This window comes from Limnohabitans sp. T6-5 (assembly GCF_003063315.1).
Lineage (GTDB): Bacteria > Pseudomonadota > Gammaproteobacteria > Burkholderiales > Burkholderiaceae_C > Limnohabitans_A.
In genome coordinates, this window is record NZ_NERV01000003.1 from 1 (window position 1) to 230,686 (window position 230,686).

The window sequence follows — 230,686 nt, forward strand, 5'->3', positions numbered from 1 at the left end:
TCAGAAACAGGCTTTCGGTGAAGGTGTCAGCGCCGCGCATAGTTGTCTGCTTTTGTGATGCGGGTATTTTCTACGGCGAAGCTGAAGGGAGGCTTTCGTCAAGGGGGGTATTTCAGCAGCCTGCTAGACCGTTAACATGGATGGATGAGCTTTACACCGGACCCTCTTCCACCCCTGACCCGCCGTGCCTGGAACCGTGCCGCCCTGGCTTTGGCGATCTCACCTTGGTTGGCGCCCGGCGCGCAGGCCCAGGCGGTCAGCAGCTCGGCCGAGGCAGCCAAAGGCGCATACAAAGGCCCCGCCTGGCAGATCAATCCCTTCAGTCTGGGCGTGGCCAGCGGCCAGCCGCAGCCGGGCAGTGTGGTGTTGTGGACGCGCCTTCGCATCACTGAGGCTGATGCGGCCCTCAAGGCGCAGACGATCAGCGTGGTGTGTGAGGTGTTTGCCGATCCCGCCTTGCGCCAGCCGGTGCGCCAATGGCGTGTACAGACCGACGCCACCCGCGCCCACAGCGTGCATGTGATCGCCCAGGACTTGCAGCCGGGTCGGCATTATTGGTACCGCTTTGTGAGCGGCAATGCCATCAGTCCTGTAGGCCATGCCCGCACCAGTCCGGGTGTGAACGACGCGGTGGACCGTTTGCGCATCGCTTTGGCGTCTTGCCAGCATTACGAGCAGGGCTTTTATGTGGCGCATCGCGAGATGGCTCAGCGCGAGCTGGATCTGGTGCTGTTTGTGGGCGACTACATCTACGAAAGCTCCAACCCGCAGCACATGCTGCGCAAGCATCAAGGCGGCGTGCCCAGGCAGCTGGACGAGTACCGCGAGCGCCATGCGCAGTACAAAACCGATGCCGATTTGCAGGCCTGCCACGCGGCGCACAGCTGGGTCATTACCTGGGATGACCATGAAGTGGTCAACGATTACGCCAACGACCTGGACCGCGACTACACCGATCCACAGGTGTTTTTGCGCCGCAGGGCAGCGGCATATCAGGCTTACTTTGAGCACATGCCGGTGCGCCTGGGGCCAGACCCGGCCAACGCCAGCCAGATGCGCATCCACGACCGCATGGCCTGGGGGCGCCTGGCGGATCTGTGGACGCTCGACTGCCGCCAGTACCGCGATCACCAGGCCTGCCCGGACCCCAACCGGGGCGGCGGCCGTGTGGTGATGGGTTGCGAGGCGTTGGCTGACACCTCGCGCACCATGCTGGGCAAGGCGCAAGAGCAATGGTTCACCGAAGGCCTGACCAGCAGCACCAAGCGCTGGAAGCTGGTGGCGCAGTCCACGCAAATGAGTTCGAGCGGGGTCAACTCGCCTTTGGGCCGCAGCGCCTTCACCGACGGCTGGGACGGCTATCCCCAAGCCAGAGCGCGTCTGCTCCACACCATCGCTCAGGCACGTCTGCAAAACGTCCTGGTGCTGGGGGGTGATGTGCACATGAACGTGGCCGCCCAGCTGCGCGTGCATCCCAACGACGAGCGCTCGCCCGTGGTGGCCAGCGAATTGGTGAGCACCTCCATCACCTCGCGGGGGCTGGGTGAAAAACTGCTGGCGCAAATCCGGGACAGCAATCCCGACATCCTGCATGCGCGGGCTGATGAACGGGGCTATACCCTGATCGATGTGAAACCCGAAGGTGTCAGCGCCCATTTCAGAACCACACCCTACCCGGCGCAGGCCGACGGAGTGTTCAAGACGCAAGCGCAGTTTCATGTGCAGTCAGGGGTGGCGGGGCTGCTGCCGGGTTGAGTTTGGGTGTGCCACAAAGTTACTAAAGAGTCACGATTTAGCCTGCAGCGCTAAAATGAAATAATGAACACTGAAGTCACCAAACCGCCCAAGAAGTCTTTCAAAGTCCAGATGCTGGCGGCCCGTGAAACGGCGATCATCGAATCGGTCAATCGCCTGCTTGCCGAAAAAGGCTTTGATGCCATGACCGTGGACGAGGTGGCCGCCGAAGTGGGCATCGCCAAGGCCAGTCTTTACAAGCATTTTCCGAGCAAGGAAGAACTCGCCTGTGCTGCCATGGTCACCGCCATGCGCCGCGCTCAGGAGTTCATTGCGCAACTGCCCGCAGACCAAAAACCCCTGGACCAACTCAAGGCCGTCACGCGCTGGACCATGACGCTCAAGTTGCAAGGCCAGATGCCTTCGCTGCCCAGCCAGAACTCCAGCCTGCGCGCCACCTTGATGGGCAGCAAGGACTACATGGACGGCCTCATGGAAGTCAGCGACACGCTGGGTGGCTGGATTGAGCAAGCCCAGGCCCAAGGCGCCATCAACCAGGCCCTGCCTGCCGTGGCGGTGCTCTACACCTTGTTTGCCCGCGCGTGTGACCCGGTGCTCGAATTTCTCAAAATGGGTGAGCAACACAGCGATGACCAAATCCTGGACATGGTGATGAGCACCTGCTTTGACGGCCTGAACGCCCGCTGAGCCCTGGCCCGGCATGGGGCCTGTGCCAACGCACCCATGTCGGACTCTGCGAGTACCGACCTACAACGCAGCCCCTGTAGGTCGGCGGTCGAAGACCCCGACAAATGCTTGCCTGCCAACAGCATATGAGGTGGTGGCGTCGGTGAACAGGCAGCGTCGGACTCTGCGAGTACCGACCTACAACGCAGCCCCTGTAGGTCGGCGGTCGAAGACCCCGACATCTGCACGCCAACAGGTCACGCCCATCGCCAGCGGCCTGTTCAAGCCTGCGGTTGGTAAAAATTCACCGGCAAACCAGGCACGTCCACACGCATTGCAAAAATGCAGCCCGCCAAGGGATAGCGTTGGAGTTCCGCTTCGCTGCGGCCCTGCCTGGAGCTGGTGATGAACAGGGTTTGGAGGTCTTCACCGCCAAAACACGGCATGGTGGGGCAGGGCACGGGCGTTTCGACCACGGCCAGCACTTCGCCTTGCGGTGACAGGCGCACCAGGCGTTGGCCTTCGTACTGGGCTGACCAGTAAGCCCCTTGGGCGTCCACCGTGGCGCCATCCGGGCGACCGCCGTAAGCCGGGCCATCCGGCTGTCCCCAGGTCCAGCCTGCGGGCTTGGGGGCGAATTGGTGAAACAGCCGTTCATGCGACAAGGTGCCCAAGGTCGGGTCAAAATCCCAAGCGCGCACGCGGTGCGATGCGGTGTCTGCCCAATACAGGGTGCGTGCGTCCGGGGACCAGGCCAGGCCGTTGGCGGTGGTGGCGCCGTGGGCCATGTCGGACAAGTCATGCCCTTGCAGTGCATACAGGACGCCCAGGGCCTGGTCGCGTGGCTCGTACAGGCTGCCTGCCCACAGGCGCCCTTGGGGATCACATTTGCCGTCGTTGAAACGCAGGCGTTGCGTGTCATACGGTGCGGCTGCCAGCTTCTGCAAGAGGCCACCCCATTCACGCGCCAGATAAATGCCATCACGCAAGGCCATGACGAGGCCGCCGCCGTGTACGGGGGCGATGCATCCGGGCTCTTGGCTCAGGGGCCAATAGTCCACCGGGCCTTGCGCCTGTTGGTCATGAACCGACACCCGCGCCAGGCGACGGCCGGGAATATCGACCCAATACAGGCGTTGCTCGTGGGGGTGCCAGAACGGTGATTCGCTCAAGCCATCGGGTTGAGTAGTGAGGGCTTGCCAATGCAGGGCCGGGGTGGATGACATGGTGTGGGCGAACTTGGGTCAGGACTTTGACAGAGGGTGCCCATTGTGCCCCTCGATCCATCACCCGCTGACAGACGCTGGCAGGACGTAACCCAAAAGAACTTGCGAAAACAAAGATTCAGCGACTGGAAAATATGCAAACTGTTGCATAGGAAAAAAAACCCACACAAGTGTCTCATTTTGAAAAAATTGATCCCTCGAAACGCTTGTATCAGGGTTTGCATGGGTGGAATTCAGCGCGTTTTGATTCAAGGTAGCGGATGTTCATAACAACACCGCTTTGAGGAGACCTTGATGAGCGTGAATTTCCAAGTCAATGGCAAGCCTGCACAGGCCAACGCCGAAACCGACACCCCACTGTTGTGGGTGCTGCGCGATGAGCTGGGCATGACCGGCACCAAATTTGGTTGTGGTGCCGCGTTGTGCGGTGCCTGCACCGTGCACGTCAATGGTGAAGCTGTGCGCTCATGCCAAACGCCTTTGAGCACGGTCGCTGGCAAAAAAGTCGCCACCGTCGAAGGTCTGTCCAAGAACAACACCCATCCTCTGCAAGTGGCCTGGATCAAGCACGATGTGCCCCAGTGCGGCTATTGCCAGTCCGGTCAGCTCATGAGTGCTGCTGCTTTGCTGGCCAAAAACAAAAACCCCAGCGACACCGACATTGACAACGCGATGAGCGGCAACATCTGCCGTTGCGGCACTTATCCCCGTATCCGGGCGGCCATCAAAGATGCCGCAGCCACGATGCGCAACGCCTGAAAAGCCGGAGACTTCACATGATCGATACACAAACTTCACGCCGTTCGTTCCTGAAAGCCGGTGCTGCTGCTTCTGGCGGCCTGCTGATGGCTTTGCACCTGCCGGGCACACTGGGCCAGGCCATGGCCGCTGGCACCGTGAGCACCCCCAACGCCTGGGTGCATATTTCAGACGACAACAACATCACCATCCTGAGCGCCCACTCCGAAATGGGCCAGGGCGTCTACACCTCCATGCCCATGCTGGTGGCTGAAGAGCTCAACGTGGACATGAACCAGATCAAGGTCACGGACGCCCCTCCCGGTGCGGTGTATGTGAACGCTTTGCTGGGTGCCCAGATCACCGGGGGTTCGACCTCGGTGCGTGGCAGCTGGGAAAAGCTGCGCGTGGCAGGCGCCCAAGTGCGCGAGATGCTGATTTCGGCCGCCGCTGCACAGTGGAACGTAGACCGCAGCCAGCTCAAGGCTGACAAAGGCATGGTGCTCGGCCCCAATGGCAAGAAAGCGACTTATGGCTCCTTGGCCGCAGCCGCTTCCAAACTGCCCGTGCCTGAGAAGCCAGCCCTCAAAGACCCCAAAGACTTCCGCATTGTCGGCAAGCGCACCAAGCGTCTGGACACCCCCGCCAAAACCAACGGCACAGCCGAATTCGGTATTGACGTCAAGGTGCCTGGCATGGTCTACGCCACAGTGCTGCAGTGCCCGGTGATTGGCGGCAAGGTCAAGAGCTTTGACGGTGCACAGGCCAAAGGCATGCCCGGCGTGCAGGCTGTGGTGCAGATCAGCGACGGCGTGGCCGTGGTGGCCGACTCCTGGTGGCGCGCCAAGAAAGCCATGGAAACCGTCAAGGTGCAGTGGGACGAAGGTGCGGGTGCCGCATTGAGCACAGCCTCCGTCATCGACGGCACACGCCAGGCGGCCAAGTCCGGCAAAGTCCTCGAGATCACCAAGCCGCAAGGCGATGTGGCCGCCGCCCTCAAAGGTGCCGCCAAAGTGATGGAAGCCGAATACGTGACGCCCATGCAGTCGCACTCCCCTCTGGAGCCGATGAACTTCACGGCCCATGTGCAAGGCGACAAGGTCCTGCTGATTGGCCCGACCCAGTTCCAGCAAGGTGCCCAAGGCGCTGTGGCGGCTGCCCTGAAGGTCAAGCCCGAAGACATCACCCTGAAAACCACCTACCTGGGTGGCGGCTTCGGTCGTCGTCTGGAGCTGGACTTCGTCGTGCAGGCGGCCGAAATCTCCAAAGCTGTGGGCAAGCCCGTCAAGCTGCTGTGGACACGCGAAGAAGACATGATGCATGACTACTACCGTCCTGCCGGTGTCAACCAGCTCAAGGCCGGTCTGGACGCCAACGGCATGCCCGTGGGCCTGCACTTCAAGGTGGCTTCGCAGTCGGTCACGCAACGTGCCTTCGGCCTGCCCAAGGACACGCTGGACCCCTTCATGGCCGAAGCCGCTGTCACTGGCTACAACATCCCCAACACCCAGCACGACCTGGTGATTCACGACACCGGTGTTCGCGTCGGTTACTGGCGCGCCGTGAGCCACAGCATGAACGCTTTCGCCAACGAAAGCTTCGTCGACGAGCTGGCCAAAGCCGCAGGTCAAGACCCTTATGCCTACCGCATGAAGATGCTGTCTGGCAAACCGCGTTATGCCAACGTGCTGAAACTGGCCGCTGAAAAAGCTGGCTGGGGCAAGCCACTGCCCAAAGGCCATGCCCACGGCATCGCCCTGATGGAAGGCTATGACAGCTACCTGGCCGAAGTCGCCGAAGTCAGCCTGAACAAGGATGGCAGCGTGCGCGTGCACAAGGTCACCGTGGCCGCTGACGTGGGCCACATGGTCAACCCCGACACCGTGGAAGCCCAGTTGCAGTCCAGCATCGTGTTTGGCGTGGGGGCGGTGCTCAAGCACCAGATCACCATGGCCAATGGCCGTGTGCAAGAGACCAACTACAACAGCTACGAGCCTGTGCGCATGTACGAGTCGCCCCAGATCGACATCGTGTTGGTCAAGAGCACCGAAAAGCCCGGCGGCATCGGCGAGCCCGGCACGGCTGTGGCGGCACCTGCCATTGCCAACGCGGTGGCGGCCTTGACAGGCAAACGCGTTCGCAGTCTGCCCATCACGGCCGACGCATTGCGCACCGCCTGAGCCCACGGAGCGTCGGATGGAAAGTCTGGATTTACGCGTTTTGTCCGACGTGCTGGCCTGGAGACAGGCCAGCCACCGTGTGACCCTGGTCACCGTGGTGGAAACCTGGGGCAGTGCCCCCAGGCCCCCCGGTGCCCTGCTGGCCGTGCGTGATGACGGTGTGGTCAGTGGCTCGGTTTCTGGCGGTTGTGTGGAAGACGATCTGATCGCCCGCATCAAAGCCGGTGAGTACGAGCATCTGACACACCCGTCCATGGTCGCCTACGGCGTGACCAAAGAAGAAGCCTCGCGTTTTGGCCTGCCTTGTGGCGGCACCTTGCGCCTGGTGCAAGAACCTGTGCAGGACACAGGCTGGATTGAAGAAATTTTGAAGCGCACCAGCGCCCACCAGCTGGTGGCACGCACGGTCTCGCTCAAAGACGGCTCGGTGACGCTGAGTGATGCACGCCGCAGCGACGCCCTGGCGTTTGACGGCATCACCTTGACCACTCTGTTTGGCCCTCGCTGGCGCTTGCTGCTCATTGGCGCAGGGCAACTCAGCCAGGCCGTGGCGCAGATGGCCCAGGCGCTCGACTTTGAAGTGCTGGTCTGCGATCCGCGTGAAGAATACGCCGCCAGTTTGCAAATGCAGGGTGTGACCCGCGTCATGGGCATGCCCGACGACGTGGTGGCCGCCATTGAACCCGATGCGCACACCGCCGTGATTGCCCTCACGCACGACCCCAAACTCGACGACATGGCTTTGCTCGAGGCCCTCAACTCGCAGGCGTTTTACGTCGGGGCTCTGGGTTCGCGACGCAACCAAGCCACCCGCAAACAGCGTCTGGCCGAGCATTTTGGCCTGACCGAAGAAGCCCTGGCGCGCTTGCATGGCCCCGTGGGCTTGAGCCTGGGTGCCAAAACCCCGGCCGAAATCGCCATCTCCATCGTGGCCGAAATCGTGCTGGTCAAAAACAGCGCCATGCCAAGCAGCGGCGAAGCCGTCGCCCTGAGCAGCCTGGACATCGGCGATTCCCGCATCACCGCTTGCGCCATCTCCTGACCGCGCTCGCCATATACAAGTCGGACTCTTCGCGTGCCGACCCACGGGCAGAGTCCTTTTGGGTTTTGTAGGTCGGTGGTCGAATACTCCGACACTGCTGGCGCACCTGCCCAGCCCATTCAAGACTTGTCGCTGAACAAAGCTGTCGGGCTCTTCGCGTGCCGACCCAAGGGCAGGGGCCATTTTGGGTTTTGTAGGTCGGTGGTCGAAGACCCCGACACTGCTGGCGCGCCTGCCCAGCCCATTCAAGCCTTGTCGCTGAACAAAGCTGTCGGGCTCTTCGCGTGCCGACCCACGGGCAGGGGCCATTTTGGGTTTTGTAGGTCGGTGGTCGAAGACCCCGACACTGCTGGCGCGCCTGCCCAGCCCATTCAAGCCTTGTCGCTGAACAAAGCTGTCGGGCTCTTCGCGTGCCGACCCAAGGGCAGGGGCCATTTTGGGTTTTGTAGGTCGGTGGTCGAAGACCCCGACACTGCTGGCGCGCCTGCCCAGCCCATTCAAGCCTTGTCGCTGAACAAAGCTGTCGGGCTCTTCGCGTGCCGACCCACGGGCAGGGGCCATTTTGGGTTTTGTAGGTCGGTGGTCGAAGACCCCGACACTGCTGGCGCGCCTGCCCAGCCCATTCAAGCCTTGTCGCTGAACAAAGCTGTCGGGCTCTTCGCGTGCCGACCCACGGGCAGGGGCAGTTTTGGGTTTTGTAGGTCGGTGGTCGAAGACCCCGACACTGCTGGCGCGCCTGTCCAGCCCATTCAAGCCTAGTCGCTGAACAAAGCTGTCGGGCTCTTCGCGTGCCGACCCACGGGCAGGGGCAGTTTTGGGTTTTGTAGGTCGGTGGTCGAAGACTCCGACACTGCAGGCGCACCTGCCCAGCCCATTCAAGCCTTGTCGCTGAACAAAGCTGTCGGGCTCTTCGCGTGCCGACCTACGAGGTTGCGGCGTGGGCTGTCGTGGCTTGGTGGACGATTTTGCGGGCCATGCTCCAGCGGTGGACTTCGCTGGGGCCGTCGTAGATGCGGAAGGCGCGCATGTCCATGAAGATGCGCATCACGGGGGTGTCGGCCGTGACGCCCTGGCCGCCCAAAATCTGCACGCAGCGGTCGACCACGCGCCATTCGGCTTCGGAGCAGGCGACCTTGGCGCGGCTGGATTCGAAGTTGCATTTTTGCCCCTGATCGAGCAGCCAGGCGGTGTGCCAGATGTGCAGGCGGGCGGTGTGCAGATCGATGTCGTTGTCGGCCAGCATGAAGCCCACACCTTCGTGCTCGGCCAGGGGTTTGCCAAAGGCATGGCGGCGGCTGGCGTAGTCCAATGCAATGTCGTGCGCCCGGCGGGCCTGGCCCAGCCAACGCATGCAGTGCGTCAAGCGAGCAGGCGCCAGGCGCACTTGGGCGTATCGAAAGCCTTTGCCGACCTCGCCCAGCACGTCGGTCGCCGGGATGCGCAAGTTGTCAAAGCACAGCACACCGTGTCCGCCGGTGAAGCAGTTGTCCATGGCGTCCATGTTGCGCTCCAGACGGATTTCAGGCCGGTTCATGTCGGTCAGGAACATGGTGGCCGAGCCGTCTTCCATGCGGGCCATGACGATGGCGTAGTCGGCCCCGTCAGCGCCGGTGATGAACCACTTGCGGCCGTTGATGAGGTAATCGTCGCCATCGCGCACCGCGGTGGTCTTGAGCATGGAGGGGTCTGCGCCCGCGCCCGGATCGGGTTCGGTCATGGCAAAGCATGAACGCGTCTGGCCCGTCGTCTGGGGGCGCAACCAGCGCTCTTTTTGTGCGTGTGTCGCCACCTCTTCCATGAGGTGGATGTTGCCTTCGTCCGGGGCGTGGATGTTGAGCGCCGTGGGCCCCAGATTGGAGTAACCGGCCTCTTCAAACACCACCGCCTTGGCGATGTGGCTCAGGCCCAGGCCCCCCATCTCGACCGATGCGTGCGGGGTGAGCAAACCCGCTGCGCGGGCGCGTTCGATCAGCTCGCGGCGCAAATCTTCTGACGGGCCATGCGCGCCGTGCCGGGGATCACCTTCGAGCGGAATCACCTGCTCGGCGATGAATTGGCGGGTGCGTTCACGCAGCGCCTGCAAGTCGGGTGAGATGTCAAAGTTCATGTGTCCATTCCATGGGGTGTGTGCCGCTGGGCGTGCCTTGCCATCCGCCAAGGCCCAGTGCTTGCTTGCAGTGTGAGAGCTTTGGTCTGCTTGAACCTGTCAGCCGGGTGACTCCCTGTCCCGCAGGGGTCATCACACACCGCAAACCCCGACCCCAACCTTGTCGCGCAGTCGACAGTTGCTGCACCGCAGCTCAGGGAATGCCCTAGATCCGAAGGGTGGGCATTGCCCTACATTGAATTTCAAGTCAATTCAGTTACCCACGAGTAACGGTTGTTTTGAAAAGAGATTTGATGGTGTCCACGCCGACAAAAACTGCTGCCAAAACCTCCGGTAAAGGAACTACCGGTTCGGTCGCCTCACCCTGGGCAGCTCGGCAGGAGCGGGAGCAACAGCACCAGACCAAGAAGGAAGCAGTGCTCTTGGCGGCAGCGCGCCTGTTCACACGCAAGGGTTTTCAGGGCACCTCGCTCGACGACATTGCGCAAAGTCTGGGCGTGACCAAGCCCACGCTGTACTACTACATCGACAACAAGGAGCAAATCCTGTTTGAGTGTGTGGAGCGTGAACTGGCCATGTTCCGAAACGGCTTGCAGGCGCTGCAAGCGCAAGGGCACAGCGGGCGCGAACGTCTGCGCCTGGCCATGCAGCTGTACGCCAGCGTGGTCACCGGTGACTTTGGCTTGTGCGTGAGCCGGGTGGGTGAAGACCCCTTGCCCGAAGTACGGCGCCACGAACTGCGCAACCTCAAGGCCCAGGTGGATGCAGACTTTCGCGCCCTGATCGCGCAGGGCATGTCCGAGGGCTGGATCATGGCGGGCGACCCGGGGGTGGGGGCGTTTTCGGTGGTCGGGGCCATCGGCGGTATCGGGCGCTGGTACCGGCCCGAAGCGCATTCTGAAAAAAGCCTGCAAGACGCGGTCACCCATTGCATTGAGATGCTCATGCGCGGTGTGCTGAGCGCACCGCACGACCAACACACCACCGCCAACCTGGCAGGAGATGCCTTGAAAACCGCCATCCGCCGCGAAAGCCATTTCGACCACCGCATCGTGCGCTGCTATGCCGAGCGCCCCGCCACGCTGGCGCAGATGCTGGGCAGCGCAGCGCGACAGTTTCCGCAAGGCGCGGCCATGGTGTGTGGCGATCTGCGCCTGAGCTGGCATGAGCTGCACCACGCAGCCTGCAAATGCGCAGGCGGTCTGGCCCAGCGCGGCGTGGTGGCGGGCGACCGCGTGGCCCTGCACCTGGGCAATGGCAGCGAATTTGTGATTGCCGCCCTGGCGTGCGCCTGGCTGGGTGCGGTGCTGGTGCCCGTGAGCTCCAGAGCGCGTGGCGTGGAGCTGGCGTTTGCGCTGAATAACTCCGAAGCCAAGGCGCTCATTTGCGGCGCCGAGTTGGCCGACCTGCAACCTGCGCCCGAGCAACTGCCGCATTTGACGTGCCGCATTGTGACGGGCACGTCAACGCGTGAAGGCTTCGAAACATTTGCCGCGCTCATGATGGCGCCGCCCCTGAACACGGCGCATGAGGGCGCTGAGGACGACTTGGCCGTGCTGCTCTACACCTCGGGCACCACGGGCCGCCCCAAGGGCGCCATGATCAGCCACCTGAACATCGTGCATTCGGTGATGCACTACGCGCAATTGATGAGCCTGAGCGCGCAAGACCGCACCGCGGTGGCCGTGCCCCTGAGCCATGTGACCGGTCTGGTGGCCCAGCTTTATGCCATGCTGCACTGCGGCGGCTGCATTGTGGTGATGCCGCAGTTCAAGGCGGCCGATTTCATCCGGCTGGCGGGCGCTGAAAAAATCACCCACACCATCATGGTCCCGGCCATGTACAACCTGTGCCTGCTCTTGCCCGACCTGCAAGAGCATGACCTGAGCCACTGGCGCATCGGTGCCTACGGCGGAGCGTCCATGCCGACCGCCACCATCGATGGCCTGGCCGTCAAGCTGCCCGGCTTGGAGCTGATGAATGCCTACGGTGCCACCGAAACCTGCTCCCCCGCCACCATCATGCCGCCCGGCCAGACCGCTGCGCACCGCGACAGCGTGGGCCAGGTGGTGCCCTGCGGTGAGATTTGCGTGGTGGACGAGCAGGGCAAGGAATTGCCGCGAGGCGGCGTGGGCGAAATCTGGATCGCAGGGCCCATGGTGGTCAGCGGCTACTGGCACAACCCAGAGGCCACCGCCAGCGAGTTCACCAGCGGTTTCTGGCATTCGGGCGACATCGGCAGCATGGATGCCGAAGGCTTTGTGCGCGTTCTGGACCGCAAGAAAGACGTGATCATCCGGGGTGGCTACAAGGTGTATTGCGCCTCGGTGGAAAACGTCTTGTGTGAACACCCCCAGGTGCTGGAAGCCGCGCTGGTGGGCGTGCCCTGCGCCGTGCTGGGCGAGCGCGTGCATGCCTTTGTGTGCGTGCGTGAACTCAATGACCAAACCCAGGCCAGCGCCTTGCAAGCGTATTGCACCCCGCTGCTGGCCGACTACGCCGTGCCCGAGACCTGGACCATCGGCACCGAGCCGCTGCCGCGCAACCTCAACGGCAAGATCGTCAAACGCGAACTGCGGCAGTCCCTGCAAGCAGCCCTTATCTGAGTGAGATGTTCATGATCAAGTTACGCGCCACACAGCAGACCATTGTCTTCGCCATCTTTGTGGTGATGTTCATCGCCCTGGCGGCCTTTTTGCCGGGCTTTGCACAGGTGGACAACCTGCTGACCTTGCTGCAAAACGTCGCCATTCTGGGCATTTTGGGACTGGGCATGGCGGTGGTGGTGATCGGGCGAGGCATCGACATTTCGATGATCGCGGCCATGGCGGTGCCTTCGGGTTTTTTGTTGCAACTGGTGCAAAACGGTTACGGCATCGGCCCGGCTGTGGGCGTGGCGCTGTGCCTGTCGCTGGCCTTTGGCCTGCTCAACGGCTGGTTGATCGCCTATGCCGAAGTGCCCTCGCTGTTCACCACGCTGGCCTCGGGGCTGTTTTTGGCGGGGCTGGGCCAGGCCTTCATTTTTCAGCTCGAAGTCGTGCAGTGGCCAGAGACCCTGGACGCGCTGGTCTGGATAGGCCGGGGCGCGGTGCTGGGCATTCCCACGCCGGTGATCATGTTTGGTTTGGCGGCCACATTGCTGTCGCTGTTTTTGGGGCGCATGCGGGCCGGCAGCTTCATTTACGCCATGGGCGACAACCCGCTGACCGCTCGCGCCACCGGCTTGCCCACACGGCCCATCATGGTGTTGCAGTTTGTGCTGGCCGCGCTGGTGGGCCTGTTTGCGGGGCTGGTCATGTCGGCCTCGGTCAACAGCATGCCCACGCGCATCTTCAACTCGACCATGGTCTACGACGTGGTGCTGGTGGTGGTGCTGGGTGGCATTGGCTTGGCGGGCGGCCGGGGCGGGGTGGTCAACGTGATCATCGGCACGCTGCTGATCGGCACCATGCTCAACGGCATGACGATCATGGACATCTCTTATTCCGTGCAAAACATTGTCAAAGGGGTGGTGCTGCTGGCCGCCATCCTGATCGATTCGATTTTGAACCCCCGCAACGAAGAGACCGCACAGCAAGGGGACATCTGAGCACAGCCAGACGCCCGGCTTGTTGGGGCGTCAACCACTTTTAACCACCAGGAGACAGGCAATGAGGATTTTTCAAAAACTGAGCACCGCCGCAGCCGTTGTGACGCTGGGCCTTTGCGCGGCCACATCCGCCATGGCGCAAGGCAAAGGACTCGACGAGCCCTTTCGCGACGGCTATAAAAAAGCCCTTGCAGGCAAGACCGTGGGTTTCATTCCCGTGGCCTTTGGCTTTGACCTGGCCATTGGCTGGCACGCAGGCCTGAAAAAGGAACTCGAAGCCGCTGGCATGAAGGTGGTGGTGCGTGACCCCAACTGGAACACCAACGCGGGCGCCCAGGCCTTCACCGCGCTGATTGCCGAAAAGCCCGCCGTCATCGTGATCCACAACCCCGATGTGCAGACCTACGCCAAGCTGATCAAGAAGGCCGAAGACGAAGGCATTTACGTGGTGCAGATCAACATGCGCTCGGCCCAGCCTTCCACCGCCTTTGTGGGCGCTGACTGGGTGGACATTGGCGAACGCAACGCCGACGCTGTGGTGCAAGCTTGCAAGGGCAAGAGCAACAAGATCGCCATCGTGCAAGGCGCACCGACGGCCGCCACGAGCGCTTACACGCTCAAGGGCGTAGAAAACGTCTTGGCCAAGCACCCCGAAATCAAGGTCGTGTCCAACCAGGCCGCCGATTGGGACGCTGCCAAAGCCAAGGCGCTGACCCAGACGGTGCTGAAGCAAAACCCAGACCTGTGCGGCATCATCGGCTTTTGGGACGGCATGGACATCGGCACCGCAGCGGCGGTCAAGGAAGCAGGCCTGACCGGTAAGGTCTACTTGGCCACTTCGGGTGGCGGTGAACAAAAAGGCGCTTGCGACATGGTCAAGTCCGGTGCGTTTGACCTGGACATCAGCTACGACGTGCCCACCCAAGCCAGCAACATGGCGGCCATGATCAAGTGGTTGGTGCAAGGCGGCGTCAAGCCCGGTGCAGCCAAACAAAACATCTACACCACGCTGATCCCGATCACCAAGCAAAACGCGTCTGCTGAAGGCACTTGCTGGAAGCTGGCCGCATCCAAGTAAGCGGGCCTTCGACGCCTCAAGGCGGCAAGGCGGGTGGCATGGCCCGCCCCCCTTGCCGCCATGAGAGCTTGTTTTGTACACCCCCACACACCCTGGTTTGCACATGACTGAAACCCTGACCCGACTGCGCTACACATATTGGCCCGATCACTGGGTGGGCGAGATCCTGTCCAAGCGCTGGACGGAAACCGCTGTGCCGGTGCTGCTGCTGGTGATGGTGGTCTTTTTTTCGGGCCAACTGGTGCCCAACTTCTACAGCGCCACCATGCTGGCCGACACCTTGCGGCAAGCCGGAGAGATTGGCTTCATCGTGCTGGGCATGGCGCTGGTGATGATCGTCGGCGGCATCGACCTGTCGGTGGGCTCCATGTTTGCGCTGACCAATTTTTGCGCCCTGATGCTGATGCATGTGCTCAAGTGGCCGGTGGCCCTGGCCGTGCCGGGCACGCTGCTGTTTGGCGCCTTGCTGGGGGCCGTCAATGGGGTGTTGATCGGTTATTTGCGCCTGCGCGCCTTTTTGACCACGCTGATCACCCTGATCATTTTTCGCTCGCTCTATGAAATCCTGAGCCTGCAGTATTCGACCGCCATTGCCGGCAGCATCCCCGATTCCGAGGTGTGGGACTTTCTGGGCAATGGCACGTTTTTGGGCCTGCCCACCGTGGCCTGGGCCTATGCGCTTGCCGCCATCGGCGGGCATGTGATGCTCACGCGCCTTCGTGTGGGTTGGCACATCATGGCCATTGGCGGCTCGCGCCGCTCGGCCTACAACAGCGGCATTGCCGTGCGCCGCACCGTGGCCCTGAGCTATGTGGCCAGCGGCATGCTGACGGCGGTGGGCGGCTGCTTTTTTGCATCGCGCCTGGCCACGGCGGGTGCCGACATTGGCGTGGGCATGGAGGTGCTGGTGCTCACCGCGGCTGTGCTGGGCGGCATCAGCCTGGGCGGCGGCCGGGGCTCGGTGACCAAGGCCCTGGTGGGCACCTTGGTGGTGCTGCTCATCACCAACGGCCTGACTTCGATGTCGGTCTCCGGGGGGCTGACGCGCATGGTGCTGGCGGGCATCCTGATTGCGGCGGCCGTCATCGATGTGCGCTGGCTCAAGAACCGCCACCGCATCATCAGCAAGGTGTATGTGAGCCCGGCCTACCAGGCCCTGGCGCCCGCGCCGGTGTGCACGGCCGAGGGCGAGGGCAAAGACAGCGGCCCCTGGACCCTGAACAACAAACTGCGTGCGGTCGAGACGATTGGCCTGGGCCGCATCGAAGCACCCGAAGACGTGATCTTGGACCGCGAGAACAACCTGTACGCAGGCTCGCGCCATGGCGATGTGATGCGCTTTTTTGCCCCCGACTACCAGCGCATGGAAGTCTTTGCGCACATCGGCGGCCAGCCGCTGGGCATGGCCTTTGACCGGCAGGACAACCTGGTCGTCTGTGTAGGCGGCATGGGCCTGTACCGCATCACGCCCGAGCGCGAAGTGCAGCGCGTGACCGACGAGACCAACCGCAGCTGGAGTTCGATCAACGACGACAGCCGACTGCGCCTGGCCGACGACCTGGACATCGCTGACGATGGCCGCATCTTCTTCAGCGAAGCCACCGTGCGCTATGAGATGCACGAGTGGGCCGTGGACGGCCTGGAAGCACGCGGCAATGGCCGTATCGTCTGCTACGACCCGCGCGACAACAGCACCAAAACCGTGTTGCGCGGCCTGCGTTTTCCGAACGGCATCTGCATCGCCAGCGACGGCCAGTCGATCTTGTTTGCCGAAACCTGGGGCTGCTGCATCAAGCGCTTCTGGTTCGATGGCCCCAAGAAGGACCAGGTCGAGATGGTGGTCGACAACCTGCCGGGCTACCCCGACAACATCAACCTGGCCTCGGACGGCCACTACTGGCTGGCCCTGGTGGGCATGCGCGGCCCGGCCTACGACCTGGCGCTGCGCATGCCGGGCTTCCGCCAGCGCATGGCCAAGCGCGTGCCGTTTGACGAGTGGCTGTTCCCCAACATCAACACCGGCTGCGTGCTCAAGTTTTCTGAAAAAGGCGAGATCCTGGAAACGCTGTGGGACCTGGGCGGCGTGAACCACCCCATGATCACCTCCATGCGCGAGCACCAGGGCCATCTGTATTTGGGCGGCATCTCCAACAACCGCATTGGCCGCTACAAGCTCGACAACGCCGATCCGAATTTTTCTCAATACGGCCAACGCTGGGGAGCACGCTGATGCTGACAAGTTTGCGCAATTGGAGTGACCGACTGCTGGGACGCGGCAGTGCCGCCATCACCGTGCCGGTCATGGACGGGGCACTCAAGCCCAACCGCCAGCTCGACGACGCCACCGTGGTGGCCGAGATCGCAGGCATTGACGACCTGGCCTGTGATGGTCAGCAGCTGTGGATCAGCGCCGGGGCGCGTTTGCTGCGCCTGCAAGAGGGTCAACCCGTGCTGGTGCGTGAGTTCAACGAAAACATCACCGCTCTGGCCGCACAAGCCAATGGCACCCTGGCCGTGGCCCTGGGCGGCACGCAAGTGCAAGTGCTGCACACACAGGCCGACGGCAGCCTGCGCGATGGGCCTGCGCTGCAGAGCCTGCAGGGCCAGCCTTTGCACAGCGTCAATGCGCTGGCGTTTGAGGCCGACGGCGCGGTGTTGCTCAGCGACGGCTCACAGCGGCGCAGCACTGACCAGTGGTGCCATGACCTGATGGAACTGGGCCACAGCGGCCGCGTGGCGCGCTGGCAGCCCGCCACGGGTGCGGTGCAGAGTCTGGCCAGCGGCTTGCACCATGCTTTTGGCGTGCTGTCGCTGGGTGGGCAGGCCCTGTACAGCGAGAGCTGGAAGCACCGCGTCACCCCGGCCTCGGGTGCTGGCAAGGGCAAGGGTGCGCTGGTGGCCGAATTGCCCGGCTACCCCTCGCGCATGAGCGCAGCGGCGGGCGGCGGTTTTTGGCTGAGCTGCTTTGTCTGCCGCTCGCAGCTGGTGGAGTTTGTGCTGCGTGAGCCCGCTTACCGCAAGCGCATGCTGCAAGAGATTGACCCGCGTTACTGGATCGCCCCGGCCCTGTCGTCTGGCCACAGCTTTCTGGAACCTTTGCAAGGTGCGGGCGTCAAGCAAATGGGCATGCTCAAACCTTGGGCGCCACCGCGCTCTTATGGCCTGGTGCTGCGGGTTGCGGCAGATGGCCGGATCCTGTCGTCTTTGCACAGCCAGGTGGATGGACGCCACCACGGCGTGACGGCCGTGGTCGAGTGGGGCGGCGCTTTGTGGGTGGCCTCCAAAGGTGCGGGCCGACTTTTGCGGATCGATCTGAACAAGGCGGAGGCCCGGACATGACACACCCTGCAAACCCAACACCCATCGCCTCTACCGAGGTGGTGCTGGAGCTGCGCCAGGCGACCAAGCGCTACAGCGGCGTGCCGGCCATTGAAAACGTCGATTTTTCTCTGCGTCGGGGTGAAATCCATGCGCTGCTGGGCGAAAACGGCGCGGGCAAATCCACGCTGACCAAGGTCATGGCCGGGGTGGTGCCCCTGAGCTCGGGCCAGATGCTGGTGCACGGCCAAGAGGTGCAGCTGTCCACGCCCTTGCAGGCGCTGGAGCACGGCATTGCCATGGTGTTCCAGGAGACCAGCCTGGTACCCACCATGACGGTGGCGCAGAACCTGTTTCTGGGCCAGGAGCAGTTCTTCAACCGCTTGCGCGGGGTCTACATTTCGGCGCAGCAGTTTTTGCAGTCGCTCAACTTTGACGTGGACCCGACCGCCACCGTGAGCTTGCTGGGCGCGGCCAAAAAACAGATGGTGGAGATCGCCCGTGCGGTGCTGCACCAGGCCAGCGTGATCATTTTTGACGAGCCCACGGCCAGCCTGACACCCGAGGAAAAGAAGTACTTTTTTGACCTCGTGTTCAAGCTCAAGGAACGCGGGGTGTCCATCATCTTCATCTCGCACGCCCTGGAAGAGGCCCTGCAGCTGGCCGACCGCATCACCGTGCTGCGCGATGGCCAGCACATCGTGACGGACGACAAAAGCAACTTTGACCGCAACCGCATCGTGCAGGCCATGGTGGGGCGCGATTTGTCGCAAACCCTCTACGGCCAGAAGAAAACCACCGTGCGCCCCCAAGGCGAATGCATGCTGTCGGTGCGCAACCTGCGCATGGCGTCGATGGTGAAAAACAACTCGCTGTCGGTGTTTGCAGGGCAAATCACCGGCGTTTTCGGGCTGGTCGGTGCGGGGCGCACCGAAACCTTCAAAGTGGTGGCTGGGCTCATCAAGCGCGACTTCTTTCATGGCGGCGAGGTGCTGCTGCGCGGCCAACCCGTGCGCTACCGGGTGCCGCGCCAGGCCGTGCATGACGGCATCGCCTACATCACCGAAGACCGCAAGGTCGAAGGCTTTTTTGAAACCATGTCGATCGCCAAAAACATCTACATGGGCCTGCTGGGCAAGTCCAAAAACGTGTTCGGCGCCATCTCTTCGGCCAAAGCGGGGGCCATTGGCGAGCACTGGAGCCGCCTGCTCAATGTGCGGGCCATCAGCAAGGATGTGAAGGTGATCGAGCTGTCGGGCGGCAACCAGCAAAAGGTGGTGATCGCCAAGTCCCTGGTGCAAGACCCGGACGTGATCATTTTTGACGAACCCACACGCGGGGTGGATGTCGGGGCGATTGCCGAGATCCATGCCGAAATCAACCGTCTGGCCGATGCGGGCAAGGCGGTGGTGGTGATTTCGTCTTACCTGCCCGAGGTGATGTCCCTGTCTGACCGCATCCTGGTGGCCAAGCAGGGCAAGGTGGTGGTTGAGTTCTCGGCCACCGATGCCACCCAAGAGGGGATCATGTACGCGGCCATTCACTGACAGGCGCGTGCCCTCAAACTGTCCGGTTCTGTGACATGGCGCCCGCGTGGGCGCCCTGCGTAAGAAAAACCACTCTTTGGCTCTCTTAAAATAGCGCCTCATCTGCCTCGATTGAGACCGCAGAAGCCCCAGTGAGCGTCAAAACCTACTCGTTTTCGACCTCCGCATCATCCTCGACCAAAAGTGAGACCCCCATGGCTGCTGACAAATCCAAGATCATTTACACCCTGACCGACGAGGCGCCCTTGCTGGCCACGGCCTCGTTTTTGCCGATCATCCGCACGTTTGCGGCGCCTGCCGGCATCGAAGTGGCCGAGAGCGACATCTCTGTGGCGGCCCGTATTTTGGGTGAGTTTTCGGATTTGTTGCCCGCTGAGCAGCGCGTGACCAACAACCTGGCCGAACTGGGCAAACTGACCCTGAACCCCTCGGCCAACATCATCAAGCTGCCCAACATCAGCGCTTCGGTGGGCCAACTGGTCGCCGCGATCAAGGAGTTGCAGTCCAAAGGCTACGCTCTGCCCGACTACCCCGAAAACCCCACAACGGAAGAAGAAAAGGCCCTCAAGGCCCGTTATTCCAAGTGCACCGGCTCGGCCGTGAACCCCGTGCTGCGCGAAGGCAACTCGGACCGCCGTGCCCCCCGCGCCGTGAAAGAGTTCGCCCGAAAGAACCCCCACAGCATGGCCGAATGGAGCCAGGCCTCGCGTTCGCACGTCTCGCACATGCACAGCGGCGACTTCTACCACGGTGAAAAGTCCATGACCCTGGACCGCGCCCGTGACGTGAAGATGGAGCTGATCACCAAGAGCGGCAAGGCCATCATCCTCAAACCCAAAGTCTCCCTGCTTGACCGTGAAGTCATCGACAGCATGTTCATGAGCAAAAAGGCTTTGTGCGAGTTCTACGAAAAAGAAATCGAAGACGCCCGCAAAACCGGCGTAATGTTCTCGCTGCACGTCAAGGCGACCATGATGAAGGTTTCGCACCCCATCGTGTTCGGTCACTGTGTGAAGATTTTCTACAAGGAAGCCTTTGAAAAGCACGACGCCCTGTTCAAGGAACTGGGCGTGAACGTGAACAACGGCATGGCCGATCTGTACAACAAAATCGCCACCTTGCCCCAGTCCAAGCAAGACGAAATCAAGCGTGACCTGCACGCCTGCCACGAGCACCGCCCTGAGCTGGCCATGGTCGATTCAGCCAAAGGCATCACCAACTTCCACTCGCCCAACGACGTGATCGTGGACGCCTCCATGCCCGCCATGATCCGCAACGGCGGCAAGATGTGGGACGCCAACGGCCGCTTGAAAGACGTCAAGGCCGTGATGCCCGAGTCGACCTTTGCCCGCATTTACCAGGAGATGATCAACTTCTGCAAATGGCATGGCGCATTCGACCCCAAGACCATGGGCACCGTGCCCAACGTCGGCCTGATGGCCCAGCAAGCCGAAGAATACGGCTCGCATGACAAGACCTTCGAGATCCCCGAAGACGGCGTGGCCAACATCACCGACCTGAACACCGGCGAAGTGCTGCTCTCCGAAAACGTGGAAGCGGGCGACATCTGGCGCATGTGCCAGGTCAAGGACGCAGCGATTCGTGACTGGGTCAAGCTGGCCGTCACGCGAGCGCGCAACTCCGGCATGCCCGTGGTGTTCTGGCTCGACCAGTACCGCCCCCACGAAGCCCAGTTGATCACCAAGGTCAAGATGTACCTGCACGAGCACAACACCGCCGGTCTGGACATCCAGATCATGAGCCAGGTGCGTGCGATGCGTTACACCCTGGAGCGTGTGGTGCGCGGTCTGGACACCATCAGCGCCACCGGCAACATCCTGCGCGACTACCTGACCGACCTGTTCCCGATCATGGAACTGGGCACCTCGGCCAAGATGCTGTCGGTCGTTCCTTTGATGGCGGGCGGCGGCATGTACGAAACCGGTGCAGGCGGCTCGGCCCCCAAGCATGTGCAGCAGTTGGTCGAAGAAAACCACCTGCGCTGGGACTCGCTGGGCGAATTCCTGGCGCTGGCCGTGTCGCTGGAAGACCTGGGTCTGAAAACCGGCAACACCAAGGCCAAGGTCCTGTCTGCCACGCTGGATGCCGCCACCGGCAAACTGCTGGACAACAACAAGAACCCTTCGCCCAAGACCGGCCTGCTGGACAACCGTGGCAGCCAGTTCTACCTGGCCATGTACTGGGCTCAGGAATTGGCTGCGCAAACCGAAGACAAGGAACTGGCCGCCCAATTCGCGCCTTTGGCCAAAGCTTTGACCGACAACGAGACGAAGATCGTGGAAGAGCTGAACGCCGTGCAGGGCAAGCCTGTGGACATTGGCGGCTATTACATGCCCGACCAGGCCAAACTGGCCGCCATCATGCGCCCCAGCGCGACCTTCAACGCCGCCTTGGCCAGCGTCAAGGCCTGATCCACGCCTGACATCACGGCGCCCTGCGCGCCAGGTGATCCCCAGCCCCCGCAAGCAGCCATGTTTGCGGGGGCTTTTTTTGTCTTGGTCGTTGACCACCGCCCCCCACCCGCAGGTCGGTACTCGCAGAATCCGACAATGGCCCTCCTGCAGGGCGTCCTGAATTACCCCAAAGGTTTGTATATGCCGTGAAATCGGCTAAAAAGGGTTTTCATCCGAACCATCCAATCGTCCCCCGACACCCGAGAGCTATATGACCCCAGATTGTTTTGACTACATCATCGTGGGCGCAGGCTCAGCCGGTTGCGTGCTCGCTGCACGTCTGAGTGAAGACCCGAACGTGCAGGTGGCCCTGCTCGAAGCCGGGCCAGAGGACACCAGCGCGCTGATCCACTGCCCGGCCGGGATTGCCGCCATGCCGCTGGTTCGCAGTGTGTCGCAAGCCCTTGAAACCGTGCCCCAGCCCGGCCTGCTTGGGCGCAAGGGCTACCAGCCGCGGGGGCGCACTCTGGGCGGCTCCAGTTCGACCAACGCCATGATCTACATTCGCGGCCAGCATGCCGATTACGACCAGTGGGCCGCAATGGGCAACCCGGGCTGGGCCTGGCAGGATGTGTTGCCCTACTTTCTCAAAGCCGAACACAACGAACGCCTGCACAACGCATGGCATGGCCAAAACGGGCCTTTGAATGTGGCCGATCTGCAAAGCCCGAATGTGTTTTCGCACCGTTTTGTGCAAGCCGGTGAACAAGCCGGTTTGGCACGCAACGAGGACTTCAATGGCGCCAGCCAGGAAGGCGTAGGCCTATACCAGGTGACGCACAAAAACGGCGAGCGTTTCAGCGCCGCCAAGGCATACCTGACACCCCAGCGCCATCGCCCGAATTTGCATGTGCTGACGGGCGTGACGGCCGATCACCTGGTGCTCGAAGGCGGTGTGGCCCGTCAGGTGCTGGTGCGCCAGGGCGGCACGCAACGCAGTTTGTCGGCGCGACGCGAGATCATCCTCAGTGGCGGTGCCTTCCAATCGCCCGCCTTGCTGATGCGTTCGGGCATTGGGCCTGGCGCACACCTGCAAGCCATGGGCATTGAGACCCTGTGCGATTTGCCCGGCGTGGGCCAGAACCTGCACGACCACCCCGATGTGGTGCTGGTTGCCCAGGCACCGTACACCGAACTGTTTGGTGTCTCGCCCAAGGGGGCGTGGCGGATTCTTCAGGGCATGTGGCACTGGCGCCAGCATCGCCGGGGCATGCTGACCACCAACTTTGCCGAGGCCGGGGGCTTTTTCAAGACCTCACCCGAGCTGGCCCAGCCCAACATTCAACTGCACTTTGTGGTCGGCAAACTGGTCAACCACGGCCGCACGCCCAGCATGGGCCATGGTTATTCATTGCATGTGTGCCTGTTGCAACCCCAAAGCCGTGGCCATGTGCGCCTGGCCAGCACCGATGCCATGACGCCACCGCTGATTGACCCAGGGTTTTTGACACACGAAGCCGACATGGCCCAGATGATCGAGGGGGTGCGTCAAGCACGGCGCATTCTGAACCAACCAGCGCTCAGCGCTTATGGCCGGGAAGCGGCCGCATCAGCCAAAGCACAAACCGATGCCGAGCTGGCCACTTGGATTCGCCAGCACGCCGACACCATCTACCACCCCGTGGGCACCTGCCGCATGGGCTGCGACGAGATGGCGGTGGTGGACTCCACCTTGAAAGTGCGTGGCGTGGCCGGGCTGCGGGTGGTGGACGCGTCGGTCATGCCGCGTGTGGTCAGCGGCAACACCAACGCCCCCACGATCATGCTGGCCGAAAAAGCCGCCGAGCTGATCCGCGCAGCAGCCCGCTGAGCTGTGAGCCCCCCATCCATGTCGGACTCTTCGAGTGCCGACCTACGGGGATGGGTTGACGGGACTCGATGACCCCGGCTGCTGATTTGCAAAGCACACGCTGACCTTCAGGCCCCGCGCCCCCTCGGCCTGCGCCAGCCGGAATGTGGCGCCCAGAATGCGGGCATATTCAGCGACGATGGCCAGGCCCAGGCCCGAGCCTTGTTTGAGGGCTTCCCCGGCGCTGCCTTGCGCCCAGCGACTGAGCAGCCGCTCACGCTGGACATCGGAAATGCCAGGCCCGTTGTCAATGACGGAAAGGCACACCTCGCCTTGCCCGGCATCACGAACAATTTCAACCGTCACATGGCGCGGCTCGCCTTCCGAGGGCAGGCCATAGCGCAGCGCGTTGTCAATCAGGTTGTCCAGCACCCCTTCGAGCAAGGCGCGCTGCGCCAGCACCTGCACCGGCACATCCAGCCCCCGGGCACCCAGATCAACCCCCAGACCATCGGCCCGGTGCAGATGCCGCATCAGGCTGTCGCGCACCACATCGTCGAGCGACAGGGGGTGCAACGGCAGCACCTGCATGGCCTCTTGCGCCAGCGCCAGCGCCAGCAACTGGTCAATCAAATGGCTGGCACGGGCCTGACTTTGGACAATGCTGTGCAGTTGTTCACGCCAGATGTGGGGCTCGGCATGGGCCAGGCCATATTCGGCCAAGGCGCGTATGCCGGCCAGTGGTGTGCGCAGTTCGTGGGCCACATTGCCTGCAAATTCTTTTTGCCCGCGCACGCTTTGCCCGATGCGCAAGAGCAGTGCGTTGACCGCTTCGCCCAGACGCTGCACTTCGCTGGTCCGGCGCGAGACCGTCACCGGCGTCAAATCGCGGGCATCACGCTGGGCCACGGCGTTTTCCAGGTCCATCAGGGGTTGCACGTCTTTCTGGATCATGCGCCGCAACCACCAGGCCAGGCCGAGCAGCAGCAACACTTGGGGCGCCAGCGACACCACGAGCAAGCGTTCAAACAAACGGCCCTGGCTGTGCGTGGTCTGGGCCACCACCACATTGAAGGCCGCAGGCTTTTGTCGGGGCAGCTGCACCGCTCGCAGCATCTGATTTTGAAACGCGACTTCTGTGAAAAACGGCGCGGCCCCCTCACTCACCGACGGCAATGGCAAACCCGCATGCCCTGCCAAGAGTCGGCCATCGTCCAAGTACACAGCGAAGTAAAGGCTTTCATTCTGGTCAAAGAGCAAGGTGCTCATTTCTGTCGCGGTCAGGCCCAAGGTCAAGCCACCATCTTCGGCATGGCGCACATGGCTGGCCACCGCGTAGGCGTCATCGAGCAAGGCGCGGTCCAGTGCCTGCTGCGTGAAATAACGCGCCACGCCAAACGCCAGCACCGTGCCCAGCAACCACGTCAGCGCCAAAGGCCAGATGACATGCCAGAGCAAGCGCGAACGCAGGGCGCGGACGGGTGCTTTCACGGGCGCTCTTCTTCCATGAGGTAACCCAAGCCACGCAAAGTGCGGATGGTGGCGCCGGACTGCGCCAGCTTTTTGCGCAAACGCGAGATGAAGGCCTCCAACGCGTTGTCGGCCAGGGCTTCTTCAAAGTCCGACAGTTTGTTGGACAAGTCCTTTTTGCTGACGGTGTGCCCGGGCGGGGTCATCAACTCCCACAGCACCTCCAGCTCACGAGCGGGCAGAACCAGCTCCTGGCCGTGGATCAAGACGCGGCGGGCTTTGCGGTCGAGCACCAGCTGGCCCAGCTGCGTCAGGTCTTCGGCGCCCTGACTGCGGCGCACCAGGGCGCGCAATCGGGCCTCGACCTCGGCCAGCTCAAAGGGCTTGCCCAGGTAATCGTCCGCCCCGGCGTCCAGCCCGGCAATGCGTTCGTCGGTGCGGTTGCGGGCCGTGAGCACCAGCACGGGGGTTTTGTCGCCCTTGGCACGGCGCTCGCGCAGCAGGTTCAAGCCACTGGTCATGCCCGCGTCGGCGCGGTGGTTTTGCGGCAAATTCAAATCGAGCAAAACCGCGTCATAGGGCTGAACCCGCCACAGGTGGCAAGCGCTGTCATAGTCTCCAGCGCCATCGACCCGATGACCGGCATCGTTCAGGCTGCGCAGCATGACCCCTTGCAGCACCGGATCGTCTTCTACCAACAGTATGCGCATCTGCCCACAAGCTCCAAATTGATATTAAAGTTATATTTTTACCAACACAGCTGACAAGTCAGGTCTTGGTCAGGCCGCATCCCCGATAAATGAGGCATGAGCATACGACACTTGTTTTTTTCAGGCCCTCTGGCCGGGCTGGCTTGCAGTCTTTGGGCGGTCACCGCCTGGGCCGCCGATGGACCTGCCGTGCCCCCTCAGGCCGCTTTGCCCGGCGCCCCAGTTGCCTTGACGGCCAGCGCATCCGCCAGTTTGAGTCTGGCGCAAGTTCTGCAAGCGGCCCAGCGCAACCCCGACGTGATGGCCGCACAGCGCGCCTTGCAGGCGGCACAAGCCGATGTGCTGACCGCTGACCGGGCGCCCGCACCCACACTGTCGGCGGGGGTGTCTTCGATTGATCTGCAAAACGGGGTGGGTGGCGGATCGTTCTGGACACAGAAAAAACTGGACAAATCGCTGGGCCTGGACTGGACCTGGGAGCGCGGCAACAAACGCGCCCTGCGCACCGAACTGGCCGAACGCTTGGTCAAAGCCGTGCAAGCCGACGGACAAGACGCCTTGGTGTTGCAGCAAATCGGGGCGCAAGCCGCTTTTTATGACCTGCTGGCCACGCAAGAACGCTTGCAAACCGTGCAGGCCATGGCCCAGAGCGCCGCCCAACTGGCCCAAAGCGCCGACCACCGACTCAAAGCGGGTGACTTGTCGGCCCAAGACGCGGCCCGCACCCGCATCGAAGCCGATCGCGCCCGCGCCGACGTGCACAACGCGGCCCTTGAACACCAACTGGCCACACAAGCGCTCAGCCTGCGGACCGGTCTGAGCGTGCCGACCGGTGGTTGGCAAGCCCAAGGCGACTGGCCGATCGCGCTCGCGCAAAGCGTGCCAGACGAGCAGGTGATCGACGCCCTGGTCGAGCAACGCCCGGACGTGATCGCCGCCCGTGCCCGGGTAGAAGCGGCACACACAGCGGTGCAGGCGGCACAGGCGCTGCGCCAGGGGGACCCCAGCGTGGGCACCACGTTTGACCACTACCCCGGCACCTCCACGCGCTTGCTGGCGTTTCGCATTTCGGTGCCTCTGACCGGTGGCCAACGCTTTGACGGTGAAATCGGCCGCGCTCTGGCGCAAGAAGAACAAAGCCGCGATCTGCTGCAAAAGACCCTGCTGCAAGCCCGTGCCGAGCTGCGCACCCAAGTGCAAGCCTGGCAAGCCAGCGCCGAGCGCCTGAAGATTTACGACGAAGCCATCTTGCCGCAAGCCAGCCGTGTGGCGGCCCAGGCCGAGACCGCCTACAGCAAGGGCGGTTTGACGCTGACCGATTTGCTGGATGCGCGCCGCACCCTGAAAACCACCCAGCTCGAAGCCCTGGCCGTGCGCAGCGAACACGCCAAGGCATTGGGCACCTGGCTGTTGCGCCAATCGGCACAAGCCCCACGCTGAGCTTTTTGAACACTTATTGAGCGAGAGAATTTCCGTGAAATCTTTGCACCTTTCCCTGACCGCCATCGGCCTGGCCGCACTCACCTTGCTGAGCGCTTGCCAGGACAAACCTGAACCTGTGGCGGGCGTGCCCACCCCCATCATCCAGAACAACCAGCTGCGCTACCCGGCAGGTCACCCCCAGCTGCCGCTGTTGGTGACCACGAAAGCTGTGACCGCCAAGAGCATCGCGGTCGAGCTGCCCGCCCGCATCGTCTGGAACGAAGAAAAAACCCAACGCATTTACGCCGCCTTTGCCGGGCGCGTGTCGCGCATCAGTGCCGATGTGGGCCAATCGGTGAGCGCCGGTCAGGTGCTGGCGCAACTGGCATCGCCCGAGTTTGGCGCCGCCCAGGCCGACACCTCTCGCGCCCAAGCCGACGCCACGCTGGCCAGCCAGGCCCTGAAACGCCAGCGCGAGTTGTTTGAAGCCGGTGTCGTGGCCCGCAAAGACCTGGAGCAAGCCGAGGCCGAAGCCAGCCGTGCCCAGGCCGAAGTGGCGCGTGCTCAGGCCCGCACCAGCCTGTATGGCAGCAGCACCGGGGTGAACATGCAACTGGGCCTGCGCAGCGAGATTTCTGGCGTGGTGGTCGAGCGCAACCTGAACCCCGGCCAGGAAGTGCGCCCGGATGCCAGCACAGCCCCCATGTTCGTGGTGTCTGACCCCAGCACCCTGTGGGTGCAAATTGACGCTCAGGAAGCCGATGTGGCCGATTTGCGCCCGGGCGCCAAGGTGAACCTGGTGCTGCCCTCACTGGCCGGGCAAAGTTTTGAAGCCACCATCAAAGCCGTCACCGACCAGATTGACCCAGCCACCCGCACCATCAAAATCCGCGCTGCGGTGGCCAACCCCAAGCGTTTGCTTAAAAGCGAAATGCTGGCCAAGGTGCGCTATGCGCGCCAGGTCGGCCCCGGCGTCGAGGTGCCTGCCACAGCGGTCTTCCTGCGCGGCAACCAGCACTATGTGTTTGTGCAAAGCGAGGCGGGCATGTTCGCACCGCGTGATGTGAAGGTCTCTTTTGAAGGCCCCAAAACCGTGTTGATTGGCGAAGGCCTCAAGGAAGGCGAGCAAGTGGTCAGCCAAAACGGTCTGCTGCTGGCGCGTGAATTGCGCTTGGCCCAGGAAGCCGCCCACACCACAGAGCACGCCAAGCCATGAAAAAACTCATCCATTACGCGCTGAACCAGCCGCTGTTCATCGTGCTGGGCACGCTGCTGTTTGTCATGGCGGGCGTGATCGCTTTCAAAAACCTGTCGGTCGAAGCCTTTCCGGACGTGACCGACACCCAGGTGACGGTGATCGCGCTGTACCCGGGGCGGGCCGCCGAAGAGGTGGAAAAGCAGGTCACGCTGCCCATCGAGGTGGCGCTGGCCGGGCTGCCCAACTCGATCCGGGTGTTCTCGCACACCCAGTTTGGTTTGTCGTTCACCGTGGTCACTTACAACGACAACGCGGATGTGAACATCGTCCGCCAACAAGTCAATGAACGTTTGCGCGGCGTTGATCTGCCCCCCGGCGTAGAAGCCAACATTGCCCCCAACGCCACGCCTGTGGGTGAAGTCATGCGCTACCGCCTGCGCGGCGATGGCCAGACCACGACCGAGCTGCGCACCCTGCAAGACTGGGTGGTGGAGCGCGGTCTGCGCCAAGTGCCCGGTGTGGCCGATGTGGTGGCCATGGGCGGCTTCATCAAACAATACGAAGTGCAGCCCGACCTGGAAAAACTGCGCGCCCACAAGTTGACCTTCCAGAACCTGCTCGATGCGCTGGGCCGAGGCAACTCCAACGCGGGCGGCAGCTATGTCGCCCAGGGCTTGCAACAGTTCGCCATCCGCGGCATCGGCTTGCTGCGTTCACCCGAAGAAATTGGCCAGGTGGTGGTCGCCACGCGCAACGCCACACCAATTCTGGTGCGCGATATCGCGACCGTGAAGATCGGCGCGGTGCCTCGCCTGGGCACCGTGGGCCAAGACCTGGACAACGACATCGTGACCGGCATCGTGGTCATGCGCAAAGGCGAAAACCCCAGCGTCGTGCTCAAGGGCGTCAAGGACAAGCTCAAGGAACTCAACGAACGCGGGCTGCCCAAAGGCGTGCAGGTGGTGCCCTTTTATGACCGCACCTGGTTGATGGACAAAACTTTGACGACGGTGTTCAAGAACCTGGTCGAAGGCGCGCTGCTGGTGTCGCTGGTGCTCTACATCTTCTTGTCCAACCTGCGCGCCAGCCTGGCGGTGGTGGCGGTGATTCCCTTGGCCTTGTTGTCCACCTTTTTGGGCCTGAAGATCATGGGCATCCCGGCGAACTTGCTGAGCCTGGGCGCGATGGACTTCGGCATCATCGTGGACGGTGCGGTGATCGTGATCGAAAACATCATGCACCGCCTGGCCGAGCGCGGTGAAGGCATGAACGACAAGGAACGCAAGGCCGTGATCACCGAGGCCACCAACGAAGTGGGCAGGCCCACGGTGTTCTCGATGCTGATCATCATTGCGGCGCACATCCCGATCTTTGCCTTGCAGCGTCATGAAGGCCGCATCTTCCAGCCCATGGCCCTGTCGGTCACGGCGGCGCTGATCGGCTCGCTGATCTTCTCACTCACCTTGGTGCCTTTGCTGGGCTACTGGATGCTGCGCAAAAAGCTGCCGCATCACGACAACCGCGTGGTGGCCAAAGCCAAGCAAATTTACGTCCCGGCGCTGGACTGGGCGCTGAGCCACCGCCGCAAGGTGGTGGGCATTGCCATTGGCTGCTTTGCCTTGGCCATGGTGGCCGCCTCACGCCTGGGTTCGGAATTTTTGCCGGAACTCAATGAAGGCACGATCTGGGTCAACGTGCGATTGCCCGCCAGTGTGGCCAACGAAGAGGCCACGCGCATCCTGAGCCAGATCCGCAAAACCTTGCACAGCGTGCCCGAAGTGCGCACCACGGTGTCCAAGGCCGGTCAGCCCGAAGACGGCACCGACCCCAAAACCATCAGCATGGCCGAGATTTTTGTGGATTTGAAACCCGCTGAAGAATGGCGCAAGGGCCTGACCCGCGAGCAGCTGATTGAAGAGATGGACCACGCCGTCTCAGCCCTGCCGGGCATGGAGCCGACGTTCTCGCAGCCCATTCGGGACAACGTGCTCGAATCGATTTCGCAGATCGACGGCCAGATCGTCATCAAGATCGCAGGCGATGACCTGGTGGTGCTCAAGGAAACGGCTGAGGCCATCGAGCGTGAAATCAAACAGGTCAAGGGCGTGAGCCGGGCCGAAATCGACCGCCAGGGCGAATTGCCGCAGCTGCTGATCAACATCCAGCGCGAGCAAGCCGCTCGCTACGGCCTGAACGTGGGCGATGTGCAAGACGTGATCGAAGCTGCGCTGGCAGGCAAGGGCGCCACCACACTGTGGGACGGCGAGCGCCGCTTTGATGTGGCCGTGCGCCTGCCCCAGGAGCGGCGCAACATCTCGGAGCTGTCAGCCATTCCCATCCCCACGCCCGATGGCGGTTACGTCAGTCTGGGCGCAGTCAGCAAGATCGAGCAGACCAGCGGCGCCATGAACATCGCCCGCGAGTCGGGCCGCCGCACCATGGCCATTGGCATCTTCATCAAGGGCCGTGACATGGGCTCGGTGGTGGGCGACATGAAAAAGCGCGTCGACGCCAACGTCAAGATTCCCGCCAATTACACCGTCAACTGGTCGGGCGAATTTGAAAACCAGGAACGCGCCATGCAGCGCCTGTCGGTGGTGGTGCCGATCTCGCTGCTGCTGATCTTTGTGTTGCTGTTTGACGCCTTCAGTTCCTTCAAGAGCGCAGCGCTGATTTTGATGAACGTGCCCCTGGCCCTGATTGGCGGCTTCATTGCACTGTGGGTGTTCAACATCCCACTGTCGGTGTCGGCGGCCATCGGTTTCATTGCGCTGTCGGGTCAGGCCGTGCTCAACGGCGTGGTGATGCTGTCGGTGTTCCAGCAACTGCGCAACGCCGGTTACAACGTGATCGATGCGGTGAAAGAGGGCGCCAAACAGCGCTTGCGCACCGTGCTGATGACGGCCATGCTGGCGGCTTTGGGTTTGCTGCCCATGGCCATGAGCCACGACATCGGCTCTGAAACCCAGCGGCCTTTGGCGATTGTGGTGATTGGTGGACTGATCACGGCCACGCTGCTGACTTTGGTGGTCTTGCCTGTGCTGTATGCTTCTTGGTTCTCCAAAAACACCCCACCCACTGAGGCCTGATGAACGCTTGGCAAGACTGCTGGACAGCACTGAAAAACCACCCCCGTGAACGTGCCAAGCTGCTGCTGGGGCGGGTTTTCTATGCCACCAGCACCCGCCGCTGGCTGGATTTCGTGCGTGGCCACGAGGTGCTGTGGTCGCAGGTGCCAGACTTCCCGAAGCTGCTGACGCGCATTTACCGCCCTTACGGACTTCGCACCTTGAGCTGCTCTCAACGCGTGCAGATGATGGTCCGGCACTATGAAGTGGTCAGACAACAGGGCCTTGAATCCTTGCTGGTGCGTTCTGCTGCGCAAGCCTTGCTCTTGTGTGAAGTGCCCACCAAGTCGGAAGACAAGGCGCGATTGTTTTTGCAGTCCCTGCGTGACGGCCACCGCGAAGGCGAGATGAGCCTGCAGCTGTACCTGGGTGATCGGTTTTTGTATTCGCTGACTTTTGCGCTGGCGGGCGAGCCTCTCCAACCGGACATGCTCATCACGCGCCTGCAAAGCAACAACACGGACGAGGCCAAAGACCTGATCCGCACAGCCACCAAGAGCTTTCACGGTTACCGGCCTTCGGTCTTGCTGCTGCAAGCAGCGCGCCAATTTGCCCAGCTGTGCGGTTGCCAGCGGGTTTTGCTGGTGCCCAACCGGCAACGCGTGGCCCTCAACCCGGTGCGCCGCCTGAAGATCAAGACCGATCTGGAAGGCCTGTGGCGCGATCTGGGTGCCGAGCCGCAAGCCAACGGTCTGTTTGAAGTCAGTGCGCAGGTGGTCTTGCCCCAGGATTTCAGCGATGTGGCCTCCAACAAGCGCGCCGAGGCCAAACGCAAAGCCGCCTTGGCCGCTGATCTGCTGCAAGCGCTCTCGGCCAGCATGGCACAGCGGAGCTGAATCGCCTGCCCAGTTTTTTGCGGGTGGGCAGTATTCGCAGGTCGGCGGCTTCAGCCCCGACATGGGTCTGTGCTGAGCACACAACGTCGGAGCTGAAGCTGCCGACCTGCGAGCTTATTGGCCGGTCGGCGACTTGTGGCCAAACCACAGTGGCAAGCAATCAACCCAAACCAATGGGCGATGGGGCCCGGCTCACAATCATGCTGAAGAGTTTTTCGTATTCCTGCGCTGGTGGGTAATGGCCGGTGAGGGGATCGGCGTTGGCGGCAAATGCCGCATCCAGGGCCTGCCACTCATCGTCTGTGAGGCAATGCTCAGCCTCGGGCAGGATGATGGATTCTTCCAGGTGCATGTGTTCCACATAGAAGGCCATGTAGGTCTTGAACGCATCTTCAAATGCCTGACGGCGGCTTGCGCCCAGCAGCTCCCATGACAGAAGCAAGTGCTGCAAATCGCGGGCGGCTTTTTCACTGTACATGTGGTCTCTTTCCAATTTGTCGATGGCGCCCATGACTTTGGGTACGGCTTTGGCCACTTTGGGAAAGAGCAAATTTGATTCTTTGGGATGGTGCAGACGCTCTGGAAATTCGTCGATGTAGAACAGCATCGCACGCAAGACATCAAAAAAATTGCGGCGGTCTTCGCTCGGGCCTCTTTCGATCATCATGCGCATGGACTGCAGCATGGCCGCCAAAGACGCGTGTTCGTCACGAATGATTTGCAGGCTGCTGTGCTTTTTCATGGGGCTTCTCCTTTTTGTGTTCTTGTCAGTTTGAACACTTTTGCCCCCAAACGTCATGACGCATGTCAAGAAAATGGGATGCTTTTCAGCGGCTCCTCAGCTTTTGGGTTTCCAGCGTTTGAGCAACAAGGCATTGCTCATCACACTGACCGAACTCAGGGCCATGGCTCCTCCGGCGATCACCGGATTGAGGTATCCCATGGCCGCCAAGGGGATGCCGGCCACGTTGTAGGCAAAGGCCCAAAACAGGTTTTGCCGGATCTTGGCCACGGTGCGTGCCGATATATCGAGCGCTGCGCCCACCAGCGCCACATCGCCGCGCATGAGGGTGATGCCTGCCGCGTGCATGGCCACATCGGTGCCGTTGCCCATGGCCAGGCCCACATCGGCTGCGGCGAGCGCTGGGGCATCATTGACGCCATCACCCACCATGGCCACGATGCGGCCGCCTTCGCGCAGCTTTTGCACTTGTGCTGATTTGTCGCCGGGTAAAACTTCAGCCAGCACTTCACCGTCTTCAGGGCGCAAACCCAGGCGCCGCGCCATGCTTTCAGCTGCGGCCTGGTTGTCGCCCGAAATCATGACCAGTTTCAGGCCCCGATCGCGCAGTGCGGCCAATGCCTGCGCAGCCCCTGGTTTGGGTTCATCGCCAAATGCCAGCAAGAGCAGGCCTTGCACGCCCGTTGCGGTGCGTTCGGCCAGGGCCGACACGGTCACCCCTTCGGCTTGCAACAGTTTCAAATCATGGTCCCAAATGGTCATGTCCATGCCTTCTTGCTGCAACCAACGCAAACTGCCCAGCATCAGCGCGTGCCCATCGACCGTGGCCTGCACGCCTTTGCCGGGCACAGCGGTCATGTTCTGGGCAGTGCCCGGGCTCAAGCCTTGCGCTTTGGCTGCCGACAGCACGGCACGGGCCAAGGGGTGTTCGCTGCCACTTTGCACGGCAGCGGCCCAAGCCAGTGCGGTCTTGGCGTTATGCCCGGGCGCAGGCAAACATTGCATCAATTGAGGTTGCCCCATGGTGAGGGTGCCGGTTTTGTCAAACGCCACGGTTTGCACTTTGTGCGCGATTTCCAGCGCCTGTGCGTCCTTGATCAAAATGCCATGTTTGGCCGCCACCCCTGTGCCGGCCATGATGGCCACCGGTGTGGCCAAGCCCAATGCGCAAGGACAGGCGATGACCAACACAGCCACTGCATGGATCAAGGCGGTCTCAAAAGAGGCGCCCTTGAACATCCAGACTGCCAGGGTGATGAACGCGACCAACAAGACCACGGGTACAAAAACCTCGGCAACTTTGTCCACCAGACGCTGTATGGGTGCTTTGGCCGCTTGCGCGTCTTCCACCAGACGGATGATGCGCGAGAGCACTGTCTCATGACCCACGGCACTGATCCGCATCAAGACCCGGCCATCGCCATTGATGGAGCCACCCGTGAGCTGTGCGCCCAAGGCTTTGGACACCGGCAGGGGCTCACCCGTCAACATCGCTTCGTCCACCTGGGTCTGGCCTTCGACCAATTCTCCATCGAGCGGAACACGCTCTCCGGGACGCACCACAATCAGATCGCCCACCAGAATTTCATCCACAGGCACATCGACTTCGCCGTCTTCACTGATCCAGTGCGCCTTGTCCGGGCGCAAGGCATGCAAGGCGCGAATGGCCTCGGTGGTTTGACGTTTGGCACGCGCTTCCAGCCATTTGCCCAGCATGACCAAGGTGATGACCATGGCCGAGCCTTCAAAATACAGATGCGGCGCATGTCCGGGATGCGCAGTCAGCCAGAGCCAAACCGAGAGCAACCATCCGGCTGTGGTGCCCAATGCAACCAACAGGTCCATGTTGCCAGTGAGCGCCTTGAGGGCATGCCATCCGGCTTTGTAAAAGCGCGCGCCCAATATGAACTGCACCGGTGTGGCCAATGCAAACTGCAGCCAGGACGGCAGCATCCAGTGCTTCCCCCACAAGTCCCCCAACATGGGCAATACCAAAGGGATCGACAACATCAGCCCGATGGCCACCGGTGCAAAGCCCGCCCATGGGGAATCATGGGCTGCGATGTCTGCTGCTTGCGGGCTGAGCGGCTCGTAACCCGCATCACGTATGGCTCTGCGCAGGCGCGCGTCGGTCACATCGCCAGTCTGAACCGCAATGCGTGCAGATTCGGTGGCCAGGTTCACCGTGGCAGAGGTCACACCCGGCACTTTGTTGAGCGCTTTTTCTACCCTTGAAACACACGAAGCACAGGTCATGCCCCCAATACCGATGTCGATGGTTTGGGGTTCACTATTGATGTGTGTCATGTTCAAACCGCCTTTTTGATCTATGCTTTCAATATACCCATGAGGGTTTATTTGAAATGCATATCATGAACCAAATTTTCACCGTTGAGGGCATGACTTGTGGACACTGCGAAAAGGCCGTGACCAAAGCCTTGTTGGCCCTGGATGCTCAAGCCCAAGTGACGATTGATCGTCCCCACAACACGGTTCAGGTCCATTCTGAAAAACCTCGCGAAGCTTTGGCGCAAGCCATTGCCCAAGAAGGTTACCGCGTCGCTGTTTGATTTTTTTTTCACTTCAAAGGAATCGTCATGAACCAAAACATTGGTGGTATTGAGCGCATTGTTCGCGTGCTGGTAGGCCTGGTGATGGTGGGCTTGACTTTGGCAGGCCAGATTGGTGTCTGGGGCTGGTTGGGTCTGGTGCCCATGGCCACCGGTTTGATCGGCTGGTGCCCACCCTACAGCCTGATCGGCATCAACACCTGCAAAACCAAAAAAACTTGAATTGGCGGATGCTCATTCATCCACAGCGGTGGAACAGCGAAGCCGGGCTTTGAAAATAAGGACTTCCCGGACTGGGGCGTGATGCAGTGTTGAGATCACGCTGCATGCATTCACTGATCTTTACAAATCAGAGCTTGCGCAGCATATCCCGGACACATGGCAGCGGCACACTGACGCCATCCCATCATTGAAAGGATGTTTCCCATGAAATCGATTCGCCACGCACTCATCACCGGCAGCTTGCTGGCCAGCTTGTCTGGTCTGGCCTTGGCCCAGAACGCTCCCCCTCGTGCTCCTGATACCCGGGTGCCACAAGCCGAACGCATAGAAAAAATGCATCAATACATGAGCGAACGGCAAGCCAGACAGCTCGCAGAACTCAAAAGCAAATTGAAGCTCGAACCCAGCCAGGAAGGGGCATGGACTGCGTTTGCTCAATCCATGCAACTACCCGCACTGCCCTTCTTTTGGCCAGACCCAGCAGCTTTGGAAAAACTCACCACACCAGAACGCCTGGACCAAATGCAGGCGCACAAAGCACAACGTGATGCCTTGATGCAAAAACATGTGGATGCCACCAAGGTTTTCTATGCGGCACTGAACGCTGATCAGAAGAAAACCTTTGACACCGAAACCGCCCAGGCCATGACGCACCTGTATGGCGTCATGCCTCACGGCGGTGGTCGCTTCGGTCCACGTTGAGCGAATGCTGACCGGCATGTAACGCATGCTCTCTGTACGAGGCTACCTTCACAAGTAGCCTTTTTTGATTCATTTTCAAGAATTGACCCACATCAAATCGCACCCCACAGCGGATGGTTAAGCTTGAGAAATGAGCTCACACACCCCACCCCATTCCACTCAGACACGGTCTGAACCTTTTTTACCTCCCATCTTGCCCATCGCCATGGATCAGCCCATGCAATGGCTGGCCCTGGGCTTCAAAGACTTGGCGCGTGCACCTTTTTTGAGCTTGATGCATGGGCTGTTTTTGGCCATTTTTGGTGGTTTCATCACCTTGCTGGCCCATGACCAATTTTGGTTGCTGGCCGGTTATTTGTCCGGTTTTCTGGTGATAGCGCCTGTTCTGGCCACCAGCTTGTACGCCATGAGCCGCGCCATGGAACGTGGTGAAACCGTCAATTTTGATTTACTGGTTCAAACCTGGACACAGTGGCAATTGAGGTTGCGCCACCAACCAGACAGTTACTGGAGCCTGATCCGCTTCGGACTTCTTTTGGGCATGGCAGCGACGGGCTGGGTCATCACCTCGGCAGCCCTGATCACCTTGATGGCGCCCGCCCCCATTCATACCCCTGTTGATTTCATCCGTCTGGTGGTTCTGAGCCCGGACAACCCCTTGTTTGAAATTTGGTTGGGCCTGGGTGGAATGATGGCAGCTCCTGTGTTTGCTTCAAGTGTGGTGTCCATGCCTTTGCTGCTTGACCGAAAGGTCACGGTGTTGCAGGCGGTTTTGACCAGTTGGAAAGCGGTGTTGACTCACCCAATTCCCATGGCACTTTGGGCTTTTTTGATCATCGGGTTTTCCATTCTGGGCATTTTTTCGCTTTTTCTGGGTCTGATCCTGATCGTGCCCATGCTCGGCCATGGAAGCTGGCATGCGTATCGCCATTTGGTCGATGTGTCTGATCTGGAAGAACGCATGACAGGACAAGGTGAACAGTGATGTTTGGTTTCACCGAAGAACAATTCGCCTGGTTTGGCCTGACTGTGGGCGTTGGCGCTTTCATGCTCTACATGCTGTTCATCATTGGCCAACTGGCCTGGGAGTCGAAAGCTGGAAAATTTGGCACCTTTGTAATTTTTTTGGGCTTGGCATTTGGCATGCTCGGCTTCGTGGCCAAAGTCGTCATTCAATGGGTGATTGGGCGCTGATCGCCTGTTACCCACAACCCTGTGGATAAAAAAAGAGCAAGTGTGCAGTTATCCACAGCCCGGGGTCCATCGCTGAAGTTGTTCATATTTCGAAGACACGCCAAAAGCAGGGACACCCACATGTTTGCCGTTGCGCTAAGTGGTTGTCAGAACGAAAAAAAAATGCCTTGTCCACAACCAAGCGCTGCCCTTATCTACTACTGCTATTTTGATATTTAAAACTATAGAGAAATAACAAATAACAACTGCGCTGTTAAGATTTGCACCTTTCCACCGTTCACGGCACCATGGCCATCGTTTCAGAAGCCCCTTTTTCTCACTGTTACGACATCAAAAGCGCTGATTTGCCATTGGTGGCGTTGTTGCTCAAAACCACCCACATCCAAAGCGTGTCGGCTGCGTTAACACAGCAATTAGCGGACAGTCCTGATTTTTTTGATCAAGAACCTTTGGTCATTGACGTTAGTGCTTTAAGTTCGAATTCCGCTGATGCTCCTTTGGACTTGGAAGAGCTGGTTTTGGTTCTCCGTCAACATGGCTTGATCCCTTTGGCCATCAAAGGGGCCCAGGAGACGCTGTTGGCCTCTGCGGCAGGTCTGGGCTTGGTCAATGCTTCAGATGCCCGTATACGGCGTCCTGTGCCTGTTGCTGAACCTGTTGCGCCACCACAGCCTGTGCTTGCACCACCGCCAGCACCTGTGGCCTTAGGTGCCATGGTGATAGACAAGCCTTTGAGATCCGGTCAGCAGGTTTATGCCAAAGGCCGGGATTTGGTCGTTTTAGCGGTTGTCAATCCAGGGGCTGAAGTCATTGCCGATGGCAACATCCATATTTATGGCGCTTTGCGCGGCAAAGCCATTGCCGGTGCCCGTGGCAATGTGAATGCCCGCATTTTTGCGCAGTCCATGGAACCTGAATTGGTCTCTATTGCAGGGGTGTACCGCACCAGTGAAAATCCACTGGCCAAGAACGTGCTGTCCATGCCTGCGCAGGTTTGCCTGCAATCAGGGCCGGAGGGTGACAAGTTGTTGATCACACCTTTGAAACCCTGAAAATTGAGATCTTGTTTTTTATTTTGTCCAAGAAAGAATCCCCCATGGCAAAAATCGTCGTTGTGACTTCCGGCAAAGGTGGCGTTGGCAAAACCACGACCAGTGCCAGTTTCGCTACAGGCCTGGCCCTCAAAGGCTTTAAAACAGCGGTCATCGATTTTGATGTGGGCTTGCGCAATCTGGACCTGATCATGGGTTGTGAGCGCCGTGTGGTCTATGACTTCATCAACGTGATCCAGGGCGAGGCCAACCTGAACCAGGCCTTGATCAAGGACAAGCAGTGCGAAAACCTTTATGTTTTGGCTGCGTCACAAACCCGTGACAAGGATGCCCTGACTCAAGAAGGTGTTGAGAAGGTGCTCAATGACCTGAGCACCATGGGTTTTGAATACATCGTGTGCGATTCGCCTGCCGGCATTGAAACCGGCGCCCTGATGGCGATGCATTTTGCGGACGAAGCGCTGGTGGTGACCAACCCTGAAGTGTCTTCCGTGCGCGACTCTGACCGCATTTTGGGCATGTTGGGCAGCAAGACCAAGCGCGCCATTGAAGGTCTGGAGCCGATCAAAGAGCATTTGCTGATCACGCGCTACAACCCTCATCGCGTGGAAGATGGTCAGATGCTGTCTTTGCAGGACATCCAGGACATCTTGCGCATCAAGCTGCTGGGTGTCATTCCTGAAAGCGACAAGGTGTTGCAGGCTTCCAATCAGGGCACTCCTGCCATTCACATGGCCAACACCGATGTGTCGGAAGCCTACAAGGATGTGATCGATCGATTTTTGGGTGAAGATAAACCCATGCGGTTCATTGATGCGGAAAAAGCGGGCTTCTTCAAACGTCTGTTTGGGGGTTAAATCATGTCTTTCCTTTCCTTCTTCGCAGGCGAAAAGAAGCAAACGGCCAGCGTTGCCAAAGAGCGCTTGCAGATCATCCTGGCGCATGAGCGCAGCGGTCGCAACGCGGCGGAGCCTGACTATTTGCCTGATTTGCAGCGTGAGTTGGTGGCTGTGATCAGCAAATACATCAAGATCAATCTGGAAGACATCAAGGTCAATCTGGAGCGCCAAGACAACCTGGAAGTTCTGGAAGTGAAGATTGAATTACCTGACGCACGCTGATTTTTTTCAGCCCGATGCTCATAAAAAAAAGCCATCCTTTCGGATGGCTTTTTTGCACCTTGGTATTCGCAGAGTCCGACAATTTGCTGTCTTCAAACCACTTTCAGTGAGGCCCACAAGGCTCGGGCTGCTTTCAGGTTGCGTTCCTTGACGTGGCCATATCCCTTGATGTTTTCAGGCACGCGTGCCACAGCCAGGGCATGAGCATGCTTGTCGTTGTTCAGGTCGGTGAGCAGGCTTTCGATGTGCTGTTGGTATTCACTGATCAAGGCACGTTCTGTGCGCCGCTCTGCGGTGTAGCCAAACACATCGAATGACGTTCCGCGCAGGACTTTGAGCGGAGCGAGCATCTTGAAGCCGGTTTGCATGGTCGGGCCGAACTTTTGTTTGATCAATTCACCTTTGTCATTGCGTTTGGCCAGAAGAGGAGGCGCCAGGTGGTAGTGGACTTTGTAGTCCCCTTCAAAGCTGTCTGCAATGCGTTCCAGAAATGCTGTTTGGGTATGCAAACGGGCCACTTCGTATTCATCTTTGTAAGCCATCAAGGTGTACAGATGTCGGGCCACAGTTTCACTCAAAATGGTTTTGCCCAAAGGCGTTTCAGCCATTTTGACGCGTTCGACGAAGACGCGATAGCGTTCGGCGTAAGCAGCATTTTGGTAGTGCGTTAAACGCGTGATGCGGTTGACCATGATGTCTTCAAGGCTCTCGCGCTTTTTAAAGCTGATGACCTGTGCCGGTTGCACATGCTGCATGAGTGTGTCCAGATGGTGCGCCGCGTGGCGCCCCCATTCAAACGCGGTCAGGTTGTTTTGAATCGCCACTTCATTGAGTTCGATGGCGCGCACCAGGGATTCATGATGCAAGGGAATCCAGCCCTTTTGCCAGGCATAGCCCAGGATCATGGGGTTCACATAAATGGTGTCACCCATCAGTTCTTTGGCCAACAAGTCGGCATTGAAGCTGCCCACCCCTTTTGCGCCCACTTGTTGGATGATTTCAGCGATGCATTGTTCAGCCGGGTTTTGCCAGTTGCTGTTTTTCACAAATGCAGCTGTGGGGGTGCTGCTGCTGTTGAGAGCCACATGGGTGCGGCCTGCGCGCATGCGCAGCAAGGTTTCCTTGGATGCAGAGACGATCGGGTCGCATCCCAAAATCAGATCGGCTGCCGCCATGCTGACACGCGTAGTGCGGATGTCACTTTGTGAATCGGCGACCAAAATGTGACTCCAGGTGGCACCCCCTTTTTGGGCGAGGCCAGCTGCATCTTGCGTGACGATGCCTTTGCCTTCCATGTGCGCCGCCATGCCCAGCAATTGACCAATGGTGATCACGCCTGTGCCCCCGACACCGGCGACTACCATGCCCCATGGATGGGGGGTGTCGGGCAATGTCGGTTCAGGCAAGGAGCCCAGGTCAGCGGGCGTGAAGGTGTGGGTGGTGGTGGTCGATTTCTTTTTGAATTGACCACCTTCCACGGTGACAAAGCTTGGACAAAAGCCCTTGAGGCAGCTGGTGTCCTTGTTGCAGGTACTTTGGTTGATGGTGCGCTTGCGGCCCAAATCGGTTTCGAGCGGTTCGACCGACAGACAGTTTGACTGCACGCCGCAATCGCCACAGCCTTCGCAGACTTCTTCGTTGATCATCACGCGGACAGCCGGGTCGACCATCGTGCCGCGTTTGCGACGACGGCGTTTTTCGGTGGCGCAGGTCTGGTCGTAAATGATGATGGTGGTGCCCTGGATCTCGCGCATCTCGCGCTGGATGCGGTCGAGTTCGTCGCGGTGGAACACGCGTACGCCTTCAGCCAAAGTGACGCCCTGGTATTTGTCAGGTTCGTCGGTCACCACCACGATGCGCTGGGCACCTTCGGCCCGCATGCTTTGTGCAATTTGCACCACGCTGTGGCCTTCTGCCCGTTCACCCACGGGTTGGCCACCGGTCATGGCCACGGCGTCGTTGTAAAGAATTTTGTAGGTGATGTTCACACCAGATGCCACGCTTTGGCGAATGGCGAGCAAACCGCTGTGGAAGTATGTGCCGTCACCGATGTTGGCGAACACATGCTTTTCGTTGCTGAAGGGCTGCTGACCTGTCCATGGCACACCTTCGCCTCCCATTTGGGTGAAGCCCACGGTGCTGCGGTCCATCCAGATGCTCATGAAATGGCAGCCAATGCCGGCCATCGCGCGTGAGCCTTCTGGGACTTTGGTGGACGTGTTGTGTGGACAGCCTGAGCAGAACCATGGTTGACGTTCGGAATCGGCACCCAAGTTGAGTGTCTGCATGGTTTTTTCCTTGGCATCCAGCACGGCCAGATGCGCGTCCATGTGCGCCGTGGTGTCGCTGTCCAGCCCCAGTTTTTTCAACCGCTTGGCGATGGCACGGGCAATGATGGCGGGCGTCAAATCGGCATTGGCGCGCAGCAAGGTGCGTTCAGTCGGGTTGGGAATCGACCATTCACCACCGGAAACATCACCTTCGCTTTCATCAAATTTGCCCAGAATGTTCGGGCGCACGTCATCACGCCAGTTGTAGAGCTCTTCCTTGAGCTGGTATTCGATGAGTTGGCGCTTTTCTTCCACCACCAAAATTTCGCGCAAACCGGTGGCGAATTCGCGTGTGGTTTGGGCTTCGAGCGGCCACACCACATTCACCTTGTGCAGACGGATGCCCAGTTGGCGGCAGCGCTCGTCATCCAGTCCCAGGTCCAGCAGGGCTTGTCGCGTGTCGTTGTAGGCTTTGCCACTGGCGATCAGGCCAAAGCGGTCATGCGGGCCTTCAATGACATTGTGGTTGAGCTTGTTCGCCCGGATGTAGGCCAGCGCTGCATACCATTTGTAGTCAAACAGGCGGGCTTCTTGTTCCAGTGCGTTGTCGGGCCAGCGGATGTGCAGGCCACCGGGCGGCATCTCGAATTCAGGCAACACGATCTGCACACGCTCGGGGTCAATGTGCGCGGTGGCGCTGGATTCGACAATTTCCTGGATGGTTTTCATGCCCGCCCAGATGCCCGCAAAACGACTCATGGCCAGAGCGTGTACGCCCTGATCGAGGATGTCTTGCACGCTGGTCGGGAAAAAGACAGGCAGGCCGCAGGCCTTGAAAATGTGGTCACTTTGGTGGGCGACGGTAGAGCTCTTGGCCACATGGTCATCGCCTGCCACCGCCAGCACGCCCCCCCAGGGTGTGGTGCCAGCCATGTTGGCGTGTTTGAACACGTCAGAACAACGGTCTACACCCGGCCCCTTGCCGTACCAAATGCCAAACACACCATCAAAGCGGTTGGAGCCTGCCGGGGCAAAGCCCAGCTGCTGCGTACCCCACAGAGCGGTGGCAGCCAGCTCTTCGTTCACACCCGGCTGAAAAACAATGTTTTGTGCTTTCAGGTGCTCTTTGGCTTTCCATAAGGATTGGTCATAGTTGCCCAGAGGGGAGCCCCGGTAGCCGCTGATGAATCCTGCGGTGTTTTTGCCTTGCAAGGCGTCACGTTGGCGTTGCAGCATGGGCAGTTTGACCAGGGCCTGGACGCCGCTCATGAACGCACGGCCCACGTCGAGGCTGTATTTGTCGTCCAATGTCACTGTTTCCAAAGCCTGGCGAATCGAATCGGGCAAGGGGGCGTTCATGGTGTGTCCTGCAAATGAAACTTGTTGAACAGTGTAGGCCGATGCCGTTGACAGATGCTTGCTTTATGTGACAGGATTTGCCCTATGATTTGAAAGAATCTTGCTGAGAAATGAGTATTTTGGAAACATTGGATAAATTTGACTGGGCCATATTGAACGAACTGCAAAAAGACGGTCGTTTGACCAATGCCGAATTGGCGCAGCGCGTTGGTTTGTCGGCCGCCCCTTGCTGGCGGCGCGTGCGCGCTTTGGAAGAGTCGGGTGTCATCAAAGGCTACCGCGCCGAGATTGACCGGCACAAGGTGGGCCTCGATGTGTTTGCCTTTGTGCGCCTGGATGCTGAGCGCAACCGGGGCGATGTGACGCGTCAACTGGAAGAGGCGATCCTCAAAATTCCGGAAGTGATCTCTTGCCATTACATCAGCGGCACAGGCACGTTTGAGCTGCAGGTGGTGTGTCGTGATCTCAATGCATTCAGTGTATTTGCTCGCGATGTGCTGTTGAACTTGCCCAATGTCAAAGACCTGCACACCAGCTTTTCGCTGGGCGAGGTCAAGGCCGCTGGGGCCTTGCCCTTGCAAACGCTCCAATGAACTTCAGGGGTACAAGCCCCGCAGTTCACGGGCCTGCAGTATGCGGGTGCAGCCCACGATGAAGGTGGCTGTGCGCAAGCTGATGTGGTGTTCGTCAGCCACATGCCAGATGCCGGCAAAGGCCTCACGCATGATGCGCACCAGTCGGTTGTTGATGTCGTCTTCGCTCCAGAAGAAGCTGGAAAAATCCTGCACCCATTCGAAGTAACTCACCGTCACGCCACCTGCGTTGGCAATCACGTCGGGCACAACCAGGATGCCTCGTTCATGCAGGATGTCGTCAGCCTCAGGCGTGGTGGGCCCGTTGGCTCCTTCAATCACCATGCGTGCCTGGATTTGATCGGCATTCTCAGCAGTGATTTGTTGTTCCAGTGCCGCTGGAATCAGGATGTCGCAAGGCACTGCCCAGAACTGCGCATCGGGCATCACCTCAGCCTGCTCGAAGCCTTGGACGCTGCCATGCTGCGCCACATGCTGGAGCAGGGCAGGCACGTCCAGACCCGCCTCGTTGTAAATCGTGCCGCCATGGTCTTGCACCGCCACCACCCGGGCACCGGTCTGTGCAAACAGCTTGGCAGCAATGCCGCCCACATTGCCAAAGCCTTGCACGGCCACCCGTGCATGTGAAATGTCCAGTCCGATGTGCCGAGCCGCTTCCTGCGCCACGGTGAACACGCCACGACCTGTGGCTTCTCGGCGGCCGAGGGACCCGCCCAGCGCTATGGGTTTGCCCGTGACCACACCCGATGCTGTCCCGCCAATGTTCATGGAGTAGGTGTCCATCATCCAGGCCATGGTCTGCTCATTGGTGTTCACGTCGGGCGCCGGAATGTCTTTGGTCGGGCCGATGATGATGCCGATTTCACTGGTGTAGCGGCGGGTCAGGCGTTCGAGTTCACCGCGTGACAGGGTTTTGGGGTCGACACGAATGCCCCCTTTGGCACCACCAAAAGGCAGGTTCACGGCAGCGTTCTTGACCGACATCCAGGCTGCCAAAGCCATGACTTCAGACAACGTCACATCTTGGTGAAAACGCACGCCACCTTTGCCAGGGCCACGGCTGGTGTTGTGCTGCACGCGGTAGCCTTCAAAGTGGGCCATGGTGCCGTTGTCCAGCTCAATGGGCACATCCACGATCAGGGTCCGTTTGGGGCGTTTGAGCGTCTCGACCCAGCGTGACAAGTTGCCCAGGTACGGGGTGACCCGGTCAACTTGTTGCAGGTAAATGCCCCACGGACCCAAGTGTTGGGCATCGAGATAAGAGGGCAATGTGTAGTGGCTGAAGGTCGTCTGACCTGAGGATGTGCTGGACATGGGTTCCTTTCTTGAAGCGCTGAAAATGTTGCAGGGTGTCTGGAATCTTAGGTAGCCCATGATGCGCTGTCCAAGGCCGCTTGGCTGTTAGCTCATGCGCTTTGTGCATGACTTGGCGATGGGGCATGTTTTTGGTTCTTGTCCTGTTTTTGGCCCGTCATTGGACCCTGCCTGTAAAATCAGCACCTTCAGCCGACCCCGTGGCAGGGCGGCCCATGGCGCAGGCGGCGCCTATTTTTTGGCCTTTTTTACGAGGCAGACTTTTCATGCTTTACCCTCAAGAATTCGACGTGATCGTGGTCGGTGGTGGCCACGCCGGGACCGAAGCGGCACTGGCGTCAGCCCGCATGGGCTGCAAGACACTTTTGCTCAGCCACAACATCGAGACCCTGGGGCAGATGAGTTGCAATCCTTCCATTGGGGGCATTGGCAAGGGTCACCTGGTCAAGGAAGTCGACGCTTTGGGCGGTGCCATGGCACTGGCCACGGACGAAGGGGGCATTCAGTTCCGCATTCTCAACAGTTCCAAAGGCCCGGCCGTGCGCGCCACCCGCGCCCAGGCCGACCGTATTCTGTACAAGGCTGCCATTCGCCGGATGCTGGAGAACCAGCCCAATTTGTGGCTGTTTCAGCAGGCGGTGGATGACCTGATGGTCGAAGGCGATCGGGTGGTTGGCGCTGTCACACAGGTGGGCATTCGTTTCCGTTCGCGCACCGTGGTGCTGACCGCCGGAACGTTTTTGGACGGCAAGATCCATGTGGGTTTGCAAAACTATGCCGCTGGTCGTGCGGGCGATCCGCCAGCGGTGAGTTTGTCGGCGCGCCTGAAAGAACTCAAGTTGCCCCAAGGTCGATTGAAAACCGGCACGCCTCCGCGACTGGACGGCCGCACCATCGATTTTTCCAAGTGTTCCGAGCAGCCTGGAGATGGCATGCCCGGCGGCATGAACCCCGAAGGAGGGGTGCCTGTGTTCAGCTTCATGGGCAAGGCTGAGATGCACCCACAGCAAATGCCTTGCTGGATCACGCACACCAACGAGCGCACACACGACATCATCCGTTCCGGCTTTGACCGCAGCCCCATGTTCACTGGCAAGATTGAGGGCGTCGGTCCTCGTTATTGCCCGAGTGTGGAAGACAAGATCAATCGCTTTGCCGACAAAGACAGCCACCAGATTTTTCTGGAGCCTGAGGGCCTGACCACGCACGAGTATTACCCCAACGGCATCTCAACCAGTCTGCCGTTTGACATTCAGTACGACTTGGTGCGCTCGATGAAAGGGCTGGAGAACTGCCACATCCTGCGCCCCGGCTATGCCATTGAATACGACTACTTTGACCCCCGTGCGCTGAAAAACAGCTTTGAAACGCGCCAGATCAATGGCTTGTTTTTTGCCGGCCAAATCAATGGCACGACCGGCTATGAAGAGGCCGCTGCCCAGGGTTTGTTTGCGGGCATCAACGCTGCACTGCAGTGCCGGGGTGATGCGCCTTGGACACCCGCGCGCGATCAGGCGTATCTGGGTGTGTTGGTGGATGACCTGGTGACGCAAGGCGTGACTGAGCCCTACCGCATGTTTACCAGCCGGGCGGAGTTCCGCTTGCAATTGCGTGAGGACAATGCAGATGCCCGTCTGACGGAAGTGGGTCGTCAAATGGGGTTGGTGGACGATGTGCGTTGGGATGCTTTCAGCCGCAAACGCGATGCTGTTTCACGTGAAACAGAGCGCTTGAAAGCGACTTGGGTGAACCCTCGTAACCTGCCTTCCGAAGAATCTGTTCGGGTTTTGGGTAAAGCCATTGAGCATGAACACAATCTGTTTGACTTGTTGCGCAGACCCAATGTGTCGTATGACGGTTTGATGGGCATGGACGGTGGTCGTCATGCTTCGCCCGATGTTTCACGTGAAACGCTGGGCGATTTGAGTGCCACGGTGATCGAGCAGGTCGAGATCGCTGCCAAGTATTCGGGTTATATCGATCGGCAAAAAGGTGAAGTGGAGCGGGCTGCTTTTTACGAACACCTGCGCTTGCCTGAAAGTCTGGATTACATGCAGGTCTCCGCCTTGTCGATTGAGGCCCGCCAGAAGCTGGCCAAACATCGCCCTGAAACCCTGGGTCAAGCCTCACGCATTTCGGGCATCACGCCAGCCAGCGTGTCCTTGCTCTTGATTCACCTGAAGAAGGGTGGGTTCAAAGGTTTCATGAACCCCGTGGAAGAAAGCCAAAACGCATGACTGAGACTTTGGCTCAAGGCTTGAGCACTGGCGCGCAGACGCTGGGTTTGCAGTTGTCTCCAGAACAGCAGCAGCGTTTGCTGGACTACATGGGCCTGATTCAGAAGTGGAACAAGGTCTACAACCTCACGGCCTTGCGTGACCCCGCTGACATGCTGACACATCATCTGCTGGACAGTCTGACGGCCCTTGCCCCTTTGGCCCGCTACACCCAGGGCCAGTCCATGCGGGTGCTGGATGTCGGTTCAGGTGGTGGTTTGCCCGGCGTGGTTCTGGCCATTTGCATGCCCGAGTTGAATGTAACCTGCGTGGATACGGTGGCCAAAAAAGCGGCATTTGTGCAGCAAGTGGCCGTGAGCCTGAAGCTCCCCAATTTGAAGGGTTTGCACGCCCGGGTGGAGTCACTGACCGATCCGTACCAGGTCATTTGCTCTCGTGCCTTTGCCTCGTTGCCAGACTTTGTGACATGGTCACGCTCGGCTTTGGCAGAAGGGGGTGTGTGGATGGCCATGAAGGGCAAACACCCTCAAGATGAAATCGATGCTTTGCCTGCAGACGTGAAAGTGTTTCACGTGGAACCATTGACAGTGCCGGGCCTGGATGTAGATCGGTGCATGGTCTGGATGAAACCCGATCTCTTGCCTCAATCTTGAGGACGGCTGATACCGCTCGTCAGAGGGCACTTTGTTTCACGTGAAACAGAGCTTGGTGAAATCGAGAAAAATCCATCACGTACACTCGCAGCATCCCCCACAAGGAGTTCCATGTTTGGTATCTCGGATTTCGGCGCCTTTGCAATGGCCTTTGTTTTGCTTCTGTTTCTGCCTGGGCCTGGTAATTTGGCCTTGATCAGTTCGGCCAGCAAAGGTGGCTTGGCGGGGGGCTTGGCTTCAGTTTTGGGCTTGTTGGTTGGCGATCAGATTTTGCTGTGGCTGACGGTGGCAGGCATGGCGGCCATTCTGCAGTCATTTCCGACACTGTTTCTGATCATTCAGTGGGCGGGCGCTGCGTATCTGGCCTGGTTGGGCTTCAAGATGTTGACTGCCAAAGCAGGGGAGGGTCACCACATCGAGATCACGCCCGGGCATTATTTTCGTGAAACCATGACCATCACCTTGCTCAACCCCAAGGCGATCCTGTTTTATCTGGCTTTTTTCCCTCAATTCATTGATCCGGTGCATCACCAAGGGTGGATCACTTTTGCGGTGATGGCCTTGACCATTGCCGCGCTGGGTTTCATGTATTGTTTGGGTGTGGTGCTGGTCACGCATTTCATGGCTGAACGCTTGCGAGCCAAGCCGGTGGTTTCGGGCTTGTTGCAAAAACTGGCGGGCGTTTGCTTGATCGGTTTTAGTCTTAAGCTGGCACTCATGGAATGAATGGTGGACTGTGAGGTCCATAGGGGTCTAGAAAGGTACGCATGTTTTTTGGCATATCGGATTACGGGGCGTTTGTAGCTGCCATTGTCTTGTTCCTGGCCATTCCCGGCCCGGGCAATCTGGCGCTCATCACGTCCACCGGCAAAGGGGGCATCCGTGGCGGTCTGGCGGCCACGCTGGGTGTCATGGCGGGTGACCAGGTACTCATGTGGGCTGCGGTGGCCGGCGTGGCCACGGTGCTGGCAGCTTATCCGGCAGCGTTTCATGCGGTGCAATGGCTGGGTGCGGTGTATCTGGCTTGGTTGGGCTGGAAAATGCTGAGCGCTCAACCCGGTGACGCGCCGGTGCTGAACATTCGCCCCCACCACTATTTTCAGCAAGCCGTGGCCATCACCTTGCTGAACCCGAAGGCCATTGTTTTTTACATGGCTTTTTTCCCCTTGTTTGTGGACCCCAAGCACCACCTGGGCTTGATCAGTTTTGCCGTCATGGCAGCGACCATCGCCGGATTGACCTTTCTTTACGGCTTGGGCATGACGCTGTTGACGCACCATTTGGCAGCGCGCATGCGGGCCAACCCGCGTATTGGCCGTTGGCTGGAAAAGCTGGCTGGCATATTTCTCATTGGCTTTGGCGTCAAGCTGGCCATTTCCAAATAACTGAACCGGACGAGTCACCATGGCCAAAATTTTCTGTATTGCCAACCAAAAGGGGGGTGTTGGCAAAACGACCACCTCGGTCAATCTGGCCGCAGGCCTGGCCAAGGTCGGGCAGCGTGTCTTGTTGGTCGATCTGGATCCGCAGGGCAATGCCACCATGGGCTCAGGCATCGACAAGCGTCAACAGACTTTGAGCGTTTATGACGTCTTGCTGGAGTCAGCTTCGGTCAACGAGGCGGCCGTGATGGCTGACAAATGTGCTTACCACGTGCTGTGTGCCAACCGTGAACTGGCCGGCGCCGAGGTGGAGCTGGTTCAATTGGAGCGCCGCGACCAACGCCTGAAAACAGCCTTGGCTGCAGTCGATGCCCAGTACGACTTTGTCCTGATTGATTGCCCGCCGTCCCTGTCCATGCTGACCTTGAACGGTTTGTGCGCCGCCCATGGGGTGATCGTGCCCATGCAGTGCGAGTACTTTGCGCTCGAAGGCCTCACGGATTTGGTCAACACCATCAAACAGGTGCACGCCAACATGAACCGGGATTTGAAGATCATCGGGCTGCTGCGCGTGATGTTCGATCCGCGCATCACCTTGCAGATGCAAGTGAGCGATCAGCTCAAGGCGCATTTTGGCGACAAGGTGTTTGACTCTGTCATCCCACGCAACGTGCGCTTGGCCGAAGCCCCCAGCTATGGTTTGCCAGGCGTGATTTTTGATGCCGCCGCACGGGGCAGCCAGGCCTATGTGGAGTTCGCGCAAGAGCTGGTCCGACGTGCCCCCACGCTTTGAGCGGCGCGTTCCTGAACATCCGATGACCACCGTTTTGATATTGCCCGGCTGGCAAGGCAGCGGCCCCGACCATTGGCAAATGCATTGGGTGCGCGAACATGGCTACACCGAGGTGGTGCAAAACGATTGGTTGCGCCCCCGTCGCGGGGACTGGCTGGCCCGCCTGGATGAATTGGTGATCGATGCACCCGGCCCCGTGGTGCTGGTGGCCCACAGCTTGGGGTGCATTCTGGTCGCGGCCTGGGCGGCTTTTTCAGGCCACACCCAGCGTGTGCGCGGTGCCTTGCTGGTGGCGCCCGGGGACACCGAAGCGCCCGAGCTGCAAGAGCGTCTGCCCGGTTGGGCGCCCATAGTCCGCCAGCCCTTGCCCTTTGCCAGCTTGGTGGTGGGCAGCCAAAACGACCCGTATTGCCGTGCCGAGCGTGCCCAAACCCTGGCCCGTGACTGGGGTGCCCAGTGGGTCGATGCGGGGCAGGCCGGGCACATCAACGCAGATTCATCGCTGGGCGATTGGCCAACCGGCCATGCGCTCTTGCAAACACTCATGAAGGAATGACCATGGTCACTAAAAAACCCAAAGGCCTTGGCCGAGGACTCGAAGCCCTGTTGGGCCCCAAAGTGGAAGATGCGCCAGCAGCGGGCAGCGCCGAAAGTGGCGTGCCCAGTCAGCTCAAACTCGACCAGATGGTCGCAGGCATGTACCAGCCGCGCACCCGCATGGATGAGGGCGCTTTGTACGAGCTGGCCGAGTCCATCAAGGCCCAGGGCATCATGCAGCCGATTTTGGTGCGCCAACTCAGCGATGGCCTCAATGCGGGCAAATACGAAATCATCGCGGGCGAACGCCGTTTCCGGGCGTCCAAACTGGCCGGGCTGGACAGCGTGCCGGTGCTGGTGCGCGATGTGCCCAACGAAGCCGCAGCGGCCATGGCGTTGATCGAGAACATCCAGCGCGAAGACCTCAACCCCTTGGAAGAAGCCCAGGGCCTGCAACGCCTGATCAAGGAATTCGGCCTGACGCACGAGACCGCGGCGCAGGCTGTGGGCCGCTCGCGCAGCGCCGCCAGCAACTTGCTGCGCTTGCTCAATCTGGCCGATCCGGTGCAAACCATGCTGATGGCTGGTGACCTGGACATGGGCCATGCCCGCGCCTTGCTTTCATTGGACAAAGCTGCACAGATCACGGCGGCCAACCAGATTTCTGCCAAGAAACTGTCGGTGCGCGAAGCGGAAAGCCTGTCCAAAAAACTGGGCGCCGAGTTCAATCTGGTACCGCAAAAGCCCAAGAAAGAAAAATCGCGCGACATCAAGCGCGTCGAAGAAGAACTGTCCGATCTGCTGATGGCGCAAGTGGAAGTACGCATCAAAAAACGCGTCAAGCGCCTGGGCAAGATCGAAGAGATGGGTGAGCTGTCCATTCAGTTTGGTTCGCTGGACGAGCTCAATGGACTGATCGACAAGCTGCGTGGGTAAGCGCCCAAGCTGAATGTTCAATAAAGTGGTTTTAACGCGCACCGGGGACCCGGGTTTGAGGGCAGACGCGAAGTTGTCCAAGCGCAAACTATTGGCCATCTACCTGCTGGCCGTGGGCTTGTCCTCGCTGTTTTTTTACCTCATTCCACCGGGTTACTACAACCGCAACGCCAACCTGGCGGTCAGCATCGTCATGGTGGTCCTGATGTTGTTTGCTGGCCAGCGCAAGCTGTATGCCTACCTGGTGCATCTGGCCTCTTTGGTCAGCTTGTTGTTGATCATCTACATCGCCAGCCATTCGGGCGGCGTGAACTCCACAGCGATTGTCTGGCTCAATGTGCTGGCCTTGCCTGTGTTGCTGCTCTTGGGGCCACGAGCCACGATCCTCTGGATTGCCATGATTTTGGCCACCATCCTGGGGCTGTTCATGGCCACGATGTCGGGATGGGTGGACAGTCATGCCCAGATCACACAGCAAGCCGTGCCTTGGGCTGTGATGAACCACATGCTGGCCATTGGCAATTTGATGCTGGGTGTGCGCTTGTATGACCATTTGCATGAACAACAATTGAAACAGCTGCATCTGCGCAACGAAGAACTCAAGGCCACCCACAATGCCTTGCTGCAAGCACAAGCGCACAAGGACGAATTTGTGGCGGCGGTCGGCCATGAACTGCGCACGCCGATGAACGCCATCCTGGGCTTCAATGGGGTGCTGCGTCAGGAACTGGCAGATCAGCCCGAACAGGTGGAGGTGGTGGACCATATCCGCCGCTCGACTGCGCATTTGCTTCAAGTGGTCAATGACATTCTGGATTTTTCGCAGCTGCAGGCAGGCAAACTGATGTTGCACACTGTCGACTTTGACTTGGCCGACTTGATGCAAGAGGCGCTTGAGGGGCACCAGCAAAAGGCGCATGAAAAAGGCCTCGTCTGGAGCGGCTACCTTGACCCCGAGCTGCCCCGCCGCGTGCATGCTGACCGGCAACGTTTACTACAAATCCTGCGCAACTTGCTCGACAACGCCCTCAAGTTCACAGCCAGGGGTTCGGTCCAGCTGCGCCTGCTGGCCCAGGACGATCAATTCAGATGCGAAGTCTGCGACACCGGGCGTGGCATTCCCCCTTCGCAGCAAGCGCTCATTTTCAGGCGCTTTGAACATGCCGATGTGCAGACCACCCGCGCTTATGGGGGCACCGGCTTGGGCTTGTCGATCAGTGAAAAACTGGTGGCCTTGCAAGGAGGCCAGATGGGCGTGACGAGTCAGCCCGAGCAAGGCGCCACATTCTGGTTTCAGGTGCCTTTGCAAACTGCACAGACCCAGCAAAAGCCATCTCTGCAAGCCTTGGCCAATCTGGAAGACGAAGCCCTGCGCATTTTGGTGGTTGACGACAACAACATGAACTTGATGGTGGCCCGCTTGCAGCTGCAAAAATGCTGGCCCAAAGCCCACATTGTGACCGCCGAAAACGCTGCTCTGGCCCTGCAACTGCTTGATGAACAAGGGTTTGATGTGGCCTTGGTCGACATGATCATGCCCGACATGGACGGCATGGCACTGACCCAACAGATCCGCACACAGTTTCCGGCCATTGCCGCCCACATGCCCATCTTGGCCCTGACCGCCAACACCAACCCGGTGGACAGGCAACGTTGCCTGGATGCGGGTATGGACGATGTGCTGGCCAAGCCCATGGATTTGATGGCCCTGATGCACAGCGTCAGCTTGCACATCGCGCGGGTCAGAGGTTGACGCCATGAGATTTCAAAACCTGGCCCCCAGGGTCTTCGAGCGCATCATGGCGCGTCTGCCCGAGGCCTATCGGCACGGCAAGATGCCTTATGTGTTTTTATTTGTGATGCTGGTTGTCTCGGTGCTGCTGCTGTATGTGGCCATCAGCCCTTACCAGAACGCCACGCCGATGTTCCTGTCGATGGCGGTGCTGCTGTTGTTCCTACTCACACTCATTCAATTTGGCATGCCCTTGGCTTGGGGCGTACACATCGGCACCAGTGCAGGTGCGTTGGTCCTGCTCTACGCCGTGTGGAGCGCAGGCGGGGTGTTCTCGCCCCGTTTGGCATGGTTGATGATTTTGCCCTTGACCCCGTTTTATGTGATCAGCCGCAAGGCCGGCACCTTTTGGCTGGTGGTCGTCTGGCTTTTGCAGCTGGGCATGGCGGTCTGCAATTACTACGGACTGCTGCCCGAATTCGAACAGGGCCTGCTGCATGCTCCGTCATCGTGGGTGACCTTCACACTGGTCACGGGCGTTCTGATCATCGTGCCCATGATTTACGAGCGCTTGCACTTGAAGGCGCTGGAAAAAAGTTTGCGCTACCAGCACGAACTGGTGGCCAAACGCCAAGAGCTGGAACACACCCTGCAAATGCGTGAACACTTCATCGCCACCGTCAGCCATGAGCTGCGCACGCCGATGAACGCCATTTTGGGCTTCAACAGCTTGCTGCTGGCGCGCGTGAAGGACAAGCCCGAAGCCCTCAAGGTGCTCAACCACACGCGCCAATCGGCCGACCACCTGATGACGGTGATCAACGACATCCTGGACTACTCACAACTGCAAGCCGGTCAGCTGGTGATACAGCCCGAGACCTTCGAGCTGCGCAGTGTGGCTGAGCACGCCTTTGAGCTGTTCAGGCCCCGCGTCAAAAGCATGAAGTTGGACTACCGCATCGAGATGGACGACGACTTGCCCCAGTGGGTGCACACCGACCGTCACCGCCTGATGCAAGTGCTGGTCAACCTGCTGGGCAACGCGCTCAAATTCACGCACCAAGGCTCGGTGGTCTTGAAGCTCCTGTGGGACAAGCCTGGCGTGGTTTTTGCAGTGCAAGACACAGGCATAGGCATTGCCAAAGAGCGGCAAGCACAGATTTTCAAACGCTTCAGTCAGGCCGAGGGTGACATCCAGTCGCGCTACGGTGGCAATGGTCTGGGGCTGGCCATCTCGCAAAAACTGGCGCAGCTGCTGGGTGGGGACATTGGTTTTGAGAGCGAGCCTGGGCGGGGTTCGCGCTTTTGGTTGCGCCTGCCCTTGCAAGCGGCCCAGCCGCCGGTGCAAAAACCGGACTTGTTGAAAACCGCTGTCCAGACCCACCAGCAGCCCTGGTGTTTCCTGATCGTTGACGACCACCCCATCAACCGTTTGCTGGTCAAACAAGTGCTGCAAAACGCATGGCCACACAGCGATATTCTGGAAGCGATGAACGGTCAAAATGCGCTGGACATGCTGCGAGATCATCCGGTCAACCTGGTCCTGATGGACATGGTCATGCCGGTGATGGACGGCATTGTGGCCACCCGCACCTTGCGCGACGCGTTCAGCGCACCCCAAAACGCACTGCCTGTTCTGGGCCTGACGGCCAACGTCAATCCCATGGACCTGGAGCGATTCAAAGCCTCTGGTTTGAGCGACGTCATGCTCAAACCGTTTGAGCCCACTGTGCTGTGTCACAAGATCGACCAATTGCTGAGCACATCATGAACTGGGCCACGCGGTAGTCATCTCCTGACTTTTGAGGAGGGGGCAAACCCGGTTGGGAACTGCGTGAGATCGTTATCTAATCCACAACCAGCTTAAAAGCACAAGGCAAAGGGCATGTACCTGAGTGGAAAACAAACGACCTTGTTGGGTCAGATCATGCAGACGTTGGCCGAGCCCCATGAAGAAACCGAAATCCGGGAGATCATGGGTGACTTGGTCATGCAGCTGCTCGGGGCCCAGTATTACGCCAGCTTTGTCTGGCAGCCGGGCAGCCAGAGTTTTGCCCAGCCCATCCAGATCAACATGGACCCGATGAATCTGCGGGCGTATGAAAGTTATTACCAGTTCCACGACCCGATCACCCCGCTCATGCAGCGCTACCAGGTGGCCGTGCGCGCCACCGACGTGCTCGCGATCGACGAGCTGAAGAAAACCGAATTTTTCAACGACTTCCTGAACAAGGACGGTCTGTACTGGGGCGTGAACCTGTACGCCTGGCACCAGGGCCAGAACCTGGGCGACATGCGCATCTGGCGTGACAAGCGCCGGGACAACTTCACGCCCGACGAGATGCGTTTACTGGACATGCTGCAGCCGGCCTTTGTGACGGCGCTGGCCCGTGCGCAAAGGTCCAGCCAGCCCGAGGCGTTGACGCTGAACACCTTGTCGCAACGCTTGACCACCCGCGAGCAGGACACCGCCCGCCTGGTGATGCTGGGCATGACCGACAAGGAAATTGCCCGGGCGCTGACCATTTCCCCCACCACCGTGCGCACCCACCTGGAAAACGCCTTTCGCAAAGTCGGCGTGAGCAACCGGGCAGCACTGGTGCACAAACTCAGGCCCTGAGGCTTGTGAAGGCATCCTGAAGATCAAGGATGGTGGTTCCCAAGCCATGTCTCCTAGCATCGAGTGAACGCTCATTCAGGCGTTTCAACCCGAAAAGGAGACATCCATGCCTACCAACACATCACGTCGAAATTTCTTTAAAAACACTGGCGCCGTATCGGCCGCCGCCATGCTGGGCGGCGTCAGCATGACGGCGTCCGGAGGCAATGCCCGCGCCGTTGCGCTGACTGCAAGCGAACAACTGGCCTTGACCGCCACGCAAGCACTTGAAGCCATGAAGGCCGACAACATGACGGCCACAAGCTACGTCACCACCCTGATCGCCCGCGCCAAATCCTTGTCAGACCTCAACGCTTTGATCACCCTCGACGAAGCTGGCGCCCTGGCGGCCGCCAAGCAAGTCGATGCCGACCGCGCCGCAGGCAAGGCACTGGGCGCACTGGCGGGCTTGCCGATGCTGGTCAAAGACAACATCAACACCAAAGGCCTGAAGACCACGGGTGGCACCTCGTCGCTGCGCAACTTTCAGCCGACAAAAAACGCGCCCTCGGTGCAAAAACTGCTCGACGCAGGCGCCATCATCCTGGGCAAATCCAACCTGCACGAGTGGGCTTTCGGCATCACCAGCACCAACTTCACGCTGGGCATTGACCCCATCACCAAAGAAGCCAGCCGTCCTTGCAAAAACCCCTATGACACCAGCCGCATCCCGGGCGGTTCGTCGGGCGGCAACGGCGCGGCCATCGCGGCGCGGATAGCGCCAGTGGGCCTGGGCACCGACACGGGCGGCTCCACCCGCGTGCCTGCCTCGTTTTGCGGTATTGCAGGCTTTCGGCCATCGGTGGGCGACGGCGCAGGCCAAGGCCGCCGCTATCCCGACACCGCCACCGATGCCTTGCCGATCAGCACCACACGCGACACCGTCGGCCCCATGGGTCGCACCGTGGCAGACGTGGCCTTGCTCGACGCCGTCATCACGGGCGGTGCGGTGCCCACCGCCAAAGCGCTCAAGGGCTTGAAGATTGGCCTGCCTGCGGCCTTTTGGTCCGGGCTCGACGACAGCGTCAAGCCTGTGGCCGAAGCCGCCAAGAAAAAGCTGGCCGATGCGGGTGTGGTGTTTGTCGATGCCGATCTGGCGGGCATCATGGCAATCAATGGAGAGATGTCGTTTCCGATTGCCCTGCACGAACCCGTGCATGCCATTCCCGCATATCTGGCGGCCAATAACGCGCCTGTCAAAACCGTCAAGGAAGTGGCGGATCAACTTGCCAGCCCAGATGTGGCGGGTGCCTTTGGCGCCATTCAAGGCCCCTTCAGTGAAGCCGCTTTCCACGATGCGTATTTGGGCATCATGGCCACCAAACGCCCAGCCCTGCAAAAACTCTACAAAGACTATTTCGCAGCGCAAGGTGTGGAGTGCGTGCTGTTCCCAACGACCCTCTTGGCCGCGCCCAAGATCGACGCCGCCAATGGCTCCAAAAACCTCAGCTACACCGTCGGCGGTGTGGTGCAAAAAGACAAAGACACCTTTGGCACTTGCATCCGCAACACCGACCCCTGCACCAATGCCGGCATCCCCAGCGTGTCGATTCCGGCAGGTTTGACGGCAGGCGGCTTGCCGGTGGGCATGCAAATTGACGGCCCCTTGGGCTCGGACAGCAATCTGCTGGCCATTGGCATGGGCATTGAGGCTGTTTGGGGCTCGGTCAAGGCACCGGCGATCTGACTTTGTCATGTAGCTTGCCCTGCAAGCGATGGGGGGCCATAAGCCCCCTGTAGCCAGCAGGTCCAGCACCCACAATGGCACGGCTCCCGTAGGTCGGCACTCGCAGAGTCCGACGTTTGATCGCCTCGGCGCAGACCTCATGTGCGGGCTTGAGCGCTATCCTGATTCAACTTTTGAGTGCTCCAGCAGGCCCATGTCGGGGTCTTCGACCACCGACCTACGAAAACCCACAGGCCTTGCCCCGTAGGTCGGCACTCGCAGAGTCCGACGTTTGCTGGCTTGGGAGCAGATCCTGATTCAACTTTTGTGGGCTTTACCAGGCCCATGTCGGGGTCTTCGACCACCGACCTACGAAAACCCACAGGCTTTGTCCTGTAGGTCGGTACTCGAAGAGTCCGACATTTGCTGGCTTGGGAGCAGATCCTGATTCATCTTTTGCGGACTCCAGCAGGCCCAAGTCGGGGTCTTCGACCACCGACCTACGAAAACCCACAGGCCTTGCCCTGTAGGTCGGTACTCGAAGAGTCCGACATTTGCTGGCTTGGGAGCAGATCCTGATTCATCTTTTGCGGGCTTTACCAGGCCCATGTCGGGGTCTTCGACCACCGACCTACGAAAACCCACAGGCCTTGCCCTGTAGGTCGGTACTCGAAGAGTCCGACATTTGCTGGCTTGGGAGCAGATCCTGATTCATCTTTTGCGGACTCCAGCAGGCCCAAGTCGGGGTCTTCGACCACCGACCTACGAAAACCCACAGGCCTTGCCCTGTAGGTCGGTACTCGAAGAGTCCGACATTTGCCCGCCTCGGCGCAGATCCTGATTCATCTTTTGCGGGCTTTACCAGGCCCATGTCGGGGTCTTCGACCACCAACCTACGAAAACCCACAGGCCTTGCCCTGTAGGTCGGTACTCGAAGAGTCCGACATTTGCTGGCTTGGGAGCAGATCCTGATTCATCTTTTGCGGACTCCAGCAGGCCCAAGTCGGGGTCTTCGACCACCGACCTACGAAAACCCACAGGCCTTGCCCTGTAGGTCGGTACTCGAAGAGTCCGACATTTGCTGGCTTGGGCGCAGGCCCCATATCAGGGCTCAAGCCGGCGACCTGGTTATCGGATGGCTGCTTTCAACTGTTCGGAGCAACAAGCACCGAAGTCGACAATCACATCGAGAAAATCTTCCCCGGATTCATGATGTTGTGCGGGTCCAGCGCCCGCTTGATGGTGCGCATCATGTCCACTGCGCCTTCGCCGGTTTCGGTGCGCAAGAAGTCCATCTTGTGCAGGCCAATGCCGTGCTCACCGGTGCAGGTGCCACCCAAGCGCAGGGCACGGCTGACCAGTTGCTGGTTCAGCGCTTCGGCGGTTTCGCATTCTTGCGGGTTGTTCGGGTCGATCAAATAGCCAAAGTGGAAATTCCCGTCGCCCACATGGCCCACCAAAAAGTAAGGGATGCCGCTGGCATCGGTCTCGGTCACTGAATCCAGCAGGCAATCGGCCAGGCGGCTGATGGGCACGCAAGTGTCGGTGCTGATGGCACGGCAGCCGGGGCGGCTTTGTACGGCGGCAAAGTAGGCGTTGTGCCTGGCCGTCCACAGGCGGGTGCGTTCTTCGGGTGTGGTGGCCCATTCAAAGGCGTTGCCACCAAATTCGCTGGCGATTTCTTGCACCGTCTCGGCCTGTTCTTTCACGCCCGCAGGCGAGCCGTGGAACTCCATCAAGAGCAAAGCTTCTTCGCGCAGGCCCAGCTTGGCGTAGGCATTGACCATGCGCACGGTGTTGTGGTCGATCAGCTCCACGCGGGCAATCGGCACGCCCAGCTGGATGGTCTGGATCACGGTGCGCACAGCGGCCTCGATGCTCGGGAACGAGCAGATCGCGGCCGAGATGGCTTCGGGCAGGGGGTACAGGCGCACGGTGATTTCGGTCATCACGCCCAGCGTGCCTTCGCTGCCCACCATCAGGCGGGTCAGGTCGTAGCCGGCGCTGGACTTCTTGGCGCGGGTGCCAGTGCGGATCACTTCGCCCGACGAGGTCACCACTTCGAGCGCCAGCACGTTCTCGCGCATGGTGCCGTAGCGCACGGCGTTGGTGCCGCTGGCGCGGGTGGCGCTCATGCCGCCAATGGTCGCGTCCGCGCCGGGGTCGATTGGGAAGAACAAGCCGGTTGACTTGATCTCTTCGTTGAGCTGCTTGCGCGTGACGCCCGGCTGCACCGTCACCGTCAGGTCTTCGGCGTTGATGGCCAGTACCTTGTTCATGCGCATCAGGTCAATGCTGATGCCGCCTTGCACCGCCAGCAAGTGTCCTTCGAGCGAAGAGCCCACGCCAAAGGGGATGACCGGCACTTTGTATTCAGCGCACAGCTTGACCGCGTCGGCAACGTCCTGGGTGTTTTCGGCAAACACCACGGCTGCTGGGGGAGGCACATGGGTGAAGGCCGACTCGTCGCGGCCATGCTGTTCGCGCACAACCAGGGCGGTGGAACAGTTATCGCCAAAGCGGGCCTTGAGGGCCGTCAAAAAGGCTTCGGGCACAGCGCGTTGCGCAACTTCGGGGGCTAAGTGGGCGGTGGCGGTGGGGGCGTTCATGGGGCAATCCTCTTCGGATGATCGTCAATGTTCTGGGGGATCAGATGTCCCAGAGTTTAAGAGGCTTGCCAAAACAAGGTGTCACGCAGGTGAGCGGCCCGGGTACTTGGGTGTTGGACGTGCCGGGTTGGCGCTACCGGTGCTGAATGTGTTCAGCGGGGAGCGGCACCGAAGATGTTCAGCTCCAAGAGTTCCATCTCAGCACGGCGGTAGCGGGCCTTGCTGGCTTTTTGCAGCAATTCACGGGCTTTGGCTTGGTCCGGGTTGACCCCGTCTCCCGCACGGTACATCGTGGCCAGCTCAAATTGAGCGATCGGGAAACCTTGATCGGCGGCCTTTTGAAACCAGTGCAAGGCCTTGGATTTGTCGCTGACCAGCGGCACGGATGCATCGCTGGCTGCATCACGCCATGGCGCAGCGCCATGCAGGTGCAGGCGACCCAATAGTGTCATGGCCACCACATTGCCGCCTTCGGCTTGTTGCTGCCATTTGGGCATGTCTGTGGCGCCCAAGTCATCGATCAGCTGGTCCATGTGTGCCTGCAGTTTGCCCAGCTCATGCGCTTGCATGCCCAAAAACCAGAGTGTGGGCAAGGTGGCTTCAGCGGGGAATGCTGCGCGCTGTGGGCCTTGCACGCTGCTGCCGACCCCTGAGCGCAAACTTTGACCCGCCGTGATGCGGGTGCCTTCAGGCGGAATCAAGAAATAGGCGTCCGTCAGGGAGGTTTCGAACCAGGGAATCTGATCGTCCCGGGTGGCATTGCGCACCAGGGTGTTCACTTTTTTGAAAATGTCTTCCAGAGTCAGCCCCGGGTCCAGCAGGGTTTTGGCCAAGGTGGCGGTGTAGGTGCTGTTGGCGCCCACGCCATCGGCGGCCAGCTGACCGGGTTGCGTGGAATAGGCCAGCAACGTGCCGCGTGGCGCCAGCACCCGGGCCAGGCCCATGGGGCCATTGCTGCGGTAACGGACGGGCGGTGGCGGCTGAAACGGGTTGTCGCGACAGGCATCCAAAATCACGATGTTCACGGCGGACGCCGCGGAAGACACCTCATCCAGCAAGCGCCGCAAGGGGTAGGCGCGCAGCTGCACGTTTTGTTCGCTGCTCAGCTGAATGTCCACCGGCATCAGGTAGCTGGCGCCATTGATTTGCAAACCATGTCCGGCATAAAACACCAAGGAAGTGGCCCCGGCAGGCAAGGCGGCTGCAAAGGCTGATACACGCTGGCTCATGTCAGCGCGCGACAAATTCAGGTGTGTTTGCACCTCGAAGCCGAGTTTGAGCAATGTTTCGCTCATCAGGCGCGCATCTTGGGTGGGGTTTTTCAGTGCGCGGTTGGCGCCTGCGTATTGGCCATTGCCGATGACCAAGGCGAACTTGCGTGTCTGATTGCGCTGGGTTTCGGGCGGTCGGGATTCGGACGTTTGGGCCAGCAGGGGCGGGGCCAGCAGGGCGCTCAGCCAGCACAGTGCCACAAAGGCCAGCCGCATTACCGGGGACATGCAGCGGCTGCGCGATCCACATCCACAGGGATGGCTTGCTCCACCCATGGGCTGTTGCGCAGCAAGGCCAGTGTTTCTGGCGTGGACGAACCCGCAGAGCCACGCACCCAGATTTCGCCATCTTGATTGGGGCCGCTGATCAGCTGCAATTGCAGCGTGCGCAGCATTTGCACCACATGGACCCACTGCACCTGAGGCGACAAGGCAATGCGAATGCCGAGAGCCTGTATGCAATTGACCTGCTCACCCCGGAAACGCTCCAGGCCTTGACTTGTTGAGCCGCCTTGAGGGGACAACAGCCCCATGCCCGTGACCAGTAACCCACCCAGTACAACGCCAGCCACCGCACTGATCCACGGCCCGGCCAGCACATCGCGCGCACCCTGGGGGGTTTGAGCTTGGGCTTGGGGCGCAACAGGCGCTTTGTGCCAGTTCAGTTCGCGGTACAGCCGCGCCAGGCGCACGGACTCGGGAATGTTCGAGCGCAAGCGTTGACTGTGCAGGCGCTCTTGGTGGGCTTGCTCAATGTCGGCACGCTTGTGAGGATGCTGGGCCAAATGGCTGTCCATCCAGCTGCGCTCTTGGGCGGCCAAGGTGCCGTTGACATAAAACGGCACATTCTCGTCAAACCGAAGTTCATCTGTTTGTGGCTCGTTCATGACTGGGGTCCTTGGTTAAATTTCTGGATGCATTGGCGCAAAAACTTTCTGGCGTTGTGCAGCCGTGACTTCACCGTGCCGATGGCGCACTGCTGAATGACGGCAATCTCATCCATGCTGGCATCCTTTGAATAGGCCCAATAAATCGCCTCTTTTTGCAGGTCCGGCAACTGCTCGCGGCAGTGTGACAAGGCCTCGCCGTCTTCGATGTTTATGGCTTGTGTCGGCGTATCGCCCGCAGGGTCTGGCCAATCGCAGACTTCCAGATCCTCCATGGACTCGGTGCGAATGCGCCTGCCCTGCTTGCGCATGCGGTCATAAACCTTGTGTTTGGCAATGCTCAACAACCAGCTCGTAAACGATGAGTCGCCCTTGAAGGCCAATGGGTTCTTGCCCAGCGCAAAAAAAACATCGTTGACGATCTCATCCGCATCTTCGCGATCGGCGCGCATGTGCATGACAAAACGAAACACATCGTCGTGGTAGGACTGGTAGATGCGCTCAAACGCTTGCGGATTTTTGGGACTGATTTGGGCCAACAGGTGTTTCAGGGTGGATTCAGGCAAGTGGCTCATGGCAGAAGGCAAAAGTCAGGGCCTGCGAATTCTAGAAGAGTTTTAAAAAAGTGAACCTTAGGCACTCATTGCGGACACTAAAAGATGTCGCAAACATTGATTAAAGGAGTCGACATGCAATTCTCTAAAACGCTGATCGCGCTGGGCCTTGTGGCGGGCTTGGCTGTGGCACAAGCGCAGACCACCCTGACATCCCCCCTGGTGGAAGGCCAATGCAGCAACGGTGCTGTTTACAAATTGCAGACCTATCAACAACACCATGCGGGGCAACAGGTCAAGGGCTATGCCTACGAAGGGCCCTTGGGGCAAGGCACCGTGTTGTCCACCGTGCCCCTGGACCAGGCCCAGCGCCTGGTCTGCAAGGAGCCGGGCGTGGGTCGGTGGTTGCCTGACGATGGGGATGATCAGTGAGTACCACCCTCGCACGCAACAGCGGGTGCGGGGCGATTTTAGCGGTCATTGCGCATTGAAGTACGATCAAAGTAATCTTTAAGTAATATTAAAGAATGACTATCGAAACACGGTCCGGTCAGCCAAAACGTGGTTCGTATCTTCCCCGCAATGCCCGCTATTCATGACATCAAAGCTCAACACATGGTTTAAAAACCTGACTTGTGAATTCCAAAAACTGACCGTCATCAGGTTTTTCATGGGCCACTGGGCTGCCGCAGCCTTCAGTGCCGCCATGACCATCGTTCTGGAGCATCTGGGCTATTTGCAGTTGTTCACCAAATTGTCCTGGTTGGTCTTGTTCAGTTTGCCTACGACGGGGGCGCAAACGCCTGTGAGTTTTCAGTCAGGCATGCCTGCCGTTGTACTGATCCAGGAAGCCGACTTTGTCACCCGGTATGGCGAGAAAACACCACTGGACCGGTGTGTACTGGCGGGCGATATCCAAAGGGTTTTGGCCAAATCACCCCAAAGACTGGCGGTTGATTTTGACCTGTCGCCCATGATGGGCAACAACGCGATGGATGTGCAGTGCCAAGCACGCCTGGACAGTTTGCTCGATGAAAACAGTGAACGATTGATTGCGCTGGTGCCTTTTGCCACCAGCAACCCGGCCTTGCGAGAGAAAAAGCATGCGTGGATGAACGCTCGATGCCAAGCCGGATTGGCGTTTGCAGATGGCCGACTCGATGCTGCCATGGGCATCGTCACAGAACACGATGTCGGTGAGGGGGATGATTTGAAAGCCCGGATCGCTGAGCAAATGCGCGAGGGTCCCTCAGCCTACATTTGCACGCAGGTTCAATCTGCCAGCACGCCAGAAGCCAATCCCTGGCTGAATGAACAGCGCAGCACATCGGATGCAGCCATCCACCATGAAAGCGCCCCCCTTCATTTCCGCAGCGCCATCCACCAATTGGCCGTGATCCCACTGGACGGCGACACATTTGAAAGGCTTCCTTCGTTGCAGGACAGCCCGGTTTTGCTGGGAGGGGATTGGGGCCGTGATGACAGTTTCCTGACGGGCATTGGCGAACAAGCCGGGGCTGTGGTGCACGGGGTGCGAATCGTGAACTTGAAAGAGCCTGTCAAGGCGCCGTCACCTTTGTTTGCGTTTCTGCTGGACATGGGGATCGCCATGGGATTTGCCTGGCTGGTCAATTACTTTTGGTCGACCTATGTGGATTGGCGAAAACTCGATCACCACTTTCATGGGAATGGCCACAAGGTTGCTTTGGGTGCCTTGATCCTGGTCTTGTTTGTGGTGGCCTACCTGGGCTTGACGCTGTTCTTTATATTTTCAGCGCATTACTTGCTTGAAACCCAGGGGCTGGTGATCGCGCCCATTTTGATTGCGGTGTCCATGCTGTTGGATGGTTTTGTGTCGGGGCCTGTCGAAAAGCTCAATGAGTTGCTTGAAGAAGAATCAGAGAACGCCTGGCGGCACAGGTCTTTGGACCTTGAAGAAGCTTTGCCCGAAGAAATCACGCGGGTGATGAACAACATTCTGTGCATGTTGGGCATGGGTGTGTGGGTGGTGCTTCTGGCCTGGTTTTGGGGGGCGCAAGCGCTGACCCATTTGTCTGGTTTGATCTTCGAGAGTTTGATGATCATTTTTTACCTGGCGTTGCTGGTGCAAGTCTTCGCCTATGTCTACCAACCTCAATTGCGCCTGAAAGATGCGCAGGGCAGGGCAGGCCACAAGAACCCCCACCCAAGTCATGCCGATACGCAAGACGCGAATGAAAAGTCGGGCACACACAGCCACGCATCCAAAGCGGGCCGAATTTTCGGGCGTCCGAAAAAAATGAAGGATTTGATGGCCATCGGCAAAGTGTTTTCAGTCTTGAAAACCTGCGCCTTCTGGGCGGTGTTGGTCGCAGCGACGTATTTGCAGACGTTCGGGCATTGATCCGCAGAAAGCGCTTGAAGTGAAGAAAAGAAGATCCACGAGGAACAAAACATGAGACAAAGTCAAACCCTGGCAGCCCTGCGCAAGCTGGCGATTGCGTCCTGGGTGTGCGCCCTGCACATCGACGTATCGGCGCAATCGGCGCAATCGGCGCAAGACTGCCAACTGCGATTGCCCCCCGATGCGGCGACCAGCAGTCTGGCCAAGGATATGGCCAAGACAAACCCCTGCACGCTGGTGCCTGGCCTGAAAGCCCAGTCTCTTGATGAGGTGTGGAAAGCCTTCATGAAGCATGGCAAAACGGGCGGCAAGCGCTTTGATGATCCACCGCGTGGCATCCCGTCAGGTGTGGTGATGGTTCGGGCGGAAGGGCTCACATTTGATCTGCAGGACAAAGTGGCAGAGGGCTTGATCAGCCTGAACATTTTTGCAGGATCGACCAAGGTGGTGGATCTGAGAAAACCTGGCGCCAAAGTGGTGATACCGGCTGAGAAATTCCAAGCAGGCGTGAGCTACAAGTGGCAGCTGCTGACTGGCCGCGACGATTACTGGGGCCGCATGAAAGTGCTGGACGCAGAAAGCCAGGACACCTTGCAGCAAAGGTTGGCGGCGCTGGCAAAAGCCGACGTGAGTCCTGAAATCAGAAACATCTATACAGCCGCAATTTATGACGAGGCTGATCTGATCTTCGACCGTGATCGCATTTTTTCTGACATGAACAAGGAGAAGTGATCATGAAGTCCATGTCAAACCAGCTCGTGAAATATGGCAGCTACAACACGGCGACTTTTGGTGTCAAGCGCTTGACGCGCCTGAGCATGCTCATGCTGTGCATCGGCGCCGCAGGCTTGGGCTCTGGCACCTATGCGCAGGACCCAGCGGCGGAGCCTGCCAAGGAGGCGCTGTCCTCAGAATCCGTTCAAAAAGCAGTGGGATCGGCCCTTTCCTCCATCGGTAATTTCTTCAAGAAAGCCGTGAACGCGCCGGAAAAGGCCGCGGAGCCGAACGATGAAGTCAACAACGACAGTGGTAAAGCCGCCACCAGTTCGACGGGACTCAACATCATTGACATCACCCAGATCAGCTCGGTTTCCAGCAGCGTGTTGGACCCTCTGTGCAACGAACCCGTGCAGCCGTTTGGCATCACTGATAACGCCGCATCTTTGCTGATGTTGGCTGGGAAGATGAAATTGCAGGGTTCTTTGAGCATGCTGACGCCGGGCGGAGGCGGTGCCCCTCAGTACAAGCCCGCCGATGTGATCAAGATGGCAGCGCGCAACCTGAACTGGTTGCCCCAAGAGTTGGAGATGAAGCTGGGCGAAACGCTGTTGCAAGATACCGACATTCTGGATGAGCGCAGAAACAAGGCGTCTGAGCGCATCTATCGCAAGGCCCGCACCGTCATGGACGATCTGGTGAAGTTGCTGCCACAACCCTTGCCTTACAACTTCAAAATTCTGGTGAGCAAAGCCAGCCATCGCAGTGCCTCTGCTTTGCCAGGGGGCATCATCGTGGCCGACCGGGATCTTTTTGAAGATGACGCCGACTTGGACTATGCGTATTTCGTGATCGGTCACGAGATTTCCCATGTCCTTCAACGTCATCAAACACGCGCCTATCAAGCCCGGCTGGTCGACGGCATAGACACGATTGAAAACCTCAGCAAATTCATCGCCTCCAATCAGCAGTCCTCACCGGGTTCCATCCTCGCTTTTGGCACCTCCTTGAAAAAGCTGGTGGTGGATTTTTCTGAACAACAAGAGCTGCAGGCCGACAGCTGCTCCATCCGCTGGATGAGCCAACGCTTGGCAGACCCCAAAAAGCTGCAAAGCAAGATGCAACGCATCACGCAGCAAATTGCCCCGGTCGGAAAAGTCACCCCAAACAACCTGAGCGGTCAAAACGTGATCGATGTGCTCAAGCAGCTCGGCGACGGCGTGTATGAACGCCACCCCAGCGGCAATCAAAGAAGAGAAAACATCTTGAACACGCTGCAGACGGTCATTGCAGGGCAGTGAGTGTTGAATATAAATTCAAAGGAATTTGAATTTACATATTCACAAAGTGCTTTTGATTGTTTAAAGGTAAATTTTCAATTTGATTTAATTAATTTGGTTTTTTAAAATGAAAGGGGTTGGTTATGAAAGAGATCGAAGGTCATATTTCTTTGTTGGGTAACGCTGTAGTATCTCCAAAAGGAATTACGACTTACAGTGTGATTAAAATAGATGAAAAAATAATTCAAAAAGTAAGAATACCCACTTCGTTGGATTCCTTTTTGATAGTTGGCGAGCGCGTAACAATTTATATGCGCAAATCTTTGATTTTGGGTGTCAAAAGAGAAGATGGTGTTTTGTATTGCTATTCTTCAAAAATATTTTTGGCTATTATTTTGATTTTGCTGGGCATTCCTTTGATTCCATTTTTCGGAATCGGAATTTTATTTGTATGGATGGGGTGGGGGGAGTATTTAAATCACAAAATCATCAAGGAGCTTGAAAATAAAGGAGCAATTCCAATAAATATGTAGCGCAAGAAAATAAGAAACTCCAGATGCCTCAGCAATTTATTTGCTGAGGCATCCTTCATCAGTGTCAATTGCTACCGTTCTTGTTGCAAACGCGGATGCGCCCATCCCACTCCATCACCACCAAGGTCGCAGACAGCGGCAACACCAGCGAATAGTCCGACACGGGATCGGTGGTGGCGCCGCCAGCGGCAAAGCCCGCCCATGGGAACCAGGTGTTGTCGGTGTGGTTGATGTTGTTGTATTTCACTTTGCCGGTGGTCACGTTTCCAAGTCCTGCGCCTGTGACGCTGGTGCCTGTGATGGCGAGGGTGTTGCTGGATTGGCCGCCCAGGTTGCAAGTCCAGTTGCCGTTGATCGCGGACTCGGACAGTGATTTGACTTCGCTCAGATACCAGACGCCTGTGCGCAGATAACCTTCTTCGTTCGTGCGGTTCATGTCCAGCGTCAAGGCCTTTCCAAGGTTGCTGGCGATGACGGTGGCCTTGCCAAAGTTGGCGAATGTGATGAGACCGTTGCTGTCCAGGCTGAGCGCGACAGAGGCTTCTTGCGGCGTGCTGCCCCCCACGGATGTGCAGATATCGCTGACGAATTGACCGCTGCGGCACAGGGATGCACGCGTGCCATCGGCGGCGATCCTGATTTGACCCACACCAAAGTCCAAGCTGCCGCCACTGACGGCATCGCGGGACGCCATCATGAAGTTGTAGGTGCCCGCGAGCTTGCTCAAGGCGGTGGCTTTGTAGGCCGTTCCGCTCACGCTGGCTTCTTTGTTGCCGATTTTCAGATTACCGCTAACGCTTTGCGTGCTGCTGTCGGTAGTCAGCTTGCCGATGTCGCTGCCGCCAGTTTGGAGGGTGTAGCTTGTGCGTGAGCCTGTGGCCGTACCCGCTGAAATCGTGCCTTGCAGGTCACGCAGTCCATAGGCGGTGCTGACCACCTTGAGCGTAAAGGTGTTGTTGTTGGTATTGAGTGTCACGCGCCAGGTGTCGCCAATGTCTGCCATCAGGTCGTAAACGCCCGACGCCATCAATTCGGCACCCATGGCGCTGGCGTTGCTGGTGGCTGCAGCACTCACTTGAGTGTCAGCAGAGTCTGTGTTGTTGTTGGTCTGATCAGGGGTGCTGCTTGAACCTCCGCCACAAGCCGAAAGCGCGGCAATGGCCATCAATGAAAGCAAAAAGTGGGTGGGTTGACGAAAACGCATGGTGAAGCTCCTTAGGGTGCAGTGGACAAAGGTTTGAGTAGGACTCATGCATAAATCGTTTTTGATTTCAAAATGGTTCAAAAGTTTGATGAAAACACTCACATTCAATGAATTAAGACTGAGCGCCACCGCACAGCACCACTACCTGACCCTCATTTGCCAGTGGGAAGAGCAGGCCTACGGCAAGGGTCTGCACCGTCAGCCTGATGAGTTGGCGCGTTGTGTCGGCAAAAATGGCGCTGGTTTTATCGTCTTATTACAAGAAGACGAATTGCTGGCGTATGCCGATGTGTGGCAGTTGACGACGGACTTTTATGAACGCTTGCGTGTGGGGGTGATTGACGAGGAATCCATTGAGGCGCGGGACATCCTGTCGTGCACAGACGATTGCACCGGTCTGTGGTACGTTGGCAGCATGATCGTCAACCCCCGCCTTGAGGCAGAACCAACCGACACGTGCAGCATTGGCGTTTGCCAGTTTGTGCAACGCATTGCCTGGCATTTTCAAACAGCACAGCCCGTTTCCAGCGCGTGTGCTTGGGGTAGGATCGTCAGCTTTTGGCAGCAAGCTCATGAAAAAATGGGGCTTTGGGCCAGTGCAGGCAGACGTACACGCCATTGATTTGCGGCCAAGGATGGAGAAATCCTTGCAGACCGCAGACGCGGCCAATATTTTTGGCATGGCTCGCTAATCTGATTCGATACGGGCATTGCAGTGACCTGTAAGTGATGGACATTGAAAGTAAAGGACACCATGGGCAACCGACTCACACAAATCGCCACCCGCACCGGCGACAACGGCACCACCGGCTTGGGCAATAACCAGCGGGTGTCCAAAAACAGCTTGCGTGTGCACGCCATGGGCGAGGTGGACGAGCTCAACTCCAACATCGGCGTGCTGCTGTGCGAAGACATGGCCGCTGACGTGCGTGATGTGCTGGTCGAGGTGCAGCACCAGCTGTTCAACCTGGGGGGCGAGCTGTCCATTCCCGGTTTTGAATTGCTCAAGGAAGAGGCTGTCGCGGCACTCGACACGGCGCTGGCCAAATACAACGCCCAACTGCCCAAGCTCGAAGAGTTCATCTTGCCCGCAGGCACCCGTGGCGCGTCGCAAGCCCATGTGTGCCGCACCGTGGCGCGTCGCGCCGAGCGTGCTTGTGTGGCGCTGGGCAACGAAGAAGCGCTGAATGACACGCCCCGTCAGTACCTTAACCGCCTGTCGGACTTGATGTTTGTGCTGGCCCGTGTGCTCAACCGGATGAACGGCGGGGACGATGTGTATTGGAAAAGCGCACGCATGAGCCAAGGCTCCGGTGCCGAGTGAAACCTCTGCATCTTGGCGCGCTGACCTTGGCTTGGGCCTGCCAGGCGCAGGCCGCGCCACAAACCGTGACCTTGTCATGTGCGGTGGCCTACCTGCCCGCCCGCAGCACCTGGGTGCGCGAGGTGCAAATCGACTGGGACCGCAAAACCATCCGCAACGTGCGCATTGACGGGCTGACGCCATACAGTTTTTCCATCCATCCCCATGGCGTGTCCACCGCCATCGACAACGAGCGCATTCAGATTGATCTGCGCCAGGCCCAATGGACCAGTGACTTTCGTGGCTTGGCATCAGGCCAGGGCCGTTGCGAAACCGTGAGCCGATAAACCTGTCACCTATGCGCATGTTTTGAGGGGTGTGGGTCGTGACAGCCGGGCATGGCCACTGCTACGCTCAGTGTCATGACTAAAGCCACATTGCCCCACGCTCCCGCACCCTATGTGCCGCAGATTCGCCTGTACCAGAACTGGTTGCGTGACCAGCGCGGCCTGACGTTTGACACCTACAACGACCTCTGGCGCTGGTCGGTCTCCGAGTTGGATGGGTTTTGGCAAAGCATCTGGGATTACTTCGAAATGGAGTCGCCCACCCCGCACACCGCCGTGCTGGCAGACAACGTGATGCTGGGCGCCAAGTGGTTCCCCGGTGCCAAGACCAACTACGCACACCAGGTGCTGCGCCATGTCCAGCCCGCGCATGCGGCCGGATTCCCGGCGGTCATCAGCATCAATGAAAAAGGCCTGCGCCGAGAGATGAGCTGGCCCGAACTGCGCCGCCAGGTGGCCGCGATGGCTTTGCACCTGCAGGCGCACGGCGTGCAGCCGGGTGACCGCGTGGCCGCCTACCTGCCCAACATCCCCGAGGCCATGGTGGCGTTTTTGGCCACCGTCAGCGTGGGCGGCGTGTGGAGCATTTGCGCCCCCGACATGGGCACCAACGCCGTGCTCGACCGCTTCAAGCAGATCGAGCCCAAGGTGCTGATCGCTGTGGACGGCGTGAGCTATGGCGGGCGAGACTTTGACCGCATGACCGTGGTGCAGGAGCTCAAGGACGCCCTGCCCAGCGTGCAGCACGTCATCATCCATGACAACCTCGGCACCGTCGACATCGCCCAGTGCGACGTGGCTGCGAGCGTGCCCATGTCGGTGGTCACCTCTCGCGACGACGCCGAGGTGCAGGTCTTCGAGCCTATGTGGCTGCCCTTTGACCACCCGCTGTGGATCGTTTACTCGAGCGGCACCACCGGCCTGCCCAAACCCATCGTGCACGGCCACGGCGGCACCGTGATCGTGGCCTTGGCCAACAAAATCCTGCACAACGACGTGGGTTGCAGCTACCACGCCAACAGCTTTGGCGAGCGCTTTCACTGGTACAGCTCCACCGGCTGGGTCATGTGGAACGCCCAGGTCGCGGGCCTGCTCAATGGCGTGACCTGCGTGATTTATGACGGCAACCCTGGCGGCAGCAAAGACAACCCCGATTGGGGCATTTTGTGGCGCATGGCATCTGAAGAAAAGGTCACCTTCTTTGGCGCGGGTGCGGCCTTTTTTGCCAACTGCCAAAAGGTCGGTGTTGACCTGTCGCGTTGCGGCGACCTGTCGCTGATCCGCGCTTTGGGCACCACCGGCTCGCCCTTGTCACCTGAGACGCAAAGCTGGGGCACCGAAGAGTTCAAGAAGATCGGCACCGACATCTGGTGGTGCAACATTTCGGGCGGCACCGACTTTGCGGGCGCCTTTGTGGGCGGCCACCGCGAGCTGCCTCAAGAGCCCGGTGTCATGCAGTGCCGCATGCTGGGTGCCGCAGTCGAATCGTGGAACGAAGCCGGCGTGCCGGTCAAGGGCGAAGTGGGCGAGTTGGTTTGCACGCAGCCCATTCCTTCGATGCCGCTGTTCTTTTGGGGCGACAAAGAAAACGCCCGTTACCTGAGCAGTTACTTCGAGATGTACCCCGCAGGCCATGGCCGACAACCCGGTGGCGGCGACGGCCCGGCCAGCATGGGTGGCGTTTGGCGCCACGGCGACTGGCTGCGCATTGGCAACGCAGACCCGGAAACAAAGGGCGAGGGCGAAGGCTGCGTGATCTTTGGCCGCAGCGACGCCACCATCAACCGCCACGGCCTGCGCATGGGCACCAGCGAGCTGTACAGCGCCGTCGAAGCCCTGCCCGAAGTCATGGACTCCATGGTCGTGGACCTGGAGTATTTGGGCAAGGAAAGCTACATGCCGCTCTTTGTGGTGTTGCGCCCCGGCACGACGCTGGACGAAGCGCTCCAAGCCAAGCTCAACAACGCCATCAAGGTGGCGCTCAGCCCGAGATTTATCCCCAACGAAATCTTTCAGGTGGCTGAGATTCCGCGCACCTTGTCCGGCAAAAAGCAGGAACTGCCGATCAAGAAACTCATGCTCGGTCAGCCGTTGGAGAAGGTCGTCAACAAGGACGCCATGGCCAACCCGGGGTGTCTCGATTGGTATGTGGAACTGGCCAAACAGCATTTGGCCAAGGCTTGATACGCAGGCGCTCTTGATCCGTCATGGGGATTCGCTCAAGCACTGACTGGATCGCCAAGTCACAAGTTCCTTGCGATGACGGGGAAAGCGGTATCGCACAACACCACCGTCATGGCGAGTGAAGCGCGGCAATCCAGAAGCTTATTGATCCAGCAAGCGAAGTCTGCAGGGTGACTTCGAACTTGCACCTTGTGGGCGCTAGCCCTGCTGGCGATCAGACGCTTGAGGACCCCAGGCTTTTCGCTTGCAGGGCAAGCTCCCACACAAACATTGCAACTGGCAACACCCGGCTCAGACTTCATCGGGCCGAATCCATATGCCTGCCATGTCGGAGCACAGCGCGGCGGGGTGTGGCATGACTCACCAGCGACATGGACGGCGCCAAGTGCGGCGCATCATGCGCCATAGCCTCTGCATCAACGGCCTGAGTACCTTTTTGATCCAACCGGAGTTCTTGTCATGCGCATCGTTTGTGGAGTTCTGATGTCTTTGGCCTTGGTGGGGTGTGCTTCTGCGCCTTCATCCAAAACTGTCGCGCTGCCTTCTGCCGTGACGCCGCAGATCGCCGCAGAACTGCGCAAAATCGGCCCCGTCGTCGCACCGCCGCCCACCGAAAAACTCTACGCCCCGCTGGCCGAGCGCGAGCCCTATGCGGGCGTGCAGGTGCGCCGCGACGTGCGTTATGGCGCAGATGCCCGAAACCTGCTGGACGTGTTCACCTCCGACAAACCGCAGGCGGGCCAGCCCGTGCTGGTGTTCGTGCACGGCGGCGCCTTCATGCGCGGCGAGCGCCGCACCGGTGACAGCCCGTTTTACGACAACATCATGCTGTGGGCCGTGCGCCAGGGCATGGTCGGCGTCAACATGACCTACCGCTTGGCCCCGGCCAACCCCTGGCCTGCCGCGCAGCAAGACATCCAGTCCGCCCTGAAATGGGTGCGTGAAAACATCGCCGCCAGCGGCGGCAACCCCCAGCGCATCATCCTCATGGGCCACTCGGCCGGTGCTGCCCATGTGGCGCAATACGTGGCGCACCCGCAGTTCCATGTCGTCCCTGGCTCGGGCTTGGCTGGTGCCGTTCTGCTCTCTGGCCTCTTTGACCCGGCCACTTCGGAGGTCAACCCGCCCCTGCAAGCCTACTTTGGCAAAGACGCCGCGCAATACCCCGCTCGCTCGGCCGTGCCCGGCCTGGTGGCCGCCAAGGTGCCCCTGCTCCTGGCGTATGCCGAGCTGGACCCGCCAGACTTTCACGCCCAAAGCGAACAACTCAACGCTGCGCTGTGCAAGGCGGGCCAATGCCCCGGCCTCTACAAACTTATGGGCCACAGCCACATGTCCGAGGTCTATTCGATCAACAGCGCGGACAAAACAGTGGCCAACTTGATCAAGCAGTGGGTGGATCGGGTGCGTTGAGTGCGGGCGTGGGCTGTACGAGTCTTGGTACGTTGACAACCCATATCCGCGACTTTTATTCAGAGCTTTGAATAAAAGTCGCGACTAAATTCCAAAGTACTTTTAAAAAGTCGCAAAATAGCGCCCATGAAACGCTACCTAGACGACCGTGTGCAGGCCGACTTGGCCCGCAAAATGGTGTTCCTCACCGGCCCCCGCCAGGTGGGCAAAACAACGCTCAGCCGCCAACTGATCGCCCAGCAAGGCGGGCAATACCTGAACTACGACGTGCCAGCCGACCGGGCGCTCATCCTGAACCAGCGCTGGAGTCCTCAAGCGACGCTGCTGGTGCTCGACGAAATCCACAAAATGCCCGACTGGAAAGCATGGCTCAAAGGCGTCTATGACGGCAAACCCGCCAGCCAGCAACTGCTGGTCACGGGCAGCGCCCGCATGGACACCTTCCGCCAAAGTGGCGAATCGCTGGCCGGACGCTTTTTCGGTTTGCGTCTTCACCCTCTGTCGGTGCGCGAATGGTGTGAGCAAACCGGGGCCACGCCCGATGCGGCGTTGACCCACCTGCTGGAGCGTGGCGGCTTTCCCGAGCCCTGTCTGGCGCCTGATAACGAACAGGCCGAGCGCTGGCGCAGGCAATACTTTGACGGCTTGGTGCGCAACGACGTGCAGGAGTTTTCGCGCATTCAGGAGGTCAACGCCATCCGCCTGTTTGCCCAAATGCTGCGCTCGCGTGTGGGCTCGCCCCTGTCGCTGGCCAGCATCGCTCGAGACTTGGCCGTGTCGCCCGTGACGCTGAAAAAATACCTCGACATTCTGGAGGCGCTCTACATCGTGTTTGTGGTGCGCCCCTGGCACGACAACATCGCCCGCTCGGTGCTGCAAACCCCCAAGGTCTATTTTTACGACACCGGCCTGGTCGAAGGCGACGAAGGCCTGCGCTTTGAAAACCTGGTGGCCACCGCCTTGCTCAAGCAGGTGCAATGGCAGCACGATGTGCAAGGCAAAGAGGCGGGCTTGCACTACATCCGCACCAAAGATGGCGCCGAGGTGGACTTTGCGCTGAGCGAAAAAAACCAGCTCACGCAGTTGGTGGAATCCAAGCTGTACGACGAAAAACCGCACCGCGCATTGCAACGCTTTGCGCTGGAAAAAGCCCCGGTGCAGGCCGTGCAGGTGGTGCGCCATGCGCGGCACAGCTACACCTTGGGCCATATTCAGGTGGCAGCAGCGCCTGAATATTTGAATGGGCTGGCGACCTGAACATGAATAAAACGAAGTCATTGACCTTGCCATTGAATGCGGCTGTTTGGCAAAGCTGGGCCTTGGAGCTTTTTGAATTCACACGCAAAGAAGCCCAGGCGTGCTGGTTTGCCGGATTGTTTTTCCTGTCGGTGTGGCTGGTGCCGCGTACGGGCATATGGGGCGTCGCCCGCTACGATGTGCTGCTGCTCATCGCCTTGGTCATTCAGTTGGGCATGCTGGTGTCAGGCATGGAAAGCTGGGATGAACTCAAGGCCATTTGTGTGTTTCATGTGCTGGGCTTTGCGCTCGAAGTATTCAAGACCTCCAGCGGCATCAAGTCCTGGTCCTACCCCGATCCGGCATGGAGCAAGTTGTGGGGCGTGCCCCTGTTTTCCGGCTTCATGTATGCGGCGGTGGGCAGCTACATCATTCAGGCTTGGCGCTTGCTGAATATGAGGGTGGAGCACCACCCGCCCTATTGGATGGCGGGATGGGTGGCCAGTGCCATCTATCTGAACTTTTTCACCCACCACTACATCGGCGATTACCGCTGGTACCTGGGCGCGCTGGCGCTGGGGCTCTATGCCCGTTCGCGCATCGTGTTTCGCCCCCACCAGACAGACCGCCGCATGCCTTTGGCGCTGGGCTTGGTGCTGGTGGCATTCTTCATCTGGTTGGCGGAAAACATCGGCACCTTCTTTGGCCTGTGGGCCTACCCCCACCAAATGGGCGCATGGGCCGCCGTGCATGTGAGCAAATGGAGCGCCTGGTCCTTGTTGGTGCTCATGAGCTTCACCATCGTCACCAACCTCAAACACATCAAGGCCACCATCCATGTGCCGCAATGAATCCACGTCGCGCAGTCGCTGGGTGTCGTTGGCAGGCATCGGTATGGTCATTGCCCTGGGCCTGGCATCGCGCCGCTACGGCCAGCATTGGCCCTATGGCCTGAACAACCACCCTGGCGATGCGCTGTGGGCACTCATGATGTTCGGTGTCTGGTCACTTTTTCGCCCTGTGGCCACAACAGCCTTTTTGGCCCAAGCCAGCTTGCTGACGTGCTACCTGGTGGAGTTTTCGCAGCGGGTCCAAGCCCCGTGGCTCAACGCCATTCGGCACACCGTGTGGGGGCGGCTGGTGTTGGGGGCCAGCTTTTCATGGACAGATTTGGCGGCTTACACCGTTGGCGTGGCGGTGGGTGTGCTGCTGGACCGGTGGCGGACAGGGCAGAAAAACCGCATCGCGTTTTGAGGGTGCAAGCCCGATGAGGTGGGAACAGAAGGCGCGTCGCGGGTTTGAAACCATTCATGAAAAGAACTTCAAACGGAGCAGTTACTTGAAAATTCCTTCAACGACAACAGCTTGAATCACCCGTATCATTGAAATATCTATTCAGTTATCCATTCAATGAGCAGCACCGACACCCTGATCACCGCCTTGCGACGCCACAACGGCCACGCCAGCAGCCCCGAGTTGCAGGCCCAGCTGGGCGTGAGCCAGCCCACCGTCTCGCGCCTGCTGACCCCCTTGCTGGCCTCAGGCCAAGTGGTCAAGGTGGGGGCGGCCCGGGCGCAGCGCTACCTGCTGCCGCGCGATGTGCCCGGTGTGGGCCGTCAGGTGCTCATCCACCAGGTGCAGGCCGACGGCGAACTGCAACGCTTTGGCACGCTCTACCCGCTGGCCGGTGGCGGCTTCTGGATGGACGAAGCCGACAAGGATCACGGCCAAAGCGCGTTTCACCCCAACATGCCCTGGTTCTTGATGGACACCCGACCCCAAGGTTTTTTGGGCCGGGCCTTCGCGCAGGCGCATCCTGATTTGGCCTTGCCTCCCCATTTGGCCCATTGGACCGACGATCACATCCTGCTGGCGCTGGTGAGCGCAGGCGAAGACCTGGCGGGCAACCTGCTGGTGGGCGCTGCTTCGCTTGACCGCTATCTGGCCTTGCCCACCAGCCGCAGCGCCGCCCCGGTGGTGATGGACCCAGCGCAGGATTACCCCCGTCTGGCATTACAAGCCTTGGGCAGCGCAGCCCAAGGCTCGAGCGCAGGTGGTGAGCAACCCAAGTTTTGCGCGGTGACGGGTGGCGTGCCCGTACTGGTCAAGTTCTCGCCCGCAGGCGATGGCTCGGCAGATCAGCGATGGCGCGACCTGCTGGTGTGCGAGGCCTTGGCCCTGCAAACCTTGCAAGCCGCAGGCATCGCCGCCGCACAAACCGACATCGTGCAGGCCGGTGGCCGCGTCTTTTTGCAAAGCTGCCGATTTGACCGCACCCACCAGGGCCGCGTCGGCATGGTGTCTTTGGAGATGTACGACGCGCACTACATCGGCATCGGATCGCAATGGGCCGCCACCGCCATGCAGACCGGCCGCGCCGGTGACGAAAGCCTGAGCGCCGCCGACATCCAGACCCTGTGCCTTCTCGACGCCTTTGGTGCCCTGATTGCCAACACCGACCGCCATCACGGCAATGTGTCGCTGCTGCTGCACCAGCACCGCTGGCAACTGGCCCCCGCCTACGACATGCTGCCCATGTTTTATGCCCCGGTGGCGGGCGAGGTGGTGGCGCGTGACTGGTCCAAGCAACTGCCGCGCCCCAACGCCCACACCTTGGGCGTCTGGCCGCAAGCGCGGGCGTTGGCCGTGCAGTTCTGGCAATGCGCTGTGGCGGATAAGCGGATTGGTGCCGAATTCCGAGAAGTGGCGCGGGTCAATGCCGGTGTGGTTCAGGCGCTGTGGATGTGAAATTCAGACATGCAGCCATTGACGCCAAAGGGCTTCCTGTCCACCGATAAACTCAATCCCTTTTTGGTATCAGCGAGTCAGTCATGAAAATATCTGCAACGATGGCCTGTTTGTTGGTGGCTTTTGGGGGTGCAGCAGGGGCTGCCGATGAAAAGGCCAAGGGCCCTTTGGCTTCCAAACCCAGCCTGACGGTGACGGTGGCCACGCCCCAAACGGCCAGCTTGGCTCAAAAAATCAGCGCCAACGGCAGTCTGGCCGCCTGGCAAGAGGCCATCGTTGGGGCCGAGGCCAACGGCCTGAAAATCACCGATGTGCGCGTGAATGTGGGCGACCGGGTGCAGCGTGGTGATGTGTTGGCCAGTTTGCAGTCCGACACCTTGCGCGCCGAGCTGGCGCAGGCCGAAGCGGCCTTGACCGAAGCCACGGCCAGTGCGCAAGAGGCCAAGGCCCAATCCGAGCGCGCTCGCAGCTTGCAGCAGCAGGGCTTTTTCAGCAACGCACAGTTGAGCCAGACCTTGGCCGCCGATGCGTCGGCGCAGGCGCGTGTGCAGTCGGCCCGCGCCATGGTGCAGCTGCAAAACGTGCGCCTGTCGCAAACCCAGGTGCGTGCGCCCGATGCGGGCGTGATCTCGGCCCGGCAAGCCACCGTGGGCAGCGTGGTGGGCGCAGGCAACGAGTTGTTCCGTTTGATCCGTCAGGGCCGCATTGAGTGGCGGGCTGAAGTCACGGCCGCCGAGATTGGCCGCATTCAGGTGGGCGCGCCTGTAATGATCAAGGCCGCCAGCGGCCAGATGCTGCAAGGCAAGGTGCGCATGGTGGCGCCCTCGGTCGATGCGCAAACCCGCAACGCCATCGTTTACGTGGATTTGCCCAGTGCCACCGGCAGCGCCCGCGCCGGCATGTACGCCCAAGGCGAGATCGCGTTGGGACAAAGCCAGGCGCTCACCGTGCCCCAAGCGGCGGTGGTGGTGCGTGATGGTTTCAGCTACGTTTACACCGTCGGGGCCGATCAAAAAGTCAGCCAGCTCAAAGTGCAAACCGGACGCCAAAGCGCAGGCCGCGTCGAGGTGACCAGCGGCCTGAAAGCCGATGCCCGCGTGGTGGCCAGTGGTGGGGCATTCCTGAACCACGGCGACACGGTGCGTGTGGTGGACGCGCCAGCCTTTCAAGCTGCCCCCGCCACACCCGCCACACCCGCCACACCCGCCACACCCGCCACCAAATAAAAGGGACGCCATGCTCAACGTCTCTTCCTGGTCGATCCGCAACCCCATTCCCGCCGTCATGCTGTTTGTGCTGCTGACGGTGGCCGGCTTCATTGCCTTTGGGTCCATGAAAGTGCAGAACTTTCCGGATCTGGACGTGCCCACCATCAGCGTCACCGCCAGCTTGCCCGGCGCTGCACCCTCGCAGCTCGAAACCGATGTGGCCCGCAAGCTCGAAAACGCGCTGGCCCCGCTGCAGGGGTTGAAGCACATCACCACCAAAGTGCAAGACGGCGTGGTGTCGATCACCGCCGAGTTCCGCATGGAAAAGCCCACGCAAGAAGCGGTGGACGATGTGCGCTCGGCCATTCAGGGGGTGCGGGCCGACTTGCCCGGTGACCTGCGCGACCCGGTGGTGCAAAAGCTCAACCTGGCGGGCTCGCCCGTGTTGGCTTACACCGTGCGTTCTTCGCGCATGGACGACGAAGCGCTGTCTTGGTTGGTGGACAAAGACATCACCCGCAAGCTCTTGTCGCTGCGCGGTGTGGGTGCCGTGAACCGCGTGGGCGGTGTGACGCGTGAGGTGCGCGTGGCGCTGGATGTGAACCGTTTGCAGTCGCTGGGCATCACGGCGGCCGAGGTGTCGCGCCAGCTGCAGCAGGTGCAGCGCGAAGGCTCGGGTGGCCGCATGGACATCGGTGCGGGTGAACAGCCCGTGCGTACATTGGCCACTGTCAAGACGGCGCAAGAAGTGGGTCAAATCGAGTTGTCCACCTCGCGTGGTGGCCCAGGCGGAGGGAGCGTACGGCTGGACCAAGTGGCCACGGTGAGCGACACCCTGGCCGATGCCCGCTCGGCCGCCACCTTGGATGGTGTGCCCGTGGTGGGCTTTGAGGTGGTGCGTAGCAAAGGCGAGAGCGAGGTGGCCGTGGGCCGTTTGGTGCGCCAGGCGCTGGCCGATTACCGATTGCAAAACCCCGACATCGCCATCACCGAATCCTTTGACTTTGTGACCCCGGTCGAAGAGGAATACAAGGGCTCTTTGGTGCTGCTGTACGAGGGCGCGCTGTTGGCGGTGTTGGTGGTGTGGCTGTTTTTACGCGACTGGCGGGCCACCTTTGTCTCGGCCGTGGCGCTGCCGCTGTCGGTCATTCCGGCGTTCATTGGCATGGCGTATCTGGGCTTTTCCATCAACGTGGTGACTTTGCTGGCGCTGTCTTTGGTGATTGGCGTGCTGGTGGACGACGCGATTGTGGAGGTGGAAAACATCGTGCGCCATTTGCGCATGGGCAAGTCGCCCTACCAGGCGGCCATGGAGGCGGCCGACGAGATTGGCTTGGCGGTGATCGCCACCACCTTCACCTTGATCGCGGTGTTTTTGCCCACGGCTTTCATGAGCGGCATTCCGGGCAAGTTTTTCAAGCAGTTTGGCTGGACGGCGTCGTTGGCGGTGTTTGCCTCGCTGGTGGTGGCGCGGGTGCTCACGCCCATGATGGCGGCCTACATCCTCAAGCCCATCGTCACGGCCGCTCACGAGCCGGGCTGGCTCAAGCGCTACATGGTCTGGGCCACTTGGTGCATGAAGCACCGCCTGGTCACCATGGTGCTGGCCACGCTGTTTTTCATCGGCTCCATCATGCTGGTGCCGCTCTTGCCCAAGGGCTTCATTCCGCCGGACGACAACTCGCAAACCCAGGTTTATGTGGAGCTGCCACCGGGTTCGACCTTGGCGCAAACCCAGGCCAGTGCCGAGCATGCCCGCAAGCTGCTTATGACGGTGAACGACGTGAAGAGCGTCTACACCACGATTGGCGGCGGTAGCGCAGGCAGTGATCCGTTTGCCGGTGGCGGCGCGGCCGAAGTGCGCAAGGCCACGCTCACTATCCAGCTGACCGAGCGCGGCAAACGTCCGCGCAAGCAAGCCATTGAAAACGACATCCGCACCGCGCTGCAACAACTGCCCGGCGTGCGCAGCAAGGTGGGCTTGGGTGGGTCGGGCGAGAAATACGTGCTGGTGCTCACGGGCGAAGATCCGCAAGCCCTGCAAACCGCCGCCATGGCCGTGGAGCGTGACCTGCGCACCATCCAAGGCCTGGGGTCGATTGCGTCCACCGCCAGCCTGGTGCGCCCCGAGATCGCGGTGCGCCCCGACTTTGCCAAAGCCGCCGATTTGGGCGTGACCAGCGCCGCCATCAGCGACACCTTGCGTGTGGCCACGCTGGGCGATTACGACCAGGCATTGCCCAAGCTCAATTTGTCAGAGCGCCAAGTGCCCATCGTCGTGAAATTGGGTGACGAGTCGAGGCACGACCTGGCCACGCTCGAGCGCCTGATGGTGCCCGGCAGCCGTGGCCCCGTCATGCTGGGCCAAGTGGCCAGCATCGAGGTGGCGGGCGGCCCGGCGGTGATTGACCGCTACGACCGCCAGCGCAACATCAACTTCGAGGTCGAACTGTCGGGCATGCCGCTGGGCGACGTGACGCAAGCGGTGCAACAACTGCCCGCGCTGCAAAGTCTGCCGCCGGGCGTGAAGATCGTCGAGGTGGGCGATGCCGAAGTCATGGGCGAACTGTTTGCGAGCTTCGGTTTGGCCATGCTGATCGGCGTGCTGTGCATCTACATCGTGCTGGTGCTGTTGTTCAAAGGCTTTTTGCATCCCATCACGATTTTGGCGGCGCTGCCGCTGTCCCTGGGTGGTGCCTTTGTGGGCCTGCTGATCGCGCAAAAGAGCTTCTCCATGCCCTCGCTGATTGGCCTCATCATGCTCATGGGCATCGCCACCAAAAACTCGATCTTGCTGGTGGAGTACGCCATCGAAGCGCGGCGCGGCAAGCCCGCCGAGGGTGATCATCCCGCCGTGCCGCCCATGAGCCGCTGGGACGCGATTCTGGACGCCTGCCATAAGCGCGCAAGGCCCATCGTCATGACGACGATTGCCATGGGCGCGGGCATGCTGCCCATTGCCGTGGGCTGGGGCGCGGCCGACGCGAGCTTCCGCTCGCCCATGGCCATTGCCGTGATCGGCGGCTTGCTCACCAGCACCGTGCTCAGCCTGCTGGTGATTCCGGTGGTGTTCACTTACCTCGATGATTTGGGGCAGTGGTCGGGGCGGGTGTGGGGGCGTTTGACGAGGGTGCACAGGTGATCCAGGAACCGGTTTGACCACACAGTCGTCGCCTCAGAGAGAGGCTGATGCACAGGGCGCAGATGTCGCTAGGCTCGTGTTGACAAAACTTGAGCATTTCGGGACATACTTTCAAAACCATCGGTCGACCACGAGCGTTGACCGCAAAAAAGACAAGGTACATTGAAACAGGGAGCCCGTCATGACTGATCACGAAATCAAACTCTTTGAATCCATCCATGTCCGTTCGCATTGGGATGCTGGGCAGGAGAAATGGTATTTCTCGGTGGTGGATGTGGTGCAGGTGCTCACAGGCTCATCACGACCGCGCAAGTATTGGAGCGATTTGAAGGTCAAATTGCAAAAAGAAGGCAGTCAACTGTCCGAAGAAATCGGACAGTTGAAAATGCGTTCTCCGGACGGAAAATATCGTGAAACCGATGCCGCCGACGTTCCCACAATCTTGCGCCTGATCCAGTCCATCCCTTCACCCAAGGCCGAGCCGTTCAAGCAATGGCTGGCCAAGGTCGGTTATGAACGGATGCAGGAAATCGCTGACCCCGCCCAAAGCCTGGACCGTGCCCGTGAGAATTGGCAAAAAATGGGGCGCAGCGAGAAGTGGATTCAGCAGCGCATGACCGGGCAAGAGACGCGCAACAAGCTCACCGATTATTGGCAGACGCACGGAGTCGACGGAACCGACCAATTTGCGATGCTGACCAATTTGATTCACCAGGAATGGGCGGGGGTCAGTGTCAAGGAGCACAAGGCGCTCAAGACCCTGCAAAGCCAAAACTTGCGCGATCACATGAGCGAGGCAGAGCTGATTTTCACGGCGTTGGCTGAGTTATCGACCCGTCAGATTGCGCAAAAAGAGCAGGCTCGGGGTTTGCCGGAAAACGCCAAGGCGGGTGTGGCGGGTGGCCGTGTCGCCAAACGTGCCAAGGAAGATCTGGAGCGGCTGACAGGCGAGAAAGTGGTGAATGGCAGCAACTTTTTACCGCCTTCGACCCGTAAAAAACTGAGCAAAGAATGAATGAGAACTTGCAAAGGCTCAGGGCCTGGGCAAAAAAACGGCGTGCCGCTTTCGCGTGCACGCCGTTTGATTTTGAGAAGACCTGAAAAATCAGTTCTTGTGCAACTCAGCGTTCAACTCGCCCCAGCTCTTGTTGCGCGGAATGGCGTGCAGCGCGCCCGACTGTGAATCGCGGCGGAACAAGATGCCGTTTTTGCCGGACAGTTCTTTGGCTTTCATCAGGCTGCCGTCAGGCAGTTGCACGCGGCTGCCGCCGGTGATGTAGCAACCGGCTTCGACCACGCAGTCGTCGCCCAGCGAGATGCCGATGCCGGCGTTCGCGCCCAGCAGGCAGCGCTTGCCGACCTTGATGACTTCTTTGCCGCCACCCGACAGCGTGCCCATGATGGACGCGCCGCCGCCGATGTCGCTGGCGTCGTCCACCACCACGCCCGCGCTGATGCGGCCTTCGACCATGCTGGCGCCCAGCGTGCCCGCGTTGAAGTTGCAAAAACCTTCGTGCATGACGGTGGTGCCGCTGGCCAGGTGCGCGCCCAGGCGCACGCGGTCCGCGTTGGCAATGCGCACGCCAGACGGGATCACGTAGTCGGTCATTTGTGGGAACTTGTCCACGCCTTTGACTTCGAGCACGCGGCCTGTGGCGCGGGCCTTCAGGCGGGCGGCGGGCACATCGGCCACGGCGCAGGGGCCAAAGTTGGTCCAGGCCACATTGGCCAGCAGGCCAAAGATGCCGGTCACGTTCGCGCCGTGCGGCTGAACCAAGCGGTGGCTCAGCAGGTGCAGGCGCAGGTAGGCGTCGTGCGTGTCGGCGGGCGCGTCGGCCAGCGACTTGATCTCGGTGCGCACAGCCACCACGGTGGTGTTGCGCACGGCGCAGGCGGAGAGGGCCTTGGCCACGTCAGCGCCCAGGGCCGCCACAGCTTCGGCCTCGGTCAAGCGGGTGCTGCCGCTGGCGGCGATGCCATCGGCCAGTTCGGGGGCCGGGAACCAGGTGTCCAGCACGGTGCCGTCAGCGGCCAAGGTGGCCAGGCCCGTGGCGCGTGCGCCGGTGGTTTGGAAAGTGCTCATGGTGTTGCTCCGAAAAAATGGCCCGCAGTGTCTGCGGGCCGTTGGAAATCTGAAGGCGTGATTATCGGGGATGGCCGGTCTTGGAACTGATAACCCTGAATGATGCCAAAATCAGATGAAATTTGACGGAATGTGAGCCCACTCATGAACAGAATCACTTTGACCCCTGGACAACGCGGTGGACGACCTTGCATCCGTGGGCTGCGGATTTCGGTCTATGACGTCTTGTCCATGATGTCCAGCGGCATGCCGGTGGCCGAAATCCTTGAAGACTTCCCCGAATTGGAAATGGAAGACATTGCGGCTGTGCTGGCTTATGCCGCAGACCGCGAGCACAAGGTTCACACGCTGGCCGTGCAATGAAATTGTTGTTGGACGAGAACCTGTCCCGCAGACTGGTTCTTTATTGATTCGGCCCGATGAAGTTTGCATGAACGCTTTTTTTGTGGGAGCGGCGCCCTCGCCGCGATTGAGCCTCGCAGACCACCACCCATCGCCCCGAGGGCGGGGCTCCCACACTGATCGCAGAGCTGATCGCTATACCAAGAAAAGCCTTTCACTTCAAACTTCACAGGGTCGGATCTATAAGTCACTTCATGTCGCACCGCGACTGAGTTGTATATCGCTGGTGTCATCAGATCAGACGCCCCACACCCCCCTACCCTGTCACTTTCTGCCAATTCCTTTGAGCCTTGCAGCGATTGCGGCCGACCCGTCTGCGCTGTGCAATCACCCCATGGCAACGGCCCGCAGTCAGGCCGCGCCGATGGAGACACAAGCATGTACCTCACCGCTGGTTTGCACCGCTCGATGCAAAGGCACCCGGACAAGATCGCCACCGTCACAGGCACGCGCCGCCAGACCTACCGGCAACTGGTGGACCGGGTGGCCCGCACCGCGTCGGCCCTGCGCACCCTCGGCTTGCAACCGGGCGAGCGCTTGTCTGTGCTGGCTCTGAACAGCGACCGCATGATCGAGTTGCTGCTGGCCGGGGCTTGGGCCGGGCTGGTGATCAACCCGATCAACACCCGCTGGACCGCCGCCGAAGTGGCCTACGCCTTGAACGACTGCGGCGCCAGCGCGCTGGCGGTGGACGATGGCCTGATGGCCACCGCGCAAGCCATGACCGACGCCCTGCCGACCCTGCGGCAGCGGATTTACATCGGCGAAGCCCAGGCCCCGGCGGGCTATCTGCCGCTGGAGGCGCAACTGGCTGCAGCCGTGCCCATGGAGGATGTGCGCAGCGTGCCCGATACCCTGGCCGCCATCGTTTACACCGGGGGCACCACCGGGTTTCCCAAGGGCGTGATGCTCTCGCACGGCAACCTCTGGGCCTCGTTGGTGGGGCGCATGGCCGAGGTGCCCAACCCGCCGCATTACGTCACCTTGCTCACCTCGCCCATGTTCCATGTGGCGGGCTTGGGCCGCATGCTGGGCCAGACGGTGGTGGGCGGCACCTGCGTGACGGTCCCTGCATTTCAGCCCCAGCCGGTGGTCGAAATCATGGCCCGCGAAGGCGTGAACGACCTGGTCATCGTGCCCAGCATGCTGCAAATGCTGCTCGACACCCCCGGCTTTGACCCGCAGGGTCTGCCCCGGCTCGAACGCATCCTTTGGGGCGCGGCACCCATCACACTGCCGCTGCTCAGGCGCGCCCTGCAGGCTTTCCCTGAGGTGGACTTCATCCATGTCTATGGCATGACCGAAACCTCGGCCGCCGTCTCGGCGCTGCCGATCTTGCGCGACGCGGCTTTCTTGGACAGCGAGCGCATCCGCTCGGCCGGGCAGGCCGGGGTGTCGGCCGAGATCCGCATCGCCGACGAGCAAGGGCACGAACTGCCGCCCGGCACACCTGGCGAGATCCTGGTGCGTGGCCCTGCGGTGATGCAAGGCTACTGGGGCCGTGAAGAAGACACCCGCAAGGCATTGGCAGGCGGTTGGCTGCACACCGGAGACGGCGGCGTGATGGACGCACATGGTTACCTGTACGTCATCGACCGCATCAAAGACATGGTCATCACCGGCGGCGAAAACGTCTACCCCGCCGAAGTGGAAAGCACCCTCACCAGCCACCCCGCGGTGTCGATGTGCGCCGTGATCGGCGTGCCGCACGAGAAATGGGGCGAGGCCGTGCACGCCATCGTCGTGCTCAAGCCCGGTGCGCAGGCCAGCGCTGAAGCACTCTCGGCGCACTGCCACGCGCTGATCAGCGGCTTCAAGTGCCCCAAGAGTTATGAGTTCCGCGACAAGCTGCCGCTCACGGCCGCAGGCAAAGTCCAAAAAACCGAACTGCGCAAGACCGCAGCACGCGCATGAGCAGCACCGCCACCCATCAGCCCAACCGCCCGCCGCTGCAAGGCGTGCGCGTGCTCGACCTCACCCGCCTGCTGCCCGGCCCCATGTGCACCCTGCACTTGGCCGACTTGGGCGCCGACGTCATCAAGATCGAAGACCTGGGCGCGGGCGACTACGCCTCGCCTGCGGTGCGCGAAATGCTCAACCGCAACAAACGCGGCATGCGCCTGGACCTCAAGCAACCCGAAGGCGTGCAGCTCTTGCTCAAGCTGTGCGAGGCTGCCGACGTGTTGGTCGAAGGCTTTCGCCCGGGTGTGATGGCCCGGCTGGGCTTGGGCTACGACGTGGTGCGTGCACGCAACCCGCGCCTGGTGTACTGCAGCATCAGCGGCTACGGACAGACCGGGCCGCTGAGCCAAAAGGCCGGGCATGACCTGAATTACTGCGGCTATGCCGGCGTGGCCGACCAAGTGGGCACGCCCGCTGGCGAGCTGGCCCTGTCCAACCTGCCCATGGGCGACTTGCTGGGCGGCACCATGCCCGCCGTCATGGGCATCCTGGCGGCGTTGTTCGACGCGCAGCGCACCGACCAAGGCCGCCATGTGGATGTGGCGATTGCCGACGGCGTGCTGGCCCATGCGGTCATCCCGCTCGCTGGCCTGCACAGCCGGGGCCGCGTGCCCGCGCCCGGTGGCGACAAGCTCACCGGGGCGCTGCCCTGCTACGGCCTGTACCCCACGCAAGACGGCCGCTACTTGGCCGTGGGCGCTTTCGAGCACAAGTTCTGGGACACCTTTTGCACCTTGCTGGGCCGCCCTGATTTGGCCGAGCACCACATCCCCAAAACCCAGGACTTGAACGACTGGGTGCGCCATGAAGTCGCCCAAGCGGTGCAGGCCCACCCGCTGGCCCACTGGTCGCAGGTTCTGGCAGGTGCCGACTGCTGCGTGACTCCTGTGCTCAAGCTCGACGAGGCGCAACAGCTGCCGCACTTTCAGGACCGAGGCATGTGGGTGCAGGTGCAGACCGCGCAGGGCGAGACCATGACACAAATGGCCATGCCCGTGCAGATGAGCGGCTACCGTTTTGAAGTGCAACGCCCCGCGCCCCTGCAGGGCCAGCACACCCGCGAGCTGCTGACCGCTGCGGGACTCGATGACGCCGAGATTGATGTTTTGTGCCAACGCAAAGTCGTAGGATAGAGGCACTGTCTTGACCGACCGAGCCATGAACCGCCCCCCCAACGCCACGCCCGCCCAACACAGCATTCAGCACACCATCGCGGCTTACCAGGTGGTGCAGATGCTCATGGCCATCGAGGACGAAGACCAGCGTGCCGCCGTGTTGCGCCGAGCGGGCATCCTGCCTGCGCTGCTCGAATCCAAGCTGGCGCGCGTCACCCAAACCCAGTTTGCCCGCCTGATGACGGCGCTGGTACGCCACCACCGTGACGAGTTTTGGGGCCTGAGCACCACCGCGCTGCCTCTGGGTTCGTTTGCCATGGGCTGCCGCATGCTGGTGGGCCACCGCAAAGTGGGCGACGCCCTGCGCGCAGGGCTGCGTTACTACCACGCGCTGCTGCCCGACTTTGTGCCGCGCCTGGTGGTCAGCGGCGGCGTGGCGTATCTGCGCATGAGCCCGCGCCACGCGCTGAATGACCGCCAGGCCTACGCCGTGCGGGTCTTCATGTTCCTCAGCTACGGCGTCATGTGCTGGCTGGCGGCGCGGCGCATCCCCGTCGATGAAGTCGTCTACCAAGACAGCGAAGTGGCCCGCCGCAGCGATGCGTCCAAACTGTTCCAAGCGCCCATCCACCTGATGGCGGGCGAATGGGGCTACCGCTTTGACGCCAAATGGCTCGACCTGCCCGTGGTGCAGAACACCGAAAGCGTGGAAGAGTTCTTGCACCAGGCCCCGGCCTGCCTGCTGGTCAAGTACCGCGACCAGGCCAGCCTGACCGAGCGCATCCGCCGCATGCTGCGCCGCTACCTGGCCGAAGAAATGCCCTCGCTCGAAGAAGTCAGCGACATGCTGGCCACCACGCCCCAGACCCTGCGCCGCCGTCTGCAACGCGAAGGCCAGGGCTACCAAATGATCAAAGACGCCCTGCGCCGCGACGTGGCCGTGGAATTCCTCACCCAGTCTGATCTGCCGCTCTTGGAAGTGGCTGCCCGCGTGGGCTTTTCAGAAGCCAGCACCTTCCACCGCGCCTTCAAGGGCTGGACGGGTTTGACGCCCGGCGCCTACCGCCAGGCGCACAACGAACCTGTTGAGGCTGAAGCGTTGACTTAACCGCTATTCTTTGTAGGAGCGGCGCCCTCGCCGCGATAGAACGCCCGCAGTCCACAAACATTTGCCCCGAGGTCTTTGATGTGAATTTGACGTTTTCCAAGACTTCTGTATCTTGATTGACAATTCGGGTTTTGGTGTGGCGCTACAAGCGTGAACAAGTTATGAATCAATCGGATTTCAATGTGGGAGAACACTCATGAAGCCATCTCTTGCTTTGCAAACAAACCGCGATGCTATTCGCACTGTGGTTGAGCGTCATCGCGCCTGTAATGCCCGTGTGTTTGGCTCTGTGCTGCATGGTGATGACCAAGAAGGCAGCGACTTGGACATTTTGATTGACCCAACACCCAGCACAACGTTCATGGATGTGGCCAAGATTCAAGTTGAGCTGGAAAAGCTCTTGGGCGTGTCCGTGGATGTGTTGACCCCCAATGCATTACCTGACAAGTTCCGCAATTTTGTGTTGGCCGAGGCTGTCCCCGTATGAACAAAGCATTGCGCGTGCCTGATTACTTGGGCCACATTCTGGCTGCGATTGAGCGTATTGAGCGCCACACAGCGGGTGTTGACGAACTTGGGTTTTTGAGCAGTGAACTGATTCAGGATGCGGTGATTCGCAACATTGAGGTCATTGGTGAGGCGGCCAACAATATACAACGCGCAGATGCGGCATTTGCAGCCGCAAATGACGAAATCCCTTGGCAGGTCATGTACGCCATGCGCAATCGCTTGTCACACGGCTATGACAAAGTGGATTTTGAAATGGTCTGGAAAACGATTTGCAACGACTTGCCTGATCTCTACAAATTGGTGAAGGCGGTTTCCGGGTAATAGACAGTGGGCCCAATAGTCAGGACACGCCTCAACTCAAATCTGGCGCCTACCTACATGCGGACAGTCCTCAAAGCCAAGCCGATAATGCGAAATGATTTTTTGTCCAGCGCGTTGCCATATTGGCTAATTGGTCGCATACATCAAAGTTAGCCGTCGCATTCGATCACCTTTGTAAGTCAACTCAAGTTATTCCACGTTTGTTTTATGCCAGCATGCGCAATCTCTCCTGCCGATAGACGCCAACAAGTCCGGAAGATCGGAAACGATCTTCTGCAGAACTACGGTAAGAAGCAGTACTACACCATTGAGGAAGTCAAGGCGGCCAATCATCGCAATAAAGTAGATTTTGACTTTGTGTGTTGGTCTTATGCCGCGTTTAATTCACACAAAGACTTTGACGATTACCACCGATCAGTTGGCGAGAGTTGCGACTATGTATCCATGAAAAGTGACATGCTTTCGAGCGTGAGCAACGTGACAGACACCTCCTGGTTCGACTTCGATCTGTCATGGTTGGAGTTTCCGGATATCGATTTCTCGCTGTTCGATTTCCTTGACTTCTAATGAATAGATGAGTGGCAGAGAGGCGCTACCTTGCCGAAGAAATACCCTTGCCACTGCACAGAATCTGAAGGTCGGCAAACCTCGGGCAACTGGCCCTGAGCAAGCGCTCAGGCAGACCCCGCCTGAAGGCCTGCGACGCCCACAACCTGGACCTTGATCGCCCTCATGCGCTTGGTTTTCCTATCCGCTCAAACTTCATCATCGTGATAACCCGCTTCGCGCTGGTGCCGAATCCGGGCCACCATGACCCGGTCCAGCACATCGTCCCATGCGTAGCGCGCCAGAAAGAAGCTGCGCCTTCGGGAGATGATCAGTTCACGCAAACCACCTTCTACCGGGCGACCCATGCCGGGTTGATGCGTCAGCACTTGCAAGGCATCCAGGATGAAATCGAGCAGTTCCCCAGCCAATGGGTCTTTGGACTCGTACAAAAACAGTTCCAGCCGGACCAAATCCTGAAATGCCGCTGGGCTTAGAAATACGGTGCTCACACCTCAGCCCATTTTTTTGGCTTGCAAAGGTGCAGGCGGCGCGCTCTGCCCCTGACGATGTTCTTTCAGTTGAGAAAAATATTGACGGACATCGTCCAGCGCATGACCTGTGCCGGTGGCCTTCATGACGGCCAGCGCATCGGCCGAATCTTGTGCAAATGTTTGCCGCAAGCGCTTGCGCTGCGCCGCATCGGCCAGCGTGCTCACCATGAAAGCGTGCAGGCTCATGCCCATTTGCTTGGCATCTTCTTCAAGCTGCAGCTTGAGCGCGCCAGGCAGTTTCAGACTGGTGGCGACGTTGGCAGAAACAGCGGGCATGACAAGCTCCATTCATGGATGGTCAGAAGTGACTGCCCAGACCAATTTTGCACAACTGATCCCCAGACTCTGCGCCACCGCCTGCAACGCGAAGGCCAGGGCTACCAAATGATCAAAGACGCACATCGTCCAGCGCATGACCTGTGCCGATGGACTTCGTGACGGCAATTGCATCCGCCTAGTCTTGTGCAAACGTTTGCCGCAAGCGCTTGCGATGAGTTGCTGCGTATCAAGCGATGAGCCATTACTATTCGCTCATATACAAAGTCTTCGCAGATCACTCCAATGGACGCCCCTAAGACACTCGCCAGCGAATTCGAGCGCGCAGCTCGCAGAGCGCTGCTCACGCAGTCTCACATTGCATCCTTGGTCCGCCTTGTGGAGAGTATGCGGGAGGCAAAAGGACCAGGCTACAAAGTCCCTGACTTTGATCCCTTGGACGGTGGCATTAACGCGCAAGTCTTGTTCCTTCTGGAGGCCCCCGGTCCAAAGGCCATTACTAGCGGATTTGTCTCACGTAATAACCCCGACGAGACAGCCAAGAACTTCTTCCTGCTTAACGAAAAAGCAGGAATAGATCGTCGCCGCACAATGATATGGAATGCTGTGCCTTGGTACATCGGGTCCGGTACGAAAGTAAGACCAGCAAAGCGAGACGATGTACGCGAGGCCGATGAATGGCTTAAGGCGTTGATGGCGACTCTGCAACAGCTTCAAATCGTTGTGTTCGTGGGCCAAAAGGCAATGTATGCGCAGGGTGTCGTACAGCGCTGCCGCCCGGATGTCCAAGTCATGAAAATGCCGCATCCAAGCCCAATGTTTATCAATCGTTCCCCAGACAACCGCGCACGCGCCTTGGAAGCCTTACAAGAAATATCGGTTCGCATGGCCACGAGCGAAGCCTGACTCTTAGCCGAATAAGCGGGAATGTCAGAAGCTCAGCCCATCCACCCCACCCCAATAAATGTCACTTCCTGCCAATCATCTTGACCTGATTGGCGATTGGTAAAGCCTCCTTGGCGCTCGATACTTTGTCCGTATCGAAGCCTTTCAAGGAGCAGGCATGGCCGTTAGCAAGCGCGCTGTTCACGTCGTCGGCGTGGGCATGATCCCCTTCACCAAACCCGGGGCCAGCGAGTCCTACAACCTCATGGGTGCGCGGGCGGCCAAGCTGGCACTCGATGATGCGGGCGTGCCCTACGACGCCGTGCAGCAAGCCTATGTGGGCTATGTTTACGGCGACTCCACCGCCGGGCAGGCCGCCATCTACGGCGTGGGCCTGACGGGCATCCCGGTCTTCAACCTCAACAACAACTGTTCCACCGGGTCGAGCGCGCTGTTCCTGGCGCGCCAGGCGGTCGAGAGTGGCATGGTCGAATGCGCCATTGCCCTGGGCTTTGAGCAGATGGTGCCCGGCGCGCTGAAGGGCGCTTACGACGACCGCCCTTCGCCCATGGCCCGCTTTGCCGAGGCCATGACCGCGCACCAGGGCTTTGACCCGGCCGCGCCGCGTGCTGCGCAGTTCTTTGGCGGTGCGGGCATGGACTACATGAAGGAACACGGCATCCGCGCCGACACCTTTGGCCGCATATCGGTCAAGGCGCGCCAGCACGCGGCGCGCAACCCGCTGGCCGTGTTCCGCCAGACGCTCACGCTCGAAGAGGTGATGGCTTCGCCCACCGTGTTTGGCCCGCTCACGCGCTACCAGTGCTGCCCACCCACCTGCGGCGCGGCAGCCGCCATCGTCTGCTCGGCCGACTTTGCCAAAAAGCACAAGCTCGACGCCAGCGTGGTGATTGCCGCGCAGGCCATGACCACCGACACCCCCAGCACCTTTGACAGCGACGACATGCGCCGCGTGGTCGGCTACGACATGACGGCCAACGCGGCCAAGCAGGTGTACGAAGCCGCAGGCATCGGCCCCGAAGACCTCGACGTGGTCGAGCTGCACGACTGCTTCACGGCCAATGAACTCATCACCTACGAAGGCTTGGGCCTCACGCCCGAAGGCACCGCCGAAAAGTTCATCGTCGACGGCGACAACACCTACGGCGGGCGCATCGTCACCAACCCCTCGGGCGGTCTGCTGTCCAAGGGCCACCCGCTGGGGGCCACCGGGCTGGCGCAGTGCTACGAGCTGGTCTCGCAGCTGCGCGGCAAGGCCGATCAGCGCCAGGTCGAAGGCGCACGTTTGGCGCTGCAGCACAACCTGGGCTTGGGCGGTGCTTGCGTGGTCACGCTGTACCAAAAAGTCTGAAGGGGGCCTGACCATGATCGACCGTCAATTCATCGGCCACACCATGCCCGCCTTCGAGGTCTTGGTCGAAAAAGGCCGCTTGCGCTTTTTTGCCAAGGCCACGGGGCAGACCGACCCGGTTTACACCGACGAAGCCGCGGCCCGCGCCGCCGGGCACCCGGCCTTGCCTGTGCCGCCCACGTTTTTGTTTTGCCTTGAGATGGAGTCGCCCGACCCGGCCGCGATCCGCAACCTGCTGGGTATGGACTACCGCAAGCTGCTGCACGGCGAGCAGGGCTTCACTTTTCACCGCATGGCTTATGCGGGTGATGTGCTGCGCTTTGAACAGCGCATCGAAGACATCTACGACAAAAAAGGCGGCGCACTCGAATTCGTGCTGCGCAAAACCCGCGTGAGCAACCAGCGTGGCGAGCATGTGGCCGACTTGCGCGCCGTGACCGTTTTGCGCCACGGATAAGGAAACCCCCATGACACTCCCCTCTTTTGATGCCCTGCAAGTGGGCGACACCATTCCCGCGCTGGAGCTGCCACCCGTCTCGCGCCTCACGCTGGCGCTGTACTGCGGCGCTTCGGGCGACCACAACCCGATCCACGTCGACACCGACTTCGCCCACAGCGCAGGCATGCCCGACGTGATCGCGCATGGCATGTTGTCCATGGGCTGGCTGGCGCGCTTGCTCACCAACTGGGTGCCGCAAGCGGCCATTCGCGACTACAGCGTGCGCTTTGCCGCCATGACCCAGGTGCACGAAAAGATCACCTGCACCGGCCAAGTGACCGAAAAGTTTGAAGTCGGTGGCGAGCGCCGCGTGCGCTTGTCGCTCACCACCGCCAACGCCGAAGGTCAGGTCAAGCTGACCGGCGACGCCGTCATTGCGCTGGCCTGAACCCGTTTTTTAAAAATCACATTCCAAAGGATTCCCCATGTCCCGCAAACTCGAAGGCCAGGTGGCCCTGGTGTCAGGCTCTGGTCGCGGCATCGGCCGTGAAATCGCGCTCAAGCTCGCCAGCGAAGGCGCCCGCGTCGTCATCAACGACCTCGACCAAGCCCCAGCTGAGCAGACGGTGGCCGACATCATCGCCAGCGGTGGCCAGGCCGTGGCCTGCATCGGCAGCGTGACCGACACCGACTTTGGCGAGCGTTTTGTCCGGGCCGCGCTCGACGCGTTTGGCGGCATCGACATCATCGTCAACAACGCCGGTTACACCTGGGACAACGTGCTGCAAAAGATGAGCGACGAGCAGTGGGATGCCATGCTGGCCGTGCACATGACGGCACCGTTTCGCATCTTGCGCGCAGCTTCCAACTTCATCCGCGACGCGGCCAAAAAAGAGGCCGAAGCGGGCCTATCCAAGCACCGCAAGGTGGTCAACATCTCGTCCACCTCGGGCGTATACGGCAACGCAGGCCAAGCCAACTACGCGGCGGCCAAGGCCGGCATCAACGGTTTGACCAAAGCCATGGCCAAAGAGTGGGGCCGCTACAAGGTCAACGTCAACAGCGTGGCCTTTGGCCTGATCATGACGCGCCTGACGCAACCCCTGACGGCAGGCGACGCCAGCGTGGAGATTCAGGGCCGCACCATCGCCGTCGGCGTGCAGCCTGATCGCCTCAAGGCCGCCGAATCCACCATCCCGCTGGGTCGGGGCGGCACACCCGAAGAAGCCGCGGGTGCGGTCTACATGTTCTGCATCCCCGAGTCCAACTACGTCAGCGGCCAGGTGCTGGTTTGCGGCGGCGGCCGTCCTTAAGGCGCGTATGGACAGCATCCTGACTTTCCCTCGCAGCGTGTTTCGTGAAGACCACGAAATGCTGCGCACCACCGTGCGCCGCTTTTTGGAGCGCGAATGCAAACCCCGCCAAGCCCAGTGGGACAAAGACGGCAAAGTCGACCGCGAAACCTGGCTCAAGGCCGGGCGCGAAGGGCTGCTGTGCGCCACCATGGACCCTGAATGGGGCGGTGGCGGTGGCGACTTCGGCCACGCGGCCGTGATCGTCGAAGAGATTGGCCGCTCGGGTGTGAGTGGCCTCGGCTTTGGCCTGCACTCCGACGTGGTGGCGCCCTACATCGAGCGCCTGGGCACGCCCGCACAAAAAGCCCAGTGGCTGCCCCAATGCGCCACGGGTGAAGTCATTCTGGCCATTGCCATGAGCGAGCCCGGCGCGGGCAGTGACCTCAAAGCCATTCGCACCACGGCGCGCCGCGAGGGCGATGAGTACGTCATCAACGGTGCCAAGACCTTCATCTCCAACGGCCTGAACTGTGACCTGGTCGTGGTGGTGGCCAAGACCGAGCCCGAGCTGGGCGCCAAGGGCGTGTCGCTGATCTTGGTGGAGGCTGACCGCGCCGGTTTTCGCAAAGGCCGCAAGCTCGAAAAAATGGGCCAAGAAGCGGCCGACACTGCCGAGCTGTTTTTTGAAGACGTGCGCGTGCCTGTGACCAACATCCTGGGCGAAGAGAACAAGGGCTTTGCCTACCTCATGCAAGAGCTGGCACAAGAGCGTTTTGTGATCGCGCTGGGCGCAGCCGCCAAGATGGAAGCCATGTTTGACGAGACGGTGCGCTACACCAAAGAGCGCGTGGTCTTTGGCAAGCCGCTGTTTGATTTTCAGAACACCCGCTTCAAGCTGGCCGAGATCAAGGTGCGCACCACCGCCGTGCGCATGATGGTGGACCAGTACCTGGGCGAGCACCTGCGCCGCAAGCTCACCGTGCAAGAAGGCGCGATGGCCAAACTGTTTGCGACCGAGGAGCTGGGCAAGGCACTCGACGAATTGCTGCAACTGTATGGCGGCTACGGTTACATGATGGAGTACCCCATCACCCGCGCCTTTGTGGATTCGCGCGTGACCCGCATTTATGGCGGCACCAGCGAGGTCATGAAAGAGCTGATCTCGCGCAGTTTGTGATCACCGTTTGTGACCCCCACACCGCACCAGTCTAAAGAGCCGCTCATGTCCACATCGTCGCTGCCTTATTGGCCCAAAGGCGTTCCGCGCACGCTGAGCTTGCCGCAGGTGCCGCTCACGCATTTCGTGCAGGTCGCGGCAGAGCGCTTTCCGAACAAGCCCGCCGTGATTTTTTGCGGCAGCACGTTGACCTACGCGGCGCTGCTCGCACGCGTGGAGGCGCTGGCCGGATATCTGACCCAGCGGCTGGGTGTGCAACGCGGCGACCGCGTCTTGCTGATGAGCCAGAACTGCCCGCAATACGTGGCGGCCTATTACGGCATCATGCGCGCCGGGGCCGTGGTGGTGCCGGTTAACGCCATGTGCACCCCCAGCGAAATCCGCTACTACATGCAAGACAGCGGCGCACGCGTGGCCATGGTGGCGCAAGAGCTGTTGCCCCAGGTTTTGCCGCTGCTGCAAGCTGGCAACCCGGATGCCCTGCAAGCGGTGTTGGTGCATGCGTATTCAGAAGGCCTGCCCGCGCAGCCAGCCAGCGACGAAGTGCCGGATGCGGTGCCTGATGTGGTGTTCGCCCCGCGCCAGTGGACTGAGGCCCCGGGCCTACTCGGGCTCGAAGACGCCATCGCACAGGCCTTGCCCGCACCCGCAGAGCACCCAGGCAGCCAAGACCTGTGCGTGCTGCCCTACACCTCGGGCACCACTGGGCACCCCAAGGGCTGCATGCACACCCATGCCACGGTGTTGGCTTCCAACATGTCTTCGCAGGTCTGGCGCGGGCTGCACATGGACTCGGTGTTTCTGGCCGTGGCGCCGCTCTTTCACATGCTGGGCATGCAGGGCGGCCTGAACGTGCCGATCACACTGGGCGCCACCGTGGTCATGCTGCCGCGCTGGCACGCGGCGTCAGCCGCCCGCCTGATCGAGCACCACCGTGTCAGCGCTTGGGCCGCACCACCGGCCATGCTGATCGACTTCTTTGCCAACCCGGCTGCCGCGCAGCGCGACTTGAGCAGCTTGTCCACCCTGTCGGGTGGCGGTGCCGCCATGCCCGAGACGGTGGCGAACTTGCTGCAAACGCGTTTTGGCATCGCCTACAACGAGGCCTACGGCATGACCGAGACCGCCTCCTTTTTGCTGGGCAACCCACCGGCACGCGGCAAGCGCCAGTGCCTGGGCGTCATCACGCCCGGGGTGGATGCGCGCATCGTGGACCCGGAAACCCTGCGCGAGTTGCCCGTGGGCGAGGTGGGTGAGCTGGTCACGCGTGGCCCGCAACTGATGCGCGGCTACTGGCAAAACGAGAGCGCCAACCAGACCTCATTTTTTGAGCTCGATGGCCAAACCTTTTTCCGCACGGGCGACCTGGCCAGCGTGGACGAAGAGGGTTACTTCTTCATGCGCGACCGCCTCAAGCGCATGGTCAACGTCTCGGGCTTCAAGGTCTGGCCCGCTGAAGTGGAAAACACGCTCTACGAACACCCGGCGGTCCACGAGGCCTGCATCATCGCCGTGCCCGACACCCAGCGCGGTGAAAACGTGATGGCCCTCCTGGTGCTCAAGCCCGGCTCGAAAGGGCAGGTCACGGAGCAAGACATCATCGACTGGAGCCGCGAGCACATGGCCGTCTACAAAACCCCACGCATCGTGCGCTTCATGGACGTGCTGCCCAAGTCGGGCACCGGCAAGATCCTGTGGCGGCAATTGCAAGAACAAGAGCACGCGCGTTTGGCCGTGTCCACCCCGCAGGTGATCCCATGACCCGTCATTCATGTAGGAGCCCCGCCCCCGGGGCGATCGGTGGTGGTCTGCGGATGCCCCATCGCGGCGGGGGCGCCGCTCCTACAGATCAAACCATGAACTTTTCCCAGCAGGAGACACCATGAGAATCCCTTTGAGTTTCAAAGGCCAATCGGTGTTTGTGGCCGGTGGCAGCAGCGGCATCAACCTGGGCATCGCGACCGCGTTTGCGCAGGCTGGGGCGAACGTGGCGATTGCCAGCCGCAACGCCGAGCGCGTGGCCCAAGCGGTGGACCAGTTGCGCCAACACGGCACGCAAATCGAAGGCTACAGCGCCGACGTGCGCGACGCCGCAGGCATTGCCGCGGCGCTGCAGCAAGCGCGTGACGCGATTGGCCCGTTTGACGTGCTGATCTCGGGCGCGGCAGGCAACTTTTTGGCACCTGCTTTGGGCATGTCGGCCAACGGCTTCAAGACGGTCGTGGACATTGACCTGAACGGCACCTTCCATGTGCTGCGTGCGGGCTTTGAGCACCTGCGCCGCCCGGGTGCCAGTGTGATCAACATTTCAGCGCCACAGGCCTTCAACCCCACCAAGTTGCAAGCCCATGTGTGCGCGGCCAAGGCGGGCGTGGACATGCTCACGCGGGTGCTGGCCATGGAATGGGGGCCTGAAGGCGTGCGCGTGAACTCCATCGTGCCCGGCCCGATTGGCGACACCGAAGGCATTCGCCGCTTGGCACCCACGCCCGAGGCGCTGCAACGCATGACGCAGTCGGTGCCCCTGCAGCGCATGGGCCGCGTCGAAGAGATCGCCGACATGGCGCTGTTTTTGGCGTCGCAGCACGCCGCATTTGTCACCGGTGCCATCCTGGCGGTGGACGGTGGCAGTTCCCTGGCCGGTGGCCGGGACTATGCCGCTTATTGATGCGGCATGTTGAAGTTTGAAATGGGTGCGCTAAGTCATCTCGTAGCTCGGTGGCAACCGAGCCGACATTGCAGGCTTGGGCGTTATCAGCATGTCGGCTCTGTTGCCGCCGACAAAATCATGTCGCGGCCTTTACAGCTTGTTCATACGCCGCTTGGTCATTTGCCAAAAGGTAGGTCGGCACTCGCAGAGTCCGACATCTGCCGATTGCACCTTTTGCGTCAAAACAAGCCTCACCTCTCAAGCACCCATGTCGGGGTCTTCGACCACCGACCTACAACAAGCCCGCAAGTCCCATCGAGGGCAGTGTCTTGTAGGTCGGCACTCGCAGAGTCCGACATCTGCCGATTGCACCATTTGCGTCAACACGAGCCGTGCCTCTCAAGCACCCATGTCGGGATCTTCGACCACCGACCTACAACAAGCCCGCATGTCCCATCGAGGGCAGTGGCTTGTAGGTCGGCACTCGCAGAGTCCGACATTTGCCGATTGCACCTTTTGCGTCAACACGAGCCGCGCCGCTCAAGCACCCATGTCGGGGTCTTCGACCACCGACCTACAACAAGCCCGCAAGTCCCATCGAGGGCAGTGTCTTGTAGGTCGGCACTCGCAGAGTCCGACATCTGCCGATTGCACCATTTGCGTCAACACGAGCCGTGCCTCTCAAGCACCCATGTCGGGATCTTCGACCACCGACCTACAACAAGCCCGCATGTCCCATCGAGGGCAGTGGCTTGTAGGTCGGCACTCGCAGAGTCCGACATTTGCCGATTGCACCTTTTGCGTCAACACGAGCCGCGCCGCTCAAGCACCCATGTCGGGGTCTTCGACCACCGACCTACAACAAGCCCGCAAGTCCCATCGAGGGCAGTGTCTTGTAGGTCGGCACTCGCAGAGTCCGACATCTGCCGATTGCACCATTTGCGTCAACACGAGCCGTGCCTCTCAAGCACCCATGTCGGGATCTTCGACCACCGACCTACAACATCTACTGCGATCAACAAGCGTCCAACCCCTGTCATTAGGCTGAGAAACCTCCCATGATCATCCCCTCCAAAAGCTCCCCCTCTTTGCTGCAGTTCGATGTGACCGACCAGGTTGCGACCATCACCTTTGACAGCCCGAGCAAACGCAACGCGCTCGAGCCCGCCATGCGCGACGAGCTGGCAGTGGCCTTGCAACACATCCAACAAGACAAGTCCATCCGCGCCGTGGTCCTCACTGGGGCTGGCGGGCATTTTTGCTCGGGCGGTGACCTCAAGAACATCGCAGCCGCCAATCTGGACAACGGCGGCTGGCTCGGCCGCATGCAGACCTTGCACGAATGGGTGCAGCTGCTGCTGACGCTCGACCGCCCGGTGATCGCTGCCGTCGATGGTGCGGCCGCAGGTGCGGGCTTCAGCCTGGCGCTGTCGGCCGACTTCGTGCTGGCCACGCCGCGCGCCTGGTTCAACATGTCCTTCCTCAAGGTCGGCCTGGTGCCTGACGTGGGTGCGCTCTACACACTGCCCCGCGTGGTCGGCGTGCAGCGCGCCAAAGAAATCATGCTTTCGGCCCGCGACATCGACGCGCAAGAGGCCTTGCGGCTGGGCATCGCGATGGAGCTGCACGAGCCGGACCAGCTGCTGCCTCGTGCGCAGGCCTTGGCCCGCAGCTTTGTGGGCGCGTCGCCCGCCGCTGTGGCTTTGATCAAGCGCAGCCTGAACAACGCCTTGGGCGGTGGTCTGCAAGACATGCTGAGCTCAGAAGCGCAGGCCCAGGCCCTGGCCGCAGGCACCGCCGAGCACCGCGAAGCCGTGGGGCGCTTCCTGAACAAACAGGCGCCGTTGTTTGCCTGGCCCGCGCAGAACAAAAGCTGATGCAAGCGCCCAGGATGGATCAAGCCCTTGTCGGGGGTCTTTGACCACCGACCTGCGAAACACCACCAACTTCGTAGGTCGGCACTTGAAGAGTCCGACAAGTGTTTGGGGGATCAACTGCCGGTGAAGTCTTTCACCATGTTGCCGTACCACTGCAGGTCGGCTTGCCACAGTTCCTGGCGACGGAAGTTGTCGTCGGTGACGGTTTGCAGCAAGTGGCCTTCTTCGCCCATCTTGTAGTCAAACTTCACATTGATGGCTTCGAGGGGTTGGGTGTTGACCAGCATGAAGCACAGGTTGTCGATGATGATGGGCTTCATGGGCTGGTTTTTGGACTGCTGCGCGATGTAGGTGGACACGCTGCGGCCCATGCGGTTGGCGATGTGGCCGCTCTTGGGGTAGTGGCCAAACTGGGGCGACACGGCGCCCACGCTGTCGCCAATCACGAACACGTTGGGGTCGTCCTTCAGGTTGTAGAACTCGGGGTGCACCGCCGCCCAGGTGCTGGGTTTGCCGTCCGGAGTTTTGCCAATGGCGCCCATTTTCCAGACCAGGTCCGCCGCTTGGTGGTGGCCCATGAAGATGGCATCGTCGAACTTGAAGTCGCCCGCCAGGGTCTTGACCACCTTGTTGTAGGGGTCCAGCTCTTTCACGCCTGCGTTGGACACGTAGGTGATGGTGTCGTGGTACAGCTCGTCAAAGGCCATGCGGTAACCGCCGCCAATCGGCATGATGCGCGGCTTGGGGTCGAGGATCACGATTTTGGCCGGGATCTTGTGGCGCTGAAAGTAATCGGCCATCAAACACGCACGCTCATAGGGTGATGGCGGGCAGCGGTGCGGTGGCGGGGGCAGCGTCATCACAAACGTGCCGCCCTTGAAGCCTTTGATTTTTTGCTTGAGCGCCAGGTGCTCGGAGCTGGGCACGTAGGCGCTGGAGAAATGCTTTTGGGTATACGCAGCCGACGCGCGGTCGTTGCCAAACCAGGGCTCATAGGTCACGCGGATACCGGCGGACACCACCAGCCAGTCGTAATCCACAAAGCCCTGTGCGGTGTGCACGCGCTTTTTGTCGCGGTCGATGTCGGTGATCTCGGTTTGCACGAAGGTGTAGCCCATGCGCTCGGCCGCAGCCGTGTACGAGTGCACGAGGAAGGACGTGTCCACCACGTCCACCAGCCATTTGTTGCTGAGCGGGCACGACCAGAAGATGGGGTTTTTTTCGAGCAGCACGACTTCGAGGTCGGGCGCGTCTTCGCGCAAATGGCGTGCAGCGGCCAGGCCACCCCAGCCCCCACCCAAAATGACGACACGGCGCTTTTTGCCCTTGGGCATCAGCTCGGTCGAGGGGGAAAACAAAAAAGGCTGAGCGATGACAGCAGGGGACGCAGCAGACAGCGCGCCCAGTGCTGCCGCGCCCTTGAGGAGGGTACGACGTGCGGTGGTCATAAAAGGACTTCCGTAAATGAAGGGAAAAACCTGTCGGCGCATACGAGGAGCAGGGGCTCCAATGCCTCGAAGGCAGGTGGCTCAAGCGCTGGGCGCGTGAGGGGAGGATGTTAAGCGATGCAGTGAGTGGTGTCCGTCAATGGCCGTGGTGGGGGGGGCTTGGCAGGGTGTAGCCCCCTGGATACGGCCCTTCAAATAGCCGTGCAAGCGGCCATGGCCCTGGCTTTTTGCAGGCGTGTTTCTTCCATCAGGAAGTCGAGAAAAACGTGCGTGCGCTGCGGGATGAATTTGCGGCTCGGGACCGCTGCATAGATCACCAGGCGTCCCGTGATCCAGGGCGCAAGCACCCGCACCAGCTCACCCTTGGTGAGGTAAGGCGCCACCACATCAATCGCCACAGAGGTGATGCCCGCACCATCCAGGGTGGCTCGCAGCAAGCTGTCTGTGTGGTTGGCCAGCAGCACCGGCTGGATGTCGATTTCAATGGCTTGGGTCGGGTTCTCCGGGCACCACATGCGCCACAAGCGGGTTTTGATATCGGGCATTTTCAGGCGCAGACAATCATGTTGCATCAGTGCCTGCGGTTCCAGGGGCATGCCTTTGCGTTGGAGGTATTCCGGGGAGGCCACCAAAATCGCTTCGGATTCAATCACTTTGCGGGCAATGACGTGGGCGTCAAAACCCTCGTCTGTGCCCAGCAGCGTGATGTCAAAGTCCTCAATGGGCGGTTCGCGCAGGTTCTCGACCTCCAGTTCCACCAGGATCTTGGGGTAGCGCTTGCGGAACTCTGCCAGCAGCGGCGAGATGACATAACTGGCCAGCACCGGTGGCGCATGCAGGCGCAACAGGCCGACCAACTCGCTGGTCTGGGCACTGGCCATGGCATCGGCCTCGTCAATGTCTTGCAAGATGCTGCGAATGCGATTTAGGTACTGCTGGCCTGTATCGGTCAACGACAGGCGCCGAGTGGATCGCTGCAATAAGCGAGCACCCAGGTGGTCTTCCAGATCAGCGACCAAGCGGGTCACCACGGGTGCCGACATGTCCAGCGCCCGCGCAGCCGCAGCAAAGCCGCCTTCATTGACCACGCGCTCAAAAACGCGCATTGACTGCAAACGGTCCATGCCAAGCTCCTGATCTGGATTTCAACCCTTTGATTATTTCTGATTTAGAAATAAATCAATGTGTATTTGGTGGTTTTTCTTCTCGAATGGAAATTTTACAGTTCAACCCATCGATGCAGCGCTTTCAATAAACGCCTCACCGATCAGGTCGCAAGCCGAGTCAATCCGACAGGCAGACCGTTTTTTCAACCCTTTAAGGAAACCTGATCATGAATCGCTCTTACCTCTGTGCCCTCACCGTCGCCGTCGCAGCCCTTGCCTCTGGGCATGCCATGGCTGCCGATGCCTCTGCGCCCAAAACCCGCGAACAAGTGAAAGCCGAACTGGCTGAAGCCATTCGCACGGGTGATTTTGTGGTGAACGGCGAAACCGGCCAAAAGGCCAACGAAGTGCATCCAGACAAATACCCCGCCAAACCTGTCGTGCAGGGCAAAACCCGCGAAGAGGTGAAGGCCGAACTGGCCTCAGCCATCCGTGCGGGTGATTTTGTGGTGAACGGTGAAACCGGCCAAAAGGCCAATGAAGTCAATCCAGGCCAATACCCCGCCAAACCTGTTGTGCAGGGCAAGACCCGCGAGGAAGTCAAGGCCGAGCTGGCCGAAGCCATTCGCACCGGCAACATGCCTGTCTATGGTGAAGCCGGAATCAAGCTCAACCAGCAGTACCCACAGCGCTACAGCCACGTTCTCTGAACGCCCTGGAGAACCCATGACCCGGTCAGCGTCAACAGCTGATCGGGTTTTTTCATTGTTGTAAAGCGATGCGGCAGACCGTGGTGGTGGGGCTGAAAGCGGCGCAAGCCAGCCTCACAGTGGCATGATTTCCACACTTTGCGAGAGCACCGGGCGGCACAAAATCTTGTAGCCATCGGCATCGAAACCGGCTGCCACTGTGGACAACTGGCGGGCCTGCTCCCGGGTTGCGACACTGCCCAGGTAGCACCAGTGGTTGACCACATGAATTTGCGTGAGGTGCGCATCGCGCTCCACCAAACCCACCGCCCCCGTAAAAGGCCAGCACGCCACGCTCAGCGCCAGCAGGCTGGTGAACAGCCTCTCGCGGTGGGCCTGCGGCGTCTCATCGCCCCGGCACACCCCCGCGCATTGGCGAATCGCGGCCCGGAAGCAGGCTTTGCCGGGCGGCAATTTCTCCAGGCCCAAAGGCGCGTAGCACAGCTTGTGCTGGTCCGCGATGGACCGCAGCGCTTCTAGCGCGGCATGGCGGCTGGCAAACAGCCCGTACAGCTCAGGCGCGCTCGCAAAGTCCAGGTCTTTGGAATACACGACTTCCGGCACACCGCCCGTCATCTGCAAGCTGCACAGCTGTTTGTTGCGGCGCAGCTTCTGGTTGAACAAGGGTTGCTGGGCCTTGATCATTTGCGCCTCAAGCAGCAACGCCCCGATCTCGCCCGCCGTGCGGATGTGCGAGATGCGCTCGGTCTGGCGCAGCATGCGGGCTTCGTCGGGCGTGCGCAGGTGCGACAGCAGCCGGGCCCGAATGTTCACACTTTTGCCGATGTACAGGGGCAAGTCCCCCGCCCGACCGTGGAAGGTGTAAACCCCCGCTCCCGTGGGCGCATGCTCAATGGCCTCACGCAGGTGTTGTGGATATTCGTAAAAGCGCTCCGCTTCGAATTCTTCACGGCGGCGGCGGCGGGGCAAAGGCATCAGCAAACCTGTGATGCGGTGCAGACGTGGAGCGTCTCCATGGGCTGGCAAGCTCTGGAGAAATTTGTCGGTTTTTGCAAACGTTGAGCCATCGGATCAAGTACTTCCTCGGAGTTCAATTTTGTAAGGCATGAGCATTGTTTCAGGCTTGAATGATTCGCCTGATCGGGCCGCCAAAATGGCTCTGAGCAGCAATTGCCCGGCTACTTTGCCAATGCCTGCGCTGTCGACCGCCACCGTGGTGATCTGGGGATGGCAAGAGCGGGAGATTTCGAAGTCCCCAAATCCGGCAATGGCGAGTTTGCCAGGCACAGGCCAAGCCCGGCGCTGGCATTCCGCCAGTGCACCAAAAGCGACATGGTCTGAAACACAGACCACAGCCTCCAGATCGGGCCATTTGGCCATCATTTGCGCCAGGCCTTGCGCCCCAGCTTCCATGGACACTGGCGCGTTGCCCATGGCCACGGTGCATGTGGTGTCCAGCCCGAGCTCTGACATGGCGGTCAGAAAGCCTTGTCGGCGATCCGCGCCGCGTGCATCACTTTCAGGAATGCCCCCCAGAAAACCCATACGCCGGTAACCCTTTTCATACAGGGCCAGCACCAGTTGCCTGACCGCCTGGGCATTGGAAAATCCCACGTTGTGCCCAATAGGGGCGTTCAACAAATCCCAGGTTTCGACCACGGGCACACCCGAGGATTGCAGCAGTTTTCTGGCTGCGGGCGTGTGGCTGCCACCGGTCACGACAATGCCCTCGGGTCTGCGCATCAGCATGGTGCGTATCAACTTCTCTTCAGTCGCCATGTCGTAGTCGGTGTAGCCCATCAGCACTTGCATGCCTGCAGACTCCACGGCAGACGTCAGACCATGGGCGGTGTCCGAAAAGTTGGAATTGTTCAGTGCGGGGATGATGGTGGCAATGAAGCCCGAACGCTTGGAGGAGAAGGTCCGTGCTGTCTGGTCCAGCACATAACCCATGTCCTGGCAGGTGTCCAAAATGCGTTGGCGCAGCGCCTCGCTCGCATCACTGCGTCGGCGCGTAGAGCGGTTGAGCGCCCGTGACACGGTCATTTTGGAAATGCCCAACTTGGCCGCGATGTCTGCCATGGTGACTTGCCCCACTGATTCGGCCGCCACAGGGTTTTTGGGGGGGGCTGACTTTCCCGAATTTTGGCCGTTCAAAACGTTCTCCTGCGCTGGTGCTGAAAGCTTTTACCGATACCGGTAACGTCATTATTCAGGTGCAAATGGGAAAAATGAATGCAGTCTCAATGTTTATTGAACAAGTCTTGGTTTTCACTATTGATTCGGCCCGATGAAGTTTGCATGAACGCTTTTTTTGTGGGAGCGGCGCCCTCGCCGCGATTGAGCCTCGCAGACCACCACCCATCGCCCCGAGGGCGGGGCTCCCACACTGATCGCAGAGCTGAGCGCTATACCAAGAAAAGCCTTTCACTTCAAACTTCACAGGGCCGGATCTATAGGGTAAATACGGGTTACCGGTAACTCATATATCAAGGACGATCCACACACATTTTTGAAGGGTCTGAACCGCATGAATTCGCTCCAAGTCATCGACACCCGACTGGCCCCGGTTGCCCAAGGGGCCGGTGCACTGGAGTGTCTGTGCAGCGGCGCCATTTGGAGCGAAGGCCCGGTCTGGTTGCCCCAAAGCGATGAACTGATCTGGAGTGATATTCCAAACAATCGGATACTGGCATGGCAAGCCGGCCCGGGCATGCGTGTTTGGCGAGAAGAGGCCGAATTCACCAATGGTCATGTGCTGGACCGTGACGGTTCGCTCTTGCACTGTTCTCATGGATTGCGCGCCATCATTCGAACGCGTCTGGGCGCACAGGGTGAGGCCTTGGGAGATGAGGTGGTGGTCAACAGCTACCAGGGACAAAGGCTCAATTCCCCCAATGATCTGGTGGTGAAGTCAGATGGCTCCATCTGGTTCACGGACCCCCCTTACGGCATCCTCTCAGACAGGGAAGGGCACCATGCTGAGAGCGAAATCGGCGCGAATCATGTGTTTCGTTACTGCCCCCATACGCACAGTTTGAGCATCGTCACAGAGGTCATGCAAGAGCCCAACGGACTGGCGTTCTCGCCCGATGAAAAAGTTCTGTACATCAGTGACACCTCGGCAGCGATGCGCCAAGACGGTGGCGGACACCACCACATCATGGCGTTTGATGTGGTCGCTGGCATGGCCTTGAGTCAAGCGCGCCTCTTTGCCGACATCAACCCCGGCTTGGCTGACGGATTGAGAGTCGACAGGCACGGATTTGTCTACACCAGCAGCGCGGACAGTGTGCAAATTTTCCACCCGGATGGCACAAAAATGGGGGTGATTCCGGTGCCGGAAAAAGTAGGCAATCTTTGCTTTGGTGGCCCCCATGGGGATGAGCTGTTCATTTGTGCAAGCACGTCTTTGTATCGCATTCGCTTGCATACACGCGGAGCCACGGTGTGAGCGTGATTTGGCATTGGCTCTCAACGCCGCTCAGCGGTGCGTCCAGCCATTCACTGGAGCCGTGGCTGTATTGGCATGCGCGAATGATGGTGATGGCTTGGGCCATCTTGCTGCCAGCAGGGGCCTTATGGGCACGGTATTTCAAGGTGCTCCCATCCCAAAACTGGCCCGACAGACTGGACAACAAAATATGGTGGCACGCACACAGGGCATTGCAGTGCTTGGGTATGACGTTGGCAACGCTGGGCGCCGCCGTGGCGTGGCAGCACACCACCCAGGCGGGCCCTCTGGCACGTCTGCACGGATACGCAGGCTGGCTGCTGATGTTTCTGGGCGGCTTGCAAATTCTGAGTGGATTGCTGCGTGGCACGAAAGGCGGGCCCACTGACAAGCAAGACCGTGGCGACCATTACGACATGACCGTGCGCAGGCGGTGGTTTGAGCGGGTGCACAAAGGACTGGGATGGATGAGCCTGTTGGCGGCCATGGCCGTCATGGGCATGGGTCTGCTGCTGGCCGATGCACCGCGCTGGATGCCATTGGTATTACTGGTCTGGTGGCTTGTGCTGGCCAGCCTGGCGTGGCGCTGGCAAAGGCAGGGGCGCTGCATCGATACCTACCAGGCCATTTGGGGCACGGACAAGCGTCACCCCGGCAACCAACTCCCACCGATTGGCTGGGGCATTCGTCGTCCGTTTGATACACAAAAACATGGCCAATCTTGAACTACGCAACCTCGTCAAACGATTTGGCGATGTCACTGTCGTCAGTGAACTCAATCTGTCGGTCAGTCCTGGTGAATTCGTCGTGTTGCTGGGTGAATCGGGCTGCGGCAAAAGCACCACCTTGCGCATGGTGGCAGGTCTGGAAGACGTCACTCAAGGCCAAATCATCATCGGCGGCAAGGATGTTACCCAGGCCCACCCAATGGCCCGAGATATCGCCATGGTGTTTCAAAACTATGCGCTGTACCCGCACATGGACGTGGCGCAAAACCTGTCGTTTGCGCTGCGCCTGGCAGGACGACCGCAAGCGGAAATCGGCGCCAAAGTAGCCTCTGCCGCCAGGATCCTCAACATAGAACACTTGCTTGAACGCAAGCCCAAAGAACTGTCGGGCGGGCAACGTCAGCGCGTGGCCATCGGGCGGGCCATCGTCAGGGAACCGCAGGTCTTTTTGTTCGATGAACCGTTGTCCAACCTGGACGCCAAGTTGCGCGGGCACATGCGCGCTGAACTGGCCCTCTTGCACCAGCGCCTGGGCAAAACCACCCTGTACGTGACACACGACCAAGTTGAAGCCATGACGCTGGCCAGTCGGATCGTCATCTTTGACAAAGGTCGCATCCAGCAAGTGGGCACGCCAAGCGAGGTGTTCAACCACCCTGCCAACCTGTTTGTGGCAGGTTTCATCGGCACGCCGACCATGAACTTCTTTGAAGCGCGACTGCAAAGTCTGGATGGCCAAGCGGTGCTTCGCACGCAGGACTTTGATGTGCCTGCGCCAGCCTGGCTGCTGACGCAAGCCTTGTCCGCCGACAGCCGCTTAACGCTCGGCATTCGGCCACAAATGCTGCTGCCGACAAACGACATGGGCAGGCTTCGCATGAAAGTCGAAGTCGTTGAGTACCTGGGCACTGAAAGCCAAGTGGTGGGGCGCCTGGACGCCGGCCAGCGGGTGTGCGCCGTCTTGCAAGGCGATGCCAAAGACCGGCTGCACCAGGGCCTGAACCTCACGGTCGAACCCATGGCCCTGCACGTCTTCGACGCCACCACAGGGCTTTCGCTGAAGCCAGGACAGCCCTCATTTCCCAACACCACAGGAGACAAGTCATGACCTTCATTTCCAACCGCCGCGAAGCACTCAAAGCAGGCGCCATCACCGTCTTCGGTGCGGCCTTGCCCTACAGCGGCGTGCAGGCCCAAAGCCGCTATGCCAAATATGCGGGCAAGACCGTGGTCTTCAGCGTGCCCGCGCATCCGCATTACGACGCGATGCTCAAAATCTTGCCCCAGTTCACCAAAGAGACGGGTATCAAGGTCGAGGTGGACAAGTTGGCCATGGGCCGCATGAAAGAAAAGCAGCTGCTCGAAATGGCCAAGCCTTCCGGCGACTTCGATCTGGGTTGCTACGTGGTCATGTGGAAAGGCGAATACGTGGCCAAAAACCTGATTCAGCCGCTTGAGCCCTTTTTTGCCAACCCGGCACTGGCCGACCCGACCTACGACATGAAGGACATTGTCCCCATTTACCTTGAAAACCTGGGGCTGGTGGGTGGCCCCAAGGGATATCTGGCAGGCCCCGGCGCCAAACTCTATGGCCTGCCCTACGGTGCCGAAACCAGCGTGCTGGCCTACCGGCGCGACATCTTTGCCAAGCACAACCTCTCAGCGCCCGAAACCTACGACGACTTCCGCAAAATTTTGCGCATCCTCAAGGACAAGGAAGGCATCGGGGCCCTGGCCAGCCGGGGTCAGGCCGGACACCAAGTGGTGCACGCCTGGCTGCTGCACCTCAACCCCCTGGGCGGCAGCGTATTTGACGACAAATGGCAGCCGCGCTTCAACGACAAGATTGGCGTGGAGGCCCTCAAGTTTTTGCAGGAAGTGGTTGCCACCGGCCCCGCAGGCATCCCCGGCTACGGCCAGGGCGAAAGCAACACGGCCTTTTTGCAAGGGCAAGCGGCCATGTACCTCGACAGCACCTCGATTGCAGGCCTGGTCAACGACCCCAGCAAAAGCAAGATTGTGGGCAACGTCAGCTGGGCCCTGCACCCCAAAGGCATGCGCCGTGCCTCCCAAAGCGGCGGCCTGGGACTGGCCATTCCCAAAAATGCCAAAAACGCAGAGGCCGGCTTTTTGCTCATGCAATGGCTCACCAGCAAGGCACAGGACAAAGCGGTGACGATGGCGGGCGGTGCCCCGATGCGCAACAGCACCTTGCGCGACCAGGATGCGGTGCGCAAGTACCCCGAGTTCATCACCTTTGTCGAGGCCCTCAAATACAGCGCACCGGATTGGCGCCCCATCATTCCGGTCTGGGACACCATCAACGTGCAAGCTCTGGGCGTGGGCCTGAGTGATGCTCTGACGGGCAAGAAGAGCGCAGAAAAAGCGCTCAACGACATGGTTCCGCAGGTCACCGCAATCATGCGCGAAGCTGGCTACAAGATCTGATGACGCCTTGCTCGCAGCCATGAAAAACTCACGCTGGATTGCGTTCGCATATGTTGGCCCTGCTGTGTTGGTCATGGCAGCGGCCTGCCTTTACCCCGTGCTGTCCGCTTTCCACCTGGCGGGTTACGACTGGTCCATGGGCACGCCTTGGTCTTCGGCCAAGTGGGTGGGTTGGAGCAACGTGGTTCAGGCCTTTGGCAACCCGAGGGTCTGGAGCAGTTTGATGACCACACTGATGTTTGCGGCCGTGTGTGTCAGCGCCGAAATGGTGCTGGGCATTGCGCTGGCGCTGGCCCTGGAAAAACCGGTCAAGGGCATGTCCTTCTTCAGGACACTGTTCATCCTGCCCATGATGATCGCGCCCATCGCCGTGGGCCTGACCTGGCGCTACATCTTTGATGCGCAATTTGGGCTGGCCAACGCGCTGCTTAAGCTGCTGGGCCTGAGCGCGCAAACCTGGCTGGCTGACCCTCAATTGGCTTTCATGGCGATTGTGATTGCCGACATTTGGCAATGGACGCCCTTTGTCTTCATCATGATGATTGCGGCCCTGGCGGGCATCGACAACTCGGTGATGGAAGCTTCGCGCATGGACGGTGCCAACTGGTGGCAACAAACCTTTTGGGTCAAGTTGCCCATGGTCATGCACGTCATTGCCATCACCTTGATGATGCGTTTGATCGATGCTTTCAGGGTGTTGGAGGTGATTTACGTTTTGACCTTCGGCGGTCCTGGTGACAGCACCGAAATTCTCTCACTTCACATTTACAAGACCGCGTTCGTAGGACAGCAATTGGGCGTTGCCGCAGCCATCAGCATTTTGCTCTTGGCGGTAGTCACGGCCCTGAGTTGGGCCGCCTTGCGCCTTTCGAACCCGATGAAAGGAGAGCCCCAATGAAGCGCCCATGGTGGATGGCTGTCGCCCATTACGGTGTACTGATTTTTCTGGCCTTGTTGTGCATCGCACCCATCTGGGTGATCTTCACCACCAGCTTGCGCCAACAAGTGGACATCTTTGCCGAGCCATTGAACTTCATCTTCATGCCCACACTGGAAAACTACCGGGCCGTGATCGAAGAAGACAAGCTCGACCGCTACTTGGGCAACAGCTTGTTTGTGGGCATTGTGTCCACATTGATCACCCTGGTGCTGGGCTGCATGGCGGCTTATGGGCTTGCCCGCTTCCGGTTTCCGGGCCGTCAAGCCGTGGCTTACACCACGCTCTTGCTGCGCACGGTGCCGCTGGCTGTTCTGGCCATTCCGGTGTTTCTGATCTGGAACGAGTGGAACATGGTCAACAGCCTGTGGGGGCTGGTGCTGTTGTATGTGGCCGTCAACCTGCCGTTCACCATCTGGCTGCTTTACGGCTTTGTGCTGCAGGTGCCCATTGAGTTGGAAGAAGCCGCCGCCATTGACGGCTGTGGGCCGTTCCAGATCTTCACCAAGGTGTTGCTGCCGCTGATGGCCCCCGGCTTGGCTGCGGCCTCGATTTTTACTTTCCGCATCGCCTGGAATGAGTTCATCCTGGCACTGGTTCTGACCGATCGACAAACGCGTACGCTGCCCGTGGCGGCCAGCCTCTTCATCACCGATCTGGGTGTTGACTGGGGCAAGGTCATGGCCATGACCAGCCTGATTGCCATTCCGCCGCTGATCTTCACCTTCATCGCGGCACGCCAAATCATCACAGGCCTGACGGCTGGTGCTGTCAAAGGATGAACACTGACAAGAAATGACGACCCTCAAAGGGCCGATCAAGACTGGAAAGTCTGGCGGGGTGCTGTAGTTACAAAACCAGAACAAACCCGTATACACCTTTGGTTATGTAACAAAGTTTCATAAATTCGCATACGATGGTTACATCGACCGTTTCTTGGATGGAGACGGTCGCCAACCCTACATGCAATGAAAGTGAGACTCACATGACCACCAAAATCGGTATCAACGGATTTGGCCGCATTGGCCGCATGGTGCTGCGTGCAGCGGTGCAAAATTTCAACGATGTCGAGATTGTCGGCATCAACGACTTGCTGGAGCCCGAGTACCTGGCTTACATGCTGCAATACGACAGCGTGCATGGTCGCTTCAAGGGCACGGTGACCGTCGACGGCAGCACGCTGGTGGTGAACGGCAAGCGCATTCGCCTGACGCAAGAGCGCGATCCGGCCAACCTGAAGTGGAACGAAGTGGGCGCTGATGTGGTAATCGAATCGACAGGCCTGTTTCTGGACAAGGACAGCGCTGGCAAGCATTTGGCCTCAGGCGCCAAGAAAGTCGTGATGTCTGCGCCATCCAAGGACGACACCCCCATGTTTGTTTTTGGTGTGAACCATGACAGCTATGCCGGGCAAGCCATCATCAGCAACGCCAGTTGCACCACCAACTGCCTGGCGCCCATCACCAAGGTGCTCAACGACAAGTGGGGCATCAAGCGCGGCCTGATGACCACCGTGCACGCCGCCACCGCGACCCAAAAAACCGTGGACAGCCCCAGCAACAAGGACTGGCGCGGTGGCCGGGGTATTCTCGAAAACATCATCCCCAGCAGCACGGGCGCAGCCAAGGCGGTGGGCGTGGTGATCCCCGCCATCAAGGGCAAGTTGACCGGCATGGCGTTCCGTGTGCCCACCTCTGACGTGTCGGTGGTGGACCTGACGGCCGAGCTGGACACCCCCGCCACCTATGCCGAAATCTGCGCCGAGATGAAAGCGCAAAGCGAAGGCGCTTTGAAGGGCGTGCTGGGCTACACCACCGACAAAGTGGTCTCGACCGACTTCCGTGGCGAAGTCTGCACCAGCGTCTTTGACGCCGACGCGGGCATCGCGCTGGACAGCACCTTCATCAAGGTGGTGGCCTGGTACGACAACGAGTGGGGTTACTCCAACAAGTGCCTGGAAATGGCGCGCGTGGTCGGCCGTTGACCCATCAACCCCCGCGCAGGTCGGCACGCGAAGAGTCCGACGTGATGGGTGGTTCGGCGCTAGGTCGAGTTGATGCACAGGTGGGTAACTTTTTTCAGCCAAGGCCAATTCATGCGCCGGTGGCGTACGGGCAGATGTCGGGGTCTTCGACCACCGACCTACGACATCGCCGCCCCCGCGTAGGTCGGCACTCGAAGAGTCCGACGTGGTGGGTGGTTAGGCGCTAGTTCGAGTTCATGCAAAGGTGGATGGTTGACAGCCAAGGCCAATTCATGCGCCGGTGGTGTTCAGGCAGATGTCGGGGTCTTCGACCACCGACCTACAACAGTGCCGCCTTTGCGCAGGTCGGCACTCGATGAGTCCGACGTGGGTGGTTCCGCGTTATGGCGAAATCATGCACAGGTGGGTATTTTTCAGCAAAGGCCAATTCATGCGCCGGTGGCGTAAGGGCAGATGTCGGGGTCCTCGACCACCGACCTACGACATCGCCGCCCCCGCGTAGGTCGGCACTCGAAGAGTCCGACGTGGTGGGTGGTTCGGCGCTAGGTCGAGTTCATGCACAGGTGGGTGGTTGACAGCCTAGGCCAATTCATGCGCCGGTGGCGTACGGGCAGATGTCGGGGTCGTTGACCACCGACCTACAACAGTGCCGCCTTTGCGCAGGTCGGCACTCGATGAGTCCGACGTGGAGGTTGGTTCGGCGCTAGGGTGAGTTCATGCACGGGTGGGTATTTTTTTCAGGCAAGGCCAATTCATGCGCCGGTGGCGTACGGGCAGATGTCGGGGTCTTCGACCACCGACCTACAACAGTGCCGCCCCCGCGTAGGTTGGCACTCGAAGAGTCCGACGTGGAGGTTGGTTCGGCGCTAGGGTGAGTTCATGCACAGGTGGGTATTTTTTTCAGCCAAGGCCAATACATGCGCTGGTGGTGTTAAGGCAGATGTCGGGGTCTTTGACCACCAAACTACAAACTACAAACTACAAACTACAAACTACAAACTACAAACTACAAACTACAAACTACAAATTAAAAGCTTGGGCTTGCGCCGACGCTCAAATGCGCCAGCACCGAGAAGTTGGCTGCGCTTTCGATGACCTCGCCTGCGGTCAAGGCCTGGTCTTCGCGGAAGCGCCCCGTCACCAGCTGAACGCCCGCAGGCAAGCTTCCTGCCATGCCCGTGGGCACCGACAAACCGGGCAAGCCCAGCATGGCGGTTGACAGCAAGGGGCTCTGGGCCCGCAGCATCTCACCCATGCGTGCGGGTGAGCGGGTGTCGTCGTCAATGGGGAACTGCTTTTCCCAGCTGTTGGGCATCAGCAGTACAGGGTATTGGTCCAGGAACACAGCCCAATCGCGTGCGATGCTGAAGCGTCGGGTCAAGGCGTCCAGATACGCGTCACGGTCCCAAACTGGCACGCCTTTGAGGTAGCCGTGCAGTGCGGCCTGCACAGAAGCGTCGCCCATTTGCTCGATGGCGGGCTGGCCACCCCGGCGCATGTCGTTGAAGACCAGGTGCTGCCACAGCACAGAGGCTTCTTCAAAATGCGGTGGCTCGACTTCATCAACTTCATAACCTGCTGCTTGCAGCCATCGGGCCGCTTGCTCCAGCGCGTTCACCACGCTGGCATCGGCCGTGTACTGGGCGTGGTGCTTGAACAGGGCCACTTTGGTGCGGGCTTGGCTGTTGGCAAAGTGCAGCGGTGCAGGCACCCATTGCGGGTCCAGGGGCGAGCCTTGGGCCATCACATTGAGCGCCAACCGGGCATCGGCCACGGTGCGCGTGAGCGGGCCTTGCGTGGACATTTGCTGGTTGCTGATCATGCGGTTGGGTCCCGTGGCCTTGTAAGAAGGCACGCGCCCGACGGTGGTGCGCAGCCCCACCACGCCGCAAGCCCATGCGGGGTAGCGCACCGAGCCGCCGTAGTCGTTGCCGTGGGCGATCGCGCCCATGCCCGTGGCCACCGCCACCGCTGCGCCGCCACTGGAGCCACCGGGTGTGCGCGTGGCGTCAAACGGGTTGAGCGTGCGTCCATGCAGATCGTTGTCGGTGAACCAGCGCAGTGAAAACGCTGGGGTGTTGCTGCGGGCCACGATGACCGCGCCCGCTTGGCGCATGGCTTGCACCAGTGGCGAGTCGCTCTGTGCCACGTTGTTTTGGGCCGCCACGATGCCGTCGGTGGTGGGTCGGCCTGCAGTGTCCACATTGACCTTGATGGTCACAGGCACGCCGTGCAGTGCACCCAGCTGCAAGCCTGCGGTCTGGGCCTGGTCTGCTGCGTCAGCGGCCTTCAGGGCCTCGTCGTGCATCACATCAGGCAATGCTTTGAGTGAGGGGTTGATGGCGTCGATGCGCGCCAGCACACTTTCGGTGGCGGCGCGTGCGGTGGTCTCCCGGCGCGCAATGCGTGCGGCCAGGTCGGTGGCGCTCAGTTGCCAGAGTTCGGTGCTCATGGGCATCACTGAGGTTGGAGATTGATGGACTTGGCAATGGCCTGATAGCGTTCGACTTCGGCTTTGAGCTGCTTGTCCAGATCGGCCAGGGATGTAGGGGGGACCACCGTGTTGCCAGATGCCTCAAAGGCTTTGCGTATTTCCGGGTTTTGCAGGGCGTCGTAAACGGCTTTGTTCAGCCGCGCACTGATGGCATCGGGGGTGTTTTTGGGCACTTGGATGCCTGCCCAGGAATTGAATTCAAAGCCCTGCAACTGGGGCAGGCTGGCCAAGGGGGTCAAGTGAGGAAAAGTCGGCAGCTTGTCCTTGGTCGTCAGACCAATGGCTTTGAGTTTGCCTTCAGCGATCAAGCCCGGAATGCTGCCGGCAAAAATGGCGAACGACAGGTCAATCTGGCCACCCATCAAGTCCGTGATGACGGGTGCGCCGCCTTTGTAGGGCACATGGATCAGCGGTATGCGTGTTTGCTGGGAAAACTTTTCAGAGACCAGGTGGAACATGCTGCCTGTGCCGGTGTTGGCCGCAGACAGTGGTTTGGCACCGGGCGTTTTGGCCAGTGCCATCAATTCTTCAACGGTGTTGGCGGGCAAGTCTTTGCGGGCCAGCAGCACCATCGGTGCACGCACGATTTGCCCCACCATCTTGAAGTCAGCAGGTGTGTATTTGACGGTCGACAGCGTCAGCGGTGTGATGATCAGCTCCAGTGGGCTGCCCAGCGTGACGGTGTAACCATCGGCTGGCGCGTTGAGCATTTTTTGCACGCCCAAGGCTCCGGCCACACCGCCGAGGTTGTCCACCATGACAGGCTGGCCCAGAGATTTGCCCATGTCCGTCTGCATTTGCCGCGCCACGAAATCGGACGGGCCCCCTGCGGGGTAAGGCACCACCATGGTGATGGGTTTGCTGGGATAGGTTTGGGCAAAAGCCACAGGACACAGGACCAACACCGTGGTCAGCAGCCATGAGATCGATGGAAAAGCGCGCATGTTGTCTCCTCTCTGTATGGGGGTGGTTTGGCGCATCGTAGACAGCCAGAGAGAAAACCATAAGACGATAAAATTTCATCATGACAACTGCTAGTTGTCTAGTGATTGGGATGACGATGAAAGCTTGCACATGAAATTGCACCAACTCCAGGCCTTGGTCGCGGTGGTTGATCAAGGCAGTATCCGGGCAGCTGCGCGCGCGAGCCACCTGACGCAGGCGGCGCTGACCAAGTCATTGCGTCTGCTCGAAGAAGAGGCTGGCGTCGCCTTGCTGGTGCGCCAATCGCGGGGCGTGGTCCTGACCGAGGCCGGACAACGGCTGCATGCCCGGGCCAGTCTGGTGCTGCGCCAAATGGCTTTGGCCGAGGACGATTTGCGCCAGTCCCGGGGCCAGGACGAGGGCTCGGTGTGTGTGGGCCTGACGCCTTACCTGATGCTCACCGTGCTGGGTGAGGCTTGTCGTTGGTTCCGCAAGCGCTATCCCCGCATAGAACTGCGTGTGGTGGAGGGCCTGGTGACACGGGTTTTGCCCGGTTTGCGCGATGGCACGATCGACTTTGCCATCGTGGCCGACACGGGCGATGTGTCGCCACAAGAGTTTTCGGCCACGCATTTGCGCAAAGAACAGCAAAAATTGGTGGTGCGAGCAGGCCATCCGGTGTTGTCGCAACCGATGCCCGCACAACTGGTGGCACTGGAGTGGGTCTTGCCTGGCCCCTTCTCGCATGGCCTGGACGAGGAGTTGCTGGCCATGTTCACTCGCGCTGGCGTGCTTGCGCCTGAGCAAATCACGCGTTGTGATGCCATGGCGGCCATGACCTTGGTGCGCCAGTCTGATGCGGTCAGTGTCATGCCCTCGCCTTTGCTGGGCCAGATGGAGAGCCGTGATCTCGTCGAGGTGCCCGAGTGCATGCAGCCGCCAGACCTTGAGCTCGTATTGCTGTCGCAGCCCGATGTGCCGTTGACACCGGCAGCGTCCTATCTGGCGCGTTGCCTGACCGACGCGATCCATGCCAGCGCCAAGCGCTGACCGTCTTCTTTAAACAGCCGCCGTCACGACAATTTCAAGCTTCCACTCGGGTTTGGCCAGATGGGCCTGCACCGTGGCGCGGCAGGGTGTGTGAAAGGGGACCACCCAGGCGTCCCACACGCTGTTCATGCCCGCGAAATCGTTCAGGTCTTTCAGGAAGATCTGGGCCATTAAAATTTTGGATTTGTCGCTGCCCGCCTTGGCCAGCAAGGCGTCAATGGCGGCCAGCACTTGTCGGGTTTGTCCGGCAATGTCCTGGCTTGCGTCCTCGGCAATCTGACCGGCCAGATAAACCGTACCGTTGTGGATGGCGGCTTCAGACATGCGTGCGCCGATGTCGATGCGTTGAACCATGGGTGTCTCCTTTGCGGTTGTAAAAGGCGCCATCGTAGCGCCTCAGTGCTGGCGTGCGAGTGCCTGGGCCATGCAACGGGCCGCTGCCAAGTCCCAGCCAGCCCAGCCACAGCTTTTGAAAAACACCGGACCATCTGGAGGCGGGTGGGCGTGTTGCCAGCGTGCGGTTTGACCGACCACATCGGCCAGCGTGGGCAGGGCGCTGACATCGATGCCCGCTTGGAGCAAATCGCCCGCCTCGTGGTCGGCGTCACGCGTGTCCACCACCAAGGTGCCGATGCGCGCGAGGTGCTGACAAACCTCGGCTGACCACTCCAGCATGCGGGGCGTGAAAGCACCCACTGCGGTCACAAAGGCATCATTTCTGGGCGTTGTCGTCAACACCACTTCCTGGGCTGGAGTGGTGCTCGCTACCAGCGGGCAGTCGGACAAAACAGCATTGGGGTCATCCACGCGCCGCGCCTGCAGGCCGAGTGAACGGGCGTGCGCGACCAGCGCATTGGCGCTGGCGGGATGGCGTGAGGCGACCCAAAAATCTTGCACACCCAGGCCTTGGTGAAAAGCCTCAAGATGCGCTTTGCCCTGCACGCCCGCACCCACGATCAGCATGGGGCCATCGCGGCGGGCGGCCAGTTTTTGCGCGGCCAGCAACGAGACGGCGGCGGTGCGCCGGGCCGTGACGGTGGGGCCATCAAGAAGCCCCAGGCGCTGACCCGTGAGCACATCAAACACCACGATGTCGCCCTGGATCGTGGGCAGCCCGCGCTGGGCATTGCCGGGGATGAAGCTGATGAGCTTGGTGATGGCCACCCGGGCATCGGCTGCGGGCATCACGAACAGGCTGCCACCGCCGTGCAGGGCCTGCACGATGCGTGGCGGCACAAGCACGCTGGGGTCTTGCAACAAGGCTTCGATTTCGCTGGCCAGCAAGGCATAAGGCAAAGCCTGGGCAGTTTGTTCAGGGGTCAGGATGGCGCTCATGGGGCTTCAGGTGAAGAACAACATGTTGTGCATTGTCATAGGTCGAAGACCTCGGCCATGTGCTGGCCCGATGACTGCGCCAGTGCAACCTGGAGATGCAACCCGCAACTTGGGTGCAAAGGCTTGGGTGAGCCAGCGCACCGAAGGTTTTGGAATTTCCGCAGACACTGAAGACATCGACAGAGTCTTCAGAGGACTTTGTGATGTCCGCCCCACCTATTTCATTCGTCTTCGCAGCCCCGGACAACGCGCCGAACCACCTCGGCGGCAAAGCCCCGGGTGATCAGGAAGCGGATTTGCCTCATGCGTTCATGAGGGTCTGCCGGGGGGCAGCCAAATTTTTTGCGCCAGACCTCTTGTGCGCGGCTCAGTTCGGTGTCGCGCAAACCGGCCAGGGCCTCAGCCACGGCCTCGCCGGACAGACCTTTGGCAGCGAGTTCTTGCTTGACTCGGGCCGCGCCCCATTTGCCAGCCCTGCGATGCACCACCGATTCGATGGCTCGGTCATCGTTGATGAAATCCCGCGCCTGCAACTCGTTCAAGGCTTTGGCGAGTTCGCCCGGCGCTTGCTCATGCGGTGCGAGCTTGCGTTCCAGCTCATGGCGCGAATGTTCACGCTGGCTCAAAAGCCGCAAGGCGCGACCTTTGAGAGAAGGCTGGAACCCCGCAGCCTTTTTCGCTGGGGGTTTTTCTTCGTCATATGACCCGTGGTGCTGGCTCACGTTGCCGTCCTTTTGGGGGGGCCTCAGGCCACCACGTCATTGGCGTCAGCGCTTTTGGCTTCTTTGGGTTCTTTCGCGGCTTTGGCCGCTTTCGGGGCTTTTTCTTCTTTCACGACGGGGGCGTTGGCGTCTGCCGCGAGCAGGGGAATGCCCAGGGAGTCGCGCACTTTGTTTTCGATCTCAAACGCCAGGCTGGGGTTTTCGCGCAGGAATTCACGGGCGTTGTCCCGACCTTGACCAATTTTTTCGCCCTGGTAGGCATACCAGGCACCGGATTTTTCGATGACTTTGGCAGTCACGCCCATGTCGATGATTTCGCCCTGGCGGCTGATGCCTTCGCCAAACAAAATGTCGAATTCGGCAGTCTTGAAGGGAGGCGCGACCTTGTTCTTGACCACTTTGACTTTGGTTTCGTTGCCAATCGCGTCGTCACCTTTCTTGATGGTCCCGGTGCGGCGGATATCGAGGCGCACCGAAGCGTAGAACTTGAGCGCATTGCCGCCGGTGGTGGTTTCGGGGCTGCCGAACATCACGCCGATCTTCATGCGGATCTGGTTGATGAAGATGACGGTGCAGTTGGTTTTCTTGATGGTGGCGGTCAGCTTGCGCAGGGCCTGGCTCATCAAACGGGCTTGCAAACCGGGCAGGCTGTCGCCCATGTCGCCTTCGATTTCAGCCTTGGGGGTCAGGGCGGCCACAGAGTCCACCACCACCAGATCCACCGCGCCGGAGCGCACCAGGCTGTCGACGATTTCCAGCGCCTGCTCGCCGGTGTCGGGCTGGCTGATGAGCAACTCTTGCAGGTTGACACCGAGGTTTTGTGCGTACTGCACATCCAGCGCGTGTTCGGCGTCCACAAAGGCGCAGGTGCCGCCCAGGCGCTGCATTTCAGAGATCACCTGCAAGGTCAGCGTGGTTTTACCCGACGATTCCGGGCCGTAGATTTCGATCACGCGGCCACGAGGCAAACCACCCACGCCCAGGGCGATGTCCAGGCCGAGCGAGCCGGTGGAGACGACCTGGATGTCCTGGATCACCTCGCCTTCGCCCAGGCGCATGATGGTGCCTTTGCCGAATTGTTTTTCAATCTGGGCCAGGGCGGCTTGCAGGGCTTTGGCTTTTTCGGTGTTGGCTTCGCTCATGGAAATCTCCTTGAATATCAATGGGTTGGGGCATCCACTTCTGCCGGAATTGGCTATTTACTGGATGCGTGAACAGTACTGTAAACGAGCTGTATAAAGCTGTAAACACTATTTTTGGTCAGTTTGCCTTACTATTTGGGCATGGCTGAATTGACCTTTTCTGAATCACAGGACCCCCTCCAATCCACCGATGACCGCTGGCGCGAAACCCATCTGGGGCGCTTGTTGGGGCACGCGATGCGGCGATTTGATGAACGCGTTTTGAAGCTGATGGCGGGCAATGACGGTGTACCGCTGGCCCTGGCCAATCTGGCCGCACGCGATCAAATCAGCGCAGCGCATGTGCACATCACGCGGCACCTGGCACTCGATGGTTCGCGCCTGACCGACTTGTGCAAGGCCGCTGGCATGAGCAAACAGGCCATGGGGAACTTGGTGGACCAGTGCGCCGCGTGGGGCTTGGTGGAGCGCACGCCCGATCACCTGGATGCCCGGGCCAAACGCGTGGTGTTCACGCCCGTGGGGCTGGCTTGGCTGCAGGCATTCAAGGAGGCTGTGGCGCAAGCCGAAGCCGAATTCAAAGAGGCTGTGGGGCAAGATGTGGCCACGGTGGTGGCTTTGGGACTGGAAGCCTATGCGATTTGAAGGCTTGTTTGGGCTGAAGCTGAAGGCTCACAAAAAAACCGCAAGCTCGGCTGTAAAGTCCCCGATATTTGCCCGCCCACCCACAACTGCACGCGGTGAATAATCATCACGCCAGACACTAGAATCTCAAACAGTCCGATATACACCCCCATTGGGGTAGCACCTTGCAACAAAAAACAGGAGACAGCCATGCGAATTCTCATTGCCGAAGATGATCAGGTGCTTGCAGACGGTTTATTGCGCACTTTGCGCAATGCCGGCGCCGCCGTGGACCATGTGGCCAGCGGCAGCGAAGCCGATGCGGCGCTGATGACCAACAACGAGTTTGACTTGCTGATCCTGGATTTGGGCTTGCCCAAAATGCACGGGCTGGAAGTGCTCAAGCGGCTGCGCTCCAGGGGGTCGACTTTGCCAGTGCTGATTTTGACGGCTGCCGACAGCGTGGAAGAGCGCGTCAAGGGCCTGGATTTGGGTGCCGACGATTACATGGCCAAACCGTTCAGCCTGCAGGAGCTGGAAGCCCGCGTGCGCGCCCTGACCCGCCGCGGCATGGGCGGGGCCACCTCGCAAATCAAGCATGGCCCGCTGATTTACGACCAATCGGGGCGCGTGGCCACCATCGACGGCAAGATGGTCGAGTTGTCTGCCCGTGAACTGGGCCTGCTGGAGGTGCTGCTGCAACGCGCCGGTCGCCTGGTCAGCAAGGACCAGCTGGTCGAGCGCCTGTGTGAGTGGGGCGAAGAGGTCAGCAACAACGCCATCGAGGTGTACATCCACAGCCTGCGCAAAAAAATCGAAAAAGGCCCCATCCGCATCGCCACGGTGCGCGGTCTGGGTTACTGCCTCGAGAAAATCCCGGGCTGAGGACGCCCGGATTTGAACTTGGCCTGTAGCCGTTTGCGCCTCAATCGAGCATGAATTCACGGGGCAGGAACGTGCGACTTTTCAAACGCGAACAACGCTCTCTGTTTGGGGAAATCCTGGACTGGATGCTCACGCCTTTGCTGCTGCTGTGGCCCATCAGCCTGGCCCTGACCTGGCTGGTGGCACAAGGCTTGGCAAACAAACCCTTTGACCGGGCCTTGATTTACAACGTGCAGGCACTGGCCCAGCAGGTCAAGATGGGGGCGGACAAGCGCGTGCAATTCAGCTTGCCGCAACCGGCCAGCGAGTTGCTGCGTGCCGACGAAACCGACCTGGTCTACTACCAGGTGCGGGGTGCGCAGAACGAACACCTGAGCGGCGAACGCGATTTGCCCATGCCACCGGCCGATGAAGAAAAAGGCAGCAGCTACGAGGTGCACATCCGCGACGATGAAATGCGTGGCCTGGAAGTGCGCGTGGCCTACACCTGGATTCGCCTGGACCCTGAAGGCAAGCGACCCGCCCTGGTTCAAGTGGCCGAAACCCGCGAAAAGCGCTCGGTGCTGGCGGCCGAAATCATCAAGGGCGTGATGTTGCCCCAATTCGCCCTGCTGCCACTGGCGGTGCTGCTGGTGTGGTTGGCCCTGGTGCGCGGCATCAAGCCGCTGTCCGAGCTGGAAGAGCGCATCCGGGCGAGAAAACCCGACGACCTGAGCCCACTGGACGACAAGGCCGTGCCCATGGAAGTGGCCCCGCTGGTGCTGTCGGTCAACGATTTGCTGGAGCGTCTGAAGGAATCCATCGTCACGCAAAAAAGGTTTTTGGCCGATGCCGCGCACCAACTGAAAACACCTCTGGCCGGCCTGCGCATGCAGGCAGACTTGGCGCAGCGCTCTGGCTCGAGCGAAGAGGACCTGAAAAAGTCCTTGCAGCAAATCGGACGGGCCAGCGTGCAAGCCACGCACACCGTCAACCAATTGCTCTCGCTGGCCCGGGCTGAAGGCGGCGGTGGCCGCGCGACGCAGCAAAGCTGTGACATGGTGCGACTGTCCAGCGATGTCTTGCAAGACTCCTTGCCACGCGCCATGGACAAAGGACTGGACCTGGGCTACGAGGGGGTGGATGCGGACACGCCCGGCGCGCAGGTCATGGGCAACCCCATCTTGCTCAAGGAAATGGTGCGCAACCTGGTGGAAAACGCCATGCACTACACCCCGTCAACACCCGAACGCACCGGGGTGATCACGGTGCGTGTGCTGGTCGACCCGTACAGCAAAGCGCTGGTCATGCAGGTCGAAGACAACGGCCCGGGCATCCCGGTGGCCGAACGGGAAATGGTGTTCCAGCCGTTTTACCGGGCGCTGGGCACCAATGTGGACGGTTCAGGCCTGGGCTTGCCCATCGTGCGCGAAATCGCCCAACAGCATGGCGCCACCGTCAGCATCGACGCCTCTCACCCCGGCCAGACCCCGCCAGGGGCCTGCTTCACACTGCGCTTCAAACCACCTGCATGAAACGGGCATGAGCACTTGCTCAGCCAACGTCGGGGTCTTCGACCGCCGACCTACAAGGCGGCTTGCTCGTAGGTCGGTACTCGCAGAGTCCGACGTTTTGGTGATCTGGCACGGCAGGTCGCCTTTGGTTTGAGCGGTCTGCGGGCATTTGTCGGGGTCTTCGACCGCCGACCTACAAGGCGTCTTGCTCGTAGGTCGGTACTCGCAGAGTCCGACGTTTGGGTGATCCAGTGCAGCAGATCATTTGGCTGAGCGGTCTGCGGGCATTTGTCGGGGTCTTCGACCGCCGACCTACAAGGCGGCTTGCTCGTAGGTCGGTACTCGCAGAGTCCGACGTTTGGGTGATCCAGTGCAGCAGATCATTTGGCTGAGCGGTCTGCGGGCACTTGTCGGGGGCTTCGACCGCCGACCTACAAGGCGTCTTGCTCGTAGGTCGGTACTCGCAGAGTCCGACGTTTGGGTGATCCAGTGCAGCAGATCATTTGGCTGAGCGGTCTGCGGGCATTTGTCGGGGTCTTCGACCGCCGACCTACAAGGCGGCTTGCTCGTAGGTCGGTACTCGCAGAGTCCGACATGGCTGGCTCAGGCGGCCGGACTCATGTTCAGTTGCAGGCGTTCGCGCTCCATCACGCGGGCGACTGCGGGCTGGGCCGCCACTTTTTGCACAAAAGCCCACAGTTCGGGGTGTTCTTCGGGCGCGATGCCCGCGATGGTGCCCCAGCGGGTCAGCGTCAAACTGTACGCGTCCAGAGGGCTGAAGTGCTCGCCGGTCAGCCAGGTCTGGCCTTTGGCCGCAGCGGCTTTGACCAAGGCCTGCAATTCGCCCAGCATGCCGCGAAACAGTTGCGTGTTGTAGGGCTTGAGCGCGGCCTGTACCTCAGGCAGATCCGAGAACTTTTGCGGCATGAAGATGTGGGTGAACGTGGGGTGAACGGTGTTGTTCATCCAGACCAGCGTCGAGAGGGCCTGGGCGCGGGCAACAGGCTCGCTGGGCAGGAAGTGTGCATCCGGGAAGAGTTGGTCCAGGTGCAGCACGATGGCCACGATTTGCGTGACCACCTGGCCGTTGCTCACCAGCACAGGCACCTGGCCACGCGGGTTGATGGCTTTGTAGTCCTCGCTGTTTTGCTCGCCTTTGTGCAGTTTGACCATCTGGGGGTCAAACGAAGCGCCGCTCATTTCGAGCAGCACATGGGGCACAAAAGAACAGGCGCCGGGGGCGAAATACAGTTTCAAGCTCATGCTGGGGTCTCCAAAAGGTTTATCGGTTGGCTTTGGCCGCAGTGTTTCCAGTCGTGGGGGGCGTAGGCGCAGAGGCCGGTTCGGCTGTGGGGGCGGCTTGAGAAGGCGTTTGAGGTGCAGCTTCTGAAGCCGCTGCAGGGGTGGGGGCGACCTGTGCGGTGCTGGCGGGCGAGTGCGGCGGCAAGGTGATGCTCAAGGCTTCGGGCCGAATTTGTTGCGTTAGGCGTTCTGGTTCGCGTTTGGCGTTCGGCCCCCAGCCCCATCGGGCAAACGCGTCCCATTGCCAGGCCAGAACGACAGCATTGCACAGCAGTAAAACTCCAAACAACCAGCGCTTCATGGGGGTGTCCTCGGTGGGGATAGGGTGCTTAAACGGTCACAGAAATGGCCGCTTGAATGGCCGTTCTAAAGGCCGCACGCTGACTTCGGCGCTGTGGATCTCCTGCACACCCAAGTCGGTTTGCAATCGTAACGCACCCCCCGGACTCACCCCCAGGGACACGCCTTGCAGGCCGTCGCTGGTGTGCACGGCTTGCCCTTTGAGCACATCGCGCGCTTCAAAGCGTTGCTGCAAGGGGGCAAAACCCTGGCGCTCGAAGTCGAGCATCGCCTTGATCAGGGCAGGTACCACCTGCGCCAGACAGGCCGGAGCGGTGAGCGCGGGCAACAACTCGGTCAAGGCCGCAGGCGCGGTGCTCAGGCCATCGGCAGGACGCGCACGGATGTTCAGGCCCACCCCGATGACCACCTGGCTGCGTTCCCCCATGCTGGCGGCTTCGACCAGGATGCCGCCCAGCTTGCGCGACTGGAACCACAGATCGTTGGGCCACTTGAGGCCCACTTCGGCATGCAGGCTTTCGGCCAGGCTCAAGCCCACAGCGAGCGACAAACCCGACCAGTCTTTGGGGGCCATGGGCAAGCTCAAAGAAAAGGTCAGTGAATCACCGCTCTGGCTTTGCCACACCCGGCCCATGCGGCCCCGGCCTGCGGTCTGGCGCTCGGCCACCAGTAAAGTGGGCTCGCGCTGGCCTGCACGGGCGCGGCGCATGAGTTCGCTGTTGGAGGAATCGATCTCCGGAAGGATTTCCACGCTGAAGTCAGGCAGCAGGGGGAAAACCTGCTCCCAGATCGATTCGGCGGGCCAGGGGGTGGGGGCGATCATCCAGCGGCCTTTTGGGGGTCAAGCCTTTTTGGACTTGAGCTTGGTTGTGGACGGGGTCTTTGGTGAAGCTTTGGTTTTGACGGAGGCCTTGTCCTTGGCTTTGGGCTTCGCTGGCGGTTTGGCTTTGGCATCTGCCTTGGGTTTGGCGGGCGCCTTCTTCACATCGGCCTTGGGCTTGGAATTCGCCTTTTTCTTTTTCTGACTCGGGATTTCGGGCGTGTCGTCACGCTCCTTGGGCGAGAGCAGCGTGCCCCGGCAGTTTTTGGCGCCACACCAGCAGGGGTATTCGGCCAGCAGTTCGGGGGTGTAGGGCTCGTCGATGATCAGGCCGTAGTCGTAGTTCAGCTCTTCACCGGCTTTGATGTTGCGCAGCGCCTTGATGAAGATGCGATCGTTGTCTTCGTCGGCTTCGCAGTTGGGGTCGCAGCTGTGGTTGATCCAGCGCGAAGAGTTGCCGCCGTGCAGTGCATCAATCACCCGGTCTTCGTTCACATGGAAGTAGAAGGTGTGGTTCGGGTCATTGGGGTCGTGCGGGTGGCGGTCTTGCGCCTCGTCCCAGCTGATGACTTCGCCCACGTACTCGATGATGGTCTCGCCTTCGGCCAGGTCCTGCAAGGCAAACACGCCCTTTCCGTGCACGCCGGAGCGGCGAACCTGGATGCGTTTGCCGGATGGCGAGGCGGAGCGAGGGGCAGGTGTTTTGGCCACGGCGTTGAAAAATTTGTTATGGTGAATTCATGTGGGCGTGCGCGTGAGCGCGCCCAGGCGTGCATGTGTGCGAGCGCGCGTGCACACGCGAGACAACGGATTGTATAGACATGAAAACATTGATCATTGCAGAGAAACCCTCGGTGGCCCAAGACATCGTTCGGGCCCTCACTCCTGTGGCGGGCAAGTTCGAAAAGCACGAGGACCACTTTGAGAGCGACAGTTATGTGGTGACCAGCGCCGTGGGCCACCTGGTGGAGATTCAGGCCCCTGAGCAATACGACGTCAAACGCGGCAAATGGAGCTTTGCCAACCTGCCCGTGATTCCGCCGCACTTTGATTTGAAGCCGGTGGACAAGACCAAGAGCCGTTTGAGCGCCGTGGTCAGGCAAGCCAAGCGCAAGGACGTGAGTGCCCTCATCAACGCCTGTGACGCGGGCCGCGAGGGTGAGTTGATCTTCCGCCTGATTGAGCAGTACGCAGGTGGTGCCAAGCCGCTCAACAAGCCCGTCAAGCGCCTGTGGTTGCAGTCCATGACGCCGCAAGCGATTCGTGACGGCTTCAACAGCCTGCGCAGCGAGCAACAAATGCAGGGCCTGGCCGACGCCGCCCGCAGCCGATCCGAGGCCGACTGGCTGGTGGGCATCAACGGCACCCGCGCCATGACCGCCTTCAACTCGCGCGATGGCGGCTTCTTCTTGACCACTGTGGGTCGGGTGCAAACGCCCACGCTGGCCGTGGTGGTGGAGCGCGAAGAACAAATCCGCAAGTTCATCAGCCGCGACTATTGGGAAATCCACGCGGAATTCGCTGCCGCTGCAGGCACCTATCCCGGAAAGTGGTTTGACCCCAAGTGGCGCAAAGAAGAAGACGCCGAAAAGAAAGCCGACCGCAAGTGGACTGCGGCTGAGGCACAAGCCATCGTCAACGCCGTGCGCGGCCAAAAAGCCACCGTCACCGAAGAGGCCACGCCCACCACACAAGCGAGCCCCGGTTTGTTTGACCTGACCAGCTTGCAGCGCGAGGCCAACGGCAAGTTCGGCTTTTCGGCCAAGACCACGCTGGCGCTGGCCCAAAGCCTGTACGAGCGCCACAAGGCCCTGACCTACCCGCGTACCGACTCGCGCCACCTGCCCGAAGACTACGTGCCCGTGGCCAAGCAAACCTTCGAGATGCTGGCCGACAGCGGCATGCGCCACCTGGCCCCGCACGCGCTCACGGCCCTGAACAACAACTACGTGCGCAAGATCCCGCGCGTGTTCGACAACAAAAAGGTCTCGGACCACTTCGCCATCATCCCCACGCTGCAAGCGCCCAGCGGCCTGTCTGAGGCCGAGCAAAAGTTGTATGACCTGGTGGTGCGCCGCTTCATGGCGGTGTTCTTCCCCAGCGCCGAGTACCAGGTGACCACCCGCATCAGCGTGGCCGCAGGCCACAGCTTCAAGACCGTGGGCAAGGTGCTGGTCAAACCCGGTTGGCTGGCGATTTATGGCAAAGAAGCCGCTGCCGAGGTGGAAGACGCCAAAGACGGCGACAAAGGCCAAAACCTGGTGCCGGTGCAGCCGGGCGAACAAGTGGGTGTGGAGTCGGTCGAGGCCAAGGGCCTGAAAACCCGCCCCCCTGCCCGCTATTCAGAAGCCACGCTGCTGGGTGCCATGGAAGGCGCAGGCAAGATGGTCGACGACGACGAGCTGCGCGAAGCCATGCAGGAAAAAGGCCTGGGCACGCCAGCCACCCGCGCCGCGATCATTGAAGGCCTGATCAACGAAAAGTACATGCTGCGCGAAGGCCGCGAGATGCTGCCCACCGCCAAGGCCTTTCAGCTCATGACGCTGCTGCGCGGCTTGCAGGTCGAAGAACTGTCCAAGCCCGAGCTCACGGGCGAATGGGAATACAAGCTGGCCCAGATGGAACAAGGCAAGCTGAGCCGGGGCCAGTTCATGGCCGAGATCGCGGCCATGACCGAGCACATCGTCAAGAAGGCCAAAGAGTACGACCGCGACACCGTGCCCGGCGACTACGCCACCGTGAGCACGCCCTGCCCCAATTGCGGTGGCGTGGTGAAAGAAAACTACCGCCGCTACACCTGCACGGGGGCCGATGGCGCGAGCGACGGCTGCGGCTTCTCGTTTGGCAAGTCGCCCGCCGGCCGCACCTTCGAGCCGGCCGAAGTCGAGCAGTTCATGCGCGACAAAAAGATCGGCCCGCTGGACGGCTTCCGCTCCAAGGCCGGTTGGCCCTTTGTGGCCGAAATGGCGCTCAAGTACAACGAAGAAGAAAAGAACTGGAAGCTCGAGTTTGACTTTGGTGACGACAAGAAAAACGAAGAGAGTGGCGAGATCGTCGAGTTCAGCGACGCGTCATTGGGCGCCTGCCCCAAGTGCGGCAGCCCGGTGCACGAGCACGGCAGCAACTATGTGTGCAGCAAAGCCGTGCCGACCAATGAGCAACCCACGCCCAGCTGCGACTTCAAGAGCGGCAAGGTCATCTTGCAGCAGCCTGTGGAACGCGAGCAGGTCGTCAAGCTGCTGGCCACCGGCAAGACCGATCTGCTCGACAAGTTCGTCAGCAACCGCACGCGCCGCACCTTCAAGGCCATGCTGGCCTGGAACCCCGAAGAGGGCAAAGTGACGTTTGAATTTGAGCCACGCGAAGGTGGCAAGAAATACCCGCCACGCAAGACGTCAGCTAAAACGCCTTTTGGCAAAGCTGCTGCGAAAAAAACCACGGCCAAAACTGCTGCCGTTAAAACCGCCAAAGCCCCTGCTGCCAAAAAAGCCGCCAAGCCCGCTGCAGAAAAAGCGCCGCGCAAGGCCTCAGTCGGCACCTTGAAACCCAGCCCCGCCCTGATGGCCGTGATTGGCGACGGCACCTATGCCCGCACCGAAGTGGTCAAGAAAATCTGGGACTACATCAAGGCCAATGGTTTGCAAGACCCTGCCGACAAGCGCTCTATCAAGGCTGATGGCAAGCTGCAAGCTGTGTTTGGCAAAGACCAGGCCACCATGTTCGAGCTGGCCGGGATCATCGGCAAGCATTTGAGCTGATCGGTTTTGCTCGTACAGGTTTCGCACCCCGTGCGCGATGAGCTGTGTCGCATGAACGCAGGCGTGCAATACGGCCAGCAAATGAACCTGCGCCCGGGCATCGCCTTGTCGGCTGAACAAATGTGCAAACTCACCGCCGACATGGTCTGGCTTGTCAACCAGAGCGTGACCCTGGCCGACGGCAGCCAGCAAACCGTGCTCGTGCCCCAGGTCTATGCCCGCTTGAGCGAGGGTGATGTCCGCGGCAACGGCGCCCTCATGTCGGGCGGGCAAGTTGATCTGGCCGCAGGCAGCGCCCTGAACAACAGCGGCACCCTGAGCGCCCGCACGCGCCTGAACGTGAACGCACAAGACCTCACCAACAGCGGCACCATCGCAGGGCGCAGCGTGGTGAGCTTGACCGCAGAAAACGTCAACAACCTGGGCGGTCGAGTGGGCGGCAACGACGTGAGCGTGACTGCCAGGCAAGACCTGAACAACATTGGCGGCAGCATCTCGGCGGTCAGCAGCCTCAGTGCCAGCGCCGGGCGAGACCTGAACATTCAAACCACAACGCAAAGCACCACCACACAAGTGGGCTCAGCCAACTTCAACCGTACAGGTATTGACCGCGTGGCCGGTTTGTATGTCAGTGGCGGCGTAGGCGCTCTGGTCGCCAGTGCTGGGCGAGACCTCAACCTGACGGCTGCCGCTGTCAGCAACGCAGGCACAGGCGACACCAAACTGAGCGCAGGCAACAACCTCAACCTGAACACCGTCACCACCCGCGCGAGCCAAAGCATTGACTGGGACGCCAACAACTACCTGCGCCAAAGCAATAGCCAAGACGTGGGCAGTCAGGTCAACGCCGCAGGCAAGCTAACATTGAGTGCCGGGCAAGACCTGAACGCCAAGGCCGCGCAAGTCAGCGCAGGGCAAGAGCTCAAAGCCACAGCGGGTAACAACCTCAACATCACCGCAGGCGAGGCCAGCCAAAGCCTGGACAAGGCTACCCAATTCACCAGCAAAGACTTGCTCTCCAGCAGCACCACCACCACGCGAGAGCGCAGCCAAAGCACCAGCGCCATAGGCAGCAACTTTGAAGGCAACAGCGTCAGCATCCAGGCAGGCCAAGACCTCACCGTCAAAGGCTCCAACGTGCTGGCCGACCAGGACGTGATTCTCAAAGCGGGTGGCAACGTCAACATTGAAGCGGCGCAAAACACCAACAGCCAAAGCAGCTTCAACCAAACCACCAAGTCCGGGCTATTGAGCGGAGGTGGCTTGAGCGTGACCCTGGGCAAGCAAATGCAAAGTGTGGACAGCCAAGGTCAAAGCACCACAGCCGCAGGCAGCACCGTGGGCAGCACGGGCGGCAACGTGACCATCAACGCAGGCAAGACCTACACGCAAACGGGCTCCGACATCCTCACGCCAGGACTGAACAGCCCCTCCGGTAGCGGCGACATCAACATCAGCGCCCAGCAAGTGGACATCAACGAAGCCCGGGAAACCGGCAGCCAAAGCACAGAACAAAAGTTCAAGCAAAGTGGTTTGACGCTGGCCATCACCAGCCCGGTGATCAGCGCCTTGCAAACAGCCAGCAGCCAACTGCAAGCGGCAGGCAACACCAGTTCAGGCCGCATGCAAGCACTGGCGGCAGCCAATGCGGGGTTCAACCTCAAGCAAGGCGCAGACGCGATCAAGGCGGGGCAGGGCGATGCCAACGGCATGGTCAAAACGGGCGCAACCAACCCTGACGGCACACTGGAAACGGTCCAAGGCAACGCCGCTGACAAAGCAGGCGGTATTGGCATCAGCCTGAGCCTTGGCGCATCCAGCAGCCAAAGCAAACAACAAAGCAGCGCCGACACCGCCAAGGGCAGCAACTTGAACGCAGGCGGCAACGTCACCATCCAAGCCACGGGCGCAGGAGCCAACAGCGACATCACCGTGCGCGGCAGCAGCATCACAGCCGCAGGCACCACAGCGCTCAAAGCCGATGACCAAGTCAACATCGTGGCCGCGCAAAACACGACCACAGAAAGCAGCAACAGCACAAACAGCAGCGGCAGCATCGGTGTGGGCATGCAGCTGGGCGCAGGGGGCGCCAAAGCAGGTGTCACCGTGAGCGCAAGTGCTGGCAATGGCCAAGGCGCAGGCAACAGCACCACGTACACCAACAGCCAGGTGGCGGGCAACAATGTCAACATCCAAAGCGGGGGAGACACCAACATCTTGGGTGGCGTGGTCAAGGGCGATCAGGTCACCGCCAATGTGGGCGGCAACCTCAACATTGAAAGCCTGCAAGACAGCAGCCAGTACAAAGAAAAGAGCCAACAAGTGGGCGGCAGTGTCACCGTTGGCCCGGCAGCAGGCGGCAGCGTCAACCTGGCGGCGACCAAGATCAACAGCGACTACAAAAGCGTCAATGAACAAAGCGTCATCCGTGCAGGCGATGGTGGTTTCAATGTCAACGTGCAAGGCAAGACGGAGCTGATGGGCGGGCAGATCACGAGTAAGCAAGCAGCCATTGACAGCAACAAGAACAGCTACGAAGCCAAGCAAGGCACAAGCACAACCGATCTGAACAACAGCGCCAACTACAGCGCCCAAAGCGTGAGTGTGGGCATAGGCGCAGGCGCCCTGCCGGGCAAGAGCGCAAGTGCGGGCATGAGCGGTGTGGGCTTTGGCTCAGACAGCGGCAGTGCAAGCTCGGTGACTACCGCAGGCATCAGCGACGTCACGGGCAACGCAGCAGCCCGCACAGGAGACAAGAGCACCAGCATCAACCCGATCTTCAACAAAGAGCAAGTCAAAGCCGAAGTCAATGCGCAAGTGGCGATCACCAGCGAGTTTGGCAAGCAAGCGAGCAAGGCTGTGGGGGACTATGCGGGCAACCAGCTCAAAGACCTGAGCAACAAGGCCAACGCAGAAATTGACCCCGTTCAGAAAGCTGCTTTACAAGCAGAAGCGGCCAAGTGGGACGAAGGCGGGGCTTACCGAGTGGCGATGCACACCGCCATTGGCGGACTCACGGGAGGCACGGCAGGCGCTGTGGGCGCAGGCGCAGGCAGCGCGGCAGCGCCCACACTCAACGAGTTGCAAGGCCAGTTGCAACAAGGCCTGCAAAACGCTGGCTTGGGCGAGAGCGCCAGCAAAGTGATTGCGGGTCTGGCCAGCGGCACGACAGCAGCAGCGATTGGCGCAGCAGCCAGCGGCGGCAGTGTGGCTGGCGGTGCAACGGCATTCAACGCGGACATGAACAATCGGCAGTTGCATCCGACGGAGGTCAAATGGATCAAAGACAACGCCAAACGTTATGCGCAGCAGCAAGGAGTCAGTGAAGCAGAAGCAGAAAAGCAACTTGCGCAGCAAGCGTTCAGGCAAGTGCAGTTTGGCGTTGAGGGCGCCACCGATGTCAGCGCACAAGCTTTCTTGAAGCAGGCAGGCAACCAGCAGTTGCCGGGTGATTCGAATGTTCCGGGCCAAAACGTTGGCTACATGTTCTATGCCACGCCCGCACAAAAAGCCGACCCATCCATGTATGCCCAAGCCGTCGTGAGCGACCCGCAGGCGTTGGCTTTCTATGCAAAGCAGGGTTTGGTGCAGCCGTCCACGGCCAATTTGCTGGCAGCGGCCCAAAAAGACAGCAAGGTGCGCGGAGCCTTGGGCACAGCCACTGCGGGTGCCGGTGCATTGGCTGTGGGCGTGACCATGCCTGCTGCGGCCAGTTGGTGCTTGAGTAACCCTGTTGCGTGTAACCGTGTGGTGATTGCAGGTGGTGAAATTGCAGCGGGCGATGCCTTGGGGCCAACGGGCTTGGCCATTGGCGGTGCCGGTGCAGCAGCTGCAGGGCTCAAGAGTGTGCGGAGTGCGGATGAAGTGAATGCGGCCATGAAAGCCGTAGGCAAAGACGCGGCGTGGTCACCAGGGACGGCGGTGATCAATGCTGAACTCAAGCCTGGCACGAAGGTGCAGATGGTGGTGAGTGAGGCAGATTTAATGGAAGCTAGAGCTAAAAACTTGGGACTTCCAATGGGATCTTGGGCGTCTTTTGACGATGTTGCAAGCCAAGCTGCTGCACGCCAAGACTTGGCCTTACCGCAGCGTTACAAATCTGACGTCAAATACGTTATCGAATACGAGGTGGTCAAACCCCTCGATGCGAATATCGGTTTCATTGGTAAGCAAAACGAACCGTCAGGGCAGCTTTATCGAGGAGGTGCAACACAAACAGAGTTTTTGTGGTCCACCCTTCCTCCCGGGGCACGAAGACAGGATTACTTAAAGCCTGTTGGTGAACCCAAACCTCTGTCCGTACTGACGAAGTGAGGCGATCATGGAACGCATTACTGATTACGTCTCGATTCGAGACAATGGAAAAACTCGTCCCTCAAATGCCAAGTGGAGTGATTCGCCAGAGATGACATGGTCAGAATACTGGGATTACTGGGGTAACGAGGTGGCGAACCGATGGGTTTACAGAGGAGAGTCATATCAAGCTAATTTCCGAGAAATTGGATATGAATGGGTTGACTTTCTGTTTGATGAAACTGGTTTTTTGGCGTTCCCAGATATTTACTGCTCACCAGAGGCCAAGATCCTTAACGGCGATCTGAGCGTACGCTGCACCATGCATCCCGCATTCAATGTGCGCGGTTTCAGTGATGATCGTTTGGAAGAGGCCAAGCGCGATAGTTTGAGCTGCTACGGACACTGGACACCCTTGCCTCATTTCAAGCGACAAGTAAGAAATAACAAAAAACGCACCGATGGCATCATCGAAATCGAAGGCAACGATGGTCTTGCTGATTGCATGTATTTTTTTGATGCGCAAACTGGCGCACTGGTCGGTGCAGAGCCATTCACCTGGACAGATTGACATGAATGCACAATCCCACCGCCTGATATTCAACAAAGCCAGAGGCTGCTTGATGGCAGTGGGTGAACATGCCCGCAGCAGTGCGGGTGGTGGATGCTCTGGTTCAAGGCGCAGAAAGCGCCCCGGCGTTGCCCTGTCGGCTGAGCAAATGGCCCAGCTGACCAGCGACATCGTCTGGCTGGTCGAGCAAACCGTCACCTTGGCCGATGGCAGCACACAAAAGGTGCTGACCCCGCAGGTGTACGTGCGCGTCAAAGAAGGCGACCTGGACGGCACGGGCGCGCTCATTGGCGGCAAAGACGTGGACCTCAAGCTCGCAGGCGATTTGACCAACAGCGGCACGATCATGGCGAATATGGCGGGGCGCAACGTGATGGAGATCAACGCCAAGAACATCCACAACCTGGGCGGACGCCTGAGCGCAGACAGCTTGAGCGCTAAGGCCAGCCAAGACATCCACAACATTGGCGGAACGATTGAGGCGCAAAGCAAGCTCGACGTCAACGCAGGGCGTGACCTGAACGTGGTCACCACCACCCAGACCACCACCACCAACACAGGGGCCAACACCTTGAGCAACACCGGCATCGACCGGGTGGCGGGCCTGTACGTCAAAGGCAGCACCGGCACCTTGGTGGCCAGCGCCGGGCGAGACCTCAACCTGACGGCAGCGGCAGTCAGCAACGCAGGCACCGGCGAGGCCAAACTGAGCGCAGGCAACGACCTGAACCTGAGCACCGTGACCACCGGCAGCAGCCAAAGCCTCAACTGGGACGCCAACAACCACCTGCGGCAAAGCAAAAGCCAAGACGTGGGCAGCCAGATCAACGCGCTCGGCAACGTGAGCCTGACAGCGGGCAATGACCTGAGCACCAAAGCAGCGCAAGTGAGCGCAGGCCAGGCCAGCGAAACCTTTGACAAAACGCGCAAGAGCACCAACAAAGGCGTGCTGTCGAGCACGACCACTACCACCCAAATCAAGAGCGCCAGCACCACCGCCATTGGTACTGGCTTTGAAGGCAACAGCGTCGCCATCACCGCAGGCAAAGACCTCACCGTCAAAGGCTCCAACGTGCTGGCCGACCAAAACGTGAACCTGGGTGCGGGTGGCAACGTCAACATTGAAGCGGCGCAAAACACCAACAGCCAAAGCAGCTTCAACCAAACCACCAAGTCCGGGCTATTGAGCGGAGGTGGCTTGAGCGTGACCCTGGGCAAGCAAATGCAAAGTGTGGACAGCCAAGGTCAAAGCACCACAGCCGCAGGCAGCACCGTGGGCAGCACGGGCGGCAACGTGACCATCAACGCAGGCAAGACCTACACGCAAACGGGCTCCGACATCCTCACGCCAGGACTGAACAGCCCCTCCGGTAGCGGCGACATCAACATCAGCGCCCAGCAAGTGGACATCAACGAAGCCCGGGAAACCGGCAGCCAAAGCACAGAACAAAAGTTCAAGCAAAGTGGTTTGACGCTGGCCATCACCAGCCCGGTGATCAGCGCCTTGCAAACAGCCAGCAGCCAACTGCAAGCGGCAGGCAACACCAGTTCAGGCCGCATGCAAGCACTGGCGGCAGCCAATGCGGGGTTCAACCTCAAGCAAGGCGCAGACGCGATCAAGGCGGGGCAGGGCGATGCCAACGGCATGGTCAAAACGGGCGCAACCAACCCTGACGGCACACTGGAAACGGTCCAAGGCAACGCCGCTGACAAAGCAGGCGGTATTGGCATCAGCCTGAGCCTTGGCGCATCCAGCAGCCAAAGCAAACAACAAAGCAGCGCCGACACCGCCAAGGGCAGCAACTTGAACGCAGGTGGCAACGTCACCATCCAGGCCACGGGCGCAGGAGTCAACAGCGACATCACCGTGCGCGGCAGCAGCATCACAGCCGCAGGCAACACAGCGCTCAAAGCCGACGACCAAGTCAACATCGTGGCCGCGCAAAACACCACGCAAGAAAGCAGCAGCTCCAAGAACAGCAGCGGCAGCATTGGAGTGGGCATACAGCTGGGCGCAGGGGGCGCCAAAGCAGGCGTCACGGTGAGCGCCAGTGCTGGCAATGGCCAAGGCGCGGGCAACAGCACCACGTACACCAACAGCCAGGTGGCGGGCAACAACGTCAACATTGAATCAGGCGGTGACACCAATCTCAAAGGCGCAGTGATCAAGGGCGATCAGGTCACCGCCAATGTGGGCGGCAACCTCAACATCCAAAGCCTGCAAGACATCAGCCAGTACAAAGAAAAGAGTCAACAAGTGGGCGGCAGTGTCACCGTTGGCCCGGCCTCAGGCGGCAGCGTCAACCTGGCGGCGACCAAGATCAACAGCGACTACAAGAGCGTAGGCGAACAATCTGCGATCAGAGCTGGTGACGGTGGCTTCAACGTCAACGTGCAAGGCAAGACGGAGCTGATGGGCGGGCAGATCACGAGCACGCAAGCGGCCATTGACAACAACAAAAACAGCTACGACGCCAAGCAAGGCACAAGCACAACCGATCTCAACAACAGCGCGAACTACAGCGCCCAAAGCATCAGCATCGGTGTGGGCACTGGTTCCCTGCTTGGACAAGGTTCCAAACTGAGCGGAGCAGGATTTGGCACTGACAGTGGTCAGGCCAACTCAACCACCACGGCGGGCATCAGCGGTGTAGCAGGCAACACCAATGCCAGAACCGGAGATAAGGGAACCGGGCTGACAGCGATTTTTGACAAAGAAAAGACGCAAAAGGAGGTTGCTGCACAAGTAGCGATCACCAATGAGTTTGGTAAACAAGCTATTCCAGTAGCTGCCAAAACGGCAGATCAGAAAGCCATTGATCTGCGTCGCCAAGGCAACGAAGAAGAAGCTGCGAAATGGGATGAAGGCGGCGTCTACCGCACAGGCCTGTACACGGCTCTCGGTGGCTTAACTGGTGGGGCTGCTGGTGCAACGGGTGCAGCAGTGAACGCCACCGTGATACCAGCGTTGGGCGAAGAAATTGCCAAGCTCAACTTGCCAGAGGGCATGAGACAAGTGGTCACACAAGTGGCAAGCATTGCAGTGGGGGCCGCTGCGGGTGGCGGTGCAGGTGTCAGTGCCGCGCTGCCACAGACGGCCTACAACTACGTCAGCCACAGCCCGTTTGCCAATGTGCGCAAAACGGTTAGCCAAGAAAACGCCCGACTGATGAACCAGTGCGGTGTCAACTGCACTGAACAAGACTTCAAACGCATCGACCAGCAAATGGCCAAGCTTGAAGTGGCAGGCAATCTTGCAGCCATCAGTCAAAACAGCAAGCTGACCACCGCGCAAGCCATGCAACTGGGTGAAGCTGTTGCGGCGCTGCTGCCGGTGTATGGCACGCCGATCGCGGCATATCAGGCCATCACGGGCCAAAGCCTTACAGGGCAAGACTTGAGTACAGCCGAGCGCTTCTTTAATGGCGTGGCTGCGGCAGTGCCAATGGGTACGGCTGCCTATAAAGTAGCCACTGATGCGGCAGTCGCTGCAAAGGCCGAGGCGGCAGCGGTTGCCAAGGCGAAAATCAATAACAACTTCTATGCAGAGGGTGCTTCCAGTTGTCATGTCCAAGTGTCCGCAACATTTTTGCTGCTCAATTGCAAGCCCGTTTTTTCAAAGAGCAGCTGCTTGGGGCTGTTTTTGATGGGGTGGTGGGCTTGCTTGGTGCTGCGCTGTGCCTGCTTTTTATGCAAATTCAGGCAATCACGCAGGCTTTGCCCCTGTTCGACGCGGACAGTGCTGTTTGAGCTGATTTGAAGTCTTGATTGGGACGCTTTACCTTCTGATCCAATAGCCGCGCATCAACCCCGCCAGGGCCTGGACCTCGGTGCTTTCTTTGACCGGCATTTGCCGAAGGTCAGTGGGCCGCAGTCCAGCAAAGTGTTCCGCAGGCGTGAGCCCCTGCAGGTTTTGATGGGGCCTGGCGTGGTTGTAGAAAATTTTGAACTCATCGAACGCTGTTTGCAACGCACTGCTGCCCGGGATGACCAGTTGCCTGAGCAAGGGTTTGAGCGTGCCGAACAAGCGCTCGATCCTGCCGTTTTGCCAGGGGGCATGTTTTTGGGTGGTCTGGTGCTGGATGCTTGCCAACTTCAGGAATCCGTTGAACACCCAGCTATTGAAAACCGCTTCGTTATCGGTCCTCAGCTTGCGGGGCTTGCCATGCTGCGCAATGGCTAGGCACAAATGACCCAATATGCTCCAGCTGCATCGACGGGTGAGCACTTGCAGGCGCAACGCCAAGCGGCTGCCGTGGTCGATCATGCCGATGGCTGCATGGCACACCTTTTGACCGTCGGTGAAGAACGTCATGTCCATGGCCCAAGCGTGATTGATCGCCACAGTGCGGGGCTTGGCCGAACGGATCTGGCGGCGCAGATCAGCGATCTCCAGTTGGTGTGATGCGATGAGTTCAGCCACAAAAGTTTTGCCCACGCTCATATCAGGATGCAGGCGGTTGAAGGTGTGAGCCACAGCGCGACAACCGGCGTGGGTCATGTGGGCTTTCAGGCGCAATACCTCACGGCGAAGCCAGTCGGGTTTGCGGCTATGCCGAGGTGTGGCTGGTGGAGAGCAGGCTTTGGGGCGGCGGATGAAGTCTGGCGGTACTTTTCGCAGTCCGAGCTTTAGGCAAAGCGATCGTGCCCATAGTGCAAACAAGGCAACAACTAACAGATAAGCAAAATCAGAAGCACGCAAAAAATTCAAAAACTCAAGCGTTGAAGTTCAGCGCCAGCCCCGGCGTGGGCCAGTCGTCCACCGCGATCAAGCGCCCGGTGGCCGACAGCGTGATGTAGGCGGTGCGCTGGCCCGGGCCACCAAAGCAGATGTTGGTGGTGAAGGGGTCTGGCAGGGGCAGGTGCTGCACGGACTTGCCATCGGGGCTGACGATGGAAATGCCGCCATGCATCAAAGTGGCGACGCAGATGTTGCCTTGGGCATCGACCGCCATTGAGTCAAAACGTTGGTACTGCCCGCCGGGCGAGGCTGTCACCATGCGTGCGCCCTGGGGCGAAGGCCAGGGGTCTTTGCGCACCTGGCCAGGGGCGGTGATGTCGAAGGCCCAGACTCGGGCGCCTTCGGTCTCGGCGTAATACAAGGTTTGCCCGTCGGGCGAGAGGGCAATGCCGTTGGGCGTCATCACCGGTCGTGCCACGGCCTGCACCCCCGAGCCGTCGGGCTGGGCATAAAACACGCCGCCTCGGTCCATTTCGTGGGCGCGCACCTTGCCCAAATCGGTGAAGTAAAAGCCGCCATGCGCATCAAACACCAGGTCATTTGGGCCGCGCAAGCCGATGCCGTCCACCTCCTCATACAGGCGTTCGGCCTTGCCCGTGTTCAGGTTCACGCGCTCGATGCGCCCACCCGAGTAATCGTGCGCCTGGCCGATGGGGCGCAAGTAGTTGCCGGGGTCCCGCGTCCAGGCAAAGCCGCCGTTGTTGCAGACGTAGACCGCGCCATCGGGGCCGATGGCCGCGCCGTTGGGGCCGCCGCCCAGCTCGGCCACCACCTGCACACGACCGTCTGCCGTGACGCGCGTCAAGGTGCCGCGTGCAATCTCGACCAGCAGCACCGACCCATCGTCCAGCGCCACCGGTCCCTCGGGAAACTGCAAGCCCGTGGCGAGTTCTCGAATCTTCATGTCAGCGCCTTTGTGGGGTGAAACCACCAATGTAATGCTGCTCACGCAAGCAACAAGCGGGGATTCCCTAGGAATTCGGCCAGATGAAGTCTGCAAGGTGACGTCAAAGCCGCTCTTGTAGGTCGATGGCTTCAGCCCCGACATTGCTGGCTTCGGCACAGGCCACATGTCGGGGTTGAAGCCACCGACCTACAAATACACGTTTTTGTAGGAGTCGGCGCAGGTGGCGATCAGCCGCTTCGGGAACACATGCCTTTCGCTTGCAAGGCAAGATCCCACAAAGTCCACCCACAGTGCGTACACGTTCACACCCCCAGCGTCATCAGACTGGCGTTGCCCCCCGCAGCGGCCGTGTTGGTGCTGATGCTGCGCTCGCTCACCAAGCGCGCCAGCGGCACGGCGTCGTCGCCCGGGCGCAGGGCCGTGAGTGTGACGATGGCCCCCGGGCGCTGCGCCAGCTGCGCTTGCCAATGCAAAGTGTTGGCCGCGTCCGCGTGCAGCAGTGCGGCGTCTTCCGACTGACTTTGCGCAGGGTCTTGTAGCGTCACCTGGCTTTGCACCGCAGCAGGCAGCTGCGCGTGTAGCGCCTGGCTTGACAGCGGCCACACGGCGTGGCTACACACTGCCAACACGGCGGCCAGCTGGGTCAGGCGGTCGGCATCGGCGTCAGGCTGCTCACCCGTCAGGCACAGCACCCGCGCACGGGCTTGCACACGGTAGACGTTGCGCTCGCCGGTGGGGCCGCTCAGGGTGGCTTGCAGGCCTGCCGGGTTGGTCGCGGCAAACTGCGCACACGCATGGGCCAGAGGTAAACGGCCTTGCGCCACCGCCCAGTCGTGCAAAGCTTGAAGTGCAGGCGTAACTTGCGGCAGTGCCGCTGCGCCACTGGCTTGCACGCTGCGCAAAGCGGCATCGGGTGGGCATTGCGCCAGCAGGCGCAACAGGTAGAGCGGCCCACCCGCCTTGGGGCCGGTGCCCGACAGGCCATCACCACCAAAGGGCTGCACGCCCACTACCGCGCCCACCATGTTGCGGTTCACATAGACATTGCCCGCGTGGGTGCTGTCTATGACTTGCGCAATGGTTTCTTCAATGCGCGAATGCACACCGAGCGTGAGCGCATAGCCTGTGTCGTTGATGGCTTGCAGCAAGTTGCCCAGTTCACTGCGGGCGTAACGCACGATGTGCAGCACCGGCCCAAACACCTCGCGCTGCAGTTGGGCGATGCTGTTGATCTCGATCAGCGTGGGTTGCACATAGGTGCCTGCAGGCAAGGTGTTCAATCCGTTGGCGCTGATGCGGTGTACTTTGCAGCCGCGCTGCTGCATGGCGTTCACATGGTCTTCAATGCCAGCGCGTGCGCGGGCGTCGATCACTGGGCCCATGTCCACATTCAGTTGGGTGGGCGTGCCCAGGGTGATCTCGGCCATCGCGCCTTGCAGCATCTCGATCAAGCGCTCGGCCACGTCGTCTTGAACACAGAGGACTCGCAGGGCCGAGCAGCGCTGGCCTGCGGCTTCAAAGGCCGAGGCCACGGCGTCGGTCACAACTTGTTCCAGCAGAGCCGATGAATCGACAACCATGCAGTTTTGGCCACCGGTTTCCGCGATCAGGGGCACAGGTTGGCCATGTGCGTTCAGGCGCTCGGCCAGTGCCGCTTGCAGCACGCGGGCCGTGTCTATGGAGCCGGTGAACAGTACGCCTTGCACGCGCGCATCGCGCACCAGCTGCATGCCCACTTCGCGGCCCTGTCCTGGCAGCAACTGCACGGCCGCTGGCGGCACACCGGCTTGCCACAGCGTCTGCACGGCCAGTGCCGCTATGGCCGGGGTGGACTCGGCTGGCTTGGCCAAGACCGGGTTGCCTGCGGCCAGCGCGGCAGCCACTTGGCCCATGAAAATGGCCAGTGGAAAGTTCCAGGGGCTGATGCACACCACCGGGCCCAGCGGCGTATGCGTGCTGTTGTCAAAGTCGCGGTGCACCTGCGCTGCGTAATAACGCAAAAAGTCCACAGCCTCGCGCAGCTCGGCCACGGCATGCGACCAAGTCTTGCCCGCTTCGCGCACCAGCAAAGCCATCACGCGCGGGCCATCGGCTTGCAGCAAATCGGCTGCGCGCTCGAGCAAGGCAGCGCGTTGTTCTGGCGGAGTCTGACCCCAGACGGGGGCGGCATCGGTGGCTGCTTGCAAGGCCGCATGCACATCGCCTGTGCTGGCGTATTGCACGCTGCCCAGCACGTCGCGGTGGTCAGCGGGGTTGAGCAGGGTGCAGTGCTCGGCACCTGCGAAATCGCAGGCCAGCAGGGGCGTCACGGCAATGGGCTGCACCTGTGTTTGCATCTGCGCCGCCAGCTGGCGCAGGGTGGGCTCGTGCGCCAGATCGGGGCCGCTGGAGTTGCGCCGTGCCGCGCCATACAGTTGTGCAGGCAGTGCGATGTGGGGGTGCGGCTGACCGGGGCTGGCGTCTTCTTTCAAGGCGTCTTGCTCTGTCCGCTGAACCGGGTCTTGCACCAGCTCGCTGATGGAAACCTTCTCGTCGGCCATGCGGTTGACGAAGGAGCTGTTGGCGCCGTTTTCGAGCAGGCGGCGCACCAGATAGGCCAGCAGGGTTTCGTGCGTGCCCACGGGGGCGTAGATGCGGCAGGGCCGACCAAAAGCTGGCGAAGTGACCACCTGCCGGTACAGCGGCTCGCCCATGCCGTGCAGGCACTGGAACTCGTATTGGCCGGGCGCGTAATCGCCGCCGATGTCTTGCGCCAATTGCACAACGGCGGCCAGCGTGTGCGCGTTGTGTGTGGCAAATTGCGGGTACACCGCCTCAGGTGCCGCCAACAACTTGCGGGCGCAGGCCAGGTAGCACACATCGGTGTGGTGCTTGCGGGTGTAGACCGGGTAGTCGCTATGGCCGTCGAGCTGTGCGCGTTTGATTTCACTGTCCCAATAAGCACCTTTGACCAGGCGCACCATCAGGCGGTGGCCCGTGCGCCGTGCCAGATCCACCACGAAGTCGATCACGAAGGGGCAGCGTTTTTGGTAGGCCTGAATCACAAAGCCAATGCCATGCCAGCCCTGCAAGCTGGGCGCATGGCACAAGCCCTCGAGCACGTCCAGCGAGATGTCGAGCCGGTCCACCTCTTCGGCGTCGATGTTCAGGCCGATGTCGTAATGCTTGGCCAACTCGGTGAGTTTCAACACACGGGGCAACAATTCATGAATCACCCGCTGGTGCTGCGCACGGCTGTAGCGCGGATGCAAGGCCGACAGCTTGATCGAGATGCCGGGGCCATTCACCACACCCTGACCGTTGGACGCATTGCCAATGGCGTGGATCGCGTTTTCATACGCGTGCAGATAGCGCTGGGCGTCGATCTCGGTCAATGCGGCTTCGCCCAGCATGTCGTACGAGTAACGAAAGCCTTGTGCTTCCATCTCGCGGGCGTGCTGCAGGGCCTCATGGATCGTCTCGCCCGTCACAAACTGCTCGCCCAGCATCTGCATGGCCAGCTGCACACCTTTGCGAATCAGTGGCTCGCCGCTCTTGCCCACCAAGCGGGTGAGCGAGGTCAGCATGGCGCTTTCGCTGTGCGTGGCCACCAGCTTGCCCGTGAGCAGCAAGCCCCACGAAGCGGCGTTGACAAACAGCGAAGGGCTGCGGCCCACATGCTGGTGCCAGTCGCCCTGCCCGATCTTGTCGCGGATCAGCGCATCGCGCGTGGCCGCATCGGGAATGCGCAGCAGCGCTTCGGCCAGGCACATCAGTGCCACGCCTTCTTCGCTGGACAGCGCATATTCCTGCATCAGGCTCTGCACACGTCCTGTGCGACCGCCAAGTTGTGGGCCTTCGCGCATGCCCTGCACCAGCTCGCGGGCCAGCGCGTCGGTGCGCTCGGCCTGGACTTCGGTCATGCGGGCAGCGGCCAGCAGTGGCGCCAGCGCTTGCGCTTCAGGCAGCCGGGTGGCGCGTGCGACGGCTTCGCGCAGCACACTGCGCTCGGGCAGCGGGCCGCCGGGGGTGAAGTGGGCGCCTGTGGGCAATGTCATTGGAGTCAGCGTTGCGTTCATGGATGCGTCCTTGTGGGCATTTTTGGGTGTGCAGTCATGTCGGGGCTGAAGCCGCCGACCTACGGAGACAAGTTCTTGTAGGTCGGTGGCTTCAGCCCCGACAAAGGCTTTTGAATGTCATGAATCGCTATCATCCGGATATGCGCATAAATGTTTCACTAAAATTTTAGAAATTAGCCGAATAAAAATGCAGATGAGCCATTCAACCCCGGACATTGACCGCACCGATCGCCGCATCCTGGACCTGCTGCAACGCGACGGCCGCATCAGCAACTTGAAGCTCGCCGAAGGCGTGGCCCTGTCGCCCACGGCGGTGCTGGCGCGGGTGCAACGCCTCACGCGCGAAGGCTTCATCCTGGGTTACGAGGCGCGGCTGAACCCGCTCAAACTGGGCGCGGGGATGATGGTGTTTGTGGAAATCCTGCTCGACCGCACCAGCCCCAATGTGTTTGAGCAGTTCAAGGCGGCGGTGCAGGTGCGCCCCGAGATCATGGAGTGCCACATGGTTGCCGGGGGCTTTGACTACCTGCTCAAAACCCGCGCCGCCGACATGAACGCCTACCGCGAATTTGCGGGCACCGTGCTGTGGCAACTGCCCGGCGTGCGCGAGACACGCACCTACGCGGTGATGGAAGAGGTCAAGAACACGACGGCGTTGGCCTTGTAATGGGTTGCGTCGGATCTGTGCGTGTCAGGCTTGGGTGAGCGCATCGACAAATGCAAGTCCGCCGCATTCAGCAAGGCCAGCAATGTTTGGGTGGGCTTGCCCCGTGCCGTCACACGCAGAACAGGCGCAGCGCACGGGCGATTTCTGTCATGGCAGGTCGATGAGAAGGGGTGTTTGACAGACATGCACGAACCAAGGCGTCCCAATCAGATGCTTGGTTTGAATGCGCGCCCAACTCCTCGAGCAAACAGCCCATGGCCCGCACTTCCAGTGCCAGCAAGCTCTGGCGCAGTTCGGGCTGCTCCATCGGCAACCGCGTGGCCGCGCCAAAGTCGCCCAAACGGGCCTGACCGTGCACCGGGTCGATCAGGATGTTGTGGGCGTACAGGTCGCCATGCATCACGCCGCGCTGGTGCAGGTGCGCCAGTGCATCGGCCACATCGCGGGCGATGCCCAGGGCCAATGCGGCTGAGAGCTTGAAGCCCGGTGGGTACACATCGCGGGTGCAGCTTTGCAGACTGGGCGGCCCCGCCAGATTGACGTGTGCGGCGGGAATCAGCGGCATCAGCAAACCCTGCGCCTGCGTGGGGTGGTCCGTGAGCCGTGCCACCGGGGTGGTCAGGGCCGGGTGCTGACCTGCGGCCAGGCAGCCGGCCAGCTCGTCTTCGGGCAGGCCATCACTGGTGACCGCCCCTTTGAACAACTTGAGCGCCAAGGCGTGCGGCCAATCCGTGGCCAGCACTTGGTAAATGTGGCCCGAAGCCCCTTCGCCCAGCAATGGGCCGTGTGTCAGATCGGGCCAGGCGATGCTCGGCAAGTCGGACCCTGCGGGACAAACCCAGCCCATGTCATTGCCTGCCAAGGCGAGCCAGGACAGACGCGGCAGTTCGGTCAGCCAAGCAGGCACCTCGGTCAGGCGGTTGGCCGACAGGCGCAGCAGCTCCAGTTTTTGAGCAGCTTGCAGACTGTCCGGCAATTGCGTGAGTTGATTGCCCGCCAGCATCAGCTTTTGCAAAGCCGGTCGCTGGCCCAGTTCAGTGGGCAAATCACTCAGCGCGTTGTCGGTCAGGATCAGCCAGCGCAAGGCAGGCGGCAGCGCGGCGGGCGGCACATGCGCAATGCGGTTGGCCTTGAAGCCGACCACCTGCAAACTGGGGCAATCGCCCAGCACTTCGGGCAGCACCTCAAAGTCGTTGTCCGAGGCAAAAAACACCTGCAACTTGTGCAGTTGGCTCAGTTGGTGCGGCAAATCGCGCAGCCGATTGCCCGTGAGGTTGAGCACCTCCAGCGTGTCGGCCAGGTCAAAAATTTCACCCGGCAATTCGGTCAAGCCACAAGCCAGGTCCAGGCGGCGCGTGCCCGCCAGCGCGCCGCTGCGCAGTTGTTCAAGGGTGTGCATGCCGGAAATTGTGTTCAGGGTGTGTCGTCACAAGGGGCTTGATTGTGACGTGTGAGCGCTTCGCGCTTTGGCGGGGTGCAAGCCAAGTCGGACGCTTCGAGTACCGACCCACGGGGAGGCGGTGTACCGGCACGGTCATGGGATGCCATCGATGCTTTTGTAGGTCGGTGGTCGCAGACCCCGACACATGCTTGCTCACCGTCACTACCTGCAACAGGGCTGGCACTGAACCACTATTGATCCGGCCCGATGAAGTTTGCAAGAACGCTTTTTTGTAGGAGCGGCGCCCTCGCCGCGATTGAGCCTCGCAGACCACCACCCATCGCCCCGAGGGCAGGGCTCCCACACTGATCGTTGTGCCCAAGAAAAGCCGTTGACTTCAAACTTCACAGGGCCGGATCAATAACGTCGGACTCTTCGAGTGCCGACCTACGGGGAAGTGGTCACGGGTAGGTGGTTTCCACAAACGCCAGCACCGCCTCCAGCATGCGCCGCACATGGGGCTGCACACCCGCGGCCACCTCGGGCAAATAGTCAAACGGCCAGATTTCCTGCATGTAGCTGCACTGCGTCATCTCTAGCTGCACCGCGTGGATGCCTTGCGCCGGGTTGCCGTATTGACGGGTGATGTGCCCGCCCTTGAAGCGGCCATTGAGCACGGCGGTGTAGCCCGGAGCCGCCTGTCCAATGGCCAGCAATTGCTCGGCCAGCACAGGGTTGCAACTGGCACCGTTGGCGGTGCCCAGGTTCAGGTCGGGCAAGCGGCCTTCAAAAAAACGCGGCAGCACCGAGCGGATGGAGTGCGCGTCCCATAAGGCGGCCACGCCGTGCTGGGCCTTGATGCGGGCCAGTTCTTGCGCCAGTTGCGCGTGGTAAGGCTGCCAGATGGCCTCACGGCGCTCGGCAATTTCGGACTCGTCCGGCACATCGGCCGGGTCACGGTACAGCGGCTGATCATCGAACAAGTCCACCGGGCACAAGCCCGTCACGCTTTGCCCGGGGTACAGGCTGGCCCCGTCCGGCGGGCGGTTCAAGTCGATGACAAAGCGCGAATGCGTGGCCACCAGCAAAGAGGCACCCAACTCATCAGCGAAGTCGTACAGGCGCTCCAGATGCCAGTCGGTGTCGGGCACGCGCCGGGCTTCGTCGGTGAGGCGTGCAGCCAGTGCGGGCGGCACATGCGTGCCCACATGCGGCATGGAAATCAGCAACGGGCGTGTGCCTTGGCGAAAACGAAAAGCAGGTTCGGTGGTTTGAAAAGTCATGGCGTCTTCTCCAGCAATTGTTGGCGTGCGGTCACCAGGCCGCTCAGGGCCGTGTCGTGCAAAGCATGTCGACCCGATTGCACCTGCACCCGGCCGGCCACCCACACCTGCTGCAAGGCCGATTGGCGGTGGCTGGCAAACACATGGGCCGACAGCATGGCCTCGGGCGTAGGCAGGTCGCGCAGCAGTGGGTGCTGTGCATCCAGCACCGCCATGTCGGCCTGCTGGCCCACAGCCAAACCGGCCACCGGGCGTGCACTGGCTTGAGCGCCGCCGGCCACCGCTTGCAAGGTCATGGATGTGGCCACCGAGGGCTGCGCTGCGCTGGCCAGCACATTGCGTTGGCGCGTGGCCAAACGTTGGCTGTATTCGAGTTGCATCAACTCTTCAGCAGCGTTGACACAAGCGTGGCTGTCCGAGCCCACGCCCCAGCGCCCACCGGCTTGCAGCCAAGTGGGGGCATCAAAAATGCCATCGCCCAGGTTCGCTTCGGTGCTGGGGCACAGGCCCGCCACAGCGCCCGTGCGGGCGGCGCGGGTGCTTTCCTCGGGGCTCATGTGGGTGGCGTGCACCAAGCACCAACGCGCATCGACCGGGGCGTGCTCAAGCAGCCACTGCACCGGGCGCTGCCCACTCCAAGCCAGGCAGGCATCGACCTCGGCGGTCTGCTCGGCAATGTGGATGTGCACCGGGGCCGTGGCATCCAGTGCGTGCAAGCCGGCCAGCGCTTCACGCAAGCTGTCGGGGGGCACGGCGCGCAAGGAATGGGGCGCCAAGCCCAGGCGTGCACCTTGCAACTCGCACAGCGGTTGGAGCTTTTGCAACAAGGCCAGCATGTTGTCGGTGGAGCGGATGAAGCGGCGCTGGCCAACGCTGGGCGGTGTGCCGCCAAAGCCACTGGTCTGGTACAGCACGGGCAACAAGGTCAGGCCCATGCCTGTGCGGGCAGCCGCTCGCAGCAGGCACATCGACAAAGCGGCATCGTCGGCGTAGGGGCGGCCCTCTGGGTCGTGGTGCACGTAATGGAATTCGCACACGCTGGTGTAACCGGCCTCCAGCATCTCCACATACAAACCTGTGGCGATGGCCTCCAGTTGTTCGGGCGTGATGGCCGCTGCAAAGCCGTACATCAGGCTGCGCCAGCTCCAGAAGCTGTCTTGCGCGGCACCCCTGTATTCGGTGAGGCCGCCAAACGCCCTTTGAAACGCATGCGAATGCAAATTGGGCATGCCGGGCACGACGGGGCCACTGGCGCGTGCGGTGCCTTCAGGGCAAGTGACCTGCGCTTTCACACCCGTGATCACGCCTTGGTCGCTCCAAGACAAGAGCACATCATGCGCCCAACCCGTGGGCAACAAGGCGTGTTCGGCAAACAGGCTGTGGTCGTTCATGGGGCGCTCCGCTGCACGCGCATGCCGTCGACCGTCAAACGGCCCTGGCGCACCACGCTGCAGGTCGGGCGCTGGCCCAGCCAATAGACCAGTTCTGCCACATCGCCCAAAGGCCAGAGCACGAAGTTGGCTGGGCAGCCGACCGCGATGCGGCCATGTGTGGCCTGCAAGCCCAGCGCCTGCGCCGCATGGCGGGTTACGCCCGCCAGCACTTCGGGCACCGTCAAACGGAACAAGGTGCAGGCCATGTTGAGCATCAACAGCAAACTCAAGGCGGGCGAAGTGCCCGGGTTGTGGTCGGTGGACACCGCCATGGGCACGCCAGCAGCACGCAGTGCAGCAATGGGCGGCATGTGGGTGTCGCGCAATGTGTAATAGGCGCCGGGCAAGAGCACCGCCACCGTGCCCGCTTGCCGCATGGCGGCGATGCCTTCGGCGCTCAGGTGTTCGATGTGGTCGCACGACAGCGCGCCGTAACGTGCCGCCAGCGCCGAGCCGCCCATGTCCGACAGCTGCTCGGCATGCAGCTTGACCGGCAAGCCCAGCGCTTGCGCCGCCTGAAAAACCTGCTCGGTCTGCGCCAGGGTGAAACCGATGGTTTCGCAGAACACGTCCACCGCATCCACCAGGCCTTCGGCCGCCAGCGCGGGCATCATCTCTTCACACACCAGACGGATGTAGTCGTCGCTGCGCCCGGCGTATTCGGGCGGCAGCGCGTGCGCGCCCAAAAACGTGGTGCGCACCGTGACGCCAAACACCTCGCCCAAGCGCCGGGCCACGCGCAGCTGTTTGCGCTCGTGCGCCAGGCTCAGCCCATAACCCGATTTGATCTCGATGGCGCAAACGCCTTCGGCCAGCAAGGCTTGCAATCGGGGCACAGCGGCGTCGAACAATTCTTGTTCGCTGGCCTCGCGTGTGGCCTTGACGCTCGACACAATGCCGCCCCCGGCACGCGCCACTTCTTCGTAGCTGGCCCCGGCCAGACGCATGGCGAATTCGTTGGCCCGCTGCCCGCCGTACACCAGGTGCGTGTGGCAGTCGACGAGGCAGGGCGTGACCAAGGCGCCTTGGCCGTTGTGTTGGGGCAGTTGCCGATATGCGTCTGGCAAATCGGCATGTGCGCCCACCCAGGCGATGTCGCCTTGCGCCACCACGATGGCCGCATCGGGCACGGCTGGTGTACCTGCACCCAAGGCCTCGGGGGCCAGTTGCAAGTGATGCCAAACGCCGTCGGCGCTGGGCCATACATCAGGGGACAGTGAAGTGCTCATGTTCAATGAAAGTGAAGTGTCAAGGCCAGCAGCGCCGGGTCATCGCCTTGCGGCTGCAAGCGCCACGCCGGACTGGCTTCAGACCACCACAGGCCTTGCTGCGGCGCGAGCGTTTGCGCATGGGCACCTTCCAGTTGCCAGTGCCCTTGCACCGCCATGAGCAGGCCCTGCGACGTGGCAGGCCAGTCGCAAGCACTGCGCAAAACCTGCAGTGAAGCGCTGCACGCGCTGCGCCGGGTCATGACGTTGAAATCGTGGCAGTCGCCCGCCAGCAAGCGGGCATGGATGGGCGCTTCGCCCGCAAACGCCAACGGGGCCAGCGGCGTGTCCAGCCGGTGATCCACCTCGCCCCCCTCGCTGAGCAAATGCACGCCGCCGCCGCTCAGCAAAGTGATGATGCGGTCCACACCCGGAAAGGCCGAAAACGGCCCGTCGCTGGCGATGTGCGCAATGCTCACGCGCCAGTCAAAATCGTTCATGCCTGCACCGGGTGGAAGGCAGACGATTTCGTGTGTGACGCCGCCGCCGTTCTTCCAGGGCATGGCCGGCAAATCCTGAACATCGAATCGGTGCAGTGTCATGGCTTGTAGATCCGGCTTTGTGAAGTAGTCAATGGTCAAAGATGTTGTAGGTCGGTGGCTTTAGCCCCGACGTGCAGCCTGCGCCGACGCCATCCATGTCGGGGCTGAAGCCGCCGACCTACGAGGTGACAGTGCATTGATTTCAATCGTCATCGCGCCGGATCAAGAGAGGGGTTGGACAAATTCAACGGCGCGACAAAATCGCCTGCAAAAAGCTGCGGGTGCGCTCTTGCTTGGGCTGGCTGAAGATGGTTTCAGGCGGCCCGGACTCGACGACCATCCCCGCGTCCATCACCACCACCAAATCAGCCACCTCTTTGGCAAAGTCCATTTCGTGCGTGACCACCATCATGGTCATGCCTTCGCTGGCCAGAAGTTTCATGACCTGCAGCACCTCGCCCACCAGCTCCGGGTCCAGCGCCGAGGTGGGTTCATCAAATAGCATGACACGCGGCTGCATGGCCAGCGCACGGGCAATCGCCACGCGCTGCTTTTGTCCGCCCGACAAACTCGCAGGCATGGCATCGGCCTTGTGGGCCAAGCCCACTTTGTCGAGCAAGGCCAGGGCCTGAACCTCGGCTTGCGCTCGGCTTTGTCCGCGCAGCTTGCGGGGTCCCAGGGTGATGTTGTTCAGCACCGTCAGATGCGCAAACAGGTTGAAGGACTGGAAGACCATGCCCACCTCTTCGCGCAAGGCGTTCAGCTGGGCTTCGGGCAGCATGCGCCCCTGATCCACCAAGGTTTGGCCGCAAATGTCGATCTGTCCGGCTTCGGCTTGCTCCAGTCCGTTGCAGCAGCGCAGCAAGGTGCTTTTGCCTGAACCGCTGGGGCCAATGACCACAACCACCTGCGAAGGCAGCACGTCCAAGTCAATGCCTTGCAAGACCGGCTGTGCACCAAAGGACTTGTGCAGGCCACGAATCCGGACGATGGGGTCCCTGTTGTGTGATGACATGTTCATTGCACCATGCCCCCCACGCGCAAGCGTTGCTCCACATGGCGAAGCGCCAGCGTGGTCAAACCCGTCAACACGAAATACATGAGGGCGATGGCCAGATACACCTCCAACGAGCGGTAAGACACGCTGATGATTTTCTGGCCCTCGTGCATCAGGTCATGGATGGTCAGCAAGGACACCAAAGCCGAGTTCTTGATGAGCGCAATGAACTCGTTGCCCAGCGGCGGAATCATGCGCACCACCGCCTGCGGCAAGATCACGTTCAGCATGGCTTGGCGCGACGACAAACCAATCGAGCGCGCCGCTTCCATCTGGCCCCGGTCAATCGACTGGATCGCGCCACGCACAATCTCCGACACATAAGCGCCCGAGTAAATGCCCAGCCCCAGCACGCCGCACAAAAAGGCCGGCAGCATGATGCCAAATTGCGGCAAGCCAAAAAACAAAATGAACAGCTGCACCAGCAAGGGCGTGCCACGGATGACGGCCAGGTAGGCGGTGCACAGGCTGTAGAGGATGCGGCGCTCGGGGTGCAATCGGCCGATGCCAATGAGCAAACCGAGCACGCAACCCAACAGCAAGGACACGCTGGTGACTTGCACCGTCACCAGCGCGCCTTGCAGCAGTTGCGGCCAGCCTGCCCAGACCGGAGAAAAATCAAGATCCATGGGGTACTGCTGAGGCCAGTGTTTTTATTTGTTGCTGAACCATTTTTTGACGATGGCCGCATAGGTGCCATCGGCCTTGAGCTTGGCAATGGACGCATTGACCGCTTTGGTCAGCTCGGGCGTGTCTTTGCGCAAGGCCATGCCGTATTCCTCGGTGGTCAGCTGCTCATCGAGCACGCGCAACCCCCCCCGGGTGCGCACGTACTGGAAGGCGGCAGGCTTGCCGGTCACGGCCGCATCGGCACGGCCGATGTCCACCAGGTTGAACATCTCTTGGTTCTTTTCCACTTCAACGCGTTGCACTTTGGGGAATTTTTCAGCCAGGTAGCTCACCGACTTGGTGCCCACCTGCACACTCACCTTTTTGCCGTCCAGATCGGTCAGCTTCTTGATGGCCGCGTTGTTGTCCTTGACCATGGCCACCAGACCACCTGCGTAGTAGGGCTCGGTGAAGTCCACCACCTTTTTGCGCTCGTCGGTGATGTAGATGGCCGAGACGGCCATGTCAAAACGCTTGGACATCAAACCGGGAATCAGGCCCTTGAAGTCGATGTCAATCCACTCGATCTGTTTGCCCATGGTTTTGGCAATGGCTTCCATCAGCTCGATGTCAAAGCCCGTGCGCTTGCCGTTGTCCACGAACTCCATGGGCGGGAAGGTGGCATCGGTGCCCACGCGCAAGATGTTGTCTTGGGCGTGGCCCACGCTGGCACCCAAGGTGGCCAGGGTCAAAGCGGCAGAAATGAAATGGCGGCGCAGTGTCATGCAAAAGTCTCCAGAAGGTTGAAGGGGTCAGGATAGGTCAATGCACAGAGGGCGTCATCGGGGAATTCACCCGGGCTCACTTGATCATGGGCAGCTTCAGCCCCTGCTTTTTGGCGGTGGCCACAGCCAGCTCGTACCCAGCATCGGCGTGGCGCATCACGCCCGAGGCGCTGTCGTTGACCAGCACACGCGCCAGGCGCTCGGCCGCCGCGTCTGTGCCGTCGGCCACGATGACCATGCCCGCGTGCTGCGAATAGCCCATGCCCACGCCACCGCCGTGGTGCAGACTGACCCAGCTGGCGCCGCCTGCGGTGTTGAGCAGGGCATTCAGCAGCGGCCAGTCGCTCACGGCGTCGGTGCCGTCTTTCATGGCTTCGGTCTCGCGGTTCGGGCTGGCCACCGAGCCGGTGTCCAAGTGGTCGCGCCCGATCACGATGGGGGCTTTGAGTTCGCCTGTACGCACCATCTCGTTGAAGGCCAGACCGGCCAGGTGCCGCTCACCCAGGCCCAGCCAGCAAATGCGTGCAGGCAGGCCCTGAAAGCTGATGCGTTCACGCGCCATGTCGAGCCAGCGGTGGGTGTGCGTGTTGTTCGGGAACAGTTCCTTGATCTTGGCGTCGGTTTTGTAGATGTCTTCGGGGTCACCCGACAAAGCCACCCAGCGGAACGGGCCCTTGCCTTCGCAGAACATGGGGCGGATGTAGGCGGGCACAAAGCCAGGGAAATCAAAGGCGTTGCTCACGCCATGGTCAAACGCGACCTGGCGGATGTTGTTGCCGTAATCCACCGTGGGAACGCCCATGGCCTGGAAGTCCAGCATGGCCTGCACCTGGGTGGCGCAGCCTTGTGCGGCTTCGGCCTTCAGCCGGGCGTGCTGTGCGGGGTCGTGTTGGGCGGCTTTCCACTGCGCCACGGTCCAGCCCGGGGGCAGGTAGCCGTTGATCAGGTCGTGCGCCGAAGTTTGGTCGGTCACCAAATCGGGGCGCATGCCGCCGGCCTTCGCCCGACGCACCAGCTCGGGCAGGATGTCTGCCGCGTTGCCCAGCAGGGCAATCGAGATCGCCTCTTTGGCGGCAGTGTGCTGCGCGATCAAGGCCAGGGCCTCGTCCAAGTCTTTGGCCTGCTTGTCCACATAGCGCGTGCGCAAACGGAAGTCGATGCTGCTTTGCTGGCATTCAATGTTGAGCGAACAAGCACCGGCCAGCGTGGCGGCCAAGGGCTGTGCACCGCCCATGCCGCCCAGACCGGCCGTCAAAATCCAGCGGCCTGTCCAGCTGTTGTTGTAGTGCTGGCGACCCGCTTCCACAAAGGTCTCGAAGGTGCCTTGCACGATGCCTTGGGTGCCGATGTAAATCCATGAACCTGCGGTCATCTGCCCGTACATGAACAGGCCCTTGCGGTCGAGTTCGTTGAAGTGTTCCCAATTGGCCCATTTGGGCACGAGATTGGAGTTGGCGATCAGCACACGCGGCGCGTTGGCGTGCGTCTTGAAGACGCCCACCGGTTTGCCCGATTGAATGAGCAAGGACTCGTCTTCGTTCAGGTCTTTGAGCGAAGCCAGGATCTGGTCAAAACAGGCCCAGTCGCGGGCGGCGCGGCCAATGCCGCCGTACACCACCAGGCTTTGCGGGTTCTCGGCCACTTCGGCGTCCAGGTTGTTCTGGATCATGCGGTAAGCGGCTTCGGTGACCCAATTCTTGCAAGTGAGCGTGCTGCCACGCGGCGCACGCACCACGCGGGTCGGGTCGAGGCGAGGGTCGATGGAGGGGGTCATGGGGTCTCCTTGAGGGTGAGCAAATGGCTATGTAAAAGTTGTTCAGCGCAGGCCGGGCAAATCAAGGCCCGAGCCGCTTTGCAGCAAGGCTCCGCTTTTGACCATGTCGATGGCGGCCTGCATGTCGGGCTGGATGTGTCGGTCGTCGTTCAGGTGCGCCACGCGTGTGCGCAGCAAAGCCATGGCGGCGGCCAGGGGCGCGCTGGTGTGCAGCGGCGCATGAAAATCGCAGCCCTGAGCGGCGGCCATCCACTCGATGCCGATCACGGCCATGGCGTTATCGGCCATGGGCAGCAGGCGGCGCGCACCGTGCGCTGCCATGGACACATGGTCTTCCTGATTGGCCGAGGTGGGGATGGAATCGACACTGGCCGGGTAGGCACGTTGCTTGTTTTCTGAGACGAGCGCAGCAGCTGTGACCTGCGGGATCATGAAGCCCGAGTTCAGGCCCGGCTTGGGTGTGAGGAAAGCGGGCAGTCCCGACAGCGCCGGGTCCACCAGCATGGCGATGCGGCGCTCGGCCAAAGAGCCGATTTCGCAAATGGCCATGGCGATCATGTCGGCGGCAAAGGCCACGGGCTCGGCGTGGAAGTTGCCACCCGACAAAGACTCGTCGGTGTCGCTGAAGATCAGCGGGTTGTCGGACACGCCATTGGCTTCGGTCTCCAGCAACTGCGCGGCGTTGTGCAGCACATCGAGGCAAGCGCCCATGACCTGGGGTTGGCAGCGCAGGCAATACGGGTCTTGCACGCGTTCGTCGCCTTGCAGGTGCGAGGCCCGGATGGCGCTGCCGCTGAGCAACTGGCGCAAGGCCTCGGCGGTGGCGATCTGCCCCCGGTGTTTGCGCAAGCGGTGGATTCGGGCGTCAAAAGGCGCGTCCGAACCCTTGGCCGCATCGGTGGCCAAAGCGCCGGTGAGCAGGGCCGACTGGAACAGGCGCTCGGCCTCGAACAAACCTGCCAATGCGTTGGCGGTGGAAAACTGGGTGCCGTTGAGCAGGGCCAAGCCTTCTTTGGGCCCCAGTGTCACCGGGGCCAGGCCCGCGCTGGCCAGTGCCTGTTCGGCAGGCAGGCGACCTTGGGGGGTGTCGGCTTCGCCCACACCGATCATCACGGCCGTTATGTGGGCCAGCGGCGCGAGATCGCCCGAGGCGCCCACCGAGCCCTGACCGGGCACCACGGGGATCACACCACGCTCAAGCATGGCGCCCAGCAAAGCCAAGGTCGCAGGCCGAATGCCCGAGGCCCCTTGCGCCAGGCTGGCGATTTTGAGCGCCATCATCAAACGTGTGATGGCCACCGGCGTCGCCTCGCCCACGCCCGCCGCGTGTGACAGCACGATGTTGCGTTGCAAAGTCTCCAGGTCTTCAGCCGGAATGCGCACGCTGGCCAGCTTGCCAAATCCGGTGTTGATGCCGTACACCGGATCGCCCTTGGCCACGATGCGGGCCACGCTGTCGGCGCTGGCTTGCACGGCGCTGGCGCAGGCGGTGTCCAGGGTGGGCGTGGCACCTCGGTAAATGGCGCACCAGTCAGCCAAGGAAACTTGGCCGGGAATGAGTTTTAAAAATGAGGTGGTCATGTTCAATGTCCGTTCATTCAATCAGAGCTTGCTTCCTCAGTGCGCATGCAAGCTTCAGGTGGATAAAGGATTACCGCTGGCGCTGTAGCGGCTGCCCAGCCGATATCGGCTGGCTGGGTGCAGGCAACGCACCAGGGTCACGGGAACACTTTGGGTCCATGTGCGCCGCGTCAGCAACAAGCAGGGCTCACCGGCATCCATTTGCAGGCGCATGGCTTGTTCCTGAGTGGGCAAAACGGCATCGACCACATGTTCAATTTCATCAAACGGCACAGTGCGCACCAAAAATTCAGAGGGCTGCTGCAAGCTGAAGTCTTGCTGCGCAAAATCGGGCACCACTTGCGGGTTCACAAAGCGGTCTTCCAGTTGAATGGGCACCCCGTCTTCAAAGTGCACGCACACCGAATGGAACACCGATGCACCGGTGCGCACTTGCAGTGCAGAGGCCACTTCGAGGGTGGCCGCAACACGCTCGACCACCAGCATTTCACACGCGTAATCGTGTCCTCGTTGGCGGATTTCGCTGGCCAAGTTGACGATATGGAGCAAGGTGGACTGAGGTTTGAGTTCAGCCACAAAACTGCCCACCCCGGGCACGCGCACGACGCGCCCTTGCGCCACCAATTCACGCAAGGCGCGGTTGACCGTCATGCGCGAAATGCCAAATTGCGCCACCAGTTCGTGTTCTGACGGCAAGCGGTCACCTGCGCGCCAAGAGCCATCTTGGATCTTGCGGGTGATGTGATCCTTGACTTGTTGGAACAAGGCCACGGGCTCGCCCTTCACTTGCCTGGTCGGCAGAGCCGGACGGCCTTGTTTGGATGCGAGGGGCGGGGCAAAAGGTGTCATGGGCCAGGCTAAAAAATTCGGGGGGAGGCGTTCAGTGCGCGTCGGCCGCCATGGCTTCGGCACGGATTTCTTCGGTCAGTTGCGCCTTCAAGGCCATGAACTCGGGTGAGGTCTTGATCGTGTAATGCCGAGGGTGCGGAAAATTCACCGCCAGCTCGGTCTTGATGCGACCGGGCCGGGCGCTGAAAACCGCCACACGGTTGGCCATGAAAATCGCCTCGTCGATGTCGTGCGTGACAAAGAGCACGGTTTTTTGCGCCGACTCCCAAATGCCCAAGAGCAGCTCTTGCATCAACACACGGGTCTGGTTGTCCAAAGCGCCAAAGGGCTCGTCGAGCAACAAAATTTTGGGGTCGTTGGCCAACGCGCGCGCAATGGCCGTGCGCTGTTGCATGCCGCCCGACAACTGTTTGGGAAAGTGTTGTTCAAAGCCCCGCAGGCCCACTTTGGCGATGAAGTAATCGGCCCGTTCTTTTTGCGCGTGCTCGGGCATGCCGCGCTCGCGCAAGCCAAAGCGGATGTTTTGCTCAATGGTCAGCCACGGAAACAGCGTGTAGCTCTGGAACACCATGCCTCGGTCGGCGCCCGGGCCTTGCACCGGTGCGCCGTCCAGCAGCACCTGGCCGGTGGTGGGCTGGTCCAGCCCCGCCACGATGCGCAGCAAGGTGGATTTGCCGCAACCCGAGGGGCCGAGGATGGTGACGAAATCGTTTTCGCGCACCTCAAAATCCACCGGCATCAGCGCCTGGGTTTTTTGACCTTTGGGCGAGGTGAAGACGCGCGAGACGCCTTGGATCGACAGTTGGCTGCTCACAATGAACTCCAGGCAAACAGGCGGCGGTTGAGCGCCTTGAAAGCAAAGTCAGACACCAGGCCGATCAGGCCGATGACGATGATGCCGAAGATGATTTGCCCGGTGTTGAGCAGCGCCTGGCTGTCGGTGATCATGTGGCCAATGCCCGAGGAAGAACCGATGAGCTCGGCCACGATCACATAGGTCCATGCCCAGCCCAAAACCAGTCGCAGGATTTCGGCAATCTCGGGCGCGGCGCCCGGAATCAACACCCGCTTGACGATGCCCGACGGCGTGGCGCCCAGGGTGTAAGCGGCTTCGACCAGGTCACGCCGCGCTGCGCCCACGCACACGGCCACCATCAACACGATCTGAAAGACCGAACCGATGAAGATCACCAGCACCTTTTGCAACTCGCCAATGCCGGCCCACAAAATCAGCAGGGGAATGAAGGCCGAGGCGGGCAAATAGCGGCAAAACGACACGAACGGTTCCAGGAAGGCCTCGATCCCTTTGTGCGCGCCCATGGCGATGCCCAAGGGCACCGCCAGCAAGGCGGCCAATACAAAACCGGCCAGCACACGCCAGATGGTCATGGCGATGTCATGGCTGAAATTGAACTCGGTGAACAAGAGGATGGCCTCTTGCGCCATGGTCACCGGGCTGGCCAGAAAAGTGGGCGAGACATAGCCACCCAGCGTGAAAAACGACCAGACGGCAAAGAACACGATGAAAAAACCGATGCCCAGCAACCACTGTGACTGCGTGCGCACCGGCTCCAGTGGAGCCAGTGCACGGCGGCGCGTCGGCACAGCGCTCGGAGGGGCCGAAGTCGGATGTGCGACGCTCATTTTCATTTGATGAAGTTGTTGCTGTACATCACCGAGAAGTCGGTCGGGGCTTTGCGGATCACCCCCGCTTCGAGCAAGATCGCTGCCGAGTCTTTCATGAAGGCTTGCAATTCACCCGCAAAGAACTTCTGGTTGGCGGCCTTGTCTTGCCAGCGCAAATAGGCCGATGACTTGGCAAAGGCCTCGCCGGTTTGTTTGACGGCTGCGCCCATGATCTCGTTGGACTTGGCCGGATCGGCCTTGATCATCTCCAGCGCATCGAAATACGCATTGGCCAGGCCCTGTGCGGCCTTGGGGTTGGCCTTGAGCCAGTCGGGCGAGCAGCCCACGGTGTCCATGACCATGGGGTAGTCGAGCGTGGTGGCCAAAATCTTGCCGGCTTGCGGGTTGGCGCGCACGGTGGACAGGTAGGGCTCATACGTCATGGCCGCGTCGTTTTGACCGGCCACGAAGGACTGGGCAGCCGCCTGAGGCGACAAGGTGGTCAGCTTCACGTCCTTCAAGCTCATGCCGTTCTTGCTGAGCATCCAGGCCAGGCCAAAGAATGGCGCGGTGCCGGGGGCGTCGACGCCGATGGTTTTACCCTTGAGGTCGGCAAAATTGTTGACGTTGCCGCGCACCGCAATGCCGTCGGCGCCATAGGACTTGTCCATCTGGAAAATCTGCACGATGGGCACGCCATTGGTGTTCCAGGCCACATGGGTTTCCACCGTGGTGGCGGCGCACTGCACCGCATTGGAGGCCAGGGCCAGGTGCCGGTCCTTTTGCGGGATCATTTTCAGATCCACTTCGAGCCCATGCTTTTTGAACAAACCGGCCTTGTCGGCCAGCGTGAGCGGGGCAAAGCCGGTCCAGCCGGACATGCCCAGTGCGAGCTTGACCTCTTGGGCCTGAGATGGAATGGCCAAAGTGGCAGTGACCGCACCCGCGAGGATCAGCGAGGCGAATGGGATGTTGGATTTGCGCATGAAGAAACTCCTTGTGTTGATCGACCTCGCAGGGCTTGAACACCCCGGGCCGGATACCGAAGACTCAGGAAAAAGCCATCACTCGCACTTGTATAGACAGGATGGATTGTTCGAAGAAACCGTTCAGGTTGACGAAAGGGTGTTTTCGCTGACCTGCACCAGCATCGACCATCATGCAATCAGTCTTTTTGAGCGACATCAGGAGATGCACCATCTTGTTGTCTATACAAATAAGTGCTAGCGAAGACGATGGAGCGCAGCAGGAACTGTGCCAAGTCGTTGAGGCACGCTACAAAGAGGGGAGATGGGCAGCCCCCGTGAGGGCTGCGACGGCCAAGCGGCCAGACTGAATTACAAACCCAGCATCAGCTGGATGTTTTGCACCGCCGCGCCGCTGGCGCCTTTGCCCAGATTGTCCAGACGGGCAATCAGCACCGCCTGGCGGGTTTCTTCATTGGCGAACACGCGGATTTCGAGCTTGTTGGTGTCGTTGAGTGCCAGGGCGTCGAGCTTGCCGCTCTCCGTTGCAGGCTCCACGCTCACCCAGCCCCCAGCGGTCTGGCTCTGCGCGTAATGGGCGCGAAAGGCCTCATGCAGATCGGCGGCCTTGGGTTGGCCGGGCAATTCGTCCAGGTGCAGGGGCAGCTGCACCAGCATGCCCTGGCGGAAGTTGCCCACGGCAGGCACAAACAGGGGGCGCCGGGTCAGCCCAGCCAGCTTCATGATCTCGGGGATGTGCTTGTGCTTGAGGCCCAGCGCGTAGGCTTCGTACAAGGGGGCTTTGCCCGCTTCGTAGTCCTCAATCATCGTGCGGCCGCCGCCGGAGTAACCACTCACAGAAGGCAGGCACACCGGAAAATCTGCCGGCAGCAAACCGGCATCGACCAGAGGACGCAGCAGTGCGATGGCCCCGGTGGCGTAGCACCCGGGGTTGGCCACGCGTTCGGCGGCCTGCACGGCGGCGCGCTGATGGGCCGCCAGTTCGGGGAATCCATACACCCATTCGGGATGACAGCGGTGTGCCGTGGAGGCGTCCACGATGCGTGGCTTGCGACCGGGCATGGCGTCGATCATGGCCACTGATTCCACGGCCGCATCGTCATGCAGGCACAAGACCACCAGATCGGCCTCGGCCATCAAGTCGCGCTTGACTTCGGGGTCTTTGCGGCGGGCCGGATCGATACTCAGCACCTGGATTTCAGGCATCAAAGCCAGGCGTTCACGAATTTGCAGACCGGTGGTTCCGGCTTCGCCGTCGATGAATATTTTGGCCATAAGGTTCACTTCCTTGTTCAAGATGGCACCCAGCGTCATGTCGATGTAAGACGCAAGGATCAGTATTGGTGCATTGCAGCATGATACAGTCGACGGCTGCAGTGTCCAGAGCCTGCTGGCTGGCCCTCCTTGATTGAAGGACCCCGGCGGACCGGTCGAATTCCACCCCTCTGAGAGAAGACCTCATGAAGATTCACGAGTACCAAGGCAAGGAAATCTTGCGTCAATTCGGCGTGCCCGTTCCACGCGGCATCCCAGCATTCACCGTTCAAGAGGCTGTTGAAGCCGCTCAAAAACTGGGCGGTCCAGTGTGGGTGGTCAAGGCCCAAATCCACGCCGGTGGCCGTGGCAAGGGCGGCGGCGTCAAAGTGGCCAAAACCATTGACGACGTGAAACGCATCTCTGGCGAGATCCTGGGCATGCAGCTCAAGACGCACCAGACTGGCCCCGAAGGCCAAAAAGTCCGTCGCCTCTACATCGAAGACGGCGCTGACATCAACAAAGAATATTACGTGTCCGTGGTCACCGACCGCGCCACACAAAAGATCGCTTTCATCGCTTCGAGCGAAGGCGGCATGGACATTGAGGAAGTGGCTCACTCCACCCCCGAGAAAATCATCACCGAGTTCATCGATCCTCTGACCGGTCTGGGCGACGAACAAGCCAAGAAGATCTCTGACGCCATCGGCATGCCAGCAGACTCCACCGCCCAAGCTGTGGACATCTTCAAGAAGCTGTACCAGTGCTACATGGAAACTGACGCATCTTTGGTGGAAATCAACCCGCTGAACCGCGACAGCAAGGGCAACGTCATGGCTCTGGACGCGAAGTTCAACTTCGATGCCAACGCTTTGTTCCGTCACCCCGAAATCGTGGCTTACCGCGATCTGGACGAAGAAGATCCTGCCGAAGTGGAAGCTTCCAAATTCGACCTGGCCTACATCAGCCTGGACGGCAACATCGGCTGCCTGGTCAACGGCGCTGGCTTGGCCATGGCCACCATGGACACCATCAAGTTGTTCGGCGGCGAGCCAGCCAACTTCCTGGACGTGGGCGGCGGCGCTACAGCCGAGAAAGTCACTGAAGCCTTCAAGATCATGCTGGCCAACAAGAATGTCAAAGGCATTTTGGTCAACATCTTCGGCGGCATCATGAAGTGCGACACCATCGCCACCGGCGTGATCACCGCTTGCAAGGCCGTGAACCTGTCCGTGCCACTGGTCGTGCGCATGAAGGGCACCAACGACGAGTTGGGCAAGAAGATGCTGGCCGAATCCGGTCTGCCGATCATCTCTGCCGACACCATGGCCGAAGCCGCGACAGCCATCGTCGCAGCCGTTAAGTGAATTCAAGGTTGAGCGTTCAGCGCAGAGCGTGATTTCACGCCCAACGCAGAACGCCCAACGCTCAACCAAGGAACCAACATGTCGATCTACATCAACAAAGACACCAAAGTCATCACCCAAGGCATCACCGGCAAAACCGGTCAGTTCCACACTGAAAAATGCCAGGAATACGCGAACGGCAAGAACTGCTTCGTCGCAGGTGTGAACCCCAAGAAGGCTGGCGAGTCCATCTTCAACATCCCAATCTACGCGTCCGTCAAGGAAGCCGCCACGCAAACGGGCGCGACCGTGTCCGTGATCTACGTGCCCCCAGCAGGCGCAGCCGCTGCGATCTGGGAAGCCGTTGAAGCCGACCTGGACCTGGCCATCTGTATCACCGAAGGCATTCCAGTGCGCGACATGCTCGAAGTGCGCAACAAGATGAAGGCCAAGGAAGCTGCTGGCGGCAAGCGCACATTGCTGCTGGGCCCCAACTGCCCAGGTCTGATCACCCCTGACGAAATCAAGATCGGCATCATGCCCGGTCACATCCACCGCAAAGGCCGCATCGGCGTGGTGTCCCGTTCGGGCACTTTGACCTATGAAGCCGTGGCGATGCTGACCGAAGTCGGTCTGGGCCAGTCCAGCGCCGTCGGTATCGGTGGTGACCCGATCAACGGTTTGAAGCACATCGACGTGATGAAGGCTTTCAACGACGATCCAGACACCGACGCCGTCATCATGATCGGTGAAATCGGCGGTCCAGACGAAGCCGAAGCCGCTCAGTGGTGCAAGGCCAACATGAAGAAGCCTGTTGTGGGCTTCATCGCTGGTGTGACTGCCCCTCCCGGCAAGCGCATGGGCCACGCAGGTGCCCTGATCTCTGGCGGCGCCGACACGGCCGATGCCAAGCTGGCCATCATGGAAGAGTGCGGCTTCATCGTCACACGTAACCCATCTGAGCTGGGCAAATTGCTCAAGGCTCAGCTGAAGTGATGACATGGGAGACAGCTTTTCAGCGCTGTCCCCCATAGATCAAGCCCAGGCCGGTCGAGTCGCGTAAGGCTCGGCCATAAGGGCAATTACGCACTTCTGACGCAGGCGCAGCCCGTTAAACTCGGCACCTGCATCCCCAAGCGCTGTCAACGCAGGTTGTCAGCGCTTTGGTTTTTTTGACTCACGGAGAACAACATGGACATGCTGCAAACAGCAGATTTTTGGATTGGCCTGCTCAAGATCATCTGGATCAACATCATCCTGTCGGGTGACAACGCGGTGGTGATCGCTCTGGCCGCTCGCGGATTGCCCCCCGAGCAACAGAAAAAAGCCATCATGTTTGGCTCGGGTGCTGCGGTGTTCCTGCGCATTGCACTGACGGTGGTTGCGGCCAAATTGCTGGCACTGTCTTATTTGCAAATCATTGGCGGCATCTTGCTGCTGTGGATCGGAACGCAATTGCTGGGTGGGGAGGACGACGGTGATGACGGTCACGATCAGAATCACGGCCTGTGGGTCGCCATTCGCACCATTTTGATCGCCGACCTGGTCATGAGCCTGGACAACGTGATTGGTGTTGCAGCTGCTGCCAAAGGCAACATGACGTTGTTGGTCCTGGGTCTGGCCATCAGCATTCCACTGGTTATTTTCGGCAGCAAGATGATGATTGCGTTGATGGACCGTTTCCCCATCATCGTCACGCTGGGGGCTGCACTGATTGGTTGGGTGGGTGGTGAAACCATCGCCAGCGACGTTGCACTCAAATCGTTTGTGGACGCCAACACCTGGATGCACTACGTCTGCCCTGCTGTGGGAGCAGCATTGGTGCTGGCCATCGGCAAGATGGCGGCATCCAAAAAGTCGAACTGATTGTTTGCAAAGACGGGGTGGCAAAGCCACGCCGTCTTGATCAACGATGGCTCAGGCGCAGGGCCATTTTTGAGTGCCATGCCAGACCTGAAATTCATGCGTTGTATTCAAAATGCCTGGCACTCTGAAAGTGAATCATTTAATATGAAAATTCATATTCAAAAAGGGGCATGGGCATGACAAACAAACAGCAAGGCATGACTTTGATCGAGCTGATGATCGTGATCGCGGTCATCGGCATCCTGGGTGCACTGGCGCTACCTGCGTACCAGGACTACAGCATCCGGGCCAAAACGGCCGAAATGTTGCTGGCCGCCAATGGCTGTAAAACAGCGGTCAACGAAGCCATCAGCTCTTCTTCTCAAGCGGATGTCTCGTCCACTTTGCCCAAAGTCTGCGAAAGCCAGACCAGCAAATACGTCAGCAGCGTCAGTGTCGATGGCAATGGCGTCATCACCGTGGTCGGTAACCACGAAACGTTGCGGGGCAGCACCACTGCTTCAGCCAATGCGATTGCACTGACGCCCTTGCAAACTGGTGACACGCCCATCAATGGCAGCACCGACGGTGGCAAAACCATCGCCAGCTGGCGCTGTGGGCCAGCTGCCAGCAACGGTTTGCCCCTCAAGTACTTGCCGGGTTCATGCAAAGCATCCTGATGCTGAGTTCGGTCAGCAGGCACATCAGACAGTCTCGTCTGTCCTTGGATTGGCGCCGCTGACCTCCTAACAGGCATTTTCTGGTGCGTCTGAACCTCAACTCCCCGGCCACATCTGGCCTGCAAAGTATTTGGATTGTGGTGTTGCTGGCGCTGCCCTGGCTGCAGCCCTGGGCACCCGCACCCCAAGCCAATACGGTGCCTTTACTGATCAGCTGGGCATGCATGACCCTGCTGCTCGTTTTTGCCCCGGGCCTGCGCACCCACGATGTAGCCCGCGCATGGGTCGTGGCCGCACTCATCAGCAGTGCCATGGGCCTGGTGCAGTATTTTGGCTTCGCCGGGGCATTCAGCCCCTGGGTACATGTGCCTGCCGGTTTGGCAGAAGCCAATGCCAATTTACGCCAACGCAACCAATTGGCAACGCTGCTGGCCATGGGTGTTCTGGCCGTGCTCTGGTGGCAAGCGAATGGCCTGAAAACCAGGCATGCCCTGTGGATGCTTGCGCTTGTGGCCATTGGCAACGCCGCGACCGCCTCCCGCACAGGCTTGCTGCACATGGTCTTGGTGCTGTTGCTCGCGGTTTATTGGTCAAAACGGCATGCAAACAGAGAAAAAATGGCCTGGCCCCTGGCCCTGTGGGCCTGGTTGATCTATGTCATTGCCAGTGCGCTCTTGCCTTGGGCCCTGAGCATGGCCACGGGCCAGGCTGGCGAAAGTGCCTGGGCTCGCCTCAGTCAAGACGAAGCCTGTGGCAGCCGTCGCGTGCTGTGGAGCAACGTGCTGCAACTGATCGAGCAAAGACCGTGGCTGGGCTGGGGTTGGGGTGAACTCAAATACGCCCACTACATGGCCGATTACCCGGGCGGGCGCGCCAACCGGTTTTGCGACATTCTGGGCAACGCCCACAACCTGCCTTTGCATCTGGCGGTGACTTTGGGGATACCCGTGGCGGTCCTCATTGTCTGCACATTGGTGGTATTGGTGCTGCGCATGCGTCCCTGGAAAAGCCGCCAATTGCACCACCAACTCGCCTGGTCGGTTTTGGCTGTCATCGGTTTGCACAGTTTGCTGGAGTTTCCGCTTTGGTATGGGCCGTTTCAGCTTGCGGTGTTGCTCTGCTTCGGGCTGCTGATGCGCAGCCCATCGTCCGGTCTGTGGGTTTGGCCCGCCACCGTACGCGCTTTGGCCGTTGCAGCGCTGGCGATATTGAGCGTGGTGGCTGTGGACTACGCCCGTGTTCGGCAAATTTACATGCCTGCTGCGCAGCGCTGGCTCTGGTGGCGCGAAGACCCCATGGGCGCGGCACAGGCCAGCTGGTTTTTTGGCGCCAGCGCCCAATTTGCCGAACTCAGCCTGACGCCCGTCACGCCAGACAATGCTGCACACATGCTGCAACTGAGCCAAACCCTGTTGCATTACTCACCCGAACCCAAAGTCATCCATCCACTGATTGACAGCGCCCATTTGCTGGGTCAAGAAGACTTGGCGCAATGGCATCAAAAACAGTTGAACAAGGTGTACCCAGATCCATAAACCCGTATTAATTACCTAAAAAGGGAAAAATACCCGTTGAATTACCCAATTGGATAATTACATCCATTGACAGATTTGTTAAATTGATCCTTGACTTGTGATTTGAATGGGAAGGCAGGAGATCAATGAAGAAACGCTTGGGTCATATATTTCTGGTCGATGACAACCATGACATGCGCTTTTATCTGAGCGACTTGCTGACCATGGTGGGCTACACGGTAGATGCTTACGAAGACCCCCGCGCCTTTTTGAGCCAATCACTCGACATTTCCCCGGCCGTGCTCTTGCTCGACGTGCGCATGCCAGGCATCACCGGCCTGGAGTTGCAGGCCAAGCTGCATTCCCTGGGTCGCAAAACCCCGATCATTTTCATCAGTGGTGAAAGCAACCAGGACGAGATCATCACCGCCTTCCGGGGCGGCGCAATTGACTTCCTGCTCAAACCTTTCAACCGGGAAAAACTGTGTGAAACCCTGGACCGCGCCCTGGACATCGACCGGGACCGCAACCTGCAGTTCATCAACCTTGACAACCTCAAACGCTCCTTTGTGACCTTGTCCAACCGGGAGCAGGAAATTTTCATGCTGATCGTGCAGGGGCTGACCAACAAAGCCATCAGTGAAGTGACCGGCATCCAGCCCGGAACCGCCAAAAAACACCGCGCCACGATTTATCAGAAATTTGACGTCAGCAGCGGCGCTGACCTCATCAGCCTGTGCCAAGGGGTCGACCTGACCCAACTCATGCCCACCTACTCCGCCTGACTGAGCGCAATCCACTAGACAGGTCAGACACAACTAGCACGCCAGAAAAAGCGCAAAAGCTCAGTCATGCCATGTCGGGGTCTTCGACCGCCGACTTACCAATGGCTTGGTGGTTGGCATGCCGATGCGCTCGTAGGTCGGTACTCGAAGAGTCCGACATTTTCTGCGCTCGTTGGTCGGTACTCGAAGAGTCCGACATTCTGCCGATCGAGCCGTGCCGCGCTGAAAGAGCGATTCGGGGTGGCGAGCCTTCATGTCGGGGTCTTCGACCGCCGACCTACCAATGGCTTGGGGGTTGGCATGCCGCTGCGCTCGTTGGTCGGTACTCGAAGAGTCCGACATTTTCCCGATCGAGCCGTGCCGCTTAAAACGAGCGTTTTGGGTAAGCGAGCCTTCATGTCGGGGTCTTCGACCGCCGACCTACCAATGGCTTGGGGGTTGGCATGCCGTTGCGCTCGTAGGTCGGTACTCGAAGAGTCCGACATTTTCTGCGCTCGTTGGTCGGTACTCGAAGAGTCCGACATTCTCCCGATCAACCCGTGCCGTGTAAAACGAGCGTTTTGGGTAAGCGAGCCTTCATGTCGGGGTCTTCGACCGCCGACCTACCAATGGCTTGGGGGTTGGCATGCCGATGCGCTCGTAGGTCGGTACTCGAAGAGACCGACATTCTCCCGATCAACCCGTGCCGTGTAAAACGAGCGCTTCGGGTCAGCGGGCCTCCATGTCGGGGCTTGGCTTGTTCAACGAACATGTCTGCAAATTTTCACGCGATGCTGACGCACTCGACATCAGAGACGTCACACGAATAAAGGCATGCAAGCCCTTGATGTGCATGACACAACGCGTTCTTGGGTGTCGCTATTTGCCTGCCCCATGCTCAAAAAAATGACAAAAATCCCTTGCTATTGAGCGCTCGCATGACAGTTGCGTGTGATTTATTGTGGTTTTTTGATTGAACCGCAAAAAAACCTGTCAAAAGTGTCAAAAAAGTCATGGGCGTACCCCAATTGGGGGTTCTTGCAATATTGAATTCTCAGTATCTTCAGATTCAAATTGCTTTAATCAACAAAAAACACAAGACCTAAATATTGCGTTTGATTGATGTTTTTGTCATGTCAAGCCGCGCAAACATTGGAGATGTCGGTGAAATCAAAAAATATGCTGAGAGGAATAGTCAACGCGGGCCTGCTCAGGCTGGTCGCGTGGGCTGCGCTGTGCCTGTTGGCTGTGCCATTGAATGGCACGGCCCAACCTGCGCATCCTGTCAGCGTCGAAACCCAGCATGCTGGCGTGACAGCGCACATTGATGTGCTCGGTCAGGCCTTTCGCGCGCCCCCGCCTGTGGCGCGGGATCAGGCACGCATCATCATTTACCGCACCAATGACAACCGGCTTCCCGGCGCCACCAGCATTTTCATCGATGACCGTTACCACGCATCTTTGGTGCGCGGTGCCTGGAGTGCACTGTGCTACCGGCCGGGCAGCGTCGAGATGGGGGCACGCCAAATGGATGCCGCCAACCGTCCCAAAGACTTGGTCGATGCCATCACCGTCACGCGTCTTGAAGGCGGCTCCACGCACTATTTCAAAGTGCAAGACCACAACGGCCGTCCGGTGTTGCAACCCATACCTGCCGTGAAAGCGCAGCAGGAAAACAGCGCCGCACTTGAACAAATCCACACCGTCTCACGAGTTGCCCAAGAATGCCGGATCGACAACTCCCCCCAGCGTCAGCGCGTGACCGAAGAAATCACTCTGAGCGCACACACCTTGTTTGCCTTTGACCGTTCTGACCCGGCGGCCATGACCGAGCAAGGTGTGCGATCGATCAACGACATGGTGGACAAGATCCTGAACGATTTTGTCGAAGTCGAACACCTGCACCTGGTGGGTCATGCCGATCCACTGGGTAAAAAGGATGCCAACGAACTGCTCGGCATCAACCGTGCGCGCACCGTCAAGCAATACATCGAACGCAGACAACTGTCAGGCGTGCGCATCACCACCGAAGGCCGTGGTGACCGCGAACCGATCGTGACCAACTGCGCCCCCATCGACACCCCGGAAAGCATTCGCTGCAACTTGCCCAACAGGCGAGTGGTGGTGCAGGTCACGGGGTACAAGCGGCAAATTTACAGGTGATGAAAACAACATGATGACTCACATGGCCATTACTCCATCCACACACCCGCAGCTGCGGGTTGTCGCGTTGGCCCACATGTGCAAAGGTGCGAAAGCGCCGGGTCATCCTATGGGCGCTTTGGCGCCTCTCCATAACGCCACACCAAGCCGAGGTCGGTTGGGTGGCGCTGAAGACAGCAAAGAATAAGCATGGCCAAGCAATACAAAGTCATCGCCAGCAATGGCAAAGACACAGCCAAAGAAGTGCGCATCGAGCAAGACCTCGGCGCGCGTGGACAACCGATCCGCATCAAGGCAGAGGCGGGCGTCAAATACCAGCTGCAAGACTTGCAGCGTGACAAACCTGTTGGTCCCGACTACGTCAAAGTCCGCCGCAGTGGCAAAAACCTGCTGGTCATCTTTGCTGGAGAAAACGAAGCCTCACTGGTCATCGAGGACTATTACGACGTCATGCCCGCAGGGCACGAAGGCCTGATTGGCCAGGCTGAGAACGGCAAGTTCTACCCCTACATCCCGGAAGACCCGAAAACCATGGGCCTGGTGCCCGTGCTCAGTGATGGTGCGCAGGCTATCAACGTGGCGCTGGGGACCGCAGAAGTCACACCTTTTGCCGTGCCGCTGATCGGCTCCGGGGCACCCGGCGCAATGCCCGGCGCATTGCCCGGCGCCCCCGGCTGGGGGCCCCTGTTGCCCTTGTTGGGCTTAGGCGCCATCGCCGCATTGGCCAACAGTGGCGACCCGGGCCCAAGCACGCCCACGCCTACGCCCCCCACCGAGCCCGGTGGCCACCCCAGCGTGGTGGTCACCAGCGACAAAGACGCCTTGGCCCCCGGCCAAACCGCCACCATCACCTTCACCCTGTCAGAAGCCAGCACTGACTTTGCAGCAGGCGACGTCACTGTCGTGGGCGGCACGCTGAGCAACTTCAAAGGCTCAGGCACCACTTACACGGCCACCTTCACGCCTGCTTCTGGCGCCACCAGCGCGGCCATCCTCGTGGGCAGTGGCTCCTTCAGCAACGCGGCGGGCGACACCAACGACGACGGCGCCGAAACCAACAACACTGTCGCGCTCAAAATCGGCGACCCCGTCATCGGCAACCCCGCTGACAAAGTGCCCCCCACCGTGGTGGTCACCAGCGACAAAACACAGTTGGCCACCGGCGACACCGCCACAGTCAGCTTCGACCTGAGCGAGGTCAGCACCGACTTCAGCCTGGCCGATGTGACCGCTGTGGGCGGCACATTGAGCAACTTACAGGGCAGTGGCACGCATTACACCGCCACCTTCACACCGACAGCCAGCGCCAAAGGCGGCGCCGTGGTGGTCGCCAGCAACCGATTCAGTGACGCCGCAGGCAACTTCAACCTGGACGGCTCCGAAGTCAACAACGCCGTCGCCCTCAGCCTGGGCGCGACGGAAAGCATCAACACCGGCACGGGTGGTGGAACCGGCGGAGGAACCGGTGGAAGTGGCGACACCGTCCCGCCCACCATCATCGTCAGCACCGATAAAAGCCAGCTGGCGAGTGGCGACACCGCGCTCATCAGCTTCACCCTGAGCGAGCCCAGCACCGACTTCAGCATGGCCGACGTCACTGTCGTGGGCGGCTCACTGTCCAACTTCAAGGGCACCGGCACCAGCTATGTGGCCACCTTCACGCCCGATGCAGGCGCCACCAGCGGTGCCATCGTGGTGGCCAGCAACACCTTCAGTGATGCGGCCAAAAACTTCAACGCCGACGGACAGGAACCCAACAACACCGTATCCCTGAGCCTGGGCGGCATAAAAATTGGAACTGGCGGTACAGGCGGCACGCCCGACACCGAGCCCCCCACCGTCATTGTCAGCAGCAACAAAACCGACCTGGCGACGGGCGAAACCGCCACCATCAGCTTCACCCTGAGTGAAGCCAGCACCGACTTTGCCTTGGGTGACGTCACCGTGGTGGGCGGCACGCTCAGCAACCTCACGGGCAGCGGCACCAGCTACACCGCCACCTTCACGCCCTCGGCAGGTGCGGTCAGCGCCGCCATCGTGGTGGCCAGCAACACCTTCAGCGACGCAGCCAAAAACTTCAACGCCGACGGCCAGGAAATCAACAACACCGTCTCTCTGAGCATTGGCACCGGAACCGGCTCGGGAACGGGCGGCACACCCGACACCGTGCCCCCCACCGTCATCGTCGCCAGCAACAAAACAGCGTTGGCCACGGGCGACACCGCGCTCATCACCTTCACCCTGAGCGAGCCCAGCACCGACTTCAGCGTGGCAGACGTCACGGTGGTCGGCGGCACGCTCAGCAACTTCACAGGCAGCGGCACCAGCTACACCGCCACCTTCACCCCCACAGCGGGTGCTACCAGTGGCGCCATCGTGGTGGCCAGCAACACCTTCAGCGACGCTGCCAAAAACTTCAACGCCGACGGCCAGGAAGCCAACAACACCGTCTCACTGAGCCTGGGCAACGCCAGCAGCGGCGGCGGCACCACGGGTGACACCGTGCCCCCCACCGTCATCGTCGCCAGCAACAAAACCGCACTGGCCACGGGCGAGACCGCCAACATCACCTTCACCCTGAGCGAGCCCAGCACCGACTTCAGCGTGGCAGACGTCACGGTGGTCGGCGGCACGCTCAGCAACTTCACCGGCAGCGGCACCAGCTACACCGCCACCTTCACCCCCACAGTGGGTGCCAACAGCGGCGCCATCGTGGTGGCCAGCAACACCTTCAGCGACGCGGCCAAAAACTTCAACGCCGACGGCCAGGAAACCAACAACACCGTCTCACTGAGCCTGGGCAACACCAGCAGCGGCGGCGGTACCTCGGGTGACACCGTGCCCCCCACCATCATCGTGGCCACGGACAAAACCAACTTGCCTACTGGCGAGACGGCCACCATCACCTTCACACTGAGCGAAGCCAGCACCGACTTTTCCTTGGCTGACGTCACCGTCGTAGGCGGCACGCTCAGCAACTTCATCGGCTCGGGCACCAGCTACAGCGCCACCTTCACGCCCAATGCGGGCGTCACAAGCGGCGCCATCGTGGTGGCCAGCAACACCTTCAGCGACGCGGCCAAAAACTTCAACGCCGATGGCGCCGAGCCCAACAACACGGTCTCCATGAGCGTGGGAGACTTCATTTCCCCGGGAGGCGGCAAAGACCTCACCGGTGACCTGACCCCGCCCACCATCGTCGTCAACAGCAACAAAACCAACCTGGCCACAGGCGAGACCGCCACCATCAGCTTCACCCTGAGCGAGCCCAGCACCGACTTCGCGCTGGGCGATGTGACCGTCATCGGCGGCACATTGAGCAACCTCACCGGCTCAGGCACCAGCTACACCGCCACCTTCACGCCCACCAGCGGCGCCACGGGGGCGGCCATTTTGGTGCCCAGCAACAGCTTCAGCGACGCGGCGGGCAACCCCAATGCCGACGGCCAGGAGCCCAACAACGCCGTGGCCCTGAGCATCGGTGGCGCCGCCGCTGGCCCCAACCCCGACAGCACGCCGCCCACCATCATCGTGGGCAGCAACAAAACCGGCCTTTCCGCAGGCGAGACCGCCACCATCAGCTTCACCCTGTCCGAGACCAGCAGCAACTTCGGTCTGGCCGACGTCAACGTCATGGGCGGCACCCTGTCCAACTTCCAGGGCTCGGGCACCAGCTACATCGCCACCTTCACGCCCACAGCAGGGGCCAGCAGCGGCCTGATCCTGGTCGACAGCGACCGCTTCACCGACGCCGCAGGCAATGCCAACAAAGACGGCGCCGAACCCAACAACGGCGTCACCCTCAGCCTGGGCCTGCCCGCAGGCACCGGCGGCACCACCACGCCCAACCTGGCCGACACCACGCCGCCCACCATCATCGTCACCAGCAACAAGGCCAACCTGGCCAGCGGCGAGACGGCCACCATCAGCTTCAACCTGAGCGAAGCCAGCACCAACTTTGCCCTGTCCGACGTCACCGTCGTCGGCGGCCAGCTGAGCAACTTCATTGGCTCGGGTGCCAGCTACAGCGCCACCTTCACGCCCAGCAGCGGCTCCACCAGCGGCGCCATCGTGGTGGCCAGCAACACCTTCAGCGACGCCGCAGGCAACACCAACGGCGACGGCGGCGAGCCCAACAACGCCGTGGCCCTGAGCATCGCGCCGCCCGCACCGGGTGGCACAGGCACCACACCCGGCACCGACACCACACCGCCCACCATCGTCGTCAGCAGCAACAAAACCGCGCTGGCCACGGGCGAGACGGCCACCATCAGCTTCTCTTTGAGCGAGCCCAGCCTCAACTTCGCCGTCAACGACGTCACCGTCATCGGTGGCACGCTCAGCAACTTCCAGGGCTCGGGCAGCAACTACACCGCCACCTTCACGCCCACGGCCGGGGCCACGGCCGCCGCCATCGTGGTGGCCAGCAACACCTTCAGCGACGCCGCCGCCAACACCAACCAGGACGGCGCTGACGCCAACAACGCGGTGGCCCTGAGCATTGGTGCGCCCGCCGCGCCCGGCCCGGCAGGCGACACCACGCCGCCCACGGTGATTGTCAGCAGCAACAAAACCACGCTGGCCACAGGCGAAACCGCCACCATCAGCTTTGCCCTGAGCGAGGCCAGCACCGACTTCAACATCGGCGACGTCACCGTCGTCGGCGGCACTTTGAGCAACTTCACCGGCTCCGGCAACAGCTACACCGCCACCTTCACGCCGAACAGCAACGCCAACAGCGCTGCCATCGTGGTCGCCAGCGGCGCGTTTTCGGACGCCTCAGGCAACTTCAATGCCGACGGCGCCGAATCCAACAACACCGTCTCGCTGAGCATCGGCACACCCCCCACGGGTGGCGGCACCGTCACGCCCCCAGCGCCCACCGACACCACGCCCCCCACCGTCATCGTCAGCGCCAGCAAAAACAACCTGGCCCTGGGCGAAACCGCCACCATCAGCTTCAACCTGTCCGAAACCAGCACAGACTTTGCCTTGAGCGACGTCACCGTGGTCGGCGGCACGCTGAGCAACTTCACCGGCAGCGGCACCAGCTACACCGCCACCTTCACCCCCACCAGCGGGGCCAGCAGTGGCGCCGTCATGGTCTCCAGCAACACCTTCAGCGACGCGGCCAAAAACTTCAACGCCGACGGCCAGGAACCCAACAACGCCGTGGCCCTGAGCATCGGCGGCGCGGCCGCAGGCCCCAACCCCGACACCACGCCGCCCACCATCATCGTCAGCAGCAACAAATTGGGGCTGACAGCGGGCGAGACCGCGACCATCAGCTTCTCGCTGAGTGAAGCCAGCAGCAACTTTGGCCTGTCCGACATCAACGTCATTGGCGGCACCTTGTCCAACTTCCAGGGCTCGGGCACCAGTTACATCGCCACCTTCACGCCCAATGCCGGGTCCACCAGCGGCTTGATCCTGGTCGACAGCAACCGCTTCACCGACGCCGCAGGCAACACCAACCAGGACGGTGCCGAGCCCAACAACGGCGTCACCCTCAGCCTGGGCCTGCCCACAGGCACCAGCGGCCTGAGCACGCCCAACCCGGCCGACACCGCACCGCCCACCATCATCGTCAGCAGCAACAAAACCACGCTGGCCACGGGCGAGACGGCCACCATCAGCTTTTCCTTGAGCGAGCCCAGCAGCAACTTTGCACTGTCCGACGTCACCGTCATCGGTGGCACGCTCAGCAACTTCACCGGCTCGGGCACCAGCTACACCGCCACCTTCACGCCCACCGCAGGCTCGGCCAGCGGCGCCATCGTGGTGGCCAGCAGCACCTTCAGCGACGCCGCAGGCAACACCAACGGCGACGGCCAGGAACCCAACAACACCGTGGCCCTGAGCATCACGGCCGCCCCTGCGCCTGCGGGCACAGGAGGAACGGGCACCCCCACCGACACCGCCCCGCCCACCATCATCGTCAGCAGCAACAAAACCACGCTGGCCACGGGCGAGACCGCCACCATCAGCTTCAGCCTGTCCGAGCCCAGCACCGACTTCGCCGTGGGCGACGTCATGGTCGTGGGCGGCACGCTGAGCAATTTCAGCGGCTCAGGCACCAGCTACACCGCCACCTTCACACCGACTGCCGGTGCGGCCAGCGCCGCCATCGTGGTCGCCAGCAACACCTTCAGCGACGCCGCCAAAAACTTCAACCAGGACGGCACCGAACCCAACAACGCCGTCTCACTGAGCATCGGCAGCGCCGCGCCCGCAGGACCGGGCACAGGTGGCACCACGCCCCCGGCCGACGTGCTCCCGCCCACCGTCATCGTCAGCAGCAACAAAACGGCTCTGACCACGGGCGAAACCGCCACCATCAGCTTCAGCCTCACCGAGCCCAGCACCGACTTCAACATCGGTGACGTCACCGTGGTCGGCGGCACTTTGAGCAACTTCACAGGCTCAGGCACCAGCTACACCGCCACCTTCACGCCCACCGCAGGCGCGGCCAGCGCCGCCATCGTGGTGGCCAGCAACACCTTCAGCGACGCCGCAGGCAACAACAACCAGGACGGCCAGGAGCCCAACAACACCGTCTCGCTGAGCATGACGGCGCCCACCGCACCCGCAGGCACGGGCGGCACGGGCGGCGGCACAGGGGGTGGCACCGTCACCCCGCCTGCCGACACCACACCCCCCACGGTCATCGTCAGCAGTAACAAGAGCCAACTGGCCACCGGCGACACCGCCACCATCAGCTTCAACCTCTCAGAATCCAGCAGCAACTTTGCCCTGGGTGATGTCACCGTCACCGGCGGCACGCTGAGCAACTTCATCGGCAGCGGTGCCAGCTACAGCGCCATCTTCACCCCCACAGCGGGTGCCACCACGGCCACCGTGCAAGTGGCCAGCAACACCTTCAGCGACGCCGCAGGCAACAACAACAACGACGGCGCCGAACCCAACAACAGCGTGGCCCTGACCCTGGGCCAGACCACCTCAGGGGGCGGCACGCCCCCGCCGGGTGACACCACACCGCCCACGGTCATCGTCAGCAGCAACAAGAGCCAACTGGCCAACGGCGACACCGCCACCGTCAGCTTCAACCTGAGTGAAGCCAGCAGCAACTTTGCCCTGGGTGACGTCACCGTGGTCGGCGGCACGCTGAGCAACTTCATCGGCAGCGGCGCCAGCTACAGCGCCACCTTCACCCCCACAGCGGGCGCCACCACGGCCACCGTGCAAGTGGCCAGCAACACCTTCAGCGACGCCGCAGGCAACAACAACAACGACGGCGCCGAACCCAACAACAGCGTGGCCCTGACCCTGGGCCAGGCCAGCTCAGGTGGCGGCACGCCAGCGCCCACTGACACCACAGCGCCCACCGTCATTGTGAGCGCCAGCAAAACCAACCTGGCCCTGGGCGAAACGTCCACCATCAGCTTTGGCTTGAGCGAGAGCAGCAGCAACTTCGGCCTGGGCGACATCACCGTGGTCGGCGGCACCCTGTCCAACTTCAGCGGCAGCGGCACCAGCTACACCGCCACCTTCACCCCCACACCGGGCGCCAGCAGCGGCGCCATCCTGGTCTCCAGTGGCGTGTTCAGTGACGCCGCAGGCAACAACAACGCCGACGGCCTCGATGCCAACAACGCTGTGGCCCTGAGCATGGGCGGCGCCAGCGCAGGCCCCAACCCCGACACCACGCCGCCCACCATCATCGTCAGCAGCAACAAAACGGGTCTGGTGACCGGTGACACCGCCACCATCAGCTTCAGCTTGAGCGAGGCCAGCAACAACTTTGGCCTGTCCGACGTCAACGTCATTGGCGGCACGCTCTCCAACTTCCAGGGCAGTGGCACCAGTTACATCGCCACCTTCACGCCCAACGCGGGCGCGGTCAGCGGCCTGATTTTGGTGGACAGCGACCGCTTCACCGATGCAGCGGGCAACGCCAACAAAGACGGTGCCGAGCCCAACAACGGCGTCTCCATCAGCCTGGGCCTGCCCGCAGGCACCACCGGCCTGGAGACCCCCAACCAGGGCGACACCACGCCGCCCACCGTCATCGTCAGCAGCAACAAAACCACGCTCAGCAGCAGCGAGACGGCCACCATCAGCTTCAACCTGTCCGAAGTCAGCAGCAATTTCGCCCTGAGCGACGTCACCGTCATCGGTGGCCAACTCAGCAACTTCCAGGGCAGTGGCACCAGCTACACCGCCACCTTCACGCCCAACGCGGGCGCCACCGGCGCGGCCATCATGGTGGCCAGCAGCGCCTTCAGCGACGCAGCAGGCAACACCAACGGCGACGGCGCCGAACCCAACAACGCCGTGGCCCTGGGCATCATCGCCCCGGCCCCCACAGGCACAGGCACCGGCACAGGTTCGGGCACCGGAACGGGTGGCACCCCGCCTGCCGACACCGTGGCCCCTACCATCATCGTCAGCAGTGACAAAACCAAGCTGGCCACTGGCGAAACCGCCACCATCAGCTTCAACCTCAGCGAAACCAGCAACACCTTTGCCCTGAACGACGTCATGGTCGTCGGCGGCAGCTTGAGCAACTTCCAGGGCTCGGGCACCAGCTACACCGCCACCTTCACCCCGACCGCAGGCGCCAGCAGCGCCGCCATCGTGGTGGCCAGCAACACCTTCAACGACGCCGCAGGCAACTACAACGCCGACGGCAGCGAACCCAACAACGCCGTGGCCCTGAGCCTGGGCGCTGTCGCCCCCACAGGTACGGGCGGCACGGGCGGTACGGGTGGCACAGGCACGGGCACCACCACTCCCCCGGCCGACAACACGCCGCCCACCATCGCCATCACCAGCAGCAAGAGCCAGCTGGCCGCAGGCGACACCGCCACCATCAACTTCACCCTGTCCGAGACCAGCACCGACTTCAGCCTGGCCGACGTCACCGTGCTCGGCGGCAGCTTGAGCAACTTCCAGGGCTCGGGCACCAGCTACACCGCCACCTTCACCCCCACCGCAGGCGCCACCGGCGCGGCCGTGCTCGTGTCCAGCGGCAAATTCAGCGACGCGGCCGGCAACTTCAACGCCGACGGGAGTGAGCCCAACAACGCCGTGGCCCTGAGCATGATCCCTGCCGACACCGGCACAGGTGGCACAGGTGGCACAGGTGGAACAGGCACAGGCACCACGCCACCGGCCGACACCGTCGCGCCCACCGTGGCCGTCACCAGCAACAAAGCCAACCTCGCCCCCGGCGAAACCGCCACCATCAGCTTCACCCTGAGTGAAATCAGCACCGACTTCAGCCTGGCTGACGTCACCGTCGTCGGCGGTCAGTTGAGCAACTTCCAGGGCTCGGGCACCAGCTACACCGCCACCTTCACGCCCACCGTGGGCGCCACCGGCGGGGTCATCGTGGTGGCCAGCAGCCGCTTCAGCGACGCCGCAGGCAACTTCAACGCCGACGGCGCCGAGCCCAACAACGCCGTCAGCCTGAGCCTGGGCGGCACCAACCCCAGCACGCCGGTGACACCCGGCGGCACGGGCACGGGAACTGGCGGCACCACCACCGGCAGCACCGACACCACCGCGCCCACCATCGCCATCACCAGCGACAAAACCGGCGTGGCCGCAGGCGACACCGCCACCATCAGCTTCACCCTGTCCGAGACCAGCAGCAACTTTGGCCTGGGCGACATCACCGTCGCAGGCGGCACGCTGTCCAACTTCCAGGGCAGTGGCACCAGCTACATCGCCACCTTCACCCCCACCGCAGGCGCCACCAGCGGCAACGTGAGTGTGGCCAGCGGCCGCTTCAGCGACATCTCGGGCAACTTCAACGCCGACGGCGCCGAGCCCAACAACGCCGTGGCCCTGAGCATTGGCACCACCATCGTCAACCCCGCTGCGGCCAACCTCGACACCACACCGCCCACCATCGCGGTCACCAGCAACAAAACCACGCTGAACGCTGGCGAAACCGCCACCATCAGCTTCACCCTGTCCGAGACCAGCAGCAACTTTGCCCTGGGCGACGTCACCGTCGTGGGCGGCACGCTCAGCAACTTCCAGGGCAGTGGCACCAGCTACACCGCCACCTTCACGCCTACCGCAGGCGCCACAGGCGGCGCCATCGTGGTGGCCAGCAACACCTTTGGTGACGCCGCAGGCAACACCAACGGCGACGGGGCAGAGCCCAACAACGCCGTAGCCCTGAGCATCGCGCCAGCGCCTGCTGGCACCGGCGGCACGGGTGGAACGGGCACCGGCACAGGTGGCACAGGCACGGGCACGGGCACGGGCACAACGCCCGACACCCTGCCCCCCACCATCGCCGTCACCAGCACCCAGACCAACCTGACGCCTGGCCAAACCGCCACCATCAGCTTCACCCTGTCCGAGCCCAGCACCAATTTCGGGCTGAATGACGTCACCGTGGTTGGCGGCACCTTGTCCAACTTCCAGGGCTCGGGCACCAGCTACACCGCCACCTTCACCCCCAACACCGGCGCCACCAGCGGCGCGGTGCTGGTCAGCAGTGGCACCTTCAGCGACGCTGCAGGCAACTTCAACGCCGACGGCAGCGAGCCCAACAACACGCTGGCGCTGAACATCAGCAGCAGCGGCACAGGTGGCACAGGCACGGGCGGAACAGGCGGCACGGGCGGAACAGGGGGCACAGGCACGGGCGGCACAGTCACCCCGGTCGACATCAACCCACCCACGATTGCCGTCACCAGCAACAAAGCGAATCTGGCCACCGGCGAAACCGCCACCATCAGCTTCACGCTCAGCGAAACCAGCACCGACTTCAGCCTGGCTGACGTCACCGTCATCGGCGGCACGCTCAGCAACTTCACCGGCAGCGGCACCAGCTACACCGCCACCTTCACCCCCACAGCGGGCGCCAGCGGCGCGGCCGTGCTCGTGTCCAGTGGCAAATTCAGCGATGCGGCAGGCAACTTCAACGCCGACGGGAGTGAGCCCAACAACACCGTGGCCCTGAGCCTGACCCCTGCCGACACCGGCACAGGCGGCACAGGTGGCACAGGTGGCACAGGTGGCACAGGCACCGGCGGTACAGGCGGTACAGGCACTGGCGGTACAGGCACTGGCGGTACAGGCGGCACAGGCACAGGTGGAACGGGCACAGGCGGCACCACGCCTCCCGCCGACACCGTGCCCCCGACCATCGCCGTCACCAGCAACAAAGCCAACCTCGCCCCGGGCGAAACGGCCACCGTCAGCTTCACGCTCAGCGAGCCCAGCACCGACTTCAACCTGGCGGATGTCACCGTGGTCGGCGGCACGCTCAGCAACTTCACCGGCAGTGGCACCAGCTACACCGCCACTTTCACGCCCACAGCGGGCGCGACGGGCGGCGCCATTGTGGTGGCCAGCAACCGCTTCAGCGACGCCGCAGGTAACTTCAACGCCGACGGCGCCGAACCCAACAACGCCGTCAGCCTGAGCCTGGGCGGCACCAACCCCAGCACGCCCGTTTCGGGCGGCACGGGCACGGGCACAGGCGGAACAGGCACCGGCACGGGTGGCACAGGTGGCACAGGTGGCACCACCACCGGCAGCACCGACACCACCCCGCCCACCATCGCCGTCACCTGCGACAAAGACGGCGTGGCCGCTGGCGACACCGCCACCGTCAGCTTCACGCTGAGTGAGCCCAGCAGCAACTTTGGCCTGGGCGACGTCACCGTGATTGGCGGCACGCTGTCCAACTTCCGGGGCTCGGGCACCAGCTACGTGGCCACCTTCACCCCCAACGCGGGTGCCACCAGCGCCGCCATCATGGTGGCCAGCAACCGTTTCAGCGACACCTCGGGCAACTTCAACACCGACGGTGCCGAACCCAACAACGCGGTCACCCTGAGCATTGGCGAAAACGTCGCCAACCCTGCGGCGGCCAACCTCGACACCGCGCCCCCCACCATCGCGGTCACCAGCAACCAGACCAACCTGAGCGCGGGCCAAACCGCCACCATCAGCTTCACCCTCAGCGAGCCCAGCACCAGCTTCGGCTTGGGTGATGTGACCGTGGTCGGCGGCACGCTGAGCAACTTCACAGGCAGTGGCACCAGCTACACCGCCACCTTCACGCCCACCGCAGGCGCCACCGGCGCAGCCATCGTGGTGGCCAGCAGCACCTTCAGCGACGCGGCAGGCAACACCAATGGCGACGGGGCAGAGCCTAACAACGCCGTGGCCCTGAGCATCGCGGCGCCCGCGGGCACAGACACAGGCACTGGCGGCACAGGTGGCACAGGCACTGGCGGCACCGGCACCGGCGGCACCACAGCCCCCGACACCCTGCCACCCACCATCGCGGTCACCAGCAACCAGACCAACTTGTCGCCTGGCCAAACGTCCACCATCAGCTTCACCCTGTCTGAGCCCAGCACCAGCTTTGGCCTGGGCGACGTCACCGTGGTCGGCGGCACGCTCAGCAACTTCCAGGGCTCGGGCACGAGCTACACCGCGACTTTCACCCCCACCACCGGCGCCACCAGCGGTGTGGTGCTGGTCAGCAGCGGCAGCTTCACCGACGCCGCAGGCAACAACAACGCCGACGGCAGCGAGCCCAACAACACGCTGGCGCTGAACATCAGCAGCAGCGGCACGGGCGGTGCGGGCACAGGCACCGGCGGATCAGGTGGAACAGGTGGAACAGGCGGCACGGGCGGCACAGGCAACTCGGTCGACATCAACCCGCCTACCATCGCGGTCACCAGCAACAAGGCCAACCTGGCCACGGGCGAAACCGCCACCATCAGCTTCACGCTCAGCGAAACCAGCACCGACTTCAGCCTGGCTGACGTCACCGTCATCGGCGGCACGCTGAGCAACTTCACCGGCAGCGGCACCAGCTACACCGCCACCTTCACGCCCACAGCGGGCGCCACTGGTGCGGCCGTGATCGTGTCCAGCGGCAAATTCAGCGACGCCGCAGGCAACACCAACGCCGACGGCAGCGAACCCAACAACACCGTGGCCTTGAGCATGCGCACGGTGGACTCTGGCACAGGTGGCACCGGCACAGGTGGCACAGGCACCGGCACAGGTGGCACAGGCACAGGCACAGGCACAGGCACAGGCACTGGCACAGGCACAGGCGGTACAGGCACCGGCGGTACAGGCACCGGCGGTACAGGTGGAACCGGCACAGGCGGTACAGGCACCGGCGGTACAGGTGGAACCGGCACAGGCGGTACAGGCACCGGCACAGGTGGCACCGGCACCGGCGGCACGGACGGTACAGGCACAGGCACAGGCACAGGCGGCACAGGCACTGGCACTGGCACTGGCACTGGCACTGGCACAGGTGCCACTGGCAGCACCGACACCGTGGCCCCCACCATCGCCGTCAGCAGCAACAAAGCCAATCTGGCCAGCGGCGAAACCGCCACCATCAGCTTCACGCTCAGCGAAGCCAGCAGCAACTTTGGTCTGGGCGATGTCACCGTCATCGGTGGCACGCTCTCCAACTTCACCGGCTCGGGCAGCAGCTACAGCGCCACCTTCACCCCCACAGCGGGCGCCACGGGCGGCGCCATCGTCGTGTCCAGCAACCGCTTCAGTGACGCCGCAGGCAACTTCAACGCCGACGGCGCGGACGCCAACAACGCCGTCAGCCTGAGCCTGGGCGGCACCAACCCCAGCAGCCCCACATCAGGCGGCACGGGCACGGGCGGCACTGGCACCACCACCGGCAGCACCGACACCACACCGCCCACGGTGGCCGTCAGCACCGACAAGATCGGTCTGGCCGCAGGCGAGACCGCCACCATCAGCTTCACCCTGAGCGAGGCCAGCAGCAACTTTGGCCCCGGCGACGTCACCGTGATCGGCGGCACGCTCAGCAACTTCCGCGGCTCGGGCAGCAGCTACAGCGCCACCTTCACCCCCACGGCAGGCGCCAGCAGCGCGGCCATCATGGTCGCCAGCAACAGCTTCAGCGATGTTTCGGGCAACTTCAATACCGACGGCGCCGACGCCAACAACGCCGTCTCGCTGAGCATCGGCACCAGCGTGGTCAACCCGACCCCGGTCGACACCACCCCGCCCAGCATCGCCATCAACGCCAGCACCGGCCAGCTCACGGCCGGCCAAAGCACCACCGTCACCTTCACCCTCAGTGAAGCCAGCAGCACCTTTGGCCTGGGCGACATCACCGTCGTGGGCGGCACGCTGAGCAACTTCAGCGGCAGTGGCACCAGCTACAGCGCCACCTTCACCCCCACCGCAGGCGCCACCAGCGCCGCCGTGCTCGTGGGCAGCAACAGCTTCACTGACGCCGCAGGCAACACCAACATCGACGGCGCCGACGCCAACAACGCCCTGACACTGAACATCGTGCCCGCCAGCGGTGGCACCGGAGGTTCGGGCGGTACGGGGGGCACCGGCACCCCGGTGGACGTTAACCCGCCCACCGTCAGCATCAGCAGCAGCCAAAGCAACCTGACCCCCGGCCAAAGCACCACACTCAGCTTCACCCTGTCTGAGGCCAGCAGCACCTTTGGCGTGGGCGACATCAGCGTGGTCGGCGGCACCCTGAGCAACTTCACCGGCTCGGGCAGCAGCTACACCGCCACCTTCACCCCCACCGCGGGCGCCACCAGCTCGGTGGTGTACGTGGCCAGCGGCTGCTTCACCGACGCCGCAGGCAACGCCAACATCGACAGCCCCACGGGCAGCCAGGCGCTGGCGCTGAACATCAGCAGTGGCACCGGTGGCACAGGCACAGGCACAGGCACAGGCACAGGCACAGGCACAGGCACAGGCACAGGCACAGGTGGCACGACCGACATCCTGCCGCCCACCGTCACCGTGTTCAGCAGCCAAAGCCAGCTGGCCAGCGGCGAGACAACCGTCATCGGATTCCAGCTCAGTGAGCCCAGCAACACCTTTAACGCCAGCAGCATCAGCGTCGTCGGCGGCACGCTCAGCAACTTCCAGGGCTGGGGCAGCAGCTACACCGCCATCTTCACGCCCACACCGGGCGCCACCAGCGCGGCCGTGTTTGTGCCCAACGGCAGCTTCACCGACGCCGCAGGCAACAACAACGCCGACGGCGCGGAAGTCAACAACACCTTGTCTTTGAGCCTGAACACAGGTACGGGCGGCACGAGCGGCACGGGCACGGGCACGGGCACGGGCACAAGTGGCACAGACACCACCCCACCCACCATCGCCATCAGCTGCGACACCGACATGGTGCTTCTGGGCCAGACGCCCACCGTCCACTTCACCCTCAGTGAAGCCAGCACCACCTTCGGCCTGGGCGACATCAGCGTCATGGGCGGCACCCTGAGCAACTTCCAGGGCTCGGGCACCAGCTACAGCGCCACCTTCACGCCCTTGCCTGGCACCTACAGCGCCGCGCTTTATGTGGCCAGCGGCAAATTCACCGACGCAGCGGGCAACGCCAACCAGGACGGCGCAGACGCCAACAACGCCTTGTCCCTGGGCATTGAATGCCCCTGCGACACCGTCAGCAGCTTCACCGCCACCCATGGCGGCTTCAGCTACACCTACGCAGGCACCAGCGCAGGCGACCTCAACGGCGACAGCCTCAACGACATCATCTACAGCGTCAGCTCGACCAATTTGTCGGCGCCACACGTCGAAAGCTATGTCGTCTTCGGCGGCATGTCCGATGTCACGGCCGCCGTCTTCCACAGCAACAGCAGCACCGCCATCGACACCCTGGCCCTGTCGGGCAGCCAACAGACGCTGGACTTTGCCCACGCCGGCGTGGGCGCCGTGCAAAACGTCGAAGAAATCGACCTGACCGGCACCGGCAACAACGCGTTGCACATGGACTTGAACACCATGCTCAGCCACTTTGGCGGGCACGACGTTTACAACAGCAGCAACAGCACCGGCCTGGCCACGCACGAGGCCAAAACCCAGCTCATGGTCAGCGGCGATCAAGGCGACCATGTCGTCCTGTCCGACCTGACGCAGTGGACCGCATCCAGCACCCCTGTGGTCAACCACGGTCATACCTATGTGGCCTACAACCACAACAGCGCCGCCGCGCAGTTGCTCATCGAACAGGCCCTGCTCGTCACTGCCGTGTAAACCCATGCGAGCTGCCCCCGCAGGTCGGCGGTCGAAGACCCCGACATCAGCTCGCCTGCCGCGTCTGAATTGGGCTTTGGTGGCCAATCAAGCCCATGTCGGACTCTTCGAGTACCGACCTACAAGAAGGACCACGGGAATTCGCACGTCGGCGGCCCGTTATCTGCGCCGTTGTAGGTCGGGGGTCGAAGACCCCGATGTTTGCCCGCAAACCCCCAATGCTTTCGCAGGCTGCAACGGTGAAAAACAACGTCGGACTCTTCGACTACCGAGCTGCGACGTGCGCGGCAAATCTACAAGGCGGGATGTAAACATGATTGTGTTGAATTTATCAATTAACCCCCCCTGGCCCTGTCATGCACCGAAACAAGGCCTGTCGGGTTTCATGCACAACTTTGAAAAAAAGCGCCAAAAAAGTGATCTGAATACCCCAATTGGGTATTTTGAAATGTCAGTTTTGACAATAACCTTGGGAACAAGTTAGTACAAATGCCAAAAAAGAGCTTCTAAATGAATCTGATCACTTTTTTGAGTTTGAGTTGGGTTTCGATAAATCGGTAGAGATTTGATGAATCCCCACTCACTTCAACACCAAGTGCCACTCGCTGAACGGTGCAAACCACAGCGGGTGGCTTTGCCACGCCTGGACGTCGCCTTGCGCGCCAGCAGCGCCCCCCTGACAGCCCCCAACACCCTTTATATGAACACCGCCGCCAGCGAAAGCTGCGCTGCATTGAACTGAATCACTGAGAGAGACCCCTATGAACGACCTGACCAACCCCTTCATCGCCATCACATCCAGCAAAGCCAACCTGGCTGTAGGCGAAATCGCCACGCTCTCTTTCACGCTCAGTGAAGCCAGCACCAATTTCGCCGCCTCTGACGTCACCGCCGTCGGCGGCACGCTCAGCAACTTCACCGGCAGCGGCACCAGCTACAGCGCCACTTTCACGCCCAGCGCCAACGTCTCCAGCGCCTTTGTGATGGTCGGCAGCGACACCTTCAGCAATGCCGCTGGCACCCTCAACAAAGACGGCGCCGACATGAACAACGGTTCGTCATTCAGCATCGGTCTGCTGTGCAATGCCGATGCCCCGGCCGACAGCACGGCCCCCACAGTGATGATCAGCAACACCAAAGCGCGTGTGCGCCCCGGTGACACCGACATCATCACCTTCACCCTGAGCGAGGCCAGCAGCAACTTCACCGCCGAAGACGTTCGTGTCATGGGTGGCACGCTCACCAACTTCACGCAAAGCCCCACCAACCCGCTGGTCTACACCGCCACCTTCACGCCCGACCCGAAGTCGCTGAGCGCCGGTATCTTCATTGCCAGCGAAAGCTTCACCGACGCGGCGGGCAACTACAACATGGACGGCGGTGAACTCAACAACACCGCCTCGATCGCCATCCAGTGCAAGATCGACACCACACCACCCACGATTGCTGTCACCGCTGACAAAGCCGCGCTGGCCATGGGCCAGACCGCGGTCGTCACCTTCACCCTGAGCGAGCTGGCCACCGACTTTGCAGCCACTGACATCACCGTCATGGGCGGCACCCTGAGCGGTTTCACGCAAAGCGCCACCAACCCGCTGGTCTACACCGCCACTTTCACACCCGCAGCAGGCTCCATGAGCGGCGCGGTCTATGTGGCCAGCAACCGCTTCAGCGACGCCTCGGGCAACTTCAACGCCGACGGCAACGACGCCAACAACGCCACCACCTTCACCATCGACATCGCGCCGCCGACCATCGCCATCACCAGCGACAAGTCCATCCTCAAAGCTGGGGACACGGCCACCATCACCTTCACGCTGAGCGAAATCAGCGCCAACTTCGACGCCAGCGACATCGTTGTCACCGGCGGCACCCTGAGCGGCTTCCAGCAAAGCGCCACCGATCCGCACATCTACACCGCCGTCTTCACGCCTGCCGCAGGCTCCACGGGTGCCAGCGTGCATGTGGACAGCAACAAATTCAGCGACGCCGCAGGCAACCAGAACGCTGATGGCGCCGACGCCAACAACACCGTCAGCCTGACGGTGGACCAGACCCCGCCCAGCATCATCGTCAGCAGCCCCAAAGCCAGCCTGGGGGCAGGGGAGACGGCCACCGTCACCTTCACCCTGTCCGAAGCCAGCAGCAACTTCACGCTGGACGACATCACCGTGGTCGGCGGCACCTTGAGCAACTTCACAGGCTCGGGCACCAGCTACACCGCCACTTTCACACCCACCGCCGGTGCCAGCACCGCCAGCGTGCATGTGGACAGCAGCAAATTCACTGACGCCGCAGGCAACCAGAATGCCGACGGCGCCGACGCCAACAACACCGTCAGCTTCAACCTCGACGTCACGCCCCCCACCATCATCGTCAGCAGCGACAAGGCCGACCTGCTGGCTGGCGAAACCGCCACCATCACCTTCACCCTGTCTGAGGCCAGCAACGACTTCACCCTCGGCGACATCACCGTCAACGGCGGCACGCTGAGCGGCTTTGTGCACAGCGCCACCAACCCGCTGGTCTACACCGCCACCTTCACGCCCACCAGCAGCGCCGCCAGCGCCATGATCCTGGTGAGCAGCAACACCTTCACCGACGCCGCAGGCAACTTCAACAAAGACGGCGCCGACCTGAACAACGCCGTGGCGCTGAAAACCAACTGCCCACCACCTGACAGCACGCCCCCCGTGATTGAAATCACGGCCGACAAAGCGGCCTTGGGCGCAGGCCAAACGGCCACCATCACCTTCACCCTGTCGGAAGCCAGCAGCGACTTCACCGCCAGCGACGTCACCGTGACCGGTGGCACCCTGAGCGGCTTCACCCACAGCACCACCAACCCGCTGGTCTACACCGCCACGCTCACCCCATCGGCAGGCTCGACCGGTGCCACTGTGCATGTGGACAGCGCCAAATTCAGCGACGCCGCAGGCAACCAAAACGCCGACGGCGCTGACGCCAACAACACCGTCAGCCTGACGGTGGACCTGACACCTCCCACCATCATCGTCAGCAGCGACAAGGTCGACCTGCTGGCCGGTGAAACCGCCACCATCACCTTCACCCTGAGCGAGGCCAGCAACGACTTCACCCTGGGCGACATCACCGTCAACGGCGGCACGCTGAGCGGCTTCACCCACAGCGCCACCAACCCGCTGGTCTACACCGCCACCTTCACGCCCACCAGCAGCGCCGCCAGCGCCATGATTTTGGTGAGCAGCAACACCTTCAGCGACGCCACCGGCAACTTCAACAAAGACGGCTCGGACCTGAACAACGCCGTGGCCCTGAAGACCAACTGCCCCCCACCCGACACGGCGCCCCCCACCATCGCCATCAGCAGCGACAAGACCGACCTGCTGGCCGGTGAAACCGCCACCATCACCTTCACCCTGTCTGAGGCCAGCAGCGACTTCACGGCCAGCGACATCACCGTCAACGGCGGCACCCTGACAGGCTTTGCCCAAAGTGCCACCAACCCGCTGGTCTACACCGCCACCTTCACGCCCAGCAGCAGCTCTGCCAGCGCCATGATCTTGGTGAGCAGCAACACCTTCAGCGACGCCGCAGGCAACCTCAACAAAGACGGCGCCGACCTGAACAACGCCGTCTCGCTCAAGACCAACTGCCCACCTGCCGACAGCACCCCACCGTCCATCGTCATCACCAGCAACAAAGACCTGCTGGAAGAAGGCGAAACGGCCACCATCACTTTCACCCTGTCTGAAGCCAGCAGTGACTTCACCCTGGGCGACATCACCTGCCTGGGCGGCACCCTGAGCAACCTGCAAGGCTCGGGCACCAGCTACACCGCCACCTTCACGCCGTTTGACATCTCGCGCAGCGCGGCCCTGTTTGTGGCCAGCTACAAATTCAGCGACGCCGCAGGCAACTTCAACGTGGACGGCTCCGACGTCAACAACGCCGTCTCGCTGGGCATCCACTGCGACTGCACACCTGTCGCGCCCGTCACACCGGCCGACACCACACCGCCCACCATTGCCATCAGCAGCGCCAAAAACGTGTTGGCCGCAGGCGAGTCCACCACCGTCACCTTCACCCTGAGTGAAGACAGCACCGACTTCACCCTGGCCGACATCACCTTGCTGGGCGGCACGCTGTCCAACTTCGCAGGCTCTGGCAAGGTCTACACCGCCACCTTCACCCCCAATGCCACGGCCAAGAGCGCCGCGCTGTTTGTCTCCAGCAACAAATTCACCGACGCTGCAGGCAACCAGAACTTGGACGGCTCCGAGAGCAACAACGCCGCCTCCTTTGGCATCACCTGCACGCCCGTCACCCCAGCGCCCATCACACCCGCAGCGCCTGGCGTCGTGGTCGCACCCGGCGGCAACCACACCACCGACAACACACCTACTTTCAGCGGCACCGGCGTGCCCGGTGACACCATCACCATCAAAGACGCCAATGGCAACGTCATTGCCAGCACCACCGTCGGCCCCAATGGCCAGTGGAATGCCACGCCCAGCCAGCCCCTGCCCGCAGGCAGCAACAACCTGAGCGTCATCGAAACCGGCCCCACAGGCGCGGTCAGCCCCGTCACGCCGCTGCCCGTCATCATTGACGGCGGCGCCAGCCTGCCCGCACCGTCGGGTGGCCTCACGCCATCCGGCAGCGGCGGCACCAGCGGTGGCATGTCCACCAACCCACAACCCATCTTCAGCGGCACCGGCCAGCCTGGCGACACCATCAAGATCACCGACCCCACAGGCGCAGTGATCGGCTCGGCCATCGTTGGCCCCAACGGCCAGTGGAACGTCACGCCCACCGCGCCCCTGCCACAAGGCAACAACAACCTGTCCATCATCGAAACCAGCCCCTCGGGCGCCGTCAGCCCGGCCGTGCCCTTGCCGGTGGTCATCGACAGCGTGGCCCCTTCGGCACCGGCTGGCGCCATTGCCCCCGGCAGCAACACCGGCTCCACCACCGACAACATCACCAGCAACAACAAGCCCACGCTGACCGGCACAGGCACGCCCGGTGACACCATCAAGATCACCGACCCGCAAGGCAACGTGATTGGCAGTTCAGTAGTCGGCCCCAACGGCCAGTGGAGCATCACGCCCGCCACAGCGCTGCCCACAGGCACCAACAACCTCAGCATGGTCGCCATCGACCCGGCTGGCAACGTCAGCCCCACGGCTCCGCTGCCCGTCGTCATCGAGTCAGGCAGCCTGCCCGCACCCACAGGCGGCATCAACCCCGGCAGCAACACCGGCTCGACCACTGACAACATCACCACCAACCCGCAACCGGTGCTCAGCGGCACCGGCCAGCCTGGCGACACCATCAAGATCACCGACCCCACAGGCGCAGTGATCGGCTCGGCCATCGTTGGCCCCAACGGCCAGTGGAACGTCACGCCCACCGCGCCCCTGCCACAAGGCAACAACAACCTGTCCATCATCGAAACCAGCCCCTCGGGCGCCGTCAGCCCGGCCGTGCCCTTGCCGGTGGTCATCGACAGCGTGGCCCCTTCGGCACCGGCTGGCGCCATCGCCCCCGGCAGCAACACCGGCTCCACCACCGACAACATCACCAGCAACAACAAGCCCACGCTGACCGGCACAGGCACGCCCGGTGACACCATCAAGATCACCGACCCGCAAGGCAACGTGATTGGCACCGCCATCGTCGGCCCCAACGGCCAGTGGAACGTCACGCCCACCACAGCCCTGCCCACAGGCACCAACAACCTCAGCATGGTCGCCATCGACCCGGCTGGCAACGTCAGCCCCACGGCTCCGCTGCCCGTCGTCATCGAGTCAGGCAGCCTGCCCGCACCCACAGGCGGCATCAACCCCGGCAGCAACACCGGCTCGACCACTGACAACATCACCACCAACCCGCAACCGGTGCTCAGCGGCACCGGCCAGCCCGGCGACACCATCAAGATCACCGACCCCACAGGCGCAGTGATCGGCTCGGCCATCGTCGGCCCTAACGGCCAGTGGAACGTCACCCCCACCGCGCCCCTGCCACAAGGCACCAACAACCTGTCCATCACCGAAACCAGCCCCTCGGGCGCCGTCAGCCCGGCCGTGCCCCTGCCGGTGGTCATCGACAGCCAGGCCCCCTCGGCCCCGTCTGGCGCCATCGCCCCCGGCGGCAACAGCGGCTCGCCCACCGACAACCTCACCAACGTCACCCAGCCCACGCTCAGCGGCAACGGCACACCCGGTGAAACCATCAAAATCACCGACCCGCAAGGCAACGTGATTGGCAGCACCGTCGTCGGCCCCAACGGCCAATGGCAAGTCGCCCCCGCACAGCCCCTGCCACAGGGCCAGAACAACCTGAGCATCGTTGCCGTCGACCCCGCAGGCAACGTCAGCCCCCCCACACCGCTGCCCGTCTTCATCGACACCGTGGCGCCCACCATCGCGCTGGGCAGCAACAAAACCCTGCTGGGCAACGGCGAAAGCGTCACCGTCACCTTCACACTGTCTGAAGCCAGCACCGACTTCACGCTGGCCGACATCACCGCCATGGGCGGCACCCTGAGCAACTTCCAGGGCTCGGGCACCAGCTACTTCGCCACCTTCACACCCACAGCCGGTGCCAACAGCGCCGCCTTGCTGGTCACCAGCGACAAGTTCTCGGACGCCGCAGGCAACCTCAACAAAGACGGCTCCGACCTCAACAACGCCCTGAGCTTCAGCGTCAGCGCAGCCGTGGTGCCCGCACCGGCCGCACCCGCAGGCACCCTGGCACCGTCCAGCAACAGCGGCTCGCTCACCGACAACGTCACCATCGACACCACGCCCACCATCACCGGCGTGGGCGTGCCCGGCGACACCATCAAAATCACCGACCCAGCGGGCAACGTGATCGGCACCGCCATCGTCGCCCCCAACGGCAGCTGGAGCGTCACACCCACATCGCCGCTGCCCCAAGGCAACAACAACCTGGCCATCACCGAAATCACGCCCACCGGCCAGACCAGCCCGGCCACCATCCTGCCCATCGTCATTGACAGCCTGGCCCCAGTGGCCCCCGCTGCCGCCATCAACCCTGGCAGCAACAGCGGCTCGCTGACCGACAACGTCACCATCGACACCACGCCCACCATCGACGGCACAGGCACGCCCGGCGACACCATCAAGATCACCGACCCGCAAGGCAACCTGATTGGCACCGCCATCGTCGGCCCCAACGGCCAGTGGAGCGTCACGCCCAGCCAGCCCCTGCCACAGGGACTCAACAACCTGTCCGTCACGGCCATCGACCCGGCCGGCAACGTCAGCCCCGCCACAGCGCTGCCCATCGTCATCGACAGCCTGGCCCCCGCAGCGCCCACCGGCATCCTGGACCCCAGCACCGACAGCGGCACCAAGGGGGACAACAGCACCACCGACAGCACCCCCACACTCAGCGGCACCGGCGTGCCCGGCGACACCATCGCCATCAAGGACGCTGCAGGCAACGTGATTGCCACCGCCGTGGTGCAAGCCAACGGCACCTGGCAGACCACACCGGCCGTGCCCCTGCCCACCGGCCTGAACAACCTCAGCATCAGCGAGATCGACCCCGCAGGCAACGTCAGCCCGGCCGTGCCCTTGCCCATCACCATCGAGCCCGCTGCGTCGACCGCAAACGCCCTGATCGTGCGTGGCCATGTGTTTGCAGGCCCCACCACCAGCGACCCCAGCACCGTTGTCGATCCGCTGAGCCTGGTTCAACCCAAACAGACCACCGCCCCCATTCTTGTGGGCACGGGCACACCCTCGCTGACGACCACCCCGACCGTCGTCACCGACAGCACGGGCACCAGCACCGCCTTGCCACCCGGCGTGGTGAATGACGGTGGCCTGATCCTGATCGACCCCAGCCTGACCACCAACCCCATCGTGTTGGCCTCGGGCACCGGCACCGGCACCACCCCATCCACCACCGGAACCGGCACCACCAGCGGCACCACCGCAGGCACCGTCACCGACAGCACAGCCACGGGCACTGCGCCACCTCCCGGTGCCCAAAACGATGGCGGCCTGATCCTGATCGACCCCAGCCTGACAGGCAACCCCAGCGTGACCAGCGGCACGGGCACAGGCACCACCAGCGGCACCACCGCAGGCACCGTCACCGACAGCACAGCCACGGGCACTGCGCCACCTCCCGGCGCCCAAAACGATGGCGGCCTGAGCCTGCTCACCCCCAGCGTGACCAACAACCCCAGCGTCACCTCCACCACCACCAGCGTCACCGGCGGTGCAGACGTGTTCGTCTACGACAACACCGGCACCTTGCTGGGCCAAACCGTGCTGGCCGCCGATGGCTCCTGGAGCATCTCGGCCGCCAACCGTGGCAGCTACCGTGGCCCTGTGCTGGTCAAAGTCATTGACGCCAACGGCACCGCCATCAACTACATCGACGAAGTCTCTGCCACCGGCAAGTCCTTCGACACCACCTTGCGCGCCCAGGCCGTGGCCGACGTCGGCCAAGCCAACTTCACCGTGGCCGCAGACCAAAGCGCAACCCTGACCGTCAACATCACGCCCGTCACCGAACTGGCCGTGCGCAGCGCAGGCATTGCCGACAACGCCACCACGCCACTGAGCAGCGCCGCCGCCATCAACGCCGCCAACGCCAACGTGGCCAAGGCCCTGGGCATGGCCGGTGTCGACATCACCGCCGACCCCACCCTCACCAACAGCGCCACCTTCACCGCCACCAACCGCTACGACGCCAATGGCGTGGTCATCCTCACCGACGGTGAAAAATACGGCCTGGTGCTGGCCAAACTCTCGGGCCTGGACAGCGCCAAAGGCAACATCGACGCCAGCCTGGACGCCCTGCAAACTGAACTGCTGGCTGGCGGCACGCTCAGCACCACCGGCGCGGCCCTGATGGACACCGGCCGCCTCAACGCCCTGGCGGCCCTCAAGGCCCCCAACAGCGGCGCTACCGAACAAACCTTCCTGGTCGACACAGCGCTGAACCGCTGGCTGCTGGGCGACATCGTCGTCACCGCACAAAACATCACGGCTTCCACCGTCAACCTGACCGGCTCGGCCCTGCCTAACAGCACCGTCACCGTGACTTTGCCCGACGGCAGCACCCTGCAAGCCACGGCCAACGCCCAAGGTGTCTTCAACGTCAGCTTCCCCGCCACCAAAGTCAACACCGACAAGGTGGTGGACTTCCAGGGCACCGATGGACTGGTGCAGCCTTCCACCAACACCCACACCCTGCCGTCCGCTCCCACCGGCGTGCTCGACCCGAGCAGCAACACCGGTTCGACCACCGACAACCTGACCACCGACAAAACGCCGACCCTGAGCGGCACCGGCACGCCCGGCGACACCATCAAGATCACCGACCCGCTGGGCAACGTGATTGGCTCGGCCATCGTTGGCCCCAACGGTCAATGGAACGTCACGCCCACCACACCGCTGCCTGAAGGCACCAACAACCTGGCCATCACCCAGGTTGACCCCGCTGGCAACGTCAGCCCCGCCGTGCCCTTGCCCGTGGTCATCGACAGCGTCGTGCCCACCATCGCACTGACCAGCGTTCAAAACGCGGGCCAAAACCCCACCGTCACCTTCACCTTGAGCGAAGCCAGCGCCGATTTCACGCTGGCCGACATCACCGTCACCGGCGGCACCCTGAGCGCCCTGGTGCAAAGCACGACCAACCCATTGGTCTACACCGCCACCTTTGCCCCCGCAGCCGGTGCCAGCACCGCCAGCGTGCAGGTGGACAGCGCCAAGTTCTCTGACGCCGCAGGCAACCAAAACGCCGACGGCGCCGAAGCCAACAACACGCTGACCTTCAACTTCGGCTCGACCACGCCGCCCGCAGCCCCATCGGGCATCGCCATCGACCCGGCCAGCAACAGCGGCTCCGGCACTGACCAGCTCACCAACAAGCCCCAGCCCACGCTCAATGGCACAGGCACGCCTGGCGACACCGTCAAGATCACCGACCCGCAAGGCAATGTGATCGGTTCTGCCGTCGTCGGCCCCAACGGCCAGTGGCAAGTCACGCCCACCGCACCGCTGCCCGAAGGCACCAACAACTTGGGCCTAACCGAGACCAATCCCGCAGGCCAAGTCAGCCCACCGGCACCGTTCACCGTCATCGTGGACACCACAGCGCCCACCATCGCGCTGTCCACCGCGCAATCCGTGCTGGCCAGCGGCCAGACCGGCATCGTCACCTTCACCCTGAGTGAAGCCACGAGCGACTTCACCCTGGCCGACGTCACCGCCATGGGCGGCACGCTGAGCGGTCTGGTGCAAAGCCCGACCAATCCGCTGGTCTACACCGCTGTGTTCACCCCCAACGCCGGTGCCACCAGCGCCGCCTTGCTGGTCACCAGCGACAAATTTGCGGATGCCGCAGGCAACCTCAACAAAGACGGCGCCGACATCAACAACGCCTTGTCCTTCAGCGTCAACGCCGCCCCCGTGGCGCCCGCAGCGCCTGCAGGCACGGTCATCGACCCGGCCAGCAACAGCGGCTCGGGCACCGACCAGCTCACCATCGACACCACCCCGACCCTGACCGGTACCGGCGTGCCTGGCGACACCATCAAGATCACCGACCCGCAAGGCAACGTGATTGGCTCGGCCGTCGTTGGCCCCAACGGCCAGTGGCAAGTCACGCCCACATCGCCGCTGCCTGAAGGCATCAACAACCTGGCCATCACCGAGACCAACCCCGCAGGCCAGGTCAGCCCACCGGCACCGTTCACCGTGGTCATCGACACCACAGCGCCCACGATTGCCCTGTCCACCGCTTTGACTGCGCTGCCCACAGGCCAAACCGCCGCCGTCACCTTCACCCTGAGTGAAGCCAGCGCCGATTTCACGCTGGCCGACATCACCGTCACCGGCGGCACCTTGAGCGCCCTGGTGCAAAGCACGACCAACCCCTTGGTCTACACCGCCACCTTCACGCCCACAGCCGGTGCCACCACCGCCAGCGTGCATGTGGACAGCAGCAAGTTCGCGGACGCCGCAGGCAACGTCAACACCGACGGCGCCGAAGCCAACAACACGCTCAACTTCACGCTGGGCCAGCCTTCCGTGGCGCCCGTTGCACCGGCAGGCACGGTCATCGACCCGGCCAGCAACAGCGGCTCGGGCACCGACCAGCTCACCAACCAGACCAAGCCCACCCTGAACGGTACCGGCACGCCCGGCGACACCATCAAGATCACCGACCCGCAAGGCAACGTGATCGGCTCTGCCGTCGTCGGCCCCAACGGCCAGTGGCAAGTCACGCCCACCGCACCGCTGCCTGAAGGCACGAACAACCTGGCCATCACCGAGACCAATCCCGCAGGCCAGGTCAGCCCACCCGCACCGTTCACCGTCATCGTGGACACCACAGCGCCCACCATCGCGCTTTCCACTGCGCAAGCCGTGCTGGCCACGGGCCAAACCGGCCTGGTGACCTTCACCCTGTCTGAAGCCAGCGCCGATTTCACCTTGGCCGACGTCACCGCCATGGGCGGCACGCTCAGCAACCTGGTGCAAAGCACGACCAACCCCTTGGTCTACACCGCGATCCTGACCCCTGCCGCCGGTGCCACCAGCGCCGCCTTGCTGGTCACCAGCGACAAGTTCGCTGACGCCGCAGGCAACCTCAACAAAGACGGCGCCGACATCAACAACGCCTTGTCCTTCAGCGTCAACGCCGCCCCCGTGGCGCCCGCAGCGCCTGCAGGCACCGTCATCGACCCGGCCAGCAACAGCGGCTCGGGCACCGACCAGCTCACCAACAAGCCCCAGCCCACGCTGAGCGGCACGGGCGTGCCTGGCGACACCGTCAAGATCACCGACCCGCAAGGCAACGTGATTGGCTCGGCCGTCGTTGGCCCCAACGGCCAGTGGCAAGTCACGCCCACATCGCCGCTGCCTGAAGGCATCAACAACTTGGCCATCACCGAGACCAACCCCTCGGGTCAGGTGAGCCCTCCCGCACCGTTCACCGTCACCATCGACACCACAGCGCCCACCATTGCGCTGAGCGCACCGGCCACCGCCTTGACCAACGGCCAGACCTCGGCCATCACCTTCACCCTGAGTGAAGCCAGCGCCGATTTCACGCTGGCCGACATCACCGTGACCGGCGGCACGCTGAGCGCCCTGACGCCAAGCGCCACCAACCCGCTGGTTTTCACCGCCACCTTCACGCCCACCGCCGGTGCCACCGCCGCCAGCGTGCATGTAGACAGCGCCAAGTTCGCTGACGCCGCCGCCAACCTCAACACCGACGGCGCCGAAGCCAACAACACGCTCAACTTCACGCTGGGCCAACCCTCTGTGGCGCCCGTTGCACCGGCAGGCACCGCCATCGACCCGGCCAGCAACAGCGGCTCGGGCACCGACCAGCTCACCAACCAGACCAAGCCCACCCTGAACGGCACCGGCACGCCTGGCGACACCATCAAGATCACCGACCCGCAAGGCAACGTGATCGGCTCTGCCGTCGTCGGCCCCAACGGCCAATGGCAAGTCACGCCCACATCACCGCTGCCCGAAGGCATCAACAACCTGGCCATCACCGAGACCAACCCCTCGGGCCAGGTGAGCCCACCGGCTCCGTTCACCGTCACCATCGACACCACAGCGCCCACCATTGCTTTGAGCACCGCGCAAGCCGTGCTGGCCTCAGGCCAAACTGGCGTTGTCACCTTCACCCTGAGTGAAGCCACCACCGACTTCACGCTGGCCGACGTCACGGCAGTTGGCGGCACCTTGAGCAACCTGGTGCAAAGCCCGACCAACCCCCTGGTCTACACCGCCGTGCTCACGCCCGCAGCCGGTGCCACCAGCGCCGCCTTGCTGGTCACCAGCGACAAGTTCTCGGACGCTGCCGCCAACTTCAACAAAGACGGCGCAGAGTTGAACAACGCGCTGTCCTTCAGCGTCAACGCCGCCCCCGTGGCGCCCGCAGCGCCTGCTGGCACCGTCATCGACCCGGCCAGCAACAGCGGTTCGGGCACCGACCAGCTCACCAACAAGCCCCAGCCCACCTTGAGCGGCACGGGCGTTCCCGGTGACACCATCAAGATCACCGACCCCGCTGGCAACGTCATCGGCTCGGCAGTGGTCGGCCCCAACGGCCAGTGGCAAGTCACGCCCACCGCGCCGCTGCCTGAAGGCATCAACAACCTGGCCATCACCGAGACCAACCCCTCGGGTCAGGTCAGCCCACCGGCACCGTTCACCGTCACGGTGGACACCACAGCGCCCACCATTGCGCTGAGCACACCGGCCACCGCCTTGACCAGCGGTCAGACCTCGGCCATTACCTTCACCCTGAGTGAAGCCAGCGCCGATTTCACGCTGGCCGACATCGTGGTCACCGGCGGCACGCTGGGCGCCCTGACGCCAAGCGCCACCAACCCGCTGGTCTACACCGCCACGTTCACGCCCACCGCCGGTGCCACCACCGCCAGCGTGCATGTGGACAGCGCCAAGTTCGCTGACGCCGCTGCCAACCTCAACACCGACGGCGCCGAGGCCAACAACACCCTGAACCTGAGCTACAGCACCGCCCCCGTGGCCCCGCTGGCGCCACCTGCCAGCATTGATCCGGCCAGCAACAGCGGCTCGCCCACCGACCTCATCACCAACCAAAACAAACCGGTCCTCACGGGCACGGGTGTTCCGGGCGACACCATCAAGATCACCGACCCCTCGGGCAACGTGATCGGCACCGCCACCGTCGGCCCCAACGGCCAGTGGAGCATCACGCCCACCACACCGCTGCCCGAAGGCACCAACAACCTCAGCGTGGTCGAAACCAACCCCGCAGGCCTGTCCAGCCCCGTCACACCGCTGCCCGTGGTCATCGACACCGGGCTGCCCACCGTGGCGCTCAGCACCACGCAGTCGCTGCTGGCCCAAGGCCAGACCGGCACCGTCACCTTCACCTTCAGCGAACCCACGCTGGACTTCACCTTGGCTGACGTGGCCGTCACCGGCGGCACGCTCAGCAACCTGGCCTTGAGCCCCACCAACCCGCTGGCCTACACCGCCACCTTCACGCCCACAGCCGGTGTGCTCAACGCCACCTTGGTGGTCGCCAGCGACAAGTTCACCGACACCGCAGGCAGCCTCAACAAAGACGGCGCCGAAGCCAACAACACCTTGGCGTTCAGCGTCAGCGCGCCGCCCGCACCGCACAGCCTCACGGCCATGCTCGACCTCGTCAGCGACAGCGGCACCGTGGGAGACAACACCACCAACGACACCACGCCCACCCTCAGCGGCACCGGCACCGCCGGTGACATCGTTGAAGTGCGCAACGCCCAAGGCCTGGTGATTGCCAGCGCCGTGGTCGCCGCCAACGGCACCTGGTCGGCCACGCCCACCACCGTGCTGCCACAAGGCATCAACGCCCTGAGCGTCACCGCCACCAGCCCCACCGGCGGCGTGCTCAGCGCAGGCCTGCCCATCACCATCGTGGTGGACAGCGTGGCCCCCGTGGCCCCCACGGGCGTGCTTGACCCCATCAGCGACTCCGGCACCAAAGGCGACAGCACCACCAACGACAACACGCCCACGATGAGCGGCACCGGCGTGCCCGGCAACACCATCACCATCAAGGATGCGTCTGGTGCCGTCATCGGCACCGCCGTGGTCGACGCCGCAGGCAAGTGGAGCATCACGCCCACCACGCCCCAGCCCGAAGGCCTGAACAACTACAGCCTGACGGCCACCGACCCGGCCGGCAACGTCAGTCCTGCCGTACCGCTGCCCATCACCATCGACACCACAGGTCCGTCAGCGCCCACCGGCGTGCTCGACCCCATCAGCGACTCTGGCGTCAAAGGCGACAGCACCACCAACGACAACACGCCCACCTTGAGCGGCACCGGCACCGCCGGTGACACCATCACCATCAAGGATGCGTCTGGCGCCGTCATCGGCACCGCCGTGGTCGATGCCGCAGGCAAGTGGAGCATCACGCCCACCACGCCCCAGCCCGAAGGCCTGAACAACTACAGCATGACGGCCACCGACCCGGCCGGTAACGTCAGCCCCGCCAAGCCGCTGCCTGTGACCATCGACACCACAGGTCCGTCTGCACCCACCGGCGTGCTCGACCCGACCACCGACTCCGGCGTCAAGGGCGACAAGATCACCACCGACAACACGCCCAACCTGATCGGCACCGGCACACCGGGTGACACCATCACCATCAAAGACCCGCTGGGCAACGTGATCGGCACTGCCGTGGTCGACGCCACTGGCAAGTGGAACATCACCCCCACCACACCGCTGCCCGAAGGCCTCAACAGCCTGGTCATGACCGCCACCGACCCGGCCGGCAACGTCAGCCCCGCTGCACCGCTGCCCGTGACCATCGACACCACTGGCCCGCTGGCCCCACAAGGCGTGCTCGACCCGATCACCGACTCCGGTGTCAAAGGCGACAGCACCACCAACATCAACAAACCGAACCTGATCGGTACCGGCACGCCCGGTGACACCATCACCATCAAGGACGCTGCGGGCAACGTCATCGGCACCGCCGTGGTCGACGCCGCTGGCAAGTGGAACATCACACCCACCACACCGCTGCCTGAAGGCCTGAACAACCTGGCCATGACCGCCACCGACCCGGCCGGCAACGTCAGCCCCGCCGCACCGCTGCCTGTGACCATCGACACCACAGGTCCGTCTGCACCCACAGGCGTGCTCGCCGCATCTACAGACAGCGGCACCAAGGGTGACAACACGACCAACATCAACAAGCCCATCTTGACTGGCACCGGCACACCCGGTGACACCATCAAGATCACCGACCCGCAAGGCAACGTGATTGGCTCAGCCATGGTCGATCCCAATGGTTCGTGGGCCATCACGCCCACCACGCCACTGCCAGAGGGCCTGAACAACCTCAGCGTGGTCGAAACCGACCCTGCTGGCAACAGCAGTGCACCCGTGGCGCTGCCTGTCACCATCGACACCACCGCCCCGGCTGTGCCCACCGTCGTGAGCCAAACCACCAGCGCCTCTGCTGTCGTGCTCTCGGGCACCGCAGGCACAGCTGCTTTGGCCGCTGGCGAAACCCTGGTCGTCACCGTCAACGGCGCCACCTACAACGTCACGCCTGACGCCACCGGCCACTGGAGCCTGCCGATCACCGGCACCGGCGCTGTGACCCCAACATCCGGCACCTTGGGTGCTTTGGCCGACGGCCAGAAATACTCCGTCACCGCCGTCGTCACCGACGCCGCAGGCAACGCCAGCACCGACGCCACCAGCACCGAGCTGACCATCAACGCCGCCACCCCCGCTGCCCCGGCAGCGCCTACGGGCATCCTGGACCCTGTCACCGACAGCGGCACCAAAGGCGACAGCACGACCAACGTCAACAAGCCCGTCTTGAGCGGCACTGGCACCCCCGGCGACACCATCAAAATCACTGACCCGCAAGGCAATGTGGTGGGCACGGCCGTCGTGGCCCCCAACGGTTCGTGGAGCATCACGCCCACCACCGCGCTGCCCGAAGGTCTGAACAACCTGAGCGTCACAGAAACCAACCCCACAGGCCAGACCAGCGTGCCCGCGCCGCTGCCTGTCACCATCGACACCACCGCCCCGGCTGTGCCCACCGTCGTCAGCCAAACCACCAATGCCTCTGCCGTCGTGCTCTCGGGCACCGCAGGCACAGTCGCTTTGGCCGCTGGCGACACCCTGGTCGTCACCGTCAACGGTGCCACCTACAACGTCACGCCTGACGCCACCGGCCACTGGAGCCTGCCGATCACCGGCACCGGCGCTGTGACCCCAACATCCGGCACCTTGGGTGCTTTGGCCGACGGCCAAAAGTACTCCGTCACCGCCGTCGTCACCGACGCCGCAGGCAACGCCAGCACCGACGCCACCAGCACCGAGCTGACCATCAACGCCGCCACCCCCGCTGCCCCGGCAGCGCCTACGGGCATCCTGGACCCTGTCACCGACAGCGGCACCAAAGGCGACAGCACGACCAACGTCAACAAGCCCGTCTTGAGCGGCACTGGCACCCCCGGCGACACCATCAAAATCACTGACCCGCAAGGCAATGTGGTGGGCACGGCCGTCGTGGCCCCCAACGGTTCGTGGAGCATCACGCCCACCACCGCGCTGCCCGAAGGTCTGAACAACCTGAGCGTCACAGAAACCAACCCCACAGGCCAGACCAGCGTGCCCGCGCCGCTGCCTGTCACCATCGACACCACAGCACCCGCAGTGCCGACCGTCGTGAGCCAAACCACCAGCGCCTCTGCTGTCGTGCTCTCGGGCACCGCAGGCACAGCTGCTTTGGCCGCTGGTGAAACCCTGGTCGTCACCGTCAACGGCGCCACCTACAACGTCACGCCTGACGCCACCGGTCACTGGACCTTGCCGATTGCAGGCACCGGCGCAGCCACGCCCGCATCGGGCACCTTGGCTGCTTTGGTCGATGGCCAAACCTACGCCGTGACAGCGGTCAGCACCGACGCCTCAGGCAACGCCAGCACCGACGCCACCACCGGCGAGCTGACCATCAACGCCGCCACACCATCGGCGCCCGCAGCGCCCACCGGCGTGCTCGACCCGATCAGCGACAGCGGCACCAAAGGTGACAGCACCACCAACGACAACACACCGACCTTGAGCGGCACCGGCACCCCCGGCAACACCATCACCATCAAGGACGCCTCGGGCGCCACCATCGGCACCGCCGTGGTGGACGCAGCAGGCAAGTGGAGCATCACGCCCACCACGCCGCAGCCTGAAGGCCTGAACAACTACGTCATGACGGAGACCAACACGACGGGCCAGACCAGCGTGCCCGCACCGTTGCCCGTCACCATTGACACCACAGCGCCGTCTGTGCCCACCGTGCTTAGCCAGACGGCTGAGCCCAGCGCGACCATCGTGCTGACCGGCGCCGTGGGCACCAGCGCACTGCCAACAGGTGAGAGCATGACGGTCACCGTCAACGGCGCGACCTACAACGTCACACCCGACGCCACCGGCCACTGGAGCTTGCCGATCACCGGCACCGGCGCGGCCACGCCCGCATCCGGCATCCTGGCCGCTTTGGTCGACGGCCAGACCTACTCGGTCACCGCCGTCGTCACCGACGCCGCTGGCAACGCCAGCACCGACGCCACAACGACCGAGCTGACCATCGTCGCCGCCATCCCCACTGCCCCGGCAGCGCCTACCGGCGTGCTCGACCCGATCAGCGACAGCGGCACCAAGGGCGACAGCACCACCAGCGACAAGACGCCCACACTGAGCGGCACCGGCACCCCTGGCAACACCATCACCATCAAAGACCCACAAGGCGGCCTCATTGGCACCGCCGTGGTCGATGCGCAAGGCAAGTGGAGCATCACGCCCACCACCGATCAGCCTGAAGGCCTGAACAACTACAGCATGACGCAGACCAACACGACGGGCCAGACCAGCGCGCCCGCACCGTTGCCGGTCACCATCGACAGCACAGCGCCCGACATGCCCACGGTGGTCAGTCAAGTCACCGAAGCCAGCGCAACCATCCTCCTGACAGGCTCCGCAGGCACCAAGGCGCTGCAATCCGGTGAGGTCATGACCGTCACCGTCAACGGCGCCACCTACGAAGTCAAGCCCGACAACTCAGGCCAGTGGACGCTGCAGCTCAACGGCTCTGGCGCGGCTGTTCCCGTCTCGGGCACCCTGGCAGCACTGGTCGACGGCCAGACCTACTCGGTCACGGCTGTGGTCACCGACGCCGCAGGCAACGCCAGCACCGACGCCACCAGCACCGAGCTGACCATCAAGGCGCCTACGCCACCGGCCACGCCATTGACACCGCCCGACCTGGTGGCCGCCAGCGACAGCGGCGACTTTGCCACCGACGACTACACCAACGACGCCACCCCCACCATGGCCCTGGAACCGCTGCCCGCAGGCTCGGTCAGTGCCGTGCTGTACGTGGACGGCGTCAAAGTGGCAGCCACCTACGACGCCGCCACCAACACGCTCACGCCCACCACGCCGCTGCCCAATGCCGTGGCCAAAATCACCTACGCCTATGTCGATGCGAAAGGCCTGATCGGTGCCCAAAGCCCCGAGCTGCCCGTCACCATCGACACCATCGCCCCGGCCCTGCCCGCGCTGCCCACCATCAACGCGGCCAGCGACACCGGCACCCTGGGTGACGGCATCACCAGCGACACCACACCGACGCTGGACATCGCCACCTTCCCGGCAGGCGTGACCGGTGTCGTCATGTACGCCAACGGCACCAAGATCGCCGCCACTTACGACGCGGTCAACCACACCCTGACGCCCACCAGCCCGCTGCCCAACGGCTCGGTCGAACTGAGCTACGCCTTTGTGGACTTGGCAGGCAACATCAGTGCCCCGAGCGCCATCGTCACCGTGGTCATCGACAGCACGGCCCCCGCCGCGCCCGTGACCCCGCCCGACTTGACCGCCGCCAGCGACTCTGCCGGTGTCAGCACCAGCGACGACAACACTTACGACAACACGCCCACCTTCAGCGTGCTGCCCACAGGGGCCACGGCCATGCCGTCCACCGTGAGCAACGTCTTCCTGTATGTGGACGGCGTCAAAACCGCCGCCACCTACGATGCGGCCACCGGCAGCATCACGCCCACCGCCGCCGTACTCGACGGCAAGCACAGCATCACCTACAGCTACGTCACCAGCACCGGTGCCGAAAGCCCGGCCAGCCCGGCGCTGTCCGTGGTCATCGACACGGTCAAGCCTGACGCGCCCGCAGCCCCCACCATGACGGCGGCCAGCGACCTGGGCAGCAGCCAGACCGACGGCGTGACCAGCGACACCACACCGAGCTTCAGCCTGAACGTGTTGCCCGCAGGCACCGGCTTGCCCGATGCCAACGGCGTCGCCAAAGTCATCTTGCTGGTCGATGGCGCGGCCGTGGCCTCCACCTACGACCCGGTCACCGGCACCGTCACCCCGGTCACGCCTTTGGTCGGTGGCGCGCACACCGTAAGCATCCAGCTCGAAGACATCGCAGGCAACGTCAGCGCGGTCAGCCCGGTGAAAAACATCAACGTCAACACCGACACGCCCACGATTGCCATCACCAGCATCGCCGGTGACGCCGTCAACGACACCACGGCTCTGGCCGGTCTGTTCAACGCTGCCGAACGCGGTGCAGGCACCTACGACGCCAATGGCGCCTATGTGCCCGCCGCCACCGTGGCCACACTGCCCGTCATCTCGGGCACCAGCACCTTTGCGGTCGGCCAGCAAGTCACCGTCACGCTCAACGGCAAGTCCTACAGCAGCATCACCGTGGCTGCCGACGGCACCTGGTCCTTCACCGTGCCCGAAGCCGACGCCAAGCTGCTCAACCACGGCGCCAGCTACCCCGTCAGCGCCAGCGTCAGCAGCCTGGCCGGTGTGCCCGCCACGCCCGACACCAACAACAAGCTCGACGTCAACATCGCGCCGGCCGACGTGCCCACCGTGAACAACCTGGTCACCAGCGACCTCACGCCCACCATCAGCGGTGCGGCCAAGAAGATCGACCCGAGCAACCCCGGCACCCCCTTGATGCTGGCCAACGGCGACACCTTGAACGTGGTCGTCAAAGACAGCAACGGCGGCAACAAAGGCACCTTTGCCCTCACCGTGGGCGGCACCAGCTCGCCAGCGGGCCTGACCTACAACAGCGCCGACGGCACCTGGAGTCTGGACGGTAACACCGCGTTTGGCACGCCATTGACCGCAGGCAGCACCTACAGCGTGGACGTCACGGCCACCGCCTCGGGCGTGGCACGCACCGACATCAGCACCGGTGAAGTCATCATCGCCGGGCCGCTGTCCATCTCGTCCATCCCCGAATCGGCCAGCACCTCGGGCGACGTGATCAACCTGAGCGAATCGCTCAACGGTTCGCCCGTGGTGGTCAACATCGCAGGCAGCGCACCGCAAGTAGGCCAAGTGCTCAAGCTCAACTGGGGTGCTGAAGTCATCAGCTACACCATCACCGCCGCCGACGTGACCGCAGGCACCGCCAGCATCCTCGTGCCCGCAGCCTCTTTGGCCAACAAAGAAGTCACGGGCCAAAGCGTCACCGTGCAACTCTTCCAGCCCGACGGCAGCACCGCCATCGGCAGCGTCTCGGCAGCGGCCACCGCCAACATCGACACCATCACACCCACCTTTGTCAGCGCCACCACCAGCGAAGACGGCTACAGCCTGGTCCTCACCTACAACCAAGCCCTGGACGTGGCCCACGCCCCGCTGGCCGCAGGCTTCAAGGTGATGGTCGACGGCGTGGCCGACACCGTCACCGCTGTCACCGTCAACGCCGACAAGACCGTCACCCTGACCCTGGCCAACCAGATCATTGGCCCCCGCACTGGAGACACCGCCGCCAACCTGGCCGGTCAGACCGTCAAAGTCAGCTACACCGACGCCACCAGCGCCGACGACACCGGCGCCATCCAGGACGCCGCAGGCAACGACGCCGCCAGCATCGCCGACATGGCCGTGACCAACGTCGCGCGCCCCATGACCGCGCCCGTGTTCGCCATCGGCGCCAAGGCCTGGACACCCACCCTGGCCAGCGCCGCCACGGGCGATCTGGCCGCCGTGCCTGAGGCCGTGTACGCGGTCGAGCCCACCGATGGCACCGTCACCACCGTGCTCGACAACACCCTGGCCACCTGGGAAGTCATCCGCGCCGGCACCCCCGTGCGCGTGCAACTGCCTTACAACTTCACCGGCACCGGCGGCACCAGCGACGAACTCGTGGCCCAAGCGGGCGACCAGCTGCTGCTCAACTGGGGCAGCATCAAGACCCCGACCTACAACATCACCGCAGCCGACATCACCAACGGCTACGTGGACTTTGTCGTCGGCTTCGACACCATCCGCTCGCAAGCGCCCGGCATGGTCACCGTGTCCGCTCAGCTGCAACGCGGCAACTACAGCTCGGCCGTCAGCCCGCTGGTCACCATCGACTACCGCTTTGAAATCGACAACTGGTTCGAAACCGGTGCAGGCACCGGCAACGCCCCGGTCAACCCGACCTACGGCACGGCCCTCACCGGCACCGCCGAGCGCATGGGCACCATCGTGGCCATTGGCGACGTCAACGGCGACGGCTACGAAGACATGTTCATCGGCGCCTCGCGGGACGACACCACCGGCACCAACCAGGGCCGTGGCTGGGTGGTCTTCGGCGCGTCCAACCCCGGCGCCATCAACCTGCAAGCCATCGAAAACGGTGTGGGCGGCTTTGTGGTCAACAACAACCTGGCCAACACCCCCAGCACCATCATGGGCGGCGACTCGCCCACTGCCCTGGGCGTGGCCGCAGCCGCAGGCGACGTCAACGGCGACGGCCTGGCCGACTTCATCGTCGGCGCCAACTACGACATCTACAAGAACAAGGACGATACAGGCCGCTCTTACGTGATCTTCGGCAAGACCGACAGCAAAGCCATCAACCTGACCGACATGCATTTGTCGGGCGCGCAAAGCAGTACCGTGGGCTTCTCCATCAACGGCCAATACGGCTCAGACCATTCCGGATTGACCGTGGGCGGTGGTGGCGACATCAACGGCGACGGCCTGGACGACCTGATCGTCGGCTCCATCTTTGCCGACACCGGTGGCGCCACCAACAACGGCAAAACCTACGTCGTCTTCGGCAAGACCAGCGGCACCACGGTGGACCTGAGCAGCATTGCCCCGAAAAACAACGCCAGCACGGGTCGCGTCGACGCCTTCATGGGCACCGGCGGTTATGCCATCGTGGGCAGCACCAAATTCGGCAACATGTACCAGAGCTGGTCCGTGGCCAGCGCAGGCGACGTCAACGGTGACGGCCTGGAAGACGTGATCATTGGCGCGCCGCGCCGTGATGCCGACGCCAACTGGGACCAGGACGGTGGCGCAGCCTATGTGGTGTACGGCAAGACCGACAGCTCGGCCTTGCGCATCGACAAGATCGCCAACGGCACCAGCACGCAGGGCTTTGCCATCTACGGCGCTTGCGGCATGAATAAAAACTACATTGGTGCCAGCGTGGCTGCGGCAGGCGACGTCAACGGTGACGGCTATGACGACGTGATCGTCGGCTCGATGGGCGGCGACGTGAACGGCAACGACAACGTCGGCAAAGCCTATGTGGTCTTTGGCAAGAGCACCGTGGGCAACGTCCAGACCAGCAACATCGGCCCACTCAAGGGCAACCTCACGGCCGACATGCAAGGGCAGGGCGGCTTCTCCATCCAAGGTGCATCCAACGGCGACAACGCCGGTATGGCGGTTTGGGGCGCAGGCGACCTCAACGGCGACGGCCTGGCCGACATGCTGGTCGCAGCCCCCTATGACGACCGCCTCAACCCCGCAGGCAATGACTCGGGCGCGGTGTATGTGGTCTACGGCAAAACCGACACCACACAGGTCAACCTGTGCGACATCCACAAACACGGCTTCATCATCCGTGGCGAATGCGCGGGCGATCTGCTGGGCTTCAGCGCCCCTTATATCGATTTCAGAGACATCGCCACCACCCTGTCGTATGGCGACATCAACGGCGACGGCTTTGACGACGTGCTGATCGGCGCGCCCAAGGCCGACAACGTGAACGGCAAAGACTTCGGCAAGACATACGTCATCTACGGCGGCATGTGCGAAGCCACCGTGGGCGTGTTCAAGGCGGCCCAAGGCGACGCCCTGGGCACCGCAGGCAACGACACCCTGACAGGCACCACCGGCAACAACCAGCTGGTGGGCGGCAACGGCAACGACACCCTCATCGGTGGCGGCGGCGCCGATGTCATGTTCGGCGGCCGTGGCAACGACACCTTTGTGCTCAACGCCGACAACATCGCCAAACTGGGCGCATCGGGCACCAGCCAAGCCATCACCCGCATCAACGGCGGCACGGGTCTGGACACCCTCAAGTTCGACGGCACCGGCCTCACGCTGGACCTGACCACCGTGGAAGGCGTGGCGCTGGACAGCGTCGAGCGCATCGACATCCGGGGCGGCAACAACCTGATCATCAACGAGACCGATGTGGACCAGCTGGGCAACGCCAACGTCTACAACACCGCCTCGGGCTGGACCAACTACGTCAGCACCATGAAGGGCGCCATCCCGCTGGCCGCCGGTTGGGACAACATCAACAACAACCGCCAGATCCTGATCGACGCGGCTGACAACGACAACGTGCGCCTGGACGGCCGCTGGTTCTTTGCCGGTACCGTGGACAACAACGGCACCACCTACCGCGTCATCCAGAACATGCTGCTCAAGCAGCAAGTGCTGGTCAACGCTGCAGGCCGCATCTTCCTCGCACCGCCCGTCAACATGGACTACGGCGTGCTGCAAGGCGACCAGGCCATCAGCTCTGCCGAACGCGCAGGCCTGCCCAGCTCGACCATTGACATCCAGATCGACCTGGCCATGACCGGCGCCGTGCTCAAGAACGCAGTCAAGTTCTACTTCGGCACCCAGGCTTACGGTCCGTTTGAACTGTCGGCCACAGGCACCTACACCGGTGCGGGCTACACCATCCAGGACCTGGTGATCGACGCCAAAGGCAATGTGGAAAGCGGCAAGATCATCGTGTCGGTGCCCAAGTCGGTGGTCTCGGCCCAAATGGTCAACCTCAACGAGCTGGATCAGTTGCCATTGCGCACCGAACTGCTGTCGAGCAACCTGTCGTCTGCCTCCTTGCTGGCCAAGTCGGCCGACAACATGATCGGCATCGACATGACACCGAGCACCCCCACCATCAGCAACATTGCGTGGGACGTGGCGGGCAAACCAGGCAACACCAGCGTCATCGACGGTATTGCCGAGGCGAAATACGCCATCAACGAAACCACCGGTGCTGTCAAGACCACGGTCGACAACACGCTCTACACCAGCGAAGTCATCCGCAACGGCACCGTGGTGCGCGTGCAATTGCCGCAAGAGTCCAAGGGCGCCGAACTGGAAGCCAAAGAAGGCAACCTGGTCTTGGTCACCTGGGGCAACACCTCGGTCGAAGACTACTCGCTGACCGCCGCCGACATCACCAACGGCTATGTGGACATCGTGGTGCCGTTTGACGTCATCCGCCAACAGCCCACAGGCGATGTGCCGGTGTATGCGCAAATCCAGCGCGGCCGCGCCATCTCGGCCCCGTCCACCGAACTCACGGTCAACTACCAGTTCGAAGTGGACGGCTGGTTCAACCTCAATGGCGTCACCACCGCCAACGCCCCAGAAACCGCCGCCTATGGCTTTGTCATCGAAGGTGCCGACACCAAGGTGGGCGCGGTCACCGTGATTGGCGACATCAACGGCGACGGTTATGAAGACGTGTTGATGAGCGGCCCCCAATCGGGCGCGAACTTGGGCAAAGGCTGGGTCGTGTTTGGCCGCACCGACGGCGCCACCATCAGCCTGTCCGAACTCGATGCGGGCGGCGCCAAAGGCTTTGCCATCAGCCACAAAGGTTTCAGCAACGACTCTTATGCGCTGGGCAACATCTCGCGTGCCGGTGATGTCAACGGTGACGGCTTGGCCGACTTCATCGTCTCTGACCCCTATGCCGACCCGAACACCAAAGCCAACTCGGGCCGCGCCTTTGTGGTCTTTGGCCGCACCGCCACCAGCAACATCGAGCTGTCCACCTTCTCGCTGTCGGCCACCTCGGCCCCGGCCTCGGTGCAAGGTTTTGCCATCAACGGCCGCAATGCCAACGACTACCTGGGCCTCTCGGTCAGCGGTGGTGGCGACGTCAACGGTGACGGCCTGGACGACCTGATCGTCTCTGCGCCTTACGCCGATCCCTACTCGGGCTACACCGACGCGGGCACCGAATACGTCATCTTCGGCAAGACCAGCGGCAACGCGGTCAACGTCTCGTCTGTGGCGCCGAGCTTCGGCTCCAAGCGCACCGACTTTGTGGGCACAGGCGGCTTTGCCATCATGGCCGAAAAAGTCTCGGGCCAGACCCTGCAAGGCTGGACAGTCGCCAGCGCTGGAGACATCAACAACGACGGCCTGGAAGACTTCGTCATCGGCAACGGCAAAAACGACACCACCGGCAGCGACAACGGCATGGCCTATGTGGTGTTCGGCAAGTCCGACACCAAGGCCCTGAACCTGTCCAGCATCACCAGCGGCACCAGCACCAACGGCTTTGCCATCTATGGTGACCAATACGTGACGGGCTACAGTGTGGCCGCTGCGGGCGACGTCAACGGTGACGGCTATGGCGACCTGATCCTGGGCAGCATGTACAACGATGCCAATGGCCTGAGCAACAACGGCAGAGCCACCGTGGTCTTTGGCAAGGCAGACGGTGCCAGGGTGTACCTGAGCAGCATTGCACCCAAGGCCAACGACTTGAACTCGGGCGCCAAGATCGGTTCTGGTGGCTTCACCATCCAGGGTGAAAAATCCCAGGATTGGGCGGGCTGGACCGTGTCTGGTGCAGGCGACATCAACGGCGACGGCCTGGCCGATGTGTTGGTGGCAGCGCCCCTGTCAGACCGCAACGGCAACAACTCTGGCAGTGTCTTTGTGGTGTATGGCCGCACCGACACCCACACCGTGAACCTGAGTGAGCTGGCCAACAAGCAAGGCGGCTTCCGCATCAATGGCGCCTGCGCTTCAGACTGGCTGGGCTCGGGTCAGGCCCTGATGAACAGCACCGCTGAAGATTGGTCTTACGTGAGCAAGCCACTCAAGCATACGCCGCTGTCGTTTGGTGACATCAACGGCGATGGCTTTGACGACATCGTGGTCAACGCAGGCGCCACCGACAACGCCTCGGGTTCAGACAAGGGCCGCAGTTATGTGATCTTTGGCGGCATGAGCGAAGCCACCAACGCCGTGTTTGACCCCAACAACAGCGACGCCATTGGCACCGCAGGCGCAGACCTGCTGACCGGCGACGGCAGCAACAACCAGCTGGTGGGCGGCGACGGCAACGACACCCTGGTGGGTGCAGGCGGCGCCGACGTGCTGTACGCAGGCCGGGGCAACGACGTGATCGTGCTCGACCGCGACAACGTGGACATGATCGGCAAAACCGGCGACGCACAAAACGTGCTGCGCATCACCGGCGGCACCGGCACCGACACCCTGCGCCTGGACAACTCGGACGACCCGACCAAGCCCATCACGCTGGACCTGCGCACCCTGCGCGACACCGTCATCGACAGCGTCGAACGCATCGACCTGGCCGGCGGCGGCAACCAGGTGATCATCAATGAAAAAGATGTGAACCAGATGGGGTCTTCGAACGTCTTCAACACCACCACCGGCTGGACCGGCACCACCACCGGTGCCCCCGCAGGCTGGGGCGCGGTCAACACCGGCCGCCAGATGCTGATTGAAGGTGGCACCACCACGCTGGACGACGGCACCGTGCTGACCGACCACGCCCGCGTGGACGGTGACTGGATGTTCTCGGGCACCGTGCAAAAGACCGAAGCCGTGACCACGATGGACGCCGATGGCAACCCCGTCGTCAGCAACGTCACCACCACCTACAAGGTGCTGCAAAACGTGTTCAACAAAGAGCAGGTGCTGGTCGACAACGAGGTGTCGCTCAACATGGCGCCCACCATCGACCTGAACTACGGCGAAATGGCCGGTGGCATTGAATATGCCGAAAAACTCACCGATGGCGGCACCACCGTCAAGCTCAGCTTGCTGGGCACCGGTGCAGTGGCGGGCAACGCGGTCGACTTCCGCTGGGGCACCGCGCAGATTGACCTGAACACCACCAGCGCCACCAGCACCCGCCAGGTGCTCACAGCCGCCGACATCGCAGCCGGTTTCATCACCGTGTTTGTGCCCGAAGCCACCATCACCGCCGAGTCGGCCCCGGCCAAACTCGACTCGCTGGGCCGCATCAACCTGCACACCACGCTGTACGCGTCAGACACCGGCCCGGTGCTGGGCGACTCGTCCGAGTACCCGATCCTGGCCGACTTCCGTCCGACCCAGCCGACCATCAACACCTTGACCTGGGCCGACACCGCCCTGGGCCGCAGCTCTGACCTGAGCGGCATCCCCGAGGCCAAGTTCGCCATGAACGAGACCACCGGCGTCATCACCACCACCGTGGACAACGCCATCTACACCAGCGAGGTCATCAACGGCGGCACCACCGTGCGCGTGCAGCTGCCCACCGCAGGCGTGCCGGGCGCCAAGATGCCTGCCTTGTTGGGCGACAAAGTGCACCTGTTCTTTGGCGACGGCGAAGTCGTGGCCACGGTCACAGCCACCAACCTCACCAACAAGTACATCGACATCACCGTGCCGTTTGAGATCATCCGCCTGCAGCCGCCAGGCCCGGTGGTGGTCAGTGCCCAGATCGAGCAAAACGGCAGCTTCTCGATTGCCGCGCCCGAGGTGGAAGTGACCTACAAGTTCCAGCTCGACGGCTGGTTCACACAAAACGGTGTCACCACCGCCAACGCCCTGCCCACTGCGCAGTACGGCGTGTCCTTTGCAGGGGCTGGCACCGCGGGTGCCACCATCACCGGCGTGGGCGACATCAACGGCGACGGCTACGAAGACGTGCTCGTCGGCTTCCCCACAGGTTCTTCAAACGCCGGTCAGGGCTATCTGGTCTATGGTTCCAGCAACCCTCAGCCGATCGTGCTGTCCAACGTGGGCACCAGCGTGCCCGGCTTCCAGATCGCTAGCACGGGAACAGGGGCGACCGACAGTGGCTCCAGTGTTTACCAGATCAACAAATACTTCCGTCAAATGGCCAATGCGGGTGACGTCAACGGCGACGGCTTGGGCGACTTCATCGTCTCGAGCATGGGCGCAGACAGCCTGGCCGACGATATCAAAGACGTGGGCCGCGCCTATGTGGTCTTTGGCCGCACAGGCAATGCAGCGTTCAACCTGTCCACCATCGCCAACCTGAACCGGGCCGATGCGCTCAACAACACCGACGGTTTCGCCATTTTTGGCACGGTCGTGCAAGACTATGCGGGCATGAGCATTTCGGGCGGTGCCGACGTCAACGGCGACGGCCTGGACGACATCATGTTGAACATGCCCATGAGCGATCTGACCGCCAGCGACGCGGGTCTGAGTTATGTGGTCTACGGCAAGACCGACGGCAAAGCCGTTTTCCTGTCGGAGATGACGCCGCCCAACATTTCGCTGGCCACCCCCAGCTTTGTGGGCACCGGCGGTTTTGTGCTCATGAACGGCTCCGAGGCCAGCGCCCGTTTTGGCTACAGCAGCGCGTTTGTGGGCGACGTCAACGGTGACGGCCTGGACGACATGCTGGTCAGCGCCTACCAGGAGAACACCTCAGGCACCGACTTTGGCACCTCCTACCTGGTGTTTGGCAAAACCGGCAGCCAGGCCGTGCAAGTCAGCAGCTTGCACTCCGGCATCAGCAGCGAAGGTTTTGTCATCTATGGCGACCAAGCCAAGACGGGCTACAGCGTGGCCGCCGCAGGCGACGTCAACGGCGACGGCCTGGCCGACCTGATCATTGGCTCGCAACTCAACGATGCCAACGGCTTGACCGACAACGGCGTGGCCCGCGTGGTCTTTGGCAAGGCCGATGGCGCGGCCATCTACCTGAGCAACATCACCCCGCTCAAGACCGACGTGGACAGCAACAGCTTTGAGGCCACAGGGGGCTTTGCCATCCAGGGCGCCAGTGCCGCCGACAACGCCGGCTACTCGGTGTATGCCGCTGGTGACATCAACGGCGACGGCTTGTCCGACCTCTTGGTGGCGGCACCGGGCAGCGACATTGCAGGCGCCCAGTCGGGCAGCTTGTATGTGGTCTACGGCAAGACCGACACCTCGGTCATCAACCTGTCCGAAGCCGCCTACGATGGCCGCGCCTTCGTCATCAACGGCAACTGCGCCAGCTTTGGCATGGGCAACACCGGCGGGGCCGATTCGTACATCGACAAAGACGTGGTGCTGGGCCATGGCGACTACAACGGCGACGGCTTCAGCGACATCATGGTCGGCGCACCCGACTCCGGTGTGGGCCGCGTCTACATCATCTATGGCGGTCTGAGCGAAGCCACCATGAACTCGTTTGACCTGGAAAACGGCGACGCCATTGGCACCGCCGCCAACGACACCCTGACCGGCACTGCGGGCGGCAACAACCTGGTCGGCGGTCAGGGCAACGACACCCTGGTGGGCAATGGCGGCAGCGACGTGCTGTATGGCGGCCAGGGCAACGACGTGTTGGTGCTGACAGGCGACAACCTGGGCAACCTGCGCACCCCGGTGGGCGGCGTGCCCGAAGGCCAGACCCTGGCCCGCGTGGACGGCGGCACCGGCATCGACACCCTGCGCTTTGACGGCACGGCCATCAACATGGACTTCACGCAGGTCAAAGAAGGCGTCATCAAAGGTGTGGAACGCATCGACATGAACAACGGGGGCAACACCCTGACGATCAACGAGTTCGACACCCACGAGCTGGGCAATGCCAACGTGTTCAACACCAACACCGGCTTCACCGGCTGGGTGGCGGCCACCAACGCGGCAGCCACCAGCAGCGCAGCCTGGGGCACGGTCAACACCGGCCGCCAAATCTTGATCGAAGGCGGCACCACCGACTCAGCCCGTGTGGACGGCGACTGGTATTTGGCCGGCACCGTGCAAAACAACGGCGGCACCTACCGCGTGCTGCGCAATGTCTACACCACCGAACAAGTGCTGGTGGACAACGACGTGAGCCTGCACTTTGCCCCCACCTTGAACCTGGCCGCAGGCGAGATGGCACGCGGCATCGCGACCAGCGAAATCAGCTCGGACGGCGGCGTCAAAGCCCGCCTGGAGCTGACCGGCACCGGCGCAGTGGCAGGCAATGCGGTGAGCTACACCTTCGGCGGTGTGACCTTTGCGCCTGTGGTGCTGACGGCCGCTGACCTGACCGCAGGTTATGTGGAAATCTTCATGACCACGGCTGAACTCAACGCCATTTCGGCCACCGTGGGCGCCAAGGACTACCTGAGTTATGTCGCCGGACGCACCAGTTTGCTGGAAAGTGGCGCTGCCGATGCGGCTGTGCTGGCCCAGTCGGTCGATTACCCCATCTATTTCGACTTCACCCCGTCTCGCCCCACCATCAACAGCCTGCCTTGGGCAGTCAATGGTGCAGGCATCAACGTCGATATGAGCGGTATCCCTGAGGCCAAGTTCACCACCACGCAGACCACCGGCGCGGTGACCACCACCGTTGACAACGCGCTGTTCACCCACGAGTTCATCAACGGCGGCACCGATGTCACCGTGAATTACGCGACCGTGAACAACATGCGGTCCGATCGGGTTGTGTTTGCGGGTGACAAGGTGCATGTGTTCTGGGGCACGGCCGAAGTGGTCAAGGTGCTGACACAAGCCGACATCGACGCTGGCAAGCTCGTCGTCAACGTGAGCGCCGACATCATTCGCAGCCAACCCACGGGCAACGTGATTGTGACCACCCAGCTGGAGTGGAGTGACGGCACCCTGTCGCCCAAATCGCCTGACTTGACGGTGAACTACCAGTTCGAGGTCGAAGGCTTCTTCATGACCGGCGGCAGCACGCCCAACACCTTGCCCACCGCCAAATACGGCATCGCCATCAACGGCTTTGAAGTCAACACCGGCTCGGTGGCCGGCATTGGCGACGTCAACGGCGACGGCTTTGAAGACATGCTGATTGGCGCGTCTTATGCCGACCAGAGCCCCTCCACCAACACCGGCCAAGGTTATGTGGTGTTTGGCAGCAGCGCTCTGACCAACGTGAGCTTGAGCCAAATTGCCAGCGGCACCAGCACCAACGGCTTTGGCATCAACTCGGTGTTGACCAACGCCTATGCGGGCAGCGTGGTGGCCAAGGCAGGCGACGTCAACGGGGACGGCCTGGCCGACTTCATCATCAACGCCCAAAACACGACCACCGCTGCAGGGGCAGGCACAGGCCGCAGCTATGTGATTTTTGGCAAGACCTCGGGCGCCAACATCGAGCTGTCCAGCATGAATGTGCTGTCCACTTCGAACCCGCCCAATGCCGCTGGCTTTGTGATCAACGGCCAATCGACTTCGGACCACAGCTCGCACGAAGTCAGCGGCGGCGGCGACGTCAACGGCGACGGTCTGGACGACCTGATCGTCAGCTCGGCCTATGCCAGCTCGCCCACGGCCGACTGGGGTGGCCAGGCCTACGTGGTCTTCGGCAAGACCAGCGGCAACGCGGTGGAACTGAGCCAGATCACGCCTGCCGTGTCTTTGCAGGCGACCAGCAACTTTGTGGGCACCGGCGGCTTTGCCATCGTCAACCTGAATGTCAGCACCCAGACCACCCTGGGCTGGCAGGTGGACATGGCTGGCGACGTGAACGGTGACGGCCTGGCCGACATCTTGGTCACAGCGCCATTGAACGACTTTGCAGGTGGTACTGACAACGGCGAAGCCTATGTGGTCTTCGGTAAGAGCAACACAGCCATCGTTAAGGTCAGCGGTTTGAGAACCGGCACCAGCACCGAGGGCTTCATCATCATGTCTGCCAGCGCAGGCGATGCCTTCGGTTACTCAGCTTCGGGCGCAGGAGATGTCAACGGCGACGGCCTTGCTGACTTGCTGATTGGTACCTACAACTTCACGACCAATGGCTTGACCGGCGCAGGTCGATCCTATGTTGTGTTTGGTAAGAGCGATGGCGGCATTGTCCGTAGCTCTTCCTTGATGCCCGATGCCACGACCGTGAACGCACCAGGCTTTGTTGGCACAGGTGGTTTCGGCATCGCGGGCATGGAGGCCAGCGGCCAGTTGGGCAACACGGTGTACAACGCTGGTGACGTCAACGGCGACGGCTTGTCCGACTTGCTGGTCGTGGCCCATGCGGCCGACGGTGCAGCCGGTGCCAGCGCGGGCTCGGTCTATGTGATCTATGGCCGCACCGACACCACCATCGTGCAGGTGTCCGACCTGAGCAACAAGCAAATGGGCTTTGTCATCAACGGCGGCTGTGCCAGCGAGCAACTGGGCTCCAGTGGCACCGTGGGCATAGGCACCGGCACGGCAGGCGTTAACGCGCACTTCGAGCCCCTGGGCTTTGGCGACCTCAACGGTGACGGCTTCTCCGACATCATCATGGGCTCGGTGTATTCCGACATCGGCGGCACCGACGTGGGCCGTGTCTATGTGGTCTTTGGCGGCATGTCCGAGGTCACCAACACCGTCTTCGGTGTGGGCGACGCGATCGGCACCGCCGCAGCCGACACCCTGACCGGCACCACGGGCAACAACCAGCTGATCGGCGGTGACGGCAACGACACCTTGATCGGTGGCGGCGGCGCCGACGTGCTGTACGGCGGCCGAGGCAACGACACCTTCGTGCTCAACGCCGACAACGTGGCCAAGCTCGACGACGCAGGCTCCGCACAAAACATCGAGCGCATCGATGGCGGCACCGGCATCGACACGGTCAAGCTCGACGGCAGCGCCATCGTGATGGACCTGAGCACCGTGAGCGAAGTGGCTTTGCACAACATCGAGAAGATCGACCTGACGGGCAGCGGCAACAACACCCTCAAGCTCAACCTGACCGACATGCTGCAACACGCCAACAGCTCGAACGTCTTCAACGCGTCCAACACCACCAGCGGCCTGGCCGCCCAGGTGGCCAAGAACCAGTTGATGGTCGACGGCGACGCAGGCGACAAGCTCGTCCTGAGCGACCTGACCAACTGGACGGCTTCTGCCACCCACGTCGTCGCAAGTGGCCACAGCTACACCGCCTACAACCACAACACCACCGCCAACCAGCTGCTGGTCGACGATCTGGTGCTGGTCAGCCAGGTGTAAGCGGCAACCCGCAGGTCGGCCTTTTGCAGGTCGGCGGTCGCAGACCCCGACATGGCGTGCAAACCCCATGTCGACATCTCCAACCACCGACCTGCGAATACCGCTGTCACCCCTCAAACCCCTGCCCGCTTGCGCACCGTGGTGCGCTGCGACGCTGGGGCTTGCCACCACCAACCGCCCAAACCACCGGAGGCGCCAGTCGGGTCATTGACCCCCCAAGCCTTCGACAACCCCTGTTTTTGAAACCGCCAACAAATCCGCGCCACCCGCAAACGTGTTTGAACAAACCGCCACACCCTACCCACCAACCTGGCGCCCACACGCCCGGCTTGTGCCGTCACCCACTGAGGCTTGCTCACCACACCATCCGAATCTGAAGTTCTGAAGTTCATCTTTTGTATTCAAAAATTACTTTTGCAATCATAAACAAATGTGACCTTAGTAATTCATTTAAACAGACCAAAATGATACGAATTGGAGCTTTTAATTGTTTTATTTTGTAAGAGCCAAGCAACATATCAACAGCATTAATACCAGCAACACCAACAACCCACCCCATCAGGCATAACGGCCCGATCAACCCATCGCCAGAGTCCCCGACCACCGACCTGCAAAACACCACAAACCTCGTAGGTCGGCACTCGAAGAGTCCGACATGGGCCAGATAAACCCATCGCCGGAGTCCCCGACCACCAACATGCAAAACACCACAAACCTCGTAGGTCGGCACTCGAAGAGTCCGACATGGGCCAGATAAACCCATCGCCAGAGTCCCCGACCACCAACCTGCAAAACACCACAAACCTCGTAGGTCGGCACTCGAAGAGTCCGACATGGGCCAGATAGAACCACACCGCGCAAACCGGGCATAACACTTTCACTCACCACAACTTAACAAGGGAATTTCAAAATGAACACCACCACCTACCAAAGCGAACAAGCCATTGCCGACGGCCTGACCGACATCATCGAAAACCACCAACTCCACGACCTGTCGAGCGCCCTGAGCACCGCCTTGCTCGCGCGCATCCTCGTCGCCACCGCCCCCGCCTCCGGCCTGACCCAACAAGACCTCTACGACACCCTCGTCGCCGCCTGAAAACGTCGGGCGCCGCCTTGACCCCGCACGTCACCGGTCCATTAACCAAAATGTCGGGGTCTGCGACCACCGACCTACGAACCGCTACACGCCCAAACAAACGGCGTTGCCAACCAAATCCCCAACAAGCGCGTAGGTCGGCACTCGAAGAGTCCGACATCTGCCCGATGCACCACCATCGCCCAAAAAAGGCGTCACCGGTCGATTAACCCAATGTCGGGGTCTGCGACCACCGACCTACAAACCGCCGCACGCCCCATACACCCACGGACATGGCACATCCATACACACATGCCGTGTGTCACCGCCCCCGTAAAAACACCCGGTCCTGAGGCCTCACTCGCCTGGTGACACGATCGGCATGCGGGGCATGGCGCTGACACCCCATGCGGTGTCGTAAATGCCTTCGGCGACGAAACGCGCAAAGGAGCTGTGCTGCCAATCGCTGGCTTGCGCGACCAGGCCGTGTTTGACGGGGTTGAAATGGATGTAATTGCAATGCACTGCGTAGTCGTTGTCGTTGCGGATGGTGTGTTCCCAAAAGCGGTCTTGCCACACTTTGGCGCCGGGATGTTGGGCGCGTATGCAGCGCGTGACCGTTTGTTTGATCAGCATCCAGCGTGTGGCGTAATCCGCGTCGCCTTCGGGAAGCCGCCAAAGGCAGTGCAGGTGATCGGGCATGACCGCAATGGCCAGCGTTTCAAAGGGATGCGTTTGCCGCACATGCCGCATGGCCTCACCCAGCGCATCGACCCAGGGCGCATGGGCAAACCATGGTGCCCGTCCGTGTGTGACCAAGGTGAAAAAATATGTCCCGCCCGCCACCAATGACCGCCGGTATTGCATCACATCCCCCTTGTTTTTTTGTGCCTGAAATTCTCAGACCGGGCTTGACAAGGGTCAAGCCCCAGAAGGGCCTCAGGGTCCATTAACCCAATGTCGGGGTCTGCGACCACCGACCTACAAAATGTCACCAACCTCGTAGGTCGGCACTCGAAGAGTCCGACATCTGCCCGATGCACCACCATCGCCCCAAAATGGCGTCACCGGTCAATCAACAAAATGTCGGGGTCTGCGACCACCGACCTACGAACCACCGCACGCCCAAACACACGGCGTTGCCAACCAAATCCCCACCAACCTCGTAGTTCGGTACTCGAAGAGTCCGACATCTGCCCGATGCACCACCATCGCCTAAAAATGGCGTCACCGGTTGATCAACAAAATGTCGGGGTCTGCGACCACCGACCTGCGAACCACCGCACGCCCAAACAAACGGCGTTGCCAATCAAATCCCCACCAACCTCGTAGGTCGGCACTCGAAGAGTCCGACATCTGCCCGATGCACCACCATCGCCCCAAAATGGCGTCACCGGTCAATCAACCCAATGTCGGGGTCTGCGACCACCGACCTGCGAACCACCACACGCCCAAACACACGGCGTTGCCAATCAAATCCCCACCAACCTCGTAGGTCGGCACTCGAAGAGTCCGACATCTGCCCGATGCACCACCATCGCCCAAAAATGGCGTCACCGGTCAATCAACAAAATGTCGGGGTCTGCGACCACCGACCTGCGAACCGCCGCACGCCCAAACAAACGGCGCTGCCAATCAAATCCCCACCAACCTCGTAGGTCGGCACTCGAAGAGTCCGACATCTGCCCGATGCACCACCATCGCCCCAAAATGGCGTCACCGGTCAATCAACAAAATGTCGGGGTCTGCGACCACCGACCTACGAGACGGCAGCGTCGTTGAGTTGGTGCAAGCGCTCGGGTGTGCCCACGTCTGTCCAGGCGCCGAGGTAGGTCTGGCCGGTGACTTGTCCTTGGTCCATGGCGGTGCGCAGCAGTGGAGCCAAGGCGGCGCTGATGCCTGTGGGGTTGCCCGGCGCGATGCCGGTGCGGGCGCTGTCAAAAAATGCGCGTTTGTACAGCGCGATGGTGCTGAATGTGTGCCGCCGCTCGGCATGGCCTTTGGGCAGATTCAGAACTTGGCCGTCGCCCGACAATCCGAAGTCACCCCCCGGGTTGTGTACTGGATTGGGCACGAGCCACAGGTGCGCCAGTGCTTCGCTTGCGACAAAACGTGCCATGGATTCGCGGTCAAAACGGAAGTCGGGCACGAAGACATCGCCCGCCACCACCCAAAACACCTCGCCCAAGTGCGGCAAGGCCCGCACGATGCCACCTGCGGTTTCGAGGGCGTGTCCAAAATCCAGGCCTTCGTGCGAATAAGCCAGCGTCACAGCCGGCAGGCCCGGCCAGGCGGTTTGCGCGCCGAAATGTTCGGTGATGCGCTCGCCCAGCCAGGCGGTGTTGATCAGTTGCCGGGTGAAGCCGTCTCGCGCCAGCGCTTGCATGGGCCATTGCATGAGGGCCTGGCCGCGCACGGGCAGCAAAGGCTTGGGGGTGGTGTCGGTCAGCGGCCGCATGCGCTCACCGCGCCCCGCCGCCAGCACCATGGCCTGAGCCAGGCCAGGTGAAGAAATTGAATTGTCGAAATGATCCATTCCCGGATGTTGCCACGTCCGCACAGACCCTTCGCCCACAGATCTGCCGCGTAGGTCGGTACGCGAAGAGTCCGACAGGTGCCAGCAAATCCGACGCTCCGCCAAAAATCTCGGCTAAAGTCAAAATCTGGACGCGAACAATCCAGGGCAGCCCCCCCCCGGCCTGACCTTTGTTGGAGACAAAACACATGACACGACCCCCCTTGAAGGTCATTGCGGCGGCGCAGGCGGCCTCGGAGCGCCTGGCCGATCGCCACACGCCTTTCATCTTCAATGACTGGTACGTGGCCGCATTCGGCAACGAGATCAAGGACCAATTGCTGGCTCGCACCTTGCTCGGCCGACGTCTCGTCCTGTACCGCACGTCCGATCAGCAGGTGGTGGCGCTCGAAGACCGCTGCCCGCACCGCTCGATGCCGCTTTCGGCGGGCACGCTGGAGCGTGACACGTTGGTGTGCGGCTACCACGGCTTACGTTTCAACGCGCAGGGCAACTGCATTGAAGTGCCTTCGCAATCGACCTGTCCGCAAAACGTCGGCGTCAAGGCTTACCGCACGCACGAGCGGGGCGCCGTGGTCTGGATCTGGATGGGCGAGGCCGGGGAGGCCGATCTGTCCAAATTGCCCGATCAGGACTGGATGGTTGATCCGCTGTGGGAAAAGTCGCAGGGTTTTTTGAGCTTGCAGGCCAGCTATGTGCGCTTGCACGAAAACCTGCTCGACCTGACGCACCTGAGCTTTTTGCACGCCAAGAGCTTTGGCACGCCCGACTATGCCAAGGCCGCTTTCCAGTCCGAGTTGGGCGACGGCCAATTTGCCTTGTTGCGCAACGTGGTGCCCACCACGCTGCCCCCGGTCTGGGCCATTCCGACGGGGCTGACGGGGCAGGGCCAGGCGGCGCGGATTGTGCGCTCGGCGTTTCGCAGTGTGGGCATCCACGAGGTGTCGGTGACTTTCTACGACTGCCAACTGCCCGAGTCCGAGCGCCCGACGTTTCGCATCCGCACGGCGCACATGCCGACCCCCGAGACCGCGACGACGACGCATTACTTCATCGTGCATGGCCGCGACTTTGCCCTGAACGACCCGGACACCACCCAGTTCATGCACGACCAGCTGTTTGTCGCCTTCAACGAAGACGTCGAAGGCCTGGCGCTACAAGAGCAAGCGCTGGCCAACACCCCGCCCAACGAGTTGTACGAGTTTTCCGTCGCCGCCGACGCCCCCGCCGTGGCCATGCGCCGCTACCTGCTGGCCCGCCAACAAAAAGAAACCCCATCCGCGTCATCGACCTGCAAGTGATGCATGTCGGAGTCTTCGACCACCGACCTGCAAACCCCAACGCCCTCGCAGGTCGGCACTCGAAGAGTCCGACGTTTGATGGGTCAAGCACCGCCACGGGCACAACACCCCACGGCGTTTAAACTTGGGCCTCTTCGGGCACACAGCTCGCTTTTGCTGAGCGCGCCCCCGCATCAATGACCCCCGGCCAACGCGGCGCAAAGCGTCAGCCGACAACCTTAGGAACATTCCCCATGGGCGCACAGTGGAAAGCAAAGGGCAAGGCGCAAGCCGCCGACGCTAGAGGCAAATTGTTTGGTCGATTGGCCAAAGACATCATGATCGCTGCCCGCAATGGCGCCGACCCGGCCGCCAATTCACGCTTGCGTCTGGTGGTCGAACAGGCACGCAAAGTCTCCATGCCCAAGGAAACGCTGGAGCGCGCCATCAAGAAAGGTGCAGGCTTGCTGGGCGATGCCGTGAGTTTTGACCGCGTGATTTACGAAGGTTTTGCCCCCCACCAGGTGCCGGTGATGATCGAAGTGTTGACCGACAACGTGAACCGCACCGCGTCCGAGATGCGCGTCTTGTTTCGCAAAGGCCAGCAGGGCACGTCCGGCTCGGTGTCCTGGGACTTTGACCATGTGGGCATGATCGAGGCCGAACCCGCACAAGCCGGGGCCGATGCCGAGCTGGCCGCCATCGAAGCGGGCGCACAGGACTTTGAGCCCGCGGATGAAGACGGCGTGACGGTGTTCATCACCGAAGCGACCGACCTGGACCTCGTCAGCCGCGCCCTGCCCAATTTTGGCTTCACCGTGGTGTCTGCCAAGCTGGGTTACAAACCGAAAAACCCGGTCGACCCGGCCAATCTGAGCCCCGAGCAACTCGAAGAAGTCGAAGCTTTTTTGGGCGCCATCGACAACAACGACGACGTGCAGAACGTGTTTGTGGGTTTGTCGGGCTAACAACACCCGATACCGACAAAGGGCCTGACAGGCCCTTTTTTTTGGCATATCCACAGGTCGGCACTTGTAGAGTCCGACATGTGCCCGTTGACCCGCAACGCCAAAACCAGACGTTACAGGTCAATCAGAAAAATGTCGGGGTCTTCGACCACCGACCTACGAAGGCGCTGCGATTTGTAGGTCGGCACTCGAAGAGTCCGACAGGTGCCCGTTGACCCGCAACGCCAAAACCAGAAGGCACAGGTCAATCAGAAAAATGTCGGGGTCTTCGACCACCGACCTACGATGGCACTGCGTTTTGTAGGTCGGTACTCGAAGAGTCCGACAGGTGTCCGTTGACACGCAACGCCAAAACCAGACGGCACAGGTCAATCAGAAAAATGTCGGGGTCTTCGACCACCGACCTACGACGGCGCTGCGATTTGTAGGTCGGTACTCGAAGAGTCCGACAGGTGTCCGTTGACCCGCAACGCCAAAACCAGACAGCACAGGTCAATCAACCCCATGTCGGGGTCTTCGACCACCGACCTACGACGGCGCTGCGTTTTGTAGGTCGGTACTCGAAGAGTCCGACAGGTGCGCTTTGAAGGGGAACGCCAAATCCAAGCGCCACAGGTCAATCAACCCCACGTCGGGGTCTTCGACCACCGACCTACTTCGGCGCTGCGTTTTGTAGGTCGGCACTCGAAGAGTCCGACATGTGCGCTTTGAAGGGGAACGCCAAATCCAAGCGCCACAGGTCAATCAACCCCAAGTCGGGGTCTTCGACCACCGACCTACGATGGCACTGCGTTTTGTAGGTCGGTACTCGAAGAGTCCGACAGGTGTCCGTTGACACGCAACGCCAAAACCAGAAGGCACAGGTCAATCAGAAAAATGTCGGGGTCTTCGACCACCGACCTACGACGTCGCTGCGTTTTGTAGGTCGGTACTCGAAGAGTCCGACAGGTGCCCGTTGACCCGCAACGCCAAAACCAGACGGCACAGGTCAATCAGAAAAATGTCGGGGTCTTCGACCACCGACCTGCGACGGCGCTGCGTTTTGTAGGTCGGCACTCGAAGAGTCCGACAGGTGCGCTTTCCCGCAATGCCAAATCCAAACGCCACAGGTCAATCAACCCTTCAAATCAGAATGGATTGTTGAGTATTTTTTGAGCAGTCCCCAAGTGACTGAACGCACCGACACGCGTCGGGCCTGGCGACAAGATGAAACCATTCCTTGTGTGACAGGAGCGCGACATGCACCTCTATACCCGGACCATACACGTCAAGACTGCTGCCTCCATGAGTGCTGCCATTCGGTTTGCGACGGAGGTATGCGCTTACGTGAACAAGACCTACCACACCAAGATGCGCTTTGGCACAGAGACCTTTGGTCAAGCCAAGGTCCATTGGTTCATGGACTTTGACAGCGTCGATCAGTCACTCGCCCTGAACCAGAAAATGCTCTTGGACCACGACTATCAGACCTTGTTGGGCAAAGGCAAAGACCTGTGGGTTGAAGGCAGCATGAAGGATCGGCTGGTGAGGATGGGGCCATGAATTTGTCTGAACTGTGTCAACGCGACATCCTCTCGGTCAGTGTTGAAGCTTCTGTGCAAAAAGCGGCCGAATTGATGCGTGTCAATCATGTGGGGGCGCTGGCCCTGACCGATGCGGAAGACCCGGCCCGGGTGGTGGGTGTGGTGACTGACCGGGATCTGGTGGTCAATCTGCTGGCGCAGGGGCGCTCGCCCAGCGAGCACCCGATTGGGGCCTACAGTCAGGCGCAGTTGATTGGTGTGCCCGGCAGCGCCACGGTGCATGAAGCCATTGCAGCCATGCAAAAGTACGGCGTGCGGCGTATTTTTGTCACCGAGCCCAATGGCCGCTTGATGGGTTTGTTGTCCCTCGATGATGTGCTGAGTGCTTTGGCCGATGACTTGGGTGGACTGGCGCAGGCCCTGCGCATTGGCATTGACCTGGAAACCACCCGCACATCTCCCATGTTCAACCCCAACGAGCTGGCTGGCGACATGTACCTGGCGCAGCATGAACCCTGACTTGTTGGACAGGGCATGTTCACTGGGCAGTGTGACCCGTAAAAACGAACAAGCACCCCCCAAAAAAATCAAGCCCGGCCAGCGAACTGGTCGGGCTGATGGGTGTGTCACGAGAGGATCACCCCAGGGATTGCCCAAAAGAAGCGTTATCGTTCCAGAGGGCGGGGCGCATGAATACGCCCCATGGATGCTTCAGTCAGTGACCCGACGTCAGCGATGCCACTTTAAGCCTGCAAGCCGAGGGCCGTCAAGACACTGTTACATGTCTGGCGCGGCCCGCTCAAGCGTGGCTTCGGCGCTGGCGCACCGCCTGCGCCAGCGCATCCAGCACGGGCACGGTTTGCGCAAAGCTGATGCAGGCGTCGGTGATGGACACCCCGTGTGCCAAAGGCTGGCCTTCTTTCAGATCCTGGCGTCCTTCATTCAAATGGCTCTCGATCATCAGGCCCATGATGCGGCGGTCACCCGCTGCGATCTGAGCCGCCACATCGTGCGCCACCTCGATTTGTTTGCTGTGTTGCTTGCTGCTGTTGGCGTGCGACACATCGACCATCACCTGCGCTGCGATGCCCGAGGCCTCGAGCGCCTTGCAAGCGGCATCCACATCCGCTGCCGAGTAGTTGGGGGCCTTGCCACCGCGCAAGATGATGTGCACGTCCTGGTTGCCGCGTGTCTCAAAAATCGCCGCCTGGCCCATCTTGGTCATGCCCATGAAGGCGTGTGGCGCTTTGGAGGCCACGACCGCATCGGCAGCGACCTTGACGCCTCCGTCGGTGCCGTTCTTGAAGCCCACCGGGCACGACAGGCCGCTGGCCAGTTGGCGGTGGCTCTGGCTTTCGGTGGTGCGCGCACCGATCGCGCCCCAGGTGACCAAATCGCTGATGTATTGCGGGCTGAGCAAGTCCAGAAATTCGGTGGCCACGGGCAGGCCCAGGTCGAGGATGTCCAGCAACAACTTGCGCGCCATCTCCAGGCCCTGGTTCATGGCAAAGCTGCCGTCCAGGTGCGGGTCGTTGATGTAGCCCTTCCAACCCACGGTGGTGCGGGGTTTTTCAAAATACACGCGCATCACGATCTGCAGGTCTTGGGTGTGTTGGTCGGCTTCGGCCTTGAGCAGCTTGGCATAAGCAATCGCTTGGTCGTGGTCATGGATCGAGCATGGGCCGACCACCACCACCAGGCGGTCGTCTTGGCCTTGCAGTACATGCGAGATGTCTTGCCGCGAACGCTCGACCAGCGCCAGATGCGTGGGCGATGCAGGCAGCCGCTCTTCAAGCAGCGCAGGCGTCATGAGGGGGCGCACCGAGGCAATGCGGGTGTCGTCGATGCGGGTTTTGTCTTGGGTGGAAAGCATGGCGATGTCAGAGTCAAATCGCGAAAGTGTAAAGCCCCGTCACAGCGGCAAACCCGCCCCTTGCTTGATGTCGCGCAACACGATGCTCGAGCGCACATGTGCGACGGCGGGCAATTTGAACAGGGTTTGCATCAGGAAATGTTCGTACGCCTCAATGTCTTGCGCCGTGATGGTCAGCACATAGTCGGACGGCCCAGTGGTGGAGTAGCAACGCACGATTTGCGGAGTGGCTTGCACGGCGGCTTCGAATTCGGCCACGGCTTTTTCGGTATGTTGGGTCACGTTGATCTCGGCCAGCACCATCAGGCCCAAGCCCACTTTTTTGCGGTCCACCCGCACGGTGTAGCCGGTGATGACGCCTTGCGACTCCATCTCTTTGAT

155 protein-coding genes (1 of these 155 cut by a window edge) are annotated in these 230,686 nt (G+C 61.4%); 103 read left to right on the forward strand and 52 right to left on the reverse strand.

What is annotated here, in order from left to right; translation table 11 throughout:
• Nucleotides 1–144: 144 nt before the first annotated feature.
• Together B9Z51_RS11955 and B9Z51_RS11960 are read left to right on the forward strand one after the other, a co-directional pair.
• On the forward strand, nt 145–1,755 hold the full coding sequence (locus tag B9Z51_RS11955) for an alkaline phosphatase (protein ID WP_108375037.1): 1,611 nt from the start codon (nt 145–147) through the stop codon (nt 1,753–1,755).
• Between the two features lie 63 nt (nt 1,756–1,818).
• Nucleotides 1,819–2,442: a TetR/AcrR family transcriptional regulator gene (locus tag B9Z51_RS11960; RefSeq protein ID WP_108375039.1), complete on the forward strand. Its 624-nt coding sequence runs from the start codon at nt 1,819–1,821 to the stop codon at nt 2,440–2,442.
• 260 nt (nt 2,443–2,702) lie between these two features.
• Here B9Z51_RS11960 and B9Z51_RS11965 read toward each other — a convergent pair whose 3' ends face one another.
• Complete coding sequence (locus B9Z51_RS11965) at nt 2,703–3,647, reverse strand: SMP-30/gluconolactonase/LRE family protein (RefSeq protein ID WP_108375041.1); 945 nt, start codon at nt 3,645–3,647, stop codon at nt 2,703–2,705.
• Between the two features lie 294 nt (nt 3,648–3,941).
• Between B9Z51_RS11965 and B9Z51_RS11970 the strand changes: the two genes are divergently transcribed.
• Genes B9Z51_RS11970 through B9Z51_RS11980 form a run of 3 tightly spaced genes read left to right on the forward strand, consistent with a single transcriptional unit; the run spans nt 3,942 to nt 7,607 of the window.
• Nucleotides 3,942–4,406, forward strand: coding sequence for a (2Fe-2S)-binding protein (locus B9Z51_RS11970; RefSeq protein WP_108375043.1), 465 nt, complete (start codon nt 3,942–3,944; stop codon nt 4,404–4,406).
• A 17-nt stretch (nt 4,407–4,423) separates the two neighbouring features.
• Complete coding sequence (locus B9Z51_RS11975; RefSeq protein ID WP_108375045.1) at nt 4,424–6,565, forward strand: molybdopterin cofactor-binding domain-containing protein; 2,142 nt, start codon at nt 4,424–4,426, stop codon at nt 6,563–6,565.
• 16 nt (nt 6,566–6,581) lie between these two features.
• On the forward strand, nt 6,582–7,607 hold the full coding sequence (locus B9Z51_RS11980; RefSeq protein WP_108375047.1) for an XdhC family protein: 1,026 nt from the start codon (nt 6,582–6,584) through the stop codon (nt 7,605–7,607).
• Nucleotides 7,608–8,529: 922 nt separating this feature from the next.
• Here the strand turns inward: B9Z51_RS11980 and B9Z51_RS11990 are convergent.
• A complete protein-coding gene (locus B9Z51_RS11990; protein ID WP_108375051.1) occupies nt 8,530–9,714 on the reverse strand; it encodes an acyl-CoA dehydrogenase family protein in 1,185 nt (394 codons plus the stop codon).
• A 296-nt stretch (nt 9,715–10,010) separates the two neighbouring features.
• Here B9Z51_RS11990 and B9Z51_RS11995 point away from each other — a divergent pair, with 296 nt between their 5' ends.
• From B9Z51_RS11995 to B9Z51_RS12030, 8 genes are all read left to right on the forward strand, one after another.
• Nucleotides 10,011–12,320: an AMP-binding protein gene (locus B9Z51_RS11995; RefSeq protein WP_233254947.1), complete on the forward strand. Its 2,310-nt coding sequence runs from the start codon at nt 10,011–10,013 to the stop codon at nt 12,318–12,320.
• 11 nt (nt 12,321–12,331) lie between these two features.
• The gene (locus B9Z51_RS12000) at nt 12,332–13,303 is read left to right on the forward strand and encodes an ABC transporter permease (RefSeq protein ID WP_108375957.1); all 972 of its coding nucleotides are present in this window, start codon (nt 12,332–12,334) and stop codon (nt 13,301–13,303) included.
• A gap of 61 nt (nt 13,304–13,364) precedes the next feature.
• Nucleotides 13,365–14,381: a sugar ABC transporter substrate-binding protein gene (locus tag B9Z51_RS12005; protein ID WP_199227525.1), complete on the forward strand. Its 1,017-nt coding sequence runs from the start codon at nt 13,365–13,367 to the stop codon at nt 14,379–14,381.
• A gap of 103 nt (nt 14,382–14,484) precedes the next feature.
• Nucleotides 14,485–16,611 (forward strand): SMP-30/gluconolactonase/LRE family protein, encoded by a 2,127-nt coding sequence (locus tag B9Z51_RS12010; protein WP_108375055.1) that lies wholly within the window; start codon nt 14,485–14,487, stop codon nt 16,609–16,611.
• Nucleotides 16,611–17,720 (forward strand): strictosidine synthase, encoded by a 1,110-nt coding sequence (locus B9Z51_RS12015; RefSeq protein ID WP_108375057.1) that lies wholly within the window; start codon nt 16,611–16,613, stop codon nt 17,718–17,720. Before B9Z51_RS12010 ends, B9Z51_RS12015 begins: the two co-directional genes overlap by 1 nt.
• The gene (locus B9Z51_RS12020) at nt 17,717–19,246 is read left to right on the forward strand and encodes a sugar ABC transporter ATP-binding protein (RefSeq protein WP_108375059.1); all 1,530 of its coding nucleotides are present in this window, start codon (nt 17,717–17,719) and stop codon (nt 19,244–19,246) included. The genes B9Z51_RS12015 and B9Z51_RS12020 overlap by 4 nt, the downstream gene beginning before the upstream one ends.
• 194 nt (nt 19,247–19,440) lie before the next feature.
• On the forward strand, nt 19,441–21,678 hold the full coding sequence (locus tag B9Z51_RS12025) for an NADP-dependent isocitrate dehydrogenase (RefSeq protein ID WP_108375959.1): 2,238 nt from the start codon (nt 19,441–19,443) through the stop codon (nt 21,676–21,678).
• A 253-nt stretch (nt 21,679–21,931) separates the two neighbouring features.
• Entirely contained in the window at nt 21,932–23,530 is a 1,599-nt protein-coding gene (locus B9Z51_RS12030; protein WP_108375061.1) for a GMC family oxidoreductase, read from the forward strand.
• 42 nt (nt 23,531–23,572) lie between these two features.
• Here B9Z51_RS12030 and B9Z51_RS12035 read toward each other — a convergent pair whose 3' ends face one another.
• Together B9Z51_RS12035 and B9Z51_RS12040 are read right to left on the reverse strand one after the other, a co-directional pair.
• The gene (locus tag B9Z51_RS12035; protein WP_108375063.1) at nt 23,573–25,000 is read right to left on the reverse strand and encodes a sensor histidine kinase; all 1,428 of its coding nucleotides are present in this window, start codon (nt 24,998–25,000) and stop codon (nt 23,573–23,575) included.
• A complete protein-coding gene (locus B9Z51_RS12040; protein WP_108375065.1) occupies nt 24,997–25,689 on the reverse strand; it encodes a response regulator transcription factor in 693 nt (230 codons plus the stop codon). Before B9Z51_RS12040 ends, B9Z51_RS12035 begins: the two co-directional genes overlap by 4 nt.
• Nucleotides 25,690–25,785: 96 nt before the next feature.
• Here B9Z51_RS12040 and B9Z51_RS12045 point away from each other — a divergent pair, with 96 nt between their 5' ends.
• The 4 genes from B9Z51_RS12045 to B9Z51_RS12060 are packed head-to-tail and all read left to right on the forward strand — an operon-like array spanning nt 25,786 to nt 32,273.
• Entirely contained in the window at nt 25,786–27,129 is a 1,344-nt protein-coding gene (locus B9Z51_RS12045) for a TolC family protein (protein WP_108375067.1), read from the forward strand.
• Nucleotides 27,130–27,163: 34 nt separating this feature from the next.
• The gene (locus B9Z51_RS12050; protein WP_233254948.1) at nt 27,164–28,327 is read left to right on the forward strand and encodes an efflux RND transporter periplasmic adaptor subunit; all 1,164 of its coding nucleotides are present in this window, start codon (nt 27,164–27,166) and stop codon (nt 28,325–28,327) included.
• Nucleotides 28,324–31,398 carry an efflux RND transporter permease subunit gene (locus tag B9Z51_RS12055; RefSeq protein WP_108375071.1) on the forward strand — a complete coding sequence of 1,025 codons (3,075 nt, stop codon included), beginning with the start codon at nt 28,324–28,326 and terminating at the stop codon, nt 31,396–31,398. The genes B9Z51_RS12050 and B9Z51_RS12055 overlap by 4 nt, the downstream gene beginning before the upstream one ends.
• Complete coding sequence (locus tag B9Z51_RS12060; protein WP_108375073.1) at nt 31,398–32,273, forward strand: DUF535 family protein; 876 nt, start codon at nt 31,398–31,400, stop codon at nt 32,271–32,273. Before B9Z51_RS12055 ends, B9Z51_RS12060 begins: the two co-directional genes overlap by 1 nt.
• A gap of 160 nt (nt 32,274–32,433) precedes the next feature.
• Here B9Z51_RS12060 and B9Z51_RS12065 read toward each other — a convergent pair whose 3' ends face one another.
• Nucleotides 32,434–33,015, reverse strand: a complete 582-nt coding sequence (locus B9Z51_RS12065) for a hemerythrin domain-containing protein (protein ID WP_199227526.1) — start codon at nt 33,013–33,015, stop codon at nt 32,434–32,436.
• A gap of 96 nt (nt 33,016–33,111) precedes the next feature.
• Nucleotides 33,112–35,322, reverse strand: a complete 2,211-nt coding sequence (locus tag B9Z51_RS12070) for a cation-translocating P-type ATPase (RefSeq protein WP_108375077.1) — start codon at nt 35,320–35,322, stop codon at nt 33,112–33,114.
• Nucleotides 35,323–35,387: 65 nt separating this feature from the next.
• On the opposite strand from B9Z51_RS12070, the gene B9Z51_RS12075 reads away from it, so the two are divergent.
• The 8 genes from B9Z51_RS12075 to minE all read left to right on the forward strand — a co-directional run bounded on the left by B9Z51_RS12075 (nt 35,388) and on the right by minE (nt 39,876).
• On the forward strand, nt 35,388–35,585 hold the full coding sequence (locus B9Z51_RS12075; protein ID WP_108375079.1) for a heavy-metal-associated domain-containing protein: 198 nt from the start codon (nt 35,388–35,390) through the stop codon (nt 35,583–35,585).
• A 27-nt stretch (nt 35,586–35,612) separates the two neighbouring features.
• Nucleotides 35,613–35,807, forward strand: coding sequence for a DUF2892 domain-containing protein (locus B9Z51_RS12080; protein WP_108375081.1), 195 nt, complete (start codon nt 35,613–35,615; stop codon nt 35,805–35,807).
• Between the two features lie 204 nt (nt 35,808–36,011).
• Complete coding sequence (locus B9Z51_RS12085) at nt 36,012–36,509, forward strand: Spy/CpxP family protein refolding chaperone (protein WP_158272882.1); 498 nt, start codon at nt 36,012–36,014, stop codon at nt 36,507–36,509.
• 205 nt (nt 36,510–36,714) lie between these two features.
• A complete protein-coding gene (locus B9Z51_RS12090) occupies nt 36,715–37,494 on the forward strand; it encodes a DUF2189 domain-containing protein (RefSeq protein WP_233254949.1) in 780 nt (259 codons plus the stop codon).
• A complete protein-coding gene (locus tag B9Z51_RS12095) occupies nt 37,494–37,703 on the forward strand; it encodes a DUF2788 domain-containing protein (protein ID WP_199227527.1) in 210 nt (69 codons plus the stop codon). The genes B9Z51_RS12090 and B9Z51_RS12095 overlap by 1 nt, the downstream gene beginning before the upstream one ends.
• Nucleotides 37,704–37,990: 287 nt before the next feature.
• Nucleotides 37,991–38,755, forward strand: a complete 765-nt coding sequence (gene minC, locus B9Z51_RS12100) for a septum site-determining protein MinC (protein ID WP_108375089.1) — start codon at nt 37,991–37,993, stop codon at nt 38,753–38,755.
• 44 nt (nt 38,756–38,799) lie between these two features.
• Nucleotides 38,800–39,612, forward strand: a complete 813-nt coding sequence (gene minD, locus B9Z51_RS12105; RefSeq protein WP_108375960.1) for a septum site-determining protein MinD — start codon at nt 38,800–38,802, stop codon at nt 39,610–39,612.
• 3 nt (nt 39,613–39,615) lie between these two features.
• Complete coding sequence (gene minE, locus B9Z51_RS12110) at nt 39,616–39,876, forward strand: cell division topological specificity factor MinE (RefSeq protein WP_108375091.1); 261 nt, start codon at nt 39,616–39,618, stop codon at nt 39,874–39,876.
• Nucleotides 39,877–39,968: 92 nt separating this feature from the next.
• On the opposite strand, the gene B9Z51_RS12115 is transcribed toward minE, so the two are convergent.
• A complete protein-coding gene (locus tag B9Z51_RS12115; RefSeq protein ID WP_108375093.1) occupies nt 39,969–43,505 on the reverse strand; it encodes an indolepyruvate ferredoxin oxidoreductase family protein in 3,537 nt (1,178 codons plus the stop codon).
• 119 nt (nt 43,506–43,624) lie between these two features.
• On the opposite strand from B9Z51_RS12115, the gene B9Z51_RS12120 reads away from it, so the two are divergent.
• Nucleotides 43,625–44,098 carry an Lrp/AsnC family transcriptional regulator gene (locus tag B9Z51_RS12120; protein ID WP_108375961.1) on the forward strand — a complete coding sequence of 158 codons (474 nt, stop codon included), beginning with the start codon at nt 43,625–43,627 and terminating at the stop codon, nt 44,096–44,098.
• Between the two features lie 3 nt (nt 44,099–44,101).
• Here B9Z51_RS12120 and B9Z51_RS12125 read toward each other — a convergent pair whose 3' ends face one another.
• Nucleotides 44,102–45,412 carry a Glu/Leu/Phe/Val dehydrogenase gene (locus tag B9Z51_RS12125; protein ID WP_108375095.1) on the reverse strand — a complete coding sequence of 437 codons (1,311 nt, stop codon included), beginning with the start codon at nt 45,410–45,412 and terminating at the stop codon, nt 44,102–44,104.
• 266 nt (nt 45,413–45,678) lie between these two features.
• Between B9Z51_RS12125 and mnmG the strand changes: the two genes are divergently transcribed.
• The 11 genes from mnmG (at nt 45,679) to iaaH (ending at nt 58,028) form a co-directional block, all read left to right on the forward strand.
• A complete protein-coding gene (gene mnmG / locus B9Z51_RS12130) occupies nt 45,679–47,649 on the forward strand; it encodes a tRNA uridine-5-carboxymethylaminomethyl(34) synthesis enzyme MnmG (RefSeq protein ID WP_108375962.1) in 1,971 nt (656 codons plus the stop codon).
• Entirely contained in the window at nt 47,646–48,302 is a 657-nt protein-coding gene (rsmG, locus tag B9Z51_RS12135; protein WP_108375097.1) for a 16S rRNA (guanine(527)-N(7))-methyltransferase RsmG, read from the forward strand. Before mnmG ends, rsmG begins: the two co-directional genes overlap by 4 nt.
• A gap of 111 nt (nt 48,303–48,413) precedes the next feature.
• Nucleotides 48,414–49,028 carry a LysE family transporter gene (locus tag B9Z51_RS12140; protein WP_108375099.1) on the forward strand — a complete coding sequence of 205 codons (615 nt, stop codon included), beginning with the start codon at nt 48,414–48,416 and terminating at the stop codon, nt 49,026–49,028.
• Between the two features lie 41 nt (nt 49,029–49,069).
• On the forward strand, nt 49,070–49,687 hold the full coding sequence (locus tag B9Z51_RS12145; RefSeq protein WP_108375101.1) for a LysE family translocator: 618 nt from the start codon (nt 49,070–49,072) through the stop codon (nt 49,685–49,687).
• 19 nt (nt 49,688–49,706) lie between these two features.
• Nucleotides 49,707–50,477 (forward strand): ParA family protein, encoded by a 771-nt coding sequence (locus tag B9Z51_RS12150; protein WP_108375103.1) that lies wholly within the window; start codon nt 49,707–49,709, stop codon nt 50,475–50,477.
• Nucleotides 50,431–51,033 carry an alpha/beta hydrolase gene (locus B9Z51_RS12155; RefSeq protein ID WP_233254950.1) on the forward strand — a complete coding sequence of 201 codons (603 nt, stop codon included), beginning with the start codon at nt 50,431–50,433 and terminating at the stop codon, nt 51,031–51,033. Before B9Z51_RS12150 ends, B9Z51_RS12155 begins: the two co-directional genes overlap by 47 nt.
• Before the next feature lie 2 nt (nt 51,034–51,035).
• On the forward strand, nt 51,036–51,950 hold the full coding sequence (locus B9Z51_RS12160) for a ParB/RepB/Spo0J family partition protein (RefSeq protein WP_108375963.1): 915 nt from the start codon (nt 51,036–51,038) through the stop codon (nt 51,948–51,950).
• A gap of 73 nt (nt 51,951–52,023) precedes the next feature.
• Nucleotides 52,024–53,703, forward strand: a complete 1,680-nt coding sequence (locus B9Z51_RS12165; protein ID WP_158272883.1) for an ATP-binding protein — start codon at nt 52,024–52,026, stop codon at nt 53,701–53,703.
• Nucleotides 53,704–53,707: 4 nt separating this feature from the next.
• On the forward strand, nt 53,708–55,453 hold the full coding sequence (locus tag B9Z51_RS12170) for an ATP-binding protein (RefSeq protein WP_108375109.1): 1,746 nt from the start codon (nt 53,708–53,710) through the stop codon (nt 55,451–55,453).
• A gap of 114 nt (nt 55,454–55,567) precedes the next feature.
• Complete coding sequence (locus tag B9Z51_RS12175; RefSeq protein WP_108375111.1) at nt 55,568–56,302, forward strand: LuxR C-terminal-related transcriptional regulator; 735 nt, start codon at nt 55,568–55,570, stop codon at nt 56,300–56,302.
• Between the two features lie 169 nt (nt 56,303–56,471).
• On the forward strand, nt 56,472–58,028 hold the full coding sequence (gene iaaH, locus B9Z51_RS12180) for an indoleacetamide hydrolase (protein ID WP_108375113.1): 1,557 nt from the start codon (nt 56,472–56,474) through the stop codon (nt 58,026–58,028).
• 1,160 nt (nt 58,029–59,188) lie between these two features.
• Here the strand turns inward: iaaH and B9Z51_RS12185 are convergent.
• The 4 genes from B9Z51_RS12185 to B9Z51_RS12200 all read right to left on the reverse strand — a co-directional run bounded on the left by B9Z51_RS12185 (nt 59,189) and on the right by B9Z51_RS12200 (nt 63,349).
• Nucleotides 59,189–60,616, reverse strand: coding sequence for an FAD-binding oxidoreductase (locus B9Z51_RS12185; protein WP_108375115.1), 1,428 nt, complete (start codon nt 60,614–60,616; stop codon nt 59,189–59,191).
• Nucleotides 60,617–60,768: 152 nt separating this feature from the next.
• Nucleotides 60,769–62,115, reverse strand: coding sequence for a caspase family protein (locus B9Z51_RS12190; protein ID WP_158272884.1), 1,347 nt, complete (start codon nt 62,113–62,115; stop codon nt 60,769–60,771).
• Complete coding sequence (locus tag B9Z51_RS12195) at nt 62,103–62,774, reverse strand: hypothetical protein (protein WP_108375119.1); 672 nt, start codon at nt 62,772–62,774, stop codon at nt 62,103–62,105. The genes B9Z51_RS12190 and B9Z51_RS12195 overlap by 13 nt, the downstream gene beginning before the upstream one ends.
• Entirely contained in the window at nt 62,771–63,349 is a 579-nt protein-coding gene (locus B9Z51_RS12200) for an RNA polymerase sigma factor (RefSeq protein WP_146187756.1), read from the reverse strand. Before B9Z51_RS12200 ends, B9Z51_RS12195 begins: the two co-directional genes overlap by 4 nt.
• A gap of 114 nt (nt 63,350–63,463) precedes the next feature.
• Between B9Z51_RS12200 and B9Z51_RS12205 the strand changes: the two genes are divergently transcribed.
• The 5 genes from B9Z51_RS12205 (at nt 63,464) to B9Z51_RS12225 (ending at nt 68,241) form a co-directional block, all read left to right on the forward strand.
• Nucleotides 63,464–63,760 (forward strand): hypothetical protein, encoded by a 297-nt coding sequence (locus tag B9Z51_RS12205; RefSeq protein WP_108375123.1) that lies wholly within the window; start codon nt 63,464–63,466, stop codon nt 63,758–63,760.
• A 163-nt stretch (nt 63,761–63,923) separates the two neighbouring features.
• The gene (locus B9Z51_RS12210) at nt 63,924–65,711 is read left to right on the forward strand and encodes a hypothetical protein (RefSeq protein ID WP_108375125.1); all 1,788 of its coding nucleotides are present in this window, start codon (nt 63,924–63,926) and stop codon (nt 65,709–65,711) included.
• Between the two features lie 51 nt (nt 65,712–65,762).
• Nucleotides 65,763–66,443, forward strand: a complete 681-nt coding sequence (locus tag B9Z51_RS12215; RefSeq protein ID WP_108375127.1) for a hypothetical protein — start codon at nt 65,763–65,765, stop codon at nt 66,441–66,443.
• 2 nt (nt 66,444–66,445) lie between these two features.
• The gene (locus tag B9Z51_RS12220) at nt 66,446–67,729 is read left to right on the forward strand and encodes a M48 family metalloprotease (RefSeq protein ID WP_108375129.1); all 1,284 of its coding nucleotides are present in this window, start codon (nt 66,446–66,448) and stop codon (nt 67,727–67,729) included.
• A 122-nt stretch (nt 67,730–67,851) separates the two neighbouring features.
• Entirely contained in the window at nt 67,852–68,241 is a 390-nt protein-coding gene (locus B9Z51_RS12225) for a hypothetical protein (RefSeq protein ID WP_108375132.1), read from the forward strand.
• 64 nt (nt 68,242–68,305) lie between these two features.
• Here B9Z51_RS12225 and B9Z51_RS12230 read toward each other — a convergent pair whose 3' ends face one another.
• A complete protein-coding gene (locus B9Z51_RS12230) occupies nt 68,306–69,445 on the reverse strand; it encodes a hypothetical protein (RefSeq protein WP_108375134.1) in 1,140 nt (379 codons plus the stop codon).
• 46 nt (nt 69,446–69,491) lie between these two features.
• Here B9Z51_RS12230 and B9Z51_RS12235 point away from each other — a divergent pair, with 46 nt between their 5' ends.
• The 12 genes from B9Z51_RS12235 (at nt 69,492) to B9Z51_RS12290 (ending at nt 84,041) form a co-directional block, all read left to right on the forward strand.
• Nucleotides 69,492–70,067, forward strand: a complete 576-nt coding sequence (locus tag B9Z51_RS12235) for a hypothetical protein (protein ID WP_108375136.1) — start codon at nt 69,492–69,494, stop codon at nt 70,065–70,067.
• A gap of 132 nt (nt 70,068–70,199) precedes the next feature.
• Nucleotides 70,200–70,769 carry a cob(I)yrinic acid a,c-diamide adenosyltransferase gene (locus B9Z51_RS12240; RefSeq protein ID WP_108375138.1) on the forward strand — a complete coding sequence of 190 codons (570 nt, stop codon included), beginning with the start codon at nt 70,200–70,202 and terminating at the stop codon, nt 70,767–70,769.
• The gene (locus tag B9Z51_RS12245; protein ID WP_108375140.1) at nt 70,766–71,095 is read left to right on the forward strand and encodes a hypothetical protein; all 330 of its coding nucleotides are present in this window, start codon (nt 70,766–70,768) and stop codon (nt 71,093–71,095) included. Before B9Z51_RS12240 ends, B9Z51_RS12245 begins: the two co-directional genes overlap by 4 nt.
• 75 nt (nt 71,096–71,170) lie before the next feature.
• Nucleotides 71,171–73,279: an acetoacetate--CoA ligase gene (locus B9Z51_RS12250; protein ID WP_233254951.1), complete on the forward strand. Its 2,109-nt coding sequence runs from the start codon at nt 71,171–71,173 to the stop codon at nt 73,277–73,279.
• 483 nt (nt 73,280–73,762) lie between these two features.
• Entirely contained in the window at nt 73,763–74,692 is a 930-nt protein-coding gene (locus B9Z51_RS12255) for an alpha/beta hydrolase (protein ID WP_108375143.1), read from the forward strand.
• Nucleotides 74,693–74,818: 126 nt separating this feature from the next.
• A complete protein-coding gene (locus B9Z51_RS12260; protein WP_108375146.1) occupies nt 74,819–75,949 on the forward strand; it encodes an ATP-binding protein in 1,131 nt (376 codons plus the stop codon).
• Between the two features lie 2 nt (nt 75,950–75,951).
• Nucleotides 75,952–76,779 carry a DUF817 domain-containing protein gene (locus tag B9Z51_RS12265; RefSeq protein WP_108375149.1) on the forward strand — a complete coding sequence of 276 codons (828 nt, stop codon included), beginning with the start codon at nt 75,952–75,954 and terminating at the stop codon, nt 76,777–76,779.
• Nucleotides 76,766–77,182, forward strand: a complete 417-nt coding sequence (locus tag B9Z51_RS12270; RefSeq protein ID WP_108375152.1) for a DUF2809 domain-containing protein — start codon at nt 76,766–76,768, stop codon at nt 77,180–77,182. Before B9Z51_RS12265 ends, B9Z51_RS12270 begins: the two co-directional genes overlap by 14 nt.
• 156 nt (nt 77,183–77,338) lie before the next feature.
• Nucleotides 77,339–78,676, forward strand: a complete 1,338-nt coding sequence (yjjJ, locus tag B9Z51_RS12275) for a type II toxin-antitoxin system HipA family toxin YjjJ (protein WP_108375154.1) — start codon at nt 77,339–77,341, stop codon at nt 78,674–78,676.
• A gap of 83 nt (nt 78,677–78,759) precedes the next feature.
• Nucleotides 78,760–79,902: an efflux RND transporter periplasmic adaptor subunit gene (locus B9Z51_RS12280; RefSeq protein ID WP_108375157.1), complete on the forward strand. Its 1,143-nt coding sequence runs from the start codon at nt 78,760–78,762 to the stop codon at nt 79,900–79,902.
• A 10-nt stretch (nt 79,903–79,912) separates the two neighbouring features.
• On the forward strand, nt 79,913–83,026 hold the full coding sequence (locus B9Z51_RS12285; RefSeq protein WP_108375159.1) for an efflux RND transporter permease subunit: 3,114 nt from the start codon (nt 79,913–79,915) through the stop codon (nt 83,024–83,026).
• Between the two features lie 181 nt (nt 83,027–83,207).
• Nucleotides 83,208–84,041 carry a Bro-N domain-containing protein gene (locus B9Z51_RS12290; RefSeq protein ID WP_108375162.1) on the forward strand — a complete coding sequence of 278 codons (834 nt, stop codon included), beginning with the start codon at nt 83,208–83,210 and terminating at the stop codon, nt 84,039–84,041.
• Nucleotides 84,042–84,131: 90 nt separating this feature from the next.
• Here B9Z51_RS12290 and dapD read toward each other — a convergent pair whose 3' ends face one another.
• Nucleotides 84,132–85,109 (reverse strand): 2,3,4,5-tetrahydropyridine-2,6-dicarboxylate N-succinyltransferase, encoded by a 978-nt coding sequence (gene dapD, locus B9Z51_RS12295; protein ID WP_108375164.1) that lies wholly within the window; start codon nt 85,107–85,109, stop codon nt 84,132–84,134.
• Between the two features lie 144 nt (nt 85,110–85,253).
• On the opposite strand from dapD, the gene B9Z51_RS12300 reads away from it, so the two are divergent.
• The 6 genes from B9Z51_RS12300 (at nt 85,254) to B9Z51_RS12325 (ending at nt 90,527) form a co-directional block, all read left to right on the forward strand.
• Nucleotides 85,254–85,472, forward strand: a complete 219-nt coding sequence (locus B9Z51_RS12300) for a DUF433 domain-containing protein (protein ID WP_108375167.1) — start codon at nt 85,254–85,256, stop codon at nt 85,470–85,472.
• Between the two features lie 417 nt (nt 85,473–85,889).
• A complete protein-coding gene (locus B9Z51_RS12305; protein ID WP_108375965.1) occupies nt 85,890–87,425 on the forward strand; it encodes a class I adenylate-forming enzyme family protein in 1,536 nt (511 codons plus the stop codon).
• Complete coding sequence (locus B9Z51_RS12310; protein WP_108375170.1) at nt 87,422–88,606, forward strand: CaiB/BaiF CoA-transferase family protein; 1,185 nt, start codon at nt 87,422–87,424, stop codon at nt 88,604–88,606. The genes B9Z51_RS12305 and B9Z51_RS12310 overlap by 4 nt, the downstream gene beginning before the upstream one ends.
• Before the next feature lie 25 nt (nt 88,607–88,631).
• Nucleotides 88,632–89,696: an AraC family transcriptional regulator gene (locus tag B9Z51_RS12315; RefSeq protein ID WP_108375172.1), complete on the forward strand. Its 1,065-nt coding sequence runs from the start codon at nt 88,632–88,634 to the stop codon at nt 89,694–89,696.
• A gap of 196 nt (nt 89,697–89,892) precedes the next feature.
• The gene (locus B9Z51_RS12320; RefSeq protein ID WP_108375174.1) at nt 89,893–90,183 is read left to right on the forward strand and encodes a nucleotidyltransferase family protein; all 291 of its coding nucleotides are present in this window, start codon (nt 89,893–89,895) and stop codon (nt 90,181–90,183) included.
• Complete coding sequence (locus B9Z51_RS12325) at nt 90,180–90,527, forward strand: DUF86 domain-containing protein (protein ID WP_108375176.1); 348 nt, start codon at nt 90,180–90,182, stop codon at nt 90,525–90,527. Before B9Z51_RS12320 ends, B9Z51_RS12325 begins: the two co-directional genes overlap by 4 nt.
• A 755-nt stretch (nt 90,528–91,282) precedes the next feature.
• Here B9Z51_RS12325 and B9Z51_RS12335 read toward each other — a convergent pair.
• Nucleotides 91,283–91,585 carry a type II toxin-antitoxin system RelE/ParE family toxin gene (locus B9Z51_RS12335; RefSeq protein WP_108375180.1) on the reverse strand — a complete coding sequence of 101 codons (303 nt, stop codon included), beginning with the start codon at nt 91,583–91,585 and terminating at the stop codon, nt 91,283–91,285.
• 3 nt (nt 91,586–91,588) lie between these two features.
• Entirely contained in the window at nt 91,589–91,903 is a 315-nt protein-coding gene (locus tag B9Z51_RS12340) for a hypothetical protein (RefSeq protein ID WP_146187759.1), read from the reverse strand.
• A gap of 285 nt (nt 91,904–92,188) precedes the next feature.
• On the opposite strand from B9Z51_RS12340, the gene B9Z51_RS12345 reads away from it, so the two are divergent.
• From B9Z51_RS12345 to B9Z51_RS12385, 9 genes are all read left to right on the forward strand, one after another.
• Complete coding sequence (locus B9Z51_RS12345) at nt 92,189–92,809, forward strand: uracil-DNA glycosylase (RefSeq protein ID WP_108375185.1); 621 nt, start codon at nt 92,189–92,191, stop codon at nt 92,807–92,809.
• A 157-nt stretch (nt 92,810–92,966) separates the two neighbouring features.
• Entirely contained in the window at nt 92,967–94,160 is a 1,194-nt protein-coding gene (locus B9Z51_RS12350) for a lipid-transfer protein (RefSeq protein WP_108375187.1), read from the forward strand.
• A 13-nt stretch (nt 94,161–94,173) separates the two neighbouring features.
• Entirely contained in the window at nt 94,174–94,617 is a 444-nt protein-coding gene (locus tag B9Z51_RS12355) for a MaoC family dehydratase N-terminal domain-containing protein (protein ID WP_108375189.1), read from the forward strand.
• 10 nt (nt 94,618–94,627) lie between these two features.
• Nucleotides 94,628–95,047, forward strand: a complete 420-nt coding sequence (locus tag B9Z51_RS12360) for a MaoC family dehydratase (RefSeq protein WP_108375191.1) — start codon at nt 94,628–94,630, stop codon at nt 95,045–95,047.
• Between the two features lie 37 nt (nt 95,048–95,084).
• Nucleotides 95,085–95,912, forward strand: a complete 828-nt coding sequence (locus B9Z51_RS12365; protein WP_108375193.1) for an SDR family NAD(P)-dependent oxidoreductase — start codon at nt 95,085–95,087, stop codon at nt 95,910–95,912.
• 7 nt (nt 95,913–95,919) lie between these two features.
• Nucleotides 95,920–97,071, forward strand: coding sequence for an acyl-CoA dehydrogenase family protein (locus B9Z51_RS12370; RefSeq protein ID WP_369959113.1), 1,152 nt, complete (start codon nt 95,920–95,922; stop codon nt 97,069–97,071).
• A 45-nt stretch (nt 97,072–97,116) separates the two neighbouring features.
• On the forward strand, nt 97,117–98,832 hold the full coding sequence (locus B9Z51_RS12375) for a long-chain-fatty-acid--CoA ligase (protein WP_108375195.1): 1,716 nt from the start codon (nt 97,117–97,119) through the stop codon (nt 98,830–98,832).
• A 121-nt stretch (nt 98,833–98,953) separates the two neighbouring features.
• Nucleotides 98,954–99,739, forward strand: a complete 786-nt coding sequence (locus B9Z51_RS12380) for an SDR family oxidoreductase (protein WP_108375197.1) — start codon at nt 98,954–98,956, stop codon at nt 99,737–99,739.
• Nucleotides 99,740–100,779: 1,040 nt separating this feature from the next.
• Nucleotides 100,780–101,598 (forward strand): enoyl-CoA hydratase/isomerase family protein, encoded by an 819-nt coding sequence (locus tag B9Z51_RS12385; RefSeq protein ID WP_108375199.1) that lies wholly within the window; start codon nt 100,780–100,782, stop codon nt 101,596–101,598.
• A gap of 113 nt (nt 101,599–101,711) precedes the next feature.
• Here the strand turns inward: B9Z51_RS12385 and B9Z51_RS12390 are convergent, their stop codons facing one another.
• Both B9Z51_RS12390 and B9Z51_RS12395 read right to left on the reverse strand, forming a co-directional pair.
• The gene (locus B9Z51_RS12390) at nt 101,712–103,046 is read right to left on the reverse strand and encodes an FAD/NAD(P)-binding oxidoreductase (protein WP_108375201.1); all 1,335 of its coding nucleotides are present in this window, start codon (nt 103,044–103,046) and stop codon (nt 101,712–101,714) included.
• Between the two features lie 191 nt (nt 103,047–103,237).
• Nucleotides 103,238–104,170, reverse strand: coding sequence for a LysR family transcriptional regulator (locus tag B9Z51_RS12395; protein WP_108375203.1), 933 nt, complete (start codon nt 104,168–104,170; stop codon nt 103,238–103,240).
• A 209-nt stretch (nt 104,171–104,379) separates the two neighbouring features.
• Between B9Z51_RS12395 and B9Z51_RS12400 the strand changes: the two genes are divergently transcribed.
• A complete protein-coding gene (locus B9Z51_RS12400) occupies nt 104,380–104,862 on the forward strand; it encodes a DUF4148 domain-containing protein (protein ID WP_108375205.1) in 483 nt (160 codons plus the stop codon).
• A 114-nt stretch (nt 104,863–104,976) separates the two neighbouring features.
• Here B9Z51_RS12400 and cho read toward each other — a convergent pair whose 3' ends face one another.
• Nucleotides 104,977–105,888, reverse strand: coding sequence for an excinuclease Cho (gene cho, locus B9Z51_RS12405; RefSeq protein WP_233254952.1), 912 nt, complete (start codon nt 105,886–105,888; stop codon nt 104,977–104,979).
• Between the two features lie 45 nt (nt 105,889–105,933).
• Nucleotides 105,934–107,019, reverse strand: a complete 1,086-nt coding sequence (locus B9Z51_RS12410; protein WP_233254953.1) for a LacI family DNA-binding transcriptional regulator — start codon at nt 107,017–107,019, stop codon at nt 105,934–105,936.
• A gap of 373 nt (nt 107,020–107,392) precedes the next feature.
• Between B9Z51_RS12410 and B9Z51_RS12415 the strand changes: the two genes are divergently transcribed.
• From B9Z51_RS12415 to gap, 7 genes are all read left to right on the forward strand, one after another.
• Nucleotides 107,393–108,316, forward strand: a complete 924-nt coding sequence (locus B9Z51_RS12415) for an SMP-30/gluconolactonase/LRE family protein (protein ID WP_108375209.1) — start codon at nt 107,393–107,395, stop codon at nt 108,314–108,316.
• Nucleotides 108,313–109,041 carry a cytochrome b561 domain-containing protein gene (locus B9Z51_RS12420; protein ID WP_233254954.1) on the forward strand — a complete coding sequence of 243 codons (729 nt, stop codon included), beginning with the start codon at nt 108,313–108,315 and terminating at the stop codon, nt 109,039–109,041. Before B9Z51_RS12415 ends, B9Z51_RS12420 begins: the two co-directional genes overlap by 4 nt.
• Nucleotides 109,028–110,152, forward strand: coding sequence for an ABC transporter ATP-binding protein (locus B9Z51_RS12425; RefSeq protein ID WP_108375211.1), 1,125 nt, complete (start codon nt 109,028–109,030; stop codon nt 110,150–110,152). The genes B9Z51_RS12420 and B9Z51_RS12425 overlap by 14 nt, the downstream gene beginning before the upstream one ends.
• A complete protein-coding gene (locus B9Z51_RS12430; RefSeq protein WP_108375213.1) occupies nt 110,149–111,492 on the forward strand; it encodes an ABC transporter substrate-binding protein in 1,344 nt (447 codons plus the stop codon). The genes B9Z51_RS12425 and B9Z51_RS12430 overlap by 4 nt, the downstream gene beginning before the upstream one ends.
• Before the next feature lie 19 nt (nt 111,493–111,511).
• Entirely contained in the window at nt 111,512–112,390 is an 879-nt protein-coding gene (locus tag B9Z51_RS12435; protein WP_108375215.1) for a carbohydrate ABC transporter permease, read from the forward strand.
• Entirely contained in the window at nt 112,387–113,211 is an 825-nt protein-coding gene (locus tag B9Z51_RS12440; RefSeq protein WP_108375217.1) for a carbohydrate ABC transporter permease, read from the forward strand. The genes B9Z51_RS12435 and B9Z51_RS12440 overlap by 4 nt, the downstream gene beginning before the upstream one ends.
• Nucleotides 113,212–113,414: 203 nt before the next feature.
• A complete protein-coding gene (gap, locus tag B9Z51_RS12445; protein WP_108375969.1) occupies nt 113,415–114,413 on the forward strand; it encodes a type I glyceraldehyde-3-phosphate dehydrogenase in 999 nt (332 codons plus the stop codon).
• 1,027 nt (nt 114,414–115,440) lie between these two features.
• Here the strand turns inward: gap and B9Z51_RS12450 are convergent.
• On the reverse strand, nt 115,441–116,865 hold the full coding sequence (locus B9Z51_RS12450; RefSeq protein ID WP_108375970.1) for an amidase family protein: 1,425 nt from the start codon (nt 116,863–116,865) through the stop codon (nt 115,441–115,443).
• Nucleotides 116,866–116,870: 5 nt separating this feature from the next.
• Nucleotides 116,871–117,851, reverse strand: a complete 981-nt coding sequence (locus B9Z51_RS12455; protein ID WP_108375971.1) for a tripartite tricarboxylate transporter substrate binding protein — start codon at nt 117,849–117,851, stop codon at nt 116,871–116,873.
• 130 nt (nt 117,852–117,981) lie between these two features.
• On the opposite strand from B9Z51_RS12455, the gene B9Z51_RS12460 reads away from it, so the two are divergent.
• Nucleotides 117,982–118,881, forward strand: a complete 900-nt coding sequence (locus B9Z51_RS12460) for a LysR substrate-binding domain-containing protein (protein WP_108375219.1) — start codon at nt 117,982–117,984, stop codon at nt 118,879–118,881.
• A gap of 9 nt (nt 118,882–118,890) precedes the next feature.
• Here the strand turns inward: B9Z51_RS12460 and B9Z51_RS12465 are convergent, their stop codons facing one another.
• The 4 genes from B9Z51_RS12465 to recA all read right to left on the reverse strand — a co-directional run bounded on the left by B9Z51_RS12465 (nt 118,891) and on the right by recA (nt 122,080).
• The gene (locus B9Z51_RS12465) at nt 118,891–119,235 is read right to left on the reverse strand and encodes a RidA family protein (protein ID WP_108375221.1); all 345 of its coding nucleotides are present in this window, start codon (nt 119,233–119,235) and stop codon (nt 118,891–118,893) included.
• A 42-nt stretch (nt 119,236–119,277) separates the two neighbouring features.
• On the reverse strand, nt 119,278–120,216 hold the full coding sequence (locus B9Z51_RS12470) for a delta(1)-pyrroline-2-carboxylate reductase family protein (RefSeq protein WP_108375223.1): 939 nt from the start codon (nt 120,214–120,216) through the stop codon (nt 119,278–119,280).
• A gap of 221 nt (nt 120,217–120,437) precedes the next feature.
• Nucleotides 120,438–120,938: a recombination regulator RecX gene (gene recX, locus B9Z51_RS12475; RefSeq protein WP_108375225.1), complete on the reverse strand. Its 501-nt coding sequence runs from the start codon at nt 120,936–120,938 to the stop codon at nt 120,438–120,440.
• A gap of 23 nt (nt 120,939–120,961) precedes the next feature.
• Nucleotides 120,962–122,080, reverse strand: coding sequence for a recombinase RecA (recA, locus tag B9Z51_RS12480; protein ID WP_108375227.1), 1,119 nt, complete (start codon nt 122,078–122,080; stop codon nt 120,962–120,964).
• A gap of 141 nt (nt 122,081–122,221) precedes the next feature.
• On the opposite strand from recA, the gene B9Z51_RS12485 reads away from it, so the two are divergent.
• The 3 genes from B9Z51_RS12485 to B9Z51_RS12495 all read left to right on the forward strand — a co-directional run bounded on the left by B9Z51_RS12485 (nt 122,222) and on the right by B9Z51_RS12495 (nt 125,103).
• The gene (locus B9Z51_RS12485) at nt 122,222–122,725 is read left to right on the forward strand and encodes a MarR family winged helix-turn-helix transcriptional regulator (protein WP_108375972.1); all 504 of its coding nucleotides are present in this window, start codon (nt 122,222–122,224) and stop codon (nt 122,723–122,725) included.
• A gap of 189 nt (nt 122,726–122,914) precedes the next feature.
• Nucleotides 122,915–123,589 carry a response regulator transcription factor gene (locus B9Z51_RS12490; protein WP_108375229.1) on the forward strand — a complete coding sequence of 225 codons (675 nt, stop codon included), beginning with the start codon at nt 122,915–122,917 and terminating at the stop codon, nt 123,587–123,589.
• 71 nt (nt 123,590–123,660) lie between these two features.
• The gene (locus B9Z51_RS12495) at nt 123,661–125,103 is read left to right on the forward strand and encodes a sensor histidine kinase (RefSeq protein ID WP_108375973.1); all 1,443 of its coding nucleotides are present in this window, start codon (nt 123,661–123,663) and stop codon (nt 125,101–125,103) included.
• Between the two features lie 582 nt (nt 125,104–125,685).
• Here the strand turns inward: B9Z51_RS12495 and B9Z51_RS12500 are convergent.
• The 4 genes from B9Z51_RS12500 to B9Z51_RS12515 are packed head-to-tail and all read right to left on the reverse strand — an operon-like array spanning nt 125,686 to nt 128,215.
• Entirely contained in the window at nt 125,686–126,345 is a 660-nt protein-coding gene (locus tag B9Z51_RS12500) for a glutathione S-transferase family protein (protein ID WP_108375231.1), read from the reverse strand.
• A 19-nt stretch (nt 126,346–126,364) separates the two neighbouring features.
• Nucleotides 126,365–126,685 carry a hypothetical protein gene (locus tag B9Z51_RS12505; RefSeq protein ID WP_108375233.1) on the reverse strand — a complete coding sequence of 107 codons (321 nt, stop codon included), beginning with the start codon at nt 126,683–126,685 and terminating at the stop codon, nt 126,365–126,367.
• Between the two features lie 36 nt (nt 126,686–126,721).
• Nucleotides 126,722–127,507, reverse strand: coding sequence for a biotin--[acetyl-CoA-carboxylase] ligase (locus tag B9Z51_RS12510; protein ID WP_108375235.1), 786 nt, complete (start codon nt 127,505–127,507; stop codon nt 126,722–126,724).
• Between the two features lie 18 nt (nt 127,508–127,525).
• Nucleotides 127,526–128,215 carry an SET domain-containing protein gene (locus B9Z51_RS12515; protein ID WP_108375237.1) on the reverse strand — a complete coding sequence of 230 codons (690 nt, stop codon included), beginning with the start codon at nt 128,213–128,215 and terminating at the stop codon, nt 127,526–127,528.
• Nucleotides 128,216–128,325: 110 nt separating this feature from the next.
• Here B9Z51_RS12515 and B9Z51_RS12520 point away from each other — a divergent pair, with 110 nt between their 5' ends.
• Genes B9Z51_RS12520 through B9Z51_RS12530 form a run of 4 tightly spaced genes read left to right on the forward strand, consistent with a single transcriptional unit; the run spans nt 128,326 to nt 139,886 of the window.
• A complete protein-coding gene (locus B9Z51_RS12520) occupies nt 128,326–131,262 on the forward strand; it encodes a DNA topoisomerase III (protein WP_108375239.1) in 2,937 nt (978 codons plus the stop codon).
• 51 nt (nt 131,263–131,313) lie between these two features.
• Entirely contained in the window at nt 131,314–135,576 is a 4,263-nt protein-coding gene (locus tag B9Z51_RS12525) for a hemagglutinin repeat-containing protein (RefSeq protein WP_146187760.1), read from the forward strand.
• Between the two features lie 7 nt (nt 135,577–135,583).
• Nucleotides 135,584–136,126, forward strand: coding sequence for a hypothetical protein (locus B9Z51_RS18265; RefSeq protein WP_146187761.1), 543 nt, complete (start codon nt 135,584–135,586; stop codon nt 136,124–136,126).
• Nucleotide 136,127: 1 nt separating this feature from the next.
• A complete protein-coding gene (locus B9Z51_RS12530; protein ID WP_158272886.1) occupies nt 136,128–139,886 on the forward strand; it encodes a hemagglutinin repeat-containing protein in 3,759 nt (1,252 codons plus the stop codon).
• 18 nt (nt 139,887–139,904) lie between these two features.
• Here the strand turns inward: B9Z51_RS12530 and B9Z51_RS12535 are convergent, their stop codons facing one another.
• The 3 genes from B9Z51_RS12535 to putA form a co-directional block, all read right to left on the reverse strand.
• The gene (locus tag B9Z51_RS12535; RefSeq protein WP_108375245.1) at nt 139,905–140,627 is read right to left on the reverse strand and encodes an integrase core domain-containing protein; all 723 of its coding nucleotides are present in this window, start codon (nt 140,625–140,627) and stop codon (nt 139,905–139,907) included.
• 214 nt (nt 140,628–140,841) lie between these two features.
• Nucleotides 140,842–141,771 carry an SMP-30/gluconolactonase/LRE family protein gene (locus tag B9Z51_RS12540; RefSeq protein WP_108375974.1) on the reverse strand — a complete coding sequence of 310 codons (930 nt, stop codon included), beginning with the start codon at nt 141,769–141,771 and terminating at the stop codon, nt 140,842–140,844.
• 305 nt (nt 141,772–142,076) lie between these two features.
• Nucleotides 142,077–145,832 (reverse strand): trifunctional transcriptional regulator/proline dehydrogenase/L-glutamate gamma-semialdehyde dehydrogenase, encoded by a 3,756-nt coding sequence (gene putA, locus B9Z51_RS12545; RefSeq protein ID WP_369959131.1) that lies wholly within the window; start codon nt 145,830–145,832, stop codon nt 142,077–142,079.
• Nucleotides 145,833–146,025: 193 nt separating this feature from the next.
• On the opposite strand from putA, the gene B9Z51_RS12550 reads away from it, so the two are divergent.
• On the forward strand, nt 146,026–146,499 hold the full coding sequence (locus B9Z51_RS12550) for an Lrp/AsnC ligand binding domain-containing protein (protein WP_108375975.1): 474 nt from the start codon (nt 146,026–146,028) through the stop codon (nt 146,497–146,499).
• Between the two features lie 109 nt (nt 146,500–146,608).
• On the opposite strand, the gene B9Z51_RS12555 is transcribed toward B9Z51_RS12550, so the two are convergent.
• The 14 genes from B9Z51_RS12555 to B9Z51_RS12620 all read right to left on the reverse strand — a co-directional run bounded on the left by B9Z51_RS12555 (nt 146,609) and on the right by B9Z51_RS12620 (nt 161,613).
• The gene (locus B9Z51_RS12555; protein WP_108375249.1) at nt 146,609–147,898 is read right to left on the reverse strand and encodes a leucine-rich repeat-containing protein kinase family protein; all 1,290 of its coding nucleotides are present in this window, start codon (nt 147,896–147,898) and stop codon (nt 146,609–146,611) included.
• Between the two features lie 443 nt (nt 147,899–148,341).
• The gene (gene hutG, locus B9Z51_RS12560) at nt 148,342–149,163 is read right to left on the reverse strand and encodes an N-formylglutamate deformylase (protein ID WP_108375251.1); all 822 of its coding nucleotides are present in this window, start codon (nt 149,161–149,163) and stop codon (nt 148,342–148,344) included.
• The gene (locus tag B9Z51_RS12565; RefSeq protein ID WP_108375253.1) at nt 149,160–150,554 is read right to left on the reverse strand and encodes a formimidoylglutamate deiminase; all 1,395 of its coding nucleotides are present in this window, start codon (nt 150,552–150,554) and stop codon (nt 149,160–149,162) included. Before B9Z51_RS12565 ends, hutG begins: the two co-directional genes overlap by 4 nt.
• On the reverse strand, nt 150,551–151,825 hold the full coding sequence (gene hutI, locus B9Z51_RS12570; protein WP_108375255.1) for an imidazolonepropionase: 1,275 nt from the start codon (nt 151,823–151,825) through the stop codon (nt 150,551–150,553). The genes B9Z51_RS12565 and hutI overlap by 4 nt, the downstream gene beginning before the upstream one ends.
• Nucleotides 151,826–151,827: 2 nt before the next feature.
• Complete coding sequence (locus B9Z51_RS12575; RefSeq protein ID WP_108375257.1) at nt 151,828–152,406, reverse strand: HutD family protein; 579 nt, start codon at nt 152,404–152,406, stop codon at nt 151,828–151,830.
• A 184-nt stretch (nt 152,407–152,590) separates the two neighbouring features.
• Nucleotides 152,591–153,361 carry an amino acid ABC transporter ATP-binding protein gene (locus B9Z51_RS12580; RefSeq protein WP_108375976.1) on the reverse strand — a complete coding sequence of 257 codons (771 nt, stop codon included), beginning with the start codon at nt 153,359–153,361 and terminating at the stop codon, nt 152,591–152,593.
• Nucleotides 153,362–153,363: 2 nt separating this feature from the next.
• A complete protein-coding gene (ehuC, locus tag B9Z51_RS12585; RefSeq protein ID WP_108375259.1) occupies nt 153,364–154,032 on the reverse strand; it encodes an ectoine/hydroxyectoine ABC transporter permease subunit EhuC in 669 nt (222 codons plus the stop codon).
• Nucleotides 154,033–154,056: 24 nt separating this feature from the next.
• Nucleotides 154,057–154,797, reverse strand: coding sequence for a glutamine ABC transporter substrate-binding protein (locus B9Z51_RS12590; RefSeq protein WP_108375261.1), 741 nt, complete (start codon nt 154,795–154,797; stop codon nt 154,057–154,059).
• A 76-nt stretch (nt 154,798–154,873) separates the two neighbouring features.
• Nucleotides 154,874–156,571, reverse strand: coding sequence for a urocanate hydratase (hutU, locus tag B9Z51_RS12595; RefSeq protein ID WP_108375263.1), 1,698 nt, complete (start codon nt 156,569–156,571; stop codon nt 154,874–154,876).
• A gap of 42 nt (nt 156,572–156,613) precedes the next feature.
• Nucleotides 156,614–158,152 carry a histidine ammonia-lyase gene (gene hutH / locus B9Z51_RS12600; RefSeq protein WP_108375265.1) on the reverse strand — a complete coding sequence of 513 codons (1,539 nt, stop codon included), beginning with the start codon at nt 158,150–158,152 and terminating at the stop codon, nt 156,614–156,616.
• A 54-nt stretch (nt 158,153–158,206) separates the two neighbouring features.
• Entirely contained in the window at nt 158,207–159,001 is a 795-nt protein-coding gene (gene hutC / locus B9Z51_RS12605; RefSeq protein ID WP_108375267.1) for a histidine utilization repressor, read from the reverse strand.
• Between the two features lie 31 nt (nt 159,002–159,032).
• Nucleotides 159,033–159,815 (reverse strand): ABC transporter ATP-binding protein, encoded by a 783-nt coding sequence (locus B9Z51_RS12610; protein ID WP_108375269.1) that lies wholly within the window; start codon nt 159,813–159,815, stop codon nt 159,033–159,035.
• Entirely contained in the window at nt 159,812–160,651 is an 840-nt protein-coding gene (locus tag B9Z51_RS12615; RefSeq protein WP_199227530.1) for an ABC transporter permease, read from the reverse strand. Before B9Z51_RS12615 ends, B9Z51_RS12610 begins: the two co-directional genes overlap by 4 nt.
• Nucleotides 160,648–161,613, reverse strand: coding sequence for an ABC transporter substrate-binding protein (locus B9Z51_RS12620; protein WP_108375271.1), 966 nt, complete (start codon nt 161,611–161,613; stop codon nt 160,648–160,650). Before B9Z51_RS12620 ends, B9Z51_RS12615 begins: the two co-directional genes overlap by 4 nt.
• Between B9Z51_RS12620 and B9Z51_RS18270 the strand changes: the two genes are divergently transcribed.
• On the forward strand, nt 161,612–161,854 hold the full coding sequence (locus B9Z51_RS18270) for a hypothetical protein (RefSeq protein ID WP_146187762.1): 243 nt from the start codon (nt 161,612–161,614) through the stop codon (nt 161,852–161,854). The genes B9Z51_RS12620 and B9Z51_RS18270 overlap by 2 nt on opposite strands.
• Nucleotides 161,855–161,964: 110 nt before the next feature.
• On the opposite strand, the gene argC is transcribed toward B9Z51_RS18270, so the two are convergent.
• Nucleotides 161,965–162,888 carry an N-acetyl-gamma-glutamyl-phosphate reductase gene (gene argC / locus B9Z51_RS12625; protein WP_108375978.1) on the reverse strand — a complete coding sequence of 308 codons (924 nt, stop codon included), beginning with the start codon at nt 162,886–162,888 and terminating at the stop codon, nt 161,965–161,967.
• Between the two features lie 185 nt (nt 162,889–163,073).
• On the opposite strand from argC, the gene sucC reads away from it, so the two are divergent.
• The 12 genes from sucC to B9Z51_RS12680 all read left to right on the forward strand — a co-directional run bounded on the left by sucC (nt 163,074) and on the right by B9Z51_RS12680 (nt 222,146).
• Nucleotides 163,074–164,234 (forward strand): ADP-forming succinate--CoA ligase subunit beta, encoded by a 1,161-nt coding sequence (gene sucC, locus B9Z51_RS12630; protein ID WP_108375273.1) that lies wholly within the window; start codon nt 163,074–163,076, stop codon nt 164,232–164,234.
• Between the two features lie 78 nt (nt 164,235–164,312).
• Nucleotides 164,313–165,209, forward strand: a complete 897-nt coding sequence (gene sucD / locus B9Z51_RS12635) for a succinate--CoA ligase subunit alpha (protein ID WP_108365634.1) — start codon at nt 164,313–164,315, stop codon at nt 165,207–165,209.
• 195 nt (nt 165,210–165,404) lie between these two features.
• Nucleotides 165,405–166,079: a TerC family protein gene (locus tag B9Z51_RS12640; RefSeq protein WP_108375275.1), complete on the forward strand. Its 675-nt coding sequence runs from the start codon at nt 165,405–165,407 to the stop codon at nt 166,077–166,079.
• A 36-nt stretch (nt 166,080–166,115) separates the two neighbouring features.
• Nucleotides 166,116–166,259: a hypothetical protein gene (locus B9Z51_RS18840; RefSeq protein WP_233254955.1), complete on the forward strand. Its 144-nt coding sequence runs from the start codon at nt 166,116–166,118 to the stop codon at nt 166,257–166,259.
• The gene (locus B9Z51_RS12645) at nt 166,256–166,738 is read left to right on the forward strand and encodes a pilin (protein WP_108375979.1); all 483 of its coding nucleotides are present in this window, start codon (nt 166,256–166,258) and stop codon (nt 166,736–166,738) included. Before B9Z51_RS18840 ends, B9Z51_RS12645 begins: the two co-directional genes overlap by 4 nt.
• Before the next feature lie 83 nt (nt 166,739–166,821).
• Complete coding sequence (locus B9Z51_RS12650; protein WP_108375277.1) at nt 166,822–168,273, forward strand: PglL family O-oligosaccharyltransferase; 1,452 nt, start codon at nt 166,822–166,824, stop codon at nt 168,271–168,273.
• Nucleotides 168,274–168,398: 125 nt separating this feature from the next.
• Nucleotides 168,399–169,037, forward strand: a complete 639-nt coding sequence (locus B9Z51_RS12655; protein ID WP_108375279.1) for a response regulator transcription factor — start codon at nt 168,399–168,401, stop codon at nt 169,035–169,037.
• 1,158 nt (nt 169,038–170,195) lie between these two features.
• Nucleotides 170,196–171,179: an OmpA family protein gene (locus B9Z51_RS12660; RefSeq protein WP_158272887.1), complete on the forward strand. Its 984-nt coding sequence runs from the start codon at nt 170,196–170,198 to the stop codon at nt 171,177–171,179.
• A 189-nt stretch (nt 171,180–171,368) separates the two neighbouring features.
• The gene (locus B9Z51_RS19010) at nt 171,369–187,217 is read left to right on the forward strand and encodes an Ig-like domain-containing protein (protein WP_108375283.1); all 15,849 of its coding nucleotides are present in this window, start codon (nt 171,369–171,371) and stop codon (nt 187,215–187,217) included.
• 568 nt (nt 187,218–187,785) lie between these two features.
• Complete coding sequence (locus B9Z51_RS18435) at nt 187,786–187,959, forward strand: hypothetical protein (protein ID WP_158272888.1); 174 nt, start codon at nt 187,786–187,788, stop codon at nt 187,957–187,959.
• Nucleotides 187,960–187,978: 19 nt separating this feature from the next.
• Nucleotides 187,979–221,047, forward strand: a complete 33,069-nt coding sequence (locus tag B9Z51_RS19015; protein ID WP_108375285.1) for an Ig-like domain-containing protein — start codon at nt 187,979–187,981, stop codon at nt 221,045–221,047.
• A 910-nt stretch (nt 221,048–221,957) separates the two neighbouring features.
• Nucleotides 221,958–222,146 (forward strand): hypothetical protein, encoded by a 189-nt coding sequence (locus tag B9Z51_RS12680; protein ID WP_108375289.1) that lies wholly within the window; start codon nt 221,958–221,960, stop codon nt 222,144–222,146.
• A 336-nt stretch (nt 222,147–222,482) separates the two neighbouring features.
• Here the strand turns inward: B9Z51_RS12680 and B9Z51_RS12685 are convergent, their stop codons facing one another.
• Together B9Z51_RS12685 and B9Z51_RS12695 are read right to left on the reverse strand one after the other, a co-directional pair.
• On the reverse strand, nt 222,483–222,992 hold the full coding sequence (locus B9Z51_RS12685; RefSeq protein WP_108375291.1) for a transposase: 510 nt from the start codon (nt 222,990–222,992) through the stop codon (nt 222,483–222,485).
• A gap of 892 nt (nt 222,993–223,884) precedes the next feature.
• On the reverse strand, nt 223,885–224,661 hold the full coding sequence (locus B9Z51_RS12695) for a nucleotidyltransferase family protein (RefSeq protein WP_233254956.1): 777 nt from the start codon (nt 224,659–224,661) through the stop codon (nt 223,885–223,887).
• Between the two features lie 188 nt (nt 224,662–224,849).
• Here B9Z51_RS12695 and B9Z51_RS12700 point away from each other — a divergent pair, with 188 nt between their 5' ends.
• The 4 genes from B9Z51_RS12700 to B9Z51_RS12715 all read left to right on the forward strand — a co-directional run bounded on the left by B9Z51_RS12700 (nt 224,850) and on the right by B9Z51_RS12715 (nt 228,951).
• The gene (locus B9Z51_RS12700) at nt 224,850–225,962 is read left to right on the forward strand and encodes an aromatic ring-hydroxylating dioxygenase subunit alpha (RefSeq protein WP_108375295.1); all 1,113 of its coding nucleotides are present in this window, start codon (nt 224,850–224,852) and stop codon (nt 225,960–225,962) included.
• 233 nt (nt 225,963–226,195) lie between these two features.
• Complete coding sequence (locus tag B9Z51_RS12705) at nt 226,196–226,909, forward strand: YebC/PmpR family DNA-binding transcriptional regulator (protein WP_108375297.1); 714 nt, start codon at nt 226,196–226,198, stop codon at nt 226,907–226,909.
• A gap of 1,239 nt (nt 226,910–228,148) precedes the next feature.
• Nucleotides 228,149–228,451 (forward strand): hypothetical protein, encoded by a 303-nt coding sequence (locus tag B9Z51_RS12710; protein ID WP_146187763.1) that lies wholly within the window; start codon nt 228,149–228,151, stop codon nt 228,449–228,451.
• On the forward strand, nt 228,448–228,951 hold the full coding sequence (locus B9Z51_RS12715; RefSeq protein ID WP_108375301.1) for a cyclic nucleotide-binding/CBS domain-containing protein: 504 nt from the start codon (nt 228,448–228,450) through the stop codon (nt 228,949–228,951). The genes B9Z51_RS12710 and B9Z51_RS12715 overlap by 4 nt, the downstream gene beginning before the upstream one ends.
• Before the next feature lie 280 nt (nt 228,952–229,231).
• Here B9Z51_RS12715 and B9Z51_RS12720 read toward each other — a convergent pair whose 3' ends face one another.
• Together B9Z51_RS12720 and B9Z51_RS12725 are read right to left on the reverse strand one after the other, a co-directional pair.
• Entirely contained in the window at nt 229,232–230,305 is a 1,074-nt protein-coding gene (locus B9Z51_RS12720) for a 3-deoxy-7-phosphoheptulonate synthase (protein ID WP_108375303.1), read from the reverse strand.
• Between the two features lie 39 nt (nt 230,306–230,344).
• Nucleotides 230,345–230,686: the 3' portion of an Lrp/AsnC family transcriptional regulator gene (locus B9Z51_RS12725; protein WP_108375305.1), read on the reverse strand. The gene runs 114 nt beyond the window's last position; only the last 342 of its 456 coding nucleotides appear in the window; its start codon lies beyond the right edge, outside the window; its stop codon occupies nt 230,345–230,347.

Excerpts from the sequence above, each read along its gene's own strand:
- B9Z51_RS12425 (WP_108375211.1), top strand. The coding sequence starts at position 109,028 with ATGGCCAATCTTGAACTACGCAACCTCGTCAAACGATTTGGCGATGTC.
- B9Z51_RS12415 (WP_108375209.1), top strand. The coding sequence starts at position 107,393 with ATGAATTCGCTCCAAGTCATCGACACCCGACTGGCCCCGGTTGCCCAA.
- B9Z51_RS12440 (WP_108375217.1), top strand. The coding sequence starts at position 112,387 with ATGAAGCGCCCATGGTGGATGGCTGTCGCCCATTACGGTGTACTGATT.
- iaaH (WP_108375113.1), top strand. The coding sequence starts at position 56,472 with ATGCTGGGCGGCGTCAGCATGACGGCGTCCGGAGGCAATGCCCGCGCC.
- hutC (WP_108375267.1), bottom strand. The coding sequence starts at position 159,001 with ATGACACCTTTTGCCCCGCCCCTCGCATCCAAACAAGGCCGTCCGGCT.
- B9Z51_RS12255 (WP_108375143.1), top strand. The coding sequence starts at position 73,763 with ATGTCTTTGGCCTTGGTGGGGTGTGCTTCTGCGCCTTCATCCAAAACT.
- B9Z51_RS12185 (WP_108375115.1), bottom strand. The coding sequence starts at position 60,616 with ATGAACGCCCCCACCGCCACCGCCCACTTAGCCCCCGAAGTTGCGCAA.
- B9Z51_RS12240 (WP_108375138.1), top strand. The coding sequence starts at position 70,200 with ATGGGCAACCGACTCACACAAATCGCCACCCGCACCGGCGACAACGGC.
- B9Z51_RS12535 (WP_108375245.1), bottom strand. The coding sequence starts at position 140,627 with ATGACCCACGCCGGTTGTCGCGCTGTGGCTCACACCTTCAACCGCCTG.
- B9Z51_RS12720 (WP_108375303.1), bottom strand. The coding sequence starts at position 230,305 with ATGCTTTCCACCCAAGACAAAACCCGCATCGACGACACCCGCATTGCC.
- B9Z51_RS11975 (WP_108375045.1), top strand. The coding sequence starts at position 4,424 with ATGATCGATACACAAACTTCACGCCGTTCGTTCCTGAAAGCCGGTGCT.
- B9Z51_RS12000 (WP_108375957.1), top strand. The coding sequence starts at position 12,332 with ATGATCAAGTTACGCGCCACACAGCAGACCATTGTCTTCGCCATCTTT.
- B9Z51_RS12715 (WP_108375301.1), top strand. The coding sequence starts at position 228,448 with ATGAATTTGTCTGAACTGTGTCAACGCGACATCCTCTCGGTCAGTGTT.
- B9Z51_RS12125 (WP_108375095.1), bottom strand. The coding sequence starts at position 45,412 with ATGTCCAGCACATCCTCAGGTCAGACGACCTTCAGCCACTACACATTG.
- B9Z51_RS12090 (WP_233254949.1), top strand. The coding sequence starts at position 36,715 with ATGGATCAGCCCATGCAATGGCTGGCCCTGGGCTTCAAAGACTTGGCG.
- B9Z51_RS12355 (WP_108375189.1), top strand. The coding sequence starts at position 94,174 with ATGATCGACCGTCAATTCATCGGCCACACCATGCCCGCCTTCGAGGTC.
- B9Z51_RS12025 (WP_108375959.1), top strand. The coding sequence starts at position 19,441 with ATGGCTGCTGACAAATCCAAGATCATTTACACCCTGACCGACGAGGCG.
- B9Z51_RS12565 (WP_108375253.1), bottom strand. The coding sequence starts at position 150,554 with ATGAACGACCACAGCCTGTTTGCCGAACACGCCTTGTTGCCCACGGGT.
- B9Z51_RS12250 (WP_233254951.1), top strand. The coding sequence starts at position 71,171 with ATGACTAAAGCCACATTGCCCCACGCTCCCGCACCCTATGTGCCGCAG.
- B9Z51_RS12005 (WP_199227525.1), top strand. The coding sequence starts at position 13,365 with ATGAGGATTTTTCAAAAACTGAGCACCGCCGCAGCCGTTGTGACGCTG.
- B9Z51_RS12345 (WP_108375185.1), top strand. The coding sequence starts at position 92,189 with ATGGACGCCCCTAAGACACTCGCCAGCGAATTCGAGCGCGCAGCTCGC.
- B9Z51_RS12435 (WP_108375215.1), top strand. The coding sequence starts at position 111,512 with ATGAAAAACTCACGCTGGATTGCGTTCGCATATGTTGGCCCTGCTGTG.
- minE (WP_108375091.1), top strand. The coding sequence starts at position 39,616 with ATGTCTTTCCTTTCCTTCTTCGCAGGCGAAAAGAAGCAAACGGCCAGC.
- B9Z51_RS12260 (WP_108375146.1), top strand. The coding sequence starts at position 74,819 with ATGAAACGCTACCTAGACGACCGTGTGCAGGCCGACTTGGCCCGCAAA.
- B9Z51_RS12710 (WP_146187763.1), top strand. The coding sequence starts at position 228,149 with ATGCACCTCTATACCCGGACCATACACGTCAAGACTGCTGCCTCCATG.
- B9Z51_RS12485 (WP_108375972.1), top strand. The coding sequence starts at position 122,222 with ATGGCTGAATTGACCTTTTCTGAATCACAGGACCCCCTCCAATCCACC.
- B9Z51_RS12220 (WP_108375129.1), top strand. The coding sequence starts at position 66,446 with ATGAAGTCCATGTCAAACCAGCTCGTGAAATATGGCAGCTACAACACG.
- B9Z51_RS12350 (WP_108375187.1), top strand. The coding sequence starts at position 92,967 with ATGGCCGTTAGCAAGCGCGCTGTTCACGTCGTCGGCGTGGGCATGATC.
- recA (WP_108375227.1), bottom strand. The coding sequence starts at position 122,080 with ATGAGCGAAGCCAACACCGAAAAAGCCAAAGCCCTGCAAGCCGCCCTG.
- B9Z51_RS12365 (WP_108375193.1), top strand. The coding sequence starts at position 95,085 with ATGTCCCGCAAACTCGAAGGCCAGGTGGCCCTGGTGTCAGGCTCTGGT.
- hutH (WP_108375265.1), bottom strand. The coding sequence starts at position 158,152 with ATGACCACCTCATTTTTAAAACTCATTCCCGGCCAAGTTTCCTTGGCT.
- B9Z51_RS12065 (WP_199227526.1), bottom strand. The coding sequence starts at position 33,015 with ATGAAAAAGCACAGCAGCCTGCAAATCATTCGTGACGAACACGCGTCT.
- B9Z51_RS12145 (WP_108375101.1), top strand. The coding sequence starts at position 49,070 with ATGTTTTTTGGCATATCGGATTACGGGGCGTTTGTAGCTGCCATTGTC.
- B9Z51_RS11980 (WP_108375047.1), top strand. The coding sequence starts at position 6,582 with ATGGAAAGTCTGGATTTACGCGTTTTGTCCGACGTGCTGGCCTGGAGA.
- B9Z51_RS12140 (WP_108375099.1), top strand. The coding sequence starts at position 48,414 with ATGTTTGGTATCTCGGATTTCGGCGCCTTTGCAATGGCCTTTGTTTTG.
- B9Z51_RS11990 (WP_108375051.1), bottom strand. The coding sequence starts at position 9,714 with ATGAACTTTGACATCTCACCCGACTTGCAGGCGCTGCGTGAACGCACC.
- putA (WP_369959131.1), bottom strand. The coding sequence starts at position 145,832 with ATGAACGCAACGCTGACTCCAATGACATTGCCCACAGGCGCCCACTTC.
- B9Z51_RS12525 (WP_146187760.1), top strand. The coding sequence starts at position 131,314 with ATGAACGCAGGCGTGCAATACGGCCAGCAAATGAACCTGCGCCCGGGC.
- B9Z51_RS12620 (WP_108375271.1), bottom strand. The coding sequence starts at position 161,613 with ATGCGCAAATCCAACATCCCATTCGCCTCGCTGATCCTCGCGGGTGCG.
- B9Z51_RS19015 (WP_108375285.1), top strand. The coding sequence starts at position 187,979 with ATGAACGACCTGACCAACCCCTTCATCGCCATCACATCCAGCAAAGCC.
- B9Z51_RS12460 (WP_108375219.1), top strand. The coding sequence starts at position 117,982 with ATGAAATTGCACCAACTCCAGGCCTTGGTCGCGGTGGTTGATCAAGGC.
- B9Z51_RS19010 (WP_108375283.1), top strand. The coding sequence starts at position 171,369 with ATGGCCAAGCAATACAAAGTCATCGCCAGCAATGGCAAAGACACAGCC.
- B9Z51_RS12325 (WP_108375176.1), top strand. The coding sequence starts at position 90,180 with ATGAACAAAGCATTGCGCGTGCCTGATTACTTGGGCCACATTCTGGCT.
- sucC (WP_108375273.1), top strand. The coding sequence starts at position 163,074 with ATGAAGATTCACGAGTACCAAGGCAAGGAAATCTTGCGTCAATTCGGC.
- B9Z51_RS12370 (WP_369959113.1), top strand. The coding sequence starts at position 95,920 with ATGGACAGCATCCTGACTTTCCCTCGCAGCGTGTTTCGTGAAGACCAC.
- B9Z51_RS12655 (WP_108375279.1), top strand. The coding sequence starts at position 168,399 with ATGAAGAAACGCTTGGGTCATATATTTCTGGTCGATGACAACCATGAC.
- argC (WP_108375978.1), bottom strand. The coding sequence starts at position 162,888 with ATGGCCAAAATATTCATCGACGGCGAAGCCGGAACCACCGGTCTGCAA.
- B9Z51_RS12465 (WP_108375221.1), bottom strand. The coding sequence starts at position 119,235 with ATGGTTCAACGCATCGACATCGGCGCACGCATGTCTGAAGCCGCCATC.
- B9Z51_RS12380 (WP_108375197.1), top strand. The coding sequence starts at position 98,954 with ATGAGAATCCCTTTGAGTTTCAAAGGCCAATCGGTGTTTGTGGCCGGT.
- B9Z51_RS12290 (WP_108375162.1), top strand. The coding sequence starts at position 83,208 with ATGACTGATCACGAAATCAAACTCTTTGAATCCATCCATGTCCGTTCG.
- B9Z51_RS11960 (WP_108375039.1), top strand. The coding sequence starts at position 1,819 with ATGAACACTGAAGTCACCAAACCGCCCAAGAAGTCTTTCAAAGTCCAG.
- B9Z51_RS12385 (WP_108375199.1), top strand. The coding sequence starts at position 100,780 with ATGATCATCCCCTCCAAAAGCTCCCCCTCTTTGCTGCAGTTCGATGTG.
- B9Z51_RS11955 (WP_108375037.1), top strand. The coding sequence starts at position 145 with ATGAGCTTTACACCGGACCCTCTTCCACCCCTGACCCGCCGTGCCTGG.
- B9Z51_RS12200 (WP_146187756.1), bottom strand. The coding sequence starts at position 63,349 with ATGAGCCACTTGCCTGAATCCACCCTGAAACACCTGTTGGCCCAAATC.
- B9Z51_RS12375 (WP_108375195.1), top strand. The coding sequence starts at position 97,117 with ATGTCCACATCGTCGCTGCCTTATTGGCCCAAAGGCGTTCCGCGCACG.
- hutU (WP_108375263.1), bottom strand. The coding sequence starts at position 156,571 with ATGACCCCCTCCATCGACCCTCGCCTCGACCCGACCCGCGTGGTGCGT.
- B9Z51_RS12395 (WP_108375203.1), bottom strand. The coding sequence starts at position 104,170 with ATGGACCGTTTGCAGTCAATGCGCGTTTTTGAGCGCGTGGTCAATGAA.
- B9Z51_RS12680 (WP_108375289.1), top strand. The coding sequence starts at position 221,958 with ATGAACACCACCACCTACCAAAGCGAACAAGCCATTGCCGACGGCCTG.
- B9Z51_RS12490 (WP_108375229.1), top strand. The coding sequence starts at position 122,915 with ATGCGAATTCTCATTGCCGAAGATGATCAGGTGCTTGCAGACGGTTTA.
- B9Z51_RS12500 (WP_108375231.1), bottom strand. The coding sequence starts at position 126,345 with ATGAGCTTGAAACTGTATTTCGCCCCCGGCGCCTGTTCTTTTGTGCCC.
- B9Z51_RS12555 (WP_108375249.1), bottom strand. The coding sequence starts at position 147,898 with ATGCACACCCTTGAACAACTGCGCAGCGGCGCGCTGGCGGGCACGCGC.
- B9Z51_RS12080 (WP_108375081.1), top strand. The coding sequence starts at position 35,613 with ATGAACCAAAACATTGGTGGTATTGAGCGCATTGTTCGCGTGCTGGTA.
- B9Z51_RS12310 (WP_108375170.1), top strand. The coding sequence starts at position 87,422 with ATGAGCAGCACCGCCACCCATCAGCCCAACCGCCCGCCGCTGCAAGGC.
- B9Z51_RS12205 (WP_108375123.1), top strand. The coding sequence starts at position 63,464 with ATGCAATTCTCTAAAACGCTGATCGCGCTGGGCCTTGTGGCGGGCTTG.
- B9Z51_RS12225 (WP_108375132.1), top strand. The coding sequence starts at position 67,852 with ATGAAAGAGATCGAAGGTCATATTTCTTTGTTGGGTAACGCTGTAGTA.
- B9Z51_RS12685 (WP_108375291.1), bottom strand. The coding sequence starts at position 222,992 with ATGCAATACCGGCGGTCATTGGTGGCGGGCGGGACATATTTTTTCACC.
- B9Z51_RS12270 (WP_108375152.1), top strand. The coding sequence starts at position 76,766 with ATGTGCCGCAATGAATCCACGTCGCGCAGTCGCTGGGTGTCGTTGGCA.
- B9Z51_RS12230 (WP_108375134.1), bottom strand. The coding sequence starts at position 69,445 with ATGCGTTTTCGTCAACCCACCCACTTTTTGCTTTCATTGATGGCCATT.
- B9Z51_RS12340 (WP_146187759.1), bottom strand. The coding sequence starts at position 91,903 with ATGCCCGCTGTTTCTGCCAACGTCGCCACCAGTCTGAAACTGCCTGGC.
- B9Z51_RS12070 (WP_108375077.1), bottom strand. The coding sequence starts at position 35,322 with ATGACACACATCAATAGTGAACCCCAAACCATCGACATCGGTATTGGG.
- B9Z51_RS18435 (WP_158272888.1), top strand. The coding sequence starts at position 187,786 with ATGAATCCCCACTCACTTCAACACCAAGTGCCACTCGCTGAACGGTGC.
- B9Z51_RS12705 (WP_108375297.1), top strand. The coding sequence starts at position 226,196 with ATGGGCGCACAGTGGAAAGCAAAGGGCAAGGCGCAAGCCGCCGACGCT.
- minC (WP_108375089.1), top strand. The coding sequence starts at position 37,991 with ATGGCCATCGTTTCAGAAGCCCCTTTTTCTCACTGTTACGACATCAAA.
- B9Z51_RS12695 (WP_233254956.1), bottom strand. The coding sequence starts at position 224,661 with ATGGATCATTTCGACAATTCAATTTCTTCACCTGGCCTGGCTCAGGCC.
- B9Z51_RS12660 (WP_158272887.1), top strand. The coding sequence starts at position 170,196 with ATGCTGAGAGGAATAGTCAACGCGGGCCTGCTCAGGCTGGTCGCGTGG.
- B9Z51_RS12190 (WP_158272884.1), bottom strand. The coding sequence starts at position 62,115 with ATGTCCCCGGTAATGCGGCTGGCCTTTGTGGCACTGTGCTGGCTGAGC.
- B9Z51_RS12400 (WP_108375205.1), top strand. The coding sequence starts at position 104,380 with ATGAATCGCTCTTACCTCTGTGCCCTCACCGTCGCCGTCGCAGCCCTT.
- B9Z51_RS11970 (WP_108375043.1), top strand. The coding sequence starts at position 3,942 with ATGAGCGTGAATTTCCAAGTCAATGGCAAGCCTGCACAGGCCAACGCC.
- B9Z51_RS12015 (WP_108375057.1), top strand. The coding sequence starts at position 16,611 with ATGCTGACAAGTTTGCGCAATTGGAGTGACCGACTGCTGGGACGCGGC.
- B9Z51_RS12615 (WP_199227530.1), bottom strand. The coding sequence starts at position 160,651 with ATGAAAATGAGCGTCGCACATCCGACTTCGGCCCCTCCGAGCGCTGTG.
- B9Z51_RS12320 (WP_108375174.1), top strand. The coding sequence starts at position 89,893 with ATGAAGCCATCTCTTGCTTTGCAAACAAACCGCGATGCTATTCGCACT.
- B9Z51_RS12150 (WP_108375103.1), top strand. The coding sequence starts at position 49,707 with ATGGCCAAAATTTTCTGTATTGCCAACCAAAAGGGGGGTGTTGGCAAA.
- B9Z51_RS12390 (WP_108375201.1), bottom strand. The coding sequence starts at position 103,046 with ATGACCACCGCACGTCGTACCCTCCTCAAGGGCGCGGCAGCACTGGGC.
- hutI (WP_108375255.1), bottom strand. The coding sequence starts at position 151,825 with ATGAGCACTTCACTGTCCCCTGATGTATGGCCCAGCGCCGACGGCGTT.
- B9Z51_RS12045 (WP_108375067.1), top strand. The coding sequence starts at position 25,786 with ATGAGCATACGACACTTGTTTTTTTCAGGCCCTCTGGCCGGGCTGGCT.
- B9Z51_RS12115 (WP_108375093.1), bottom strand. The coding sequence starts at position 43,505 with ATGAACGCCCCCTTGCCCGATTCGATTCGCCAGGCTTTGGAAACAGTG.
- dapD (WP_108375164.1), bottom strand. The coding sequence starts at position 85,109 with ATGAGCACTTTCCAAACCACCGGCGCACGCGCCACGGGCCTGGCCACC.
- B9Z51_RS12020 (WP_108375059.1), top strand. The coding sequence starts at position 17,717 with ATGACACACCCTGCAAACCCAACACCCATCGCCTCTACCGAGGTGGTG.
- minD (WP_108375960.1), top strand. The coding sequence starts at position 38,800 with ATGGCAAAAATCGTCGTTGTGACTTCCGGCAAAGGTGGCGTTGGCAAA.
- yjjJ (WP_108375154.1), top strand. The coding sequence starts at position 77,339 with ATGAGCAGCACCGACACCCTGATCACCGCCTTGCGACGCCACAACGGC.
- B9Z51_RS12470 (WP_108375223.1), bottom strand. The coding sequence starts at position 120,216 with ATGAGCGCCATCCTGACCCCTGAACAAACTGCCCAGGCTTTGCCTTAT.
- B9Z51_RS12300 (WP_108375167.1), top strand. The coding sequence starts at position 85,254 with ATGAACAGAATCACTTTGACCCCTGGACAACGCGGTGGACGACCTTGC.
- B9Z51_RS12030 (WP_108375061.1), top strand. The coding sequence starts at position 21,932 with ATGACCCCAGATTGTTTTGACTACATCATCGTGGGCGCAGGCTCAGCC.
- B9Z51_RS12215 (WP_108375127.1), top strand. The coding sequence starts at position 65,763 with ATGAGACAAAGTCAAACCCTGGCAGCCCTGCGCAAGCTGGCGATTGCG.
- rsmG (WP_108375097.1), top strand. The coding sequence starts at position 47,646 with ATGACTGAGACTTTGGCTCAAGGCTTGAGCACTGGCGCGCAGACGCTG.
- B9Z51_RS18270 (WP_146187762.1), top strand. The coding sequence starts at position 161,612 with ATGAAGAAACTCCTTGTGTTGATCGACCTCGCAGGGCTTGAACACCCC.
- B9Z51_RS12010 (WP_108375055.1), top strand. The coding sequence starts at position 14,485 with ATGACTGAAACCCTGACCCGACTGCGCTACACATATTGGCCCGATCAC.
- B9Z51_RS12055 (WP_108375071.1), top strand. The coding sequence starts at position 28,324 with ATGAAAAAACTCATCCATTACGCGCTGAACCAGCCGCTGTTCATCGTG.
- B9Z51_RS12430 (WP_108375213.1), top strand. The coding sequence starts at position 110,149 with ATGACCTTCATTTCCAACCGCCGCGAAGCACTCAAAGCAGGCGCCATC.
- B9Z51_RS12210 (WP_108375125.1), top strand. The coding sequence starts at position 63,924 with ATGACATCAAAGCTCAACACATGGTTTAAAAACCTGACTTGTGAATTC.
- B9Z51_RS12280 (WP_108375157.1), top strand. The coding sequence starts at position 78,760 with ATGAAAATATCTGCAACGATGGCCTGTTTGTTGGTGGCTTTTGGGGGT.
- B9Z51_RS12235 (WP_108375136.1), top strand. The coding sequence starts at position 69,492 with ATGCATAAATCGTTTTTGATTTCAAAATGGTTCAAAAGTTTGATGAAA.
- B9Z51_RS12095 (WP_199227527.1), top strand. The coding sequence starts at position 37,494 with ATGTTTGGTTTCACCGAAGAACAATTCGCCTGGTTTGGCCTGACTGTG.
- B9Z51_RS12700 (WP_108375295.1), top strand. The coding sequence starts at position 224,850 with ATGACACGACCCCCCTTGAAGGTCATTGCGGCGGCGCAGGCGGCCTCG.
- B9Z51_RS12160 (WP_108375963.1), top strand. The coding sequence starts at position 51,036 with ATGGTCACTAAAAAACCCAAAGGCCTTGGCCGAGGACTCGAAGCCCTG.
- B9Z51_RS12155 (WP_233254950.1), top strand. The coding sequence starts at position 50,431 with ATGTGGAGTTCGCGCAAGAGCTGGTCCGACGTGCCCCCACGCTTTGAG.
- B9Z51_RS12450 (WP_108375970.1), bottom strand. The coding sequence starts at position 116,865 with ATGAGCACCGAACTCTGGCAACTGAGCGCCACCGACCTGGCCGCACGC.
- B9Z51_RS12265 (WP_108375149.1), top strand. The coding sequence starts at position 75,952 with ATGAATAAAACGAAGTCATTGACCTTGCCATTGAATGCGGCTGTTTGG.
- B9Z51_RS12640 (WP_108375275.1), top strand. The coding sequence starts at position 165,405 with ATGGACATGCTGCAAACAGCAGATTTTTGGATTGGCCTGCTCAAGATC.
- B9Z51_RS12455 (WP_108375971.1), bottom strand. The coding sequence starts at position 117,851 with ATGCGCGCTTTTCCATCGATCTCATGGCTGCTGACCACGGTGTTGGTC.
- B9Z51_RS12060 (WP_108375073.1), top strand. The coding sequence starts at position 31,398 with ATGAACGCTTGGCAAGACTGCTGGACAGCACTGAAAAACCACCCCCGT.
- B9Z51_RS12590 (WP_108375261.1), bottom strand. The coding sequence starts at position 154,797 with ATGACACTGCGCCGCCATTTCATTTCTGCCGCTTTGACCCTGGCCACC.
- B9Z51_RS12530 (WP_158272886.1), top strand. The coding sequence starts at position 136,128 with ATGAATGCACAATCCCACCGCCTGATATTCAACAAAGCCAGAGGCTGC.
- B9Z51_RS12040 (WP_108375065.1), bottom strand. The coding sequence starts at position 25,689 with ATGCGCATACTGTTGGTAGAAGACGATCCGGTGCTGCAAGGGGTCATG.
- B9Z51_RS12195 (WP_108375119.1), bottom strand. The coding sequence starts at position 62,774 with ATGAACGAGCCACAAACAGATGAACTTCGGTTTGACGAGAATGTGCCG.
- hutG (WP_108375251.1), bottom strand. The coding sequence starts at position 149,163 with ATGACTTTTCAAACCACCGAACCTGCTTTTCGTTTTCGCCAAGGCACA.
- sucD (WP_108365634.1), top strand. The coding sequence starts at position 164,313 with ATGTCGATCTACATCAACAAAGACACCAAAGTCATCACCCAAGGCATC.
- B9Z51_RS12305 (WP_108375965.1), top strand. The coding sequence starts at position 85,890 with ATGTACCTCACCGCTGGTTTGCACCGCTCGATGCAAAGGCACCCGGAC.
- B9Z51_RS12580 (WP_108375976.1), bottom strand. The coding sequence starts at position 153,361 with ATGTCATCACACAACAGGGACCCCATCGTCCGGATTCGTGGCCTGCAC.
- B9Z51_RS12505 (WP_108375233.1), bottom strand. The coding sequence starts at position 126,685 with ATGAAGCGCTGGTTGTTTGGAGTTTTACTGCTGTGCAATGCTGTCGTT.
- B9Z51_RS12170 (WP_108375109.1), top strand. The coding sequence starts at position 53,708 with ATGAGATTTCAAAACCTGGCCCCCAGGGTCTTCGAGCGCATCATGGCG.
- ehuC (WP_108375259.1), bottom strand. The coding sequence starts at position 154,032 with ATGGATCTTGATTTTTCTCCGGTCTGGGCAGGCTGGCCGCAACTGCTG.
- B9Z51_RS12085 (WP_158272882.1), top strand. The coding sequence starts at position 36,012 with ATGAAATCGATTCGCCACGCACTCATCACCGGCAGCTTGCTGGCCAGC.
- B9Z51_RS12520 (WP_108375239.1), top strand. The coding sequence starts at position 128,326 with ATGAAAACATTGATCATTGCAGAGAAACCCTCGGTGGCCCAAGACATC.
- B9Z51_RS12575 (WP_108375257.1), bottom strand. The coding sequence starts at position 152,406 with ATGACACTGCACCGATTCGATGTTCAGGATTTGCCGGCCATGCCCTGG.
- B9Z51_RS12510 (WP_108375235.1), bottom strand. The coding sequence starts at position 127,507 with ATGATCGCCCCCACCCCCTGGCCCGCCGAATCGATCTGGGAGCAGGTT.
- B9Z51_RS12175 (WP_108375111.1), top strand. The coding sequence starts at position 55,568 with ATGTACCTGAGTGGAAAACAAACGACCTTGTTGGGTCAGATCATGCAG.
- B9Z51_RS12315 (WP_108375172.1), top strand. The coding sequence starts at position 88,632 with ATGAACCGCCCCCCCAACGCCACGCCCGCCCAACACAGCATTCAGCAC.
- B9Z51_RS12550 (WP_108375975.1), top strand. The coding sequence starts at position 146,026 with ATGAGCCATTCAACCCCGGACATTGACCGCACCGATCGCCGCATCCTG.
- B9Z51_RS11965 (WP_108375041.1), bottom strand. The coding sequence starts at position 3,647 with ATGTCATCCACCCCGGCCCTGCATTGGCAAGCCCTCACTACTCAACCC.
- mnmG (WP_108375962.1), top strand. The coding sequence starts at position 45,679 with ATGCTTTACCCTCAAGAATTCGACGTGATCGTGGTCGGTGGTGGCCAC.
- B9Z51_RS12540 (WP_108375974.1), bottom strand. The coding sequence starts at position 141,771 with ATGAAGATTCGAGAACTCGCCACGGGCTTGCAGTTTCCCGAGGGACCG.
- gap (WP_108375969.1), top strand. The coding sequence starts at position 113,415 with ATGACCACCAAAATCGGTATCAACGGATTTGGCCGCATTGGCCGCATG.
- B9Z51_RS12285 (WP_108375159.1), top strand. The coding sequence starts at position 79,913 with ATGCTCAACGTCTCTTCCTGGTCGATCCGCAACCCCATTCCCGCCGTC.
- B9Z51_RS18265 (WP_146187761.1), top strand. The coding sequence starts at position 135,584 with ATGGAACGCATTACTGATTACGTCTCGATTCGAGACAATGGAAAAACT.
- B9Z51_RS12075 (WP_108375079.1), top strand. The coding sequence starts at position 35,388 with ATGAACCAAATTTTCACCGTTGAGGGCATGACTTGTGGACACTGCGAA.
- B9Z51_RS12360 (WP_108375191.1), top strand. The coding sequence starts at position 94,628 with ATGACACTCCCCTCTTTTGATGCCCTGCAAGTGGGCGACACCATTCCC.
- B9Z51_RS12645 (WP_108375979.1), top strand. The coding sequence starts at position 166,256 with ATGACAAACAAACAGCAAGGCATGACTTTGATCGAGCTGATGATCGTG.